This window comes from Castellaniella sp. S9, assembly GCF_027257175.1.
Lineage (GTDB): Bacteria > Pseudomonadota > Gammaproteobacteria > Burkholderiales > Burkholderiaceae_B > Castellaniella.
Genome location: NZ_JAPFGD010000002.1, coordinates 112572 through 337484 on the forward strand (window position 1 = coordinate 112572; position 224913 = coordinate 337484).

Sequence of the window (224913 nt, forward strand, 5' to 3'; positions counted from 1 at the left end):
CATATCGTCCAACTGCCCAAAGGCCAGTGCTTCGCGTTGATGCAGGGCGGTGCATTGTGGAAAGTTCGTATGCCGTTGCCAGCGCCTGATCCAGACGAGAGCATGCCGCAGGATCTGCAGCAGCTTGCTCAGTACATGCGCCAGAGCTACACAGAAACGGGGCAGTGGTGGGAAAATCAGGGCATTCCTGGGCTGCAGGAGCAAGCCTTGCCCGATACGCTGCTGGACGACGAGAGCTTGAATGCGGCAAGCCGTGATGCCGACCACGATGAGGCGGTATCATGAGTGATGCAGCCTCGACGACACAGCAACAGCAAAACCGACGTCAGGGGCTGATTGCAAGCCTCATTGCTTTGCCGTTTCGTCTCTTCGGTGTGTTGATCGGATCGCTGCTGATCTCCATCGTGGTCGAATGCGTGGGCATGCACCTGTTCTGGAAGGAGCAGGGCTGGCGCCACGCCCAGTCCATGCTGCAGTATGAGTTGAGCCACCTGTCGGGCCACTTCACGCGCAGCGTCGTCGTGCGCGAGCCTGGGCGTACTGCACACCAATTAGTGGACATCGGCTATGACTGGGTGTTCGTCAAGACCGGCGTGGGTGAACGGATGAGCCATACCGCCGATCGCGCTCGTGAGCCCAGCCAGGCCGGTACCAAGAACTTTCGCTACTACCTGAGCCAAGCCTACGTCTGGTCGGAGCGCTACCTGATTGCCGCGGCTTTCACCACGCTCACTTTCTTGGTGCGACTACTGATCCTGGTGCTGACCTTGCCGTTAATTCTGCTAGCGGCCTTCGTTGGCCTAGTCGATGGGCTGGTGCGCCGTGACGTGCGCAAGTTCGGTGCGGGTCGTGAATCCGGGTTCTTTTACCACCGCGCTAAAGCGTCGCTCATGCCACTGGCCGTGCTGCCCTGGGTGATCTATCTGGCGTTGCCCATTTCCCTGCACCCGCTATTGATCCTGTTGCCAAGTGCCACATTGCTGGGCCTAGCAATAAATCTGACGGCGGGGAGTTTCAAGAAGTACCTGTGATTTGTAACTATTTAAAAATGATTCATTTGTGGAAATGGGCGGCGAAATAGTTGATCACCTCTGCAGCCTGTGTACCTTTTCGGAATCTTTGTTGCTCTGCGAAATCGATCGACGGGAGCATGTGGATTAACTGATGATCAGCATAGTGGGACATCACAGCTTCGGCGTCCAGCCCCGCAGTACGCTGCCCCATCAGTATATTGGCCGCTTCAATGGCCGCACCAATCATTACGTCAGCCAGTTGCACCGCCGGGCTGTCCTTGGAATCAACCTGCGTCACCGAAGTGAGCTTCAGGGGAAACTTGATGCTGGCGATCTCGGACTGGTGAAATTCGATCTGTTGGTCATGATCGATGTAGCGCTGCAGCAGGGTGTTGTAGGTGAGCAGGTTCTTGGATTGATCGTGCTCGACACGGTAGGGGCCGTCCACCATGACCTCCATGCGGCTCACTAGAGATTGCAGCACCACGAGAGCTGCGTCGGTGCTCACCCCCGGCGTGGCGATTGCCGAGAGGCATTCAGGACAGGCATCGACGGCCAGGGGTCCAAGCGCTTCCGGAAGCTCGCGCCACCGTGTTTTTCGTGCCGCGCTTACGAGCGCTCCTAGTGCTGCCAACGATTTGTCTTTGACGGCATGTTGAAACGCCGCCAGCAGTTTATCGAACGCTTCCCTCCCTAGCTGGGTCGGGCCGGCGTAGTACAGCAGGGATGCCAGGGCGTAGTTCTGGCCGTCCTCATAGAAGTTCATGCCGCGTTCGTAGTAGAACGGTTCGACGGCGTAATCCATGAACATCAGCAACAGCAGGTAGCGCTTGTCGCAGACATAGGTTACGCACTTGTAGTTGGTCAGCAAATCCCGCTGCAGAGCCAGCAGGCGGGGATGGTTGCCGGGCCGGCGCACTAGTGAGCGGTACTTGAGCTCGGCGGCTTGCAACTTGGGGAAGTGCTCACGAATCAAACGCCGGGCGTCTTCATTGCTGATGGCGATGGTTGACGCACCCTGAAAGCGCTGCGCAGGGTTCAGCAGGTCGAACCCGGTGTAGCCACTCTCATCAATCCGGAAGCATTCCATTCAAGTTTTCCCCGGCACAATGTTGACACCGATCCGATCCGCCAAGTCCAGCACTTCATCGTAAACGTCCGCATCGTCCAGCAGACTACGTGAGTCCCCCTCATGCTGGAGTGAATCACTGGTGATGCGATCACCAAATAAGATCATGGCACGTGCCGAATCGTCTTGTCTGGAGACCCACGATAGCCCCTGGGCTTGGGGAAATTGAGAGTGGATTGCTGCAGCCCACTTGCGTGTGGCAGGGTACTGGTTCTTCTCGGTGTCGATCAGTTGCTTGCGCGTTACGCCCAGCTTGCGTAGCGGTACGCTTGCAAGGTCAACCAGCTGTAATTCCTCCTCAACTTGAATAGTGGAATGCACCTGGCCAGCTAGTTTGCCTTTATCGACGCTCTTGAAACCGGCCGTGTGCGGGATGTCATGGAACACCGTTTCCATCAATGCACACGCCATTGTTGTTCCAGCGTACAGCGTGGGGATCGGGGTTCCCTGCTCATCGTGGATCGGGCTGAATCGCGCATTGCCTTGCATGCCGGGATTGAACTGATCCGCTTGGTACATGCTCTGATGCACCCGATGTAGCACCTTTCCCGGTTCCAGCCGGCTGAGCGTGACATGCAGTGTGCCCGGAGGTTCCGGCGTTGTGTTAGATGCCTCTTCAGTAGGTGATGATGGCTTAGGCCTAGCCATGCGAGATTTCCTGGACCTCGTCCATCGCCGCCTCGATAACACGCTCGGGCTCGGACGTCAAAAAATCCTGAGGCTTCTTGCCGCCCAGAAAGCTATTGTCCGAACGGAACCAGTACGCCATGCCCCAGCTGTCTTTGTTCCTGGCCAAGATCTCAATGACTTTAGCCATGGCTTTTGACGGTCGGAAACCCGCGTTTCGATCTAAGCCGTAACCTGGAAAGTAGTCGACGCCGCCGTGGTTGATCGCGAAGATTTGCCCCTGCTTTTTCCATTTATTCGGTTGAGCGCTGGGGTTTCGGGTGCTCAACTCTGCCAGTTGTGCAACCTCGGCGGCCGTCAGCCAGTCACCGCTCTCCAACACGGCTTTGCGCGCCTGCACCAGCATGACCGCTTCCTTGAGCAAGCGGGGGGAAGGCGGTGTCCGAGGCATCAGGACGTCGACTAAACGTTCAATGGACTCTCGGTCATGGCGCTCCAACATCAGTTCAAACATGGAGGATGTTACGTTAGCGACATTTGCCGCGAGGGCCTCTAAGACCCGGGGCCTGATATGGTCGAACGTTACGAGCAGTACTTGATCAGCATGTGATTTGCCAAGTCGTGCCTGTACTTCCTTTGGGGTGCCAACCAACGTCGAGACGCCCGGATGGTCTATTACGACATTCATGGATGTGCTCCCTATGGGTTATGATGGTTATCAAATAATATCATATGCTAGATAATCGTTAAAGTGCCTGGTTTCTGACAACTTACCTTGGATTGATAGGAAATTTATCCATGAAGCCCCGCAAGCTCTACGTAATCGGCAACGGCTTTGACCTACAGCATGACATCCCATCGAAGCTGGATCAGTTCAAACAATACCTTCGAGACAACAGCAATAGCGTCTTCAGGGAAGTCGAGGAGTATCTCCCCGTCCGAGAGGACTGGTGCGACCTTGAGGAGGCGTTGGCAGACATGGATGTGGATGCAATTATCGATAACCTGGGTCATTTCATGGCATCGTACGGAGCTGAGGACTGGAGTGATTCTGGACATCACGACTTCCAGTTTGAAGTGGAGAACCTCGTAAAGCGGTTGTCATCAGAGCTTCGGCAGCTATTTGGGGAATGGATACGCCTGCTTCCAATCCCCACTCCGACAACCGCGCTAAAGCGGCTTATCGAACTGGACCGCACCGCGGCATTCCTGAACTTCAACTACACCAGTACCCTGAGTACGCTCTACGGTATTGCACCGGAGCGGATACTGTTCATTCATGGCTGCGCGGCACAGTCTGATGAGGAATTAGTGCTGGGACATGCCTGGCACCCGCAGAACCGTCGCTCGCTGAATGACCGATCAGACATCGCCGATATCGATACTCGGCTGGTCGAGGCTCATGACATCCTTGATGGATACTTCTCTACCACCTTCAAGCCTTCTGAAGCGCTGATAGCCAAGAACCAACCCTTCTTTCAAGGTCTGGCAAGCATCAAGCAGGTGTTTGTGCTGGGGCATTCCTTGTCGGACATCGATGCTTCCTACTTCCAGGCGTTACTCGGCCAGCCCAACGTTTCTGCTGCCCAGTGGCACATCGCCTGTCGCTCGCTCGACGAATGGCTAGAGAAGCAAGCCCAGCTTATTCGATGGGGGCTCAATCCTTCCAGCGCACGATCCATTTCCTGGGAAAGCCTTTGACTCTACATTAACCTTCCCCTGTCAGGGCAAGGCTTGATTAGCCAAATCCGGACGGATGCCAGTTCCTATTGTTTGCAGCCTGATTGCGCCTGCAACGCCACCATTCCTCCATTGGTAATCTAACGAAGGGATGGGGCGATGGTGCTCTCGATTCGGTGTCGCGCCGCGCACGTTGGCGTGTCTCTCTTGCTCACCGCGGTCTTGGCTGGGCCGCTGACGGTTCATGCTGATGTGCCAGCTCAACGGCAACACCTGGCTGCGGCCCTGCGGCAACTTGATGCGCTGGAACGATTCGTGGCGCAGAGCGCTGCGGCCGCGCCCATCGTGCCGGGCGATCGTTACCATTTCGACTATCCGCGCTTGCTCGCCGACCTGGCCCGCGTGCGTACCGGCATCCAGTCTCATCTGACCCCTTCGCGTGCCCAACCGCGTGACCTTGCCGAGTTGGTGGGGGATTACCGCAGTGAGCGCGCCGCCCAGCACAACCCATTGCCGCAGGCACAGCCATGACCTCCGCCCAGATCAGTGCCTTTCAGGCCAACAGTAGCATGTCGCCCGCCATCATGGCGACCGTCCTTGTAGGTTTCGTGTTCGCGGTGCTTTTGCTGTGGGGTGCCTGGGCGATACGCACGGCCTACGTCGGCTGGGCGGAGAACCGAATCAACCAGCGTCAGTTTCTGGGTGTCGTCGTGCGGTTTCTGGCGATGTACCTGGTACTGACTTTTTTCCTCTTATCCTGACCCGCAAGGAACTGACTATGAAGACCCGCTTATTTCGCATGCCTAACGCGCTCGCCTCACTGACCTGGGGCTTGGCCTTGCTGCCCACCCTGTCGTTCGCCCAGGGCTTGCCCACGCTGGAGAATCCCTCGCGCGGCACGGGCGGGGGCATTATGGAGACGATCCGCAACTACGGCTACGACATCGTGCTGTTGGTGGCGCTGCTGGTCGTGGCCTCTATGTTCATCGGGGTGTGCTACCACGCCTACGGCACGTACGCCGAAATCCACACGGGCAAAAAGACCTGGGGCCAGTTTGGCCTGAGCGTTGCGGTTGGTGCCGTGCTGCTCGTGGTCGGCATCTGGCTGCTCACCGAAGCGACGACAGTTCTGTAAGGAAACGGCCCATGTCCGAGCACCAGCACATCCGGGCCGATGGCACCGTGTCGTTTCTGCCGCATCGTCTTAATCGCCATCCGGTCGTGGTACGCGGCTTGACGGCGGATGAACTGTGGATATGCTGCGGTTTGTCGGGCGCAGTGGGGCTGCTGACGGGTGCGCCGTTGTCTTGGGTTTTTTCGACCATTGCCCTGGCGCCGACCTTCATTGTCGTGGGCATTGCCTTGGGCGTGTTCGTCGGTGGCGGCATTTTGCGCCGTAAAAAGCGCGGCAGGCCCGACACGTGGCTGTATCGGCAATTGCAATGGCGCATCACGATCTCATACCCGTTGCTGGCAGGCTGGGTGCGCGGCCATGCTTTAGTCACGCGCACCGGCTATTGGACAATCCGAAGGGCCGTGCAATGAGCCGCTTTAAAAACGAAGTCGCGCACCTGCAGGCGCATATCAAAACCCTGCGCATCGGTGCAGTCGCGCTGCTGCTGGTGGCGCTGGTCATGGGTGGCGGGTGGTGGAGCGCCCCGCGCGACTTGACCATTCATGTTCCGCCCGACCTGCGATCGGGTAGCACCCGCAAGTGGTGGGAAGTGCCGCCCGAGTCGGTCTATGCCTTCACCTTTTATGTGTTCCAGCAGCTTAACCGTTGGCCGACCAATGGCGAAGAGGACTACGCCCGCAACCTGCATGTCCTATCGCCGTATCTGACGCCGTCCTGCCGGGCCTTTTTGCAGGCCGACTTTGAGTACCGCCGCAGCACGGGCGAACTGCGTCAGCGCGTGCGCGGCGTCTATGAAATCCCCGGTCGTGGCTATGGTGAGAACCCGAGCGCTCGCGTGCGGGTGGTTTCCGACGATGACTGGATCGTAACGCTCGATCTGAGCGCGGACGAGTACCACGGTTCCGAGCAGGTCAAGCGGGCGCTGGTGCGTTACCCCATCAAGGTGGCGCGGGCAGACGTCGACCCGGCCCGTAATCCGTTTGGCTTGGTGCTGGACTGCTTTGACGGTGCGCCGCAGCGAATTACCGTGCCAGCGTCAGAAACCCCCGCGCGTAGCGGCCTGGGACTGCAAGGAGATTCCCAATGAGCTTCAAACACCGAGTTCTTGCTGGGTTAGGCGTGCTGGTCTGGATGATGGCGATTCCTGCCCAGGCGGTGGAAATCCTACGCTGGGAACGCCTGCCGCTGGCCGTGCCGCTGGTCGTTGGCCAGGAGCGCATTGTGTTTATCGACCGCAACGTGCGTGTTGGCGTGCCCGCCAGCGTGGGCGAGCGCCTGCGGGTGCAAAGCGCCGGCGGCGCGGTCTACCTGCGGGCCAATGAGCCCATTGAGCCCACTCGTTTGCAGTTGCAAGACGCGGATACCGGGGAACTGATTCTGCTGGACATTGCCGCGCACCCAGCCAATGACGGCGAGTCTGCTCTGGAACCGGTACGGATCGTCGAGGGGAGTACCACCCCCAAGCGTTACGGTCAGCAGGCGGTGGGCAACGACACGGGAGCACACACAGCCCCTGCCAAGCCCGCGCGGCGTGACACCCCGGTGCCTGTGGTGCTCACGCGCCATGCCGCGCAGAATCTGTATGCGCCGCTGCGTACCGTGGAGGCCGTACCCAGCATCATGCGCGTGAATCTGCGCGGTGACCTGAGCCTGGACACGCTGCTGCCGACCTTACCGGTACGCGCGGTCGCGTTGGCGTCCTGGCGGCTGGAAGATCAGTGGGTGACAGCGGTCCGTCTGACCAACATTAGCAGCGGCTGGCTGGACCTGGACCCGCGTGCGCTGCAAGGCGATTTTCTTACTGCCGCTTTCCAGCACCCGGCCTTGGGCCCACACGGTACGCCCGAGGACACGACGGTCGTGTATTTGGTAACCCGTGGGCATGGACTGGCGCAATCGCTGCTGCCCGCCATTCAGCGTTTCGACCCAGCGGTGCATCTGCCTCATCTCACGCAAGAAGCGCAAGGAGACGGCCATGCGCAGTAACGGACTTTTGAAGTGGCTGATGATTCCGGTAGCCCTACTGGTGCTTTTTGCGGGTATCCGCCTGCTATCCGGCGGCGACACGACCCGTTCAGGCGCTGCGGGTTCTGGCAGTCAGCTCACGCCCGAAGAGATGCAGGCGCTGGGCATTGAAGGCGATACCCCGCACGACACCGTGGCAACGCTCGTGGCGCAGGTCAAGCAGATGCGCACCGAGCTGCAGACGGCGCAGGCCGATAACAAGACGCAACGCAGCGAGAACGCGCGCTTGCGCCAGCGCGAGACCGCCATCGACCAGCGCATTAGTTCCGCACTGGAGTCCGAGCGCACCAGCCTGCGGCGCGACCAGGCTCAGCTTGCCAACGAACGCCAACAGAGCGAAGGTTTGCTGCAGGATCTGCAGCGTCGCCTGGAAAACCTGGGCAATGCGGATCTGCCCGTAGGACTGGGTCTGCGCGAGGGGGATGCCGATGGCCTTGGGGCAGGCGCTGATATCCGCTGGGTTGAACCGGATGATGCCCAACAGGACGATGGCCGCAACCGCAGCAGTAGTCTGAGTTTTCCAACGAGTTTCGGTCCCGCGCAAAAGACACTGGAAACCACTGTCGGCCGCGTGGCCGATGCCGGGGCCAAGGCCGCAGGGGTTAGCACCGCCAAGGCGGTCTATACGGTGCCGACCAATTCAACGCTGATGGGGTCTGTTGCGATGACGGCGCTCATTGGTCGTGTACCCATCGACGGCACGGTCAACGATCCGTATCCCTTCAAAGTCATCGTCGGCCCGGATAACCTGACGGCCAACGGCATCGACATTCCCGATGTGGCGGGGGCTGTCTTTAGCGGAACCGCCTCGGGTGACTGGACGCTGTCATGTGTGCGCGGCCAGGTGCGCTCTATCACCTTTGTTTTTCATGACGGCACGATCCGCACTATCCCTGAGGACAACGAGCGTAATAATCAGCGCGACAACCAGGAGGATGGCCTGGGGTGGATCAGCGACCCCTATGGCATTCCTTGCGTGTCGGGCAATCGGCGCAGCAACGCTCAGCAGTACCTGAGCACCCAAGCGCTCATTACCGCCGCCGGTGCGGGCGCCGCATCGCTTATTGATTCGGGCAGCGGTCGGACGTCTTACGTGGGGGCGGACGGATCGATGGGCACGACAGGCATCAGCGGCAACGAGGCCATGGGTCAGATTCTGGCTGGTGGCGTACGGGATATGTCGCAGTGGGTGAATAAACTCTACGGCCAGGCCTTCGCCGCTGTGTATGTACAGCCTGGGGCCAAGGTGGCCGTCCATCTGGAGAAGCCCCTCGCTATTGACTACGAACCTGAAGGCCGCCGGGTCGATCATCGTATAGGAGAAGCCCATGCGCTTGAACTCGATTAAGCCATTGCTGCTGATCGTTACAGCAGCTACGCTCGCCGGATGCGCCACTCACAAGGACGAGTTGCTGCCACATGGCGATCGCACCATGCAGGATATCTGGCATACCGAAGCGGGTGAGGGCGGTAGCGGCCAGGTAGCCCGCCGCCAGTTGCTCGACGTGCGTCAAAGCTTGCGCCGACCACTGACTGAGGCTGATGTGCGCGCAGCCCAGACGGAACAGGCCAGCTACACCCGCACCGCTGCCAATGAAATCCAGCGCCAGTTCCAACGGCTGCCCAATCCGGACCTCGTGATGTACGTGTTCCCGCACTTGGCGGGCACCGACCCCGTGCCAGTGCCCGGCTATAGCACGGTCTTCCCGCTGTATCAGCGGGTGCAGTACGCCATGCCGGGCGAGCGCGTGGAGGCCTATTAATGGCATGGCGTTTTCCCTGGCTTAAGCGTGCCAGCCCTGATGACGAGGTTGCCAACACCGATCAGTCCGATGGCTGGCAGCGCCATATTCAGACTCTGAGCGAGGCAGGGATTTCCGAGCCGGGTGGGGCGGTCCAAGGCAACCGGCCCGCGACACAGGCGGACGAAGAGGCGTTGTACGGCGTGGCGCCGTCCTTTGTCGAACTGCTGCCGTGGGTGGAGTATCTGCCCGACAGTCGCTGCATGTTGTTGGAGGATGGCCAATCGGTGGCCGCCTTCTTTGAGTTGATTCCGCTGGGCACTGAAGGCCGGGAGGCCGCCTGGCTGGCACAGGCGCGCGATGCGTTGGAGAACGCCTTGCAGGACAGCTTTGACGAACTGGACGAGAACCCGTGGGTGCTGCAGCTCTACGCCCAGGATGAAACCAGCTTTGATGAGTACCTCAAGACCTTGCAGGGTTACGTGCAGCCGCGTGCGCAAGGCACTCCGTTTACCGCGTTTTATTTGCGTTTTTTCGCTCACCACCTGCGGGCGGTGGCCAAGCCTGGTGGGTTGTTCGAGGACACGGTCGTCACTCGTTTGCCCTGGCGCGGCCAAAGCCGCCGTGTGCGCATGGTGGTCTATCGCCGCGTCACGGGGCAAACCGCACGGCGCGGCCAGACGCCCGCACAGGCGCTGAACATCGTGTGCGACCGGCTGGCCGGTGGCTTGAGCAACGCGGGTATTCAGGCCCACCGCCTGGATGCGCCGCAGATCCACGACTGGCTGCTGCGCTGGTTCAATCCCCAGCCCCGGCTATTGGGAGCCACGGCCGAGGACCGCGCGCGCTTTTACCAACTGACCGCCTATCCGCCAACGCAAGAACCCGACGACATCGAGTTGGCCAGCGGTCGGGACTTCAGCCAACGATTGTTCTTCGGCCAGCCGCGCTCGGATGTGGCGCGCGGGCTGTGGCACTTTGACGGTATGCCGCACCGGGTCATGGTCACCGATCGTTTGCGCACGCCGCCGACAACGGGACACCTGACGGGCGAGACCCGCAAGGGCGATGCGATCAACACCTTGTTTGACCAGATGCCCGAAGACACGGTGATGTGTTTAACCGTGATCGCCACCCCACAGGATGTGCTGGAGACGCACCTGAACCACCTGGCCAAGAAGGCAGTGGGCGAGACCCTGGCCTCGGAGCAGACACTGCGGGATGTGCAGGAAGCCCGGTCTCTGATTGGTAGCGCCCACAAACTCTACCGAGGCAGTCTGGCCTTTCACCTGCGTGGCCGTGATGAGGCAGAACTTGATCACCGTGGCCTGCAACTGGCGAACGTGATGCTTAACGCGGGATTGCAGCCGGTACGCGAAGAAGATGAGGTGGCACCGCTGAGCACCTATTTGCGATGGTTGCCGTGCGTTTACAACCCCTCGCAAGACCGTAAGCAATGGTACACGCAACTGATGTTCGCCCAGCATGCGGCCAATCTTGCGCCAGTGTGGGGTCGCAGCCAAGGCACGGGACATCCCGGCATTACCTTCTTTAACCGAGGCGGCGGACCCATTACCTTCGATCCCTTGAACCGCTTGGATCGGCAGATGAATGCCCACCTGTTCCTGTTCGGCCCGACAGGGTCAGGCAAATCGGCTACTTTGAACAACCTGCTCAATCAGGTCACGGCCATCTACCGGCCAAGGCTGTTTATTGTGGAGGCCGGCAACTCCTTTGGATTATTCACCGACTTCGCCAAGAGACTGGGTCTTACGGTCCACCGCGTCAAGCTTTCCCCCGGCGCTGGCATTAGTCTGGCACCGTTCGCAGATGCCCGGCGCCTGATCGAGACGCCCAGCGACGTACAGACGCTGGATGCGGACGCCCTTGATGGTGAGCCGACCGCTGATGGCATTGAGGAGGCCGGTGCGGATGAACAGCGCGACGTACTGGGCGAACTGGAAATCACCGCTCGATTGATGATTACGGGCGGTGAGGACAAGGAAGAAGCCCGTATGACGCGGGCGGATCGCTCGTTGATACGTCAGTGCATCCTGGACGCCGCTCGGCTTTGCCACAGCGAAGATGGCGAGCAGCGCACCGTATTGACACGCGACGTGCGCGATGCGCTACGTGAACGCGGCCAGGACGGCACATTGCCCGAAATGCGACGCGCCAGGCTGCTGGAGATGGCTGACGCCATGGACATGTTCTGCCAGGGCTCTGATGGTGAAATGTTCGATCGGTCCAGCACGCCCTGGCCCGAAGCCGACATTACCCTGGTTGATCTGGCGACCTACGCCCGCGAGGGCTACAACGCGCAGCTTTCCATTGCCTACATTTCGCTGATTAGTACGGTCAACAATATCGCCGAGCGGGATCAGTTTTTGGGACGCCCGATCATCAACGTTACCGATGAGGGCCATATCATTACCAAGAACCCGCTGTTGGCACCCTACGTGGTTAAGATCACGAAGATGTGGCGGAAATTGGGGGCCTGGTTCTGGCTGGCCACGCAAAACGTTGATGACCTGCCCAAAGCCGCCGAGCCCATGCTCAATATGATCGAGTGGTGGATCTGCCTGTCGATGCCGCCTGATGAAGTGGAGAAGATCGCGCGCTTTCGCGAACTATCGCCAGCGCAGAAGGCGTTGATGCTGTCGGCACGCAAGGAGGCCGGTAAATTCACCGAAGGTGTGATTCTGTCTAAGAACATGGAGGTGCTGTTTCGAGCCGTACCACCGAGTCTCTATCTGGCCCTGGCCCAGACGGAGCCCGAAGAGAAGGCAGAGCGCTACCAGCTGATGCAGCAGTTCGGTATCAGCGAACTGGACGCAGCGTTTAAGATGTCTGAAAAGATTGATCGGGCTCGGGGAATTGATTCTCTGGCATGGGGACCCATACAGGACTGATTGTTATGTCGGTTAAGGAAACTCTAGCAATAACACAGCGAAATAGCCTAATTTATACTTATATTGGCTCCGATTTGATCTGGCGGGCACTGACTGGAGAATCAGGCAGAAAACGACCCTAAGCAGACGTCGCGCAAATCTGCCCGGCTGTCTGAACGACACCTTACCTGCGATGCGTACCCCGCGCCGAGCATGATTAGGTTCTTGTATCACCCAACGATGCCGAACGCGTGAACTCAGCGAGCATGGCACGGTGATTATGCCTCGAGAACTATGCCAGAACCACTTTGCGCCGTTCCCCAAAGTCTTTTCGCCATTGCTTCAATTCCTCCAAATCGGCTCGTAATTCTGCCTCTTCCGGTATTGGCACAGGGACCTCATCAGACTGACTGTGTTCATAGTAGGAATACTTCGTCATGAGGCGATCGATCAAATCGCAATCTCCCGTCTCGATAATAGGCAGCGCGGCCAGCTTATTGTCCGTCGTCACGCTTCGTCTATGTCGTTTCACTATGGCATAAATGAGGTCATCTTCTACTGTGCGCTCAAGCAACTTTCGGAAATCGCTGCATATACCTTGCGCCCTATCTCGATACTCGTCGCCTCCACCTTCTTTGCCGGCACGCGCTGCCACGTTCAGCCGTTCGATCAGCAGATTGTTCGCAGCCGTGGTATTAGCGTTCCAAGTTGCCTGATGCACGGGCTGTCCAGCCTTGCCAGCATAGGTCTCAATGCATGTCTGGAAGAAGTTCTTTCCCTTGACGGGTTCGCCGATCTTCTTCGCGATGTCCTCCATCGCACCATAAAGGGACAGGCGGTGCGTGAAGACGATGACTTGTCGAGTCTTCGCCAACTCTCCCAGGCGCTTTGCCACTGCCCATTCGTAGTCATGATCCAGCGAAGAAATCGGGTCATCGAACACAAATGGAGCAGGAAACGGCTTTTCACACACATCTGCCAAGAATGCCGCCAGCGCAATGATGCGACGCTCACCCTCGCTTAGAACTAGCTCGAGCGGCTGTTTTCCCTTGGCCGACTTCAACTGAAGGCGGTGCTTTGCACTACCTTTCTCCATCTTGGACTTCACGAGTTCTACCTGAATGCGGCCTGCACCGAGCTTCTTAAGCTCTGCGTTGAATCTGGCAACGTACGCCTGGGTGATGGCCTGCTCCGCCACGACGCCAGCCTGCGTGGTCACCGGGCGCGAATGTGCCAACGCTTTGAGTTTTTCAAGAGCTTGCACGCGCTTTAAACGAGCTACTTCATTGCGCACCGCTTCTGCTTGTTGGCAGACCCAATGCTTGCCTTCCAACGCAGTTTTCTGCCGCTTCGCCAAGTCTCGATCGAAGTCTTTTGCGTCTTTGTCCAACTGCAACGCTTCTGCCTCAAGAGCCTTTGCAAAGATTGTGAGCTTCGTGCACGCATCTTCGCTATCTTGTGCCGGCTGCACGGCCTCAGTTAGCTCGTGTGTTATTAATGCCTGGCGCGCTACCGCTATGGCCTTCCAGTAAGCTTCTAAGTATGCTGCCCACCCTGGGTCGGTAAGACCGGCGGTCTGGAGTTGCGCACAGTAGACTTCTGCTGGAACAGGTTCTGGCAACGCCTTCAGGGCGTCGTGGTACGACTTTTGTGCCCGTGCGGCCGTCGCTTCAACTTCACCTTGGACAAAAGTTTCAAACTCTTGAAGGCGGTGTGCTGCCTCTTCATCCAAGGGTTGGTGGCAGAGCACACACCGTGCTTCTTCCGTAACGGGGAAGTCCCGATTAGGATATGACAATTGGGAGTAGGCGCGCGCAGCAGCCCACATCGCGCGCCATGAGTCTTCACCAACCCCGTCCAGTTTGGCAGAATTAACCTGGGCGGCATCGATAGCAGCTTTCCTGGCGATATTTGCAGTCTGCCGCAGGCCTCGAATTGCCACTAGCGCGTCCGTGCTGTAGGCCGCCGCAGCTTGGAGTATCTTCTCGACGATGCGACGGGTTGCGAGCTCGGCGTTTCGCTTAGTCTGGGCCAAACCTGCAGGATCTGTGGCATTTAACCTTTCCCCCAGACTGTGCAGTTGCGCAGCATCTTCATCCGACCAACGTACAAGGGCGTCCAGGGCTTTGGCGTCGATCGTAGCCTTTAGGCTGTTGTAGCTCTGTACTGCCTCCGAAGCAACGTGCTCTGCCGGCGATACGGGCAGGGCCGAAATGTCTCGATCCTGATCCTCCTCCAGAAGCCGCTTCACATCATCACACGCCGCAGCTAGCGCGACGAACATCGCGACAAGCGGTGGCGTATAAGACGCACTACTTTCACTGCGAAGGTAGAACCCGGCTTCTTCACTGTCGAAGACATCCAGTGCAATCAGCGCATCGATTGGTGCTCCGCCAGCATGCCATTCCGACGACTTCACCGCTCCTTGGCTGGCGTACTCGATCTGGCACTTTTGTTCTGCTGGCGCCGCTTCGAAAACATTCGCGTATAGCAACTGCGCTCGGGGCTTGCCGGACGCTTTCTTAAGCAGCCGGGTATAGCCGGACTTTCCTGACCCGTTATTTCCGTAGACGACGGTTAAATTGCCGTCACCAAACACCAGCGGATGCGCGGGAGAAAGGTTCTCAATACCAATCACCTGACTGACGCTGCGTAGACGCACATCTGACCCAGCGGCGACACCGTTGAGTAACTCATGAAATGGGCGCGTCTTCGTAACTGCTCGGCCCGCGTCTGTTTTGATAAGTGCGTATAAATCGGCAAGATCGTCGCGACCTAACTGCCCTTTCTTTAACAGTCGGTCCGCAGCCTCCTGTATCCAGTCGGCTTGTCGGTGCAACCACGCACGTATGTCATCATGAATAGCACCCATCGTAATTCCTCAAGAGATAACTACGGTAAAAAGTGCCTTACTGTAACAGAGACAAACAATTTGCTAGATTGGCTTAGGCGCACCACTCGTATCACTGAGCACTTTTAGGGCCATGGGACAGAGGGGTCGACTGATGACAGGACAAGAAGCGTCGGGTCTCGAAGGTTCGGTAATATTTTTTTATGGTGGCCAGGTGTGGTGAACGGTCTCGCTGAGTTCCGGAACTGAGCGAGTAATCAGCTATCCAGCGCGTGTTTCTTTTGATTGGTCATCCAGTTGTGGGACGCATTGGTGCTGTGAACTGGTCCTGGTCGCTGTCCCAGGTATGCTTGACGATACAGTGCGCAGTAAGTAGCTACGACTGCGACATGGTCTACGTTGGCTCGGGTGGCCAACAAGCCTCCCGCGCGGCAATACCGGGCATTCACCTTCCTGTCCAAGTGTTCGATCGGTCAAGGTCCCCTAATGGCCGATAGCAGTAGGTGCGAATTCAACTCTAACGTATCTGGCTGTACATGTATGCGTACCACTTTGCTCGTATGCATCAGCTTTCTTCATGCTGAGAATATGGCGGGTCCGCTACGCCAGGCCTTGCTCCCGATGTGCTAATCATTCCACAGTCCCAACGGCCAAAGATCCCCAGGTAGGCAATCACTGCATCAGATCGAAATAGGAATGCCGCCCGCTTAGCGTTGCCGGTCATCTCTGTGGCAATGGTCAGTACCCGAAGCAGGTCTTATTTTTCTATACGGGAAGGGGGCAGGCAGTATGCCGCATTGTTAGGCCACGTAAATAGTCCAATATGTTCGACTAACGCATCTGCACCCGATTTACATCTTGTCTGGGAACTACGATGCGATCACTGACGCCTTCCTTTCGCGATACGTTGCGCCGCTTGATCTGGCCTGTCGCCGTCATGGTGCTGATACTTCTCGTGTTTTGGCGTCCTGCCGTTCCCATTGCCTCGATGGAGCAGAGCGCCCAACTGTCTGCAGACGATGGGGCGGCGATGTCTGAAGCATCTGGACCGCCTTGGCATTATGGTTCCACCTTGGCTCGCTATACCTTGATCTTATATGCCGATCTGGAATGCCCCTACTGCAGGACTTACGTCCCGCCGTTGATGGCCTGGATCGATCTGCATCCTGACATCCGCCTGCAGTGGCAACATCTGCCGCTATCTATGCATGAGCCTGCGGCTTCTGAACTGGCTGCGCTGGCCGAGTGTGCTGGCGAGGCCGGCGGCCCCCAGGCCTATTGGCGGACGATATCCTGGATTTATCAACACACGCAGGGCGAAGGACTGGGGTTGCCAGATGGCATCTACCCGCCTGATCACGACGCCTTACGTGCTTGCTTGGCGAGCGAGCGCCCGTTAGCAATTGTGCAAGCGCAAGCCGACGGCGCAGCCGACCACGGTATAGCGGCCACGCCGACGCTGCAGTTGCGCGACGAGCGTACCGGCCAATCCTTGTGGCTACAGGGACCGATTCCAGGTGACTCGCTGCTGTCAGCGATGGACCTGCTTGTGACCGATGATCCGGTCTCCGAACTCGCAGAAACGACTGAATTGTCCGCCGTCCCAGACGGTAACAAGCCCAGGTAGCCCGCAATCTTAAAGGCTACGGCGTGGCGTAGACCGCGTTGATTGCACACCCCGTTCCGCACCGCATCCCCTGCGCGGATACCCACCTGATACGAAGGTGGTGGATGCTGATTGTTCGCTCATTGTTCTTTATCGTCCCTGGAGGGTTTGCCCTCTTGGGTACGCGTCCTCCGATCTTATCTATTGGAGGTTTGTTATGTTCCCCACCCCTAATGTCGCCGATTCCGGCGCGCAATTAAGCATTGATCTTACCGATCAGCAGGACGATCGGATCATCCAGCAAGCCATTGCACTCTTGGAACATCGCGTGTTCAAGGCGGGGCCGACACTCGATGGCCCGAAAGCGGTTCGGGATTATCTGCGCTTGAAGTTGATGGCCGAGCCCAACGAGGTCTTCGTTGTGGTGTTCCTCAACAGCCAGCACCAAGTGTTGGCGTGTGAATGTCTGTTCAAAGGCACGGTCACCACGGCGTCGGTCTATCCGCGAGTTGTTGTGCAGCGCGCTTTGGAATTGAACGCCTCTGCGCTGATTTTTTCGCACCAGCACCCGTCGGGCACGACCGAGCCCAGTACGGCAGATCGCGCACTCACTAATCAATTGAAATTCATCTTGGGGATGGTCGATATCCGGGTCGTGGATCATTTCATCATCGGTAAAGGTGAACCGTTTTCCTTTGCTGAGTCCGGCTTGCTGTCGTAGTCCCCCCGGCCGCGCCTACGCTAGCGTGGCACTTTTCTCGTTTCAGTGTTCAACCCCTGTGCGGGCTCTCCAGGCCCGCACGGGTCGGCGTAGATCTCGCACTTTCTCAGTATGGGAGTACATCATGCAGCCCAAAATTTATCACTTCGAGGGCGTTGCCTTCATCGCCACCCCTTATCGAGCTGGTACATACCTGCCCAAGGATGTGTTCTGGCGTCAGTTCACCATCACTTGCCAGGGCAATGTGGAATATCCAGAAGACGATCCCGTCTATGGCAGTTGGTGGACGCCGCAAACCCTCGTTCTGGGCAAGTGCGGCTTGATTGAGGATGCCATGTCGCTGGCCAACACTCGAGTATTGCACCACGACTTTGATCTCACCGATGCTAGCAACGCATTGAGCTTCGCACCCGAGTTGATCATCGTCCGGGACAGGGGGCAACGCTTGGTGCTCGCCGGACAGGTTCGGGGAGATACCGTGAGATGGTGTATTCCGGTCGCTTCTGATGACGAAACCGAGCAGATCGTCAACGAGGTCGCAGAACTGCGTAGCGAAGCATCGTACGAAGCAGGTTGGGATAATTTCTCCACCGCGCAAGGCCTGCGCTTTCGCGCCCGTGTCCTGGAGGGTCGGCTGGTGGACCGCTTCTGGCGCCACTACACGCATAAGGTCGTGCTGGAGGCAACTTTATAATCCTAGTGGGAGCCTCGCGCTCCCTTCTTTTCGCGTAGTCGGTGGCTTAACGTCACGAGGAACGCTTCAAACCGGACACCCCTCATTTCCGATTGTTTGTCGCTGTTTTGCACACGATGCGTTGCACTACCAGGGTCATGAACTACGGGTGCCGCTCCATGCTTCGTTCTCTATCTCGTGCCCCGGCGATGTGCCTGCCGCTGGCAATAGCCTTGACTGCAGCGCTGTTCGCCTGCACCGCTACCGCAGCGGATGTCTGGATCATTACCGACCGTCAACACCCCGTCCAGGGTACGCCAGACCGGCTGATCGAGTTGGATGCGCCCATGCGCATTGAAGCCGACCTGTCGGCCGATCTTCCGAGCGATAGTCGCCAAGCCGCTGAACTGGTCCAGCACCGTTTGAAGGAAGGAGGCCACTTGTTGCAGCAACGGCTGGCTGGGGCCTACCAAGGTGTGGCCGACGCCTGGAGCCTGGGTATCACGACCATTCCGGCCATCGTGGTCGACCAGCGCTATGTGATCTACGGCGATACCAATCTCGATCAGGCGCTGACTCGAGTCGAGCAATACCGCAAGGAGCAGCCATGAGCTTACCCCACCTGCGATTCGGAGTCGCCGTGGCGCTCTTGTTTGCCGCGACATCCAGCTTCGCGCTCAACACCGCCACCATTGTGGCTTCCGCTTTGTCGCCATCCTGTCTGGAGTACCGCGTAGTCGGCATCTGCTACTGGCTGTCCTGTGGAGTGGGCGGTTGCCGGATACGCACCTCCATCAAGGTGCGCCACTACGTCCCGGATGCGGTGGTGTCGAGCTATTCAAACACCGGCGCGAACCCCTGGGTGGAAGTACGGCCCATGAGTCTGCCCAATCCCACCGCGCAGGCGGGGGGCGACGGCACGACCAACGAAGGCCATGAGAATAATCTCGCCAAATTCAAGAATAGCGACGTGATCGGTCATCCCGGCGGCGACGTGTTCAACGAGTTCGTCGCGGGTTCTGGATACTTTTGCCAGGGAGCAGGTACAGCCTTCGTGCCGTACCTGCTCAGCACCTTGGATACGTTGGCCTGGCGCTACAACATGCCGGAGGCCGTGTACCCCGAGGCATTGATACCCGGCCAGCGCGAGGTGGGTTCGCGCAGTGGCATGAATCTGTGGGGCAATGTGTACCCGCGCGGTGGCTTTCTGCACCAGACCGATGACTACAAGGCGGGCGCCGTGGTGGCCCAGCGTGCGGGCGACGTCGTGACCCGTCGCGGGCAACCCCATGTGTATCAGCCACTGTTGGCCAATTCTCGGGCGGGTTACTGGCCAGCGGGAGCGCTCATAGAGAGCGATAGCTCAACGGGCAAATGGCAGGAGCTCACACCACGTCTGTCCAACACCTGCACGGTGTTTCCCCATAACGAATCGATGACGCAGGCCCAGCAAGGCGACTACGCCTGGGCGCTGTGGCGTCCGTATAGCTGCTGCCAGCGCCGGGGCCAGACATTCCTGGGCAGTGTGGATTTCAACTGAGCATTCGAGGGCACAACCATGAACCGTCCTGATATGACAAAACCCGCGAGCCTGATCCCGCGCTCATGCCGCCCAGCGGTGCTGGCCTGCGCACTGGCTCTGGCCTGCGGTTTGGCCTCGGCCCAAAGCGGTGGATTCCAGAATAGTGGCAGCGTCATCGGTGATGAGGTCATGTATTCGATTGGTGGCGGGAACGCCGTCTCGATGAGTGGTGCAGCCGGTATGCGCTCCATCGGTGTGGGCGCCGGTTGGAACAGCAACCTGATTTGTGGCGACATGAATATCAGCACGACGATCCAGAACCAACTGAACGGGATCACGAACGGCTTTCAGAACATCATGAGCAGCGTTATACAGAGTGCGACCAGTGCGGTGGCATCGCTTCCCGCGCTGATCATCCAGCGGGCTGATCCAGGGCTGTATAACCTGCTGACCAATGGTGTGCTGCAGGCCCGGTTGGACTTTGACCGGTCCAAGCTCCAGTGCCGCGCCATGGCAGAAAAAATGGCCGACATGGCCGGTGGGCAGATGGGCTGGAACCAGCTTGCCCAGGGTATGGCGCTGCGCGAGGCGGTGGCCAGTAGCGATGCGGTCTCGGCGATCGAACAGGCCGAAACCAGCCGGGGTAACGACGGCGTGCCGTGGGTCGGCGGTGGTAATGCCGGCGGCGCGGGCCAATCTCCGATCAAGGTGGTGGGCGATGTGACTCGCGCCGGGTACAACCTGGTCAATGGCCGTAGCGTGTCTGACACGTCGGCCATCGCCCAATCCAGTTGCGGCAGTCTTTCCTGCCAAACCTGGTCGTCGCCCGATGCGGCGGTGGCCTGGGCGACGCGAGTCTTGGGTGAACAAGAACAACGCACCTGCGAAGCCTGCACCAAGACCCAGACCGTACCGGGCGTGGGCTTGACGCCGCTGATCCAGGAGGAATACGACGCCAAGCTCCAAGCGTTGCAAGAACTGATTACGGGCGCTCGCAACACGACGTTTGAGAACCTGCACGAAGCTGGCAGTGCATCGCTGCCGATCACTCGCGGCGTTGTCGAAGCCCTACGCGACGAACCCGACCAGGACATTCTGGCCCGCCGTTTGGCGTCCGAAGTCGCGCTGGCCTCCGTACTGGAAAAAGCGCTGCTGTTGCAACGCACGTTGTTGACCGGCAAGAAGGAACCCAACGTCGCGGCCAACCAAATGGCGGTGGATGCGGTGAACCAGGAAAGCGACACGCTGGATCGGGAAATCCAGAACCTCAAGACCGAACTGGAACTGCGTCGTGAACTGGCGAATAACTCGCCCATGGCGATTATCCAACGGCATAGCACACGGGCGGCGGGCTCACGCGGTGTCTACCAGGGCGACCCAGTGCCCGACCGTCTGCAGCAATTGCAGCGGTCCGCACCGGGCGGCACACCATGAACGCCGCGTGGCTACGTAAGTGGTTCAACCGGCGCGCTGCTAGAGCGCTGCTGTGGACAGTATTGCTGCTGGTCGTGGCGGTGGCAGCTAATGTCGCGGGCATCTACTTCCTGGGAAGCATTGCTAGCTGGGAGCAGTGGCTGGCAGAGGCCTCTGGCTTTTTCCTGCTGTGGCGCCTGTGCCTCTACGCGGCGACCGCCTACGGGTGGCGGTGGATGCGCCGACGGCTGCTCGCCAGGCAATCCGATGCGGCAACCCGACGCCGATTGCTACGCACGGAGATCGCTGGCGTCCTGGCGCTGGTCACACTGGAGTGCAGTCTGCTGATGCAGAGCACGTAGCGGGAGCGCTGAACCATGACGCTGTTCACGACCGATTACCTGGAGTATTACCTGACGCTGGTGGGCTGGATCGTGCACAACGGCATCTGGTCGGTACTGGTGGCCAGTGGCGTGTTTGCCATCCCCTTCATTGCCATCATCCTGCAGGAGTGGCTCAAAGCCCGTGGCGAAGGCGCCGACGAAGGCAATAAGGGTCTGCTGTCGGCCGCACGTATCGAAACCCGCGTGTGGGTGGCGGTTGTTGTGGTACTTTTCGCTGGCATCCCGTTCATCGACGTGGACCTGAGCCGGGTGCGCTTTGACGATGCCCGTTCCCGCCAATGCGGGGTGAGCGTACCGCAGCCTTCCGATACCGGCTGGAGCCAATCCTTCACCACCCTGAACGACCAAAGCGCCAAGGTGCCTGTGTGGTGGGGGTTTATGCACGCGCTTTCTCGCGGCCTCACCAGCGCATCGGTCGCCGCGATTCCCTGCGGTACCGAGTTGCGTCAACTACGCATGGAGATCGATGCCACACGAATCGATGATCCGGTACTGGCCCAGGAGGTATCGGATTTCTCACATGACTGCTACGGTCCGGCCCGCGCCAAGCTGTTCATGAGCCGTCCAGAACTGGATGACGTGCAGATGCACGATGTCACCTGGATCGGATCGCGGTATTTCGTGGACTCGGCGGGCTATTACGACACCTACCGCTCACGCACCCCGCGCGACGCCTGGCCTTATGACAGCATCCGCGATGCGGGTCTCGCCCAGGTACCCAGTGGCGGTGGCTATCCGACCTGCCGGCAGTGGTGGAGCGACGGGAGCAGCGGGCTGCGGGCGCGCCTGCTGTCCCAGGTTGATTCCGGCCTGCTCAACCGCGTCGCTGGTTGGGCCGGGTTTCTCACCCGTGCCGAGGTCGATGATTCGGTGATCCGCGCGGTCGCTGCGCCGCGCCAGCAAAAACTGAATCAGGGCGCGGTCTATACCGACTACGGCGGCCAGATCGACAAGACGCTGCCCAATGTCGTGACCCGCGCCGCCAGCGACCTTGGCATCACGATCGGCTCGATCGGCTTTTTCCCCGCCATGGATGTGGTGCGCCAGGCGCTGCCCATGGTGTTGTCGTTCCTGAAGATGGCGCTGGTGATCTGCATCCCGCTGGTGCTTATCATCAGTACCTACGAGCTCAAGGCCGTAGTGACGGTCAGCGTGGTGCAGTTTGCCTTGTTCTTTGTGGACTTTTGGTTCCAGCTGGCACGCTGGATCGACAGCACGATCCTAGATGCGCTCTATGGCAGCGGGTGGGGATGGAATCGGCCAGTCACCAATTTTGATCCGCTGATGGGGCTAAATAACAGCTTTGGCGATATGTTGCTGAACTTCGTGATGGCGACGATGTTTCTGGTGCTGCCCGCGTTCTGGATCACTGCGCTAACGTGGGCGGGAGTTAGGGCTGGAAACGCGCTTCAAGGCTTGGCCGATGGTACGCGCGGAGCGGGAGAGGCTGGTCGTGGGGGTTCAAGCGTGCTGATGAGCGCAGCCAGGAAAAGCTAAGGAAGCACCAGTTCAATCGTCTTCAAAGCGTGGGTCTGGATCATCGTTGAACGAAGCGGGGTGATAAAAAATGCTTTTCCGATGATCCCTTTCTTCTGCATTACGCCCTAAGAAGTCATCTTCATCCTGCTCGTTTGAATGCCCCGCAACCCAGGCTGCGGCTACTGCGAACCCCAGCAGCAGCGCCAGCCAGAACGCGGTATAAAGTAGCCCTACCACCACGGCCAACGTGACGATCCACAGCAACGTGCTGACAATAGGAGCAGGTAGACCTTGAGCCACCAGCCAGCCCGACACTTCACGTTCACTGCGCAGATAACCACGCCGTCCGCGAGCAAGCCAGCGGCCAACGCGTTCTGCTTTACTAATGCGGGTTGTCTGGTTCATGATCATCACCTATCCAGGAGACAGAGTTTCGAAAGCGGGTTCGGCTAACTTAGCAGCGCGATATTCAGGCCTTGAACACGCTGAAACATGACGTCGCCCGTCAAGAACACGTGATTCTGGCCCAGTTGCAGGCAGCTGGCCGCCTGCAATGCATCTGGTGTACGCAGCCCATGGCGTACGCGGATCGCCGCCGCTAACTCGACGACCTCCCGGTTCATCTCCACCCACACGAGATCAGGGCGAGCGAAGAACGCATCGAATAGCGCCAATGTGCCCATGTCGTTGGCTTTCATCGGGCCTACGCGACACTCAAGCCAAGAGAGACGGCTGACAGCCGATTCGATTCCTGGGTACGTCTGCGTCGCTTCGGCAAGCTGGTTGCGCACCCGGCTGGCGAAGGGCTCATTGCCTTCGATCAGATAGATGAGGGCACAGGCATCGAAGAATGCAATCACCAGGCGCGCTCTTCCGCCAACGTAGCGTTAATATCATCCTTCTCACGTGTGCCCGCAGATGGCTGCGTCAGCAGCCACTGCAACGCCGTCATCCCTGGGACGACCGATGGTCCCTTGCCTGTGAGGCGCTGGTATTCCGCTTCAGATAACACTACTGCTGCCGACTTATTGCGCTTGATGATATGCACCGGACCTCGCCGCAGGCCTTCTTCAATGGCGGCCATACCTCGGCGCTTAATCTCGGCTACGGTCACGCTATTGTTCATGAAAGCCTCCAAAAAAAGTACTGAAACTGTTTAAATAGTATCAATTTCAGTATCAAACGGCAAGAGGGACGAAGATGTGCACCATTAGCTTATCAATCCGTGGTGTATCTTGAGCGCACCATTGATGCTGCGGGCTGTCATTGTCATCGATTCCTTCGGCCTGACTAATCAGTAGAAAATGGATTCCTGAGTGTCAAGCTGTCCTCCAGAATCTGACCATGGTTCATATCTTCACTATAGAGCGTCTGGCAACCAGCCGCCGTAGCCGCCGCGACGATGCATGCATCATAAAACGACAGTTTATGACGTTCAGCGATCAATATGGCTTGGTCGTGGATGGTTTCTGTGAGCGGAACAACCTTGCAAAAGCCCCGTACCAGTTCCAGAAACTGCGCAATCTCATCCCAGTTCATCGTCAGCTTGCGGCGGCATACGTGCGTGACCTCATTGAGCACTTGCACACTGATGACCGGTCCAGCCTTCAATAGGCTTTCGGCCTTATCCGCCTTGGTTGAATCCTCCGACAGCAGGTACAGCACCACATTGCTGTCCATAAAATGCTTGAACTTAGTCGCGCGCATTCGCCTCGTCCCGGCTGAAACGGAAATCCGCAGGCAGTTTGCCCCGGAAGGTACGCAGACGCTTCAGCAAGGCTTCAGAACCCGGCTTCTTGCGAACCGCAAACGCGCGCGGGCCGTCCACGACGATCTCAATATCGTCACCTTCTTGCAACTCCAGGGCTTCTACCAGGCTGGCCGGAAGGCGCACGGCCAAGCTGTTACCCCATTTGGCGACTTGCATGCTAATAACTCCTACATTTGATATACATTTCAATTGTATATCTATAGATGCAAATTGCAAGATATGTGCTGACGGGTACAACAGGTTTGGTTGCCAATCCGAGTCTGCCTGTCCCGCATTGATACTGGCGTAGCAAGACCGGATTGCCCTATACCCAAAGGGTTCAAAGGCCAAAGGGCCAGGAAGGGGGAAGGGAATGGAGCCAAGGGGAAAGGCCCTACCTGAAAAGGCAAAAAAGGCTCTCTTGCCTGCCCATTACCAGAGGTTTTACATGCTCTCGCTGTTCCAGCGCAAACGGCTACTGCCAGTTATAGATACGACCGCTATACCCCTGACCGAACCACTCAAAGGGCTGACGCGGCCAGAGTCGGCTGCTTCACTGTTGTCCACGCCTCGACGCCAACGTCTGCTGGAACACATTTGGCAACGCACGTCACTCTCGCGCCAGCAGTTTGCATTGCTGTACCGCGCACCGCTGGAACGTTATGCCGAGCTGGTGCAGCTATTTCCCGCCTCGGAAAGCCATCACCACGCCTATCCGGGCGGCATGCTCGACCATGGGCTGGAAATCGTGGCCTATGCCTTGAAACTGCGCCAGTCTCATCTGTTGCCTGCGGGAACAACACCCGAAGACCAGGCCGCCCAGGCAGAAGCCTGGACTGCGGCGACGGCCTATGCCGCGCTGCTACACGACATCGGCAAGATCGCGGTGGATCAGCATGTGGAGCATGAAGACGGTAGCGCCTGGCATCCCTGGCACGGCCCGCTGACTCGGCCATACCGTTTTCGCTACCGGGAAGGGCGTGAGTATCGACTGCACAGCGCCGCCACCGGACTGCTCTACACACGGGTGCTCGATGGCAGCATTCTGGACTGGCTTAACGGTTTCCCGCTGCTTTGGTCGGCATTGCTCTACGTGCTGGCCGGTCAGTATGAACACGCTGGGGTGCTGGGCGAACTGGTCATTCAGGCTGATCGTGCGTCGGTGGCCCAGGCATTGGGGGGCGATCCCGCACGCGCCATGGCCGCGCCCAAGCACGCACTGCAGCGCAAGCTGCTGGAAGGCCTTCGCTACCTACTAAAGGAAGAGCTGAAGCTGAACCAGCCCCAGGCCTCCGATGGCTGGCTTACCCAGGATGCACTCTGGCTGGTCAGTAAGACGGTTTCGGATAAGCTACGTGCGCATCTGCTCTCGCAGGGCATCGACGGTATCCCAGCGAACAACACTGCCGTTTTTAATGTGTTGCAGGATCATGGCATGTTGCAACCGAACCCGGAAGGCAAGGCCATTTGGAAGGCGACGGTCACGAGCGAGAGCGGCTGGTCGAACACCTTCACCTTCTTGCGCGTGGCACCCGCGTTGATCTGGGAGTCCGGAGAGCGGCCCGATCCATTCGCGGGCACGGTGGCGATCGATACCACGTTGACCAGCGAGGCGGCGGACGCGGCTGTGGCCGAATCGGCACCCGTGGTGGGCCAACCGCCAGCGGATCAGGAAGCTTCACCATCAGCCGGTGATACTGTAATTGTATCGACTTCGGCAGTGTTCCCGGTGCCGCCTCGGGATACGGCTAGTGCGCCGGACGCCATAGACGATCTATTGACGATGATTGGCATGGACGGATCTTCCTCTGCGGTCCACGGCGAGGACTCTTCGTCCAGGGCGACCCCAAATCCAACTGCGCCATCTCCGCTTACTCCAACCACGCAGTTGACGCACGTTGCCAGTTCGCCAGTCCTGGGGGGACAACCGTCCGGCGAGCATTTCATGGTGTGGCTGAGGGAGGGCATCCAGTTGCGCAAACTCATCATCAACGATGCGAAGGCGTTGGTGCATACGGTGAACGACACCGCCTACCTGGTCAGCCCCGGCGTGTTCCAGCGCTACGCACAAGAGTATCCGCAGGTCGGTGCGCTAGCTAAACAGGAGAAGCAGCAGGACTGGCAGTGGGTGCAGAAGCGTTTTGAGAAGCTACGTCAGCATCGTAAGCAGCCCAACGGACTGAATATTTGGACCTGCGACGTTCTTGGACCACGGAAATCCCGAAGGCTTCACGGCTATTTGTTAGTTGACCCCAGTTTGTTATTCACTGAGTTGCCTCCCAGTAATCCCTATCTCAATCTTGTATGATTTAATTTGACCCGCAACGAACTAACCAGCAATCGCAGCGGGCTTGCTACAACTATTGTCTATCGGCTGTGTGCTCGAGGTCGTCCAAAATCGGACAGTCGGGACGGTTATCGCCGGAGCAACACTCGATCAACGCCTGAAGCGTATTGGTAATTTGTTCCAGGCTGTCGATTTTCTCGCGCAGCTCTGCCATGTGAGCTGTAGCGATACGTTTCACGTCAGCGCTCTGGCGCGATTTGTCGCGCCAGAGGCCCAAAAGCTCATTGATCTCGGCCACCGGAAAGCCAAGATCACGCCCCCGGCGGATAAACCGCAGCATGTGCACATCAGATGCAGAATAATTGCGATAACCCGACTGCCTGCGATTCGCTCGGGGGATCAGTCCGGTTTGTTCATAGTATCGGATCATCTTCGCTGAGACACCTGAGGCTTTCGCTACTTCCCCAATATTCATTTCAATATCTCCTTTCCAATTACGCCGCCGTCGGCAGTTGAGAGGATTTGGTGGCCTCTATCGGTGAGCGAAACCCACGCAAGCGTAGCGCGTTGCCTAGCACGAAGACACTGGAAAGCGCCATTGCTCCCGCCGCGAAGATCGGCGACAAGAGGACGCCCCAGGCCGGGTACAGCACGCCCGCGGCCACCGGGATCAGCGCGGTGTTGTACGCAAAGGCCCAGAACAGGTTCTGACGGATGTTGCCGATCGTCGCCCGCGACAGTGCGATGGCAGTGGGCACGCCCATCAGGTTGCCCGACATCAACACCACGTCGGCCGCCTCGATGGCGATATCCGTGCCGGTGCCGACCGCCAGGCCTACGTCTGCTTCGGCCAGCGCGGGCGCATCGTTGATCCCGTCGCCGACGAATGCCAGCTGGCCATGCGCGGCTTTCAGCTTGCGCACCGCCTCGACTTTGCCTTCCGGCAGGACCTCGGCGATCACCTCGTCGATGCCAAGCTGGCGCGCGATGGCTTGCGCCGTGCGACGGTTGTCGCCGGTGATCATCGCGACCTTTAGACCAAGCTTGTGCAGCGCGGCAATGGCAGCCGGCGTCGTTTCTTTGATCGGATCAGCTACCGCGACGATCGCAGCCAACCGGCCATCGATAGCCGCATAGAGCGGTGTCTTGCCTTCATTACCCAGACGCTCGGAGGTTGCCGCGAAAACGTCAACCTTGAGTCCTAGTTTGCGCATGTAGCGGTCCGCTCCGACCTCAATCAGCTCCCCGTTCACATGTGCTTTCACGCCGAAGCCGGTGATCGATTCGAAGTCAGTAATGTCAGGAATGGTGATTCCTTCGTTGCTGGCCGCCTCGACGATGGCCCGCGCGATGGGGTGCTCGGACTTCGCCTCGACAGCGGCGATCCGGGCTAGCACGTCCTGGCGGTGGAAGCCCTCAGCGACTTCGAGGTCGGTCAACGTGGGGCGACCCTCGGTCAGCGTGCCGGTCTTGTCCACGGCGACGACTTTTGCATCCTTCAGCAATTGCAGCGCCTCGCCTTTACGGAAAAGAACGCCCAGCTCCGCACCGCGCCCGGTACCCACCATGATCGATGTGGGTGTCGCAAGGCCCATGGCGCACGGGCAGGCAATGATCAGAACGGCCACGGCATTGACGAGCGCAAAGGTCAGCGCCGGCTGCGGCCCGAAGACGAGCCAGACGAGGAAGGTCAGCACGGCAACACCCATAACGGCGGGCACGAACCACATGGTCACCTTGTCCACCAGCGCCTGGATGGGCAGCTTCGATCCCTGCGCCTGTTCGACCATGCGGATGATCTGCGAGAGCACGGTGGCGCCGCCCACCGCCGTTGCACGGAAGGACAGCGCACCCTTTTGATTGACGGTGCCCCCGACCAGCTTACTGTCCACCGTCTTTGCAACCGGGATGGGTTCGCCGGTGATCATGGATTCATCGACATAGCTTTGGCCCTGCGTGACCTCGCCATCGACGGGAATGCGTTCTCCGGGGCGCACCTCGATGATGTCACCGGCCGCGACGTCGGCGATCGGAATTTCGAGCACGGTACCGTCACGCTGGACGCGCGCGGTTTTTGCCTGCAAACCGACCAGCCGCTTGATGGCCTCGGACGTGCGGCCTTTGGCCCGCGCCTCCAGAAAACGGCCAAGCAGGATCAGCGTGACAATGACGGCCGCCGCTTCGTAATAGACGTTGACGGTGCCAACTGGTAGTAGGGATGGCGCGAAGGTGGCGGCCAGGGAATAGGCATAGGCCGCGAACGTGCCGACCGCGACCAGTGAGTTCATGTCGGGCGCAAGACGCCAAAGCGCCGGGACGCCTTGCCGGTAGAAGCGGAAGCCCGGCATAGCCAACACCAGCGTCGTCAACGCGAACTGGATGTACCAGTTCCATTGCGCGCCGATGGTGCGCAGGATCAGCTCATGCACGCCGGGAATCAGGTGTGATCCCATTTCCAAGACGAAGACCGGCAGAGTCAGGACGGCGGCAAGTGTTAGGTCGCGTTTAAGCGCCGTGCGTTCAGCGTCTTTACGTTCGTTTGCGGCTTCTTCGTCGGCGGACGCGCCAATATCGATGGGTTGCGCCGCATAGCCTGCCGCTGCGATTGCCGCGATCAGGGTGTTGGGATCGACGCTGCCGCGCACGTGGGCGCGTTCGGTTGCCAAGTTCACCGTGGCCTCGGCAACACCGGGAATGGCTTTGAGCGCTTTTTCGACGCGGCCCACGCACGATGCGCAGGTCATGCCTTCAACCGAAAGGTCGATGGTGGTGGCGGGTACGCTGTAACCGGCGGCCTCGATGGTGTCGACTAGCGCCTGGCGGTCAATGGGACCGCTCGCCTGGATGTCAGCCCGCTCGGTCGCCAGGTTGACGGTGACCGAATCAATGCCTTGGATCTTGCTGAGGGCTTTTTCGACGCGGCCAACGCATGATGCACAGGTCATGCCTTCGATCGGCAGACTGATCGCGGTTGTCAAGGCGCTTTCCTGTATGGTCAAGGTATTCAAATCCCACCTCCTTGTCGTTCAGTTCAAATAGATTAAGAGAAGGATATAGGTTCCTACCGTTGGAAGGTCAAGCATAAAAAACCATGTCCTGCGGTAATTGTGCAAAGTGCACCATCGCCTCATAGTGTCACGCTCACTGTTCGCCATTGTGAGCGCAAGGCTGCGGGCATAATGGGGCTAGTGCTGCCGCATTACGATAAGGTAATGCGGCAGTCATCGTCCGGTCAGTGGCCGGCCAATATAGTTGTCATCAAGCGGCTCTACTGCCTCTTTTGTGGTCGCTACCTATTCAGTTGGCCCCAATCCCAATGGGATCACATACCGCAGCATCCCGTAAGGCCAACCCCTTCGGTGTGGCTCCAGTATGCTGGGACCATTTCATAACAAGCCCGATTCGGTAATCTGAGTCGGGCTTGTCGTGACATTAGAAGGCGCATAATTGTGATCAGGAGAGTCCAGTGAGCCAACAACCAAACCTTAGTCCGGCAGAAGTATATGAGCGCTACCTTAGCCGTGCGATTGCAGATCCTTGGACGCGTGTGCTGCTTGAATTGGCGTCACCCCAACCCGGCGAGCGAGTTCTGGATCTTGCCTGCGGTACGGGCAGTGTCGCACGGCAGGTCGCTCCCATGGTTGGGGTAAGCGGTCAGGTCCTTGCTCTGGATATCAATGCAGAAATGCTGGAAGTAGGTCGTGCACAACCGGCACCGGCTGGTGCTTCGATACTCTGGCAAGAGGGTAATGCAACTCGCCTCGAACTTCCCGGTGACGCGTTTGATCTTGTGTTGTGTCAACAAGGACTTCAGTTCTTTCTCGACCGAGTGCTTTCAGGTCGCGAAATGCGTCGCGTGCTACGCAATGGCGGTAGCGCAGTCATCAGTGTGTGGCAGTCCCTGAGCCGACATCCCGTGTATGAGGCGTTGTTTACGGCAACTGCACGCCTTCTTGATGTGCCCATCACGGACGTCGATGTTGCCTTTTCATTATCCAACCCCGATGAGCTATACACATTGCTCAGCGAGGCGGGCTTTCAATATATCGAAATCACTCCGCGATCACTGTCTATTCGCCTGCCTGAGCCAGAAAAGTTTGTTCAGTTTTCGATACTGGGCGCAGCCACGTCAGTGCCAGCGTTTGCATCTATGGATGCCGTAGAGCGCCTCGCTCTTGTGGACGAAGTAAGGGCGGAGACGCACGCCATCGTGCAAGGCTTTCGGGATGGGGATGCTCTCGCATTTTCTATGGAAACAAACATCGCGATTGCAAAATAACCAACCCCCGGCTTCTACTTTTCATACCCTCGTTTGTAAGACACGCTTTTCACTTGGTACAATCGTTCCCGCAATGAAGAAATTCCTCCTTATTTTTATGCTGGTCATGCTGCCGCTTCAGGCCTCCTGGGGCGTCGTGAGCGTGTATTGCCAGCCAGAAAGGGAGGTTTGCATCGCGCCCTGTGATAGCGAAGCTCAAGAGCAGCGTGTCTCTTTAAGCGACGGGTCCGAGCAAATTGGTTCAACCTCAGGTTTTTTGGACCAATACGAGCATTCATGCCAAGCACCAGCGGCGTCGATTATTTCATCTGCACATCAAACTATCCCTTCCTTATCGTCTAGCTTGGCCCTTCAGTTTCATGAGGCGCAGCTCAGCTTGCCGACCTATTCCGAGCGGCCCGAGCGGCCCCAGTGGCTTTTCGTTGCCTAAGCTGGCACGCCGCTGATTCGACTTCCTTCCTGCTCCACACCTACGTCCTCAGCGTCGTCGCGTTCAATTGACTTTGAGCGTGCGCCCAGCTACTTGCGACGGTAGCGCTTAGTGCCGCATGTAACGGATGGTCCGTTGCATATCGGCGCATAGCCAGAATACCGATATCACCTGGTGATTAACGTTTTTGCGAGCAAAGGTCGACGGTGCTTGAAGCCATCAATCTGGACTGCGTGCGCGGTGAGCGCCGCCTATTTCATAATCTGAGCTTTCAGCTTAAGGCAGGCGAGTGCCTGTTGGTGCGCGGCGAGAACGGCAGCGGCAAAACCAGTCTTTTACGCATGCTGGTGGGGCTAACGCCTCCGGCTGCCGGCGCCGTTCATTGGCAGGGTAGTCCGATAAAAAAACTGGGCGATGAGTACCGTCACCAGCTACTTTATTGTGGCCATCCTTTGGGTCTTAAGGATGCGCTAAGTGCCACGGAAAACCTAATTTCCAGCGTGGCGTTGGCTGACGAATCGGTTACCCAGGACAGTGTGCACGAAGCCTTACGCCAGGCTGGATTGCAGGGTAGGGAGCACCTATCGGTACGAGCCTTGTCGCAAGGGCAAAAGCGCCGTGTAAACCTGGCTAGGCTACTGCTGCAAAGGCGTGCTTTGTGGGTGTTGGATGAACCTCTGACTGCATTGGATACCCAAGCCAGCCTATGGGTTGTACGGGTGATTGACCAGCATCTGAGCAATGGCGGGATTGCAGTCTTGACGACGCATCAGGATTTGACCTTGGCAGGCACGACGCACGTTATACGGGTAGGCGTATGAGCGACACAATTGGTTTATCCGTACTTCGAGGGGTAATACATCGAGATTTAAGGCTCGCCATGCGACGCAAGTCCGATGTGCTGACACCGCTTTTTTTCTTTGTCATCGTGGTCAGCCTGTTTCCGTTGGGCATTGGATCTGAGCGCGACATGTTGCGGCAGATCGCCCCAGGCATTCTTTGGGTGACGGCACTGCTGGCGACCATGTTGTCGCTTGACCGGCTGTTTGAACAAGATTACGCCGACGGCACACTAGAGCAAATGGCTCTTTCACCCGCTCCGTTGGGAATGCTGGTGCTCGGCAAGGTGGTCGCGTATTGGTTGTTGACGGGTTTTCCCTTGACGTTGCTCGCTCCGCTGCTGGCATTGCAATTCGATTTACCAACGCCTTCGTTATTCGTACTGGCTGCGTCGCTGGCCCTTGGTACGCCTGTACTTAGCTTTATTGGCGCGATCGGAGCGAGTTTGACTTTGGGCCTACGAGGCGGCAGCGTCCTGGTCGCCTTGCTTGTGCTTCCGCTTTATGTGCCGGTGCTGATCTTTGGCGCGGGTTCGGTAGATGCCGCCGCAGCCGGCCTGGGCGCTACGGCGAATCTGTCGCTGCTAGGCGCCGTGCTGGTTTTAACTGGGTTTTTTGCACCGTGGGCCACAACCGTGGCACTACGGATTGCGTTGGAATAATGAGCAAGTGAATGATCAATTGGTTTAAGTACTCATCACCCAAAATGTTCTATCCCCTTGCGGGCAAGCTGATTCCCTGGTTTGCAGCCGCTGCCGCGATTCTGGCGATCATAGGGATGTACGTGGGTTTCTTCATGGCGCCCACCGACGCCCAGCAAGGTGAGGGCTATCGCATCATCTTCCTGCATGTGCCGGTCTCTTGGATGTCGATGTTCATTTATTTGGTCATGGCTTTCTGGGCTGCAGTGGGACTGGCATTTAACAATCGTTTAGCCGCCATGATGGCTTCGGCGTTGGCCCCTACCGGCGCCATGTTCACGTTTCTTTCACTCTGGACGGGCGCCTTGTGGGGCAAACCCATGTGGGGGACCTGGTGGGTCTGGGATGCACGTCTGACCTCCGAGCTGATTCTTCTCTTTTTGTACATCGGTTTTATGGCGCTTCAGTCAGCGGTTGATGAGCCGCGGCGTGCGGATAAGGCCGGTGCTGTCCTTGCCCTTGTCGGCGTGGTCAATATTCCCATTATTTATTTTTCGGTGCAGTGGTGGAACACCCTGCATCAAGGTGCATCAGTTTCGCTGACGCAGGCGCCCTCTATGGCCATGATCATGCTGTTCGGCATGCTGCTTATGGCGTTGGCGTCATGGATGTATACGGTGGCGATCGCGCTGATGCGCGTGCGCTGCATCATTTTAGAACGCGAACACCATGCTGGGTGGTTAGACGAATTGAAGGAGGTAAAGCAATGAACTGGACGAGTCCTGCAGAATTTTTTGCGATGGGTGGCTATGGGCAATACGTGTGGGGGTCAGTCGCCGTCACCCTGGTCGCTCTTTGCACGGAATGGCTCCTGCTGCGCCAGCGCCGCCAAGCGGCTTTATTGCAAGTAAAGCGCCAATTAATCCTGAGGAAAGAGGAATCTCGATGAAAAATCGCCATAAGCGCCTCGCGCTCATTGCTGGTGGCTTGGTAGCTTTCGGCATTGCCACAGCCTTAGTGCTGAATGCTTTTCAAAGCAATCTTGTGTTTTTTTTCACGCCTACGCAGGTGAGCGCGGGTGAAGCCCCCCAGGAGCGGACCTTTCGCGTCGGGGGCATGGTGCAAACCGGCAGCGTGCAACGACTAAGCGATGGGCTTACCGTCAAATTCGTGGTGACCGATACCGCCAAAATGGTACCGGTCAGTTATACGGGAATACTGCCCGACCTGTTTAGCGAAGGCAAAGGGGTGGTAGCCCAAGGCAAGCTAGGTGTCGATGGCTTGTTCCGCGCTGAAGAAGTGTTAGCCAAACATGATGAAAACTATATGCCCCCTGAAGCGCAGCATGCGCTGGATGAGGCCGCCAAGAACACGATTACTACGAGGCCATAACGCTCATGATTGCTGAACTCGGTCATTTTTCACTGATACTGACGCTATTCGTGGCGCTGGCGCAGGGCTGTTTAGCCCTTGCTGGCGCGGCGCGTGGCAATGCCGTCTGGATCGCCTTTGCTCGACCCGCCGCGACGGCGCAGTTCCTTTTAATTATTGTTAGCTTCGCTACGCTGGGTTGGTCCTTCATTGTTAAGGATTTTTCGGTGGCTTACGTCGCCCAGAATTCCAATTCGCAATTGCCTTTGCTTTACCGTGTATCTGCCGTTTGGGGCGGCCACGAAGGATCGCTTTTGCTGTGGTTGCTGATGCAAACAGGCTGGGCCTACGCAGTCAGTGTGTTCTCCAAGCAACTGCCCGATGTCATGGTGGCACGTGTATTGGGGGTGCTGGGCCTGGTCACGGCTGGATTCCTGCTGTTCGTGCTGCTGACCTCTAACCCGTTCGAGCGTCTCCTACCTGCACCCATAGAGGGTATGGACCTGAATCCGCTACTGCAAGACATAGGGCTGATATTTCATCCGCCGCTGCTATATATGGGGTATGTCGGGTTTTCGGTCGCCTTCGCATTTGCCATTGCCGCCTTGCTGGCGGGGCAGCTTGATTCGACCTGGGCCCGTTGGTCCCGGCCCTGGGCGACGGCAGCGTGGTTGTTCCTGACCTTGGGTATCGGCCTGGGTAGCTGGTGGGCCTATTACGAACTGGGTTGGGGCGGTTGGTGGTTCTGGGATCCGGTAGAGAACTCGTCATTCATTCCATGGTTAGTCGGTACCGCGTTGATACATTCCCTGGCAGTGACTGAAAAGCGTGCCAGTTTCAAGAATTGGACAGTGCTGCTTGCTATCAGTACCTTCTCGCTGTCCTTACTGGGGGCTTTTCTTGTGCGCTCCGGCGTGTTGACGTCGGTACACGCCTTTGCCACCGACCCGCGCCGAGGCGTGTTCATCTTGATGCTGTTTACCGTGGTGGTGGGCTCGTCCCTGATCTTATTTGCCTTGCGCGCGCCCAAGGTGGGCATGGGCGGGCGGTTCGAGCTGATCTCGCGTGAGTCCCTATTGTTAGTGAATAACGTGCTGTTGGCCGTAGCCGCAGGGGCCGTGATACTTGGAACCTTGTATCCGCTTTTCATTGATGCGCTTGGGTTAGGCAAGCTTTCCGTGGGGCCGCCATACTTTAATACGGTTTTTGTACCCCTGATGGTGCCAGCGCTGCTGCTTATGGCGGTAGGCCCGGTGGCCAACTGGAAATCGGCCAAGATAAGCGTTTTGGTAAAACACCTGTATGTCCCGGCTGCGGCGGCAGTGGTTGTCGGTATTGCCGCACCCTTCATGTTGGGGCGTTGGTCGGTGTTGGTGGCGCTAAGCCTGGCGTTGGCTACCTGGATAGCGACTGCGGTGGTCAAGGGTATTGTTGATCGTATGCGTGCTACGCGTACTGGGCTGCTGGCCCAACCGCTTAGCTGGCTAGGCATGCATGTGGCGCATTTGGGTATCGCCGTGTTCGTGGCCGGGGTGACTATCGTCATGGGCTATGAAACCGAACAAGACGTGCGTATGACACCTGGCAGCACGGTAAGCGCAGGGGGCTATGAATTGACCTTTCTTGGCGTGAATAAAGCACAGGGACCTAACTATATGGCAGAAGTCGGTGACATCGAACTGTCGCGCAATGGTAGTGTCTTACGCAAGCTGCATCCCGAAAAACGCAGCTATACCTCCTCTGCGGAGATGCCCATGACAGAAGCGGCAATTGATGCCAACGGCTTGCGTCACGTGTACGTCGCCCTGGGTGAACCGCTCGCCGACGGCGCCTGGAGCGTACGTGTTTACTACAAACCCTTCGTGGACTGGATCTGGATAGGTTGCATCTTGATGGCGCTGGGTGGCTTGCTGGCCATCAGTGATCGCCGTTATCGACTTAAGAAACGTCGTCAACGCAAGGCGGCCTTGGTAACCGCAGGAGCCACAGCATGAGTCGCTTTATATGGCCCTTGGTCGGTTTTGTCGTATTGGTCGGCTTCCTGGCTTTCGGTTTGACCCTTAAGCCCAGCGAAGTTCCTTCGCCTTTTATTAACAAGCAGGCACCAAGCTTTACCTTGCCCCAGTTGGCCTCACCAGAAGACACGTTTTCGCCAGAAGCCATGAAAGGCAAAGTGTGGCTGCTGAATGTGTGGGCCTCTTGGTGTTATGCCTGCCTTGAAGAGCACCCTGTGATTACGGATTTGGCGAAAACGCATGGCGTGCCCATCGTTGGCCTCAACTACAAGGATGTACGCAAGGAAGCGATTTCGTGGTTAGAGCGCTATGGCAATGGTTATGTGTTGTCCGTATCCGATACGCAAGGGCGCGTGGGCATAGACTATGGCGTTTATGGCGTGCCCGAAACCTTTGTTATTGATAAGGACGGCTTCATTCGTTACAAGCACATAGGCGCGGTCACTGCTAGCGCAGTGCGCGAAACCATACTACCCCTGATACGGGAGCTTGAGCAATGAAACATTGGTGGCTGACATTGTTGTGCGCTGTTATCGCGCTGCCATCGTGGGCGGATAACGGCACGGCGGAAAAGCGTATGTTGGATATAGCTGCCGAGCTGCGCTGCTTGGTGTGCCAGAACGAATCGATCGCGGCCTCGCGTGCCGACCTGGCCGTGGACTTGCGTCAGCAGATACGTGAGCAGATCCAGGCGGGCGAAAGCGATGCCGAGATCAGAACCTATATGGTTGATCGTTATGGTGATTTCGTACTTTATCGCACGCCATTAAAAACCACCACGCTATTGCTCTGGTTTGGACCCATGCTGTTGCTGGCCTTTGGGTTCCTCGTCTTGGCGATAACATTGCGTCGCCGGAAAAACGGCGAGGCTGATGCATTGTTAAGCGACGACGAGCGCAAAAGGGCGCAGGTACTGCTCGCCCAAACCACGGACACCGGAACATCACCATGAATTTAATTTTTATCCTTATTGCTGCATTACTTGTTGTTAGCGTCACCTTGTGGCTGGCGTTTGTTCTGTGGCGTGGACCCAAGTTGGACAGCAGTGTCGAGTATCACGCCGTCAATGCGGCGGTACTGCGTGACCAATTGCTTGAGCTGGAGCAGGATCGCGCCAACGGTATATTGTCTTTGCGTGATCACGCTACGGCCCAACAAGAGCTGCAACGACGAGTGCTGGACGAGGCAACACCCGTTCAGAACACCAGCGTACGACGCCATAGCAGCAAGCAAGCCGCGATAGCGCTGGCTATCGTCTTGCCAGTGGCGGCAACGCTTACTTATCTGGCGATAGGAAACCCCGCAGCGATTACTCCACCGCCGACGCGAAGTGCTCCCGCTATGACACAAGCCGATGTGCAGGCCATGGTGGACTCACTCGCTGCGAGGCTGGCGCGCAATCCTGATGACGCGCCTGGTTGGCTCATGCTGGCGCGCTCTTATCGCTATTTTGAAAAGTATGAAGATGCTGCTGCGGCCTTTGCCAAAGCGGCTGCCGTCATCCAGACGGATCCTTTGGCGTTGTCGGAGTATGCCGAAACACTCGCCAGAAGCAATCAAGCGGGTTTTAAAGGGGAGCCGACCCAATTGCTGGAGCGCGCGCTGACGCTCAATCCTCGGGAGCCATTCGCCTTGACTTTGGCGGGGGCCGCAGCGCTTGAGCGCCAAGATTACCCGGCAGCGATCAATTACTGGCAACAGTTATTCGAACTGCTTCCGTCTGATTCAGACAGCGCGAGGGCTGTCGCAAACAGTATAGAGCGAGCTCGCCGAGAACAAGCCGAAACGGCAACCCCCAAGAACTGATGGATGCTGAAACTTAATAATGAAGAACTCTTCTAAGATAATCGCTTGGGCAGCAGTGGCGTTAATCAGCGTGATCGCCATCGCGACAGCCTTGTTTTTATACCAACGTAATAATGCCTCGAAGAATCTCCTAAGTGGAGTACTTAATGTTGCGGTGGACATAGGGGGTCAGCGCTTCATGCGCTGGCATACGCCACGCGAACTGCCTTTGATCTCCTTTCAGGATGCGACGGGCAAGACCGTGACCTTGGCCGATTTCCATGGCCGCGTCATATTGCTCAATGTATGGGCGACCTGGTGCCCCCCATGTCGCGAGGAGATGCCATCGCTGGACCGGTTAAATGCCAAGCGTGGCGGCTCAGACTTCGAAGTCGTTGCGCTGTCGATTGATCGAGACCCTGATCTGATCAAACCGTTTTATCAGGATTTTGGTATTCGAACGTTGAAACATTACGTTGACCCGACGACAAGGGTATCAGACACGCTGCGTGCGCCGGGCGTGCCAACAACGCTATTAATTGATCGAGAGGGTCGCGAAATCGGACGAGCGATGGGGCCCGCTGCCTGGGATGGCGCGCAAGTCGAAGCCCTGATTGATGGCGCACTGCTACGCCCCTCTATTCGGGATTCAAAGTGATGAGAGATAAGAATAAAACAAACTATCTACATGGAATGACGCGATGCTTGAATTAACCGTCATTGGACTATTAACAGCGTTTTTCGCCGGTATAGCGTCCTTTCTCTCGCCCTGTGTTTTACCGCTCGTGCCCGGTTACCTTTCCTATATTGCAGGCGACTCCATTGAGTTGAACGCCTCTCAGCTCGAGGCACGTTCTGCTCGATGGCGAGCATTGGGCCTTAGTGCGTGTTTCGTTGCTGGCTTTTCCATGGTATTTCTAATTTTGGGAGCCAGCATCACCGCAATCGGGCGTTTGTTCTTATCGTATCGCTACGAACTGAATATCGCTGCGGGAGGTGTTATTGTCATCGCCGGCCTGATGATTATGGGTGTCATACGTGCCCCTTTATGGATGCAGCGTTACTACCGCTTTGAACCGCGGGGCGGCGGTGGCAAGCCTTGGTCGGCTACTGTGCTTGGCATGGCGTTCGGCTTCGGTTGGACACCATGCATCGGTCCCGTGCTCGGCGGCATTCTGTTGCTTGGCGCCACCTCTGAGAGTCTTGGGCAGGGCGTACTGCTTTTGGGGGTCTATGCACTGGGGTTAGGCGTACCGTTCCTTCTTTCCGCTTACTTCATGACGCCGTTTATGCGTCGACTGGGTTCGTTGCGCCGAACAGGCCGTTATCTTCAGATAATCACCGGCGCGATTCTGGTGCTGATGGGCATTGCGGTGGCGAGTGGACAGTTGGTGCGTTTTGCGATTTGGTTATTGAGGACGTTCCCGGCGCTTGGGGCGATTGGGTAGTTGTGTGTTTTGCCTCTTGAGGTTCCGATCAGCTACAACAGCCTTTTTGTCTGCTGTGTTCTTGAACTGGCGGACAGGGTACGGAACCGTACGAACAATAAACACAGCAGTCGCCGGGTTGCGGCTTCAAAACAGCCCGGCATTGTTCGCACTCGTAGAACCATTGGCAGGCGTTAGTTGGCATGGTTTCCGTTTTGATATGCCCACATTCAGGGCAGGTCAGCGTCGATTCTAAGACAACAGTGCTCATTTCATGTTCCTCATCTTCAGGGATATGTGCATGGTCGTGCTCCAGAAAGGCGCAGGACCATTCGGCACGCACAATGCCTGCACAGGCTCAACCATGGGGTATTGATTGTGTTACGGAAATACAGTGGTACTACTGACGTCAACATAACGCAATCATTAAAAATTTGTAATATGAGGTGAATGTAGAACACAGATTGCGTGAAGACAACGAGATTTTAGAGCAGAGTATTGCGCTTCAGGCATTGAAGTTGCTGGATTAGGGAAGTGGCATCGCATAGCGGAGCCACTTGATAATCACACCGTAAGTTCTTTGGAGATCAATATGGCTCATGAAAAATTTCAATCTTGCATCGACGCTTGTTATGCCTGCGCCGCTGAGTGCGACCACTGCGCTGTTTCATGCCTGCAGGAACAGGACGTTAAAAGCATGGCGCGTTGCATAAAGCTGGACATGGATTGCGCGCAGATTTGCCGCATCGCGGCCAGTTATATGGCCAGGGGCAGTGAATTCGCCCAGGCGCTTTGTCGCTTGTGCGCAGATGTTTGCCAAGCGTGCGCAGATGAATGTGCCAAGCATCAAATGGATCACTGCCAGCGCTGCGCCGAGGCTTGCCGCAAGTGTGCCGAAGAGTGCAGGCGGATGGCATAGACGACTAGTGCCCGCACAGTACAACCGCTGCATGATGCATGTTGCGGATGCGATGTGCTTACTGGTCAGAGCCTGGCGTACGGCCAGGTCTGCCCGCTCCACTATTAATTCAAATGTCTAACAATCGGTTGGCGAAGAGAGGTGCACAACTACGCTACGTGCTATGGCGGCATTTTTGATAAGGACGGGCGTACGCGTTCGAGATCAGCCGTGACTGTGCCAACACTCCGTCGCCGATCTCAACTCGTACGTCCACTACCGGTTCAGCCTTGTATAACAAAACCAAGCCAGACATCTCGCTCCAAGAAAACAGAACACCGTTAGCGCCATAGCCAGACCGGAATCGGCTACTAGTGGAGCGACCAATCCCGAGGCCAAGGTCATGACCATGGTTTGAACAAAACCTTGCAAGGATGCTGCCATCCCGCGTGCTGAGGGGAACAGATCGAGCGTCAGCAATGTAATGGTTGGGGTTACAAACGACATGCCAACGGTATAAAGCGCTACGGGCAGAATGACCCAGGGCAGAACGGGCGGCAGAAAGGCGTTGTACACCACGTTGAGCACCGTGGCACCCGCCATTATCAAGTATCCATAGCTGACGGCCGTCAATGGCGTGAATCGTTTCGCAAGTTTCCCTGCCAGGTAAGCGCCGAAGATTATGCCGGTCGTCGCAGGAATGAACAGCCACCCGAATTCCGCCTTACTTAATTCAAGATACTGAACAACGAAAATAGGCGCTGCGGAAACATACAAGAAAAAGCCTATGAAATTACAACTTAAGGCCAGGGTCAATAACCAGAACGGCTGGCTTCTTAGCACAGCGCTGTAGTTTCGCAGCACCGCCGCTGGCCTCATCGATGTCCGTCGCTCCCGTGGCAAGGTCTCCGGCAGAAAGAAGTAGCTGGTCATCAGTTGCAGCCCGCTGAAAATGGCCATAAAGATGAATATCGGCGGTGTTTAGTGTCTACCAGCGAACGAGCTACCTGAAGGTAAGCGCGCTCCATTCGTTCATCGCCTCCTGCCCGATCAGCCATTGTCTCGAGCGCACGCAATAGGTGCTCAGCGACCAGAAGATCTCCTTCGTCACACGCCCGCTTGAGGGCAGCCAGGATGTCATCGTCCAAACTTGTGTGGTTCTCGTCCATGGCATTCATAGTTCCTCAGGCAGAATTGCAGTGTTCCGGGGAGCGCTGTCTGCCTCACTTGGTCTTCATCACGTTTATCAGCAGCGTAAACGTTCCCACAGTGACAATGTCAACCGGCAGTATTTGCCGCCCGTTGTAAACATGGAACGCTTTGCCCTCTGTTCACCAGTGCCATTGAAACAATGCGAGCGCTTTGTACATATAGCAACAAATCTTTTGCTTCCTAGAGCGCTTTTCCAAAGATGACAAAGATGTAATGTCCGCGCAATCTGTCTGACAGCAACGGACCGTTACAGTAGGCTTGTCGGTAGATTTCCGCATAAAGCGCTAGCGACACAAGTACAAGGAGAGCTAACAATGAAATGCGATATAAAAACGATGGTGAAAGGCGGTCTTGGGCTAGCCATGGTGATCGCTGTTGCGTATGCGGTATTGCCCGCCGCACGTGAATTGATTATTGCTGTGAGCCCATTCTTATTCTTCTTAATCTGTCCGTTGATGATGTTTTTCATGATGAAAGGCATGCAGTCGGGCCACAGCGATAACGAATCAAAGAAGGGCGAACCCGCCCAAGTGCCAATGCCGGAAGAGGCTAATGCTGGGGACCGTCGACGTTTACTAAACCACAATAGAGCACCTTGATACCTGAGCAGGTCATGGGAACCAAACTCACACGAATAGTTCTCTTAGCGCTAGCTGTAATTGGGTTGGTCGCTATTTTGGCCTTCGTTTTCATGGGCGTCATGATGGTCTGGATGATGAGTAGTTGAAGTGAAATCTATCCGTTTGTTGATGGCTCTGCTCGTGCTGGCACTGGCGTGGTTACCTGGCGTTAGTCCCGCACAATTTTCTGAAATGCCAGCCGACCCCACCGGTATTACAGTGTCGGCTTCTGCTTCCTCGAACAGTGGGACTCTGGGCTCCATGCGAAGTTTGTTTGGCAGCGAGAGTTCTGATCAAGAGCTGTTGCCACCAGATGAAGCGTTCAAAGTCTCGGTGAGGGCACGCGACGCCGATACGCTGGTCGCTACGCTTACTGCAGTAGACGGCTATTATCTTTATCGCGATAGGATTGCGTTTGACCTTCAGCAGCCATCCAACGCGGCGATCAAGAACGTCGCGCTACCCCAAGGTAAGCTTAAGGATGACCCCACTTTTGGGCAGGTCGAGGTGTATTACGGATCTGTCCAGATCCCAATTACGTTAAATCGGTTGTCTGGATCTATTTCCGAGCCGCTGATTCTGCAAGCCTCCTATCAGGGTTGTAACGATCCGACCGGAGTCTGCTATCCACCAATAAATAAAACGCTGTCCGTAGTTCTTGCCGCGGTAGCCCAGACCAGCGCCGCCTCAGCGGGTGCTAACGTCGCGCAAGCTCAAGCGAGTAGTGGCATCCCTCGAAGCACTGCCAAGGTCCAGGTCTCGGAAACAAGCCTCGTACGAGATCTGTTCGCTCAGGACAATGCGTGGGCGCTCATAGCCGCCTTCTTTGGTTTTGGCTTGGTTCTGGCGTTTACACCCTGCATGCTACCCATGATTCCGATTCTGTCGGGAATGGTTATTGGGCAAGGCCGATCACTAAGCCGCCGCCATGCCTTTGGCCTTTCTTTGGTATATGTGATGGCCATGGCCGTCACTTACGCGCTCGCAGGTGTGGCCGCGGGGTTAGCAGGCACGATGCTCTCGGCATATCTGCAAAAGCCATGGGTATTGGGCAGTTTTGCCGTCGTCTTCGTACTCCTCGCGCTTTCCATGTTCGGCTTTTATCAACTCCAGATACCCGCTTCCATACAAAGTCGCCTAGCGGGCGCTGCAAACCGATCTGCCGGTGGCAAGGTCTTCAGTGTGTTCGTCATGGGCGTATTGTCCGCCGTCATTGTGGGACCGTGCGTTGCGGCACCTCTGGCCGGAGCACTGCTTTATATTGGGCAGACAGGAGATGTCGTGCTGGGTGGCTTGGCGCTTTTCTCGCTGGCTATAGGGATGGGTGTTCCGCTTCTGATCTTTGGCACCACAGCGGGTGCACTTTTGCCTAAGGCCGGCTCGTGGATGAGGTCCGTGCAGCACTTTTTTGGCGTCACGATGCTGGCGGTGGCCATCTACCTGATTTCCCCGGTCATACCCTCTGTCGTCCATATGAGCTTATGGGCCGTCTTGCTCATTATTTCTGCGATGTATCTGAAGGTGTTGGACCCGCTGCCTGACAGCTCGCCTGGGTTTGTGCGTTTTGGCAAAGGGGTAGGGGTCATTGCACTCATTTCGGGTTTGGCGCTGCTTATCGGCGTGCTGTCAGGAGGCCGCGATGTGCTGCAGCCCCTGAGTGGCTTAAGAGGTCCAGGTGTTGCGGCCGCACAGAATATCAGCTTGCCCGAGCTGCAGTTTAAGAAAACTACGAGTCTCGCCAACCTTGAGTCGCAATTGCAGGCGGCGGAAGGTCGCTACGTCATGTTGGACTTCTGGGCTGACTGGTGCGTATCCTGCAAAGAGATGGAGCGCTTCACGTTTACAGATGCCCAGGTAAGAAAACGCCTCAAAGACGTCGTGTCGCTTAAAGCCGATGTGACCGCGAACAATGCCGACGATCAAGCGCTGCTCAAACGTTTTGGGCTCTTTGGCCCCCCCGGCATCATCTTCTTTGACAGGCAAGGGGCGGAGATCGACTTTCAGGTTATCGGGTTTCAGGCACCCCAGAAATTCTTGCGCTCTTTAGATTCGGTCATGCCAGGTCAGTGAGGTTGAGAACCAGACGTTTAGTTAAGTCAGCCCAGAGCTTTACTTCAGGTAGGATCGCAGCACCGCCGCCAGCTGATTGACCTCCTGTTCGCGTTCCTCCGCTGTCAAACCCTCGGCAGCGACGTGCTCGCGAATCTGACCTTCCAGCACCTCAACCATGAGGCCGTTTACCGCTCCGCGGATAGCTGCGATTTGCTGAAGTATCCCAAGACACTCGTTCTCTGCTTCTATAGCTGCTTCGAGAGCAGCCGTCTGGCCGTGAATTCGCCGCACCCGTGCTAGGAGGCGGCTCCTGTCTTTAACTGTATGCGCCATTCTGATCTCACTGGAAAAATAGGGTACTGGGGTATAGTATATCCTGATATAAACTAGAGACTCCCCATGACTCACACATCAGCTCATCGTTGGCAGCATTCCCACGTATTTGATCAAGGCAACCCTGCTGCGGAACGCAGGACTCGCTGGGCTGTATGGCTCACGGCCCTCATGATGGTCGGCGAAATTGTGGGCGGTTGGTGGTACAACTCCATGGCGCTCCTGGCCGACGGCTGGCATATGAGCTCGCACGCCTTGGCGCTTGGGCTTTCCCTCGTTGCATACGCCGCTGCCAGGCGGTACTCAGAAGATCGTCGTTTCGCCTTTGGAACATGGAAGATCGAGATTCTAGGCGGATACTCTAGCGCTATCATGTTGTTGGGGGTGGCGGGGTTGATGCTTTTCCAATCAGTTGAAAGGCTCTTTTCGCCAGCCGAAATCCACTACAACCAAGCGATCAGTATTGCCATCGTCGGTCTGCTGGTGAATCTGGTTTGTGCATGGCTGTTACGAGAAGATCATGGGCATCATCACGCGCACCATGCAGGAGAGGGCACAGCGCACCACCATGACCTGAACCTGCGTTCAGCGTACCTGCATGTTATTACCGATGCGGCGACCTCTGTCCTGGCGATAGTGGCGCTCTTGGGCGGAAAGCTTTGGGGCGCCGCATGGCTCGACCCTCTTATGGGGATCGTGGGTGCAGTCCTTGTGACCCTGTGGGCGCAAGGGCTACTGCGCGAGACGGGGCGCGTGCTGCTGGACGCGGAAATGGATACTCCGGTGGTAGACGAAATTCGAGAAGTTTTGCGCCAATCCCCCACAGTGCAAATCACCGATCTTCATGTATGGAGAGTCGGCAAAGGAAAGTATGCGTGTATCGTGTCGCTCGCCACGTCAAGCTCGATCACGGCAGACCAGATTCGGCAGCAACTGAGCATTCACGAAGAACTTGTCCATGTAACCGTGGAAATAAACACGCTGCATACATGAGAATCAGGCGTAGCCGCTCAGCGTCGCCTAAGTGCATTGGCTTCTTATATGGTGAGGTGTTCATACAGAATGACCGTACCGACACCTATCAGCGCTAACCCGCCAAGAATTTCAGCCCACTTGCCGGCTACATTGCCGATTAACCGGCCGACCATGACACCTAGCGTCACCATTAGGAACGTCGCTAAGCCAATGGCCGCGGCCGTTATCAGAATATTGTTATCGATAAAGGCCAGACTGACGCCCACGGCCATTGCATCAATGCTGGTGGCGAATCCCGTGGCGGCAAGCAGCCAAAACGAGTGACGGATTGCAGGGGTGGCTTCGGGCTCTTCAGCCCGAAGGCCGGTGCGGATCATCAACACGCCCAAAATCAAGAGGAGTGTGAAAGCGATCCAATGATCCCAATCTGCGACGAACTCAGCTGCGATGGAGCCCAGCGCCCACCCGACCAAGGGCGTGATGGCTTCGATCACACCAAAAATAATACCGGTTCTTAGCGCTTCTGATAGGCGAGGATTGCGAAGGGCGGTACCTTTGCCCACGGCAGCCGCAAACGCGTCGGTTGACATGGCCAACGCCAGGATCATCGTAGAAACAAAATTCATGCGGGAGTGGTTCCAGCCGAGCGACACATGGACTTTCCGGTACGGCTCGGCAGCGCATTGGAAAAGTCAATGGTCTCGCCATGCCTTTCGGCCGCTTGCGCCATGGCTTTGGAGCCAAGAATGTTGACGCAACCCTTTCGCGCCAAGTCGAAAGTAGGCTACTCCCCAAAGAGGAAACTGAATTCTAGCACTTGACTGCACAGGCGCCGAAGTGGCGCTCGCAAGGGAACTTAGATCGGCAGATCTCCAAATTTAATGAGTAGATGGTTATCTCCCTGTAATCGTTATTTTTGTGGATCTGACCTGTCCTGGCTTTTTCGATCCAGGGTAACTTGAGATAATGGCCTCTTCGATAGCGAGAGGCAAATGAAGAAGACGCGATACAGCGATGAGCAGGTCGTTCGGATCCTGCGCGAGACCGACAAGGATACGGTTGCCGAGGTGGCCAAGCGCCACGGCGTGAGCGAGGCGACGATCTATGCGTGGCGCAAGAAGTTCGGCAGCATGGAGACGGACGAAGTCAAACGGCTCAAAGCGCTGGAAGGGGAGAATGCCAGGCTGCGCAAGCTGCTGGTAGACCGGGAGCTCGAAATCGATGTCATGAAGGAAATCAACGCAAAAAAGTGGTGAGCGTACAGGCTCGGCTTGAGCAGGCCAGATATGCCATTTCTCGTGGTGTATCGCAACGCCGGGCCTGTACGCTAATGGATGTTTCCCGTTCCGGTTTGTATTACACGCTGAGGATGCCCGTGAAGGACGCTCCCGTGATTGAGGCGATGCAGCGCCTCTCAGGACAATATCCACGCTTTGGCTCGCGCCGTATCCGTGTTTTCCTGGGCCGAGAAGGACTCCAGGTCGGTCAGGAGCGCTGTTCGCGCCTGTGGCGTGAAGCGAGTCTACAAGTGCCTGCAAAGCGGAAAAGGCGCCGGATTGCGGCATCGCATCCCAGGCCTTGTCTACCCACCGGCAAAAACAGTGTTTGGAGCTACGATTTCGTCTACGATGCATGTGCCAATGGTCAGACACTGAAATGCCTGACCGTGGTCGATGAGTACACGCGGGAATGCTTGGCGATTGATGTAGCTGGCAGTATTCGGGCGGCACGTGTCATAGAAGTGTTAAGCCGTTTGGTAAGTCTGCGTGGCGCGCCCAAATATCTACGAAGTGATAACGGCCCTGAGTTCGTCAGCACGCAACTGCTGCAATGGGCTGTCGATGAAAAGCTAGAAACGGTCCTGATCGAACCGGGCAAGCCTTGGCAGAATGGCACCAATGAAAGCTTCAATGGAAAATTCCGGGATGAATGCCTGTCCATGGAATGGTTCCGAAATCGCTTGGAAGCCAGGGTCATCATTGAGGATTGGCGCCGACACTACAATGAGATCCGACCGCATTCGAGTTTGAAGTACCTGACCCCACGGCAGTTCGTGGGCACACTAAATAGTGAATTAACAATCCCGGCCAGGATCTCTAGTTCCTGCTGGTAGGAAATTCCCGGACAGGTCAGATCTCCTGCCTGGGATTGAAAGGGCTTCGACAATTTGTGCTGAAAGTGTGTTCTTAGATTACAGAAAAGTAATCGGACTGTCGCTAGTCTGACGGTTGGTTTAATTAAGATTAGAAATGGGAAATTTGTCGCTTCTTCCGCCGAGCCGATAGCCGCGAGCTGCAATAGCGACACAAGACAGGACTTCCTTTGCGTGAAGAGATCAATAACTTTAGCCGTTGCTGCCCATCCATATCCGGCCGCCGTTTTGTCCAAGACCCCGTAGTGAGAGTCGGCATAATCGACGCTGGAATGAAAAAATTCGTGTTAATCCTTGTGCTTGTTCTTCTGCCGCTCCAGGCGTCTTGGGGCGTGGTCAGCATGTATGTCGCACAAGAGCACGATGCTTGCCTTCATCCATATTCCGAGAGCCAAGAGGTTAATGCCGAGCAGGGTGACGAGTGCGGCTCGACCACCGTAAGCGTTCATCACAAAGACCACTTCTGTGGTCTGCATGCCTTGAGTATTGTTGAGACTTATCCACCTCGACTTACTCCGTTTTCATTTTCCATCGCGCCTCAAGTCGATGAGCCGCGGCTCATACGACAGACGCTCATTGAAAGGCCAGAACGGCCTAAATGGGCAGCGTCAGCCTAACGCGGCACGACGCAACAACTTTTACCGCGTCGTCCCGCTATCCTTGCAGTAGCTGGGAGCGGCAGCGCGACACCTCATTTGGACCGAATCGCTTTCGAAAGCCTCATCTGTAGGCGATACGGTTACCGCACCACCCCAGCACTGCTCAAGAATCAAGTATCTAAAAATACTGGTGGTGTTCTAAAAAGTATGCTGGCATCAGACATAGCCATAATTGACATAGAAGAATACCAAATCAAACACCTTAAAGTGGTTATCAAACTTCTTTGAGAAGCAACAGGTCTTTCGAACGGCTCGTCGCAATCGGTGTCTAAGGCGACAGTTATTACCTTCTATACCTATGGTGTGCTGTTTGCCAATTCGTTTGTTATCACTTTTAAAGGCGGTTTTAAAGCTATCCCAGTTATCCATGCTAATAGAACCATAGCTGACTTTCAGTTGTTTAAGACGGGCTCTTAGCTTCTTAGCTGTTTTCAAGTCACGTTTGCCCCAAACATAAGCAACAATCTCATTGGTAGCGCGGTCATAAGCATAAATAAGCCAAACTTTACGCTTTTTGCGATACACGTAAGTCCAAAACTCATCAACCTCTAAGCGTTCATAATAGCGCTTTTTAGGTGTAATCTTATAGACCGATGAGCCTATGGTGCTAAGGACTTTACCAATACTAATAGAGGCTATAACGGCTATGTCTCTGACGCCGCAACCTCTAACCGTCATTAGCCGTATGATGTCTTCTATTTTAGAGTGACAGCCATGATAAGTTAAGGCATGGTCGCCAATGAATTGACGTTTGCAGTCCTTACATTGATAGTTCTGCTTGCCATAGCTTTTTTTGCCGTTTTTCTTTAAACTGGAGCTGTGACAGTCGGGGCATATGATATCTATTTGTGTCTTCATAACCTCAAATATATCATCTTGCTTTGGCTGTCACCCTCCTTTCATCTCCTCAGCATACTTTCTGACACACCACCGTTTTCCGTATGCTTGACGTCATACCGCATCTCATTTATACGCTTTTGGTGTTTTTTACTTTTAGCCATGTTGGCTTATACAAAGCATTATTATTAGGTGTGGTAGGTTGGCTGCAGCAATTTTAGTGTTGGTATGGCAGCAGCATTAAGTTTAAGCCAAAAAATTTTGCTAGTTGAGAGTGGAATTAAATCATGATCTTCTAGAGACTTTTATATAGCTATCCTAGATAAATAGCATTATCTTGGATAGTCTTAAATTCTACTTTCATGCTGTAGTGAGAACCCTACTGTCACAAATGCTTTCCACAAGCGCTTTAAAGTCACCACTGACTCCAAACACAATAAGCTTTTCCATACAGATGTTCTGGGTCAGAATTTTGATGCTAAGCGTCCCAATGAATCTTGGATCATTAACATTAGCTATATCTGGGCTAGGGAGGGCTAGTTGCACTTAACAGGAATAAAAAACCTCTACACTAAAGAGCTGATCGGCTATGCTATCAGCAAACGTATGACTGCAGCTTTAGTTTGTAAAGGATTAAATATGGAAATTAAGAATAAACGATCAAACTAAGGACTGATTGTACATTCAGACAGAGGCAGTCAGTACTGTAGCCATACCTATCACAAGATCATCACGCAGCATCAGTTTATAGGCTCAATGAGCGGTAAAGGACATTGCTATGACAATGCTCCAATAGAGAGGTTTTGGAATGTATTAAAGAGTGAGCTGGTATATCCTAAGGATTACAAAACCAGATTTACAGCCATAAACGATATCATTTGCTATATTGAACTGTACTACAACCAGACGAGGATTCAAAAGGGCTTAAGCTACAAATCACCAAGACAGGTGTGGTTTGATTATTATCGTTAAGCTGCGTAATTAAAATCTCCCAAATTTAACTGGACGGATTTGACGGCAGAGGTTATAAACAACATAGTTCAATTTTTCGTACAAACTCTTTCTTGTAGCTACTGGCTTAACTCTTTTCACAGTATTGATGTGCCAACTCAATGAAGGCGCACGCCGCCGCGCTCTGATAAGACCCTTTGCGTTGCAGCATCACGGCGGTACGCTGTAATAAAGAGGGCGCAAGGTTAATGGCAATCAGCTCATCGCGATTATTAACAATATTGGCGGGTAATAAAGTCGTCAGTTGCGTATGACGTACTATTTCAATCACGGCACTCAATGAGTTGGCCTCCATCAGCACCTTGGGCTGGATATTGTGCTGGCGCCAGTAGCGCTCAATCTGTCCACGGGTGACAAACTCATGACTAAGTAATACCAACTCCTGCTCACTTAATGTTTGCACATCTATCGCTTGGTACGTGGCAAGCGGATGGGTTTTATTCACAACCAACGCCAGCGTTTCAATCAGTAGCGTTTGCGCGTCTATCTCAGCAGATTTCACCTCCGCAAACGCAATCCCCACATCAAATTCAGCATCAAGCAACTGCTTTTCCATCTGCTCTTGTGACATTTCCTGCACGCTTAGAGTGACGTTTGGATAACGCTCATGAAATGCGCTTATCAATGGACCTATCAAGTAGGTGGTAAAGGTTGGGGTAATGGCAACTCGCAACGCGCCGCGACTGAGGTTCTGCACATCATGAATCGCTCGTTGTCCCTCTTCTAAATCCTGTAGCGCCTTATGGGCGTAGCGTGCATATACCTCACCGGCGTGCGTAAGCTTGACACGACGCCCCGACCGATCAAATAAAGGCGCGCCCAGCGTCTCTTCTAATTGCTTAATTTGTTGTGATAAAGCCGGCTGCGAGACATACAAAGACGCGGCCGCTTGGGTGAAGCTTTGATGCTTGGCAACCGCTAAGAAGTATTTTATGTGTCTGAGTATCATGGTTGCTCGATGGTTTTTCTGATGGTGATGGCGGTATCGTTACGGCGAACGTAACGTGGCTGATTGGTTGATGATGACTGGTTGATGAGGATTAGCAGCCATCATAATTTATATCTTCCTTTTTATCTATAAGTATTTATTATCGATATCATAATATACCAGTATTGTACCTTATTAGCAGTACGGCGTAGTATTCACTTTATCAACACAACAGAGACCGCCGTTATGAAAGATATTATCGAAGGCTTTTTAAAGTTCCACAGCGAGGCATATCCAAAACGCGTTGATTTATTTAAGAATTTGGCAACGCAGCAAAGTCCGCGCACGTTGTTTATCTCATGCTCAGACAGTCGCTTGGTCCCTGAGTTGGTGACTCAGCATGAACCGGGTGGTCTATTCGTGATTCGCAACGCTGGCAACATCGTTCCCTCTTATGGCCCTGAGCCAGGCGGGGTGTCAGCGTCGGTAGAGTATGCCGTCAGCGCATTACAAGTGACCGATGTGGTGATTTGTGGCCACTCAGACTGCGGCGCGATGACAGCGATTGCCAATTGCACCTGCATGGAGCACATGCCCGCGGTGGGTAGCTGGCTAAAGTATGCCGACTCGGCGCGGGTGGTCAATGAATCCATCACTCATCTGAATGACAGCGAGCGCGTGGCATCTATGGTGCGTGAAAATGTCATTGCTCAGATTGAGAATATCAAAACCCATCCTTCGGTGCGCTTGGCAATAAGAGAAGGGCGCTTGGCACTGCATGGCTGGGTTTATGATATCGAAACCGGCCGTATGGATGCATTAGATGGCACAACGAATACCTTTGTTCCGCTTGCCGAGAATACAGAAGTTCGCGCTTATCCTATCGCATTGCCAGTTGCGATTTAAATCATTATTACGGTTTTATCAACGATACATAAGATTTAGTTAATCATCATTATTAACTAATCACGACTTACTAACCACCACTAACCCTTAACTCATAAAAAGGTACTATCATGATTCAGTCTCAAGTAAGCAACACCGCCCGTCAAGCCTTAACTGACACCATCATTGCTGCCAAAGCTGCTAAAAACTTATCTTTTGAGCAGATAGCAGTAGGCACCAATCTTAGCGATGTCTATGTGACGGCGGCGCTACTCGGTCAGCATCCATTGCCAGCGGATGCCGCGCAAAAAGTTGGCGAAACCTTAGGGTTGGATGACGATGCGATTGCCTTATTACAAGCGATTCCACACCGCGGGAGTGTCGGTAGCGACATGCCAACAGACCCTACCATCTATCGGTTCTACGAAATGATGCAGGTGTACGGCACAACTCTAAAAGCCCTTGTTCATGAGCAGTTTGGCGACGGCATCATCAGCGCGATTAACTTTAAAATGGATATGAAAAAAGTGGCTGATCCAGAAGGGGGCGACCGCGCTGTCATTACCCTTGATGGCAAGTTCCTACCGTTTAAGCCTTTTTAATTCTGTATGAGCTTTACATTTAGTGCTTAATAAGATGGCAAAAGTCGGCGTTTAGCGTCGGCTTTTTGTCGTTACGCCTGTTGAACGGTTTAATCGCAGTTACCGCAATGAGGTTTTAGACTGTTATCTTTTTAATAATTTAAACGAGGTCAGTCAACTGACTGAGGAATGGATCACGGTTTATAACACTGAAAGACCCCATGATTCACTTAATGATATGACACCTGCTGAGTACAGGCAGGTGGCTTAATTATTCTACGATGATGTTGTGTTAAGAATGGGGTATTTACAAAATCACTGCATTAGGATTGATGTAGTGAAGTTTCTCAGAAGCTTGCTGAATACGTGATAGGAACGCTCTGATATAGTCTGAGTCTGTCGCTAAGGAGCTAGGGATCAACGGATGACATAATCCTTTGGATGCAATTTCATTAGCAATTTGTACAAGTGCTACTCTATGAGTATGTCTAAAAGTCGAGAGGTTTCTATAGTCACCACTACCAAAACAGTCATAGAGTATAGAAACTGAATCACTAGGTAGAAACTCATTAATATGAGAAGCAAAAACAGTTTTACCAACACCACCTTCTGCTTGAATGATAAAAGTATTTGAAGGATCGTTAAGTATATAAGCTACAAATTGTTCTTCTTGTGCACGAAAAATAGGGTTTTTAATTTGCTTGGATTCCTTTTCACACGCCTGGGATGAAGCTACATCTTTATGTATGTGAATTGTCCAAATAAGTGTCAACTATTAGAGCTACTTCGCCCCTTTCTTTTGGACATTTCCGCCATAGCACCTTTTTTAACTTCCAGTCTTCGTGCGTATCGCGCTGGCATAATAGCAGACTTCCATCCACCAGCAAGCATCATACCTGGAAGATTTGCACCATCCATAAGCAACTCTTGTGCGGCACCAACTCTTGTTGAGTGCGCCGAAATATCTTTGAATGAGTAACCATTGCGTTTGGCCAGATTCTTGAAGATCCGAGCTATCCTGTCTTTGTGCATGGAACCAAGTACTTTCCCACCAGCTGCAACTGATCTGAACAACAGTCCACTTTCAATATGTGCTTTTCGACACCATTCATTGATAAGGCTGACAGTCTCTGCAGAAATGTATCGGTCATTGCCTTCACCTTTCTGATCCGTCTTACTCCATCCAATGTAAATACTACCAGTACCATCTGGGTCGAAAGTAATATGCTCAACCTCAACGCGTACCAGCTCTGAGCAACGCATCATCGTGTCGAAAGCAACTGATATCAGGGCTTTATATAGTGTGTCTCTTAACTCATCTCCAAGACTGTCCATGATCTTGTCCAGCATTTCATATTTGATGGGCGCAGCCTGACGCTGAACACGACTACGATATTTATTCGATACCGATTTTAAAGCCATTCTTACCCGCTCTGTTGCAACCGGGTTCGTTATATTGCTGCCGTACTGATAGTCGTGCGTTACATCTCGAATAGCAGCCAAACTAATTTTATGAAGATACTTAATGGTTGCCATATAACGCTCTATAGTGGCAACGGACTTGTTTTGCTCAGTAGCCATCACATGACGGCCATTCTTCTCTACGAAGATCACCTCACCAGTTGTTTTGTTATGCTTGGGTTTTGTGGCCATATCCCAAACAAATTGCTCTAGTTGTTCTGGCGTTGCTGGCACTGCTCGATAGTGAATCGAACCGGGTTTTGAGGAGGCTTCAATTCTTGAGAGAATGGAGCCATGAGCAAGAACAACAAATTTTCCCCTGCGGTAATCGTCAAGTAAGTTGTCGTCTCTGACTATCTTTATGCCGCCTTCTTTTCTGGTTCGTTTACCGTAACACTCAGCTCTCTTTCAGGGTTAAGTGATACTGTCTTCACGGGTGTCCAGTTACGGGTGTGGCCGCTCCATCGCGCTGGGTTGGCGTTGCGCGCCGCTCGGTTGATTTGATCGCGCTTAATCAGTATTTCCGTGTCCAGCCTCGCGTGCCGTTGTGCGGGGGTGACGAGACGGATTCCGCTATGGCGGTGCTCGTGGTTGTACCACTGAACGAAGCCAGCCACCCACTCCCGTGCAGCATCAACATGGGCAAAGCCATTCGTTGGGTAACAGGGACGATACTTGCACGTACGGAACAGCGACTCCGAGTAGGGGTTGTCGTTGCTGACCCGTGGACGACTGAACGAGGGGGTGATGCCTAGCTCGTGTAGTTTCTCTAGTAACGTGGCCCCCTTAAACGGACTGCCATTATCGGCATGAAGTACCAAGGGCTGATCGACGACCTGCTCGGCCAGCACAGCACGTTCAAGAACCGTGCGGGAGTTATGTGCCGATTCCGCGAGGAAGACTTCCCAGCTGATGATTTTGCGGCTGTAAATATCGAGCATCATGACAAGATAGTAATACTCACCTTTGATGGGGCCACCCAGCCAGGTCGCGTCCCACGTCCAAACGCAGTTAGGCGCCGTCGCCTGATACGTCGTCGGTCGGGCGTGACGCTTCGGCAACTTGGCGCGGCCCCGATGGATCACTTCTTTATGTTTATGCAACACGCGATAGAAGGTGGAAGATGAGGCGAGGTAGCGCGCTTCCTCATCGAACAGCCTTACCACGATCTGTTCCGGTGGCAAGTGGGCATAGTCTGGCCGGTGGCAGGTGTCGAGAATTTCCTGCTCCTCTATCGGCGTGAGCGCATTCGCCGGTATTGGCCGCTCAACCAAAGGCCGCTGGTCTTCGCGAAGTCCACCATCGCGTGTCCAGCGTTGATACGTCCGAGCACTTATGCCCAGTTCACGGCAGGCGGCTGCCAAACGTGCACCTTGAGCACGGGCATTATCGATCAGCGCAATGGCATGTCGGCGATCAGGGGTGCTAATCATTCGTCCTCGTCCCCCCAGATCGCCGCTGCTTTTTTTCGCAGCGTTAACAAGGCAGCTGTTTCGGCTAACGCACTGTTCTTGCGAGCCAGTTCTTTCTCCAGTGCTTTAATATGTTTGCGCTGCTGTTTAAGCTCATCTGCCTCACGCTGGCGTTCTGAATGTGACAAGCTGGCCGCCTGCTCACAGTCATGGCGCCATTGCTCCAATTGTTCCGGATAGAGGCCTCGACGGCGGCAATACTCAGCCACGTCGTGAGCATTCATTGAAGCCGTCTCAACAACAGCGCTAAATTTATCACGGGAAGACCAGCCATCAGCGCCTTTGCCCAAGGCATCCGGCAAGCATTTTCCATTAGCACGCGCTTCTTTGCGCCATTTATAAACAGTGGCTAATGAGATGCCTTCCTGTGCTGCAATCTCATGGGGTGACAGGTGATGGGGCGGCAGTAATTTGGCCACCACCGCTTGCCGACGTTCATCTGAATAGCGAGGCATGAGTGTCTCCTTTGACCCCCTGATCAATGTTTAAGAAAGAATATCAGAGGGTGCGACACTTATCCTGACACTGGGGGCCTGAAGTCCGAGAGCGTGCTGTGCGCCTGGTACAGGAGCATCGCGATGAGTATCGGTCGCTGTGGGCGGCCGTCGAGTCCATTGCCCCGAAGATCGGCTGTACACCGACCACACTACTGGATTGGATCAAGCGCACGGAAGTTGACCGCGGAGTCCGACCCGGCGTGACGACAGAAGAGCGTGAACGCATCAAGGCGTTGGAGAGGGAGAACCGCGAGTTGCGCCGCGCCAACGAGATTCTGAAGACGGCAAGTGCTTTTTTCGCCCAGGCGGCGCTCGACCGCGAACTGAAGAAATAAACGCCTATATCGATCAGCACCGGGACTTGTACGGGGTCGAGCCGATCTGCACGGTATTGCAGGTCGCCCCGTCAGCTTACAGACGACACGCCGCCCGGTGTCGACAGCCGCAGTTACGCACCCAACGGGCTCAGAAGGACGAACAATTGAAGCCGCAGATCTGTCGAGTCTGGGAGCAGAACTTTCGCGTCTACGGTGCCCGCAAAGTCTGGAAGCAGATGAATCGCGAAGGTACTTCGGTGGCACGATGTACGGTCGAACGTCTAATGCGTGGGCTGGGCATTGAAGGCGCGCGTCGCGGCAAGCGGGTTCGCACCACAGTGCCGGACAGCGCAGCTGCCTGTCCGCAAGACTTGGTCAGGCGCCACTTCGAAGCGGATCGTCCGAACCGGCTCTGGGTAGCAGATTTCACCTACGGTACGCCCAGCCAGCGTAGCCCGCCTGCATGGGGGTGAAGCTGCTTGAGCATGTTTGGAATGCAGGACCCGGAGACGATAAACGTTGCGGTACCGGGGCATGCCCTTTCTCTGCTGCGAGAGAAAGTGAGCCGAAGCGGCGGTGACTTGCCGACACTGGCAAGGTGACGAAGTCCGTGGGAAACGGGGCTTGCGGCGAAGCGGTTACGCCAAGATGAGTCTCTAGGCTGAGCATGGGACGGTTGAGGAACACGAACCTGTTAAATCGCATCTGAGGGTTGAAATGTCACCCCTGCCCACACCGCTTTACGGGCAGGACGCGAACTGGAGCTAGGCACACGTATGGCCCGGCGCCACAAATGCTGATTGGATAGGTATGCTGGTCAGCAGGGAACTACGGAGAGCGCGCAGCTAGACCGTGGTGTTTGCGACGACTTGCGACAAGCAAGGATAAAGACTGCGACAGGCAGCCTCGCCCGTGTGTTGAGTCCACCATGTGAACTGGGGAAGGCTTGCACAAATGCTAAGGGAGTGTGCCCCCGATGATGTGCAGGCTGGCGGAGCCCGCGTAGTAGTCCGAGGTTGGGAAAACCAGCCACATGGCGAAGGCGGGCAGTTTAAGTGGTTTGTTTGGCCGATTAATTGACCACAATGAGGTGAAGACCTTTGATAATCAGTGAAATGCAAAACAAACTGGCGATATGGTCAACCGAGGACAAAGAACGCAAGTTCGATCGACTCCTACGACTGATTGCCGACAAAGATTGGCTGAGCGAAGCGGCTCGCATTACGCTGGCCTCCAGCGGAGCACGCACGCCGGGCGTTGATGGCGTTGACAAACGTATGCTGGAAATGAATCTTCAGCATGAACTGGCGACGATACGCGAAGAACTGCTGGCGGGCTCGTACAGTCCGTTGCCCGCACGACGCGTGTATATACCGAAAGCGAACGGCACGCTCAGGCCTCTTGGCATTCCGAGCCTGCGGGATCGGATCGTGCAACGGGCCATGCTAATGGCCATGGAGCCGATATGGGAAAGCGATTTCCACCCGGCTTCCTATGGCTTCAGACCGGCCCGTAGCGTACATCATGCGATTCGCACGGTGAAGCTTCAGTTGCAAGACGGTGGTGAACAAAGTGTCGCCGGTCGCTGGGTCATCGAGGGCGACCTCGCCAGTTACTTCGACACGGTGCATCATCGCCTGCTGATGAAAGGAATCCGTAAGCGCATCGCCGACCAGCGCTTTCTTGTCCTGCTTTGGAAGTTCATCAAGGCGGGCTGCGTTGATCGCGATCTGTTCCGTGCTTCAAGCGAAGGCGTTCCTCAGGGCGGTGTTATCTCACCCCTATTATCCAACATCATGTTGCATGAGTTCGATGCGTGGATGGAACGGAACTACCTGAACAAGAAGGTGCGCAAGGATCGGTGGGCGTGGAACTTCGGCATTCTCAAGCAGCGGCCCATTGCTGTGCGAGAAAACCGGCAATGGAAACCTGCTGTAGCGTACTGCCGGTACGCCGATGACTTTGTGATCGTAGTCAAGGGAACTCGTGAGCATGCTGAGACCGTACGTGAAGCATGTCGCGGATTCCTTGAAGGCGAACTGAAGCTCACGCTAAATATGGAGAAAACCCATATTACGCATGTGAATGACGGCTTCGTCTTCCTGGGTCACAGAATCATCCGGAAACGTGGACCACGTGGTCGCATGCGACCTGTGACGACGATTCCGTGGGAGAAGTGCCGGGGCTTTGCCCTGCGGCTAGTCAAACAACTGTCGGGTAACTACGACAACAACCGGATGGACCTGATGGAAAGCCTGAATCGGCAACTTGCTGGCTGGGCCGCTTTCTATCAATACACCGACTACACGGCCATCATGTTTCGGAAAGTTGACCGAATAGTGTTCTGGAAGTTCGGGTACTGGCTCGCGCGCAAATACCGACGTGGATTCACGTCGTTGATGCGCAAGTATGTCCGCGAGCCCGAACCGGGAAGAGCCAAAACATGGGTTCTTGAAGGCCAGAATAGTCGGGGTTGGTATGGGGCGGTGGCGCTTCGGCGTCTTGTTACCAGCCGCAAGGGCCGCTTCACATGGCGTACGCCGATGGAAAATCCGTATATTCTGCGCGACGAGGTACGAAATACTATCGAGTCGCGCTACGTCGATGTCGCCTTTGCTATGAGCAACGCTTAGATGGAGAGCCGGATGCGCTGAAAGGTGCACGTCCGGTTCGGAGAGGAGAGGCAGGGAAATAGTTCGACTACGCCCTGTCTCTTACTCTACTTTCCACTTGGCAGGGTTGGTTATATGTGGCCTTTATCATTGATGCTTATGCTAAGCGGATTGTCGGCTGGCGAGCTTCCAGCAGCATGACGACAGACTTCGTTTTGGATGCGCTTGAGCAAGCTGTGTACGACCGGCGCCCAACGGAATCGGATGGGTTGGTTCACCATTCTGATCGCGGGTCGCAATATGTATCCATTCGCTATTCCGAGCGCTTGGGTGAAGCCGGCATCAACCCTTCTGTTGGCAACACCGGAAGCGCTTACGATAACGCGTTGGCCGAGACCATCAACGGTCTGTATAAAACGGAACTGATTCACCGCAGGGCACCCTGGAAAACCAAAGCCGCCGTGGAGCTGGCCACGCTGGAATGGGTGTCCTGGTTTAACCACCAGCGTCTATTGGGATCGATCGGTGACATCCCGCCAGTCGAAGCCGAAGAGCGTTACTATCGACAACTTGCAGCACAGACTGCGGAACCTGTTTTACTTTAACCAAACAGCCTCCGCGATTCCCGGTTCGATTCAGGCAGACGCCATGGAGGTGCTCGTAGTAACTCAAATAAGCCCTCGGTTAGAACGGGCGTGTCCATATTACAAAATTGTAATTTGCACGTCAGTAGATCGGCAGTTGTACTTCGTTATAGTGCAATTGATTGATCAATGCTGTTGCCATTAAAGTGACTAACTCGGGCGATGAAGCAGGAAGCCCGTTTCGTGGATGTCTTGAGTTTTCGGTTTCGATATTGCCTTTTCTTGGGGCGGTTTGAAATGGCTGTCTACTTAAACAAACTCTAGGAGTGTACTCATGATGAAAAAGACCCTTTCTATTTTGGCTTTAAGTGTCCTTCCGGCCCTCGTATTGGCTGCGGGCAACCATGGCGGGGGGCATGGCGCACCGGCGCATGGCATGCCTGGGCACGATATGTCCACCATGTCGAATGCACCGTCGCCGACTGGCAAGCCTGGCGATCCGGCCAAAGTTACCCGCACGATTGAGTTGACGATGGACGACACCATGCGGTTTACACCGGGTGACATCCAGGTCAGCGCTGGCGAGACCGTTCGTTTCTTTATCAAGAACACGGGCAAAATCCCCCATGAAATGGTGATCGGATCCCTCGCCGATCTAAAAGCCCATGCGGCCGAAATGCAAAAAATGCCGGGCATGCAGCATGCCGAACCGAATATGATTACATTGGCCCCAGGTAAGATTGGCGGCTTGGTGTGGCAGTTCGACCAGGCTGGCACCGTCGATTTCGCTTGCCTCATTCCGGGCCACATGGAGGCCGGGATGGTCGGCCAAGTAAAAGTTAGCTGATCTAGCGCATTAAAATGGCACGGAAGAAATTGGTCTTTGGGGTAGTCGGCGCTGTCGTCGTCGGCGCCGCGCCATCCTTTACAGCGTCATACGGGGATCCGGCTCGGCATTCATCGACCCTGCGGATCAGGCTCTTGTGATGCAGGGCAGGGCGATCTATGCGAACAATTGCGCAGCTTGCCATGGTGAGTCCCTGCAAGGGCAGCCGAACTGGCGTGACCGCGTGCCCAATGGCAGGCTGCCCGCACCGCCGCACGACAAAACCGGCCATACCTGGCGCCATCCTGATGTGATGTTGGTCGATATGGTGAAAAAGGGCCTGGTTCCTGGGAAGACGGCGCCGCCAGGCTATGTTAGCGACATGCCCGCATATCGGGACATCCTCAGCGATCAAGAGATCATTGCGGTACTGGCTTACATCAAGAGCAACTGGCCGCCCAAAGTCCTGGAGGCACAGAAGGGCGTCACATTGCAACGACAGAACTAAGCTGCCCGAGCGTGGTCTTTATCTATACTATGAATCATTCAAGATTTACATTTACGCTGGAGCGGGTTTCATGAAATTATGGCTAGCAGCGGCTGCCTTGGCCGTCGCGTCATCCTTTGCACAGGCTGCCGGCACGGCCATTACCGTATATCAGGATCCCAATTGCGGTTGCTGCACTGGGTGGGTCGAGCATATGCGGGATGCTGGCTTTGATGTTACGGCGATCAAAACGACCGACATGGCTTCGGTGAAGCAAAAGCTCGGTGTGCCACCAAAGCTTGGATCGTGTCATACGGGCGTGATAGAAGCCACTGGCCAAATCATCGAGGGGCACGTACCGGCCAATGCTGTCAACAAATTGCTGGCTCACTCATCAGTGAAGGGCGTGTCGGCGCCTGGCATGCCGTTGAATGCGCCAGGCATGGGCGAGTTGGACGGCAATCTGGTTACTGTGGACTTTAACGGTAAACCGTTTTCCAAGGACTAAAATCTACATACAAGCAATGGTATAGCCGGGTACGCCACGATTGGTACGCCTTGCTGCTCTGACGCTGGAAGACATCTACACCTCTATATCTACATCTCTCCTGCGCCACAAGTTCAAGCCGGTTCGTGAAAAGTCAATTTTCTGGATTTAGGAGATACAAATGAATATGAAAGCACTATTTATTGCGCCCATTACGGCGCTCTTGTTGGGCGTAAGCGGTGCGGGAGTAGCAGCGACTTCCAGCAGTGATGGCACTACCGCGGGCATGAAAGCTGAATCAGGCATGATGCAGAATGGTGACGCGGCCAGGATGGGCGATATGAAACCAGGCAAGATGAAAGATCACGGCATGATGAGCGGCGACATGATGAGCAGCTGTCCTATGATGGGCGCTGCTAGCGGAGCCAATAGCAAAGTGACGATGCAGATGCATGGCGAGATGATGCGTGCCATGGGCGACATCATGATTAAATATGCCGAGAAACTTGAAATGCCGTCCTCGCCTCAATAACGAGACTTGAGTTCGGACCGACGAACTGTCAAGAAAGCTATTTCGATGGCTTTGGATGAGCTGCGAGCCACTCATCGAACGTTACGATTTCTTTTTTCTGGGCTGCGATGATTTCTTTGGCCATTTGTTTCATCTCAGGATCTTGACCCTTTTTCAGCTCTAGCTTGGCCATGTCTATAGCGCCCTGATGGTGAGCTCGCATCATGATGGCAAAATCATAATCGATATCACCTGAGGGCTTCATGACGTCCATGCTTTTGCGCATATTCATCATAGAGCCGCGCATATCCATAGGCATGTTGCCTTTCATTGCTTCCGAATTTGTTGATGCTTGATTCGATGGGGTAGTCGTCTGAGCGGACGCCAACAATGAAATAGCCCCCATGCTTGCGCCTAGCATCAGCGATAATAAGACGCGTCGGGCCATGCGAACCGTTTTTCCTGTTTGAGCATTCATGAAAATCTCCAAAAAGCGTAAGAACTTCCAAGATACAGCTACTTTTTACCTATCAGGCACTTCGGTTTAAACACAATTGGTTAGGTTGGGATATTCAGGGTCATGGTCAGGCCCCCAGCGCCATCTTGTTCTACATTGTTGTTGGTCGTAAAGCTGCGATAGCAAACCAGATAATAAGAGGGTAATCAATAGGTTGGGCGATCATGGAGATCCTGAAGCAATGAGGCACGCGTTTCAGTCTGCACATACTGCACGAACTTTGTTTGTCAGCAATTCCCGTGCCGTTACTGGTTCCTCACTCCGATGCCGCCTACATTACAAAGTTAGGTCAAAACATGACGTATTCGTCACGCCGGCGTCATCGGACTGTTGGGTGCTGCTCGTTAAAGTGGAGTCCTAGCCAGAAAGAACTGGCACTGTGATCGCTCAGTATGACGGCGTCGCGGGACAATGACTCTCAAAGGAACCTGTTATGTCTTTTCGTTCAAAAACGCTTTTCGCCTTACTAGCCGCTGCATTAGCGGTTCCAGCCACCAGTTTTGCATATTGGGTCCCCGATAATAGTGAGCAGGGCGGAACCGAAGTGCAGGATTGGTCCAACATGAAAAGTCGAGCACAGGTGCTCCAGGAACTTGAGGAAGCTAAAGCTGACCCTACTTGGGCTACACGTCAGGGCGAGGCGACAGGTATTTGGCCTCAAATCAACGTTGAGCCAATGAAATCACGAGCACAGGTTCAGAATGAGTTAATAGCGCAGACTGCTGAAGAAAAAGCGTATATTGAGAGCTTTTATACGGGCGCATAATGCTTCGTAAATCGTCGCTAATTATGACGGAAATGTAATGCCGCTGACAGCGAACTGTCAGTTTCAAAAGCACGAAAGTATGGCATGATTGATACGCCTACCATCCATTGCAATCCCGGGCTCTACGCTGTATTGGGATGGTGAGAGGTCAGCGTAGCCCAATACTAACTGGGAAAGCGGCTACGTCATGACACCACACGATCACGAACACGCTCCACACGGCCAATCAGCTCACTTAAGCAGTGGATCAACGGGAGTTGACAGCCGTGACACTAAACCGGCCTCGGGGTTAAAGGACCCGGTGTGCGGAATGTCGGTGACTGAGCAATCGCCACACCATCTTGAGCATGACGGCCAGCCGTTTTATTTCTGCAGCACTAGTTGCCAGACCAAATTCAGCGCGGACCCGACCAAGTATCTTACTAAAAAACAGCCAAACGAACGACACATTGAGGCCGTAGCACCGGGCACCATTTACACTTGCCCGATGCATCCCGAGATTCGTCAAGATCACCCCGGAAACTGTCCTAAGTGCGGCATGGCGCTGGAACCGCTTATGCCCACACTCGATGATGATAATCCCGAACTGGCTGACTTTAGCCGCCGGTTTTGGTGGACCTTGCCACTCTCCCTGATCGTCACGACGCTGGCCATGTTTGGCCACCAGTTTGGCTGGTTTGGCATGACCGCCCAAAGTTGGATCGAGCTGGTGCTTTCCTTGCCTGTCGTGCTGTGGGCTGGCTGGCCGTTCTTTGTGCGCGGCGTTCAGTCGGTGATTAACCGTAGCCCCAATATGTGGACGCTCATCGGCTTGGGAACAGCGGCGGCTTTTATCTATAGCGTCGTGGCGACGGTTACGCCGGAAGTGTTTCCCGACACGTTCTTGTCCATGGGACGCATCGCAGTATATTTTGAAGCGGCGGTTGTCATCATCTCCTTGACGCTTTTCGGACAAATCCTTGAATTGAAAGCTCGCTCGCAGACCTCGGCGGCCATCAAGTCGCTAATGGGATTGGCCCCGAAGACGGCCCGGCGCATCTTGCCTGATGGTACTGAAGAAGATGTGCCCTTGACTCATGTGCATGAAGGCGATCGCTTGCGTGTGCGTCCAGGTGAAAAAGTGCCGGTGGACGGGGCGGTAGAGGAGGGCGCAAGCTCCATTGACGAATCCATGCTTACAGGTGAGCCGCTACCCGTCAGCAAACGCGTGGGCGATAAAGTCATTGGCGCCACGATGAATACATCGGGCGCACTGGTGATACGTGCCGAGAAAGTGGGCGCGGCCACCGTGCTGTCCCAAATCGTGCAGCTTGTGGCGCAAGCGCAGCGCTCCCGAGCGCCTATGCAACGCATGGCCGATCATGTGGCCGGCTATTTTGTCATGGCGGTGGTTGCCATCGCCGTGATAACGTTTTTCGTGTGGGGATTCTGGGGGCCACAGCCCAGTTGGGTGTACGGTCTGATCAATGCGGTGGCTGTACTGATCATTGCTTGCCCGTGCGCGCTAGGCTTGGCGACACCCATGTCGATCATGGTGGCGACGGGTCGTGGTGCGACGCACGGCGTCTTGTTCCGCGATGCCGCCGCCATCGAGAACTTTCGCAAGGTGGATACTTTGATCGTCGATAAGACTGGCACCTTGACCGAAGGGCGGCCCACGTTTGAGCAAGCGGTTGCCGTCCAGGGCGTTAGCGCCGACGAGGTGCTGCGCTTGGCTGCTAGCCTGGATCAAGGCAGCGAGCACCCGCTGGCCGACGCTATCGTTAGTGCCGCGCGAGAGCAGGGATTAGCATTAGCCACGGTAGATGAATTTGAGTCGGGCTCCGGGATTGGCGTTCGCGGATACGTTGAGAACAAACGTCTGGCGCTCGGTAATACCGCGCTGATGCTGCACGAAGGCGTCGATGTGGCGATACTAAGCGAGAAGGCAGATAACCTGCGTATGCAAGGCGCGAGCGTCATGTATCTAGCTGCGAACGGCGACTTGCTGGGTCTACTTGCCGTGTCCGACCCTATCAAAGCCAGCACCAAAGAAGCCGTGGACGAACTGAAAGCGGCCGGTATCCGCGTCATCATGGCCACGGGCGACGGCGTGTCGACAGCTAAGGCTGTGGCGCAGCGCTTGGGTATCGACGAATTTCATGGTGAGGTAAAGCCGGCCGATAAGCTCGATCTGGTTACAAAGCTTCAGGGCCAAGGGCATATCGTGGCGATGGCGGGCGACGGCATTAACGATGCGCCCGCGCTGGCTAAAGCCAACGTCGGCATTGCCATGGGTACTGGTACCGATGTCGCCATGAACAGCGCCCAGGTCACGCTGGTGAAAGGCGATTTGCGAGGAATCTCGATTGCCCGTCATCTGTCTGACGCGACCATCGCGAATATGAAGCAAAACCTGGGGTTTGCTTTTGTTTATAACGCTTTGGGCGTGCCGCTGGCGGCGGGCGTGCTGTATCCATGGACGGGGTTATTGCTCTCACCCATGTTTGCCGCCCTGGCGATGAGCTTAAGTTCAGCTTCGGTGGTGACGAACGCCTTGCGGTTACGTAAAGCAAAATAAACGGCTAGCGCGCCCAATGAGTTACTGTGGCCGTTGTTGCGTGATTTCTTTTTGAGCCGCTAACGCCTGCTTGGGCCAGGAGCTTTTGATATAAGCGAGCACCGCCCGGATGTCGTGATCGGTCAGCAACTTGCCATAGGCGGGCATATCGCTCACATACTCGGGTGGGGCTGTCACGCCAGGGACCAGGCCATTTTTAGTAATGTCAATTAAAACGGCATCGGGATGATGCCAGGTGTGCCCGGTCTCATCATGCGGCGGCGCAGGCAAACGACCATTGGCTTGCCGGATACGCCAGTCAGGCTGGCCCTCCAACTTTGCGCCATGGCAAGATGCGCAGTTGTTGGCGTAGATTTCTTTGCCGTTGGCGACAAGTTCTCGATCGGAAGGGTCAATAAATGCCGATCTTGAGCTCATCAAGGGTTCATACATAAACAAGCCGGCACCGAGCGCCAGTAAACCAAGCACTCCGGTAATTACGCCCGCTTTTTTCACAGTTATTGCCATTGGAACTATCCCACTCACTTTGTTGCACGATCAATCAATGTAATTTGCCGGCTATCGCTACGCCGGCCGCACAAGGTAACTTCATCTTTGGACATAGGAGGCAAGTTGCCGTTTTTCTTGGATGGGGTCTACCGGTTGATTGTTGACGCGCAGCTCATAATGCAAATGAGGGCCACTGGATGTTCCGGTTGAACCGACATAGCCAATGATTTGTCCCTTTTCTATGTTGACACCTTTTCTTAGGCCTTTCTTAAAGCGGCTTTGATGCGCATAGACAGTGGAATACTCATTATCATGCTCTATGAAAATCACTTTGCCATATCCATTTTGGACACCAATGAAAGAGATTTTTCCCTGAGCCGTTGCGCGGATGGGAGTACCTTTTGGGGCGGGGTAGTCAAGACCCTGATGGCCTGCCCACTTGCCTGATACGGGATGCAGCCGGTAGCCAAAGGATGAGTTGATACGCGCGCGTTCGATCAGCGGCGTGGCAAGAAACATCTTACGCAAGCTCTCGAGTCGAGGGATCGCCTTATGAGCGTGTTTGCCGAGTGTGTGAACAGGGCTTTCGATAATAGAAGTCAGTCTGACGTCCGATGCCACGGCGCTATTCGTTAGAAGATAACCGAAGACGAGAAGCAGGCTTTTTAATATCGTATGCATGTCATATAGAAAATATTTGGATAATGCTAGAGCGTAGTTCGCCTTTTGTGGCTGGATCGACTGTGATTCGTGTGGGAGAAATAAGCATTGGCAGCACTGCATACGCAGTGCTGCCGCTCTGGGGGGAACGCATTGTAGCTACTGTGCCTAGTAATCCATCACGCAGTGGATGAATAATCTGGCCATAAGGCGCCGCCTTTACGTCACCTTATCCGACTTTTACCTTACCAATCATGCCCGCTTCCATGTGCCCAGGAAGAAGGCAGGCAAAGTCAACGGTTCCGGTCTGAGGAAACTGCCAGACGAGACCACCTTTTTGGCCAGGATTGACCGTGATCATATTGGGCTCTGCATGTTTCATTCCCGGCATTTTTTGCATCATGGCGGCATGCTCTTTGAGTTCTGCAACGGAGCCGATCACCATTTCATGAGGAATCTTGCCGTTGTTCTTCATGAAAAAACGGACCGTCTCGCCAGGCTTGACGTTGAACTGGCTTGGAGCGAAACGCATAGTGTCGTCCATGACGAGCTCGATCGTACGCGTGACCTTGGCGGCGTCGCCAGGTTGTCCCACAGCCGAGTCACCTTTGTTCATGCTGGACATGTCATGACCTTGCATCATGGTGCCGTCTTTCATCTCATGACCTCCACCATGGCTTCCGGCGGCTAATGCCAGGGCGGGTAACGTGCTTAATATCAGTATAGATAGTGTCTTTTTCATCAAAATCACTTTTGGATAAGGGAAAAATAAGAGCATCAGGCTTGATGTTCCCTGGTACAACAGTTAAAAGCGAAAACTCAAACCGGCCACGAAACGGGTTTCCTGCTTGGAGTCGCCCGCCGCGCGCGCGTAATCCGCCGTTTTTCCGAATTTGCTGGACCATTCCACGCCAACGTAAGGAACAAACTGACGCGTGACTTCGTATTTGAGACGCAAGCCCGCAGTACCGTCTGTCAGGCCGCTGCCAATGCCCCAGCGTTCATCGTCCTTGCCGTGGAAATTTACTTCCACGCTTGGTTGAAGGTAGAGCTTCTGGGTAAGCAAAATGTCATACTCCGCCTTCAGCCCCAGAGCGGTTCGTCCGCTGGAGCCGACATAGGCGGTGGCATCCACCTCGAACCAGTAAGGCGCAAGTCCTTTAAAGCCGAATGCCAGCCATTCCCGGTTGGGCGCGCCCTGAGCATGGTCGAATCGCACGCCCAGTTCCGTATCCCAGAACGTTGAAACCGCATGACGCCACAGCAACTGCGTCTCGGATTCCTGTAATTTTCCGCTCGCTACTTCGCCTTCCGCTTTGATGACGGCGCGGTTATAGGTGCTGCCGTACCAGGCCTCCCCTTCGTAGGCCGCCCACTCCTCGCCACGCGCCCTGACGTACTCTAACCGGTCGAAGTTCACGGAACCGAAGTTGTGCATGTCCGACATGATCAGCGCATCTGAGGGTGGCAACGCATACTTGCCCGCGTTACGCACGTAGCCATCGGAGTAGGCATCCGGATCGCGGGCATCGGGTGGCGCCGATCCGCCTTGCATCTGCATATCGCCGTGGTCCATTTCGCCACCGCCCATATCCATTGCTCCCATATCGTGAGCAGGGGCCGTCGCACCTGTGTTGGCTTGGCCATGGTTCATACCCGGCATGGACTCTGCTGGCTTAGGCGCGGTGGTCGGCTTCATTTTCATCGTGCCATGGTCCATGCCAGGCATATTCATCTTGCTGTGATCCATGCCAGGCATGCTTGCTGCATCGGCAGGCGCCGAATTGGCCGGCATGGCGGTATGGCCACTATGGGCGTCATGCGCTTGGGCATAGGCAAAAAGCGGAGTTGCACCGAGCGTTGCGATGGCGACTCCAAGAATGCGTTTTCTTATATGGGTATTCACGGTCAAGATTCCCTTCTTCTCGTTTATTGAGCTCATGCCACCACCACTTCGCGAAACATCCCCGCATCCATATGCAGCATCAGATGGCAGTGCCAAGCCCAGCGACCCAGTGCATCGGCGGTTACGAGAAAGCTGATGCGTTGCGCCGGCTGCACGGGAATTGTGTGACGGCGAGCTTGGAAGCTGCCGTCGGGGGCCTCCAGCTCACTCCACATACCGTGCAAGTGCATCGGGTGCGTCATCATGGTGTCGTTGTGCAATATGACTCTGACCCGCTCGCCGTAGCGGAAATGGACTGGCGTCGATTTTCCATATTCAACGCCGTCGAACGACCAGGCATAGCGTTCCATGTTTCCGGTCAGATGGAGCTCGATTTCACGCTCTGCACCGCGCGGATCCATCGCACCTCCCACAGTGTGCAGGTCCGACAGCGTCAATACTCGGCGGCCGTTGTTGCGCAGCCCAATGCCGGGATCGTCCAGATTGGTGCGCGGCATGTCGACCCGCATATCGATACTTGGGCCATACTCGGTCTTGGCGTGGCGCACTTGGGTGCTGGCACCAGCCGCTGCCATTGCGCCATGATCCATGCCAGCCATGCCAGCCATTCCAGCGTGATTCATGCCCTGCATGCTGCCATGGTTCATCCCTGCCATATTGCCGTGGTCCATACCTCCCATGGACGATTGGCCGGGCGCGCCATGATTCATTCCTGCCATGCCCGCGCCCATTGAGCCCATCATGTCCGCCATGGTGAGCCATTCTGCAGGGTCCAGCGCCGGCACGGGCGCTTCGAGACCGGCACGCGTAGCCAGGGTGCCGCGGGCATATCCAGTGCGGTCCATGGCTTGCGCATATACGGTGTAAACGTCGTCTTTAGGCTGTACCAGCACGTCATAGGTCTCCCCAGGTCCGAACCTGAACTCATCGACCGTTACAGGCTCTACGTTCACGCCGTCAGCCTGGACCACGGTCAACTGAAGGCCGGGAATGCGTATATCGTAAAAGGTATTGGCTGCACCGTTGATAAAGCGCAGGCGGACCTGTTCTCCGGCTCGAAACAGCCCCGTCCAGTTGCCCGCCGGTGTCGTGCCGTTCATCAGGTAGGTCAGTACGTTCGCGGACAGGTCAGCCAAATCGGTCGGGCTCATGCGCATCTCGTTCCACATCTTGCGCTTGTCGATAGCAGCTTTTAGGCCATCTCGCGAGGCATCCTGGAAGAAATCAATGGCGGTGGGTTGGTTGTAGTTGTAGTAGTCGCCTTGCATCTTGAGTTTGGCCAGGACTCGCATCGGATCCTCGTCGGTCCAGTCAGAGAGCTGAACGACGTACTCCCGATCCGCCCGTATGGGGTCGGTTTGTGTCGGGTCGATAATGATCGCCCCATAAACGCCGGTCGCCTCCTGCATGCCAGAATGGGAGTGATACCAGTACGTGCCGCTTTGTTCGACTTTAAATCGGTAGGTAAACGTTTCCCCTGGGGCGATGCCCGCAAAGCTAATGCCTGGCACGCCATCCATTTGGAAGGGCAGGATGATGCCGTGCCAATGGATGGAGGTGGCTTCCTTCAGGCGGTTCTTGACGCGAATAGTGATCGTATCGCCTTCGCGCCAACGCAACGTTGGGGCAGGGAGCGAGCCATTCACCGTCGTCGCCATGCGAGGGTTGCCGGTGAAGTTGACGGGTGATTCACCGATCTCCAGGTTGAACTCGGTCCCCGTCAGCACAGCGGCTGAGCCGGTGCTCGTCTTGGCGGACGGAACTCCGGCAGCTCGGGCAAAGGGCGATAAGCCCAACAATACGCCGCCGGCCGCTAGGCCCTGAACGAATCGGCGACGGGGCAGTATAGGTAGTGCAAGCGAGGACGGTAGCAGGTGTTTCATGTGAGCGTATCCCAAAGTCGAAAGAGGCAGACATCAATCATCCTTCGATGATCAAAGCCTCAAATTAAATTGATGACTAGCACTTTAACGAAATGCGCATGTCGGCCCAATGACGCCGGCATTACATTTTTGTAATGCATAGGTATTCTTCAGGTTGGGCCGTGTGGTTGCATTTTCGATACTGGCAGCAGGGAGGCACTTAAGCGTGTAACGCTCGCGTTAAGTGCCCATCATCCAAAACATCATGGCTCCCATGCCGACAAAAGCAAAAACGGCTATGAGTCCAATCGCCGCCAGTGCGATCACAAGGATTTTTATCAGTTTATTACTCATGAAACTACTCAAATTGCTTTACGCTATGTGAATGCCAAACGATACGATGTCAGGAGATTACTTATCGAGCGTCGTGCCACCTTTAGCAATCTGTAGCCAGGTCGCACCACGATCTTGACTGATATAGACGCTACGCTTGAAGGTCGCGATCGCAAGTTCTTCGTGGCGGGTAGGGTTTTGAGCAATAAAGGCCACCGCGTCTTCATCTAGTGCGGGAAGCTCGATTTTTTCTATAACTCCGCCGTCCTTCAGGTCCATGCGACTTAGCACGGGGACATTTGCATAACTGCTAACCCAGAGGTGCTCGCCATCCAGATCGAACCACTGCGCAAGTACCTGCGCGCTCTGGACCAATGGCTCAAAATGGTTGCCCGCGTCACGAGACAAGTACAACCCGTCGGCAGCGCCCACGGCAACGACGTTGACATCGCGCGGGTGCACCGCCAAGCTATTAATTTTGGCCCTTAGGCCGTTAGCGGCTGCCCGCGTCCATGCCAGGCCGTCTGTTTGAGTCATATACAGCCCAGCTTGGGGCATCCGGGTATTAGGCCCATAATTCAGGACGTACACCGCATCGGTTTCATAGCTTGTGGCCAAGGTATGAAAATCGGACTCTCCTTCCAGCCCCAACTGTCGCCAAGTTTTTCCCGCATCCGTACTCTTGATGAGGCCGAACGGATTAATTAGCTTCGAGCCTGTTGCGGGATGCCCGCTGCTGTAAAACGCCCCGCGGGTGGTGGCGAATCCCATGTAATCATGCTCGGGGCCGGCCATCTTTGTCCATTGACCATTCGAATACGCCGCGATGCCATGATGGCTCGGGATCAGCAACTGTTTACCGTCTGTGCTATAGGCAAGCCCGTGCACGTGCGTGAGTTTAATCGGCGCAGCCTGTGCCAAAGTCATTATGGCTTGTGCATCGGCTACGGATGGATCGGTACTTGCGGTTGCTACGCCGATTCCGCCGAACATCAATAGCGTGCCAACGCTTGTTGCCGCCAGGCTGGTAAAAATCGTTTTAGAACTCATCACGTGATATCCGTAAATCTAAGTGCTACCCCATCAGGAGTCCGCTATGGGTAGGGTAGGACGGCTGCGAGCCGGCTAGTCTTTGAGCGGCGAGTGTCCGACCGATGGTGTGGAGGGAGCTTTGTCGGCTTGGGCTTTTTCCACCCTTTGGTCCTTGTCGCAGGAGTGCATACCTTTCATCATGAAAAACATCATCAAGGGACAAATTAGAAAGAACAAAAATGGGGCGCTGGCGGCAAGCCATTCACGGGCGGCGGGAAAAGTCGCGTACGCCACGGCAATGGCGACAGCTAGGCCAAGAGCCGCCTTCAGCATGGTTTTCATATCACATTTCATCTTCGTATCCTTCAAATAGGCGGGTTAATTCATATCCGCTCGGCAGCGTTGAGTGACGGTAGCGAATTCACTGTAGCGAAGTCATGCTGTCAGTCCGATTACGCCGCGATTACATTTATGTCATGCGCGCGTTGCGTCTCCCGGTAGTCAAGCAACATGTTGTTATTTAAAGGCAAAAAGAATAGCAACGGCGGTCGCTGCGAGCTGCAAACGTGTGAACTGATTGCCGAGGAAGCCGGTAAATGGCACGTTGGGCCAGCTTGACATTGCCGTAATGGCAAGGTTTAGTATTGTTATGCTGCATTACCTAAGGAGACAGCACAATGATTGAATTTGAAGTGAAAGATATGACTTGCGGTCATTGCGTGGATACGATTACGCGCGTGGTCAAAGAAACGGCACCGACGGCCAGCGTTAGGATTGATCTCCCCGCTCATTTGGTTCGAATCGATGGAGAGTCCAATGCAGACGTTATCGAACGTGCCATTCGAGAAGTTGGCTATACGCCGGTGCTCAAACTTTAGGGCCGGACGCTGTTAAGCCGCCGAGCGCTAGGCGTTTTCCATGCTTTAGCGCGTTTTCGGCATCATGCTCCTAGTAACTCATCTGAGGCGAGCCATATTCTTGGCGAAATGGCTCGCAGATGCTCGCAATTATCTGATAAAACGTTTGGGTAAGTTCACTGCAGACTTCAATGTACCTGGTCCCGCAGACGAAATGCTTGTGCGTAATCGATGTCGAGCTTAATGCAACGCTCCATGTTTTTATATCTTGATTTTGAGGCAAGATACTTTGCAGTGAACACAAGGGCGTCTAAAAATGAATTCGTCCGAAATATTGTTGTATTACAGTTTTGTAATCTGATCGTCATCGTGCTGTCAGTTTTACGCGTGTAGAGTCTTACTATGAGTTCTGACGCTTCTACGTCAGGGGCGGTCCCTTAAGTCAGACACAAAACTGAAGTACATCGCAGGAGCGATCCCATGAAACTGCTCGTCGTTGAAGATGAGATAAAAACTGGCGAATACATACGTGAAGGGCTCGTCGAGTCCGGCTTTATAGTCGATCTGGCCCGCACGGGTCTGGACGGGCACCACCTCGCCCTGACAGAGGATTATGATTTGATCATCTTGGATGTCATGCTGCCAGATGTTGACGGCTGGCGTATTGTTCAAGCGTTGCGCGAAGCGAAGTCGGCTACTCCAGTATTGTTTTTGACGGCACGCGATAGCGTGGAGGATCGTGTTAAGGGCCTGGAACTAGGCGCCGATGATTATTTGATTAAACCTTTTGCTTTTTCGGAGCTGCTCGCACGAGTCCGTACGTTACTGCGTCGAGGAACCACGCCGGTCTTTAATGATCAGTTGCAGGTGGCCGACCTGGTGCTGGACATCCCGCGTCGGCGGGCGAGGCGGCAAGAGGTACGCATTAATCTGACAAACAAGGAGTTCGCACTTCTGGAGCTTTTGGTGCGTCGCCAAGGCGAAGTGTTACCGCGTTCTCTGATCGCCTCGCAGGTGTGGGACATGAATTTTGACAGCGATACCAACGTCATTGACGTGGCAATTCGGCGCCTGCGCGCCAAAATCGACGACGCCTTTGAGCCCAAGCTAATTCATACCGTTCGCGGCATGGGTTATATGCTTGATGTCAGCAGCGTGAGCTAAAAAGAATGGCACGCCGCCCCGCGTCCTTGGCCCTGCGCCTGACCGTATCCATTGGAGCAGTCATAACAGTGGTGCTTCTTACGTTTGGATGGATGGTCCAACGATCCATTAATAGTCACTTCGTTCAGCAGGATGTCGATGAGCTTAATGCTGTTGTTCAATCGCTGACGCAGTCGCTCTCAGAGCCGCCAGCTGCTCAGGAACCGGATGCATTGAAGCGTCGGTTAGCGGCAGCGTTTTCAGGCCATCGTAATGCACAATTTCGTGTCTCGGATAGTCATGGAAATGTGATTTACGCTACGCCTAATTCGGATCTGGATGGTTTTGCACGGTTGGTTCCCTCTTCGGGCGTGATCACCATCAACTCGGTGAAAATCTGGCGGGATAAGGGAGAGACCTATAGAGGTGCTGTTGTGCAGCTAATGAACAAAGGTCTTCCAGGTGGCGAGCCTTTAACCTTAGCTGTGGCCACTGGCATCAATTTTCACCTGCACTATCTTGAAAGCTTCCGCAGTTACCTGAGAATTATTACGGTCGCGGCCTGTCTGATTGCCATTCTGGCGACATGGTTTGCTGTGTATCAAGGGCATGCGCCGATACGGCGCATCAGCCGAGAGATTCGTCGAATCAAATCTGACCAGCTTTTTATTCGGCTTGTTCCTGGTACGGTTCCAGTGGAGCTAACTGAGCTGGCCGTGTCATTCAACGACATGCTGGATCGTATTGAAGATGGTTTTCATCGCCTCTCGAATTTTTCGGCTGATATTGCTCATGAGTTGCGTACGCCCATAACTAATTTGAAGACGCAGACTGAAGTCGCTCTCTCTCAATCGCGCGATATTGGGCAGTATCGAGAAATTCTATATTCCAATTTGGAAGAATACGAACGTATGGCCAAAATGGTCGGTGATATGCTGTTTTTGGCACAAGCCGATAATAACCAGCTCAAACCGGAGCTGGTCAGCGTGAACTTGGTCACGGAAGTGCAGGCGCTATTTGATTACTTCGAAGCGTGGGCCGAAGAACGCTCTGTTGCTTTGATACGCAAAGGTCCCGTTGTATGTGTTCAGGGTGATAGATTGATGATGCGCCGCGCACTAAGCAATCTTTTGTCCAATGCCATACGTTATACCCCTCCGGGGCGAGCAGTCACCGTCTCACTAGCGGCTAACAGCAATGACACGGTGGTTATACGTGTTGCGAACCCGGGGTTAGCAATCAATCCCGAGCATCTTCCAAGGTTGTTTGACCGATTTTACCGCGCGGATCCTTCACGCCAACGCAAGGGCGACGGAGCCGGTTTAGGTCTAGCCATTGTCAAATCGATTATTGACACACATGGCGGCACCATTACTGCAAAAGATGAGGATGGACAAATGGTTTTTGAGATCACGCTTCCTAACGCCACGCTTTAATTGAATATTAATTATCACGAATACCAATAGGGTTGCGGGCGAGCTTTTGTTCCAACGCGAATCACGTATTGCTCGCCTAGGCAATGATGACGGCTTTATAGCCACCGATAAGTTCGACTGCTCCGACGGTGCGATGTGCATGCCTACAGTTCCCGACCAGACGTTCGTGCAGAAGGCTTACCAAAAGCTTGATGAAACAGATCGCATGAAACCATCCTCATCCAATGATTGTGTTATCGATGTAATGGAACAGTTATTCCCTCGTAGCTAAGATCTAGCATTTCCGGTCTGTCCTAATTCAGACCGGAGTGAACCATTTCGGGGTGGGAGTCACTTATGCATTTCAGAGCGAAAGAGGAAGGCAGCGAGGATCCCGAGGAGGATGGCGCCAGCGCCGAACACGTGGAGTGCCGTTTCGATGCCAAGCGGCAGCATCGCGCCAAAAAGTAGGCTCCCGCTGCCGAAGCCGACGAACAGGGTGAACACGTTCAAGCCCATGGCTTGCCCGCGGTTTGGCCCCAAGTCGGTCACGATGCCGGCCAGCAGCGGTTGTGTTAGGTCGTAACCGACCGACAGCAGTGTTACTAAAATGGGCGCCCCGATCAGGGGCATGTCGAGTGAGAGCGCGGCGGCGCTGGCGCCAGCGATGAGCAATCCGACGGGGATCAGTTGGCTTCTGCCGTAGCGGTCGGCGAGCCGCCCGATAACTGGGCCGAGTAGGAAGCCGGGAATACCGTAGCCCAGAAGTGCAAGGCCGATCCCGACGTCACCTAAGCCATATTTGCGCGAAAAATACACGCCGAGCCAAGTGAACACGCCGGAATGAAACACCGCATTGAGCGCAACGTAGGCATAGGTGCGCTGACCACGTGAGCTGCCCAGCAAAGTACGATAGCCGGCAAACAGGGTGCCAAGCGTTGGCCTCGCGGTGCCGCTTTTGTTGCCCAACAGATCACGATAAGGCAACAGAAAGGCGAGGACCATCGTAGCGGCTGCGGCCACGCCAAAAAATAGGCCGCGCCATGTGATGAACGGCTCGAGCATCACACCCGCGACCGCGCCGACCGCCATGCCGCCGGCCATGGCACCAAATAGCCAGCCCAGCGGGCGGCCCCGTTCACGGTAGGGAAACAGGTCGCCAATCAGTGCGAGAGCGAGCGGTACGACGCCGCTGGCCCCAAGGCCGGTCAGCAGACGCACGGTCGTTAATTGCTCAGCTGATTGGGAAAATCCCGTCAGAACGGTCAGAAGAATGAACGCCGATAGCGAAGCGATCATGATCGGACGTCGTCCGATCCTGTCAGATAGCAACCCGTAAAACAACGTCGCAACGCCATAGGCCATGAGATAGGCGGGCACCATCAAACCAGCCATTTCCACAGACACATGAAATACAGCGGCCAAACGCGGCAGCAGTGGTGCCACCATATATGCTTGGAAAAAGATAAGAAATGTGGCGCCGGTGAGAATCCATAGCAATCGTTCACTGCGCGCATTACCTCCCCCGGTAGTGACTGCACCACTAGTGTTTGTGGTCATATTAATTGCCTCCCATTAGATTTTGATGTCGTTAGGATGGACCTTCCAATTGTGGCAAGGTCAAGTGCTTATTGACGCTGCAAAGCACAGAGACGATTAAGTCCAGTTGCTCGTTCTTCGTTGTTACCAGTGTAGAAGCCACGATATTGTCTGAAGCTACATCAAGGTTCGATACAGAGAAATAGGGAGCCCCCATAACGTATATTCCGGAAGCCATCAAGTTTTAGATCACCTTCATTACAGATTTGTAATCATGCCGTCACCACTGTGTCATCGTCGTGTAGGTAGAGTTTTGAGGTGGCGTTCATCGCCGCCATTCCCGCGGCACAGAGGCTTGGTCTAACAATGTGCGACAGTGTCGGAGAGGTAACGAGACACTTGTGGTGTGAGGATGCGTTATTGACATAATTTCATTGTGTTCGCTGAGGAGCAGAACTTTCATCAAGTGGCGGATCGGGTGCACATCGACCATCATCCTGCGCAAGACGACAGACGCGGAAACTAGCCGCGCCTGTGACTTATTACTGTCGAAGGTTGAGAATTGATTAGACGAGGCCAAGCGTGGTATGGGTGAGGCCCTTTGGGCTAATGCTCTGGTTGTTAATGAGCAATATGAATGCTAGGGGCTGAAAGAAAATGGTTTTGATGTCTCGATCTTCAAGTTGTACTTGTGGTTCAACATTTCACGGCACGCCGTCTATTACTAGCCGATCAAGGTCATGATCGAGCAGTCGTCATTCTTTGGTTACCGGACGGTGGCGATTTAGCATGGAACTACGCCATCTACGTGCCTTCATCGTACTGGCTGAGGAGCTGCACTTCGCCCGTGCCGCTGAGCGGCTGAACATTGAGCAGTCACCGCTGTCGCGCACTATCAAGCACCTAGAGGGCGAGTTGGGCGTGCTGCTGTTTAAGCGCGATCGACGTGGTACGCATCTGACCCTCGCTGGTGAAGTCTTTCTGCAGAACGTGCGTCGGGTATTTACCAGTCTCGACCAAGCTACGGCGAGTGCTAAGGCAGCGGCAGCGGGTTATCGCGGCACGCTGCGTATTGCCGTCTCTGATGGAGCTGCGGAACCTAGACTAGCAGCGCTGTTGGCGCGCTGCCGTGAGGAAGATCCTGAAGTGGAGATCCGCCTGTTCGACGTACCACTGGCCGAGCAGTTGCGAGGGCTACGAAAAGGCGCGTTTGATGCCGGCTTCGCTCGCTCCTCCGAAACGGGAGACGATATCGTTGCTTATTCTGCCTGGAGTGATCCGCTGGTAATAGCCATGGCCGCACGCCATCCCTTGCTGGTGCATGCACAGATTCCGGTGGAGGAGTTGTTGCGCTACCCGTTGGTGATGTGTCATCCCCATGAGTGCGAAGGCTATCTGCAGCAGATCGTCAAACTACTGCGTGGAGTGAATGTCGAGCCCATTGTGATCGCACAAGCTAGTTCCTTGAGCATCGCTTTGACGCTGGTGGCCGCTGGCTATGGTCTGTGCTTTGCCACTGCCACCCAGATCGGCATGTACAGACACCCGGATGTGGTGGCTCGGGCTCTGGAAGGGCCGCAAGGAGAAGCGACGTTGATGACCTACCTGCTATATCCTCAGGCTGGAGTTTCTGAACCATTGAGTCGGTTTATCGAGCGAATTCAACTTGGAGAGGCTGACGGCATGTCATTGCCTTAGCAATATCACCCATCGTTTGCGTTGGCTTCAGTCTGTAGGTTTTTCTCAGTGGCCGCTATCAGTTCACTCGCGCTTTTGTTCAGTGCTCTGGCGATACGCAGAATAATCGCCAGGTTCGGCATATGTTCGCCACGCTCGATCTTGCCCATGTGCGAACGCTCGATCCCCGCCAGGTGGGCGAGTGTCTCTTGGGCGATGCCCAGCTCTGTTCTTGCTGCCCGAACGGCCATGCCAAACGCAATGGCTGGCCCTGCTTCATAGGTGGTGGTGCCGGTCGGCCGGCCTCGTTGGATAGTACGCTTCTGCATCAGCAAAAGCTTCGTACGACACCATAAATCAAACCACGTTAAATTTAACTCATGATAAGATTTAAGCCTTATTTTTTGACTTACGCTGTCGTTCTCCGCTAATTCCTGGACCGTTGCCGTTAAACGTGGGCTCGTCCATTAAATCCCGGACTCGGAAATGGAGCGTAGAGGATGTGAACGAAGTGTTGAACTAGCTTCTTGTTTTGAGGAAAAAACATGAGGCGGTAGTTGGAGGCATGAGCTGCCCCGGTCTGTCATCCAGATGTCGGCCGTCCGGCTAGTTCAGTTTTAGCGAAGACTTTGGCACTATTCCGGCTTTTAACGAAGAACGACAGTCCTCTGCGAATAAGGAGAACAATATGCCTTCCAACGCTGATCGGCGACCTTTGCGAATCGCCGTATCATTTGGCGCGATCCACGCACAGCTGGCAACGCTTCTCGCTCGCCAACGCATAGAGGAGCCTGAAACGCCCGTTGCACTGTCTGAGGTTTCCCCAGCAGAGCAAATCGCGGGTCTGAAAGACAGACGCTACGAACTCGGATTTACCCTGGGTGTGGGAGCCGAACACGGCTTGAAGATGCAGCCGCTCTGGCATGACGAACTGGCGGTCCTGGTGCCAGCGTGCTCACCACTACTGACCTATGCAGCCATCCCGTTGTCTACACTTGCGGACTATCCGGTGGTGATGTGGCATTCCGAGGTCTGCGCGGCCATGCATTATTACGTGCAAGCCTTATTCGTGAAGGCTGAATTGACACCACACGTTGCAGCTCAGGCGCGCAGTTTTGAGTTCATGGCAACTGTGGTAGCGGCCGGCTATGGTGTCGGGCTGGCCGCATGCTCCCGGATTGATGCGGCGCGAGAAGCCGGTATCGTCGCGAGACCTCTTCACGCAGACGATCACACGATTACAACGTTCCTGCTTTATTGCGACGGGGCTTCGGAGAGGGTCAAGCGGTTTATCGAGCGGGCGCGGCGCTGTGCTGGCACGGCCTCGCTTTGTGGTGTGGTTGGTTAAAGCGGCAGCTCTCGCCGTTTGCAACGAGATCGACTACGAACTTATTCCCGCTCAATAACGCTCAATAATACTGTGCGTCGCTCTGGCATTGGTCTGCATGTTTTCGATAGCGTTGTGTAGACCTCGACGGCGCTCTATGGCCTTCGCCAGACTTCGCGTATTATAGTGGTCGTGGATGGGTACATTATTGGGTACATCCGCACTATTCTAACTGAATAAAGCCTTTGTTAATCAAGGGGATAGGCGGACTTTACTGTTTCCTTCACCCGCTCCACTTCAACTTTCCATGGTGTTCCAAGGACGTCCATGGCGTGTTTCAAGTCATTGTCACGGTTCGGTTTTTCCAGAAAATCCGTTCCAGTGACGTCCAGCGAAATCCACTGACGGCCGGCCCAAACTGGTACAAAAAGTGGCCCAAACAATGCGCGAACTTCCCCTGCCGCATTGTTGCTGGAGGAGCCGGGAGCCGATGGGAAACATGGCACTCAACTCGCTTTCAAGGAGTTGGGATCATGCTTTCAGACCCCATGGCCCGGTAGGCCAAGTCCACCGGCAAGCCATACGCACTGGCCGACTTCGACGGCCTCTATCTCTACGTTTCCGCCATCGGCACCAAGGCTTGGCACTTCCGCTATTCGTGGTTTGGCAAGCGTGAGCGCATCACCCTCGGCAACTATCCGGCGCTTTCCCTGAAGGACGCCCGTGCGCTTCGCGATGAAGCCCGCTCGCTGCTCGCCAAGGGCGTCAATCCCTACAGCGAACGTAAGCGCAAGCGGCACGCGATCGTCCTGGCCGGCGAGCACACCTTCATGGCCGTCTACGAGCAATGGCTGGCCCATCGCCGGCTCTCGCTGGAGGAAGGACGGCAGACCAGCCTGGAACAGATCGGGCGCGTCTTCAAGAAAGATGTGTTCCCCTCGCTGCGGCACCTGACCATCTACGAGATCATCCGCGTGGCGCCGGCCCGCGTGGAAGTGATCGGCGGCACGGCGGTCGCCGTCATCCGGCGTTTCGACCGCACCGATGATGGCGGCCGCATCCCTTACGTGTCGGCCGCGACGATGCTCCAGTCCGGTGGCCGCGACGCGACGCATGCCTACACCGAACTGGTGGATGTACTGCTTCAGTCGGGCGCCGATCCGATCGCCGACATCCATGAGTTGTGGCGGCGGCTGGTCTTCAATTTCCTGGTCTGCAATACCGACGACCACCTGCGCAACACCGGCTTCCTGTACGACGCGCGCCAGCGCGGCTGGCGCCTGTCGCCAGCCTTCGACCTGAACCCGATGCCGGGCGACCGTCGCGAGAGCAAGACCTGGCTGACCGAGGACACCGGCGTCATCGACAGCCGTGACATGCTGATGGCCGCCGCGTCGTATTTCAGGCTGGATGCTGCGCAAGCGCAGGCGATCTGGAGCGAAGTGGCCCAGGCCGTGGCGGGCTGGCGCGCAGTGGCCCGGGGATTGGGCATGTGCGGCACCGACCTGCTGGATTTCGAGCCGGCGTTCGTCGAATCGACCACGCCTTGACGACATCGGCAGGAAATGCCGCTACGGCAGAGAATCGTCCTGGACTTTTTTGATCAACGCCGCGCATAGCCAGCGATAGCCGATGCGTTCCTGCTCCAGCCGCAGTTGTGGCCGGATTCGATCATTACGCAAGTCGTCGTAGAGAGCGGCTTCCTCATCGACCAGTCGGGACAAGGGCAACGTATGGCGTTTGTCGAGGGGCTCCTCACCCCATTGAAGTTCGTGGGCCATCAGGGTGGAGCGGTCCATGAGGAACGAAGCGGCTAGCGGGAAATACTTGCGCAGGCTGTCCAGAATGGCAAAGCCATGGGTGTCGATATCTCCCCAATAGTGCAGAGAGGCGCGATGCAGCCAGTCTGCTCGGGCAAGCGCCCCCCAGCCATAGCCGGCACCGAACACGACGATGGCACTGGATACCGGCGGGAAAGCCAGGAAGTTCACCTCGTTTTCGGTGATGAAGACACGCTGCGCAGGCAGGGCGAGCGTGGCGAAGCTGTCCGCATCCAGGGTGATGTCGGTCAGTCCCGTGCAGCCCGGAAGCTGGGGCAGCTGCGCATCGAGCAAGCGCAGGCGGATGCGAACGGGCTTGTCGCGAAAGCCGTAGCGACGGGCGAATCCTGCGACTCCGGTGGCATCGTGGCCGATGGCTTCGGCGGGCAAGGCCAGGTCCAGCCATTGGCCTAATGTTGCGCGATGCGCCTCGATGAACTTGCTGTCCACGCCCGGCGCGTCGACCTGCCGAAGATAGACGCCGGGGCGCGGATGGGTTTGCACCCAGGCCACTACGGCCAGCAGGCGCGGCCAGTGTTCGGCCAGTGCCAAGGTCTGCAACGGTGATCTGTGCAGCCACGGCAGCAGTGCGGGTTGCGCTTCGGCAGTTTGCTGCCAGAGCGCCTGGAACCGGTGGGCATCTCCGGTCTTGCCGATCATCGCCAGTGTGTCTTCCAGCGTATCGATCCAGAGCGTGTCCGGCAGGCGCTGCCGGCCCTGCACCCGGTGCGTCCATTCGCGCCATTCAATGCGCACGCGTGGCATGGCGCTGATGTCGCGCACCCAGCCGCGCACGGCATCGAAACGGTTGCTGAGATCGACGGCGGACGGTGACTTCAGCGACAGCCGCAATGGCCAGCGCAGCGTGCCGTCGCCGACCACGGCACGCAGCAACTCGCCGCGCTGCCACAGCCGTTCGACCTGCGCACGAAGGTCGGCGGGCTGGCTCCATGTCATGCAGCGCCTCCCGTGGCGGCAGCCTTCTGTGCCCGGTATTCCTCAATGCTCAGGCTGCGCAGCCGCGACTCACGGCCGCCTTCGTTGTGCACGAAGCCGACGCTGGAAACATACGGCTCGATGATGTGGATCTTCTGCAGCGGCGTAATGATCAGCAGTTGCAGGTTGAGCTGGCGGAACAGTTCCAGCCCATACTGGGCCGATTCATCCGAGCCGCGCCCGAAGGCTTCGTCGATCACGACAAAACGGAATGAGCGCGAGCGCACCGCCCCCCATTCCAGGCCGAACTGGTAGGCCAGGCTGGCGGCCAGCACGGTATAGGCCAGCTTCTCCTTCTGCCCGCCGGATTTGCCGCCGGAGTCGGAGTAGTGTTCGTGTTCGGTATCGTCCTCGCGCCGGCGCTCGCTGGCGGAAAACAGGAAGCCGTTGCGCACGTCGGTCACCTTCTGCATCCAGCGCCGGTCGATCTCGGTCAGTCCCTCACGCCCCCGGAAGCGGTCGATGATGGCCTTGACCTGAAGGAACTTGGCTTCGGAATACTGTTCGTCTACCGAGCCGCTCAGCGCGTCTTCGGTGCAGGCACGCAGGTCCTGAAGGAAGTCGCGGATCTCCGCATCGGGGCTGGGTTGCGCCAGCAACCGGATGTAGCGTCCGGGGTTGTAGTCGATCACCTGCAAGGATTGGTTGATGACATCGACCCGTTCCTTGATCGTTTCCCGCTCGCGCGCGAGCTGGGCATTGAAGTTGGCGATCTCGTTGATGGTGTTGACGTTGAGCAGTTCCTTGAAACGCGCTTCGAAGCGCGGCAGGTCGTCGCGCTGCAAATCGCTCATCAAGCGCTCGAATTCGGGCAGCGCGGCCAGGCTGACGTCGATCTCGGCGGTCTCGGCCTTGAAGGCCTCCTTGAAGCCGCGCATGGCGTTGATGATGCGTTCGGTCAGCGCCTTGGCAACCACCACGCGCGCATCCACCGCATGCACCTAGATAACCCGCTTGGCCAGATCCACCCCGACTCGGGCAATCTCGTTCATGGACTTCCCCTTTCACATGGCTGCAGATTGATGACTTGGGGAGCACCATCGCGGTGGCAGCCAACATTTGTTTCCTGGCTGCTTACGATTGAGTCACATCAATCGGCCAGCAGATCGCTGGATGTTGACTCTTGACTTTCGGCATGTTAGGCGCAATATCTTGCAAAGTCTTGCAAGAATTTCCTCAGGCGAGGCCGCGTGACGACGGAACTTGTGGGGGTGGTATGACAGCGCGCCAGCAGGCGATCTTCACACTCGACGAGTTGGCTGCCTACTTGAAAGTCGGCAAGCGGACGCTTTACCGGCTCGCCTCGCCCGGGGAGATTCCGGCCTTCAAGGTCGGCGGGACGTGGCGGTTTCGTCAAAGTGAAATCGATCGATGGATCAATGATCAGATCCAAGCAGGCAGAAAGAAGGAGGTGATACGCACAGATGAGCAGCCAAAGTCAGCGGAACACTCCGTGTCGTCTGGGCGCGCTGTCCGTCGCCGCAGGCAAACGGAGTGAGCGAGAGTCTTCAATTTTTCTTCTGGAGGTGTGACATGGACATTGATTTCAAGAAATTGGCTCCCTGGAACTGGTTCAAGAAGGAGCAGGAAGAACAACAGAGCACTGCCTCGCTGCCGGTGCAGCGCAATGACCTGCCGGTGGCGGGTGGGCCCGTCAGTCCCATCCTGCAATTGCATCGCGAGATCGACCGCCTGTTCGACGACGCGTTTCGAGGCTTCGGTTTCCCGACGCTGGCCATGCCACGCTGGCCGTCGGACTGGCCGGGCATGCTGAAGCCGGCGCTGGACATCCAGGAGACCGACAAGCAGTACAAGATCGCCCTGGAAGTACCCGGCGTCGAGGAAAAAGACATCCAGATCACGCTCGACAACGACGTGCTGCTGGTGCGCGGTGAAAAGCGTCAGGAGCAGGAAACGAAAGACGGCGGTTTCCACCGGGTGGAGCGCTCCTACGGCAGCTTTCAGCGCGCTCTGAACCTGCCGGCCGATGCCAACCAGGACACGATCAAGGCCGCTTTCAAGAGCGGCGTGCTCACGATCACGATGGAAAAGCGCGAGGCCAGTACGCCCAAGCAGGGGCGCTCAATCCCGATCAACGGCTGACGCGGGGCAGCGCGTTTTTCTCAAAAACCACAAAGAGATGAGGCACCGTGATCGGCGGTGCCTCGTCAGATCAATCTTTACAGGAGCATCAGCATGGCCAGAAAACAATGCCAAGTCTGCGGCCAGCCCGCCACGGTGCGGGTGGAAGCCAATCTCAATGGTCGCCACAGCACCATGCTGTTGTGTGACGATCACTATCGCCAACTGGTGCGCCAGCAAAAGCGCACCGTCTCGCCGCTGGAAGCCTTGTTCGGCTCGCGCAGCGGGCTGTTCGAAGACTTCCTTGGCAGCGACTTCTTCCGCATCGGTGACGACGCACCGTCCATGGCGGCCGATACCGACGAGGTCGTCGATGCCTCGTTCGGCGAACCCGCCCCGGCCGGTACGGGCACCGCGCGCCGTCGCGGCAGTGGGCTCGCCAGCCGTATCAGCGAACAGTCCGAGGCCCTATTGCAGGAGGCCGCCCGACACGCTGCAGAGTTCGGGCGCGCCGAAGTCGATACCGAACACCTGCTGCTGGCGCTATCCGACAGCGACGTGGTCAAGACCATCCTGGGGCAGTTCAAGATCAAGGTCGATGACCTCAAGCGACAGATCGAATCCGAAGCCAAGCGCGGCGACAAGCCGTTCGAGGGCGAGATCGGCGTGTCGCCCCGGGTCAAGGACGCGCTCAGCCGTGCTTTCGTGGCCTCCAACGAACTCGGCCACTCTTATGTCGGGCCGGAGCATTTCCTGATCGGGCTCGCCGAGGAAGGCGAAGGTTTGGCGGCCAACCTGCTGCGCCGTTACGGCCTCACGCCGCAAGCGCTGCGCCAGCAGGTAAGCAAGGTGGTCGGCAAAGGGGCCGAGGATGGCCGCGCCGAGACGCCGACCAACACGCCCGAGCTGGATAAATACTCGCGCGACCTCACCAAGATGGCGCGCGAGGGCAAACTCGATCCAGTCATCGGCCGTGCGCAGGAGATCGAGACCACCATCGAGGTGCTGGCCCGGCGCAAGAAAAACAACCCGGTGTTGATCGGTGAGCCCGGCGTCGGCAAGACCGCCATTGCCGAAGGACTGGCGCAGCGGATGGTCGCCGGCGAAGTGCCCGAGACGCTGCGCGACAAGCGTCTGGTCGAACTCAACATCAACGCCATGGTGGCAGGCGCCAAGTACCGCGGCGAGTTCGAGGAGCGCGTGCAGAAGGTGCTCAAGGAAGTGACCGAGCACCAGGGCGAGCTGATTCTCTTCATCGACGAGGTGCACACCATCGTCGGTGCAGGCCAGGGTGGCGGCGAAGGCGGGCTGGACGTGGCCAACGTGTTCAAGCCGATGATGGCGCGCGGCGAACTGAACCTGATCGGCGCCACCACGCTCAACGAGTATCAGAAGTACATCGAGAAGGACGCCGCGCTGGAGCGTCGCTTCCAGCCGGTGATGGTGCCCGAGCCGACGGTAGCGCAGACCATGATGATCCTGCGCGGCCTGCGCGACACCTTCGAGGCGCACCACAAGGTCAGCATCACCGAGGATGCGATCATCGCCGCCGCCGAGTTGTCGGACCGCTACATCACCGCGCGCTTTTTGCCTGACAAGGCCATCGACCTGCTCGACCAGGCGGCCGCACGCGTGAAGCTGTCGGCCACGGCCCGCCCGGTGGCGGTGCAAGAGCTGGAGTCCGAACTGCACCAGCTGCGGCGTGAGCAGGACTATGTGGCCTCGCGCAAGCACTACGACAAGGCCGCCGAGCTGGGCAAGCGCATCGAGGCCAAGGAGACTGAACTCAAGAAGCTCGTCGAGGAATGGGAACGCGAGCGCGCCTCGGGCAGCGCCGAAGTCAAGGCCGAGCATGTCGCGCAGATCGTCTCGCGCCTGACCGGCATTCCGGTCAACGAGCTGACAGTGGAAGAACGCGAGAAGCTGCTGCATCTGGAGCAGCGGCTGCACGAGCGCTTGGTGGGCCAGGACGAAGCGGTGCGCGCGGTGGCCGATGCCGTGCGGTTGTCGCGCGCGGGCCTGCGCGAAGGCAGCAAGCCGGTGGCGACTTTTCTGTTCCTCGGGCCGACCGGCGTGGGCAAGACCGAGCTCGCCAAGGCGCTGGCCGAGTCCATCTATGGCGATGAAGGTGCGCTGCTGCGCATCGACATGTCCGAGTACGGGGAACGCCATACCGTGGCACGCCTGGTGGGCGCGCCTCCGGGTTATGTGGGCTATGACGAGGGCGGCCAGCTCACCGAGAAGGTGCGTCGCAAGCCCTACAGCGTGTTGCTGCTGGACGAGATCGAGAAGGCTCACCCCGACGTCTACAACATCCTGCTGCAGGTGTTCGACGACGGGCGGCTCACCGACGGCAAGGGCCGAGTGGTGGATTTCACCAATACCATCATCATCGCCACCTCGAACTTGGGCTCGGACATCATCCAGCGTCGGCTGAAGGCCCGTGGCGCCACCGGCGAGGAATACGAGAAGACCAAGTCCGAGGTGATGGACGTGCTGCGCGGACACTTCCGCCCCGAGTTCCTCAACCGCATCGACGAGATCATCGTCTTCCATGCGCTGGGCAAGGAGGAGATCCGCCATATCGTCGGCCTGCAGCTCGATCGTGTGGCCCGCAACGCCGCCAGCCAGGGCGTGACGCTGACCTTCGATCAGACCTTGATCGATCACTTCGCGGAGGAAGGCTACAAGCCCGAGTTCGGCGCGCGTGAGCTCAAGCGGCTGATCCGCAGCGAACTGGAAACTGCTCTGGCGCGCGAGATGCTGGGTGGCGGTATCGGCAAGGCCGATCACGCCAGCGCCCGCTGGGACGACAAGGCCGAACGGGTGGTCTTCGAGCGCCAGGAGCCACCCGCGAAGCCGGCCGAGCCTGAGAAGCCCGATGCCGCGAACGCGGCCGAGACGCCGCCTAGCGACGCGAGCAAGTCTGCGCGCAAGAAGAAGTCAGCGGGCGGCGAATCTTGAGTCATGAGGAGGCTGTCGTGTCCGACCCCAATGGGCTGACATGGGCAGCCACCCTCGTGTCGCTGGCGGTCGCTATCCCCACAGCGGGGCACGCGGTCATCTACAAGCGTGACCCTCGATCGGCCACGCTGTGGGTACTGCTGATCGCCTTGTTGCCGCTGGGCGGTTCGCTGCTGTATGGGCTGTTCGGCGTCAACCGTTACCAGCGGCGGGCGCGGCGGCTCTTCCCGGGGGCAGATCCTGCTGTTCGGCAGGACCTCTCGCCCACGATGCCCGAGGCTGTATCGCCGCCGCTTGCCGGTCTGGCCCACCTGGTGGGACGCGCCACCGGCCAGTCGCTGACCGGCGGCAACCGCATCGAGCCGCTTGTCGATGGCGAGCAGGCCTACCCGGCCATGCTCGCCGCCATCGAGTCGGCGCGGTACAGCGTCGCCTTGGCCTCGTACATCTTCGACAGCCAAGGCATCGGGGCGCAGTTCGTCGATGCGCTGCGCCGGGCTCATGAGCGCGGCGTGCAAGTGCGGGTGCTGATCGACGACGTGTATGCCCGCTGGACGCCCCGCAGCGCCTACCGTGCCTTGCAGCGCGCCGGCGTTCCGGCGGCGACGTTCAACCCGACATTGATTCCCGCGCGCCTGCATGCCGCGCATCTGCGCAATCACCGCAAGCTGCTGGTGATCGATGGCGAGACGGGTTTCACCGGCGGCATGAACATCTTCGGTCCGTATTGGCGGCCCGATGCGCCGGGCCAGGCCTGTCACGATTTGCACTTTCGTCTGCGCGGGCCGGTGATTGCGCATCTGATGCGGTGCTTCACCGATGATTGGTGCGATACCACGGGCGAGCGGCTCAGCAAGGGTTACTGGGGCGAACCGCCCGTAACGGCTGATGAGCAAGGAACCTCTTGGGCGCGCGGCATCGAGGCCGGTCCCGACGAGGCCCTGGACCGGATGCGCTGGACCTTCATGGGCGCTTTGAGCGCCGCGAAGCATTCGGTGCGCATCTGGACACCGTATTTCGTCCCCGATCAGCCCATGATCGCGGCGCTGAGTACGGCTGCGTTGCGCGGCGTGCGTGTCGACGTGCTGACGCCTGCGAACGGTGACCATCCCACGGTGCAATGGGCCGCGCGCGCCCACTACTGGCAGGTGCTGGAGCACGGTGTGCGCATCTTCGAACGGCCTGGCCCGTTCGACCATAGCAAGCTGATGCTGGTAGACGGCAAGTGGTGCTGCCTGGGTTCGGCCAATTGGGATGCACGCAGCCTGCGCCTGAACTTCGAGTTCAATGTGGAGGTGTACGACACCGCGTTGTCTACGCGGCTGTCATCCCTTTTTGATACCGCCCGTGATGCGGCGGACGAGATATCGGCGATGGCGTTGCGCGCCCGCCCGCTGGCCATCCGCTTGCGCGACGGGGTGGCCCGTCTGTTCACCCCCATTCTCTAGCGACACGACTTGCGAGGAACATTGCCCATGGAAAAGAAAGATCAATGGAACATTGGCTACTGGATCGTCGCCGGCCTGTTGCTGCTGACGCTGCAGAACTACTGGCAGGCGGCCAAGACGGTCGAGCCTGTACCCTACAGCGAATTCGAGAAAGCGCTGGCCGAGGGGCGCGTCGCCGAGGTGCTGGTGTCGGACCGCACGGTGACCGGGCGCCTGAAATCGCCGGACAGCCGGGGCAAGACCACCATCGTGGCCACCCGCGTCGAGCCCGATCTCGCCGAGCGGCTGTCCAAGTACGACGTGCCCTACGCGCGGGTGGTGGAAAGCACTTGGCTGCGTGATGTGCTGTCCTGGATTCTGCCGGCGGTAGCCTTCTTCGGCGTCTGGTTCTTCCTGTTCCGCCGCTTCGCCGAGAAGCAGGGCATGGGCGGCTTCCTGAGCATCGGCAAGAGCCGCGCCAAGGTGTTCATGGAGAAGAACACCGGCGTCACCTTTGCCGATGTGGCGGGTGTGGATGAAGCCAAGGCCGAGCTGGTCGAGATCGTCGATTTTCTGAAGAACCCGCAGGACTACGGTCGTCTCGGCGCGCGCATCCCGAAAGGTGTGTTGCTGGTGGGCCCGCCCGGCACGGGCAAGACCCTGCTGGCCAAGGCCGTGGCGGGCGAGGCCGGGGTGCCGTTCTTCTCCATCTCCGGCTCGGAGTTCGTCGAGATGTTCGTCGGCGTGGGGGCGGCGCGCGTGCGCGACCTGTTCGAGCAGGCCCGCGGGCAGGCGCCGGCCATCATCTTCATCGACGAACTCGATGCACTGGGCCGCGCGCGCGGCGCCGGCGGGCCCATCGGCGGCCACGACGAGCGCGAGCAGACCTTGAACCAGCTGCTCACCGAGATGGACGGCTTCGACAGTTCGGTGGGGCTCATCATCCTGGCTGCCACCAACCGGCCCGAAATCCTCGACCAGGCGCTGCTGCGCGCCGGTCGCTTCGACCGTCAGGTGCTGGTGGACCGGCCCGACAAGAAAGGTCGCCTGGATATCCTGAAGGTCCATGTCAAGAAGATCACCCTGGCCCACGGTGTAGATCTGGAACAGGTGGCGGCGCTGACCACCGGCTTTTCCGGCGCTGATCTGGCCAATCTCGTGAACGAAGCAGCGCTGAACGCGACGCGGCGCAAGGCGCAGGCTGTGGAACTGCAAGACTTCACCGCCGCCATCGAGCGCATCGTGGCCGGCCTGGAAAGGAAGAACCGTGTGCTCAATCCGAAGGAGCGGGAAACCGTGGCCTATCACGAGATGGGGCATGCGCTGGTGGCGCTGGCGCTGCCCGGCACCGATCCGGTACACAAGATTTCAATCGTTCCGCGTGGCATCGGTGCACTCGGCTACACCCTGCAGCGGCCCACAGAAGACCGATTTCTGATGACACGTGCCGACCTGGAGCACAAGATCGCCGTGCTCCTGGGAGGGCGCGCGGCTGAGAAGCTCGTGTTTGGCGAGCTGTCCACAGGGGCTTCAGACGATCTCGCGCGGGCCACCGACATCGCCCGCGACATGATTACGCGCTTCGGCATGGATGAGGGCTTGGGGTACGTTGCTTTTGAGGCACAGAGGCCGCGTTTTCTTGATGCGCCTGAACTGGCACAGGGTGGCTGCCGGGTAGCCGAATCGACTCAGACACGCATCGACCAAGCCATCCGTGACATCGTGATGGGTGTGTTTGATCGTGCATACCGAATTCTCGAAATTAACCGAGAAGTGCTGGAGCGGTGCGCGCGCGAACTGCTCGCACGGGAAACGCTGGATGAATACAGCATCCGGCAACTGACGCAAGGGCTACAGCTCGAATCCCCATGTCACAGTGGTCCAACTGCCGGAGCCATTGCTTCCTCTGTGTCCCAAGGAGCCCCTCATGAGTGACAGCCTTCATATCGTCTGCCCACACTGCCAATCCATCAATCGTGTTCCAGCCAACAAACTGGCTGAGCAGCCCAATTGCGGGCGGTGCCAGTACCCGCTATTCGCCGGAGAACCCATCGAGCTGACCACAGCGACGGTAGAGGATATCACCGATCTCAAGAGGATCGAGCAGGCGCTGAACTCTATGCGCCTACAGCGAGAAGAGTTGGCCAGCCATGTTCCCGGTATGCTTTACCAATACCGTCTTCGTCCGGACGGCAGCTCGCACTTCCCTTATGCCAGCGCGAAGATACGGGAAATATACGGGGTTGCACCGGAGGATGTTGTCGAAGATGCCTCTCCTGTGTTCGCGGCGCTCCATCCTGAAGACCGCGACCGTGTGCATGAAACCCTACAGGCGTCGGGGCAGTCACTCGCGCTTTGGCATGACGAGTACCGGGTGCAGTTTCCAGACGGTCGGGTGATCTGGGTCGAAGGCGAGGCGTCGCCTGAAGCCCTGCCTGATGGGAGCATCCTCTGGCACGGCTATACCCATGATGTCACCTCACGCAGAAGATCCGCGGAAGAGCTTCGCCTTGCGGCTAAAGTTTTTGCGCACGCAGGAGAGGGCATCCTCGTTACCGACGCTCAGGCCCACATTGTCAACGTCAACCGGGCGTTTACCGTGATCACTGGTTATGCGCGGGAGGAAGTATTGGGCCAGACACCCCGTCTGCTCGAGTCCGATCGCTATGACGATGAGTTCTATCAGACCGTTTGGCAGGCTCTGCTTGAGCACGACTACTGGCACGGAGAGCTCTGGTGCCGACGCAAGAACGGCAGCCAGTTTGCCGCGCTGCTGACGATCAGTGCTGTCCCGGATATGCAGGGCCATATCGAGCATTACGCAGCCATGTTCTCCGACATCACGGCGCTGAAAAAGAACCAGGAACAACAGCTTGAACGTGTTGCTCATTACGACCTGCTCACCGGCTTGCCCAATCGACTATTGCTTGGAGACCGCCTTAAGCAGGCCATTTGTCAGACACGTCGGCGTGGCATGCACCTGGCGGTTGTCCTCATCGATCTGGATGGATTCAAGAAGGTCAACGACCAGCACGGCCACGCAGTCGGCGACAAATTGCTGTCCGTCCTGTCCAGGCGTATGACGCAAGTGTTGCGCGAAGGCGATACCTTGGCCCGTCTTGGTGGTGATGAGTTTGTCGCTGTTCTGGTCGACCTGCCGGATATTTCCATCAGCGTACCGATTCTTGATCGCCTGATCGAGGTAGCTGCGCAGCCCGTACCGATTGGTGACGCACTGTGCGAAGTGAGCGCGAGTATCGGTGTGAGCTACTACCCGCAAGTCGAAGACATCGACGCCGACCAACTACTGCGGCAGGCAGATCAGGCCATGTATTTCGCCAAGCAAGCTGGCAAGAATCGATATCACGTTTTCGATACGGAGAAGGATCGTACGCTGCGCACCCGTTACGAAGGATTGGACAGCATAGAGAATGCACTTGCCAATGGGCAGTTTCTGCTTTACTTCCAACCTAAGGTCAACATGCGCACCGGTGAGGTGCTGGGCGCCGAAGCCTTGATCCGCTGGCAACATCCGGCGCGTGGCTTGTTATCTCCTGCCTCCTTCCTACCCCTCATTGAGAATCATCCGCTCGGGATTGACGTGGGGAAATGGACCATCGAGGCTGCGCTGACCCAGATCGAAATTTGGCGCGAGGCCGGCCTACATGTCCCGATCAGCGTGAATATCGGTGCCGAGCACTTGCTGCAACCGGACTTCATCATGCATCTACGGGGTATGTTGTCACGACATCCCGGCGCCCAGCCGCAAGACCTTGAACTGGAAATCCTCGAAATCAGCGCCGTGGAGGACTTCGTTCAAGTGTCTCAGGTGATGGCGCTGTGCGAGAGGATGGGATTGCGTTTTGCCCTCGACGATTTCGGCAGCGGCTATTCATCGCTGACCTATCTGAAGCGCCTGCCCGCGTACCTGCTCAAGATCGACCAAGGTTTCATACGCGACATGCTCGAGGATCCGGACGATATCGCCATCCTGGATGCGCTACTGGCACTGGCAAGGTCGTTTGGCAGGAACTGCATCGCGGAGGGAGTCGAATCCATTAAGCATGGTGAAATGCTGCTGCGTCTGGGATGCGAGTGGGGCCAGGGTTATGCCATCGGGCATCCGATGCCGGTGCATGAATTCGAGCAATGGCTATACACCTGGCAGGTACCCTTATCCTGGAAGGGATTCAAACCTGACAGTCGCGCCGCGCTGCCCGTGCCGTTCACATACGCCGACCACCGGGTCTGGATTTCCCAGATGATCGACTATCTGTCAGGCAAGACCCAAGTGCCTCCTCAATCCGAAACACTCCAATACTGGCGGGATCAAAGTGGTCGCCCTACGTTCTTCGGCAAGGATCCTGATGATCAGGTCGATGTCCTGCATCAGAGCATCCAGCAGTTAGCGCACACCCTGAGTGAAATGAAAAATGCCGGCCGTGTCGAGGCATTGAGGGCTGGCATCGACAAGTTGCAACATTTGCAGGCGGATCTGCTGGGATTGCTGCCGCCAGCCCAGAAGCCGGATTGATGCCATGCATGGGACAAAGGGTTGACGTGCAAGAGGCTGATCCACCCATCGGCGGCGCCACAGGCGCGCAGGACATTATGCGCTGGATGGCTTCGCAATTGCCCCGGTGATGCAGGTGTAATCGAGTCGTCTTATCGGACTCCCCGTTCCATTAACGTTTCATTGAAAGAGAGAGCGCAACGCTTATGCATAAAGAATCTGGCCACACGGCCCTTGACAAGATGCGCTCCCAGTGGCGGTTGATGACGGTTTACGAGCGCTTCGAGCAGGTTGTTGCCATCACGCTGTCGGGCGTCATGTCGATGGTGATTGTGATTTCGCTGATTCAGTTGATTCGGCTGGTGTTCACGCTGCTCGTCATGGATGCACTGAATCCACTGGATCATAAGGTTTTCCAGCTGGTATTCGGTGCCACCATGACGCTGCTGATCGCGATGGAATTCAAGCATTCGATCGTCAAAGTGGCGCTGCGCAAGGAAAGCATCATCCAGGTCAAGACCGTCATTCTGATCGCGATCCTGGCACTGGCCCGCAAGTTCATCATCCTTGACCCCGACGTTGATCCTGCCAAAGTGGCCGCCCTGGCGGGGACGATACTGGCCTTGGGTCTGACCTATTGGCTCATGCGTGAACGCGACGACCGGAAGAGCGAGTGATTGGACCATGGCTCTTTATAGTCTAGACGGTCGACACGATGCCAGGTCGAGGCACCGCTGGCTCAATCGCTTTCAAACCGTGCCGCTGGTTTTGACCCTGGTGGGGATCGCAGCTGCCGTTGGCAGTCTGCTGTTGGGCGAGCATGGCCTTTGGCTGGCACTGGCAACATGCGCATTGACCCTGCTGATCGAACCTGTCGTCGCCTCCGCGATGACCTTGCGCCTGTATGGCGTCCGTCCCTTGCGCAGCAATGAAGCCCCCGTAATCTGGTCGTTGCTGCGAGCGCTTACAACGCGCGCCGGGTTGCCGAACACGCCGGTTCCGTACTATGTGCCCAGCGGCATCGTCAATGTCAATGCCTTTGCCACCGGCTCCAGGCGCCTTGCCTCCATTGCCCTCACGGATGGTCTGCCCGGCTGGGGAAATCCCGAGCCGTCTTGGTTGCGCACGCATACGGCGGCAGAGGATCGTATCGCGCGCCTGATGGAGTTGGCGCCTCAGCCATCGCAGACCCTGCCGTTCCAAACGGATTATCTCGTGCGAAGGTCGTTCGCCCCGATGTGCCCACCACGCCGGGGCCTGAGCGGCCTTTGGCGCTAAATCACTCGAAAGGAGCCTCCGTCATGTCTTCCCCCGGTCCTTACCCACAACGCCCAGCTCCGGATCATTTCGTCCGGCGCTGGCTCGTCATCACTGCGTGCGTTGCAGCACTCATGCTGTTCTGGCAGTTCCTGCCCGCCATCGAAGCCTGGTTCAGCCCGCGCCAAGCCGCTGAGCGCACCGTCACGCCGCGTGGCGATCTGGCCGCTGACGAACAGGCCACCATCGAACTGTTCGAAAAATCACGCGCCTCGGTGGTCTACATCACCACCGCGCAGCTGGTGCGCGACGTCTGGACGCGCAATGTCTTCTCCGTGCCTCGTGGCACGGGATCAGGCTTCATCTGGGACGACGCCGGCCACGTCGTCACCAACTTCCACGTTATCCAGGGCGCGTCCGAAGCCACCGTCAAACTCGCCGATGGCCGCGACTACCAGGCCGCACTGGTGGGGACGAGCCCAGCACACGACATCGCCGTACTCAAGATCGGCGTCGGCTTCAAACGCCCGCCTGCCGTGCCGGTCGGCACCAGCGCCGACCTCAAGGTGGGACAGAAGGTGTTTGCTATCGGCAACCCCTTTGGCTTGGACTGGACGCTCACCACCGGCATCGTCTCCGCGCTCGACCGCTCGTTACCGGGAGAAGCGGGCGGCCCGGCCATTGATCACCTGGTTCAGACCGACGCCGCCATTAACCCCGGCAACTCGGGCGGCCCCCTGCTCGATTCGGCCGGGCGGCTTATCGGCATCAACACGGCGATCTACAGCCCCTCCGGCGCCTCGGCTGGGATCGGTTTTGCCGTGCCGGTGGACACCGTCATGCGGGTAGTGCCGCAACTCATCAAGACCGGCAAATACATCCGCCCGGCGCTTGGCATCGAGGTGGACGAACAGCTCAATCAGCGCCTGCTTGCGCTGACGGGAAGCAAGGGCGTGTTCGTGCTGCGTGTCACCCCCGGCTCGGCAGCGCACAAAGCCGGGCTCGCTGGGGTCGAGATTACCCCACAAGGCATCGTGCCCGGCGACCGCATCATCGGTGTTGATGGCAAGGCGACGGACGATGTGGCTAAGCTGCTCGCGCGGCTAGACGACAGGAAGGTCGGCGATGTAGTGGTCTTGTCAGTGGAACGGGCCGGCAAATCGCGCGAGGTGCGTGTGGAGCTGCAACCCGGGAATTGATTGAACTGAACCTGTGGATCAGGCGGTAGTGCAGCGTCGCGGCGATTGAGGCTCTCAGGTCTCTTCGGCCAGGTAGCGTTCCGCCTCAACCTCCGTAATTTTCGGATGCGATCTGCCTATCCGAATAGGCAAGCATGCAACGCCGGAACCTCTTGCCAATCATCGAAGGAGAAAGCGAGGCGCAATCCGCATGAGGTGGACGCAGGCCAGGAACGAGGCAAACAGGAGGCCGCATTGGAACTCAGACTACTGCGCTATTTCGTTGCGGTCGCGGAAGAACTGCATTTCGCGCGAGCGGCCGAGCGCCTTGGCGTAGAACAATCGCCTGTGTCGCGCGCAATGCGCAATCTCGAAGCCACGCTCGGCGTGCAGTTGTTCGACCGCAGCGCGCACCAGACGCGACTGACCTGGGCCGGTCAAGTGTTCCTCGGTGAGTGCCGGCGTGTGCTGGCCACCGTGGAGCAGGCGGTGAGTGCCGCAAAGGCGGCGGCGCAGGGCTATCAGGGTTATCTGCGCATCGCCATCTGCGACAGCTTGGCGCAGCCCCACATTGCCACCTTGCTGGCGCGCAGCCGCGAGGAAGAGCCCGAACTGGAGATTCGCGTCTTCGAGCTGCCTTTCGCGCAGCAGCTCAAGGGCCTGCACAACGATCTGCTGGACATCGGCTTTGCGCTGTCGGACGCGGTGAGCGAAGGCCTTGTCGCCGAGCCCGTGTGGACCGATCCTCTGTCGGTGATCGTGCCCGTGCGCCACCCCTTGTTGGCGCACGCGGAAGTGCCATTGGATGAAGCCTTGAAGTTTCCGTTGGTACTGTGCCATCCGGACGCGGGATCGGGCTGCCACCACCAGATCCAGGCGGTGCTTCAAGGTGCGTCCAAGCCGCTCAAGCTGGTAGATCAGGTGACGAGCCTAGGCGTGATGCTGACTCTGGTCGGTGCCGGTTATGGCCTAGGTTTCGCCATTGCCTCGCAGGTGCAGACCTTGAACCGCCCCGACATAACCGTTCGCCCCTTGGCCGGCACGCCGCCCATGCTGTCCACCTACCTGCTGCGCCGCAGCGCCGAACCCTCTGAGCCCATGAAGCGGTTTCTGCAGCGCGCCCGCGAGGAGTTCCTGCCAAAGGGAGATGAACCGGCCTCGTGACGTTGAGCGCTCGGGTACATTGGCTACTGCTGGCTGTCCATGGCTCGCACTGGACTTGCTCGGAGCGCGCGTTGACCAAGCGTGGTTTTTCAGTCCATAATTATGTCCATCTCGGTTCGCCGAGTGCGGAAAACTCGTTATCAATCAACGAGTTGGGAACACGATGATGTTCCCATCACCCGCTCCACTTCAACTTTCCAGGGCGCTCCACAGTCGGCTTCGTGTGCTGCAATCAATGCGGGGCCCGTGCGCTCCCGGATCAGGGCGGAACAAGCAATGTGTTTTCACCGGATCAGGCCGTTTCAAGCGGCGCTGAAAGCGCAGCAAGCCCTGAAAACCTTGAACCCGAAGGCATGGCTTGTCGAGAATGAAGCAAGGAAGTAAGATTTCCTTTGAAACTTACGGAGACCTCCCATGCTTGCCAAGCTCACTTCGAAAAATCAGATCACGCTGCCGAAGGCGGCCGTGTCCGGCGTGGATGCGGCGGAGTACTTCGACGTGACCGTCGAGGGCGGCCGGATCGTCCTGACACCCGTGCGGGTCCAGAAGGCGCAGGCCGTGCGTGAGAAGCTGGAGCAACTCGGGATCACCGAACAGGACGTCGAGGATGCCGTGGCCTGGGCACGGCAGTGATGCACAGGGTCGTCCTCGGCACCAACATCGTGCTGTCGGCGCTGATCTTCAGTGCCGGACGCCTGGCCTGGATACGCCACGCCTGGCAACACCAGCGGTTGCAGCCGCTGGTCTGCCGCGAGACGGCCAGTGAACTCCTGCGCGTCCTGGCCTATCCCAAGTTCAAACTGTCGACCTTGGAACGGCAGGAGTTGCTGGCGGACTTTCTGCCCTACGCCGATGTGGTGGAACTTCCGGCACCATGGCCGGACCTGCCGGTCTGCCGTGACGAGAAGGATCAGGTGTTCCTGGTGCTCGCGCATGTCGGCAAGGCGGATGCGTTGATCACGGGCGACGCGGACATTCTCGCCATGCGAGAGGACTTTCCCGGCCTGATCATGACCGCCGAAGCGTTCGCGGCGCGGCAGGCATGAAGGAGACCGGCACCGCCTTGCCCAGCGGCCGTGGAACGACCATGAGGTAGCCAACCATGAAGCACACCGCACGCATGTGGAAGTCGTTGCCCAGTCTGATCAGCCTCGCGGCGCTTCATGAGTGTTTGACCCCAGCGGTCGGGTGAGGAGTCCCAGCGTAGCGCCAGGGTCGTCCGCCTTCGAGCCGAAGCAACAAGCTCGCGCAGCTTGCGCGCATGACGGGCGAAGCCCTCGCGATCATCCCAATGGCTGTCGATGCATCGCGTCGGCCATTGAAGCATTGAAGTACGCTTTAACCTGTTTCACTGTCAATGTGACCTGCATGCAAGGCGATCTTTTCGGGGACATTGTGTCATCGACGGCGGCCGATGCGGTCTCACCTGCGGAGTCGGCGTCCACCTCCAGCAGCGCGGCCAAGGTGCGTTCCGCGACCGCCGTGGAAGACTGGCGCGGGCTGGCGCAGCGGCTGCCGGCGCAACTGCGTTTTGGCGCCTCCACATGGTCCTACCCGGGGTGGGAGGGCCTGGTCTGGGAAGGCGACTACGATTCGAGCACCTTATCGAAGCACGGCCTCGAGGCCTACCATCGGCACCCGCTGTTGCGCACCGTGTGCGTGGACCGCAGCTTCTGGCGTCCCTTGACTGCACGTCAATATGCCGCTTATGCGGGCCAGGTCGGCGATGACTTCCGTTTCGTCGTCAAATGTCCCGCCACCGTCACCGATGCACAGATCCGTGATGACGAAGGCAAGGTCCGTGCGCCCAACCCCGAGTTCCTCGACCCGAACGGGGCCGTTGAGCGCTTCGTCCAGCCGGCGCTCGAAGGGCTGGGCGCCAAGCTTGGCGTGCTCGTCTTCCAATTGAGCCCTCTGCCGTGGGGGGAACTCAGCCGCTCCGCATCGCTGCTGGATAGACTGGGCCGTATGCTGGCGGCCGTCCGGCAAGCCTTGCCCGCAGACGCGCGCGTGATCATCGCCGTGGAAGTCCGGGATCCGGAGCTCCTGGGCCAGGCGCTGGTCGACATGCTCCAGACGCATGGCGCCACCTTCTGCCTGGGCCTGCATGCCAAGATGCCGCCGATCGAGGAGCAACTGCCCATGCTGCGCGCGCTATGGCCTGGGCCGCTGGTCTGCCGATGGAACCTGAATCGCATCTTTGGCGCCTATGGCTATGCCGACGCACAGAAGAAGCACAGTCCGTTCGACGCCATCCTCAGCGAAGACCCCCACACACGCGCCGTGCTGGCGCGCACCATCCGCGGCATCACGGGGGCGGGCCAGCCGGCCTATGTGACCGTCAGCAACGACGCCGAGGGCTGCGCGCCGCTTTCCATCCAGAAGCTCGCGCTCGCAGTCGCAGGCAGCTTTGGCGCCGAATTGGGATAATTGCACCGGTCATCAAGTTACTGGAGCTATGTATGTCTGTGGAAAAAGTCGCGCTCGTCACCGCCGGCGGTTCTGGCATGGGTGCCGCCGCCGCCCGCAAATTGGCACAGGACGGCTACCGCGTCGCCGTGCTGTCCTCGTCCGGCAAGGGCGAGGCGCTCGCCCATGAGCTCGGGGGTGTGGGCGTCACCGGATCGAACCAGTCGAACGACGATCTGCGCCGCCTCGTCGGTCTGGCGATGCAGCGCTGGGGGCGCATCGACGCATTGGTCAATTCCGCCGGCCACGGCCCGCGCGCGCCCATCCTCGACATCACCGACGAGGACTGGCACAAGGGCATGGAGGTCTACTTTCTGAGCGCTGTACGCCCGGCCCGGCTGGTCGCGCCGATCATGGCGGCGCAAGGCGGCGGAGCCATCGTCAACATCTCCACGGCCTGGGCCTTCGAGCCCGCCGATCTGTTTCCGACCTCCGCGGTGTTTCGCGCCGGGCTGGCCAGCTTTACCAAGATCTTCGCCGACACCTACGCGGCCCGGAACGTCCGCATGAACAACGTGCTGCCCGGCTGGATCGACAGCCTGCCCGCGACGGACGAACGGCGCGAGAGCGTGCCGATGGGTCGCTACGGCAAGGCCGAGGAAATCGCCGCCACCGTCGCTTTCCTGCTGTCGGACGGCGCGGGCTACATCACCGGCCAGAACATCCGGGTCGACGGCGGTCTGACACGCGCCGTGTGATGCTGATCTGCCTCACCGCCAGCCCAGCGCCGGCGCCACGTGCGTCAGGATGGCCTCGATGACGTGCGCGTTGTAGTCCACGCCCAGTTGATTCGGGACCGTCAGCAGCAGCGTGTCGGCCTCTGCGATCGCCTGGTCCTGCTTCAGCAGCTCGACGAGGACGTCCGGTTCCGCGGCATAGCTGCGACCGAACACCGCGCGCGTCTTTTCGTCGATGAAGCCCACCTGGTCCCTGTCGTCGCCGCCGCGGCCGAAATACGCCCGATCCCGGTCGTCCACCAGCGCGAAAATGCTGCGGCTGACCGAGACCCGCGGCTCACGGGCGTGGCCGGCGTCCTTCCAGGCGGCCTTGTAGGCGCGGATCTGCACGGCCTGCTGCACGTGGAACGCCTCGCCCGTCTCGTCGTCCTTGAGGGTCGAGCTTTGCAGGTTCATGCCCAGCTTGGCGGCCCACACGGCGGTCGCATTCGATCCCGAACCCCACCAGATCCGCTCGCGCAGCCCTTCTGAAAAAGGTTCGAGGCGCAACAGGCCCGGCGGATTGGGAAACATGGGGCGCGGGTTCGGCCGGGCGAAGCCTTCGCCACGCAGCAGTTCGAGGAAGGCCTCGGCGTGCCGGCGCCCCATGTCCGCGTCGGTCTGGCCCTCGGCGGGCTGGTAGCCAAAATGGCGCCAGCCCTCGATCACCTGTTCCGGCGAACCCCTGCTGATTCCCAGTTGCAGGCGGCCGCCCGCGATGAGGTCGGCCGCGCCGGCATCCTCCACCATGTAGCAGGGATTCTCGTAGCGCATGTCGATCACCCCGGTGCCGATCTCGATGCGTTGCGTCCTGGCGCCCACGGCGGCCAGCAACGGGAACGGCGAGGCCAATTGGCGGGCGAAGTGGTGGACGCGAAAATACGCGCCATCCAGGCCGAGCGCCTCGGCGGCCACCGCAAGTTCGATGGATTGCAACAGCGCGTCCGCCGCGCAGCGGGTTTGCGATTGAGGGGACGGCGTCCAGTGGCCGAAAGAAAGGAATCCGATCTTCTTCATTGTGAGGCGGCCTCCAAGGTTGGGCGGGGCGAACGGCGACGCGCCCGATACTGGATTCTAGTGCCGATGCCGCATTGGGGCGCGGCAGCGCCATGTCGGCCATCGGCGAACCGCGCCGATGGCGCGGTGCTACAGACCCTCGGGCCTGCGTGGAGGCCCGGCCGTCGGCTTTACGACCGCGCCATCAGCGCAGCCTCGACGGCCATGCCCACGTCCGTGGTGTTCGCTTTGCCGCCCAGGTCCGGCGTGGTGGTTTCCCCCTTGCCCAGTACATCCTCTATCGCGCCCACGATGGCGTCGTGTGCCGCCGTGTGCCGGGCATCGCCGTTGCCCAGGAAATCCAGCATCATGGCGCCGGACCAGATCATGGCGATGGGATTGGCGATGTTCCGGCCGTAGATGTCGGGGGCCGAGCCGTGCACGGGCTCGAACAGCGACGGGAACTTGCGCTCCGGATTCAAGTTGGCCGACGGCGCGATGCCGATGGTGCCCGCGCATGCCGGCCCCAGGTCGGACAGGATGTCGCCAAACAGGTTGGAGGCCACCACGACGTCGAAGCGCTGCGGGTTCAGTACGAAATGCGCCGACAGGATATCGATATGGTATTTGTCCCAGCGCACGTCCGGGTACTGGGGGGCGATCTGTTCCACGCGCTTGTCCCAGTAGGGCATGCTGATGGAAATGCCGTTGGACTTGGTCGCGGAGGTCAGGTGCTTTTTAGGCCGGCTGCGGGCAAATTCGAATGCGTACTTCAGGATGCGGTCCACGCCTGTGCGGGTGAACACCGCCTCCTGTAGCGCGAACTCGCGCTCCGATCCTTCGAACATCACGCCGCCCACGGAGGAGTATTCTCCTTCGGAGTTCTCGCGCACCACATAGAAGTCGATGTCCCCGGGCTGCCGGCCGGCCAGCGGGCAGGGGACGCCCTTGATCAGGCGCACGGGCCGCAGGTTGACGTATTCGTCGAAACCCCTGCGAAACTGGAGGAGGGAACCCCACAGCGAGATATGGTCCGGTACGGTTTCGGGCCAGCCGACGGCGCCGAAGTAGATCGCATCGAAGCCTTGCAGCTGTTCGAACCAGTCCGAGGGCATCATCCGCCCGTGCTTGGCGTAGTACCCGCAGTGAGCCCAGTCGAACGCTTGCAGGGACAGCTGGATGTCGAATTTCTCGGCCGCCGCCTTCAACACTCGTAGCCCTTCAGGCATTACTTCCTTGCCGATGCCATCGCCGGAAATCACTGCAATCTTGTGCATCTTGCCCTTCTGTACTGTTGTTTTGAATATCCCCGCGATGATACTATCCAGCGCAAAGAACATAATTGGCGGATTCGTTAAATCACAAGACACATATCATGAATAATCAGCCGCTACTCGAAGACCTACGCTTGTTTTGCCTGGTCGTGCGCAATCGCAGCTTCGTGGCAACAGCGACAGAGCTGGGCGTGTCGCCCGCATACGTCAGCAAGCGGATCGCCACCCTGGAAAGCACGCTGAAGACCAAGCTGTTGCACAGAACCACGCGCCGGGTCGCCGTCACCGATGACGGGACGTCGATCTATGAATGGTCCCAGCGCATCCTCGAGGACGTCGACCAGATGACCGAGATGGTGCAGACCACCAAGACGACCCCCCGGGGTCTGCTGCGGATCTGTACCAGTTCGGGGTTCGGGCGCAACCGAGTCGGGCCGGCCTTGTCGCAGTTGGCCAAGCAATATCCGTCGATGGAAATCCAGTTCGAACTGCTGGACAGGCCGGTGGATTTGATCGGCGAGGGCTTCGATCTGGATATCCGGGTGGGCACGGTGACCGACCCCGGGTTGATCGCCAGGCGCATCGCCACCAACTATCGGATATTGACGGCTGCGCCCTCGTACGTCGCGCGGTACGGGCAGCCATCCTCGTTCCCGGATCTGGCCAATCATCAATGCATCGTCATCCGCGAACGCGACCAGACTTCGAGCGTCTGGCGAATGACCGGCCCCTCAGGCCCGGTCAGCATGAAGGTGTCGGGGCCGTTCTCGACCAATAACGGGGAAGTCGCCCACAAGTGGGCGATAGACGGCCACGGCATCCTGCTGCGATCCATCTGGGACGTCAAGGCCAGCCTGGACGCGGACAAGCTCGTCAGGGTGTTGCCCGATCATTCGCAGGAGGCCAACGTATGGGCGGTGTATTCATCGCGGCTCAGCAGTTCGGCCAAGGTACGCGTGTGCGTGCAGTTCCTGGAGCAATGGCTGAACGTCAGCGTGGGCGAGATCCGGGGCCAGCCCGGCTGATCGGACCTACGAGCCCGCTGGCGCTCGCGCGCGCAATATCGCGTCGCGAACCCGGGCAGCTCCGTCGGCCAGGCTCACTTTGGGGTCGAAGTCCAGATCGCGCCTGGCCGCATCTATCGTCAAGGGCCCCAGGCCGAAGGTGTTCCATCCCATGCCATCGGGCTGCACTCGTACCGATACTTCCGGCACCGCCAGCCGGACCTGGGCGACGATGTCGTCCAGGGTCTGTGCCACGCCGGGCCCGATGTTATAGGCCCGTTGCCGCAGCGCAGGCATGCTCAGGGCGGAGCAGATGCCATCGATGACGTCATCCACGTAGATGTGCTGGCGGGTGCGGCCGGGCTCGTCCCGGACGGATGTGACGCGGCCGTCGATGGCGTCCTGGACCAGCGTGCGGATCAGGCACGACGTGGTCCTGCCTGGCCCATAGCATGAGGCCACCCGCAGCGCCACGGCGTCGACGCCGTGCTCGGCGAAATAGGCATTGATCAATGCCTCGCCCGCGGCCTTGGTGGCGCCGTACACCGTGCTGGGATACAAGGGCGTGTCCTCATTCACGGGCAAGATGTCGGCACGTTCGCCGTACGCCATGACGGACGAGAACCATATGACCCGTTCCACTTGATGGATGCGCGCCGCCTCCAGCAGATCGACCAGCGAGGACAGGTTGATGTCGCACAGCCGGGCGGGCGCGTCGCGCATCAGCATGGGGCCCGATATGCCGCCGGCATGCACGACCTTCCGGACGTCGTGGCGCACGATGGCTTCGTGCCAGCGATGAGGGTCGGGCAGGTCGTGCGTCATGATGGGAAAGGGCATGCCCTGCGGCACGATCCTGTCCATGCCGATCACCCGGTGCCCCTCGCGGACCAGACGGTGGGCCAGTTCGGCGCCGATCAGGCCTGTGATACCGGTGACGAGGATTGCGCCCTCGCGCTGTATTGCTGCAATCATCGAACTATCCTGGAATGGCATGGTTCACGAGAGGGATTATTCGACCGCCTGGATCTTGTTGTACAGATCGGCAAGCAGCCCGCCCTCGAAGGTATTGGGCACGTCTTTCACCTTTTCGCGGAAGGCGGCCTTGTCGGGCTGCACCACGGTCATGCCTCCGGCCTTGAGTTCGGCCAGCAGCTCGGTTTCGCTGTCCAGCACCAGTTGATCCTGATACACGCCCGCATCGCGTACCGCCGTCTTGATCAGGTCCAGCTGCTCGGGTGACAAGCGGCCGTACAGATCGTCGCTCATGCCGACGATCACATTGGAGACCAGATGGTCGGTCAGCGACAGATACTTGTTGACCAGATGCACGCCGGCACCCTTCATGGTGGCCAGCGGATTTTCCTGCGCGTCCACCACATGGGTCTGCAAGGCCGTGAACAAGTCCTTGAAATCGACGGGCGTGGGCGTTGCGCCCATCGCGCGCCAGTACGCCTCAAAGATGGGAACGGGGACCACGCGCAGCTTCATCCCCTCCAAGTCGGCGGGCGTCTTGACCGGCTTGTTGGACGTCAGTTGGCGTGTGCCGTAATACCAGGACGAACTGATGATGTGGATACCGGTTTTTTCCAGCAGGGCGTCGGCCAGCTCGTCGCCGACTGGTCCTTCCAACGCCTTGCGCATGTGGGCGGGGTCGCGGAATGCGTACAGCATGCCCAAGACGTTGGCCTGGGGCAGCACGTTGCCGTAGGTGGAGCCGGTGATCGCCGCCATGTCGAGCGTGCCGATCTGCATGCCTTCTATCATTTGCTGCTCATTGCCCAGCTGGCCGGCGGGGTAGTCCTGCACTTTGATCTTGCCGCCGGACCGTTCCTCCACAAGCTTGGCAAAGCGCTTCACGCCCAGGTCCAGCGGCGTGCCCACGGCAATATTCTGGCCGATGCGTAGGGTCATGGTTTGTTGTGCCCAGGCGCTGCCGCCGGCAAGCAATGTCGTGGCGAGCATGGCGGTGATGGCCGCCTTGGCGCTGCTTTTCATGGATGATCGAATGGATAGCATGGTGTTCCTCCTTGTAGTGGTCTAATTGGAATAAACGAACTGGGGCAGCCAGGTGATGGTCTGCGGAAACACAATGATCAACAGCATGGTGACGACCAGCGGTATCAGGAACGGCCATACTGCTACGATCACCTTTTCCAGCCTGATGCCCGACACCTGGCTGCCCACGTACAGGCAAAGGCCGACCGGCGGAGTCACCAGGCCGATGCCCAGCATGTACACCATCATCACCCCGATATAGACCGGATCCATGCCGGCCGATATCAGTGCGACGCCCAGTACCGGAGTCAGCAGAATGATGGCGGCGGCCACTTCCATGAAGCACCCCACGATCAGCAGCAGTACGGCGACGGCAAGCATGATCATCAGCGGGTCCTGGAAGGACGCCATCAGCAGCTCGGACAGGCCGCCGGCAACCTGCGAGCGGGAAATCGCATATCCCAGCGGCGCCGCGAAGCCGATGATCAGCATGATGGCGCCCGACAGGGTCGCCGTGCTCATGAGCGCTTCCAGCACCTTTGCCCAGGTCAGCTCGCGGTAGATCAGGCCGGCGACGATCAGCGTGTACACGGTCGCCAGGATGGCGGCTTCCGTGGGCGTGGCCAGCCCGGAGAACATGGCGCCGAGCAGTACGACCGGCGTCAGCAAGGACCATATTCCTTCCCGGAAGGTGCGCCAGAAAGGCACTTGCGGCGCCGCCTTGACCTTTGTCTTGCGGCGCCAGAACAGGAAGGCGAACATCAGCATGATCATCAGGCCCGTCAGGATGCCCGGTATGACGCCGCCCAGGAAAAGCAGGCCGATGGGCACGTTGGCGATGCTGCCGAAGATGACCATGTTGATGCTGGGCGGAATAATGGGGCCGATGGTGGCGGTGGTGGTGATGACGCCGATGCTCAGGTCGTCCGGGTAGTGGCTGTCCCGCATCGCCTTCATGCCGATCTTGCCGAGGCTGGCCAGGTCGGCGACTGCCGAGCCCGACATGCCGGCGAAGATCATGCCGGCCACCACGTTGGTATGGCCCAGCCCGCCGGGGATACGGCCCACGCAAGCCAGTGCGAACGCGAATATCCGGCGTGTGATGCCTCCGCAGTTCATCAGCTCGCCCGCCAGAATGAAGAACGGGATGGCGATCAGGGGGATGTTGCCCAACTGGCCGATGAATTGTTGCGGAAAAACCAGCAGGTTGGCGTTGGTCGCCAGAAAATAGCCCAGCGCCGATGCCGCGATGGCGAAGGCGATCGGCGCGCCCAGGAGCATGGCTGCCAGCAGTACGATGGATGAAGTGATCATGCGCTGGTCTCCTGCTCCGGCGTGCCGGGCGGCACGATGACCGTTTCAATGAAAACGAAGCGGCGCTTGAACACCTGCAGCTGGATCAGGCGCAAGCCCATGAGCACCGCGAGCGCCGGCGCAGCCGCATAGGCCCAGGCCCAGGTGAAGGGCAGGGTGGCGAAGGAAAAAGAAGTGCGTGACATCAGGCTCCACCCATACCACCCCAGCACCGCCAGCACCGCTAGGACCAGCAGCAGCACCAGGTAGTCGAATCCCTTGCGCAGGCCCAGGGGAAGGCTGTCGGCCACAGCGCCCAGCCGCACCAGGGCCAGGCGTTTCGCCGCGCCCGTCGCGCCCAGGACGGAACACCAGACGAACAAGAACTGCGAGAGTTCCTCGGGCCAGCTGAGCGGCGACCCGAGCAGAGTGCGCAGGAAAACCTGGGCCACCATCACCGCCCCGATGATGCACAGCAGGAGCATCGCCACCAGCTCTTCGGCGTTGTCCGCGAGAATGCGCCCCCAGGAGACACGAGCGCCATGCGAATGGATGGAGGAACCGATCATCGTCAGACCCAGCCCGATCGTTCAAGGAGGCTGCGGGCCTTGTCCATGGCCGCGCGCATTGCCTCGATGTCGCGATCGGACCATGGCCGCGTGTCGGGGAGATGGTGGACGGAGATCCAGCCGACCAGTTGATTGCGCCATACCAGAGGTCCGAGAACCTGGGCCTTGACGCCATAGACGCCCATCAGCGCCTTGGGCGGCGGAACCTGGGCATTGATGCAATCCTCCTGAATGAGCAGGTCGCGATGCCGGTCCAGCCACTGGACGGTCGCCAGGCTGCGTTGGTTCAGGGACGAGTCCAGCCTCAGCGAGGCCACGCCCGGGGCGGTGGCTTCGGCATAGACGTCGTCGACGCCGATGTTTAATTCCGGGATGTCCAGCCGAATGGTGGTGCGGCTGGCGGACGTGGCCACCAGAAGCTCGGCCAGTATGGTATCGAGCTCGGCGAGAACCTCGTGGTCGCGCAGCAGCTGGCCCCATCCGTGCAGCGGATTGCTGATGCCGGCCATTTGCAGGGCCTGCCACAAGGTGACCGCTATGCTGTCGAAAATCGGCTTGCCCAGTTCGTGTTCCATGTCGTCCAAGACGGCGGCGGCGGCCAGATTGGTGCAGCCGACGACGATGCACTCGGCATCGGGCGAGTCCGCATCGCGCAGCAGCTGCTTGATGGTATCGAACGACGTGCCGCCAATGACCTGGTTCTTGGTGATGTCCAGGCGCGCCTCCTTGACCACTTCGAAGCCGGCGCTCTCGTAGGTGCGCGCCATCTGGCGCGCCGGCGCCTGGACGTACGGCGTCGCCAAGGCGAACTTCTGGATGCCGTACTGCGCAAGCACTTCCAACTGGGCCAGGGAAGAGGTCGATGCCGGCACCCCCACGGTCCCGGTGATGGCGGCGCAGATGTCCTTGTCAGCCTCGAAGCCTTTCCCGGACCATGCGCCGGAGGTTCCGTTCCACAGGATCACATCCACTGCCGCATCGCCCAGCAGGCTGGCCGCCTCGGCCATTTTCGAGGTTTCGAACTGGTTGACGTCGTTCGCATCGAGCGTCAGCGTCCGGACCTGGACGCGCGAGAAATGGGTGGATACGCGGTCGCTGATCTGATGCGTCATCAGTTGGGTCAGCGGTTCCAGTGCCGTGTTGGACGAGGGCGTAATGAATCCGATTTTCTTGAGGTCTTTCAGGCCGCCGGCCTTCTTCAATCGTGCGTTCATCGTGCTTCCTTATCAAATGGTCTAAGGGGATGGCCGGGCTATGGCAGGATCCAGCCGCCGTCCACGACCAGGGTATGGCCTGTGATGTAGGATGCGGCGTCGCTCGCCATGAACACAAAGGCATGCGCCATGTCTTCGGTTTGTCCGAAACGCCCCAGGGGGATGCGTTTCAGCGATTCGGCGTAATGGGCGGGGTCCTGCAGCAGATGCTGATTGAGGGGTGTCAGCGTTCGTCCGGGGGCCACGCAGTTGACGCGCACGCCCAGCGGGCCCCATTCCAGCGCCGCCGTCTTCACAAACTGGGAAATGCCCGCCTTGGTGGCGGCGTATACGGATCGGAACTCGGCGCCGTTGTACGCCAACTGTGAGCCGGTATGGACAATGGCGCCGCGCTTGCGAGCCGACATTTTCCGGCCTACGAGGCGGCTAAGCGCGATCGAGCCGGCCAGATTGACGGAAATCACGCGAGTGAGGTCCGTCCATTTCAAATCGGACAGGGGCTCGTACAGCAGGACGCCCGCATTGTTGATCAGTATGTCCACCTCGCCGATGGCCTCGTCCAGGGCCTCGATGGACTCGAGCGCGCCTTGGTCGAACACAATGGGCCGCAGCACGCCGGGCCGCTGCGCGGCAAACGCGGCAAGCGCCCCTTCATCCTTGTCGGCCGCGAACACCGTCGCGCCCAGATCGGCGAACAGTCGGGCGGTCGCCTGCCCGATGCCGCTGGCCGCGCCTGTGACGCAGACCGTCCGGCCGGTGAAATCGAACAAGCTCGAAAATGCATGGGATGCGGTCATGTGATTTCCGTTTGCGTTTCCATCAATAGCCCAGCAGGCGCGGCAGGAACAGGATGATGTCCGGGAACAGCGTGAACAGGAACAGCAGCGCATACTGGAGCACGATGAAGGGTGTGGCTTCCCGGATGATTTCGGTGACCTTGATCCGCCAGATGCCCGAGGTGACGATGAGCAGGATGCCCACCGGCGGCGTGATGCCCCCGATGGTGATGTTCATGACCACCAGGAAGCCAAAATACACCGGATCGATGCCATACATGGCTGCGATCGGCGCAATGATGGGCACCAGCATCAAGTAGGCCGCGTTGGCCTCCATCACCATGCCCACCAATACCAGCATCAGCATCACCAGAAAGGTGAACAGCAGGGGATCGGTCGTCACTGTGGTGAGCCACTCCGCGACTTGCGGCGCCACCATTTCCGCGGTCAACAGGTAGGTCACCTGGGACGAGAAGGCGATCAGGGCGCCGACGATGGCGGTGATGATGGCGGCGTTCAGCAGGCAGGGCAGCAGGTCTGACAGACGCAGCTTCCTGGTTACGAAAAAGCCGATCGCCAGTGCATACGCGACGGCGATGGCGGCGCCTTCGGTGGCCGTGAACACCCCGCCCACGATGCCGCCGATGACCAGTACCGGCATCAGGAAGACGATCAGCGATCGGCGCAGCTCGCGCACGACGCGTGCCGTGCTGAACGCCTCGCCGCTGACCGGATAGCCGCGCCGGCGGGCAATGACGGCGCACAGCACCATGGTGCCGAGGCCCAGGAAAATACCCGGAACGATGCCCGCGACGAAGAGATAGCCCACGGACACGTCGCGCGCCACCACGGCGTAGACGATCATGCCGATGCTGGGTGGGATGATCGGCCCGAGGTTGGAGGCGGATGCCACGAGAGCCGCGCCAAACCCCTTGCTGTACGACTTGCCGAGGCTGGGGCCGAGCGTGGAGCCCAGGGCCGTGGCGTCGGCCACCGAGCTGCCGGACACCGACGACAGGCCCATGGCGGCGCCGATCGTGACCAGACCCAGCCCGCCCGTGACTCGGCCCACGGCGGCATCGGCGAGCTCGATGAGCCTTTCCATGATGCCGCCCCGGACCATCAGCTGGCCGGCCAGCATGAAAAGGGGGATGGCCATCAGCGGGAACGAGTCCAGCGCATAGACCATCTTGCCGGCCAGTTGCTCCATGGGAAAGCCGCCCAGCAGGACCCCGCCCAGGCCGGCCCAGCCCAGCGCGAAGGCCAGCGGCATGCCGAGGACGGCCAGCACCGAGAAAATCCCGAGCATGGTCAAAGAGATCATGATTCGCTCCAGTGCTCGCTGGGCGGTTCGCCGGTGATCGCTATGCGTCCCACGTGCAGGCAGGTGTGGACCTGGCCGATCACCAGGCTTGCATAGAACACGCCCACGCTCAGTGGAATGCCGGGCATGAGCTGGTCCCAGGTGTCGGCCGTGAGCAGGGCGGCGTAGTAGGCGATGATGGCCGACAGGATCAGGATCAGCACCGCATTCAGGGACACCACGATGCGCTTGGCGGATGCGTTGAACCGGTCGACGAGCAGCTCTATGCCGACGTGCGCGTTATAGCGGATGCCCAGCGGTATCGCGAACATGACCGCCCAGATGAAGCACACCCGCGGCACATCCCAGCCCCAGGCCAGTGAATCATTCAGGGCATAGCGAAAAAAGACTTGCAACAGCAGCACGGCCGCCAGCACGGCCATGGACGCCGTGACGATGGCTGCTGCCAGTCGATCGAGCGCGCCGAGAACGGCATCGTAGCAGTTCAGGAAGGCTTTTTTTGTCATGGTGATTCGGTAACTGGCGCCCGTCGCCGCCGGCGACAGGCGCAGCCTGTGTTCAACTCAGGCAAGGGGGCTCAGGCCGCCTCGCACGTCTGGATGCCCTGCTCGACCAGGTCCATCGCTTCGTCGCCCAGCCGCTTGCGCATCTCGGCATAGACCGAGCGCGTCGCCTCGCGAAACTTGGCCAGATCGTCCTTGGAAAGCTCGTGGTATTCCATGCCTTCCTTGATCAATTGATCGCGGGCGACCTTGTTCTCGCGCATGGATATGGCGCGCTGTTCGGCCGTCGCCTTGGCCGCGGCTTCGCGCACGGCCTTTTGCTGATCGGCGCTGAGCTTGTCGAAGGCGCTTTTGTTCACCATGTAAGCGGCCCAGTCGTAGAAGTGCCCGGAATTGGACAGGTACTTCTGGACTTCCGAGAATTTGCGCACGACCATGTTGTCGTAGGGGTTCTCCTGACCGTCCACCACGCCTTGCTGCATGGCCTGGTAAAGCTCTTTGATGTCGATGGGGGTGGGATTGGCGCCCAGGGCGCGGAACGTCAGCTGCCAAGCCTCGCCCGGCAAAGTCCGTATTTTCAGGCCTTCCATGTCGGCCACCGACGTGATCGGACGTTTGTTGTTGGTGATGTGGCGGGCGCCCACCTGCGCCCAGCCCAGCACCAGTACGCCTTTTTCCGCCATCTTGCCTTCCAGGAACTCGCCCAGGCCGCTCTCCATCTGGCAGATGGCCTGCTCCGGCGAGGTGGCGGCAAACGGCAGGATCGCTGCACCGAGTTCAGGCACCAGCTTGTCGTAGAAGCCGATGGAGCCCCACGCCATCTGGATCTGGTTGGTCCGCAGCTGGTCCACCTGTTCCAGCGCGCCGCCCAGCGTATTGTTCGGGAACAGGTCCACGCGGATGGTGTCGTTGGAAAGCGCGGCGGCCTCGGACTTGAAGACCTTGGCCCCCGCGGTCGTGGAATGGCCCTCCGGGTATGAGCCGCTGGCGCGCCAGTGCGCCTTATCGTCCGCCGCGTGGGCCACATTGCCCGCCAGCATCAGCGTTGCTGCGCACCAGGCGATTCGTTTTAATGGGGAACGGTGTGTCATTGTCTTCCTCCTGTGATGTGTGCCATTCCATGGAGTGTCTGGAATCGTGCGGCCGTTCAACGCCTGGGGTCAGTTCAAAAACGGCGGCTTTCTTATATTGAATCCATAGTAAAGCAAACCGTTTGTGGAATAATTGATCATGGGTGAACCAATAAGACACGATCCGTCAATAATGTCGGGCTTGAAGGGACTGCGTGCGGGCGGCATCGCGCCGCGAATGTTCCTAGCGTGTCATGAATGCCTGCAGGGAGTGCTGCAGGGCTTCCTTGGAGGGCAGGTCGCCGATCAGCACCAGCCGCGAGCGATGGTCGTCGTCGGGCCAACGCGGCAGGTGGGTGGGCGGGTGCATCAGGTGCTGGACGCCATGCACGACTGTCGGCAAGGACGAGCCGCTGATGTTCAGGATGCCCTTCATGCGCAGGATGCGGGCTCCGTGGCAATGCAGGAGCATGCTCAGCCATACCCCGAACGCGGCCCAGTCCAGCGGCTCTTCGAAGGTCAGCGCAACGGAGGTCACGCGTGTCGCGTGCGCTGGCCCCAGGCGCTTGCCGTCCGGCCCGAACAGGCCGTCACCGCCGGCCGAAGGCCGGCCGGCAAACCAACGCTTCGCCTCTCTCGTGCCGGATGAGGCCTGGACGTCCTCCTCGACCAGGATGTCGGCTTCCTGCGCGGTGCCGTCCGATGTCGTGACAGTGGCCGAGGGATTCATGTCCGAGAGGGCGGCGTGCAGATCGTCGACAGCCCGTGTGTCGGCCAGATCGGTCTTGGTGATGACCAGGCGGTCCGCCACCGCCACCTGCCGCACCGATTCCGGGTGTGCCCGCAGCTGAGCGAGCCCGTGCAGCGCATCTACGGTCGTCACGATGGTGGCCACGCGGAAGTGGAAGTGCAGCTGGGGATGGCCGATGATGGTATTGAGTACGGGGGCGGGGTCGGCCAGCCCAGTGGTTTCGACCACGACACGATCAAAGGCCGGCACGTCGCCGCGATTGCGCTTTGCGTTCAGGTCCAGCAGCGCGTCCGCCAGGTCGCTGCGGATGCCACAGCAGATGCAGCCGTTGCTCAAGACGACCGTCTCGTGGTCCACGATGTCGATCAGGTCGTGATCCAGCGCGATTTCGCCCAGCTCATTGATCAGCACGGCGCAGTTCGCAAAGGCATCACTGCTGAGCAGGCGCTTCAACAGCGTGGTCTTGCCGCTGCCCAGGAAGCCCGTCAGCACGTTGAGCGGGATTTTTACGGCGGCCTGCGATGCGTCGTTCATGGATGTCGCCGCAGACGCTCGATGACGGCGCCCGACAACGGATCGGCCCGGCCACCCGTCAGCCGCTCGACGGCCGGCCATAGCTGGCCCAGGTTGTCCACGAGCTCGGACTTGCCGGTCAAGGTGCTGAGCAGGTATTTGCTGCCTTGCCAATCGGATACCGAGCACGAAAATGCGCCCAGCACCCGGTTCAGGTATTTGACGCGGCGCGACCTTTCGGTGCGGCGGATGTGCGCCAGCTCGTCGGCGTCCGGCCGCGGCAAGAGGTCGCTCCAGTGATCATCGGCGCCCAGGATGCCGCACAGTCCGCACATGTCTCCTCCTCATGCCGCGCCGACGGGGCGGGTCAACCCTGAGTCCATGGCGAGCGCCGGTCGAAGTCCGATGCCATGTCGTCCATGGTCACGAACGTGACCCCCGCATGGCCGCTGATGTATTCGAACAGCCGTTCGAGCATGAGCAGCACCTGCGGGCGGCCGGACACATCGGGGTGGATGGTGATGGGGAACACCGCGTAATCGTATTCCCGATACACCCAGTCGAACTGGTCGCGCCACATCTGCTCGATGTCGCGCGGATTGACGAAGCCATGGCTGTTGGGCGATTTTTTGATGAACATCATGGGGGGCAGGTCGTCCAGGTACCAGTTGGCCGGGATTTCGATCAAGGGGGTTTCCTTGCCCCGGATCAGGGGCTTCATCCATTCGCTTGCGTCCCTGGTGAAGTCGATCTTGGTCCAGGAATCGCCCACACGCACGCGATACGGCTGGAAGTCATGATGCATCAGGCTGTGGTCGTACTTGATGCCTTTCTTCAGCAGCAGCTCGTTGGTGATCGTACTGAACTCCCACCACGGCGCGACATAGCCGGTGGGACCCTTGCCGCAAAGCCGGGTGATGAGCTCGATGCTCTTGTCCATGACGTCTTCCTCTTGTTTGGCCGTCATGGCGATCGGGTTCTCGTGCGAATAACCGTGCATGCCGATCTCGTGGCCGGCATCCACCACCGCCCTGATCTGGTCCGGGAAGGTCTCGATGGAATGACCCGGAACGAACCAGGTCGTCTGGATGCCGAACCGGTCGAATAATTTGAGCAGGCGCGGCACGCCCACCTCGCCGGCAAACAGGCCGCGCGAGATATCGTCCGGCGAATCTTCGCCGCCGTAGGAGCCCAGCCAGCCCGCCACGGCGTCCACGTCCACGCCGAACCCGCACAGAATTTCTTTAGCCATTGTGTCGATCTCCTTGGTTTGGGCAATCAGCCTGTATACGGCATGACGCAAGCGCCGAGTTGCAGGCCTGTATTCAACAAATAATCTTCGCTGCCCGCTCTCGCGTAGAAGGCGATGCTGGTGGGCATCTGCGCCTGGCCGACCCCGTTGGGCAGCGCCAGGCCGCACATATTGAGCATGTTGGCCCACATGGTGTTCCGAATGGTTTTGCCGTTGACACGCGCAAAATAATCGATATCCGCCTGCAAGGGGGCCAGGGGCGGGGCCACATGGGCGATCGTGGGCATGACCAGCATGGCCCCGTCCAGCGAGGCCCACAAGGACTCGCGCAGGCGCTGCCGCTCTTGCTGCAGGCGCAGCAGGTCATACGCGGACATGGACTTGGCGGCCATGATCCGCCTGAATACGAACGGATCAATCTCGGATGCGCGCGGGCCCTCCAGCAGTTCATGATGCCGGCAGTAGGCTTCGGCCGACGCCAGGAAGCCATGATTCCGGCCGAGCGACTCGAGCTCGTCCAGCTCGGGCACTTCGCGCCGGACCACGCGCGCGCCCGCTTCCTGTAGCCGCCGCAGCGATTCAACGAAGTTCCGCTCCACCTCGGGCTCGAGCGCCTCCATGACCGCGGTGTCGGGAGCGACCAGCGTCACCTCGGACAGGGGGACGCTTGCCGTTGCCGCGGTCGGCTGCGTGGCCAGGCCCCGCATGGCCCGATCCACCAGCAGGCAGTCGGATACGGCGTGGGCCAGCACGCCTATCGTGTCCAGCGTGCGAGACAGGGGAAAGACCCCACCGCGGTCGAAGCGCAGCTCGGACGTTTTATATCCGACCACGCCGTTGAATGCCGCCGGCGTACGCACCGAGCCGCCGGTGTCGGTGCCGATGGCGATCGGCACCAGCCGAGCGCCCACGGCGACGCCCGATCCCGACGAGGAGCCGCCCGGTACGCGCGCGCAATCGCGCGCATGCGGATTCAGCGGCGTGCCGAAATGAGGATTCAGGCCAAGTGACGAATAGGCGAACTCGCTGAGATTGGTCTTGCCCAGGCTGACCATCCCGGCCGCCGCCAGATGGGCGACGACCGGGGCGTCGGCGGATGCCGGCGCGGCATCGCGGTAGATATTGGAGGCGGCGGTGGTGGGTGTGTCCCGGACATCGATCACATCCTTCCAGGCGACCGGCACGCCGTCCAGGGCACCCAAAGCCTGGCCGCGGCGGTGGCGTTCGGCGCTGGCGGCTGCCTCCCGCCGCGCCCGCTCGAATGTGGTGGTGATGAATACCGTGCGGTCGTCCCCGGCCTCGATCCGCCTGATGAAGTGCTCTGTGAGTTCGACCGCATCTATTTCTTTGCTGGCGAGCATCTGGCCAAGTGTGGTGGCCGAACACTCGCACAGCGCTGTGGCAGGCGACACTGGTATCTCCTCTGAGTCACGAAGTGATCCTTGGCATGGCCCACATGAGCGCGGCTCGATGCCAATTATTCATTATTTGTACATTATATTTGGATTTTTGTGCGAATAGCGCTTTCTTTTCATTGTAATAAGCACTGTTTCGCTCTATCGCGACGGTCAAGGAAGAGGCTCAGCGGCAGCGGGCCAATCCCGGCCCGCCGCCGTCAATTCCCGGTGGCTGCGTGCGGCGCCGTAGACGCGCCCGAGCTCATGCCGCCGCCGGCCGGGGGCGTGGGCTGCATCGGAGCCGGTGCGGGCCTGTTCTTTTTCGGATCGACCGTGATGCGGTTCTCCACATCCTTGACACCCTTGACGCCGCGCGCCACGGTGGTCGCCTGGTCCACCTCGGTGTCGGTGCCGACTGTGCCTGTGAGGGTGACCACCCCTTCGGTGGTCTCCACCGAGATGTCCAGGACGCTCAGCGCCTCGTCGGCCATGATAGCGGCCTTGACCTTGGTGGTCAGGGCCGCGTCGGCCACGTACTCGCCGACGGACTGCCGTTCTTGATCCGCATCGGCGGCGAATGCCGCCGGGGCGAGGACGATGCCCGCTCCGATCGAAGCGGCAATGATCGCTTTGCGAAATTCCATGTTGATACTCCTCTTCTGTCAGGGGCCGGCGGGGGCGGGACGCGGTCGGACAATCGCCGCCGGCCTGTTCTTATTTCCGGAACATCCCGCCCAGGATGGACAGCAAGGCCAACGCCAGGAACACAAAAAACAGGATCTTGGCGATGCCGGCGGCGCCGGCGGCTATGCCGCCGAAGCCCAGGACCGCCGCGATGATGGCGATGACGAAGAAAACCACGGCGTAGTGCAGCATGTCGGTTTCTCCCGATGAAGAGTGGCTCAGGGGTTGTTGTCGAAGAACTCACGAACCTCTTTCTGTGCTTGCTCGCGCGTCTTGCCGTAACGCTCCTGGATCAGGCCGGCCAGCCGCTCGGCGTTGCCTTCCGTGCGGGTCAACTCATCGTCGCTGAGTTCTCCCCACACCGCCTTGGCCTTTCCGGTCATTTGCTTCCACTTGCCTGCGATGATGTCGTTGTTCATGATGGCCTCTCTTTGTCGTTGAGGTTTGAGGGTCGGCTCGCATGTTCTGCGGTCGCCCCAGGCGGGATTGGCATCCGCTGTTTTCAACGTAAGGCCGCGGCTGGTGGCTGTCAAAATACGAGATGAGGAAATGTAACGGCGCCGGACGGCGGAAATCGTCGCTGCCTCGACGTGGAATGAATCGGCCCCGGCCCATAGGTGCCGTTACATTTCAGAGATGTTTTGTCCGTCTTTGAGCGAAAAGGGTAAGCAGATCTACGGCATTCGGCGCGCCGCGCGCCGGCCCCGGGGGACCGATATAATTCGATCTCGACACCAGGCCGTCCGGGCGCATAGGCGCGGGCGGCATTTCACCGGCGGAGTTGGATCGATCCATGCCAACGCTCAAGAAATCCCCCCCTGCCAAGGACGCGAGGCGGGCGTCCAACCGCGTGACTTTGCTGGACATTGCCCGCCACGCGGGCGTGTCGCGCGCGACGGTGTCCCTGGTCATGCGCGACAGTCCGCTGGTCGCCCAGGAAACCCGCGAGCGCATCAAGCAGGCCGCGGTCGAACTGGGCTACGTCTACAATCGCGGCGCCGCCAGCCTGCGGTCCCGCCGCTCATTGATCGTGGGGGTGTCTATCACCGACCTCAGCAATCCTTATTTCGCCGAGCTCACCGCCGCCGCGGAGCAGGGCTTGTCGCAGGTCGATCGGATGGCGCTGCTCAGCAACAACAACGAATCGGTCGACAAGCAGGATTCCTTCATCGACACGATGCGCGAGTACAACGTCGACGGCCTGATTATCTGTCCGGCCATCGACACGCCGGTGGCGACGATCCGCCGCCTCAACGCGCTGCACATTCCGTTCGTGTTTCTGTCGCGTCGCATCGGCGGGGTCAAGGCCGACTACGTTTCCAACGACAATGTCCGTGGCCTGCGGATGGCCACGGAGCACCTGCTGGCGCTGGGGCATCGCCGCATTGCCATGATCTGCGCCAGCACGCGGACATCGACGGGCCGCGAGCGCCTCGAGGGATATACCTCCGCCTTGCGGGACGCCGGCCTGCCGGTGGAGCCCTCCCTCATCGTCGAGGGCGCGCCCACCCGGCGCGACGGGATGGAAGGCCTGATGTCGCTCATGGCAAAGCCGCGGCCGCCGACGGCGGCGGTCTGCTTCAACGACATCAGTGCTTTTGGCGTGATGCTGGGCCTCAATCACCTGGGCATGCGCATCGGCCACGACTTTGCCGTGACCGGGCACGATGACATTACCGAGGCCGGCCTGTGGATGCCGGGCCTGACGACCATCGCCGTCCCGATCGAGGAAATCGGCCGCCAGGCGGCGCGCGTGCTGCTCGAACGCATCAATGAGCCCGATCGGCCGGCTCAGAAGGTCATTCTTGCCCCGAAGCTGGTGCTGCGTGAATCCAGCGGCGCGCGCCCCGGCGCCTGATCAGAAGTGCGGGATGTGCATGCCGCCGTCGATATGAAAGGCGTCGCCCGTGCTGAACGGGAATGCGCGGCCGGCCAAGGCGGCGACCGCGAGGCCCACCTCGTCGGCTGAACCGAACCGCCGGATCGGGCTCAGGCCGTCGGCGATGCGCTGATCGTAGCGGGCCTTGATGACGCGCGTCATGTCGGTCTCGATGACGCCGGGGCGGATCTCGTAGACACGGATGTCGCTGTCGGCCAGGCGCAAGGCGTAGAGCTTGGTGGCCATGGACACCCCCGTTTTCGACAGGCAGTACTCGGCCCGCTCGACCGATGCGAACAGCGCATTGGCCGAGGATACGTTGACGATCGTCCGATGGCCGCGGGGCGCCCTGTCGGCGAGCATCCGGCGGGCGATGTCCTGGGTCAGGAAAAACATGGCCTTCAGGTTGACCGACATCAGCGTATCGTAGCTGTCCTCGCTGACATCCAGGATGTCGCCGCGCACCTTGACCGAGATGCCGGCGTTGTTGACGAGGCAGCTCAAGCCGCCGAAGGCCTCCCAGGCCCGGGCGGCGAGGGCGGCGCGCGCGTCGCGATCGGCGATGTCGGCCACCACCACTTCGGCGCGTGCACCGGCGCGCTGCAGTTCGGCGACGGTCTCGTCCATGGCCGCGTCGTGCGCGACGTCGTTGACCACGATGTCATAGCCCTTGCGTGCCAGGGCCAGGCAGATGCCCCGGCCGATGCCCCGGCGTCCGCCGGTCACCAGGGCCGCGGGGCGGCGGGATTCCATCTGTGACATGGCAGGCCCCTAGCTCAGCAGCGCGCGCGAGATGATCATGCGCTGGATCTGGTTGGTCCCCTCATAGATCTGGGTGATCTTGGCGTCGCGGTACAGCCGCTCGACCTCGATGCCGCGCGTGTATCCCATGCCGCCGTGGATCTGGACCGCATTGGCGGTGTGCTCGACGGCGGCATCGCTGGCGGCGCACTTGGCCATGGAGGCCTCGACCGAGGCGCGTTCGCCCCGGTCCATCTTGTCTGCCGCGGCGTGCACCATCAGGCGGGCCCCATGGGTGGCCTTGGCCATGTCCGCCAGCATCCATTGCACGGCCTGGAAGTCCGCGATCGGCCGGTCGAACTGGCGGCGCATGCGGGCGTAGTCGATCGAGGCCTCGAGGGCGGCCTGCAGGATCCCGACCGCCAGCGAGGCGATGCCGACCCGGCCCTTGTCCAGGACGCTCATCATCATCTTGAAGCCCTGGCCTTCGGTGCCCAGCAGCGCATCGCCGGACAGCGGCACGGCCTCGAACGACAGGGATCCCAGCGGGGAGGCGCGCTGGCCCATCTTGTGTTCGCGCGGGCCCGCGGTATAGCCGGGCAGGTCGCTGTCGACGAGGAAGATGCTCATGCCGCGCTTGCCCAGTTCGACGTTGCTGCGTGCCAGCACGACGGCGAAGTCGGCGACCGGGGCGTTGTGGATCCAGAGCTTCTCGCCGCTGAGCGACCAGCCGTCCGCCGTGCGCGTCGCGGTGCAGCGGATGCCGCCGACGTCCGAGCCCGCACCCGCCTCGGTGATGGCGTAGGCGCAGCGCCTTTCGCCGCGCAGCAGGGGACCCATGTAGCGTTCGCGTTGCTCCGGTGTGCCGTGCTCGGACAACAGCGAGGAGACGAGTTCGACCAGGCCGCACTGGTCGGCGACCGAGGCGTAGCCCCTGCCCAGTTCTTCCATCAGCACGGCATAGGCCAGGGCGCCGGCGCCCACGCCGCCGTGCGCCTCGGGAACGGTCAGGCCGAGCATGCCCAGGCTGGCCATTTCCTGGTAGAGCTCTGTGGGATAGCGTTCGGTCGCATCGAGTTCGGCGGCGATGGGGCGTACCTTTTCGTCGACGAAGCTGCGTGCCGAGTCGCGGATCATGCGCTGGATGTCATTGAGCGGGGGATCGAATGTATACGTCATGATGTTCAGGCCTTCTTGACCCACTTGAGGATGTGCTGGGCGACGGCGACGGTGTCGCCGTCCTGATTGGTGACGCGGATCTCGGAGCGCGAGCGGCGCTGTTCGGGATCGACCTCGGCGATGGTGTAGTGGACGGTGAGCGTGTCGCCGATGCGCACCCCCTTGAGGAAGCGGATGCGGTCGTAGCCCAGCGAGACCGGGATTTCGTCCTGTGGCCCCTTGGCCTTGGCCTCGGCGTTCTGGCAGATCATGGTCGAAGTGGTCGACATGTAGCCCACGACCAGGGCGCCGTGGGCAATGCGTCCGCCATACGGCGTGTCGCGCATCATGTGCTCGTCGACGTGATTGGGGGCCAGATCGCCGGTGATGCCGGCAAATCCAAGGACGTCGTACTCGCCGACGGTTTTGGTGAATTGGGCATGATCGCCCACACTGACGTGAAAAGTCATGACGTTGCCTCGCTGTGTGTCGTTCGTGAAAAAGGTGTCAGGAAGTCGCCTCGAGCGTGATCGCCCGCTGCTCGTCGCTGGAACGCAGGAATCCCTCGATCAGGGCCTGCACGCGCAGGGCCGAGCGGCCATGGACACCGGGTGGGCGGCCGCAGCGGACGCTATCGAGGAAGTCCTCGATGAGCGCGCGGTGCGCGCCGTGGTCGAAGGCCATCGGGTCCGAGGGGTCGCGCTGGTATTCGGGCGGCGCCATGTGTTCGTGGCGGCCATCCTGATGGTAGATGTCCAGCGATTCGCCGCTCATCACCGCTGTGCCGCGTTCGCACGCCAGTTCGATGCGCTCGGGAAAGCCGGGGTAGGCGACGGTCGTCGCGTCGATGGTGCCTACGGCGCCGTTCTGGAATTCGATCGCGCCGCAGGCGATGTCCTCGGTGTCCGTGGCGCGCAGACCCGAATTGCGCGTCAAGGCGGTGAGCCGGCGCACCGGGCCGGCCAGGTCCAGCAGCAGGTCCAGCGTGTGGATCGCCTGGGTCAGGAGCACGCCGCCGCCGTCGCGGGCCTTCATGCCGCGGCCGGGCTCGGCATAGTAGGCGGGGGTCCGCCACCAGCGGATCGAGGCGCTGCCCGAGACCAGGCGGCCCAGGGTGCCTCCCTGCAGCAGTTCGCGCAGCGCGATGGCGGCGGGCCGGAAGCGATGTTGCAGGACGACGCCCAGGTGCAGGCCGGCGTCCTCCATGGTCCGGATGGCCTCGAGGGCGCGTTCGGTCGACACGTCCAGCGGTTTTTCGACCAGCACGTGCTTGCCGGCCGCGGCGCAGCGCTGGATGAGCTCGAGATGGGTCAGCGGCGGCGTCAGCAACAGCACCGACTCCAGGGCGGGGTTCGCCAGCATCGCGTCCAGGGTTTCGACCACGGGCAGGCCCATGTCGCGCGCCGCGGCGCGGCGTTGCGGGCTGGGGGTCCAGGCGGACGCAATCTCGGCGCGGCCGGACAGATCGCGCAGGCTGGCGAGATGCGGGCCCAGGGCCATGCCCAGGCCGACCAGCCCGATGGTTTGTCTTACGGGTGTCATGTGTCCTCCTTGCCGCCGCGCTGGAAGGCCGAGATGCCTTCCAGATGCTGGCCGGTGCTGAAGCACAGCGTGTTCATCTCGTTCTCGTAGCGCAGGCCCGACTCGAGCGGCGTCGACAGGGATTGGCGCACCGCGGCCTTGACCGCCTGCGCGGCGATCGGGTTGAGGGCGGCCAGCTTGCGGGCGGTAGCGCGCGCCGTTTCCAGGACCGCATCGTCATCGACCAGCTCGTCGATCAGGCCCAGCCGATGTGCCTCGGCGGCGTCGATGGGTTCGCCCAGCAGCAATAGCTTGAGGGCGGGCCCGTAGCCGATCAGCCGCGGCAACATCTGCGAAGCGCCGCCGCCGCCGACCCAGCCGTGGGTGACTTCGGGGAAACCGTAGCGCGAACCGCGACCGCCGACACGCAAGTCGGCCGCCAGCGCGAGTTCGCCGCCGCCGCCCAGGACCCAGCCTCGCAGGGCGGCCACCACCGGCTTGCGGACGTTGCGCAAGGCGTGGGCGTATTCGAGGCGGTTGCGAAAGGACCAGGCGTTCGGGTATTCGGCGAGCGAGCCCAGGTCGCTGCCGGCGCAGAACGCGCGTTCGCCGCTGCCCGAGATGAGGACGGCGCGCACGGCATCGTCGCGGTCCGCCTCGCGGCAGCACGCCTCGATCCGCACGGCCATTCCGGGCGTGACGGCGTTCATCTTGCGGGGACGATTCAGCGTGATGTGCGCGACACCGTCCTCGACGTCCATGATGACTTCGTCGCTCATGCGGAGGCCTCCATGAAGAACGACATGACGGCCTCCACCTGCCGATCCAGCATGGGGATGCCGTTCATGACCCGGCATCCGCAGGCGCGCGCATGCTCGGCCAGGGGCGTGTTTTGCGGCTTCATGATGATGTCGACGACGCGCAAGCCGGGATCGAGCGGGCCGAAGGGCGCGGGCATGCCGTCGCCGGCCTGCATGCCGATGGGCGTGCAGTTGATCAGCAGATCGTGGCCGTCCACGTGCGCGGGATCGTTGGCGGCGCGGGCCTCGCAATCCGGGTAGTGCGTCGACACGCGCTGCGCCAGGTCGGCCGCGCGCGCGGCGTCCGTATCGTAGATGTCCAGCGCGCGCGCGCCGGCCTCGGCCAGGGCGATGGCGACCGCGCTGCCGGCGCCGCCGGCGCCCAGCATCTTGACCCGCCGCCCCGCCGGTTCGAAATCCTCGGCCCGCAGGGCGCGGACCAGGCCGGTGCCGTCGAAGATCGCGCCGTGCCAGCTGCCGTCCGCGTTGCGGCGCAGGGCGTTGACGGCGCCGACCTGCAGCGCCGTCGGCAGGCAGGTGTCGGCCAAGGCCAGGGCGCGTGCCTTGTAGGGCACCGTGACCACCAGCCCATCCAGATTGCCCAGCCGCATCAGGCCGAGCATCGTTTCATCGAAGGCCTCGGGCAGCACGTGCAGCGGAACCAGAATGGCATTGTGGCCGGCCTGCTGCAGCCAGGCCGTCATGACTTCCGGCGAGCGGACCTGGGCGATGGGGTGGCCGACGATGCCGTACAGGCGCGTGGCGCCGTCGAGGCGGGCGATGCTCATGTGGGGACTCCTTGTCCGGTTGCGATGCGAACGCTGCGTGGTGCGAGGGGGCCTTTTTCGGCGAGGCTCGAGGCCAGTCCGATCGAGCCCTCGTCGAAGAGCGCGGCATCCATGGTGCGCAGCGAGCCGGACACGATGGGCTTGAAGTCCATATGCGCGAGCACGTCGCGCTCGAGGTCGACGCCGGGGGCGATCTCGATGAGGACCAGGCCCTCCGCGCTCAGCTCGAAGACGGCGCGCTCCGTGACATACACCACCCGTTGGCCGCATTGCACGCCATACGGGCCGCTGTAGGTGATCTGGCGCACCTCGCGCACGAACTTGCGATGCGGCCCGTCCTGCTCGATCCGCAGGCGGCCGCCGGCGCAGACCAGCCGGCTGGCGCCGGCGGTGAAGGTGCCGCTGTAGACGACGGTGCGCGCGTTCTGGCTGATGTTGATGAATCCGCCCGGGCCGATGATGCGCTTGCCGAAGCGGCTGACGTTGACGTTGCCCCGCGCGTCGATCTCGGCGAACGACAGGAACGCCAGGTCCAGCCCGCCGCCGTCATAGAAGTCGAATTGATAAGGCTGGTCGACCAGGGCCGCGTAGTTGGTGGCGGCACCGGCGTCGCCGCCGGCCGCCGGGGCGCCGCCGATCAGGCCTTGCTCGTTGGTGAGGCAGACGGCGTCGAGCACGCCTTCCTCGGCGGCGATGCTCGCGATCCCGGTCGAGATGCCCGAACCGAGATTGCAGACGGCCCCCGTCACCAGTTCCTGGGCCGCACGGCGGGCAATGACCTTGCGTGCGTCCAGCGGCAGGCGTGGCATGTCCGAGGCCGGGATGCGCAGCTCGCCGGCATAGGCCGGGCTGTAGGGTGTCAGGTAGGTCTGCAACTGGTCGGGCTCGACCACGATGTAGTCGACCAGGATCCCGGGAATCTTGACCTGCTTGGCCGGCAGGGTGCCGCGCTGGGCCATGCGCCGGACCTGGACGACCACGATGCCGCCGCAGCGGCGCGTGGCCTGGGCCTCGGAGAGCATCTCGCCGAAGATCGCCTCCTGTTCCATGGTCACGTTGCCGTCCTCGTCGGCCGTGGTGCCTCGCAGGAAACAGACGTCCACGTGGAAGGATTTGTAGAACAGGTAGTCCTCGCCCTGGAACTCGACGCGCTCGACGACCTCGGCGGTGCGCGGCTCGGACTGCCGGCCTGCGCCGAGACGCGGATCGACGAAGGTGTGCAGTCCGGTCTTGGTGATGAGGCCGGGACGGCCCGCGGCCATTTCGCGCATCAGTTGCGAGAGCGCGCCCTGGGGCAGCGTCCAGCCCTCGATGGCGCCCGCCTGCACGAGGTCCGAGATGGCCGGCGAGTTGACGTAGGTGCCGGAGATGACGCGCGCCAGCAGACCCTCCTGGGCCAGATAGCCGGCGCCCTTGCTGATGCCGTCCCCCAGCCCGACGGGATGCAGGGCCGAGAGGCCGGCCGGCAGGCCCGTTTCCCTGTAGCGGTCGCCGACCGCCCGCATCAGGCGATCGGGCACGGCATGCCCGCCGCCGGATCCGCCGATCAGCAGCGTGTCGCCGGATTGCAGCAAGGCGGCGGCCTGTTCCGCGGAGATCACTCTAGCCATTTCATTACCTCTGAGAACAACGGTTTTTCAAGACTCGTGTGGGGTCAGTTCAGGAACAAGTTCGGTGCGAACGTCACCGCGCTCGGCACGAACACCAGGAAAATCATGCCGCCGATCAGCGACAGGAAGAACGGGATCGTGGCCCAGAAAATGCGCTCCATCGGCAGCTTCGAGACCGAGGCCACTCCATAGAGCGCCACCCCGACGGGGGGCGTGATCAAGCCCACCACGCAGGTCATGCAAAACAGCACGCCGAAATGCACGGGATCGATGCCTGCCGAGGCCACGATGGGCATCATGACCGGTGCCACCATCAGGATGATGGGCGTGGCATCCATGAACATGCCCAGGACCAGGATCACGGCCAGCAGGACCAGGAGGATGGCCCAGGGCTCGCTGACCATCCCGCTGACGCCGTTCATGAACAGCACGGGCAGTTGTTCGCGGGTGAACACCCAGCCGTCCAGCCCCGAGATGCCCACCACCAGCATCAGCACGCCCACCGTGCTGCCGGCGTTGACGAACTCGCGATACATGCCGCGCCAGGTCAGGGTGCGGTACCACATGCCCAGCAGCAGGATGTAGAGCACGGCGATGGTGGCCGCCTCGGTGGGGGTGAAAAAACCGAAGAAAATCCCGCCGATGATGATGACCGGGGTCAGCAGCACCAGGAAGGCCTTGCGCAATGTGGTGAACAGGCGGCGAAACGAGAACTGCCCCATCAAGGGATATTGGCGCCGTCGGGCGATGATCGATACCGCGATCAGCAGGAGGGAGGCGAAGATGATGCCTGGAACGATGCCGCCGATGAACAGCCGCCCGATCGAGACGTTCGCGGTCGCCCCGTAGATGATCATGATGATCGAGGGCGGGATGATGGGCGCCAGGGTCGAAGCCGACAGCGTGATGGCGGCGGCGAACTCGGGATCGTAGCCGCGCTCGCGCGCGGCCTTGACGGTGATGGTGCCCACGCCCACGGCGTCGGCGGCGGCCGAGCCCGACATGGCCGAGAAAATCATGCTGGTGACCACCACGACGTGGCCCAGCCCGCCGCGGATGTGGCCGACGATGGCCATGGCGAAATCGAATATTTTGTCGGTGACCTGCAACAGGTTCATCAGGCGGCCCGCCAGCAGGAACATGGGCACGGCCAGCAGCACGGAATTATTCAGCGTGCCATAGATTCGCTGCGTGGTGATGCCCAGCGAGATGTCGTTGAGGAACAGCCAGACGAGGGCGGGCAGGCCCAGCGCGACGGCGATCGGCGATCGCAGCAGGATCAGCAGGATCAGCAGGGCGAGAAAGAGCCAGATCATTCGATCACCTCTTTCGGGGACGCGTCGGGATGGATCGGACGCACCGCGGCCATCAGAAAGTGCAGGACCATCAGTGCGCAGCCGATGGGGATCGCGGCATAGGACCAGGCGACCGAGATGCCCAGCGTCGGCAGGATCTGGCCGGCGCCGTTGAGCATGGTCTGGGCCGAGACCCAGGCGAGGATGGCGAAAAAGCCGACGGTGGTGAGGTCGATCAGGCGGGCGACCGCGGCCTTGCCGGGGAAATTGACTTTCTCCATGAACAGCTCGACCACGAAGTGCTCGCAGCGGTGCGTGCCGACGGCCGCGCCGATGAAGACCAGCCAGATCTGCAGCACGCGCCCCAGTTCCTCGGTCCAGGCCAGCGGAAAGTCCATGAAGAACCGTGAAATCACCTGCATGGACAAGGTGAAGAGCAGCGCGGCGAGGATGGCGAACAGCATCAGGCCTTCGAGGCGCACCACGCCCGCCTCCAGCCGGAGGAAATGTGTCTTGTTCATGTGTATCCCTCGGGGGGCCTGGGCCCCCCGGCTGAGTGTTGGCGGGATCAGCGGGCGTTGCGGATGGATTCCACCAGATCGGCGCCGTATTGCTTGGCGTACTTTTCCTGCACCGGCTTGACGGCGGCTTCGAAGGCGGCGCGGTCCGTCTCGGTGACGGTGACGCCGTGTTCCTTGAGCCAGGCGATGTCGCCGTCGAAGTTCTCGGCAAACAGCTTGCGCTGGTAGGCCGTGGCCTTGGCCATGGCCGCGTCGAACTCCTGGCGCTGCTCGGGGCTGAGCTTGGCGAGGGCGGCGCGATTGGCGATGACCGGCTTCATCAGGAAGAAGTGGCCCGTGAGGGACAGTTGCGGGGCCTGCTCATAGAACTTCATGTTGCGATAGCCCGAGGAATCGTTCTCCGCGGCATCGATGGTATGCGTGGCCAGGCTGGTGTAGACCTCGCCGTAGGGCATGGGCGTGGGCTTGGCGCCCAGCGCGTTGAAGGTGTCGATGTAGACCGGGCTGCCGATCACGCGGATCTTCATGTCTTTCATGTCGGCGGGCGTCTTGATCGGGGTCTTGCGGCTGAAGACGTGGCGCACGCCGGCGCTCCACCAGCCGACGACGTCCAGGCCGGATTCCTTTTCGACGCGCTCGGTGATGCCCTGGCCGATCGGGCCATCGGTGACCACCCAGGGGTGGGTCACGCCGTCGCGGAACAGGAACGGAATGTCATAGACGCCGACGCTGGGCGCGAAGGCGCTGAGGTTGGCGCCGGCCACGCAGGTCATGGTCAGGGCGCCCATTTGCACTTGCTCGATGGCGTCCTTTTCGCCGCCGATCTGGCCTTGCGGGAATATTTTCAGAGTCACCCCGGTGCTGCCGGCGGCCAGCTCTTTTTGCAAGAGGACGAAGGCCTCGTAGCAGGGTTCGCCGGGCGGATTGACGTGGCCCGCGGTCAGTTCGATGGCCTGGGCTGAGAAGCTGGCCGACAGCGTCAGGGCGATGCCGCACAGCAGGGATTTCTGGAGGTTTGGAAATTTCATGGGGTCTCCGGATCGGTGAGGCCGAGGCGCGGATGCGACATGTCGGCACATGGTTTTCATCCGCCTTTTTGGGTGGCGGTCGGAAAATATTAGATCGATCTAAATTTTCCGTCAAGATCGGGGTTTTCCCGTTCCCGGCGTCGCGATCGGATCCTGTGCTGAAATCAGGGGGAGGGTGTGTCGCCGTGCCCGTGCGCGGCTGGGTCCGCCGGTTTGGCCTCGTCGGACAGGCTGCAGAATGCCGCGTCCTCGGTGTTCCAGTCGATGGCCACGGTGGCGTGCCCGATGCCGAAGTGCGCCAGCAGTTCGCGCTCGACCGCGCGCACGACGAGGCGCGCCTCGGCATCGCGGATCGGACGCACGTGCAGGGTCGCCAGGGGCCGGCCCGAGGTAATCAGCCAGACGTGGACGTGGCTGACCGCGGCGACGCCGGGCACCTCGTCCTGCAGGTGGCGCTGGATCATGTCGGGCCGCGCGTCGTCGGGCGCGCCCTCCAGCAGGATGTGCAGGGACTTGGCGAGCAGGCGCCAGGCGCTGCGCAGGATCAGCAGGGAGACGAGCACCGACAGGATCGGGTCGATCGGCATCCAGCCGGTGAAGTGGATGACGATGGCGGCGATCACCGCGCCCGCCGACCCCAGCAGGTCGCCCAGCACGTGCAGCACCGCGCCCCGGATGTTGACGTGGTCGCTGTCGCCGCGCGTGAGGATCCAGAAGACCAGCGCGTTGGCGAGCAGCCCGGCGACGGCCACGGCCAGCATCGGACCGGCGAGGACGGCTTGAGGTTCCCGCAGGCGCTGCCAGGCCTCGACGAGGATCCACAGCACGATCCCGAACAGGGTGATCGCGTTGACGAAGCCGGCGATCACCTCGAAGCGCAGATAGCCGAAGCTGCGCTTGTCGTCGGCCGCGCGCCGGCCATAGCGAAAGGCCGCGTAGGCCAGCGCCAGCGCCACGGCGTCGGTCAGCATGTGACCGGCATCGGCCAGCAGCGCAAGCGATCCCGACACAATGCCGCCGGCGACCTCCACCAGCATGAAGGCGAAGATCAGGTAGAAGGAAAGCAGGACCTTGCGCTCGTTGGCGCGGGTCACCGCCGGCGCATGATCGTGAGCGTGGTCGTGGCCGTGATGATGATCGTGATCGTGGGGATGCGAGTGCGGTTGCGTCATGTCAAACGGGATCGAAGTGCGTCATGACGTCCAGCACGGGCAGGTCGGCCATGACGCGGCGGCGCGCCTCGACGGCGATTGCATGGCCTGCCTCGATGGTGAGCGTCCCGTCCATCTCGATGTCGACCTCGACCCAGACCATGTCGCCCATTTTACGGGTGCGCAGGTCATGGATGCCGCGCACCCCCGGCGTGCCCAGCAGGCGTTCGCGGATCGCGTGTTCGGTGTCCTCGTCCGCGGCGCGGTCCACCAGGTCATTGAAGGCCCGCCAGGAGAACGTCCCGCCCATCCGCAGGATGAACAGGCCGACGATCAGGGCGGCCAGCGGGTCGGCCAGGGGCAGGCCGGCGAGGTTGGCGCCGATGCCCAGGGCGACGACCAGCGAGGAGGCCGCGTCGGAACGCGCATGCCAGGCATTGGCGATCAGCATCGTCGAGCGCACCCGGTGCGCGACCCGCAGCAGGTAGCGGAACAGCAGTTCCTTGGCCAGCAGCGCGAGCAGCGCGGCAAAGAGCGCGGCCTGATGCACGGTGGGGACCGCCGCCGGGTTCTGCAGCCATTCGGTGCTGCGCCACAGCATGCCGCCGCCCACGAGCAGCAGCAGCACGCCGATGGCCAGCGTCGCGGCGGTTTCGAAACGCAAGTGCCCGTAGTGGTGATCGGCGTCGGGGCCGCGGATGCTGTGTTTATTGGCCAGCAGGACCAGGCCGTCGGAGGCCAGGTCCGAGAGCGAGTGGATGGCGTCGGCCACCAGGGCCTGCGAGTGCGCAAACACGCCGATGGCGAGCTGGACGGCGGACAACAGGGCGTTGACCAGGACGCTGATCCAGGTGCTGCGCCGGGCCGCCGCATGGCGGTCGGGCCCCGGCACCGGAGGGAGGGACGGAGGCTGCATGCCGGAAGTATAGGCGGCGGCCGTCGGCGCGCAAGTGTCCCCCGACGCGGCGCGTGGATTTGTGTCAGCTGATCCGCATGCCGGGCTGTGCGCCGCTGGAGGGCTCGAGGATGTACAGGCCGTCGTCCACCGAGGAATCGGCGTGGCTGGCGGCCAGCACCATGCCTTCGGACACGCCGAAGCGCATCTTGCGCGGCGCCAGGTTGGCGGCGAGCACGGTGAGCTTGCCGGTGAGATCCTCGGGGCGATAGGCGGACTTGATGCCGGAGAACACCTGCCGCAGGCGCCCCTCACCCACATCGAGCGACAGGCGCAGCAGCTTGTCGGAGCCTTCCACCGCCGTGCATTCGACGATGCGCGCGATGCGCAGATCCAGGCGGGCAAAGTCCTTGATGTCGATGGTCTCGGCGATGGGCTCGCCGCCCGGGACGACGGCCGGGGCGGCCGGCGGTTCGAACAGTTCGTCGAGCTGTTTCGGATCCACGCGTTGCATCAGGTGCTTGAAGGCGGCGATCCGTGTGGGCGGTTCGCCCGCATCGGCCCAGGCGAAGGCGCGATCCAGGCCGAAGAGTTCGCGCGCCACGCGGTCGGCGAGGGCGGGCAGCACCGGCGCCAGCATGACCGACAGCGCCTTGAAACCGGCCAGGGCACGCGAGCAGATGTCCTGCAGCGCCGCCTTTTGCGCGGCGTCCGCCTGGGCGATGCCCTTGGCCAGCACCCAGGGCTGGGCCGCGTCGAAGGCCTGGTTGATGCGGTCGGCCTGGGCCATGATGCGGCGCACGGCGCGGCCGTACTCGCGCGCCTCGAAATCGGCGCGCACCTCGTCGGCCGCCTGGGCGAGTTCGTTCGCCATGGCCTGCGCGCCGCCGGAATAGGCCAGTGCGCCGTCGAAGTGCCGGGTGATGAAGGTGGCGGCGCGGCTGGCGATGTTGACGTATTTGCCGATGAGGTCGCTGTTGATGCGCGCCACGAAGTCGTCGGGATTGAAATCCAGGTCCTCGACGTGGGCGTTGAGCTTGGCCGCGATGTAGTAGCGCAGCCACTCGGCATCCATGCCGATGTTCAGGTAGCGCAGCGGCGAGATGCCCGTGCCGCGGCTCTTGGACATTTTCTGGCCGCTGACGGTGATGAACCCATGCACGTGCAGCATGTCGGGGGTCTTGCGGCCCGAGAACTTCAGCATGGCCGGCCAGAAGAGCGCATGGAAATAGACGATGTCCTTGCCGATGAAGTGGACTTGCTCGGTGTCGCCCGCCGGGTCGAGCAGGGTGTCGAAATCCAGGCCTTGGCGGCCGCAGTAGGCCTTGAGCGAAGCCAGGTAGCCCACCGGCGCGTCGAGCCAGACGTAGAAGTACTTGCCGGGCGCGTCCGGGATGGGGATGCCGAAGTAGGGCTCGTCGCGCGAGATGTCCCAGTCGGCCAGATTGGCCTGCGCGCCTTCGTTTTCGCCCAGCCATTCGCGGGTCTTGGCCAGCACCTCGGGCTGCAGGCGCCGCGTGCCGTCCGCGCGCGTGCCATGGGTCCACTCCTGCAGGAAGGCCACGCAGCGCGGATCGGACAGCTTGAAGAAGAAGTGCTCGGACGAGCGCAGGACGGGGCGCGCCTGGGTGATCGTGGAGTAGGGGTCGATCAGGTCGGTGGGGGCGTACACCGCGCTGCAGACCTCACAGGAGTCGCCGTACTGGTCCTTGGCGTGGCAATGCGGGCACTCGCCCTTGATGTAGCGGTCGGGCAGGAACATGCCCTTGACGGGATCGTAGAACTGCTCGATCTCGCGGCTGGAGATGAAGCCCGCGGCCTTCAGCGCCCGATAGATGTCCTGCGAGAGCTCGACATTTTCCGCCGAATCGGTGCTGTGCCAGTGGTCGAAGCGGATGTGGAACCCTTGCAGGTACCGGGGCCGCTCGTCGGCATAGCGGGCGACCAGGGCCTGCGGCGTGATGCCCTCGGCCTCGGCCTTGAGCATGATGGGCGCCCCGTGCGCGTCGTCCGCGCCCACGAAATGCACCGTGTGGCCGGCCATGCGCATGCTGCGCACCCAGATGTCGGCCTGGATGTACTCCATGATGTGGCCGATGTGGAAGGAACCGTTGGCGTAAGGAAGGGCGGTGGTGACGAAGATTGTGCGCGACATCGAGGTGGGCGTGAAAACCGTAAAACCTCAATTCTAGGGGATTTCGCGCATCTCGATGTCGGTGACGTCCTGCTTGGGGCCGGCGTTGCGTTGCCGCGTCCCGGCAAAGCCCGGATGGACGCCGGGGCGGCGGCGCTCCGCCCAATAGGCCTTCATGCCGAAGGGCCTGCCCTGGAGGCGGGCCACGACATACAGGACGGCCACCGCGACGGCGGTCGACGCCATGAAGACGAACGCCATGACCATGCCGAAGAAGGCCAGGACCAGGAACAGGGCGCCTCGCAGAATCTGTTGGATGATGTTCATGGCGTGTTGGACTCCTCGCACCCCGAAAGGTTCATAATCATGGCGGCATTAAGGTCGATATTGGGGTCAATACTGCGATGTCAAGGTCGATCCGCTATTCTTTCGGTTTCGACCTTCAAACATGATCGGATCATCCCATGAGCGCCACTATCCAGGACATCCGCGAAGTCCTGTCCAAAGTCATCGACCCCGACACCCGCAAGACCCTGCCGGTGACCGAGCCGGATCTGCAGATCCGGCCCGAGGGCGATGCCTACAACCTCACTGTAACCCTGGGCTATCCCTTGTTCAATGGGCAGCAGGAACTGCAGGGCCGGATCCGGGACGCGCTGGCGGCTCGCGGCGTGTCCGTCGGCGCCCTCGATTTCGTCTCCAGGATACGCACCCACGCGGTGCAGCGCGGGCTGCGGCCCCTGGACTCGGTGCGCAACATCATCGCCGTCGCCTCGGGCAAGGGCGGGGTGGGCAAGAGCACCACGGCGGTCAATCTGGCGCTGGCCTTGCATTCCCAGGGCGCCCGCGTGGGGCTGCTGGACGCCGACATCTACGGCCCCAGCGTGCCCATCATGCTGGGCCTCTCGGGCAAGCCCAAGAGCGCCGACGGCAAGAGCATGGAGCCCATGGTCGGCCACGGCCTGCAGGCCAATTCCATCGGCTTCCTGATGGACGACGACGGTCCGGCGATCTGGCGCGGCCCGATGGTCACCCAGGCCCTCACCCAGTTGCTCAGCCTTACGAATTGGAACGATTTGGATTACCTGATAGTGGACATGCCGCCCGGAACCGGCGATATTGCCCTCACCATGGCGCAAAAGGTGCCTCTGACGGGTGCGGTCATCGTGACCACGCCGCAGGACCTCGCCCTGGCGGATGCCCGCAAGGGCCTGATCATGTTCCAGAAGGTCGATGTGCCGGTGTTGGGAATCGTTGAAAACATGTCTGTCCACGTCTGCTCGAATTGCGGACATGCCGAGCCCATCTTCGGGCAGGACGGCGGCCGCCAGCTCGCGTCGACGTACAACCTGCCCTGGCTCGGCGCTTTGCCGCTGCAGATCGACATCCGCAGCGAAACGGACTCCGGACGTCCCAGCGTGGTGGCCTCGCCCCAGGGGGCGGCGGCCGGCCTCTACCAGCAGATCGCGCACCGCCTGGCGGTGCACGTGGCCGGTCAGCCTCTGGACGATTCGGGCAGCCGGCCACGCGTGGTCGCCCGCAAGACCTGAGCCGGATGCGCCGCGGGATCGGAGGGCTCTGCTTTTGCGGCGTGCTCGGGCTGCAGGGCGCGGCGCATGCCGCCCAACCCGAGGTCATCATCGATCCGGGCGGCGCGCCGCCCGAGGTGTTGCAAGAAATTACCCTGGCAGTGGGCGCGATCACGCGGCTGGCCGAGGACCAGGACATCCGCGAGGTGTCCCGGTTGCGGCGGCGGGCCTGGGAGGCGGCGCGGGCCGCCTTGCAGACCCAGGGATATTTCTCGCCGGTGGTGACGCTGGATGCCAGCGACGGCGCGCCGGGCGGCGGGGAGTTCTGGGATATCGCCATCGAGCCGGGCGAGCGCTCGACGGTGCGGCTGCTGGGCCTGAATTTCACCGGCGCGATTTCCGGCGCGGCCTATGAAGGCCGCCGCACCGAGCTGCGCGAAGCCTGGCCGTTGCGGTCGGGCATGCCCTTCATCAACAGCGAGTGGAACTCGGCAAAGGCGGCGCTGCTCGATGAGGTCGCCCGCAAGGAATTCTATTTCGCCCGCTATGCGCGTACCCGGGCGACCGTCGATCCGCAGGCCGCCGCCGCGGATCTGGAGGTCGACGTCGACAGCGGCCCGCCGGTGCGCATGGGTCCCTTGCGGGTCGAGGGCCTCAAGCGGGTGCCCGAATCCCTGATCGCACGCTACGTCCGCTATGATCCGGGCGATCCCTATGACCAGGATCTGCTCGATGCGTGGCAGGAGGCCTTGCAGTCGACGACCTTCTTCCGGGGGGCTTTCGTGACGCTTGATGAGCCTGCGGCGGCCGATGCAGCGCCGCAGGGCGATGCCGCCGCGGGGGCCGCCGGCCCGCAGCCCGCCGGCGACGAGCCCGTGGAACTGCCGGTGCATGTCCGGGTGACCGAGGGGCCCGCCCGGCGCGTCAGCAGCTCCATCGGGGTCGATAGCGACCACGGCGTGCGCGTCGAGGGCCTGTATCGCCAGAACATCGTCTTTGGCCAGCCCGTCTGGATAGAAACCGGTGCGGGTATCGATCCCAAGCGCCAGCGTGCGTTCTTCGACGTGCACCTGCCGCCGACCCTGGCCGGCTATCACGACAGTTTCGGCGTCCTCTACGAGCATACGGACATCGAGGGCCAGGAGAACAGCCGTGCGGGCCTCGGGTGGACCCGCACCCAGAAACGCCGGGCGGCGGGCAACAGCCGTGTCGAGTACGAGACGCAGCTCGGCGCGCTGGTGACGCACGACAAGACGCGGATTTCGGGCGGCGAGAACTACGAGGTGCCCAGCTGGGCGCTGAACTGGAAGTGGCTGCGACGCGACGTGGATGCCAAGTACGAGCCGCGCGAAGGCAACCTGGTCGAGTTCGGCCTGGGCGCCGGCACGACGCTGGACGATTGGAAGCCCTTTTACCGGACGAGCCTGCGCGCCCAGGGCTGGTGGCCCATGGGCCAGCATGACGTCCTGACGCTGCGGGGCGAAGTCGGCAAGGTCTGGTCGGACACCGACAGGCTGCCGCAGGATTTCTCGTTTCGCACCGGCGGCTCGCGCACCATCCGCGGCTATCGCTACCAGAGCATCGGCATCGAAAGCGGCGATGCCATCATCGGCGCGCCGACCCTGGCGGTGGCCAGCGTCGAATACGTCCATTACTTCACCGACCTGTTGGGCGCCAGCGTTTTCGTGGACGCCGGCGATGCGGCGCCCTCGTTCTCCAGCATGGACTGGCACATCGGCTATGGCACGGGCCTGGCGGTGCGCACGCCGGCCGGGCCGTTTTACGTGGATCTGGCCTGGTCGGACAAGGATCGCCGGCTGCGGCTGCATTTTTCACTGGGGATTGCGTTTTGAGGGCGATCCTGCGGTTCTTCGGTTTGTGGGTCTTGCCCTTGCTGGTGACGGTGATGCTGCTCCTGCTGGGTTTCGCGTACTGGTGCGCCGCCAGCGAGCCGGGCACGCGCTGGCTGCTGCGCACCGTGGCCGCGCAGCTCGACGGTGCGGCACAAGGCGTGCACGGCACCTTGCGCGATGGCGCCTACGTCGAAGGCCTGTCGCTGGCGCTGCCGGATGCCGACGTGCGCGTCGTGGGCCTGCACCTGAAGGTCTTGTGGCCGGAGTTGCTCGAGCGCCGGCTGCACGTCGATGATCTGTCGGCGGTGCGGGTCGACGTGGCGTTGCATCCAGTCCCCGGCGACGAGCCGCCGTCCGCCGAGCCTTTCCGGATGCCGGCCCTGCCGGTCGACGTGCGGCTGGACCGGCTGGCCCTGGGCGGCCTGGGCTTGCAGATCAACGGTGAGGCGCCCCCGGTCGAGTTGCTGTCGGTCTCGACCGCCGCGACGCTGGACCGCCATGCCGCGAGCGTGCGCCTGAACCATCTGCACGCCGCGTGGGGGCGCATGCTGCTGTCGATCGATGGACGCCTGGCGCTCAACGGCCTCGCCTCGCCGTGGCCGTTCGTCCTGGACTTGCAGGGTTTTGCCCAGGATCGCAGCGAGGGCTCCCCCCTGTGCCTGCGGCAGTACCTGGGACAGCCCGCGGCGCCGGCCTCCGCTTCGGCCGCCGCGGATGCCGGCGCCCCGGCCCCCGAGCCCGCAGCCGATGCACCGCCATGCCGGGTCGACATGACGCTGCATGCGGCCGGGTCGCTCGATAGCCTCACCGTTGCGCTGGGTGCCACGGGCGAGGGCTTGACGCTGGACGCCGGGGGGGATGTCTTTCCCGATCGGGTGTTCCCACTGGCGCGCGCCCACCTGGCCGCCAGTCTGCCGGACGGATCGGGGGCGACGCTGCGGATCGAGCCACAGCCGGACTCGGCCCCGGCGCCGGGTGAGCCGCTGGCCCTGGACGTGCGGATCGCCTTGCGTGAACTCGACCTGCAGCCGTGGCTGCCCGCGGACCTGGGGGCCAGCCGGCTGAGCGTGCAGGGCGAGGCTCGCATCGGCCTGGATGCCGCCCATGCGGTGCGCAATCTGTCCCTGAAGACGGTCTTCGATCCCGCGAGCCGCTGGAACGGCCAGGCCTTGTCCGGGACGGTCGCCGTGGAACGGGTGGGCATGGGCAGCGGTCCGCTGTTCGACCCGCAGGCGGCGGCCGCGTTCGATCCGGCCGCCTTGGTGGTGTCCGGACTGGACGTCGACGTCACCCTGGGCCCGAACCGCGTGCGTGCCCGCGGCGAGGTCGGTGCCGGGCGCACCGACCTGGACCTGCAGGCGCAAGCGCCGGCGCTGAATGCCATGTGGCCGGGCCTGCCGGGCGGCGCCCGGTTGCATGCGATCCTGCAGGGCAGCCTCGCGCAGCAGAGCCTGGCGCTCGAGGGCGGCTACACACCCGAGGACATGAAGGAGGACGTCCTGGGGCACGCCCCCGTGGAGGCCCGGCTGCGCCTGGACGGAGGCTGGACGCAGGGCAGAGGCTGGCGCGGCACGCTCGAGACCCTGGAGGCCGGGCATGCCGGGCTGTCCCTGCGCAGCGAGACGCCGGTGTCCCTGGAACTGGATGCCCCCGCAGGGCCGGCCGACGCGCAGGCGGCCGCGGTCCCGGCGCCCGCCGAACCCGCTGACGCCGCCTCGCCCGCCGATGCGCCGGCGCCCGCCGTCCCCGCCTGGGCTTGGAAGGTCGGCGCGGCGCGCATCGCGGTCGGCCTCGACGGCGAGACGCTGCTGCGGCTGGATCATGGCACCTCCAGCGGTTCCGGTCACCGCTGGAAGACCAGCGGCCGCATCGATCCGCTGGTGGTGACGCCGGAGCGCATCAAGACATTGCAGGAATGGCTGGGCCGGGGCGGCGTCGAGGAAGGGGGAGTGAACACCCCATTGTCCGAGCAGGCGCGCAAGAGCCGGCTGGACGCGCGCCTGGATTGGTCGTTGTCCTACGACGATACCTTGTCGGGCGAGATCCACCTGGCGCGTATCGGCGGCGACCTGGTGGTGCCGGGCGACGTGCCGATCGAGCTGGGCCTGCGCGAGGCGGCGCTGGACGTCTCGATCCGCCGCCGCGCAGCGGGCCTGAGCCAGGTCGAGGCCGACCTGCAGGTGGCCACCGCCCGCATGGGATCGATGCGGGTGCGGGCGGGCAGCCCCTTGCATGCACTGCCGGGCGGCGGCCTGGGCATCCGGCCGGAAGACACCAAGACCGTGCACGTCGAGGCCGTGTCCGAGGACCTGGCCTGGATCAACCTGTTCCTGGACGGCGGCCTGGAGGTGGGCGGCACGATCCATGCCGATATCCAGGGCCGCAGCCGGCCAGACGGGCGCTGGAGCTTCAGCGGTCCCCTGCGGGGCGAGGACATCAGCCTGCTGAGCGTGGACCAGGGCGTGCGGCTGCTGGAAGGCACTCTGCAGGCCCATTTCGAGGGCGAGCGCGTGCGTCTGGACGGTTTGCGCTTCCCGGCCGTGCGCCGCGTCACGCCCAAGGAGTGGCGCACGGCCACCTGGATCGCCGAGGAGCCCGACGCGCAGAACGGATCGCTCACGCTGTCGGGCGAATGGAATTTGTTCGAGCAGGGCGGCGGCCTGGACATCGTGTTCCACCGCTATCCCATCCTGCAGCGCTCGGACCGCTACGCCATGATCACCGGCAGCCTGCGCATCGACAGCGTGCTGCCGAAACTCGGCATCCGCGGCCGGGTGGAAGCCGATGCCGGCTGGTTCGACCTGGACATGCTCAGCAACATCCCGTCCCTCGACGGCGACGTGGTGATCCTCGCGCCCGGCCAGAACAGCGTGCCGGACGATCCGCCGCCGCCCCTGGACATCGACCTGGACCTGACCGTGGACCTGGGGCCGCGCTTTTACCTCACCGGCTACGGGGTGAATTCCGGCCTCGTGGGCGACCTGCGCCTGCGCATGGTGGCGGGCAAGCTGACCGCCATCGGCGAGCTGCGCACCCGTGGCGGATCCCTGGACGCCTATGGCCAGCACCTGCAGCTGCGCGGGGGTCGGGTGACGTTCCAGGGCGACATCACCAATCCCGTCATCGGCATCGAGGCCCTGCGCACCGATGCGGCGGTGCAGGCCGGCGTGCGCGTGGCCGGCACCGCCCGCCGCCCGCGCATCGACCTGGTATCCTATCCGGACGTCAGCGAAACCGAGAAACTCACCTGGCTGCTGCTGGGCCACGGGCCCGACGAGGGCGGCGGCGACATGGCCTTGCTGTTCTCGGTCGGCAGCTCCTTCCTGTCCAACGGCGAGCCCTTCTACCAGCGCTTCGGCCTGGACGAACTGAGCATGCGCTCCGGCGAACTGGGCAGCACCGGCAGCATCCTGCCCATCGACAGCGTCGTCAGCAGCCAGGACAACAGCAGCGCCAGCGACATCGAGCGGCGTTTCATCGTGGCCGGCAAGACGATCGCCAAGGACCTGCGCGCCAGCCTCGAGCAGGCGCTCTCGGAAACCGGCACGGTGGCGCGCCTGAGCTATCGCCTGATGAGAGGCCTGCGTGCCGAACTGACCGTCGGCACCGTCACCGGCCTCGCCCTGGTCCATCGCTGGTTCTCGATGGATTGAGGGCGCGGGACCTTCCACGGGTAAAACGCATAAAATACCGCAACGCGAATACAGAGGTGGCCATGAGCATCAAGAATGATCGCTGGATCCGGGAGGCGGCGCGTGCGGGCATGATCGCCCCGTTCGAGCCGGGGCAGGTGCGCGCGGTCGATGGGCGGCGCATCGTCAGCTACGGCACCAGCAGCTATGGTTACGACGTGCGCTGCGCGGACGAGTTCAAGATCTTCACCAACATCAATTCGACCATCGTCGATCCCAAGGCCTTCGACGAAAAATCCTTCGTCGATTTCCAGGGCGAAGTGTGCATCATCCCGCCCAATTCCTTCGCCTTGGCGCGCACCGTGGAATATTTCCGCATCCCGCGCAGCGTGCTGACGGTCTGCCTGGGCAAGAGCACCTATGCGCGCTGCGGCATCATCGTCAATGTCACGCCGCTCGAACCCGAATGGGAGGGCCACGTGACGCTCGAATTTTCCAACACCACGCCTCTGCCGGCCAAAATATACGCCGGCGAGGGCTGCGCCCAGATGCTGTTCTTCGAAAGCGACGAGGTCTGCGAGACCTCTTACGCCGACCGGGGCGGCAAGTACCAGGGACAACAAGGGGTCACACTGCCCCGCACTTAGGGCCGCCGGCCCAGGGTGAATCGCAATGAAATTTCGCTTTCCCATCGTCATCATCGACGAAGACTATCGTTCCGAGAACGCCTCGGGCTTCGGCATCCGGGCGCTGGCGGCGGCGATCGAGGCCGAGGGGGTGGAGGTCCTGGGGGTCACCAGCTATGGTGACCTCAGCTCTTTTGCACAGCAGCAAAGCCGCGCCAGCGCCTTCATCCTGTCGATCGACGACGAGGAATTTGACGAGGATTCGCCGGAGGACGTCGCCAACGCGATCAAGAACCTGCGCGCCTTCATCGGCGAGCTGCGTTTCCGCAATGAGGACATCCCCATCTACCTGTACGGCGAGACGCGCACCTCGCAGCACATCCCCAACGACATCCTGCGCGAGCTGCACGGCTTCATCCACATGTTCGAGGATACGCCCGAGTTCGTGGCGCGCCACATCATTCGCGAGGCGCGCGCCTACCTCGACAGCCTGCCGCCGCCGTTCTTTCGCGAACTGCTGGAGTACGCCTCGGACGGCTCGTACTCGTGGCACTGCCCCGGGCACTCGGGCGGTGTCGCCTTCCTCAAGAGCCCGGTCGGCCAGATGTTCCACCAGTTCTTCGGCGAGAACATGCTGCGCGCCGACGTCTGCAACGCGGTCGACGAGCTGGGCCAGTTGCTGGACCACACCGGTCCGGTGGCCGAGTCCGAGCGCAATGCGGCGCGCATCTTTCATGCGGACCATTGCTTCTTCGTCACCAACGGCACCTCGACCTCGAACAAGATCGTCTGGCATGCCAACGTGGCCGCGGGCGACGTGGTGGTGGTCGACCGCAACTGCCACAAGTCCATCCTGCATGCGATCACCATGACCGGCGCGATCCCGGTGTTCCTGCGCCCGACGCGCAACCACCTGGGCATCATCGGCCCCATCCCCCTCGAGGAGTTCGACCCCGAGAACATCCGGCGCAAGATCGAGGCCAATCCCTTTGCCCGCGAGGCGGCGAACAAGCGCCCGCGCATCCTGTCGCTGACGCAGAGCACCTACGATGGTGTGATCTACAATGTAGAGATGATCAAGGAAACGCTCGGCTCCGAGATCGACACCCTGCATTTCGACGAGGCCTGGCTGCCGCATGCGGCGTTCCACGAGTTCTACGAGGACATGCACGCCATCGGCCCCGACCGCCCGCGCAGCAAGGAATCCATGATCTTTGCCACGCACTCCACGCACAAGCTGCTTGCCGGCCTGTCGCAGGCCTCGCAGATCGTGGTGCAGGATTCCGAGGCGCGCGCGCTGGACCGCAACCTGTTCAACGAAGCCTTCCTGATGCACACGTCCACCTCGCCCCAGTACGCGATCATCGCGTCCTGCGATGTGGCCGCCGCCATGATGGAGCCGCCCGGCGGCACGGCGCTGGTCGAGGAAAGCATCCGCGAGGCCCTGGACTTTCGCCGCGCCATGCGCAAGGTCGAGTCCGAGTTCGGCAAGAACGACTGGTGGTTCAAGGTCTGGGGCCCCAACCGCCTCGTGGCCGAGGGCATCGGCAACCGCGAGGACTGGCTGCTGGCCTCGGGCGACGAGTGGCACGGTTTCGGCGACCTCGCCGAGGGCTTCAACATGCTGGACCCGATCAAGGCCACGGTGATCACGCCGGGGCTGGACATCTCGGGCACCTTCGCCGACAGCGGCATACCGGCCGCGCTGGTCTCGCGCTATCTCGTCGAGCACGGCGTGGTCGTCGAAAAGACCGGCCTGTATTCCTTTTTCATCCTGTTCACGATCGGCATCACCAAGGGGCGCTGGAACACGCTGCTGACGGCGCTGCAGCAGTTCAAGGACGACTATGACCGCAACCAGCCGCTGTGGCGCGTGCTGCCCGAGTTCAGCCGCTCGCACAAGCGCTACGAGCGCATGGGCCTGCGCGACCTGTGTCAGCAGATCCACGAGGCGTATCGCTATTATGATTTCGCGCGCCTGACCACGCGTGTCTATCTCAGCGACATGGTGCCCGCGATGCGCCCGGCCGATGCCTATGCGCGCATGGCCCACCGCGAGGTCGAGCGCGTGGCCGTCGAGGACCTCGAGGGGCGCGTCACCGGCGTGCTGCTCACGCCCTATCCGCCGGGCATCCCGCTGCTGATCCCGGGCGAACGCTTCAACCGCGACATCGTGGATTACCTGAAGTTCACCCAGGACTTCAATACGCGCTTTCCGGGCTTCGAGACCGACGTGCACGGCCTGGCCTATTCGCTCGACGAGCAGGGCCGGCGGCACTATTACGTGGATTGCATTCGCGAGGCCGAGTGACGGCCGTCTATGACGCGGCCGTGATCGGCGCCGGCGCCGCCGGCATGATGGCGGCCGGCGTGGCGGCGCAGCGCGGCCTGCGGGTGGCGTTGCTCGACCACGCCGCGCGCCTCGCTGAAAAGATCCGCATCTCGGGCGGCGGGCGCTGCAATTTCACCAATATCGGCACCACGCCCGCCAATTTCCTGTCACGCAATCCGGATTTCTGCCGCTCGGCCTTGCGCGCCTACACCCCGCGCGATTTCATCGAGCTGATCGAGCGCCACGGCGTGCGCTGGCACGAAAAGCACCGCGGGCAGCTGTTCTGCGACGATTCCAGCGAGTCCATCATCGAGGTGCTGCGCCGCGAGTGCGATGCGGGCGGGGTCCACTGGCGCATGCCGTGCGCGGTGCGTGCCGTCGCCTTCGAGGACGGGGACTATGTCCTGGACACCGCGCAAGGCCGCCTGCGCGCGCGGCAGCTGGTGCTGGCCACCGGCGGCATGGCGATCCCCCAGATGGGTGCGACCGACTTTTCCCTGTCCGTCGCGCGCCAGTTCGGCCTGCGGATCGTCGAGCCCCGGCCCGCGCTGGTGCCGCTGGTCTTCGACGCGCAGCAGTGGCGGCCTTTCGCCGCCTTGGCGGGCGTGGCCCTGGAGGTGGGCATGCGCGTGGCCCGCGAGGCTGCGGACCCGGAGGACACCCCCGCATCGCCGGCTGGGCGCCGCCGCGGGCGCCATGCCGCGCCCGGCTTCGTCGAGGACCTGCTGTTCACGCATCGCGGCCTGTCGGGGCCGGCGGTGCTGCAGATCTCCAGCTATTGGCGCCCGGGCGAGGCCCTTGCCGTGGACCTGTCGCCGCACGAGCCCATGGCCGACCATCTGCTGCGGCACAAGCACGGCGGCCGCCAACGCCTGGCGACGGTGCTGGCGCAGGCTTGGCCGCGCCGGCTGGCCGAATGCTGGCTGGCGCAGGCCGAGGGCCTGGGGGAACGCCGTGTGGCCGACGCCAGCGACCGCGACCTGCGCAACCTGGCGGCGCGCATCCATGACTGGCGCTTGCGGCCCACGGGCACCGCGGGCTACAAGAAGGCCGAGGTGATGAGCGGTGGCGTGGACACCGACGAACTGGACCAGCGCAGCCTGCAGGCGCGGCGGCGTCCCGGCCTGTACGTGGTGGGCGAGGCGGTGGATGTCACGGGCTGGCTGGGCGGATACAACTTCCAGTGGGCCTGGGCCTCCGGCATGGCCTGCGGGCGCGCGCTGGCGGCGGCCTGAGCCGGCGCGCCGGCAATGGAATGGAGGAAGCACATGAGCAAGCCCTTGTCCGGGATACGCGTACTCGAGATGGGACAGCTGATCGCCGGTCCCTTCGCGGCCAAGATGCTGGGCGATTTCGGCGCCGAGGTGATCAAGATCGAACCCCCCGGCCGGGGCGATCCCCTGCGGGGCTGGCGCCTGTTGCACGAGGGCACCTCGGTGTGGTGGCAGGTGCAGTCGCGCAACAAGCAATCGGTCACCCTGGACTTGCGCGATCCGGAGATCCAGGCGCTGGTGCGCCGCCTCGCGGCCGAGGTCGACGTGATCGTCGAGAATTTCAAGCCGGGCACGCTGGAGGGCTGGGGGCTGGGCTGGGAGGACCTGCGGCAGGTCAATCCGCGGCTGGTCATGCTGCGCGTGTCCGGCTACGGGCAGACCGGACCCTATTGCGACCGGCCCGGCTTCGGCGTGGTGGCCGAGGCCATGGGCGGCCTGCGCCACCTCAGCGGCGAACCCGGACGCACGCCGGTGCGGGTGGGGATCTCGATCGGCGATTCGCTGGCGGCCCTGCATGGCGTGATCGGCGTGCTGATGGCTTTGCGGGCCCGGGACCGGGATGGCGTGGGCCAGGTCGTGGACGTGGCCTTGTACGAATCCGTCTTCAACATGATGGAGAGCCTGCTGCCGGAATACGCCGTGTTCGGCGAAGTCCGCCAAGCGGCGGGCAGCAGCCTGCCCGGCATCGCCCCGAGCAATGCCTACCCGTGCAGGGACGGCAAGTACGTGCTGGTGGCGGGCAACGGCGACAGCATCTTCAAGCGCCTGATGCGGGTGATCGGGCGTCCCGACATGGCGGACGACCCGGCCCTGGGGAACAATGCCGGCCGCGTGGCCCAGGTGGCCCGCATCGACGAGGCGATCGGCCGGTGGACGGCCACCCGCGACCTGGAGGACGTCCTGGAGGCCCTGAACGCCGGCGAGGTCCCTGTCGGCAGGATCTACGACATTGCCGACATCGCCGCCGACCCGCACTACCGGGCGCGCGGCATGATCCTGGACGATGTCCTGCCCGACGGCACGCCGTGCCAGGTGCCCGGCATCGTGCCCAAGCTCTCGGCCACGCCCGGCGGCATCGACAGCCGGGCACCGGCCCTGGGCCAGCATACGGACGAGGTGCTCGAAGGTCTGGGCGTGGACGCCCGCACCCGCAGCGCCTGGCGTGCGCGCGGGCTGATCTAGCCGGCCCACCGATTGTTGCAAGGCCCGGTTTCAGGGTATGCTTAGCGTTTGCTGTCACCCGATGCGGGTGGGAGAGCGCCGGCTTCGCCGGCCGCCGAAGGCGCAATTCGCCCAGAATCGCTCAGGCCCCCGTACCATCCGCATGATGTTCGCCAGGGCGTGCATCGCAGCATTCTGGAGAGACTCGCGCCATTCGGGACGCGGGCGCCGAAGGTGAACCCCCATTGCGCGGGGCAACTCTCAGGCAAAAGGACAGAAGGGCGCTGCCGGCATTTTCGTGCCGCCCTGTTCCATTTCCTTTTCCGGAGTCCCCATGCCTTCGCACACCCCCTTGCACGCTGCCCACGTCGCCCTGGGCGCCAAAATGGTCGATTTCGGCGGTTGGGACATGCCGCTGGCCTACCGTTCCCAGCTCGACGAACACCACGCCGTGCGCCGCGCCGCCGGGGTCTTCGACGTGTCGCACATGCTGAACATCGACGTCACCGGCCCGGGCGCACTGGATTTCCTGCGCCGCCTGCTGGCCAACGACGTTGCGCGCATCGCCGGCCAGCCGGGCAAGGCCCTGTACAGCTGCATGCTGCGTCCCGACGGCGGCGTGATCGACGACCTCCTGGTGTATTTCTTCGCCGCCGACAACTGGCGGCTGGTGGTCAATGCCGGCACGGCCGACAAGGACTTGGCCTGGATGCGCGAGCAGGCGGCCGCCTGGGATGCCGACGTGGTGCTGGCGCCGCGCCGCGACCTGGCCATGCTGGCCGTCCAGGGCCCCCAGGCCCGCGAGATCGTCTGGCGCGTGCGCCCCGAGTGGCGGGCGGCGACCGAGGAACTCAAGCCCTTCATCGGCACGCGCATCGACGAGAGCACCCTGGTGGCGCGCACCGGCTATACCGGCGAGGATGGCTTCGAGGTGGTGCTGCCCGATTCCGGCGTCGAGGCCTTCTGGAACGCCCTGCTGGCCGCCGGCGTGCAACCCTGCGGCCTGGGCGCGCGCGACACGCTGCGCCTGGAGGCCGGCATGAACCTGTACGGTCAGGACATGGACGAGACCGTGCATCCCCTGGAATCCGGCCTGGCCTGGACGGTCTCGTTCAAGGATGCCGGCCGTGATTTCGTGGGCCGCGCGGCCCTCGAGGCGGCCGATGGCGCCCTCGACCTGGTCGGGCTGAAGCTCCTCGAGCGCGGCATCATGCGGGGCCACATGAAGGTCCGCACCGCCGCCGGAGACGGTGAAATCACCAGTGGCAGCATGTCGCCCACCATGGGAGTATCCATAGGCTTGGCGCGGGTACCCGCGGGCGCGCAGCCCGGCGACCGCGTCGAGGTTGAAATCCGCGGCAAGTGGCTGCCCGCCGAGGTGGTGCGGCCGCCGTTCGTGCGCAATGGCCAGGCCCTGGTCTGACTTCCGCCAACCGACAACACGCTCCATCCCTAACCAGCACCAATCCACTACGGGGTACATCATGTCCATTCCTTCCGATCGCAAATACACTTCCTCGCACGAATGGGTCAAAGCCGAGGGCGACGTCTTCCTGGTCGGCATCACCGACGATGCGCAGGACCAGCTCGGCGACCTCGTGTTCGTCGGTGATGTGCAGGTGGGCGCCCGGCTTGCCGCCGGCGACACCGCGGCCGTCGTCGAGTCGGTCAAGGCCGCCTCCGACATCTACGCGCCCGTTGCGGGCGAAATCGTGGCCTTCAACGAGGCCCTCAACGACCAGCCCGGCCTGATCAATGAGGCGGCCTACGACCAGTGGATCTTCAAGATCCGTCCCGACAACGCCGCCGACGTCGACGGCCTGCTGGATGCGGCCGCCTACGAGGCACAGGCCTGATCCGTCTTTCCGAACCGTAGCCCAGAGGTCTTACATGTTGCGCGACACCGACACGCATTCCGAATTCATCCCCCGCCACATCGGGCCTGCCGAGGACGATCAGCGCCTGATGCTCGAGGCCATCGGCGTGACCGACCTCGAGGCTCTCGTGCGCGAGGTGGTGCCGGCCAGCATCCTGTCCGAGGCGCCGTACCTCGACCTGCCGGGTCCTCGCGGCGAGGTCGAGGCACTGGCCGAGCTCAGGGCCGTCGCCGGGCGCAACCAGGTGCTGCGCAGCTACATCGGCCAGGGCTACTACGGCACCTACGTACCGCACGTGATCCTGCGCAACATCCTGGAAAATCCGGCCTGGTACACGGCATACACCCCCTACCAGCCCGAGATCTCCCAGGGCCGGCTCGAGGCGCTGCTGACCTTCCAGACCATGGTGGCGGACCTCGCCGGCCTGGACATCGCCAATGCCTCGCTGCTCGACGAGGGCACGGCGGCGGCCGAGGCCATGACCTTGGCGCGGCGGGTGTCGCGCGCCAAGACCCAGGCCTTCTTCGTGTCGTGCCATGTCCATCCGCAAACCCTCGAGGTGGTGCGCACCCGTGCCGCCGGACTGGACATCGAACTCATCGTGGGCGACGAGGCCGAAGGGCTGCCCGAATGCTTCGGCGTGCTGCTGCAGTATCCGCATAGCCTGGGCGGCATCGCCGACTATCGCGCGCTCGCCGACAAGGCCCATGACATGGGCGCCATCGTGGCCGTGGCGACGGACCTGCTGGCTCTGGCGCTGCTGGCGCCGCCGGGCGAGTGGGGGGCCGACATCGCCGTCGGCACGGCCCAGCGCTTCGGCGTGCCGATGGGCTACGGCGGCCCGCATGCCGGGTTCATGGCCTGCAAGGACGCCTACAAGCGCAACCTGCCGGGACGCCTGGTCGGGGTGTCGCAGGACGCGGCAGGCCGCCCGGCGCTGCGCCTGGCCCTGCAGACGCGCGAGCAGCACATCCGCCGCGAAAAGGCCACTTCCAACATCTGCACCGCTCAGGTGCTGCTGGCCGTCATGGCGGCCATGTACGCCGTGTGGCACGGCCCCGAAGGCATCGCACGCATCGCGCGCCGCGTGGCGGCGCACACGGCGCGGCTGAATACCGCCCTGCGCGCCATGGGCGCGACGGTACTCAACGACAGCTTCTTCGACACCCTGCACCTGCGCACCGGCGAACGCACCCAGGCGGTGCTGGACTCGGCGGTGGCCGGCGGCATCAATCTGCGCATCGTCGACGACGCCAGCGTGGCGGTCTCGCTGGACGAAACCGTGGTGGCCGAAGACCTGGAGGTTCTGGTCGGCGTGCTGGCCGAAGGTCTGGGCCTGGCCCGCGTCGCACCCGATTTCACGTCCGCCGGCGACGGCGTCCCGGCGGCTTGCCGGCGCGCCGGCCCCATCCTCTCGCATCCGGCCTTCTCGCGCATCCGCTCCGAGACCGACATGCTGCGCTACCTGCGCGAGCTGGCCGACAAGGATCTCGCCCTGGATCGCACCATGATCCCCCTGGGTTCATGCACGATGAAACTCAACGCCACGGCCGAGATGATCCCCATCACCTGGCCGGAATTCGGCGACATGCATCCTTTTGCGCCCGCGGGTCAGGCCCAGGGCTACCAGGAACTGATCGAGCGCCTGTCGTCCGCCCTGTGCGAGATCACCGGCTACGATTCGATCAGCCTGCAGCCGAACTCCGGCGCCCAGGGCGAATACGCCGGCCTGCTGGCCATCCGCGGCTATCACCACGCCAACGGTGAATTCCAGCGCAACGTCTGCCTGATTCCGGCGTCGGCCCACGGCACCAATCCGGCTTCCGCGCACCTGGCGGGCATGGACGTGGTGGTGGTGGCGTCGGACGACAATGGCAACATCGACATGGACGACCTGCGCGCGCGCATCGCCCAGGTCGGCGACCGGCTCGCGGCCCTGATGATCACCTATCCGTCCACCCACGGCGTCTTCGAGACCACGGTGACCGAGATCTGCGCGCTGGTGCATGACGCGGGCGGCCAGGTCTACCTGGACGGCGCCAATATGAACGCGATGGTGGGCGTGGCGCGTCCCGGGCGCTTCGGCTCGGACGTCTCGCACCTCAATCTGCACAAGACCTTCTGCATCCCTCATGGGGGCGGCGGACCGGGCGTAGGCCCCGTGGCCGTGCGCTCGCATCTGGCGCCCTACCTGCCGGGGATGGTCGGTCCCGACGGCCGCCTGCCCGCCGGACAGTCCGGTCCGGTGTCGGCGGCGCCCTACGGCTCGGCCAGCATCCTGCCGATCTCGTACATGTACATCGCGATGATGGGCGCCGAGGGCCTGCGGCGCGCCACCCAGGTTGCGATCCTGAACGCCAACTACCTGGCCAGCCGCCTGGCGCCGCACTATCCCATCCTGTATGCCGGCCCCAACGGCCGGGTGGCGCACGAGTGCATCCTCGACATCCGGCCCATCAAGGAGGCCAGCGGCGTCGGCGCCGAGGACATCGCCAAGCGCCTGATGGACTACGGCTTCCATGCGCCGACCATGAGCTTCCCCGTGGCCGGCACCCTGATGGTCGAGCCGACCGAATCCGAGGGCCTGGCCGAACTGGACCGCTTCGTCGAGGCGATGATCGCCATCCGCGCCGAGATCGCCTTGGTGGAAAGCGGCCAGCACGGCGCCGAGGACAACCTGTTGTGCAATGCGCCCCATACCGCGCAAACGCTGCTGGCCGCCGACTGGACCCATCCCTACACGCGCGAGCAGGCCGCCTATCCGGTGCCGGGCCTCGCCCAGCGCAAGTACTGGCCGCCGGTCTCGCGCGTGGACAATGCCTGGGGCGACCGCAACCTCGCCTGCGCCTGCCCGCCGATCTCGGAATACGCCGAGGCCCAGGCCGAGCCGGCCTGAACCCCACCCGCAAGGAAGCTGCCATGCCCTACATCAGCATCAAGATCACGCGCGAGGGTGCCACCGCCGAACAAAAGCGCCGCCTCATCGAGGGCGCTACGCAGCTGATGGTGGATGTGCTGGACAAGAAACCCCAGCAGACCTTTGTCGTGATCGAGGAAATCGACACCGACAGCTGGGGGGTTGCGGGCGAAACCGTCACCGAGCTGCGCCGGCGCGAGGCCGGCGCATCGGACTGATGCGCGTGCCGACCGACACGTTACGCTGATGCAGGGCTAACTCGCTCAGACTGGTTGCGGGCGTACAGCCCATACAATATGGCCTCGCCTTGCGGGATGAAGCGGGGCGCACATACTTGGACAGACTGACATGAATGCCTTGCCATTCCGGCTCAAGATGCTCCGGAAAAAGAATCGCTTGTCGCTGGATGCGCTTAGTCAAATGACAGGGGTGACGAAAAGCTATCTGTCAAAGCTGGAACGCGGCTTGAGCCAACCGTCCATATCAATAATTTTGAGGCTCGCTTCCGCGTATGGCTTGAGCGTCGCCGATCTTGTGGACGAGCGGATCAATGAGCCTGACGACATTACTATCGTGCGGAAATCAGAGCGCAGGTTCATACGGATTCCCGGAGAGGAGGGTGATGGCCTTGGCGAGATACGCTACCAGATACTTGGAAGTTCCAGCAACGAGTGGGCGCTAGCGCCTTTCATCGCTTTACCTCCCATGGAGTTTCCGCAGGAGGATGCGATCATGCCTCATGAAGGAGAGGAATTTATTTTCATCGTGCGGGGTGTTGTTGAAATCAAGATAGGCGATAGGATATTCAGATTGAATAGCGGTGATTCGATCCACTTTAATTCTGAATACCCGCATCGTTTCCGCTCTGTTGGCAAGAAGCCGGCTGAGGCGCTGGTTGTCACTCTTCGCGCTTAGGTGAAAGGGTGGCCTCAGATTCTATGAACAATCCATTTTTTCTTTGAACAGAGCTTCCATTTTTCGGCAGGCTGCGAGTAAAAATAGATCGGTATCCATGCCGGAGACGAACTGAACGGCGACAGGCAGGCCATTTTTCCCCAACCCGACTGGCAGTGTAAGGGCGGGCACGCCGAGCAGCGTCCAGATGCTGTTGAATATTGGGTCTCCGGTGCTCTGAATCAAAGGGGCTTCCCCTGGAGCGGCTGGCACCATCATTACATGGAAGTCCTTGCAGAAAACATCAAACTCGTTACGGGCTCGATGCAGAACTGCTCGTGCCTTCAGGTAATCTTCCGGCAGTAATTTCCAACCCAGCTCAAATTGGCTGCGGGTGCGCATTCCAAGCAGATCGCGCCTTGCCGCATCAAATTCAAAAGCATGGTTCCGAGCGACTTCGTAGGCCATCACCTGTCCATGCAGGTCGTTCAGAGAATCGAACCAGGCGGGTAACTCCACCTCCTCCACCTCGATATTTTCCCGCGACAGCCGTGCTCCAGCCCGCTCGAGGGCTGTGCGCTGTTCGGGTGCGGCTTGATGCCAGAATGGCGTTCGACACATACCGACGCGGAGGCGGGCGGGAACGGGTGGCGCCTGTACGGACTGCATGCCCTGCAAGACGCTCCACATGAGCAAATGATCATCGATAGTTCGCGTGATCGCCCCCAGCGTATCAAGGGAGGCTCCGATGGGTTTGATGCCATCAGGGGCAAATGTATTTAAAGACGGCTTGTAGCCGATGACTCCACAATAAGCGGATGGCCGAATGATGGAGCCCGCCGACTGAGTGGCGAGGGCAATAGGCACCTGGAAATCGGCCACTGCCGCGGCGGAGCCGCTTGATGAGCCGCCTGGTGTGTGGGATGGGTTGAGTGGGTTGGCCGTTTTATTTGGCTCGAACATGGCAAACTCGGTAGTCACCGTCTTGCCCATGATGATTCCGCCGGCGCGCGTCGCGAGCCCTATGCAAGCCGCATCACGCTGCGGCTGATGTCCCGAGTAGATTCGAGACCCATACTCTGTAGGGAAGTTCCGGGTGTCGATATTGTCTTTTATGCCGATGGGGATGCCATGCAGCAGACCCTTGGGGGGGGTGGCATCGCATTCACGCGCGGCCCGTAGTGCTTGCTCTCGATCGAAGCATACCCACGCGCCGACGATCGGCTCGCGCTTTTCAATTTGTGTCAGGCATGCCTCGACAAGCTCCACCGAGGAGATTTCGCGAGCTGCAATTGCTGCCGCGGCCTCGGTGGCGGACATTGTATTCAGAACCGACATTTTTTCCATCCTCAGAATTGGCGTGCTTTATCGAACCAGACGAATTCGCCGCCTTTCATGACGCCGCACAGATGATCAAGCGCATTGATGTCCAGCAACGGGTTTCCTTTTATAAAGACGAGGTCTGCCCATAGCCCATTCGCTATCCGTCCGACTTCCTCTGCCATGCCGATCGCCTCGGCCGCGGCCGTGGTGGCGCTACGCAGAGCGATAAGGGGGGCAATGCCCGCCTCCACCATGAATTTGATCTCGACGGCGACCGATCCGTGCGGGTTGCCGGGCGTGCCCGCATCCGTACCCGCGACAATCGGCACACCGGCGGCTGCGGCTGCCGCAAAACTGTCCACCCATTGCCGAGAGACTCGACGCATTTTTTGGATGGCGTATTCGGGGATTCCGGCCCTTGCGTCCGCATCAAGAATACGGCGCATGGGTGTCAGCGTTGGCACCAGCGCCGTCTTGGCTTTGAGCATTTCATCAATGAGGTCCGGAGACAGATAGATGCCGTGTTCTATTGTGTCGACCCCCGCCTTGAGGGAGTTATGGATACCTTGTTTTCCTTGAGCGTGAGATGCCGCCCGGCGACCGCAATTGTGCGCCTCATCCACAGCGGCACGCATTTCTTCCATACTCAATTGCACGTGCTCGGGCTCGACCATGGGCGTGATCACGCCGCCGGTAGCGACCACCTTGATCAAGTCGGCCCCCATCTTCAAGTTCCTTCGCGCCGCTTTGCGGGCCTCGTCCACACCATCGATCTCGGTTCCGATGAAGCGATTGTGTCCCCCTGTCATGACGATGCAGGGGCCCGAGGCCATCATGCGCGGCCCTTCGACCAACCCGTGCTGGATCGCCCGTTTGAGGAAAATGCCGATGCCTCCGTTACACCCTACGTCCCTGACGGTGGTGGTACCGGCCTCCAAGGTCGCGCGCGCGGCGGCACATGCTTTGTAAGCAGTGGTGATGTGGGGTTCGGCAATCAGATTGGAGACACTGCCCGCCGTCCCGTCGAGGCAGAAGTGCACATGTGCGTTGATCAGTCCGGGCAGAATAGTCAGGCTGGACGCATCGATTTCGGGCACTCCCTGAGGAAGAGCCTCGGGATCCGTGAAACGGCCGTCGCGAATGCCGAGGCTGGCGTATGACACGAGGGAATCGGCGCCGTTCCATGCCGTGACATTATTGATTTTAAGAGTACCTTTCATGATCTTTCTTTAATGGAGTTAAGCTCATCCGCTACAACGTGGCAAGCGACAAGATGCGATTCTCCGGTCTCTTCTAGCCTTGGGCGCTGCTCTTTACAGCGTGGGATCGCGTAGGGACAGCGCGGCTGAAATGGGCATCCTGTGGGGGGATCGAGCGGACTAGGAATCTCCCCGCCCAGGATCGTGCGCTCACGCCGGTTTTCTGTATTGACCGATGGTATTGCCGAAATCAAGGCCTGCGTATAAGGATGCCTGGGTTCTGAAAGCAGTTTATCGGCTTCGCATATTTCCATGATCTGTCCGAGATAAAGGACGGCAATACGATCACAGAAATAGGCGCATAGATTCAAGTCATGCGTAACGAATATATAGGTCAATCCAAGTTGGCGACGAAGATCGGACAGCAGATTGATGATCTGCGCCTGAACAGAGACATCCAGTGCCGACACCGCTTCGTCCGCAATGATGATCTTTGGATTTACAGCCAGGGCGGCGGCGATGGCGACGCGCTGCCGCTGGCCGCCCGACAGTTCATGCGGGTAGTGCTTGATCGTCCTTTTCGGCAGCCCTACCAAGTCGAGTAATTCGTCTGCCCGTACCGAGCGGGCGTGGCGGTCCATGCCGAGGAAATTCTTCAGCGGCTCGGAGAGTGCATCGCCTATGCGCATCCGTGGGTTGAGGGAACTGAAGGGGTCCTGGAAGACAATCTGTATGTCTCTCCAGTAAGCATGCAGTCCGTCTTCGGAGAGCCCGTTGACTTCCATCCCTCCATAATGAATAGTGCCGGCGGTAGGCCGCTCGAGGCCGAAGATCAGGCGGCCCAGGGTGGATTTCCCCGATCCGGACTCTCCTACGATGCCGAAACTCTGGGAAGCGCTGATGGAAAATGAGACGTCATTGACGGCATGTAGCTTCTTGTGTTCTATCCCGAGTCCTTTTCGGCGCACCACATTGAATGACTTCTTTAGATTCGTAATGCGGATCAGTTCCTCAGGATTTCCTGCCAGTATAGACATCTTATCTCCTGCTCATTTTCTAGATATTGGATTTCCGGGTGCTTTGCGTGACAGCCATCCAGTGCATGCCGGCAGCGAGGCGAGAACCTGCAGCCAGACACTTCGGACAATAGGGGCGGCGTGCCTTCAATGGGCATCAGAGGTTGTTTGCTTGTGGGGTCGGCAATACAGGACAGCAGCCCCTGGGTATATGGATGACGTGGCTTGGAGAATATCTCGTCGACAGGACCACGTTCCTGTATCTCTCCCGCATACAGGACGGCAACGTTGTCGCACAGCTCCGATATGACCGCAAGATCATGAGTGATGAACAGGATGGCGATTCCGGTTTTTTCCCGGATCTTGCGCAGGAGGTCGAGAATCTGCGCTTGTATCGTGACGTCTAGCGCGGTTGTCGGCTCATCGGCGATCAAAAGATCGGGATCTGACGATAGCGCCATTGCAATAAGGACTCGTTGGCGCATGCCGCCGCTCATCTGGAACGGGTATGCGTCGATGGCAACCGATGGATCCGCTATACCCACCAGGCCAAGCAGCTCGATGGCGCGTGTGCGGGCGTCGTTCCACCTGATGGCTTCGTGGGCGCGAATCCCCGTAATAATCTGGTGGCCGACGGTGAATACGGGGTTCAGGGCGGTCAAGGGTTCCTGGAAGATCATGCCGATTCGGTTGCCCCGTATCCGACGAATCTCTGAAGGCTGCATGCGCAGCAGATCCTGGCCATCAAAGAGAATATGGCCGTCAGTGATCTTCGCCATGCTGGGCGGTAGCAGGCCCATGATGGCCAGGGAGGAAACGGACTTGCCGCTGCCCGATTCACCCACGAGTCCGAGGATCTCGCCTCGCCGGATGGCAAAGCTGACCCCATCCACGACCCTGACGGTTTCGTCATCGGTGCGAAACTCTACAGTCAGGTTCTCAACCTGCAGGAGATACTCGCTTGAACGATTCATTGTCTTCATAGTTTGAGCCGCGGGTCCAATGTGTCGCGCAGGGCGTCGCCCAGCAGATTTATCCCGAGCACCGTCAGCATGATCGCCAGGCCTGGAACCACGGTGAGCCACCAGGCGAGCGTCATGTAATCCTTGCCTTCCGCCAGCATCCAGCCCCAGGTTGCAGTGTCCGGCGCGACACCGAGCCCGAGAAATGTAAGCGCCGACTCCATGATGATCATGAAGGCGACTTCCAGCGTCATGACGACGACAATGGGCGTCGCGACATTGGGCAGGACGTGTGCGATCAAGATCCGCAAGTAGGAGTTTCCCCTCACCCTCGCGGCCTCGACATACTCCTTTTCACGCACCGAAAGGGTCTGCCCGTACACAATCCGCGCAAACTGCACCCAACGGGTGAGGGCCAGAACCAATATCAGGTTCGTGATTCCAGCACCCAAGGCTCCCACAACCACCACGGCGAACAGGATGTACGGTATGGCAAGGAAGATATCGACCAGCCGCATAAGGGCGGTGCGTAAGACGCCCTCGCTGAAACCTGCAACCAGCCCTACCGTGGTTCCAATAATCCCTGCGATGGCTGCCGTGACGAAGCCGATGAAAAGAGAAATCTGGGCGCCGTGCATGACGCGGCTGAGAATATCGCGTCCAAGCTGATCGGTGCCGAGGACATGGGTCCATGTGCCGCCGGAGAAAACAGGAGGCTTCAGCCGCGCCATGAGGTTCTGTGCGTTTGGATCGAGAGGGCTCAAAATGGGCGACAGAATCGCCATTGCCACCATGGTGAAAACAATGGCAAGGCCGATGGCGCCATTGCTGCGGCGCAATAGCCGCCCCAACATTGTTTTGCGGAATCTCTGTGAGAATCCTGGGTAACTGAAAGCCAAGGTCTTCTCCGAAGCGGGCTGGCGTGTCATTTGAAAGCTCCCCCTTCCCGTATGCGTGGATCCAAGTAGGTGTAGAGGATGTCCACCGCAAGATTGACCAGCACAAAAATCGCGGACAAGACCATGACAATGGCTTGTACGACGGGATAATCCCTAGCGAAGATGGAGTCGATCGCAAATCGGCCGACTCCTGGCCATGAAAAGATCGTTTCCGTAATGACCGCCCCGCCCAGCAACACGCCAAATTCCAGGCCGATGACGGTCACGAGCGGAATCGCCGCGTTACGTAAAGCGTAGTTTGAGATAATGGTCCATTCCGAAATGCCCTTGGCGCGCGCAGTGCGGATGTAATCTTGACCGAGCACATCCAGCATGCCCGACCGCGTGATCCGGGCGATACGAGCCATGGAAAATACGGCAAGTGTGAAAGCCGGCAGGATGAGTGTTTCGAAACCGTCTCGCCCACCCGTGGGCAGCACGCCGAGCTTCACGGAAAATAACAGGATCAGGAGCAACCCCAGCCAATAGACTGGCGTGGCCTGCCCGAGCAGAGAAAATCCCATCGCTACGGAATCAATGAGTGTTCCCCGTTTGACAGCCGCGACGACTCCCAGAGGAATGGCGACGCCTATGGCGATTAAGAGGCTGGCGACCGTCAGTTCAAATGTGGCGGGAATGCGCTCGAGAACGAGGCCAATGGCTGGCTCGCTGTGGCGATATGAATAGCCCAGATCGCCCTGGACCACGTTGAGCAGGAAGTTCGCGTACTGGTAAAGCAAGGGGTCGTTGAAACCCATTTGATCCCGGAAGGCTGCTCGTTCCTCGCTGGTGGCGTCGAGGGGTAACAATAATTGAGTTGGATCGCCGGATAGGTGCAACAGGAAAAAAACGATGGAAAGGACACCTAGCAAGACAAAAATGGCTTGATATAGTCTCTTGAGAATGTATATCAACATAGGTTTCGATTTCTTCCTGAATCCGGGCGATCTTGAGGCCGCCCGGATTCAGTTGGCGGCAAGATGAAATTACGGGATGGTGATCTCAGTCAGATTGATCGCCTCATCCGACCTAGCTGTCCACGAGATTCCCTTATTGAGGCCATAGATGTCTTCAAATTGCATGAGGAATAGCCATGGCGCTTCCTTATGGACTAGATCGTTCATGTCCTTGTATATGGCCATTCTGCGCTCTGGATCCATTGTTTTGCGGGCCTCGTCGATCAGGGCATAGATATTCTGGCTTTTGAAGTTCGAAACAGGTTCGTCGGGACCAAGCAATGGAGTCGCCCAATGATCGGGATCGAGGCTGGGCAAGGACCACCCCAGCATATACATCGGTTCGACATTATGGGTGTTGAATTTCTGGGCGTAGCTTCCCCATTCATGTATCTTGACATTGACCTTGATGCCGACCTGGCCGAGCTGCGCGGCAACCACCTGAGAAATATCCTTATCCATCGGATAACGTCCGCTGGGGCTATCCAGATTGACTTCGAATCCGTTGGGATAGCCGGCCTCCGCCAACAGTTTTTTAGCCTTTTCCGGGTCGTATTCGTACAGCGGCGACTGATAGTCGACGCCAAGCAGCGCGAGCAGGTGTCCATTCACGCTGCCTGCCCTGTGTCCGTATCCCAGCAGAACACCGTCGATGATGCCTTGCACGTCAACGGCGTGATTGATGGCCTGGCGGACCCGCTCATCTTGTAGCGGACCTTCTTTTGTGTTGACCAGGCCAATGAATAGGACCCTCGAGCTCGGCGCGGTGGAGACCGCCAGGTCCTTTGAAGCCTTGATTTGCTCCAGGTAGTCGGGCTGCAGATTGGTCATCAAGTGAATGTCCCCCGCTCGCAATGCGGACACGCGCGAAGCGTTGTCTACAATTGCGCGAAAGCGGGCCGCCTGAACACTGGGTGTGTCCCCCCAATACGAGGGGTTGGCGTCCAGATCGACGAAATCCCCGCGTGTCCATTTGCCGATCTTGTAGGGGCCCGTTCCGACCGGGCTGTTGGCGAATTTTTCATTGCCGACTTCGCTGACATATTGGTCTGGAACCATGAAGATCAGCGTCAAGCGGGCGGGTAATACAGGGTCTGCTTGTTTCGTGGTGAGACGTACGGTGTGATCATCAACAATCTGAATTTCGGATACCGTATTGATCCACCCGCGTTGTGGCGACTTTTCATTCGGATCGAGTATGCGTTCGATAGAGAACTTTACATCCTGCGCGTTGAATGCTTCCCCATTATGGAAAACGACGTTTTTTCTAAGCTTGAATTCCCAGGTCGTGTCATCTATGCGCTCGTACGATTCCGCGAGGCTCGGTGCGATCTGCAGTTTTTTGTCCCGTACCAGGAGTGAGTCGTACATGTTCGCATGGACCACCCGGGAAGGAATGTCCGTGGTGCGATGTGGATCGAAGCTTACTGGATACACCCCTTGGGCGACCACGACGCGATCGATCTGGGCAGCTGTAGCGGCTGAGATTGATATCGCTGTAGAAAGAAAAATGCACACCGAAAGTGCTTTATATGTTGAAATCTGGCGTTTCATCATTTGCCTCCTTTTTGTGAATTATGTATTGTATTTGCTGATACTACCAACGGATTTCGGCTAACTCAATAGATAATTCTTCACAATTGCTTTGCATAAATGCACAACGGAGTCGATACCATGCAGGATTGGAACAGTCTTCATATTTTTCTGGAGTTGACCCGGAGCCGGGGCCTAGTGGAGGCCGGAAAGCGCCTTAATATTGATCATTCCACGGTGTCCAGGAGGATCAGGCAGTTCGAACAAAAGATCGGGACACAGTTGTTCGAGCGCAGTAACCAGGGCTACACACTGACTGCTGCCGGCCATCGATTGATCGCGTATGCTGAGCGCGCCGAACTCGCGATGTTAGCCGCGATTGAAGAGCTCGGGGGACAGGACCCTTTATTGTCGGGGCATGTCAGGCTGGGCACCACCGAAGGTTTCGGCATGTTCCTGGCGCCAGCCCTGTTGGCGGATTTTTGCGAGCAGCATCCGGGTATTACTGTGGATTTGCTGCCGATGCCCCGCTTCATCAACATGTCGAAGCGCGAGGCCGATATCAGTATCAGCCTTGATCGCCCACAAAGCGGAAATTATGTCGTGGCCAGGCTGACGAATTATTCTTTGCGGGTATACGCCACCCGTGCCTATCTTGAAAGCCACCCTCCGATACGAACGCAGGCGGATCTTGCAAAGCACAACTTCGCGGGATACATCGATGAGCTTGTCTATACGGAAGAACTGCGCTATGAACGAAACATCGCTCCTTCCGCTTTTCGTCCTTTGCGTTCCAATAGTATCGTATCGCAATATAGCGTTGCGAGATACGGAAGGATGCTTGCGATCCTTCCGTGCTTCATAGGTCAGCAGTGCCCGGAACTGGTGCCGGTACTGAAGGACCAAATAAATATCACGCGCACCTTCTGGCTGGCGGTTCCCACTGAAACTCGCCATATCAGACGTATTTCAGCGTTGTGGGATTATTTGCGCGACGCGGCCAATAATAATCAGGCGTACTTCAGGGGTGAAGCCCTCGAACCACTATGGCTTACGAAGACGCGTTCATGAAGGAGCGCCGCGGCGCGATCCTCGACGGTTTTGTGCTGCGAGTGACTCTCATTGAAGCATGCGGTTGGCCCGACGGGCATAGTACGCGAAGGTCGCCTCATGGCGACGTGGCGTGCTGATCCACTGTTGTGCCTCCGCACCCAGTTCGGCTGGCACGGGTTGGATGTCCCCTGCCGACCGTGCCAGCAATTGCAGACGTGCGGCCCTTTCGAACATGACTCCCAGCACGCATGCTTCTTCCACGCTGCCGCCCGCCACCAACAGGCCGTGGTGGGCCAGCAGGATCGCCTTCTTTTCCCCAAGCGCCTGGGCGATGATTTCACCTTCTTCGTTGCCGACAGGTATACCTGGCCATTTCTTCAGAAAGGCGACCTGACCATACAACACGCAAGTATCCATATGCGCCAATTCCAGTGGGATTTCGAGCATCGACAAGGCTGAGGTCATGGGGGGGTGTGAGTGCACGATGCACCGGACGTCGGGTCGCGCCCGATACAGCCATGAGTGGAACCGATTGGCGGGATTCGGCATGCCATCGCCTTCTATCACGTTCAGGTCCTCGTCAACAAGCAGCAGGTTTTCGGCGGTGGCTTCGTCGAAGCCCAGACCGAGTCGCTGGGTCCAATAGGTGTTCGGCTGCTCGGCCCGCGCCGTGATCTGGCCCGCCAGACCCGAATCGTGTCCGAAGGCGAATAGCGTGCGGCAGGTTTGAGCTACGGCCTCTCGCGTGGAAAATTTTTCAGTCTGCAGCTTGGTGTCCATCTGCTTTATGGCGGACGTGACTATCTCTGATTTGCTGAGTTGCATAGTGTCTTTGACCATCTGGAGCTCCTGCGTAAGGACATGGGGGCCGGATGTGGTGGGGCCAATTCCTCGTGGCGCGGCGCGCGTCACTTTAATATTAGATACTTTTTTCCTAAAGGACACAAGTTTCCTTGCTGTCGGTAAGACCGATACAGACCTGCAGGAACCCGAGGTCCTCGCATGTCGCGCGGACGCGCAACAGAGTCCTAGAGGTTCGCTGCCCGCCCACCAGTCGAGGAACGGCTATCGGTCCGGGGGCGCTGCAACAGCTTGATCCACGGATTGGCGGAGCATCTCGAAGTGGCGGTGCATCGCCTGGCCGGCCGCCATGGCGTCCCGATCGCGGATGGGCTCAAAAATTGATGTGTGCACATCCTGCAGTTCGTCCCATTGATTGGAGGGCAGCAGGTATTTGAAGTCTATCTGCCGGAAATCCTCGATCAGGCCACCGATGATCTTCTTCAGGAAGGGATTGCCCGAGGCGCTTGCGATGGCAAGGTGGAACTCGAGATTCAGATCGCCCTCCCGATAGCTGGCGCGGGATTCCGTGTCCATGAACAAAATGGGGCGCTGAATAGCCTTCAGCTGTTCCTCGGTGCGGTGCAGCGCGGCCAGTTCTGCCGCTCGCACCTCCACGATATCCCGGGCGTCCCATAGCGCCAGCAGGGTCTCGACGCTGTTCGCCAGCTTGGTCTGCTTGAGGTTGTCGAGATCGGGAAACTGGCCATGGATAAGGTATCGGCCGCCGCCCGGGCGCGACCGCACCACGCCGTGGGCCTCCAGCACGCGAAAGGCCTCGCGCAGCACCGGGCGGCTCACGCCGAGCAGCTGGCCCATGACTCGCTCGCTGGGAAACGCCCCGCCGGGCTCCACGTTCCCCGCAAGAATGAAATCCCGAAGCGCCAGCAGCACGCTCTCGTAGAGCCGCACACTGCGGATGGCGGGCAAGGCGGTGGAGTCTTTGGATGTGGGTATCGCCATACACGATTTTTCCGTTCAATCAATTCTCAAATTTTGTCATGGGCAGGGTAATCCATATCAGCGCTGAATAGAAATATCCAGCCCTAGAGTGATGGAAACGTCCTCATGGGGACTGGGGAGGGCAGTGTGATCCGCAGCGGAGACGGCCGATCCATTGACGCCTACCGCTACTTCCATTACATTGCACATAGCAACTGGGTAACCCAGTTTTCCAATGTATCACCACTTCCTTGATAGCGAGATCTCCATGCAATCCATCCAGGGCGTATTTGCCAACTTACCGACAGCGTTTTCCAAAGACGGCTCGATCGATGCCCCGCGCATGCGGGAACGCATCGCCAGCCTCCTGGAGAGCGGCGTACACGGATTCAGCACCCAGCTTTCGGCGGGCGAGTTCGCCTATATGACCGCAGAAGAAAGAATGTTCCTCACAAGCTGCGTACTGGAAGCCGTCGGCGAAAAACGGCCTGTGCTGGTCGGCGTTTCGGGCAATTCCACTCAGGAAACGCTGCAGCTGGCCAAACATGCAGCCGACCACGGTGCTGCCGCAGCAATGGTGATGCCGCGCTCCTACTTCAAGCTGACCGCCAGCGAAATTTTGGGCCTGTACGAGGAGGTGGGCAGATCAGTCCCATGCCCCATAGGCGTCTACAACAATCCTGTCACGACCGGCGTGGATATCTCCGCGGAGCTCTACCTGAAGATTCAGCAGGTCTGCCCTGTTGCGGTCACAAAGGACGGCGCCGGTGATATCACGAGGATCAGCGAACTACGGTCGCTCGGCAGTGCCGGCATGTCGTATCTGTGCGGCACTGAATCGCAGTCCCTGCCCAGCTTGGTGCTGGGCGCGGATGGGTGCTGCAATGCCATCAACAGCGTGATACCGGCCCCTATCGTGACGCTGTACGATGCCGCACAGCAAAAGGATTACGCCACAGCCGCCCGGATATTCGAAAGTCTCCAGCCTTTGTTCCGATTCATTCGCATGCACGGCGTGGCCCGCACGACCAAGGCGATGGGCGATCTGTTGAATCGCTCTTTCGGGCCGCATCGCATGCCTTTGCAACCTCTTTCCCAAGACGATGTCGCAAGGCTGCGCTCGACCATCGACGAAATCCGCACAAGCACTGCCCTGTAGAAAAGGCGAACGGCTACGGTGTAAAGGCTCAGACCTCACCTTCTCGCCTGGCTTACCCGGCCGTGTGGCACACTGCAGCGATGGCCGCCGGTCTCGACATGGCGGCCCACATGCGCGCGGACGACTTTGAAGCGGGGGTGGCCATGAAAATCGAGTATCTCGATACGAAAATCAGGTATTTTTTGAAAATTGCAGAAACTGGTTCCCTATCGAAGGCGGCTGAAGAGCTCGGCATCGGACAGTCGGGCCTCAGCCGTCAATTGGCGATGCTCGAGTCGTTTGTGAGAAAGCCTTTGTTCGTGCGTACCGGGCGCGGTGTGAAGCTCACCGATGCAGGAGAGAAGCTTCAACTGGAAACGCGATCAAGATATGAAAAAATCGATATAGCGCTGATGCATATCAGGGACAAACACGGCATAACGGAGGGGCACCTCAGGATTGCGAGCATTCATACCCTCGGATCATATTTTGTGTCCGATCTATTGGGGACCTTCATCGGCCGCCAGGGCCGTGTCAACCTTTCGATTACGGCCGGCGGATCACCCGATGTCGTGGAGCTGGTCGAGAAAAGGAAGGTTGATATCGGTTTTGCCTACGATTCCGCCGTGGCATCCGATCTCCTGGAATCGACGCCTCTGTTTGAGGATACCATGTGTGTCATCATCCAACGCCAGGATGCCGATGATCAGACGGGGATGAATATATTCGATTCCCAATTCCCACTGATCGGATTCCCAGAAACATTCGCCCTTCGTAACATGATAAAAACAGCGGGCCTGGACTCACGGGTCATAGCGGAAGCCAACACACTGGAGGCGATGCTGAGGCTGGTGGCGTCGGGCATAGGGCGGTGCATATTGCCGAACCGCATACCTGAAGAAGTATTGGCGGAATACAACCTGGTGAAAATCCCGCTGACCGCCCCCGTCTTGAAACGACGCGTAGTTGCCATCATTCGTCGAAATGGCGCCCCTCTTTTGGCGAATCAATTATTCGAAATGGCAAAGTCAGTCGCAAAATCGGGCCTTGCCTGAACAAGCATGGGGCTGTCCGGCGGCTCCTCGTTTCAGCAGCAGGGTTTGTACGTAGCCCCGTAGCTCTGCCGCCCCGCTGCAGGGCAATGATTCCGCACAATATTCTTCGTGCCACCATGCTGGCCACGGAGGAGGCTGTTCGCCTGTTTCGTCGCGCGCATCCCATCGGTTAGATAGCTGCTATGACTGGAGGTGCATTGGTGGTTGTCGTAATGAAGTCCACAATGACGCTGTGGGTTTTTCTCTTCGAGTGAATGTGTTTCTTACCTCAATGAATGAAGGATTGAGCATGCGCCGTTATCAAATGTACATCAATGGGCAATACGTCGACCCGGCATCGAATCGGTGGATGGACAGCTACAACCCATATACGGGAGAAGTCTGGGCGCAGATTGGGGAAGGCAACGCTGAGGACGCAGATGTTGCTGTAAAAGCCGCAGCTGCCGCGTTTTCGGAAGGTCCGTGGTCCCAGTTGACACACACCGAGCGCGGAGCGCTTTTGCATCGCATGGGCGATCTGATTATTCGAGACGCAAGGAAGCTGGCGGAAACCGAGGTCAATGACAATGGGAAATTGATCGCGGAAACAGAGGCGATGATACGTTATACCGCGCAGTGGTATTACTATTTTGGAGGTTTGGCGGACAAGATTCAGGGGGCGACCGTTCCCTTGGACAAAAAAGGGTATTTCAACTTCACCCAGTATGAACCAGTGGGAGTCGTCGTCGCGATTACCGCCTGGAATTCACCACTGCTTCTCGCAGCCTGGAAGATAGTGGCGGCCTTGGCTGCTGGATGTACCGTGGTGATAAAGCCTTCGGAACATGCCTCCGCTTCCACGCTGGAGTTCGCAAAGCTGTTTGCAGAGGCGGGTTTTCCACCTGGTGTGGTCAATGTCGTGACCGGATTTGGCGCGGATGTCGGATCTGCGCTGGTGGAGCATCCCCTGGTCAGGAAGGTCTCGTTCACTGGCTCCGACGCCACTGGAAGGCATATCAACCAACAAGCCGCCAAGCACCTGAAGCCGGTCGGGCTCGAACTGGGCGGAAAATCTCCAAATATCGTCTTTGCGGACGCCAACATGGAAGATGCTGTCAAAGGCGCGCTATCGGGGATTTTCTCGGCAGCGGGGCAGACGTGCATTGCAGGTTCGCGCCTGTTGTTGCAGGAGTCAATCTATGAGGAATTCACGGAGAAACTGGTCGCGGGCGCGAAGGCCATCCGAATGGGAAACCCGCAGGAAAAGGACACACAAATGGGGCCGATCGCCAATCGGCCACAGTATGAAAAAGTCCTGAGTTACATAGAGGTTGCAAAGGACGATGGTGCCGAGTTGTTAGCTGGTGGCGTCGCGGCAACGCGCCCGGAATGCGGCAATGGATGGTTCATAGAGCCAACCATATTCGGCAAAGTGACCAACACGATGCGAATCGCGCAGGAAGAGGTTTTCGGCCCGATTCTCTCGGTCATCACATTTAAAGACGAAGACGATGCGGTCAGGATAGCCAACGACTCGCGTTTCGGCCTCGGTGCGGGCGTCTGGACGAAGGATATGGGACGGGCATTTCGCATGGCGAATCGCATTCAGGCCGGCACAGTCTGGATCAATACCTACCGCGCGCTCAGTTTCATGGTTCCTTTCGGCGGCTACAAGGATTCTGGTATTGGCCGTGAGAACGGAATGGCGCAAATTTATTCGTACCTGGAAACCAAGAATGTCTGGATCAATACCGGGGCCGAAACCAAGAACTTGTTCGTCATGCGCTAACCGACCAGTTTCTGGTCTATAAGACTTTCATGTTTTTAGAGAAGGCGAAAATGTCTAACGATACAATGAAGATGGCCAAAGCCGACATCGTAACGGCAGCTATCGAGCAGATGGAAGCCAATCTAAGCCCACGTCAGTGGACCACCAAGGAAGCAGTCGCCGAAACGTGTCGAATTCTGTTCGCGTTCGGCCATGACTCCGGTTTATCGGGCCAGATAACAGCAAGGGCGGATACGCCGGGGACCTACTGGACGCAAAGGCTTGGTCTTGGATTCGACGAAATCACAACGGATAACCTTCTGCTTGTTGATGAGGATCTCAAGGTCCTGCAGGGTGCCGGCATGGCCAACCCCGCCAATCGCTTTCATTCCTGGCTATATCGCAAGCGTGCGGATGTCAATTGCATCGTGCACTCTCACCCGCCCCATGTTTCGGCGCTGTCGATGCTCGAGGTCCCGCTCGATATATCTCATATGGACGCTTGCATGCTGTATGACCAAGTGGCGTTTGTGAGCAAGTGGCCTGGAATTCCGGTTGGAAACGAAGAGGGTGAACTGATCTCCAGCGCAATCGGGGACAAGAAAGCCGTATTTCTGGCGCATCACGGCATGCTGGTGGCGGCCTCCAATGTACAGGAGGCTTGCGTGCTGAGTGTGTTGTTCGAGCGGGCGGCGCGTTTGCAGCTGCTCGCCATGAGCGCTGGTGAGATACGCCCCATTGTCCCCGAATTGGGGATCGAAGCCCAAGCATGGTTGAGTACGCCGCGGCGCTATACCGCAACGTTTGAGTATTATTCGCGTCGCGCGAACCGTCAAATGAGCGATGGTCATGCTAGATAGCCATCTGGGGTCGAGTTGTTGAGTCGACGCTGGCTTGTTTGGAGGCATCAATGAATACTTATTCGCCACCACGCGGACTCAGGATAAATATGAATGCTGCAGTTATATGGGTTGTAGACGGCTTCAATCGTATTGTCCATGCCCTGCTTGCGTTCGGACTGCTGCTGATGGTTGTCCTGATATCCGTACAGATCGGCGTGCGTTTCATACTTCCCATGCTTGGGGTTTCCGCTTCCCTTCCATGGACGGAGGAGCTTGCGCGATATGTGATGGTATGGCTCGTGTTCCTGGGTGGAGCCGCCGCCGCGCGGCACGGTCTGCTGATTGCCGTGCTTGCTCTGGTTGACGCTGTACCGCCGCCTGCTGCCAGAGTGATGAAATTCCTTTCATTACTCATCTTGATGGGCTTCTTCGTCACAATGGCTTGGTACGGATATATATGGAGTCAATTTGGCGCAAACGAAACTTCACCGGCCATGACAATATCGAAATTTTGGCTATACCTTTCAATGCCGGTTGGGTTTGCAATTTCTGCAATTAATGTCCTTGCCGTCCTGCTTGAATCCATTAGCTCGCCATCGGGTATGTCCCATGATCGGCCGCAGCCCTAACCAGTTTCTGGGAAATACGCCATGCTGATACTGTTTGGAGGTTTATTCGCCTGCCTTGCCATTGGAGTGCCCGTGTTTGCGGCGCTCGGGGTCGCTGGGGCTTTCGCCATGATGGACTATGGGATCGAGCTTTTCAGTATTCCGCAAACCATATTCGATGCCCTGGATTCCTTCACCCTGATGGCCATACCGTTCTTCATTCTGGCGGGGAGCCTCATGCAGACGGGGGGGATATCGAGGCGGCTCATCAATTTGGCAAATGCTCTGGTCGGGTGGCTGCGTGGTGGTCTTGGGGCCTCATCGATCCTGACGTGCATGTTCTTTGCGACCATGTCAGGTTCCTCCTCGGCGACGACAGCAGCGGTTGGCACCAGCATGATCCCCGCGATGGAGAACAAGGGTTACCCCAAGAACTTCGCCGCCGCCTGCGTAGCCGTGGGCGGAGAGCTGGGCGCAATCATTCCGCCGTCGCTCGTGATGATTGTTTATGGCTTGATCGCCAATGTTTCCATAGGCAGCATGTTCATAGCGGGAATACTGCCGGGGGTGTTGGTGGGCGTTTCCCTCATGATGACGATAATCATCGTGGCCAGTATTGTCGGCTTTGACGTTGCCGAACGCGTGGAGTGGTCCACGTGGGCCGTGACAACCCTTCGCGCGCTTAAGGAATCATTTTTATCGTTGTTGATGCCGCTGATCATCCTGGGAGGTATTTATTCCGGAGCGTTCACGGCGACAGAGGCATCGGTCGTTGCGGTTCTCTATGCATTATTTCTGGGCGGAATAGTTTATCGGGAACTCACCTGGCATAGCATTCGGGATGCATTGAAACAAGCGTCGATCATGACGGCTGTGATCATGCTCATCATCGGTTTTGCGGGTCTTTTCGCCTACATGCTGACGCTGAATCAGATTCCACAGAAGTTCGGCATGATCGTCAGCGAATTGGTGGATGGTCCGATCGGATTTCTGCTGCTATCCAACCTTTTGCTGTTTGTTTCGGGCATGTTCATGGAGGCCATTGCCCTCATTGTCATTCTCGTTCCTATACTTGCACCTATTGCAATCGACTACGGCATCAATCCGATTCATTTCGGCATCGTCATGATTGTGAATATATGCATTGGAATGATCACTCCGCCGGTAGGGGTGAACTTGTTTATCGCTTGCCAGATCGCAAACTTGTCCGTGGAATCCTTGCTTCGTCCGCTGGGCATATTTCTGTGCGTGTTGATCCTTGATGTACTGTTGATCAGTTACATTCCCTGGCTATCCCTGGCCTTTTTATAACACCCTGGGTGTATGGAGATTTCAATGAAAAAATCATTAGCTGGAATTTTGTTCGCTGCCATTTTTCCCATGAGTTCGATGGCCTCGACGGTGGTGGAACTGAATTTAGGCCATGTGCTGGCCCCTCAGAGCCATTATCATGCGGTCGCCACCAGGATGGCAGAGCTGGCACTGGAAAAATCCAACAATACACTTAAGATCAATGTTTTTCCATCCGGCCAACTAGGCGGAGAGGTCAAGCTGATCCAGTCGGCACGCACCGGGGCCGTACCCTTGGTCATTACCGGCGAGCCACCGCTCGAGAATACCGTCAAGGAATTCGGAATATTCTCCCTGCCTTATTTGTTCCCTGATCTCGATAGCGCAAACCGCGCTCTGCAGGCGGACTTCGGCAAGAAAATGCTTGGATACCTGGATCAGCACGGATTGATCGGCCTGGGGTGGATTTCGGTGCAAGAGCGCAATATATATGGCTCTCGGAAGATCGAGGCCCCGGCTGACATGAAGGACTTGAAAATTCGAGTGATTCAGTCGCCCGGCTATGTGGATGCCTATGAGAAGTTGGGGGCGCAGGCGACCCCCATGGCTTATTCCGAGGTCTATCTGGCCCTGCAGACCGGGGTGATCGATGGCGGAGAGACTTCCCCCGACCTTATGATTGACGATAAATTTGCTGAGGTCAGTAAATTCTATAATATGGTGAAGATTCACTATATGCCATGCGTCATCATAATGAGCAAATCCGCCTTCAACAGGCTATCGCCTGACCATCAAAAGGTTATTCAAGAGGCGGCCGACGAGGCTGCGGCTCACGGCATCAAGTTTTATGGGGATGCCTATAAGGCGAGTCTCGACGCGATGACAAAATCCGGCGTCACGATCGTGCAGTCGGATATCGCGGCGTTCAAGGATCTTACCGCTGGCCTGTACGGTCCTTTGCTGAAGAATGTACCCAATGGCCAAGAGAACGTCGACCTGGCGCGACAGGCCGCTCAGTGATGGCATCCACCGCCTCACCCCGGCACGCCCGCCGTACGGCGGCGTGCCGGGGGGTGTTCAGTCGACCGTCGCGAGGACCTCGCGGATCGTGTCGAAAATCTGCCCGATCTGCGCCTCGCTGATGATGAGCGGGGGCGATATCGCAATGATGTCGCCGGTATAGCGCACCAGGACGCCGCGATCAAAGCATTTGGCAAAGACCTCGGCCGCACGCGCGCCGGGGGCCCCTTCGCGGGGGGCGAGCTCGATGCCGGCGACCAGCCCCAGGTTGCGCACGTCGATCACGTGGGGCGCGCCCTTGAGCCCGTGCGCCGCATCCTCGAACGGCTTGGACATGGCCCGCGCCCGTTCGAACAGACCGTCGTCGCGATAGACGCCCAGGGTGGCCAGGATCGCGGCCGTGGCCATGGGATGCGCGGAATACGTATAGCCGTGGAAAAACTCGATGCCGCTGCCGGCGGCATTGAGGATGGTGTCGTGGATGTCGCGGCGCACCGCGACGGCGCCGGCCGGCACCGCGGCGTTGCTGATGCCCTTGGCCATGGTGATGATGTCGGGGGTGACACCGAAGAAGTCGCTGGCGGTGGCTGCGCCCAGGCGGCCGAATCCGGTGATGACCTCGTCGAAGACCAGCAGGATGCCGTGTTTTTCAGTGATGGCGCGCAGCTTTTCCAGGTAGCCCTTGGGCGGCAGCAGCACGCCGGTCGAGCCGGCCAGGGGCTCGACGATGACCGCGGCGATGGTCGAGGCGTCGTGCAGGGCGATGATGCTCTCCAGGGCGTCGGCGAAATGCTCGCCCCAGGCGGGCTGGCCGCGCGTCCAGGCATTGTGGGCCAGGTCGTGGGTGTGGGGCAGGTGGTCGACGCCCGGCAGCAGCACGCCCGAGAACGTCTTGCGATTGGGCGAGATGCCGCCCACCGAGATGCCGCCGAAGCCCACGCCGTGGTAGCCGCGCTCGCGGCCGATCAGGCGGGTGCGCTGGCCCTCGCCGCGTGCCCTGTGGTAGGCGAGGGCGATCTTGAGGGCGGTGTCCACGGATTCGGAACCCGAGTTCGTGAAGAAAATCCGGTCCAGGCCCTCGGGCATCAGGGCCGCGACTTCGGTGGCCGCCCGGAACGAGTCCTCGTGGCCGATCTGGAAGCTCGGCGCGTAGTCCAGGTCGGTGGCCTGCCGGGTCAAGGCCTCGATGATGGGTCGGCGGGCGTGGCCGGCGTTGACGCACCACAGGCCGGCGGTGCCGTCCAGGATCTGGTGGCCATCGGTGGTGGTGTAATGCATGTCCTTGGCGCCGGCGAGCATTCGCGGATGCGACTTGAACTGGCGGTTGGCGGTAAAGGGCATCCACAGGTTGGACAAGTCCGTGGCGGTAATGGTGTCGGTGCTCATGGCGGCCTCGCGATCAAAGGGTACAGAGACGGAAAATGGTCGACCCATTCTGTGCCGCCCCCTGGGTGAAATACATATACAGTGTTAGGATGGCTGGATAGCTGTATTGACTCCAATCGCCTAACTGTATTGATTGCTGGGCGGCCGCCGGATTGGCGCGGCGCGCCTGGAGGATGCGGGATGATCCTGTTCCAGCCCGATCGTGATCGCAAGCGGGCGCCCTCGCTGGTCGATCAGGCGGCCTGCGCCCTCGAGCGCGCCATCCGCGAGCGCGTCCTGCGGCCGGGCATGGCGCTGCCTTCGGTCCGACAATTCGCCCGCGACCATGGGCTGAGCACTTTCACTGTGATGGCGGCCTATAACCGGCTGGTGGCGCAAGGCCTGCTGCAGTCGCGCCCGGGCGCCGGCTTCCGCGTTGCACGTCAGCGGCAGGCGGCACCGGTGCCGGCGCCGTCGTGGGTGGCGCCGCGCATCGGGCCGACCTGGCTGCTGTCGGACGTGTTCGCCGACCATTCCATCTCGATCAAGGCGGGCTGCGGCTGGCTGCCGCCCGACTGGCACAACGAGGCCGGCCTGCAGCATGCCCTGCGTCAACTGGGGCGCGTTCCGGTGAGCCAGATGGCGTCCTACGGACACCCGTTGGGATACCACCCTTTGCGCGAGCACATCGCCCATCGCCTGGGCGAGCATGGCCTGGAGACCGACGCCGGCCAGATCCTGTTGACGCACGGGGCGACGCAGGCTCTGGATGTCGTCGTGCGCACGGTGCTGCGGCCAGGCGACCATGTGGCGGTCGAGACCCCGTGCTATGCCAACCTGCTGCAGATTCTGGCGCTGAGCGGTGTCGTGGTGCACAGCGTGCCGCGTACGCGGGAAGGCGTTTGCGAACACACTCTCGAGCGCCTGGTGCGCGAGCATCCCATTCGCGCCATGTTCGTCACCACGGTGTTGCAGAATCCGACCGGTGCGACTTTTTCGATGGCGGGCGCCTTTCGTCTGCTGCAATTGGCCGAGCGGCATGCCTTTCTGGTGGTCGAAGACGATGTGTCCCGCGAACTGCTGCTCGAGCCCGCACCGCTGCTGGCGGCCCTCGCGGGCACCGGGCGGGTGGTGTATATCTCGGGCTTTGCCAAGAGCGTCATGCCGTCGATGCGGGTGGGCTACCTCTTGTGTGCCCCGGAACTGCTGGCGCAGTGCGCGCGCACCAAGATGTCCCTGGGCCTCACCTCGGCCGAGATGATGGAACGCGCCGTCTATCACGTGCTGCGCGACGGCCGCCACGGCACTTACATGCGCGGTGTGCGCGAGCGCCTGCGCCAGGCCCATGATCAGGTCTGCGAGGCCATGGTGCAGGGCGATTTCGAGATCAGCCATGAACCCGGCGCGGGCCTGTTCCTGTGGGCCCGGCCGCGCGCGGCCCGCGGCGAAGGCGCCGTGGGCTTGGCTGCCCGCGCCCTGGAGGCCGGCATCTGGTTGGCGCCCGGCGCCTATTTCGATCCTGGCGGGCGCGACGAAGGGTGGTTTCGCTTCAACGTCGCCTATTCGACGCACCCGCGCCTGTGGCGGTTCTTCAGGGATGCGCTGGACTGATCCCCGGCCTAGTGCGCTGTTTGGCTAGTTCGCATACTTAACTTCGGCGCCTGAACTTGCCATGCGGCGTTGCAAATCCTCGGGATAGCCACGGCTATCCCTGCGGTTTGCGCCTTGCCTGACAAGTCCATGCATCCGAATTTAAATGCACGAACTAGCCAAACAGCACACTGGGCACCGATTCAGGCCTTGCGATAGATGACGAAGTCATAGGCCAGCCCATTTTCGGCGGGCTGGACCAGGCGTTCGGTCTCGCGCCACTGTCCGGCGGGCAGTGCGGGGAACCAGGTGTCGCCCTCGATCTGCGCATGGACCTCGGTGGCGACGATCTCGTCGGCCAGGGGCAAGGCGAGGCGGAACACCTGCTCGCCGCCGATGACGCAGGCCACCGAGGCGTCCGCGCAGGCGGCCAGCGCCGCCTCCAGAGAGGGCAGGACTTCCGCGCCGTCCGCGGAAAAACCCGGCGCCCGGCTGAGCACCAGGTTCCGGCGTCCCGGCAATGGCCGCCCGAGCGAGGCCCAGGTCTTGCGTCCCATGATGATGGGATGTCCCAGCGTGTTGCGTTTGAAGTGCGCCAGGTCGGCGGGCAGGCGCCAGGGCAGGGCGTTGTCGCGCCCGATGACGCGGTTGTCCGCGTAGGCGACGACCAGCCGGACGAGGGGTGTAGGCATGCGGGATCCTTAAGGGCGGCGATCCGCGCCGACGGGGCGGGGCACCGAAAAGCAGTTGAGGAAATTGTCGAGCGCCGGCCGCTCGCCGGCCAGGGCGGCCCGGCCATCGGCCAGCGCAGCGTCGAGGCTGGCGGCGCCGTAGGCCAGGTGCAGCAGGGTGGTGGGGTCGGTGCGCAGGACCGCCGCCGTCTGCCGGGTGGGATCCGCCCGCCGGACCTCGAATGTGCCTGTGCGCACTCGCGCCACAAAGGCCTGTCCATCGAGGATGAGCAGGATCTCGGCATCGCGGCCCGCGGCCGCGTCGCGGTCGAACAGGGCGCGAAACGACAGGACCATGGCATCGACGTTGAGGGGGCTGCCGCGCGCGAAGGCGGGCGAGCGCACGCCCCAGAGCAGCAGTTGCAGGAGGATGGGCTCCAGTTCGAGGCCCCAGGCGGTCAAGGCATAGGCCATGCCGCCGGCGGGCGGCTGCTGGCGTTGCCGGACGACGATTCCGGCGGATTCGAGTTCCACCAGGCGCTGGGATAGCACATTGGCGCTGATGCCCTTGAGGCCGGTGCGCAGATCCGTGAAGCGTTTCGGCCCCAGCAGCAGTTCGCGCACGATCAGCAAGGCCCAACGCTCGCCGATCAGATCCAGCGCGTGCGCCGCCGCGCAGCCGTCGCCGTAGCTTCGTTTCGCATTCATGTGTTACAGCATACCATCAAGTCCTAACAAATAATTTTTTAGTTGTTTTTTAGGACTCAATGATTGTACAGTCCAGGTTTGGAAGGGCGTGTGCCCTGTCCGAGTCCGTGCCGGCCGTGGCGCGGCAAGCCCAAGGAGACCAAGGATGCAGACGAATACCGGAGACGACACCGTCCGTACCGCATTGCGCGGCGTGCTGGACGATTGGATCGCCGCCTCGCAGCGGCGCGACCTGGAGGCGCTGATGGCGTGCTACGCGCCCGACGTGGTGGCTTACGATGCCATCCAGGCCTTGCGCTTCACCGGTCGGGACGCTTATCGAGAACATTGGCGCATGTGCCTGGACATGTGCCCGGCCGGCTTGAATTTCCGCTTCCAGGATCTGGAGATCAGCGGCGCGCCCGACATCGGCTATGCGCATGGGCTGGTGGGCTGCGGGGATGGAACGGGCGGCGGCGAATTCTGGAGCCGCATGAGCACCGGATTCCGGCGGCAGGGCGAACGCTGGCTGATCGCGCACGAGCATTTCTCGTTTCCCTTCGATGCGCAGACCGGCAAGGCGATGATGCACCTGCAGCCCGACGGCACCGCGCGGACGCGGCCCATCCCGCCCGATATGAACGCGGTGACGCCTCATCTCGTATGCAGGGATGCGCCCGGGGCGATCGAATTCTACAAACAGGCTTTCGAGGCGCGCGTGATGGCTCGCCTGGATAGTCCACAGGGCGGCCTGATGCACGCTTGCCTGCGGATCGGGGACTCGGCGGTGATGTTGATGGAGGAATCGTCCGCATGCCAGGCCGTCAGCCCCGTGACCCTGAAAGGCACGCCGGTGACGCTGCACCTGTATGTCGAGGATGCCGATGCGGTGTTCGCCCGTGCGCTGCAGGCGGGTGCCACGGCGCTGATGCCGCCCGCCGACATGTTCTGGGGCGACCGCTACGGTGTGGTGGTCGATCCTTACGGGCATCAGTGGGCCATCGCCACGCACGTGCGCGACATCACGCCCGAAGCGATCCGCGAGGCAGCCGCGGCCTTCGGCCAGCCGTCCCGTGACGGCGGCTTAGGGTGAACAGGCACTAGTGTCCTGTCTGGTTAGTTTGGTTACTTAAATTCGGATGCATGGGCTTGTCAGGCAAGGCGCAAACCGCAGCGATAGCCGGTGCTATCGCGAGGATTTGCAACGCAGCATGGCGAGCCCAGGCGCCGAAGGTAAGGATCGGAATTAGCCAGACAGGACACTAGCGCAAGGGGCGTATCGCCTGATCGATGCAGCCGGCCAGCAGGTCCTCGAGGCGGCCTTGCGCGAGAATCAGGCCGGGCGCCAGGTCGGCCAGCGGACGCAGCACGAATGCGCGCTCGTGCATGCGCGGGTGCGGGACGATCAGCGTGGGTTCGTTGATGCGCCGGTCGCCGTACAGCAGCAAGTCCAGGTCCAGCGTGCGCGGCGCATTGCGGTAGGGGCGCTGGCGGCCGTGCTCCTGTTCGATGGCTTGCAGCAGGGTCAGCACGGCCTGGGGGGGCAGAGCGGTGCGCGCGTGGGCCACGGCGTTGATGTAGTCCGGTCCCGAGGAATCGACGGGTGCGCTGCGATACAGGGGCGAGAGGCGCAGGTTCAGGATGCCGGGGGTGCGCGCCAGCCTGTCGGCCGCATGCAGCAAGGTGTCGGCGGCCTCGCCCAGGTTGGCACCCAGGCCGACGTAGAGATCGACGCCCGGCGCGACATCGGTCGGCTGGATCATGGGTGCGCCCGCGGCCTCAGGCCTGGGATTCGGACTGGCCGGCGCCTTCCGCGGCGCGGGGCCGGCGCTTGCGCCGCCGCCACGCAGGCGCGTTGCGTGCGCCGGTGTGGCCGGCCTGCCAGGTGTCGATCATCTGATTGCGGCGATCCTCGCTGCTGTTGGCCAGGTCCATCCACCATTGGGCCAGCACGCTGTCGACCTCGCGGGCCTCGGCGCGCAATTGCAGGAAATCCACGGCTGCGCGAAAGCGCGGCTGGTCCAGCAGCCGCCAGATCGAGCGCACAGTGGCGCGCTCGAAACGGGCCTGCATCAGCCAGATCTCGCGCATGTCGGATTGATAGCGGCGCTGGATGGCGAGCTTGTGCGTCTGGTCGTCGATCACCGAATCGGCGGCCTGGATCAAGGCTTCGGTGCGTTGCAGGCCGTCGTTGGCCAGGGCTTGCCAGCGTTGGTGCACCAGGCGCCACAGCAGGGCCGCGAACAGGAAACTGGGACTGACCGGCTTGCCTGAACGCACGCGTGCATCGGTGCGCGACAGGGCGATCTCGACGAAGTCCTCGCCACCCTGTTCCTCGAAGATCCGGTCGATCAGCGGCATCAGGTTCTGTGTGAGTCCGGAGCGGCGCAGTTGCCGCAGGCAGTCCATGGCATGCCCGCAGGTCAGCAGCTTGAGCGTTTCGTCGAACAGGCGCGAGGCGGGCACGTGCTCGATCAGGCCGGCCAGCCGGGTGATGGGCTGCTCGGTCGGCGGATCGATCCGCGCCCCGAGTTTCGCGGCAAAGCGCAAGGCGCGCAGCATGCGCACCGGATCCTCGCGATAGCGGGTCTCGGGGTCGCCGATCATGCGCACCACGCGGTTCTTGAGGTCGGCCACGCCCTGGTGGAAATCGATGACTTCCTCCTTGATCGGATCGTAGTACAGCGCGTTGATCGTGAAGTCGCGCCGCGCGGCGTCTTCTTCGTGGGTGCCGAACTCGTTGTCGCGCAGGATGCGGCCGTGCTCGTCGGTTTCCTGGTTGCCCGAGGAGGGCGCGCGGAATGTGGACGTCTCGATCACCTCCTGGCCGAACACCACGTGGACGAGCTGAAAGCGGCGGCCGATGATGCGCGCGCGCCGGAACAGGGGCCGGATCTGGGCGGGCGTGGCGTTGGTGGCCACGTCGAAATCCTTGGGCGCGAGGCCGACGATCAGGTCGCGAACCGCGCCGCCGACGATGTAGGCGTCGAAGCCATGCTGATTGAGCACCTCGCAGACCTTGATGGCGTGCCGCGAGACCAGGCGCCGGTCGATGCCGTGTTTGTCGCGCGCCAGGCGCTCGGGCCCGTTGGGCGGCGCCGCGAGCAGGCGCGATACGAAATTCTTGATGGTCTGCTTGAGCATATGGGCCGTTATTTTATGACTTTGCGTCCTGCATGTCCTCGAATAGGTCGAGTGTGCGCCAGCCCCGCTCGGCGGCCAGGGCGCGCAGGGCAATGCTGGGATTGGTCGCCACGGGGTGGCTCACCACCTCGAGCAGCGGCAGGTCGTTCATCGAATCGCTATAGAACCAGGTCTCGTCGAAGTCCTCGAGCTCGTGCCCGAGGCCGGCCAGCCACTGGCGCACCCGCAGCACCTTGCCCGCCTGGAAGCTGGGCGTGCCGTCGATCCGGCCGGTATAGAGGCCCTGGGCATCGCGTTCGGGTACGGTGGCGATCAGATGAGGAATGTCCAGGGCGCGGGCAATGGGCGTGGTGACGAATTCGTTGGTGGCCGTGACGATGGCGCACAGGGCGCCGGCGTCGCGGTGGCGCGCCACCAGGGCCTGCGCCGCGGGCAGGATGCCGGGGCGCACGACCTCGGCCATGTAGGCCTCGTGCCACAGGGCCAGTTCCTCGTGCTGCGCGAGCTTGAGCAGGCCCAGCATGAAATCGGCGGCCTCCTGGGCGCTGAGGGTGCCTTCGTTGTATCGGCGCATCAGGTCGTCGTTGCGCCGGCGCGCGGCATCGGGGTCCCCGGCGCGGCCGGTGCGGGCCAGGAAGTCGGCCCATTGATAATCGCTGTCGAAGGGCAGCAGGGTGTGGTCCAGGTCGAACAGGGCCAGGGTTTGGGGCGTCGTGGTCATGGCGTCCTCGGGGTGGTCTGCGCGTCGGCGAGCAAATCCTTGAGCAGGGGCAGGGTGATGGGGCGGTGGCGCGCCAGCGAATAGCGGTCCAGCGCATCGATGAGAGCAGTCAGCCTGCCCATGTCGCGGTCGTAATGGGTCAGGATCCAGCCCAGGACGTCGTCGCCCAGACGCAGGCCGCGCGCCTGGGCGCGCTCGCGCAGGGCCGCCGCGCGGTCCTGATCCGACAGTTGCTCCAGGCGGTAGACCAGGTCCCAGCCCAGGCGGGTGCGCAGGTCCTCGCGCAGGGCCATGGCCATGGGGGCACGGTCGCCCGCCAGCAACAGGGCAAAGGCCTCCGGCGTCCCCGCTGCGGTGCGCCAGCGATTGTACAGGGCAAACAGCGCCGCCTGCGCATCCGGGTCCAGATCGCCGACATCGTCGATCGCCACCAGCGAGAGCCGGCGATCCTCGTCGGTGGCCAGGTCGCGCAACCGGCCCGCCGGCGTGTCTGCGGCCATGTACGGCGCCTCGTGCGCCTGCGCGCTGGCGCGCAGCAGGTGGCTGCGGCCCGAACCCGCGCCGCCCCACAGGTACAGGGCGCGCCCCGGTGCGAGCTCGCGCACGGCCCGCAGGGTCGCTTGATTGTCCCCGATCACGAAACCGTCCAGGGTGGGTGGCGACGCCGGCAGGATGTCCAGTAGCAGTTGCTGCGTCATGCCAGAAGGAAGTTCATCGTAAAATCGAGGCTTCTCAGTGTTCGAACACGCAATTCTTGCACATCTGGCGGCTTTTCTCATGAATGATCAACCTGCAGCTTCCATGACCTACCGCGATGCCGGGGTCGACATCGATGCCGGCGACGCCCTGGTCGACCGGATCAAGCCGCTGGCCGCCCGGACCATGCGCCCGGGCGTCATGGCGGGCATCGGCGGCTTCGGCGCGCTGTTCGAGCTGCCGACGCACCTGCGCCAGCCCGTGCTGGTGTCGGGCACCGACGGCGTGGGCACCAAGCTGCGCCTGGCCTTCGAGTGGCAGCGTCACGACACCGTGGGCATCGACCTGGTGGCAATGAGCGTCAACGACATCCTCGTCCAGGGTGCCGAGCCGCTGTATTTCCTGGACTATTTCGCCTGCGGAAAACTGTCGGTGGACACGGCGGCGCAGGTCGTGGGCGGCATCGCGCGCGGCTGCGAACTGGCAGGCTGCGCGCTGATCGGCGGTGAGACCGCCGAGATGCCTGGCATGTACCCCGAGGGCGAGTACGACCTCGCCGGCTTTGCCGTCGGCGCGGTCGAGAAATCCCAGATCATCGACGGCGCCGGCATCCAGGCGGGCGACACCGTGCTGGGCCTGGCCTCCAGCGGCGCGCATTCCAACGGCTATTCCCTGCTGCGCAAGATCCTGCAGCATGCGGACGCGCGCCCGGACCAGGATATGGGCGGCCGCCCGCTGGCCGACGTGGTCATGGAGCCCACCCGCATCTACGTCAAGTCGGTGCTGGCCGCGCTGGCCGCCCATCGGCCCGCCATCAAGGGCCTGGCCCACATCACCGGCGGCGGCCTGCTGGAAAATGTGCCGCGCATCCTGCGCGCCGGCCTGGCGGCCGAGCTGCATCGCGACGCCTGGACCCTGCCTGCGCTGTTTGCCTGGCTGCAGCGCGAGGGCGGCGTCGCCGACCATGAAATGGCGCGCGTATTCAACTGCGGCATCGGCATGGTGCTGGTGGTCGATCCGGCACAGGCCGACGCCGTGAGCGCCACTTTGCGGGCCCAGGGCGAAACGGTGTATGCACTGGGCGCCGTCGTCGAGCAGGCGGCGGGCGCGCCCCAGGCCGCCGTGATCTGAAATGCCGGTCGCTACGCCGGGTCGGGCCGCGACGGGCCCCGGCCGGGTGACGACCGGCGTTCGGCGCACACCCGCGCAAAGGCGTCCACCACGCGTTCCGCGGCGTCCGCGGCATCGCACGGGGTCGCCAGGCGTCCAGGCAAGCCGCGCAGCCAGGTGATCTGGCGCTTGGCCAGTTGGCGCGTGGCGGCAACGGCCCGTTCGATCGCCTGTTCCTGCGTGCATTCCCCGTCCAGAAAGTCCCAGACCTGCCGGTAGCCCACGCAGCGGATCGAAGGCAGGCCCGGATGCAGGTCGCCGCGCGCATGCAGGGCGCGCACCTCGTCCACCAGGCCGGCCTCGATCATGGCGCCGTAGCGCCGCGCGATGCGGGCATGCAGCCAGGCGCGGTCCGTGGGTTCCAGGCTGAGGGTGACGTGCCGCCAGCCGGGCAGCGGCGGGTCCGGCGTCTCGCGCAGCCATTGGCTCATGCTGCGCCCGCTGCCGCGCCAGATCTCGAGCGCCCGCTGCAGCCGCTGGCTGTCGTTGGGGGCCAGGCGGGCCGCGGTTTGCGGGTCGACGCGCGCCAGTTCGGCATGCAGGGCGGGCCAGCCCCGGGCCTGGGCCTCCGCGTCGATGGTCCGGCGCAGCGCCGGGTCGGCCTGCGGCAGCGCGTGCAAGCCCTCGCGCAGCGCCTTGTAGTAGAGCATGGTGCCGCCACACAACAATGGAATGCGCCCCCGTGCCCGGATCTCGCGCGCCAGCGAGCCGGCGTCCTCCGCGAACTCCGCCGCCGAATAGGCCTGGGCCGGATCGCGGATGTCGATGAGGTGGTGCGGGATCCGCGCCCGTTCGGACGGCGACGGTTTGGCGGTGCCGATGTCCATGCCGCGATAGATGGTGGCCGAATCCATCGCAATGATCTCGATGGGCCAGCGCTGCGCCAGCGCGAGAGCCGCGGCGGACTTGCCCGACGCCGTCGGCCCGGCCAGGCAGATCAGCGTGGGAGCGGCGGGGTCGGCATCGTCGGAGTCCGGCGCCGCGCTTCCTGGAAATGCGCCCCGAACGGCCTGGGCGGACTGCCGCGTCATTGGCCGCGCATGAACAGCTTGTCCAGGTCGCCCATGCTCCATTGAAACCAGGTGGGCCGCCCGTGGTTGCACTGGTCGGCGCGTTCGGTGCGCTCCATCTGGCGCAGCAGGGCGTTCATCTCGTCGATGCCCAGGCGCCGGTTGGCGCGCACGGCGCCGTGGCACGCCATGGTGGACAGCAGCTCGTTGCGTTGTTCGGTCAGGCGGGCCGAATGGCCGATGCGTTCGAGATCGGCCAGGACGCCGCGTGCCAGCGCCTCGATGTCGCCTTGCGCCAGGAGGGCGGGCACCGCCCGCACCGCCAGAGAGGCCGGGCCGGTCGGACGGATGCGCAGCCCCAGGGCGTCGAGGGTGTCCTGCTCGGCCTCGGCCAGCGCCATCTCGGTGGGGCTGGCGCTGAACACCACGGGGACCAGCAGTTCTTGTGCGGGCAGCGGCGCGCCGTCCATCGCCTGCTTCAGGGCTTCGTAGACGACCCGTTCGTGCGCCGCGTGCATGTCCACCAGGATCAGGCCCCGGGCATTCTGCGCGAGGATGTAGATGCCGTGCAGCTGGCCCAGCGCCATGCCCAGCGGCAGTTCGCCGGGGTCGGGTGCCGCCGCCTGCGGCGCCGGATGCGGGGCTGCTGTGGGCGGCTCGGCATCCAGCGGGCGGTAGAGGCGACGCCAATCGACGGCGGCTGCCGGCTCGTTCAGGCTGAAGCGCTGCTGGCCCCAGGGCGGGGCGGCTGACGGGGAACTGGCGGGCGGGCGGGCGGCGGGCGCGCCGGCCGCGGCCCCTGTCCATTCCGAGGTCCGGTCCGGGTCTGCAGCGCGCCAGGCGGGATCGCCGCCCGTGGGTGCCGGCGGGGCCTGCGCCGCGCCGGGGCCGGCGGCGCCGCCGTGCTGCGCCAGCGCCTGGCCGAGGGCCTGCGCGACGTACCGGTGGACGGCACCGCTGTCGCGGAAGCGCACCTCGTGCTTGGCCGGGTGCACGTTCACGTCCACCGTGGCCGGGTCCAGGGTCAGGAACAGCACGTAGGCGGGCTGGCGGTCGCCGTGCAGCACGTCGGCGTAGGCCTGGCGCACGGCGTGCGAGACGGTGCGGTCGCGCACGTAGCGGCCGTTCACGTACAGGTACTGGCGGTCGGCCCGGTTGCGGGCGAAGGTCGGCCGGGTGATGCGGCCCCCGAGGGCGATCAAGCCCTGGACGGCCGACACCGGCAGGCTTTGCTCGTCGAATGCCTCGCCCAGCACGTCGCGGATCCGGTTTTCGGGGGTGCTGGGGGGCCAGTTGCGCTGCGGCTTGTCGTTATGGAACACCCGGATGGCCACCTCGGGGTGGGCGAGCGCGATGCGTTCGACGGCCTCGATGCAGTGCGCGTATTCGGTGGCCTCCGTGCGCAGGAATTTGCGGCGGGCCGGAATGTGATCGAACAGCTGGCGCACCTCGACGCGCGTCCCGACCGGGCCGGCGGCGGCTTCCGGTGTCGTCGATTCGGCCGTGATCCGCCAGGCCTGGGTGTCGCCCGCGGTGCGCGAGGTGAGGGCCAGGCGCGCGACCGAGGCGATCGAGGCCAGCGCCTCGCCGCGGAATCCCATGGAGGCGACCGATTCCAGTTCCGCCAGTGAGCGGACCTTGCTGGTCGCGTGCCGCTGCAGGGCCAGCGGCAGTTCGGCGGGCGGGATGCCTGAGCCGTCGTCGCTGACCAGGATGCGGCGGATGCCGCCGCCGTCGAGGCGAACCTCGATGGCCCGCGCGCCGGCGTCCAAAGCGTTCTCCAGCAGTTCCTTCAGGACCGATGCCGGGCGCTCGATCACCTCGCCCGCGGCGATCTGGCTGATCAGGGTGTCGGGCAGGGGAGAGATCGAACGGCGGTCGGACATCGGGACGAGCAGCGAGGGCATGACGATCCAGCCAGTTTAAACGGTTTATGATTCTGGATCGAAAATCCCCCGCAAATCCGCAGCGCCTGCCTGTCGCTCGACTTGTTCAGAGGGACACCAAAGGACAACATGGCGGAATGCTTTCATCTGATCCTGCACATCGACCAGTCGCTGGGCTTCTGGGTCGTGCAATATGGGTCCTGGATCTACCTGATCCTGGCGCTGATCATCTTTGGCGAGACCGGCTTGGTGATCCTGCCGTTCCTGCCGGGCGATTCGCTGCTGTTCATCGCGGGGGCCTTCGGCGCCTCGGGCCAGCTGGATCCCGTCCTGCTGGGCGCGATCCTGCTGGCCGCCGCAGTCTTGGGCAATACCGTCAATTACGCCGTCGGGCGTGCCATCGGGCCCAAGGTCTTCGAGAAGGACTACCGTTTCCTCGATCGCAAGGCGCTGCTGAAGACCCACGCATTCTATGAAAAGCATGGCGGCAAGACCATCGTGCTGTCGCGCTTCCTGCCTCTGTTCCGGACCTTCGCGCCCTTTGTCGCCGGCGTGGCCGCGATGAATGCCCTACGCTTCCAGTTCTACAACATGATCGGGGCCGCGGCCTGGATCGCCGGTCTGATCGCTCTAGGCTATTTTTTCGGCCATGTGCCCTTCATCAAGGATCACCTCAACACTATCGTGCTGATCGGTGTGAGCGCCGCCGCGGTGCCGGCGGCGCTGGGGCTGCTGTGGAAGCTCCTGCGCCGGCGGCCGGCTGATCGATAATCCCCCTGCCTGCGGCGCGCTTTACGCGCGTCGCGCGAGCGCCGGGCTGGCGGCGAAATAATCCTGCACGCCCTTCAACATGGCCTGGGCGATGCGCTGCTGGTGCTGGGGACTGCGCAGCAGGCGCTCCTCCTCGGGGTTGCTGATGAAGGCGGTTTCGACCAGGATCGAAGGGATGTCGGGCGCCTTGAGCACGGCGAATCCGGCGCGTTCGATGCGGTTCTTGTGCAGGCGGTTGATCTTGCCGATTTCGCTCAGGACCCGAGAGCCCACCTTGATCGAATCATTGATCTGCGCGCCGGTGGACAAGTCCAGCAGCACCTTGGCCACCTGCTGGTTGTGGGCGCCCAGGTTCACGCCGCCGATCAGGTCGGCGTCGTTTTCCTTCTTGGCCAGCCAGCGCGCGGCGGAACTGGTGGCGCCGTGCTGGGACAGCGCCCAGACCGACGAGCCGCGCGCCGAGGGCTTGATCCAGGCGTCGGCGTGGATCGAGATGAACAGGTCGGCCTTCACGCGGCGCGCCTTCTGCACCCGCACGTGCAGGGGCACGAAATAGTCGCGGTCGCGCGTCAGGTAGGCGCGCATGTTGGGTTGCGCGTCGATGATCGCCTTGAGGCGCTTGGCGATCTGCAGGACGATGTCCTTTTCCCGTGTGCCGCGCCGGCCGATGGCGCCGGGATCCTCGCCGCCATGGCCCGGGTCCAGGGCGATGAGGATGGGGCGGTCGCGCCTGGACGGCGACGGCGCGGGGATCACGGGCTCGGGCGCGCTGCGGGCGACCGGCGGGGGCAGCTTCTGGCCCTCGACCGAGGGGATCGGCGCCTCGGCCATCGGCCCGTTCTGTGCCAGTTCGTCCAGGATGCCCGCCAGCGGATCGTTCTGTGCGTCCTTTAGGAGGGCCAGCAGGGGATCCTGGGCGATCTTGGGGTACAGGTCGAGGACCAGCCGGTACTTGTATTCGCCCACCGGCTTGAGCGTGAAGACCTGCGGCGCGATGTCCTGCTTCAGGTCGAACACCAGCCGGACCACATTGGGCCGATTCTGGGCCACCCGCACGGTTTGAATGTAGGGATCGTTGGGGCGGACCTTGGACACCAGCTCGTTGATGGCGCGGCTCATGCTCAGGCCGTCGATGTCGACGACCAGCCGGTAGGGATTGTCGAGCACGAAGTGCTCGGCCTTCAGCTCGGAATCCATCTCGAGAGTCACGCGCGTGTATTCGTCGGCCGGCCAGGTGCGCACCGCCAGGATGGTTGCGGCGTGGGCCAGGCGCGGGATGACGGGCAGCAGAAGCAGCGCGACGCCCCCCGAGATCAGCTTGCGCCGCAGGGGGTCGGCCTGAGGACTCAGGGTCCGGACGGAGTCAGTTGCGTCAGCCATAGTCGTCCTTTGTCGCTGTAGGCGTCGATGGATGCGCGGCGGCCGGTGCCGGCATGTTCCAGCAAAATGTCCAGGTCAGGGGGGGGGAGGCGAGTCCCGGCCTGCTCGGGCCATTCGATCAGGATGATGGCGTTTTCGTCGAATAATTCTCGGAAGCCCGCATCCTGCCATTCCTGGGCATCGCTAAATCTATAGAAATCAAAGTGATAGAAGTATAAGTTAGAAATATTATAGCTTTCAAGCAGGGCGTAGCTCGGACTTTTGATTCGTCCCTGGATTCCGGAGGCTCTCAGCAGGGCGCGCGCAAGCGTGGTTTTCCCTGTCCCCAGCTCGCCTCGCAAGTGAATGCGCCCGCCGGGCGGGCGTTCTGCGGCGTCGTCGCCGCGCAACAGATGCGCAAGTCGTTGTGCCAGAGCAACGGTGGCGGCCTCATCGGCCAGCGTCAGGGTCAGGGTGGCGGAAGGGCGGGACATGGCGGGCCTCTGTGGAAACGGCGAGCGGCGGCTTGGGCAGCCGGCCGCCCGGGCGGACGTCGCGAAAACTGCGCCATTGTACGCGTCGCCGCGATGCGCCAAGACAGCCCGCGGCCGGCGCCAGGCGGCGGGCGCGGCGGGGCTTTCCTTTATAATCGTGGGTCCGTCTCCTTAGTTAAATGGATATAACTTTCCCCTCCTAAGGGAAGATTGCAGGTTCGATTCCTGCAGGAGACGCCCTCTGTGTTTCCCTATGAGTGGGTTTTGACTCGCGACCATGGCCAGTCTGTTTTTATTGGCGCCGCCATACGGTTCCGCGGCGTTCATATTCGAGGTAGGTTTCGACTCTGTGTGCGACGTGTGATCCTGCATATCGTTCGATCAGCCATAGTGCGAGTTCCAGGCCGGACGTGACACCGGCAGAGGTAATAATGTCACCATCATCCACCACACGGGCGCGGATGATCTCTGTGCCTTGAGCTGCAAGATCCTTGAGGGCGATCGCATGGGTGATGCCAGGGCGCGACTTGAGTAAGCCCGCCGCAGCGATCAGCATGGCGCCTGTACAGACGCCCGCAATAAGCGTGCCGGATCGATGGAGAGTGGCGATTGCGTCCGGAATCTCCCCGCGCCGGACCTCGGCTCTTGTGCCCACGGAGGCATCGACCTTAGCCCACCCTCCGCCGGGAACAACCAGGATATCGAGCTTTTCTTCGAGACTGAGGGCTGTGTCTACCCGAAGGCGCAAACCGTGGGCGGCCGTAATTTCGGTTTGACCATGCAGAGTGGCAAGCTCGATTTCAAAGTCGGCCTTGGCGATCGAGGTGGCGCTTTTCAGCACCTCGTACGGGGCCAGAGCATCGAGTTCTTCGCAGCCGTCGAACACAAGAATTTTCACTTTCATATCATTGACTTCAAAGGAGGTCCAAGCAGCCCATCGGCCGTGTCGAGGCGTCGGCTGCTGGAGAAGCTCAAATCATAAAGGCCTCGATGGTCCAATTGGGGGGTACGAGGGTTCGCAGCCCTGTGTCCGCTGGGAGCAAAGGGCGGCCGAACTCAGGCCACTATGTCGTTTTCCTCATGTAGTGCCTGTTTTTCGTTCGTGAACGAGACGACATTCTGTGGCCGTTCGTCAACGATCAGCTTGAATATGTCGGGTCGCGAATAATGGCCGATTGCATCAAAGTCGAGTCGGCTGCGTGCGACCTCGTCGAGGTCAAGGTCCGCATACAGAATGGTTTGTTCGTCGAAGACGGGGCCGGCTAGAACTTGTCCCAATGGTCCGATGATGCAGCTGCCTCCGCGCATCATGACGGCATCGGGTTCGAGCTCGGCTCCGATGTCGTAGTCTTCGGGAAAGTCTTTGCGGCGCATGACCTGGCAAGAAGACAGCACGAAACAGCGTCCTTCTAGTGCAATATGCTGTACGGTCGGTAGCCAGGTATCACGGTCGTCAGCCGTGGGTGTGCAGTATAGGGTGACACCTTTTGAGTACATCGACATGCGCAATAACGGCATGTAGTTTTCCCAGCAGATGACGGCACCGAGCTTGCCAAATGGTGTGTCGAAGGCCGCGAGGGTGGATCCGTCGCCAAAGCCCCAGACCAGTCGTTCGCTGGCGGTGGGCATGAGTTTGCGATGTTTTCCCAGCAGCTTGCCTTCGGGCGAGAAGAAAAGCACAGTGCAATACAAAGTCATGCCATCGCGTTCGATGACCCCGAGTACCAGATACAGGTCATGTTCGCGCGCTAGGGCCCCAATACGAGCGGTTTCCTGGCCGGGGACCTCGATGGAACTGGCCCAGTAGCGCCGGAAATCCTCTCTGCCTTCGGGTCGACGCTGTCCAACACGGCAGCCGAAGTCTAGCCATTTTGGGTAGGCCGAGACAAAGGCTTCGGGTAGGACGGCCAGCTTCGCGCCGCCTCGAGCGGCTTCAGCGACCAATTGTTCGAGCTTTTGCAAAGTGGCTTCGAGATTGAAGGCTACGGATCCGGCCTGTATGACCGCCGCTTTCATCGTGTTCATGATAGTTCCTCTAATAACAATACGTTCGGGGTTCGGGTTGAGGCCGCACCCCACTTACTTACCTGTTGTTACACTGCCGCGCTCAATGGCGTACGATCTGTCAACCATGTTTCGCGTATAGGTGTAGTCAGATTCAGAAATCAGCACAGACATGTCCTGGCCTTTGAGCGCCATGATCACTTCGATCAACCGCTTGCATAGCGTGGGCGCGACACCTTCGAATGGTTCGTCGAGGAGCAGGACCTCCTGGCCCACCAGCAGGGCGCGCGCCATAGCCACCAGTTTTTGCTGGCCGCCGCTGAGGCTGGCGGCCAGCCTCGGTGCGAATTCTGCGACTTCGGGCATAAGCTCGTAAATTTCCTGGAGCTTTTTTGCCGGGTTGTCGAGCTTTGTCGCCCAAGCGGGTAGAAGAATGTTTTCCTCAACTGAAAGATTCGCCACGAGACGGCGGTCTTCCGGCATGTATCCGACTTTGTTGTGCGCTCGCCAGAACCCTTCAAGGTCGGTGGCGACGGTCTGGTTGATCTTGATCTGGCCAGCGGTTGGCTTGAGCAAGCCCATGATGCAGCGCATCAGCGTGGTCTTGCCGGCACCGTTGCGGCCAATGAGTCCGACCATTTGGCCACGCGGGACTGACAGGCTTACATTGCGCAGAATCGGGGTGCCTTGTATGGAGGCGCTGAGGTCGCTGATTTCAATCATGACCTGTTGCGGCAATAGCCGCCTCCTGTATTTCACCGACAATGAATTTCCGGACCCGTTCATCGGATAGAACAGCCGGCGTGGCACCATCGGCAATGACTGTGCCTTCGTAGAAAGCGATGGTGCGGTTCGCGTAGCGTGAGACGATTTCCATATCGTGTTCGATGAACATGACTGCTGCCCCTGATTCCCGCACGCCCGTCATAACCGCTTCCATGAGCGCAAATTTCTCATCAATGGCTACACCGCTGGTGGGCTCGTCAAGCAGCAACAGGGCAGGCCGGGAAACCATGGCCATAGAGATATCCAGCAGTTTCCGGACCCCTTGGGCAAGCGCGCCGACCTTGGCGTCAGCATGATCGGCAATGCCGAAATTCTTGAGCACCTCCAGGCTCTGGCTTCGGGACGTGCGGTTGTCGAGGGCGTTGAAGAAACTGCTGTATCCAACATGCAGCATCGCAAAGGCGATCATCATGTTTTCCAGTACCGTCAGAGCGGGGAATAATTGCGCCACTTGAAATGAACGGCATAACCCTGCTTTGCAGACCCCTCTAGGTGGCAGACCGGTGATATCTTGTTCCTTGAACTGGATAATGCCGCTGGATGGCTTCAGGTAGCCCGACACCATATTCACGAAAGTGGTTTTACCTGCTCCGTTTGAGCCGATGATGGCAACGGTTTCTTGATCGAAGATGGAGAGATTGATATCGGATGCGGCAATGACGGCGCCGAAAGTCCGATTGAGATTGCTCACCTGCAGTATCGGGCTCATGCGAGCTCCTTTGCTGTATCGGATGTACGGCTCGAAGGAGTCGGACGTATGAGAGACCAAAGCCCCCCGGGTAGAAAACATACGATAAGGACGAGTACCGTGCCCAGTATCAGATGCCAGGCATCAGGCGCCAGTTCGAGTGCATAGGTGCGCACGGTTTCAAATACCGCCGATCCGAGGAAAGATGCCAGGACGTTGCCAGAGCCGCCCATCAGGCCGATAAAAAGAAATTCTCCGGATTGGGTCCAGTAGGCCATGTCGGGTCCGACATGGCCGTAATTCAGCGCCATGACCGCACCGCCGACAGCGGCAAGCACCGAGGCGATGACATAGTTGCCGTAGAGCACCCTGCTGGGGGAGAAACCCAGATACTCGACTCGAATTTCATTATCAGCGATCGCTCGTCCCGCGTATCCAAGAGGGGATTGGAAATAGCGGTGCATTGCATAAGCGATAGTGGCCGCCACGGCGCAGGTGATGAGATATAAAGCAAGGTTCGCCTGCTGGTGGCTTAGTTCGAAGCCAAGCAGGGTTGGTGGCACAACGTTGAAGCCGTCGGTGCTGCCGAGAGCCTGAGAGCGTGATAGCAGACCGTAGAGAATCATCGCCAATGCGAGACTGAACATGGCAAAAAAGATATCGCGGTAACGGCTCATCAGCAAGCCCAGCACACAGCCGCAGATTAGACCGACAAAGGCGGCCAGCACAATCAGACCAAGCATATCCGTGATGTTCAGCATATGGCCGCCCAGGCCGACGACATATCCACCAATGCAGTAGTACAGCCCCTGGCCAAATGACACCAGCGCGCTGCGCATCAAAACAACGACACCGACGACTACTAGCGCCTTGGCGATGACGGTGACGACAGTCGCCGAGAGCCAGTCCGGAAATACGAGGACGCCGGCGGCCAGCAGTATTGTGATGACTACGATGGCCAATGGCGTTCTATCGCTCGTTCGCATCAGATCCTCCGGGCATTGGAAAGCGCGAATAGCCCACGGGGCCGAAAAACCAGCACCAGGGCCATGACGGCATAAATCACGAAGAGCTCAGCCTCCGGGAACAAGTTGACGGCGGCGGCCCGGGACAGGCCGATCATGATGGCGCCGATCAGGGCGCCCTGGATGCTGCCAAGCCCTCCAGTGACCACCACCGCAAACGCCAATACAATGACTTCGATGCCTAGTCCTGGCGTGACCGCCGTGGCAGGAGCAATCAGTCCGCCCGCCAGCGCGCCCAGCCCGGCGCCAATGGCGAAGGTTATGGCAAACAGGCGGTTCACATTGATCCCCATGGCAATGGCCATTTCGCGATCTTCTACGATGGCGCGCAGCAGTTTGCCCCAGCGGGTGCGGTTCAGGCCCCACCATAGTGCGATGGCCACAATGGCGGCCACCAAGATCATGGCCAAGTCATAGTTGACAAAAGTAAGCGCGTCGATGTCGGTGCTTCCGAGCAGGGAATAGGGCTCGTAGGCATAGTAGGACTGCACCCCCCAAATCATCTTGATCAGATCCTCGAACATGAGCAGCAGGCCGAAAGTCACTAGCACCATCACGACCTCGTCACGGCCATGGAGAAACCGGAGCACGCCCCGTTCGACAGCCAGACCGGCCACCATGCCGGTGGCCAGTGCGCCTATGACCATGATGGCGAAGCTCCCTGCGGCAGGCGCATTGTTGAGGCTGAAATACCAGCCCACGAGTGAAGCTGATACATAGGCCCCAATTGCATAGAAGCTTCCGTGGGCCATATTCAGGATGCGCATTACGCCGTAGATAAGCGTGAGACCCGTGGCCATGATGAACAGCCACGATGCGTAGATAAAGCCATCAATAAAGATAGCCAAGAGGGTAATCATTGAAAAATTCCGCTAAGCAGAGCTTTGCCGGGCTGAGGCCGGCCCGGCAAAGTTCATGTTTTAGTCACATTTGGCGCCAGGGAAACCGGCTTCGATCCAGTCCAGGCTTTTCGTGCCTTCGGGTGCGATGACGCATTCAGGCGTGTAGCGTTTGACATTAATCAGCGTCGGTTTGCCGTCTTCGAGTTTGAATGTGCCGTAGGCGATATCAGTGGCTGCCTGATGGCCATTGTGCCGCGCCATGGCTATAGGACCGGCGGGGGTCTCGTAGGTCAGCCCGACCAATGCCTCCCGGATCTCGTCGACCGATGGGGCTTTTTGTGTGGCGGCGTAGGCTTTGTCGCCAGCGGCCTTCAGAGCCAATACGGCTTGTCCCATGTAGTACGCGGGGAAGCTGGGCTGTTCGCCGTATTTCTTTTCGTAAGCATCTCGAAACCAGTTATTGAAATCGGATTCAGGCGCCAGCACGCCGCCGTTACCGCGCACGCCGATGATGGTCCCGTCGGGAATCTGCTTGCTCAGGCTACGCATGGCCGTGCCGCCTGTGGTGAGTACGGCGGTCTGTTTCTTGAGCAGACTGCGCGGTGCGGCCTGGAGAATGAAGGCATCAAGGTCGCCGCCCCAAAAGCTGGAGTGGATGATGTCGGTCGGGTTCCGCGAGAGCGCTGTAATTTCTGCTCCGTACTGGCCTGCGAAGATTTTTGGAAATAGCGCGGTTTCGACTTGGATGTCTGGCTTCAGTTGTTGCAGAGTTTTGGTGAAGTCGCGCCACGACTCCTGGCCCCAGCCGTAGTTCTGGTTGATGCCCGATACCGCTTTGACATCTTTGTTGGTACTGAGGACGTAGCGGGCGGCGGCGATATTCTCCACGTCTTGGGAGTTCATGGTTCGGAACACATATTTTTTGGGACCTTCTTCAAAGGTCCGAACGGAACCGCAGTAGTACAAGAGCGTGAGTGTTTTGAGTTCTTCGGCTATCGGGGCGACACCCAGGCATGAGCCGGATGACGCATAGCCAATGACCGCATCAACACCTTGACGTTGAACCAGATTGCGATACTCGCTGACGGGCTCTACCGCTTCATCGACATAGGTGGGTTCGATGAGGCGTCCGCCAATGCCGATGCCGGAATAGGGAGCAGGCAGCTTGCCGGCGTTGATAGCCTCGATGATGAGGTCTGCGCCGTTGCGGGACGGGATGCCGACGGGGCCTGAAACAGGCCCGGAAAAGAACGATACCAGGCCTACCTTGAGCGGCTCGGCGGCTGACGACGTTAACGGCATGGCAACGCCAAAAGCGAAACCGACGGCCAAGACCGCCGGAAGTTGTTTCTGAATTCTCATTGGGTTCCTCTTGTGAACGTGAGCCGGTCTTGTGGCCAGCCGAGCCTCGGGTTCAGAGATGAAATACGTATCGTCAATGTCAATCGACACTTATAGAATCGATGTATACCAATATTATCCTCGTAAATCTGTTGCAAATATTGGGGTTTACGCTAGGTGTTGTCATATTTTTTCTGTCGATATTTTATGACACAATATACCTGTCAATTTTTTCTGACGGAAAATACATGGCTATATCACATTTGCTTGACCGCTTGGGTATTTCGGGAAAAAGAGGGGATTTCTACCTCGCGGCGTTAGCCCTTGGTGAGGCGTCTGTCACGGATGTGGCCAAGCATGCGGGCATCGGAAGGACCACCGCTTACGATATTTTTAGTAGTTTGATAAGAGAGGGCCTGCTCAATCAGATCGAGAAGTCGAACAAGACATATGTCGTCGCAGAGGATCCGGTGGTTTTGCTGCGTAATGCTGAGCAGCGCAGGCGGCAGGTCGAAGAAGCCTTGCCGGAGATACAGGCCATTTATAGCCACTCGCTGTTGAAGCCACGAGTTCGCTACTACTCTGGGATCGATGGTATTACTACCGTGCTCAATGAGAGCCTCAGTTGCCACTCTGGTGAGCTTTGCGGAATTCTGTCCATGGTCGAACTTCTCAATGTCCCAGGCAGGCAGTTCATGCAAGAGCACATCCAGCGCCGCATAGGTGCGGGCATCAGGCTGCGGGTTGTGCGCAGTGCGAGCGAAGAAATCGAAGAGGGGATTTGGCCTAGCTCGGTCGAAGAACTCCGGGAGGTCCGTTTTTCGCCAGTAGCCACTTCATTTACGATGACCAGCTATGTCTATGACGACAAGGTGGCTTATATTTCATCGAAGCGAGAGAATTTTGCAATGCTTATACAGAGTAAAGAATTTGCGGGTCTGCAAAAGACGCTCTTTGATTCGCTGTGGTCTGCCAGTATCCCGGAGAGCGCAGTGTAGTGCTGGGATGACAGACATGGGCGGTGAAAAGCTGGGCATCGCGCCATTGTGCGCGGAGCCCGTCCGTGCATTCCTTTATAATGATCGGCCCTGTCTCCTTAGTTAAATGGATATAACTTTCCCCTCCTAAGGGAAGATTGCAGGTTCGATTCCTGCAGGAGACGCCACATTCACTCTCGGCCGTCGTCCCGTTCCAATGCGACATGCACCGGCCGGGCGCCCAGCGCGCGCGACAGGACGTCCGGCGCAATGCGGATCAGATAGCCGCGCCGCCCCCCGTTGACGTAGATTTCGGGATATGTCATCAAGGTATCCTCGTACCACACCGGCATGCGCTTGCGCGTGGCAAAGGGCGAGGTGCCGCCCACCTGGTAGCCCGAATGGCGCTGGGCGGTATCGGGGGCGCAGGGACCGATTTTCTTGGCGCCGGTCTGGCGCGCCAGGTTCTTGGTCGAGACCTCGCAGTCGCCATGCATGATCACGATCAGCGGGCGGCCCTGCTCGTCCTCCATGATCAGCGTCTTGGCGACCTGATGGGGCGGCACGCCGAGCTGGCGCGCCGCCTCGCGGGCGCCGCCGTGATCCACATAGTCGTAGGGGTGTTCGCCGAAGGGGATGTTCTGCTGGCGCAGCCAATGGGTGGCGGGGGTTTCTGACGTATGCCGGGATTTGGACATGGGGCCGGGATGTTCTGGTTCTGAAAAAAGGACGCGAGCGGGCTCAGGCGCGCGGATGGTGCTGCGCATGCAGGGTCTTGAGGCGTTCACGCGCCACGTGGGTGTAGATCTGGGTGGTGGAAATGTCGGCATGGCCCAATAGCATCTGCACCACGCGCAGGTCGGCGCCGTGATTGAGCAGATGCGTAGCAAAGGCATGACGCAGCACGTGGGGCGACAAGGGCACGCGAATGTCGGCCTGCGCCGCATATTTGCGGATCAGCAGCCAGAAGGACTGGCGGCTCATGCCCGCCCCACGCCCCGTCACGAACAGTGCATCGCAGGGCCGTGTGCCCAGCAAGGCGGGCCGGCCCCGGGCCAGGTATTCCTGGATCCAGTACAAAGCCTCCTCGCCCAGGGGCACCAGGCGGTCCTTGCCCCCTTTCCCCATGACCACTCGCAGCACGCCCTCGTCCAGGCTGGTGTCCTGGACGGCCAGGCCGACCAGTTCGCTGACGCGCAGCCCCGTGGCATAGAGGGTTTCGATCATGGCGCGGTCGCGCAGCCCCAGCGTGCCGTTCACATCGGGCGCGGCCAGCAGCGCCTCCACCTGCGCCTCGGACAGCGTCTTGGGGAAGCGGGCCGGCTGACGGGCGCCGCGCAGGCCCAGGCAGGGATCCTGGGCGCACAGGCCGTGGCGCAGCGCCCATAAATAGTAGCGGCGCAGCGCCGCCAGCCGCCGATTGGCGGTGCTGGCCTTGCTGTGGGCATGCTGGGCCGCGAACCAGGACTGGATGTCCTCGGCGCGCGCGGATTCCGGCGGCCGCCCCGTCTGCGCATCGAGCCAGTGCGCGAAGGCGGACAGGTCGCGCCGGTAGGCCGCCAGGGTATTGTCCGCCAGGCCGTCCTCCAGCCATAGGCTGTCGAGGAAGGCGTCGATGCTGGATGGGGTGATGGTGTCGGCCATAACGCGTGCTTGATCAGGAAGGGCCCCAGGCGGCGCCGCCTGGGGCGATCTTCGCCCGTCAGCTTGCAGGCTTATGCTCGTCCTGGCAAGTCGCCGAGGGTGTCGATGTCGCGGAAAATCCCGGTGTCGTCCACAGTCACCTCATGAATCGGGTGTGCCTTGAGCAGCGTCTTGGCGCCCGTGTCGCCGCGCATCTGCGCCAGCTGGCTGAAATGGCGGCTGGCGAATCCCACGGGATTGCCCCGGCGCCCGGCCATGGCCGGCACGGCGATGCCGGCGCCGGACCGCAATGCCTGCACCAGGGCGTCGACGGTCGCAGCCGTGACGAACGGCATGTCCGCCAGCGCAATGATCAGTCCGTCGGCCGCCTGATCGGTCGCCGTCTGCGCCCCGCATGCCAGGGAATGTCCCATGCCGTCGGCCGATGCCGCGCAGGTGACGACGGCGCAGCCTTCGCCGGCCAGCACCTGGCGTAATGCGTCCGAAGACGCCGGCCCGACGACGGCAATGGCGGACGAGCACGCGGTCCGCAGGCGACGGGCGCTTTGCTGGGCCACCAGCGTACCGTCAGGCAGCGCCTGCAGCAGCTTGTCGGCCTGGCCTGCAGGGTCGAAGCGCCGCCCGTGCCCGGCCGCCAGCAGCAATCCGACGATCCCGTTCATCACAGCGCCTTGATCTTGATAATAATGGCCAATATACGGCGAAACGGCCGATGAAGCATATTCCAAAATGGCCGATCGATTAGGGTCGAAGGCATGCCGGTCATTATCAGTCTAATTGATAGATAATATCATTATATATTACTTGAGCTGATTGATGTGCGCCTGTAGACTGAATTCAACGATCAGTCAAGCAATCCCTGGCCGGATTCATCCGATTATCTCATTCTGGGCCGATATATCGCCTGAATGGAACATATGGTCGGCAATAAAGTGATTGCGAAACATATAAAAATATCGAGGCAAAGGAGGAAAGGGATGAATCCGTTGCATGCCGGCAAGCGTTTCGACAGCCTGCGTGATTGGCTTCGGCATCTGGCCGAAACAGATCGTCTGGCGACGCTGAAGGACGGCATTCCGCTACAGCACCGCCTGGCGGCGATCGCCAAACGGCTGGATGGCAGCAAGGCGGCGTATTTTCCCAAGCCGGGCGGGCATGATATCGGCATTATTTCCGGATTCATGTCAAAGCGCGCCTGGATCGCGGAAGCCATGGGGGTGCCGCAATCCGAACTGCTGGCGCGCTATCGGCGGGCGGCGGAAAACCCCCGCCCTTGGGCCGAGATCGAAAAGGACGCCCCGTGTCAGCAGATTGTGCACCGGGATGTCGACGTGCGGCGCCTGCTGCCCATCCCGACCCACAGCGAGCATGATTCCGGCCCCTACATCACCGCGGGCCTGGTGATCGCCCGCAACCCCGCGACCGGCATCCAGAATGTGTCGATCAACCGCATCCAGGTCCATGGCGAAAGGCACATGGCCTTGCTGATGCTGCCGCGCCATCTGCATGCCTTCTACAAGGCGGCCGAAGACGCCGGCCAGGCCTTGCCCATCGCCATCGTCATCGGGGTGGACCCGCTGACGCTGCTGGCCTCCCAGGCCATTACGCCGATCGATCACGACGAGCTCGAGATCGCCAGCGCCCTGCACGCCGACCCTTTGCAGGTCGTGAAATGCCTCAGCAATGATGTGCGGGTGCCCGCGCATTCGGAAATCGTCATCGAAGGCCGCATATTGCCCATGGAGCGCCACATGGAGGGGCCTTTCGGCGAATTCCCGAAATACTACAGCGAGAAAGAGCATCGCGAGGTCATCGAGGTCGACCTGATCACGCACCGGGAACGGCCGATCTACCACACCATCGTGCCGGCCGAGATGGAGCATCTGCTGCTGGGGGGCATCCCCCGGGAGGCGACCTTGCTGGGCCATCTGCAAGCCAGCCATCCGCAAGTCCAGGACGTGCATCTGTCGGTGGGCGGCGTCTGCCGCTATCACTTGTACATCAGGCTGCGCAAGACCCATGAGGGCCTGCCGAAGAACGTGATCCTGGCCGCGTTCGGCGCCCATTACGACATCAAGCACGTGGTGGTGGTGGATGAGGATGTCGACGTGCATGATCCGCAACAGGTGGAGTGGGCGGTGGCCACCCGTTTTCAGGCCAGCCGGGACCTGGTGGTGGTTCACGGCGCCCAGGGATCCGTGCTGGATCCGTCGACGACGCTCTACGCGCGATCGCAGGGGGAAGGCGCCGACGATGCCACGGTTCAGGGTCTCAGCGCCAAAATGGGCCTGGATGCCACGCGCCCCGTGCATTACGAGGGGCATGTATTCACCAAGGTCAGAATTCCGGGCGAGCAGGACATCGATCTCGACGAGGTGATATCCCCGAATGCCTGTTTCGATGTCGATCGGCTATAGGCGGCCGGGTTGCCGTCCATATGCCACTGACCTTTTTCAGCAGAGCGCCTCGCTTATCGGCCACTATTCGCCCCACCGCTGCAAAACTCGAAACCCGATGAAAGCATAGAAGGCAGCCATAATGAGAAAGCTTTTGAATCCGCTCTCGATATTTGCGATCCTCTGGTCTTGTTTCCAGATCTACGTGGTTTATGGAACTCCGCTGGACCTGATGGTGGCGGTCCCGATCCACGTCATGTTCGCGGCAGTCCTGGTGTTTCTCAGCAAGCCCTTGATCAAGAACCCGGATTCCAGGTATTACTCCAGCGCGCGATGGCTCGATATTGCCAGCGTGCTGATCTGCATCGGCATCGCCGCGTACTTTTATATAGAGCAGGGCCGTATCACCACCCGCATCGCGGGCGTGGATCCCGTCACGCCGGGTGATTTCGTGGTCGGCGTGCTCACCGTCATTCTCGTCGTCGAGGCGACGCGGCGGCTGCTGGGCAGGGGCCTGACCTTTGTGATCCTGGCGTTTCTGGTCTATCAGTTCAGCGGTACGGCGATGCGCGGCATTCCTGGCATCAGCGCCGTGGCGCATGGCGGCGAATTGACGGCGTCGTTCTTCAGGCGATTTCTGGAGCTGCAGACGCTCCAGAATGAAGGCATATTCGGGATTCCCAGCATCGTGTCCTATACGCAGGTGATGTATTTCCTGCTGTTTGGCGCGTTCCTGGAAACGTTCGGCGGCGGAAAACTGTTCATTGATCTGGCGACTTTGCTGGTTGGGCGTTTTCGCGGCGGCATGGCTAAGGTCGCGGTCATCGGGTCCACCATGTTCGGCGCCATCAGCGGCAGTGCGACGGCCAATGCGGCGATCGTCGGCAATTTTACGATCCCGGCCATGCGCAAGTCGGGCCTGAGCGCGGAGGAGGCCGCCGCCGTCGAGGCGGCAGCCTCGACGGGCGGGCAGATCATGCCGCCCGTCATGGGGGCTGCCGCCTTCCTGATCGCCCAGTTCATGGGGGAATCCTATCGGAATATCGCGATCGCCGCGATCATTCCGGCGCTGCTGTATTACGCGGCGCTTTTCTTCGTCATCGACAGCAGCGCCAAGAAGCACAATATCAAGGGTGTTTCTGCAGCGGCGCTGAATGTGACCTGGCGGTCCACCTTTTTGCGGCTTTATCTATTCATTCCAGTGGTGTCGCTGGTCTACGATATATTCGCCGGCAGGTCTCTCAGCTCGTCCACCTTGCGCGCTGTTGCGCTGACGATCATCCTGGCCTATCTGACCAGGCTGTATGAAAAGACCCGTAATGGCCAGGGCTTTTTCCGCAGTGTGGGCACGACCGCGCGCGATATCGTCGTCGATTCCATCCTGGCGCTGGAAAGCGGCGGACGGGCCGCGGTGACGGTTGCAATCCCCTGCGCCGGCGCGGGCATTATCGTGGGCGTTGCCTCCATGACCAACCTGGGCCTGACTTTCGGGGGGTTCATGCTGGCCATATCCGGCGGCTATCTGATCCCGTCCCTGCTGATCGTCATGGTGATGGTCATCATCATGGGCATGGGCATGCCCACCACGGCGGCCTATATCATGGGATCCATCCTGGCCGTGCCGGCGCTGCAGATCCTGGATCTGCCCCTGATTTCCATCCATTTCTTCGTGCTGTATTTCGCCGTGCTGTCCATGGTGACGCCCCCCGTGGCGCTGGCGACGTTCGTCGCGGCCGGCATCGCGGGGGCGGACGTCTGGAAAACCGGGTGGATCGCGCTGAGAAACAGCTTTGCGGGCTTTCTGGTGGCGTTCGCCCTGGTCCGCAGTCCCGCCCTGCTGCTGGAAGGTCCGGTGCACATCATCATCCTGCACAGTCTCGTGACCTTGGCCAGCTGCTACATCATGGCCGTGTGTTTTTCGGGATTTTGGCGTACGCATAATTCAAAGCTGGAAAACGTCCTGATGCTTTCAATCGGGATTTCGTTCTTGTCTTTCGATGCCGTGTATGTGGGCATCGGGCTGGCCATACTGGCGATCGTATGGCTTAGCCAAGGGGCTCGTGTCCGAAAACTTGCCTGAAGCCCCTTCGGTCCGCTCGCCCGGCAAGGGGATTCAGAAACCGAGCGACCCGGATTGGAAGGTCGCTGATGCAATACAGCCCTCGAGGCCATAACCAAGGAGTAGACATGTCTAATTTGAATTCCCGCAGAACCGTGATCAAGCTGATCGGTCTCGGTGCATTGAATGCCGCATATGGCATCCCCGCGGCATGGGCCGCGGCAGCGGAAGGCGCAAAGATGGTCACGGACCCCGCCCATATCCGGTTTGCCACGGCCGGCACCGGCAGCGGCTGGTATGCCATGGGCGGCGCTTTCAGGAACGTGCTGTTGAAGGGCCTGCCGAACGGGTCGAGCGTCGAGGTCATGAGCACGCCCATGGCGATTGCCAACACCTTTCTGGTTTCCCGCGGCGATGCCGACGTCGGCCTGAATTTCCCGCCCGTCGTGGCCTGGGCCGAGCAGGGCGTTGGCCCCTTCAAGGAGCCGATCAGCAATATCCGGGGCTTGCTGGGCGGCCTGGATCAGTATTGGCAGCGCGTCACGGTCAGGAACGGCTACGAGCTTGAGAAACTATCCGACATCAAGGAGAAAAAGCTTCCGGTCCGGATCGGCACCGGTCCCGACGGCAGCCTGAACGAGTACATGGCCCGCCTGATCCTCGAGGCCAATGGCATCACCTACGACGATATCAAGGGATATGGCGGCAACGTCGTGCGCTCTGGTCTCAGCGTCATTACCGACCTGTTCCAGGATAACCGCCTCGATATGGTGATGGGGATCACCACGCCCGGGCATCCCAATACCGCACAACTGTCGATTGCGCCCGGCCAGCGCTTCCTCGGACTGCAGGACCATGCCATTGAATACCTGAAGAAATACGGGTTCTCCGAGGCCACGATGCCGGCCGGCATGTTCGAGAAGCAGGATTACCCCGTGAAGGGCGTCGGCTGGAGCACGGGCATCTATGCCTCCAGCGCCATGTCCGATGACGAGGCCTATTCCATCTGCAAATCCATTCTGGCGGGCATCGACGAACTCAAAGGCAGCCTCGCGTCCATGAAGGATTGGACGCCGCAGATTGCATCGGACCCGCAGCGGATCGGCGGGACCATTCACCCCGGTGCCGAGGCCTATTTCAAGGAAGCCGGCCTGCGGTAGAGCCGCCATACGGGCCCAGGATTGCCGGCGCACGCTTGAACCGGCTTGAAGCGCCCCCCTGTAAAACACCGGGGCAGTGTGGTTCACAAGGAGAGAGACAACATGAAAACGAGACTATGTTTGACGCTTGCGACCAGCGCGGTCATTGGCTTGGCTGTTGCGCAGCCGGCCGCGGCCAAGCTCGGCAGTTGCGACGACCCCATCGTCCTGGGAACGACTTTATCCGAAAGCGGCGTCTTTTCGACCCTGGCGGATCGCTGGCGCAACATGACCAAGATTTTTGCCGAGGAGGTCAACAAGCGCGGCGGCATACCGGTCAAGGATTGCAACAAGAACCTGCCCATTGAATTCGTCATCTATGACGACCAGAGCGTGCCCGCGACGGCCGTCAGCCTGTATGAACGCCTGGTGTCGGTCGACAAGGTGGATTTCCTGGTGGGACCCGACTGGTCGTCCATCGGGGGGCCTGTGCCGGCGGTGGCGGAACGCCACAAGGTGCCCATCGTGATGGCGAATGTGGCGACGCCGTCCATTTACGAGCGCGGGTTCAAGTACGTCTGGGGTACGCCCGCGCCGGTGGTGCCGCGCTGGTCGGAGCGTTACTTCGACATGCTCAAGAACGTCGATCCAAAGCCCAAGACCATTTACTTCGTCACCGAGGACAATCCGGTGATGAAAGGCATCACCACGGTCTGGAGCAAGAAGGTCGAGGAACAGGGCCTGGAGGTCGTCGGTTCGGAAATGTTCTCCAGCACCCAGAAGGACTTTACGGCGGTCCTTGCAAAAATTCGTTCGCAGAAACCCGACATCATTTACATCAGCTCTTTTGACGGGGCTTCCGTGCCGCTCGTCCAGCAAATGGCGCAAATGCAGATCAAGGCGATGGACATCCATCACACCATGCTGACGGGCTCGCTCGAGCGCCAGGTCGGCGCGGATATCGAGGGATGGACCGGCGAACTGGTCTGGTACCAGGGGGTCAAAGGGGACTACAGCGACCTGATCGACACGGTGCTCGAGCGCTCCAATGTGGATATGTTCGACTACATCTGGACCCTGGCGCGGCTGAATTCGTACCTGGTCATGATGCAGGCGGTTGAAAAAGCCGGCGCGGTCGATCGCGAGAAGGTCAAGGCGGCCCTGTATCGCGGCACCTTCAAGTCCCCCGCGGGCGATATTGTCTTTGACGAAAACGGCTTCCCCAACACAGGCGCCTTTACGATCCAATTGCAGGACGGCAAGGCGGTCGTGGTCTGGCCCAAGGATGTCGCCACGGCACAGTTGCGCTGGCCTGCGACGGCGTCCAAGTGAGCGACTGGGACATGGTCTGGCCGCCGGCTCCCCGGCGGCGGGCCGGCACAAGGAGGCGGCATTGATTGAGGTCTTTCTGCAAGTCCTGATTGGCGGGGTCATGTTGGGCGGGCTGTATGCGCTCGTTGCATTCGGCTTGTCGCTGACCTATGGGGTGGTGCACATCCTGGATTTCGCGCACGGCACCTTGCTGGCCGTCATCGGCGTCATCGCCAGCCTGCTGTACCTGGCGGGTCTCAATCCCCTATGGATCGCGCTCATCCTGGTGCCTTGCGCATTCGCCTATGGTGGCGCCTTCTACTTCACATTGCTGCGCCCGCTGGGCGCCCGGCGCCCGTTCGAATCGACCGTCGGGACGGTGCTGGTGACAGTGGGCGCTCTGCTGATCCTCAGCGACGTCACCTCGGTCCTGGCGGGGGCGACGCCCAAGAACATCCCGATTCGCCTGGGGGTGTACATCATCGGCGATGTGGTCATCCCGCGCATGCAGTTGGCCATCCTCCTGGCAACGGCGTTGCTGACGCTTGCCATCCACCTGGTGCTGACGCGCACGTGGTTCGGCCGCGCCATCCGCGCGGTGACGCAGGAACAGGTGGCGGCCCAATTGTGTGGCGTGCGCAGCGTCTGGCTGCGCACCATGACTTTTGCATTCGGCGCCGGCACGGTCGCCATCGCGGCCGTGCTGTATGTGCTGACTTATCCGGTGGATCCCTACATGGGCTTCGGCCTGACCGTCAAGGCGTTCACCATCATCATCCTCGGCGGCATCGGCAATCTGCCCGGCGCATTGGTGGCCGGCATCCTGCTGGGCGTCGCCGAGGGCATGACCGGGCTGTACTGGGACACACAGTGGGCTCCTGCCATTAGCGTGGTCTTGCTGCTGGTCATCCTGGTCGTGCGTCCGCAAGGCTTTTCGAGGAAGACAGCGTGACGAATCCAGCAAATCTGTCGCATGACGACAAGCCGGACGCGCCGGTCCATGCGGGGCTGCAGCCGTTCGTCTATGGATCGCTGGCCGTTTTGGTCATTGCCGCACTGGCGGCGATGCCGCATTTCGCCAGCCCCTACATGGTCACCTTCGTCTTCACGGTGCTGATCGCCTATACGCTGGCGCAAAGCTGGGATTGGGTGGCTGGCGAGATGGGCTATATCAATCTGGGCCATTATTGTTTTTATGGCGTGGGCGCCTACGCATTTTCCCTAGCCCTGGCTTCACATACCACACCGGTGCTGGCGTTGATCTGGGCCGTACTGTTCACCGCCGCGGTGGCGGTCGTCCTGGCTTTCCCGCTGTTTCGCCTCAGGGGGGATTATTTCGCCTTTGCGACGCTTGCATTATTGCCGCTGGCGGAGATCCTGGCCTATAACCTGTCATCGATCACCCATGGGGCCGACGGCGTCATGCTGCCTGCCCACAATGTCCGCGACCTGACCTTTGTTCTTGCCGTGGTTCTGTCGGCGCTGGCGTTTCTGGCTTCCGTGCTGCTGGATCGGTCGCGTTTCGTCTATACCTTGCGCGGCATCCGCAATGACGAGCTCGTGCTCGAGACCATGGGCGGGCGCATCCAGTCGGCAAAAACAAGGATCCTGGTATTGAGTTCCGGCTTTGCGGCGCTGGCTGGCGCCTTGCAGGCCTGGCAACTCAGCTATATCGATCCGCCGACCGTTTTTGGACTGGACGTCGCCCTGATTCCGATCGCCATGGCCCTGCTCGGTGGCTCGGGCCTGCTCTGGGGGCCGCTGGTGGGTGTGCTGGTGCTGGCCATCATCCAGCAGTGGCTGTTGATTAACGTCACGATGTTCAATGCCACCGTGTATGGTGCCATCATCCTGTTCATCGGTCGCTACATGCCGGGCGGCATCTTGCGCGCAGGCTGGGCACGGGCGCTGGGCGCGGCGTATCGCCGGCGCACGGGCGGCACGGCGACTAGGGGTGTTGCCCCCGACGGGCCGGACGAGGTCCATGGCGCGGCGGTCGCCATCACCAGCCTGCCCCTGGTGCCACAGGCGGCCGACCGCCAGGCCGTGGTCCTGGATTGTCAAAAGGTGACCAAGGCCTTTGGTGGCAACATCGCGGTGGATGCACTGGACCTGCGTGTGCACCAGGGCGAGATCGTCGGGCTCATCGGCGGCAACGGGTCCGGCAAGACCACCCTGTTCAATTGCATCTCGAAGGTGTTCGAGCCGACCAGCGGCGGAATCGTCCTGTTTGGCGAGGACATCCGGTCCCTGCGCCGCGATCAGATTGCGCGGATCGGCGTGGGCCGCACGTATCAGATCCCCCGGCCTTTCGGCGACCTGACCGTCGACGAGAACGTCGCCATTCCGCTGATGTATCAGGATCCGCGACTGCGGCCGTCCGCCGCCTTGGCGCAGGCGCGGGCCTTTCTGGATTATGCCGGCCTGTCGGCGCGCATCGGTTCCCTGGCAGAGGGCCTGTCGCTGCAGGAAAAAAAGGCGCTCGAACTCGCGCGCGCATTGGCGTGCCGCCCCAGGCTGCTGCTGGTCGACGAGGTGGCCTCGGGCCTGACGCCGGCCGAGGTGGCCCGCTTTACCCGGCATATCCGCGACATGCGCGACGAACTGGGGATGACGGTGATCTGGATCGAGCATATTTTTTCGGCGCTGGCGCAGGTGGTGGACCGGGTGGTGGTGCTGGATCATGGCCGCCTGATCGCCGATGGCCCGCTGGCGGAGATCGTGCGCGACGAGCGTGTCATCAACGCCTATCTGGGCAGTGCTCATGCGGAGGACGGCCATGCTGGAGCTTGAGCGCATTGCGGTGGACTACGGGCACGTCCGTGCCTTGTGGGATGTCAGCCTCGAGGTCAAGCTCGGCCAGCGGGCCGCCTTGCTGGGTGCCAATGGCGCCGGCAAGTCGACCACCATGGGCGCCATTTGCGGGCTGCTGCCGCTTGCGGCGGGCACAGTCCGTTTCCAGGGGCGCGAACTGCATCGGCATTCCACGGTCGAGACGGTCGCGGCGGGGATTGCCCTGGTACCCGAGGGCCGACGGCTGTTCCCCGCCATGAGCGTGCACGAGAATCTGTTGATGGGCGCCTATTCGCCGCAGGCCAGGGCGCACATCGATGACAGCCTTCGCCAAGTGCATGAGCTTTTCCCTATCCTGAAGGAAAAATCGCGCCAGAGCGCCGGCGAGCTGAGCGGCGGCCAGCAGCAGCAAGTGGCCATCGGCCGGGCGCTCATGTCGCGTCCCCAAGTGCTGCTGCTGGACGAGCCTTTCATCGGTGTAGCGCCGCTGGTCGTGCGGGAAATCATCGAAACCCTGGTCGAAATCTCGGCTCGCGGCGTCATGATGCTGCTGGTGGAACAGAACGTGCACCGCGCCTTCGAGTTCGCGGAGTACGCCTACGTGATCGAGAACGGCCGCACGGTCCTGGAGGGCTCTCGAGAGCAGATCCTGGGCGATGCGCAATTCAACGAAAAGTTCCTCGGACTGGCCTGAGGGCGCCTGCATGGAGACTGAAATGGAAACAGATCCCGGACGAACCGAACCGGTGCTGAGCGGCAAGGTCGCCATCGTGACCGGTGCGGCGCAGGGCATCGGCGCCGAATATGCCTTGATGCTGGGCGCGCATGGCGCCGCCGTGCTGGTGGCCGATGTGCTGGACGGCGGCGATGTCGTGGCGCGGATACGCGCCGCTGGCGGCCGTGCCCAGTACCAGCATACCGACGTCACGGATGCGGCCTCGGTCGAGGCCATGGCCCAGGCCGCCTTGCAGTCCTTCGGGCGCATCGACATCCTGATCAATAACGCGGCGCTGTTCGGCCACCTGACGCCCAAGCCGTTCGAGCAGATCGACAGCCATGAGTGGGACCACCTCATGGCCGTCAATGTGCGCGGTGCGTTCGAGTGCGCGAAGGCGGTGTTGCCGGCCATGCGCAGGCAGCGCTACGGCAAGATCGTCAACATTGCTTCTGGAACGGCGTTCAAGGGCACGCCCATGCTGCTGCACTACGTGACGTCCAAGGGTGCGATCCTGTCGCTCACGCGGGCGCTGGCCCGCGAGGTCGGCGTCCATGGCATTCGCGTCAATACGCTGGCCCCGGGCCTGACCCGCAGCGCCAATGTCATCGACAACCCGGCCTGGCAGGGCAAGGTCTCTGAAAACAACGTCGCCAGCCGCGCCATCCAGCGCGACGCCTTGCCGCAGGATCTGACCGGCACCTTGCTGTACCTGGTGTCGCCCGCCAGCGACTTTGTGACGGGGCAGGCGTTGGTGGTCGACGGTGGTTCGGTCATGCATTGAATGAGGGTTGAAACAGTATGACGATGCTTTTGAAGGTGAATAACCTGATTGACGGCCAGTGGCAACCGGCCGGCGACGGGCGCACGGGACAGCGCAGAAATCCGGCCGATGGCAGCCTGGTGGGCGAGTTCGCCGACGGCGGCCAGGCCGATGCCGATGCTGCTATTGCGGCAGCGCGGCGGGCGTTCGAGCGTCCCGAATGGGCCCAGAGCCCGCGCTTGCGCCAGCTGGTCATGCTGCGTTGGGCGGATCGTATCGAGGCGCAAGGCGAGGAACTCGCCCGCCTGCTGACCCTCGAGAATGGCAAGCCGCTGGCGGAATCCCGCGGCGAGATTCGCGGCAGCGTCTCGGAAATCCGCTATTACGCCGGCGTAGCGCGCTATATCCCGGGACAGATGCTGGAGGTGGCGCCTGGCGTGTTTTCCAGCCAGCTCAAGGAGCCGGCGGGCGTGGCCGGCATCATCGTGCCCTGGAATGCGCCGGCCATCCTGCTGATTCGTTCGCTGGCCCCCGCCCTGGCGGCGGGCTGCACCGCCGTGGTCAAGCCAGCGCCGCAAACCGCGCTGCTGTCGGCCGCCCTCATGCGTGCCTTGCAGGACGATGAGCAACTGCCCGGCGGCGTGGTGAACTTCGTGTCCGAGCAAGGTCATGCTGTAGCCCAGCGCCTGGTCGAGTCCCCACAAGTCGATGTCATCAGTTTCACCGGCTCGAACGCCACGGGCCAGCGCATCATGGCGGCGGCCGCCCCGACGATGAAGAAACTTTCTTTGGAACTGGGTGGCAAGTCCAGTTGCCTGGTGTTCGACGACGTGGATGTGGACGCCGTGGCGACCCAGCTCGCGGCCGCCGCCATGATCATCGCCGGGCAGCAGTGTACAGCCGCACGGCGGGTGCTGGTGCACGCCTCGCGTTTTGACGCCATGAAAAAATCCCTGGCGCGGGCCCTCGCGGCCATGCGGATGGGCAATGGGCTGGCGGATGGCGTGCAGTATGGCCCCTTGATCGATGAACAGGCGCGGGACCGCGTCGCCGCCAGCGTCGAGGAGGTGCTGCAAACGGCGGACGAGGTGATTCTGCGCGGGGGGCGCCCTCGGGATGGGTTCCAGCACGGTTGCTTCATGCTGCCGACCTTGGTTGCGCATCGGGATACCGGTGCCAGCTTCATTCAGGAGGAAATTTTTGGCCCCCTGGTGGTGATCGAGCGTTTCGAGGACGAGCGCGAAGCCGTGCAGCGCGCCAATCATACCGTCTACGGCTTGTCCGCCAGCGTGTGGACGCGCGACGGGGCGCGAGCTTGGCGCGTGGCCCGTGCGCTACGCGACGGAACGGTTTGGATCAATGACCACAATCAGCTCTTTGCCGAGGCCGCGACAGGCGGCTATCGGCGCAGCGGCCTGGGCCGCCTGCACGGTTATGACGCCCTTGCCGACTTTACCGAGATCAAGCACATCTGTCAGAGCGCCGGCGTGGTCGACGGCACGTCGACCGCGATCTCCTGAGAGATGGCCCGCATGAAGTCGTACGTTTGCGGCGCGGGCTCTTTCGGGGCGCCCGCGCCGATCTGCATCGATTGCAGATGCTGCGTCAATAATTCGATAAAGGCCGAGGTCGCCTGATTCAGCGGGTGGCGGGGATGGGTCACGCACACGACACGGCGGGTCAGTGTCGGTTCGACGATGCGATGGGTTTGCAGGCGTGGGCTCCAGGGCTGCCCGCTCAAGGTGATGCCCGGCAGGATGGTCGCCAACTGCGTATGGCTGACCAGATTCAGGATCGATGTGACCGAATCGGACTCGATGGTCGGCGACAGGTTGATGTCCGCCCCCTGGGCGTAGTACTCCATGATGCCGCGCAGGCCATGATGCCGCGTGAGCAGGGCGAGCTCCAGCGTGTCGACGATGCGCAAGGGGACGACGTCGGGCAGGGCGCGCCGATGATCGACGCTGGTGATCAGCACCATGTCCTCGTCGGTGATGACCTCCATGTCCAGGCCCAAGGGGCGGGTCGGTTTGTTGATGATGGCGGCGTCCAGCCGGCCGCCGGCCACCCAATCCGCCAATATGGCGCTATAGCCGTCGGCAATCGTCACATTGACCTTGGGGTGCTGGCTCTTGAATTCCAGCAGGGTGTTGGCAAGGACCCCATGGGCGATGGACGCGATCATGCCGACATTGATGTGGCCGCGCAGTTCCCCTTTGGTGCGCAGCAGCTGTTCGCGTGCATGCGTCAGGTCGCGCATGATGGGGGAAAACAGCTGGTACATCTGGCGGCCCGCCGTCGTCGGCTGCATCCCGCGCGGACTGCGTTTGAAGAGCTTCTGGTCGAGTTCCTCTTCGAGCCGCGCGATCTGCATGCTGAGCGCGGGTTGAACGATATTCAGCCGTTTGGCCGCCCGGGTCACGGTGCCTTCCTCGAACAAGCAGAGAAAATACTGAATCTGGCGTAACTCCATCATCGTCCCCCTTTGCTTTGGGTTTCTGCTGGGTGGCCGCCGGCTGCAAAGCGCTTATAGGGCGATCTCCCGCAGGAGCTGCGCCTGGTCCGCGGGTTCGCTTGCCTTGCCGGCCAGTGTGATGCTGCCCCGCTTCATGACGTAGAAGCGGTCCACCACCGTCAACGATCGCTTGACGTTCTGTTCCACCAACAGGATGGACACCCCTTCCTTCTTGAGTTCCTCCAGCAGTGTGAATATATCGTCGACGATCATGGGCGCGAGGCCTTCGCTGGGCTCGTCGATCAGCATGAGGCGCGGACGGCCGATCAGCGCCCTGGCGATCGTCAGCATCTGCTGTTCGCCGCCGGAGAGCGTGATCCCCGCCTGCGTCCGGCGTTCGTGCAGCCTGGGGAAGCGCTGGTAAATGTCGCCCAGGCCCTGGCGCTGTTCGGCCTTGGACAGCTTGGGGTTCTGCAGCAGCCCCAGTTGAAGGTTTTCCTCGACGCTGAGTCCCGGAAATATCCGCCGGTCTTCGGGAATGAAGGCGACCCCCTGGCGGGCGATGGCATCCTGTTCGAGACTGTCGAGCCTCGTGTCCTGGAAAAAGATGTCCCCTTGCGCCGGCTTGACCCATCCGGCGATCGTCCGCAGCGTGGTGGTCTTGCCCACGCCATTGCGGCCGAACAGGCCGACGATTTCGCCGGCCGCGATTTCCAGATCCACGCCCTGCAGGATGTGGCTCAAGCCATAGTAGGAGTGTACCCCCGACATACGCAATATCATATTGTTCACGCCTCTCCGAGATAGGCTTCGCGTACCGCCGGGTTTGCCCGGACCTCTTGCGGGACCCCCTCGGCCAATTTCTGGCCCTGGTGCATGACGACGATCCAGTGCGACAAGTCCATCACCAGTTCGATGTCGTGCTCCACCAGCATGACGGCGATGTCCTCGGCGATATCGCGGATCATGCTCTTCGTGTCTTCCGTATCGCCATGCGACATGCCCTGCGTGGGTTCGTCGAGCAGCAGCATCCGGGGTTCGCTCGCCAGCGCCAGGGCGATTTCCAGCCGGCGCTGCTCCCCATGGGACAGGTAGCCGGCCAGATCGTTGCGGCGTTTGGTCAATAGAAAACGCTCCAGGAGCTCCCGGGCCTTGGCATCGGCGCGTGTGCTGCGGGCCAGGGGCTGCAGCAGGCGGCTGTCGGCCTCGAGGAACTGGCTGGCCAGCCGCAGATTTTCCTCCACCGTCAGGTCGAAGAATAATTTGGTGATCTGGAAGGAACGCGCCATGCCGGCCCGGCAGATGCGGTTTGACGGCCAGCCGGTGATGTCCTGGCCCTGGAAGCGGACATGCCCCGCGTGCGAGCGGATCGCGCCGACGATCAGATTGAACAAGGTGCTCTTGCCCGCCCCATTGGGGCCGATCACCGAGGTGATCTGCCGGTCGCGCGCCTGCAGGCTGACGTTGTTGACGGCGCGCAAGCCGCCAAAGGATACGCTGACCCCGTCCACGTTGAGGATGACGTCCGTCATGAGGTTTGCCCCCGTCGTGTGATGGCAGTGGCCAGTCGCTTGTATAGGCCGACGAATCCCGCGGGGAAGAAGATCACCGTCAGCATGAAGATGATGCCGATGACGATGCCGTGGTGCAGCGTCCAACTGCTGATGAAGGTCTTGAGGGCGATCAGGAAGACGCTGCCGTACAGCGGCCCGATGAGCGTGCCCGTGCCGCCGAGGATCACCATGATGACGGCATTGACCGAGATGTCGAAATACATGAGTTCCGGGGACACGAAGCCGCGCAACAGCGGGTACAGGGTGCCGGCCAGCGCGGCCACGTCCGCGGCGATCACATAGGATGCGAGTTTGTACCGCCAGGGGTTGTAGCCCAGGGCGCGCACGCGCTCCTCGTTCGAGCGTATGGCGATCAGCACGCGTCCGAAAGGCGTGCTCGTCAGGTACAGCAGCCCCAGGTACAACACCAGGACGAAGGCCAGCGACAACATGAAGAAACTGACCGGGTCGCCCAGGTTCACATTGAAGAACCCAAAGTCGATGTCCAGCACGGGAATGCCCGTGATGCCGTCCGATCCGCCCAGGGAACGCGTGTTGTAGACCGACTGGCCGGCCACTTGGGCCAGGCCGAAGGTGATCAGGATGAAATAAACACCTTTGGATCGAATGGCGATGGCTCCGATGATCAGCGACACGACGGTGGAGGCCAGCAGGCTCAGGCCCAGTGCGCTCCAGAACCCATAGCCGCTGCCCTCCGTCAGCAGCAGGGCGGTCAGGTAGGCGCCCATGCCGAAAAACAGCGCCTGGCCCAGCGAGAACAGCCCGGTATACCCCAGCAGCAGATCGACGCTGAGGGCGATGCCCGAGAAAATCAGGGCCTCGGTGGCCAGGCGCAGATAGAAGGTTTCCTGGCTGATGCCGGCGACGATGGCGAAGGCGATGGCGACGATGAAAAAGAGCCAGGCGAGGAACCTGGTGCTGGCCGTTCCATTGAGTTTTTGCGCACCCACGGTCATCGGCTCCAATTGAACAGGCCCTGCGGGCGGACGATCAGCACAGCGATCATGATGCTGAAGATCAGCGGTTCCCCCCAGTTGGGAGCGATGTACAGGCTGGCGATGGATTCGATCTGCGTCAGCAGCAGGCCGGCCACCACCGTGCCCCAGAAACTGCCGATCCCGCCCACGATGACGACGGTGAAGGCCAGCAGGATGAAATCGTGGCCCATCGTGGGAAACACGGAATAGATCGGCGCCAGCAACACCCCCGCCAAGGCCGCCAGCGAGATGCCGAAGGCGAAGGCGCCGGAATAGATCAGGCGCACGGGCACCCCCAGGCTGGCCGTCATGTCCTTGTCATGGGCGGCCGCGCGAATCACGGCGCCCAGGCGGGTCCGGAACAGCACGAACCAGGTCAGCGTGATGATCACCGTGCCGAACACCAGCAGGAACAATCGGTAATTCGGAATGATGATGCCCGCGATCTCGGTCACGCCTGAAATGGGATTGTCCGGCTTCATCGTGTTGGGCCCGTACAGCACGTCGTACAGGTCCTTGAGGATGATGGACAGGCCGATCGTCAGCAGCAGGGTCAGCGTGTGGCGGTCCGGGCTGTGATAGACGAACCGGATCAGGCCTCGTTCCACCAGGGCGCCGATGGGCATCACCAGCAGCGGCGTGATGATCAGCGCCGCCCAGAACCCCAGGCCCAGGGCGTACAGCGTCATGCTGACGAACGCGCCCATGGCGTAGAACTCGCCATGGGCCATGTTCACCACGTCCAGCAAGCCGAATATGATGCTCAGCCCCAGGGACACCAGAATAATGGCCACGCCGATCGTCAGGCCGTTGATGACCTGCGGGCCCAGGACGAATTGCAGATATTCGATCATGTCGGTTCTTAGAAACGCTCACACGTATCCGCACCCGCGGCGTCCGCACCCTTGATCTTGTCGACGATGGTGAATCTGCCGTCCTTCACCTGCAGGACATACACGTCCATGATGGCCTGGTGGTCCCCGGCGCGCATTTCTTTCTTGCCCTGGGGGGTATCCCAGGTCAGGCCGCGCATCGCGGTGCGCACCGCGTCGGTGTCGGTGCCGCCGGCTTTTTCGACGGCGGCCTTATAGAAATACACCACGCCGTACGAGTCGGCGCCGTACAGGTCGGGCGTCGCATTGGTCTTCTTTTGGAAGTCGCTGGTGAATTTCTTGTTTTCCGGCGTATCCAGGTCGGGTGAATAACCGGCGACGGTCACGAAACCCTCGGCGGTATTGCCCATCGCCTGGATATTCTGCGCGGTGACGGCGACGGAGGCGCCCGCCAGAGTCATGCGGCTGCGTAAGCCGTATTCCTCGAGCTGGGAAAAGAAACGCACAGTGTCGTTGCCGGCCGTCGAGGTATAGATGATGGCCGGACGGCTTTGGCGGATTTGCCCGAAATAGGACGTGAAGTCCTTTTCGCCCAGCGGCGGGAACAGCTCGCCCACGATATTCAGGCCGGCCTCCTTGGCGGTGCTGACAAAACCGGCGACGGTATTGCGGCCCATTTCGTAGTCCGGGCCGACCGCCAATATGCGTGCGTCCGCTTGATGGGTCTTGATCCATTGCACCAGACCGGTGGCCTGCATGCCGCCGGGCGCATTGACGCGGAACAGATTGGGCGAGCACCGGACGCCGGTGATGGCATCGGACAGCGAAACGGTCGTGGACGCCAGGCGTTTGTTGCGCTCGGCCACCTGGCCCACTGCAATGGTGCCGCCCGAATTGACCACGCCCGTCAGGAAATCGACCTTGTCGCTCTGGAACAGTTTTTCCGCCTTGCGGGTCATGACGGCGGGATCCGCCTCGCCGTCCTCGAAAATCAGCTGGATCTGGCGGCCGGCGATCCCGCCCGACGCGTTGATTTCCTCGACGGCCAGTTCGGTGCCCCATTTGACCTGCTGGCCGATGGGCGCATAGGCGCCGGACAGCGGCGTCAGCACGCCGATTTTGATGGGTTGGTCGTTGGCTGCAAATGCGGGTGCGCAGGCGGCAGCCACCAAGGCCGCCGTGATACCGGTGGCGAACTGACAAATGACTTTGTTCATGATTGCGAGTCTCCGTCCTTATGATTAGAAAGTCCCGATGTACCAGCGACTTATCTTATAGGGAGTGGATACGAAAACCATTATCAGCGTGTCCGCTGATTTATCTCTGGGTCTTTTTTAAGGATTTTCCGTCCGACGGCGGTGCCATTTTAAGCAAGTAAATCATACTGATAGGTAAATACAAGCACTACATGATAAAGACTTGGGCGCAGGCTTTGTTCTACCATGGTTGGATATGAATACTACAGCCGGAAAGCCAGAGACATGAGTTCCGAATTGGTGAATGAATCAGGCCCGCATGTGGGTCGCCGCGCACTGCGCGTCGAGGACGCGGCCCTGTTGACCGGTCGGGGACACTATGCGGATGACGTCGGCGTCAAACCCGGCACGCTGCAGGCTGCGATCCTGCGCGCGCCGCATGCCCATGCGGAAATCGTGTCTATCGATACGGCGGCCGCGGAACAGCTGCCCGGCGTGCGGGCCGTGCTCACGGGTGCGGACGTCCGGCAATGGGCGGCGCCGTTTCCCGTCGGCGTGCACCAGCCCATGGAGCATTGGTGCATGGCCATCGACAAAGTGCGTTACGTCGGGGAACCTGTCGCGGTCGTGATCGCCGAGGACCGATACCTGGCGGAGGACGCGCTGGATTTTGTGGAGGTCCAATACCGCCAGTTGCCGGCCGCCGTCGACCCCGAGGCCGCGGCGGGCGCGCAGGCGCCCGTGCTGCACGAGGCGGTGGGCTCCAATGTGGTCACCGACCGGCATTTTTCCTACGGCGATCCCGACGCGGCCTTCGAGGCCGCGGAACACTGCGTGTCCCTGACGATCCACTACCCACGCAACTCGACGACGCCGATCGAGGGGTTCGTCGTCGTGGCCGAATACCTGGCGGGTGGCGAAGGCTACGATGTGCTGTCGAACTTCCAGGGGCCGTTTGCCATCCATACGGTGGTCGCGCGCGCCTTGAAGGTCGGCAGCTCGAGGCTGCGCCTGCGCTTCGTCAAGGACTCGGGCGGCAGCTTTGGCGTCAAGCAGGCGGTCTCGACCTACGTGGCCCTGCTGTGCCTGGCGGCGCGCAAGGCCGGGGCGCCCGTCAAATGGGTGGAAGACCGCTACGAGCACCTGATGGCCTCGGCCGCCGCCCCGAACCGGGTCACGACGATCGAGGCCGCGGTGCAGGCCGACGGCACCCTGGCCGCCCTGCGCTATGACCAGATGGACGATTGCGGCGCCTATCTGCGCGCCCCGGAACCGGCCACGCTGTATCGGATGCACGGCATCATGACGGGGGCCTATCGGGTGCGCAACCTGGCGGTGCGCAACCGGGTCGTACTGACCAACAAGACGCCCAGCGCCCTGGTGCGCGGCTTCGGCGGGCCCCAGATGTACTTCGCGCTGGAGCGCCTGATGCAGCGCATCGCGGTCGAACTGGACCTCGATCCGCTGGAGGTGATCCGGCGCAACCTGATCCAGCCCGATGCATTCCCGTATCGCGCGCCCGCCGGCGCCCTCATCGGCTCGGGCAATTACCAGGAATCGCTGGCCCTGGCGGTCGGCCGCGGCAACCTGGACGAATTGCTGCAGCGCCGCCAGGCTGCGCGCGCGGCCGGCCGGCTGTACGGCATCGGCTACGCCGCCGTCGTCGAGCCGTCCATTTCCAATATGGGCTATATCACGACCGTCATGACGGCCGAGGCGCGCGCCAAGGCGGGCCCCAAGAACGGCGCGATCGCCAGCGCGACCGTCAGCGTCGATCCGCTGGGCTGTGTGACGGTGATCATCGACTCCGTCCCCGGGGGCCAGGGGCACCGCACGGCCACCGCCCAGGTCGTGGCCGATGTGCTGGGCCTGGCGCCCGAGGACATCATCGTCAACACCGAGCTGGACACGCAAAAGGATGCCTGGTCGATCGCGGCGGGGAACTACTCCAGCCGTTTTGCCGGCGCTGTCGCCGGCAGCGTCCATGTGGCCGCCCTGCGGATCCGCGAAAAAATGGCGCAGATCGCCGCCGATACCCTGCAGGCGCCGCCGGACACGATACAGTTCGCCGGCGGCACGCTCTATTCCAGCGAGGCGCCCGATCGCCGCTTGCGTTTCCATCGCGTGGCGGGCCTGACGCATTGGTCGCCCGGTTCACTGCCCGCCGATATGCAGCCGGGCCTGCGCGAAACGGTCTTCTGGTCGCCGCCTCAGGCCGAGGCGCCCGATGACAAGGACGTGATCAACAGTTCCGCGGCTTATGGATTCATTTTTGATATTTGCGCCGTGGAAGTGGATCGCGCCACCGGGCAGGTACGCATCGACCGCTACGTGACCTCCCATGATGCCGGCTGCCTGCTGAATCCCGCCCTGGCCGAGGGCCAGATACGGGGGGGATTCGCCCAAGGCCTGGGGGCGGCCCTGCTCGAGGAGTACCGGTACGGGGCCGACGGCAGCTTCCTGTCCGGCACCTTGGCGGATTACCTGATGCCCACCGCCTGCGAGGTGCCGGAGCCCATCATCGTGCACCTCGAAACCCCGTCGCCCTACACGCCCCTGGGCGCCAAGGGCATCGGCGAGGGCAACAACATGAGCACGCCGGTGTGCATCGCCAATGCGGTGGCCGATGCCTTGGGGGTGGCCGATGTCCGCTTGCCGCTCACGCCCTCGCGCGTGCATGCGCTGCTGGCCGAGCCGGAACCCGAGCCCCCGTCGGCCGAGGCGTCCCGCGCCCCGGCGGCGTCGGCCGACGGCAGCCGCGCGGGGCGCGATACGCTGCGCATGTCCGGTACGGTGCAACTGGCCGCGCCCCCCGAACGGGTCTATGCCGTCCTGATGGATCCGGATGCGCTGGCCAGCGTCATCCCGGGGTGCCATGCCCTGGAACAGGTGGATGAGCACACCTACCGTGCGGAAGTCACGATCGGGATCGGCGTCGTCAAGGCGCGCTACCAGGCGCAGGTCACCCTCAGCGACCTCGATCCGCCGCATGGCCTGTCGCTGGGCGGCAAGGGCATGAGCGCCCTGGGAACGGCGCAGGGCAGCGGCACCGTGCGTCTCGAGCCGATGGCGGGAGGCACCCGCCTGGCATACGACTATGACATCGCGGTCAGCGGCAAGGTCGCGGCCGTCGGCAGCCGCATGCTCGAAGGGGCCGCCAAGGTCATCCTGCAGCAGCTCTTCGAGCGGCTGGGCCGCAAGGCGTCCGGTGAAACGATCGTCGCCCGTCCGTCCTGGTGGCGCCGCTTGCTGGCATTTCTGGGGATAGGCCGATGAAGCCCAGTGCTTTCGATTACGTACGCGCGGACCGCGTACAGGATATTTTCGACGCCTTCGGGCACTACGGCGCGGAGGCACGGATCCTGGCCGGCGGGCAATCCCTGATGGCCATGGTCAACTATCGGCTGGCGCGTCCCAAAGCGCTGGTCGACATCTCCCGCTGTGCCGAGCTGGATTACATGCATGTCCGGGATGGGCACCTGGTCGTGGGGGCGGCGGTCACCCAGGCCAGGGTGCAGCAGCGCGAGGCGCTGGCCCGTGAGGTGCCGCTGCTGCATCTCGCGTTTCCGTACATTTCCCATTTCCAGATCCGCAGCCGCGGCACGGTGTGCGGTTCGATCGCCCATGCGGATCCCAGCGCCGAGCTGCCCCTGTGCCTTGCGGCGCTGCAGGGCTCGGTCGTCTTGCGGTCCAAGTCCGGGCGCCGCACCCTGGCCGCGGACGCGTTCTTCACGGGCATGCTCATGACGGCCATCGAGGACGGCGAATTCATCGAGGAGGTGCGGTTCCCGCTGGCCGCCGAGGGGCAGCGCTACCGGTTCGACGAGGTGGCCCTGCGGCGCGGCGATTTCGCCATCGTCAGCCTGGCCGTGGTGGCCAGTGCCTCCGACGTCGCCCTCACCATCGGCGGGGTGGCGGACAGGCCCGTGACACGGCGCTGGCCGCGCTCCGTCGCCGGCGACTTGCCGGCCGCGCTGGCGGCATTCGCCTGGGACCTGCAGGCGCAGAGCGATCCGCACGTCAGCGCGGCCTACCGCCGCCATCTGGTTCGCACGCTGGGCCAACGACTGATTACCGAGGTGCTCGATGAAACCGTATCGTAGCGACGCATTGCAAACCATCGGCCTGATCCTGAACGGCCGCGAACGCAGCGCCCGGGCGACGCCGCGCATGCTCCTGTCCGATTTCCTGCGGCATGCGCTGGGGGCCACGGGCGTGCATGTCGGCTGCGAACACGGGGTTTGCGGCGCCTGCACCGTGCAGGTCGACGGCGTGCCGGCGCGTTCCTGCCTGATGCTCGCGGTGCAGGCCGAAGGGCGCTCGATAGAAACCGTCGAGGGCCTGAACCGCGACTGCGCCGTCGAGCTCACGGACCTGCAGCAGGCATTCAAGGACCACCATGCGCTGCAGTGCGGCTTTTGCACGGCGGGCATCCTGATGTCCAGCGATGCGTACCTGAGGCAGGAGCCCTGTCCGGATGAGGCGCAGCTGCGCGACATGCTGTCCGGCCACTTATGCCGCTGCACCGGCTACACCAACATCGTGCAGGCGCTCCAGGCCGTCGTGGCGCAGCGAAACGGGATCAAGAAGGAGGAGGACGAGAATGTTCGATCTGGGTCGTAGCTTCGTAGCATCCGTTGAACGCAGCCCTGACGCACTGGCCATCGTGGATGGCGATCTACGCCTGAGCTATGGGGAGTGGTTCGAAAAGATCCGCAGGATCGAAGGCGGGTTGGGCCGGCTCGGCATCGGGCACGGGGATCGCGTCATGGCCATCATGCAGAATCGCTGGGAGATGGCCAGCCTGCACTGGGCGTGCCAGTTGCTGGGCGCGGTCATGACGCCCCTGAACTGGCGGGCCAAGCCCGACGAGGTGGATTACTGCCTGCAGTATTCCGAATCGCGCGCGATCGTCTACGAGGATGTGTCTGCGGATGCCGTCCAGGGCGCGTCTTCCGCGGACAGTGTGCCCAGGATCGCGCTGGACGGCGCCGCAGGCGCGACCCTGGGCTTCGAGGAATTGCTGGAGGCGGCCCCCGCGGCGGACCTGATCCACGCGCAAGCGCAGGACTGGTCGCTGATGCTGTTTACGTCCGGCACCACGGGACGCCCCAAGGGCGTGCCGCGCCGCCACCAGCACGAGCGCTCCGCCGCCTTGGCGCACATCGCGCAGAACCTGTATGCGCGCGGCGAGCGGACTTTAGGGGTCATGCCGCTCTATCACACCATGGGCGTGCGCTCGCTGCTGGCCATGTCCATTCTGAACGGCTGCTTCGTCTGCGTGCGCAAGTTTGACGTGCCCCTGGCCTTGCGTTCCATCCAGCAGGAAAAGATCACCAACCTGTACCTCGTGCCCACGCTGTACCACGACATCGTCCAGCATCCGGATCTGGCGGCGACCGACATCAGCTCGGTGCGCAAGCTCGGATACGCGGGCGCTTCCATGACGGCGGCCCTGGTCAAGCGCCTGCAGGAGGTCTTTCAGCCCGAGCTGTTCGTCAATCACTACGGGTCCTCCGAGGTCTACACCTGCACCATAGAACCCGATGTCGTCAGCAAACCGGGCAGCGCGGGGAAGTCCGCGCTGAACCAGCGCATCCGCGTCATCAAATACGGCTCGGATGATATGGACGAGCTCGCCGCGATCGGCGAGGAAGGCCCGATCGCCGCGGATCTGGCCGGGGACGAGGCCTTCGAAGGCTATTGGCGGCGCCCCGATGCGGACGCCAAGGCGATACGCGGCGGCTGGTTCCTGACCGGCGACCTGGGCTACTACGATGAGGATGGCGACTTGTTCGTGACGGGCCGGGTGGACGACATGATCGTCAGCGGCGGGGAGAACATATCGCCCACCGATATCGAGAGCCTGCTGTCGCTGCATCCCGCCGTCGACGAGGTGGCCGTCGTCGGCCTGCCCGACGAGCGCTGGGGCGAAAAGGTCACCGCGTTCGTCAAGGTCAAGGCCGAGGTGAGTCCCGAGGAACTGGACGCCTATTGCCGCTCGTCGAGCCTGCCCAATTTCAAGCGTCCGCGCGGCTACGTCTTCGTGGACGAGATGCCCAAATCGCCCGTCGGCAAGATTCTGCGCCGGGTGATCAAGGAAAAGCATGCCCGCGCATGATTCTTAATTTTCACCAAACCTAGGCAAATACAATGGATCACACGAATCACTACGATGGCTTCAGCGTACAGATCAACGCCGAGGCGCAGCGCGCCGACATCATCCTCGACCGTCCTCCCCTCAACGTGATTTCCATGCCGCAGCGCGATCAGCTGCGCCAGGTGTTCGAGGCGCTGGACATCAATGACGCCGTGCGCATCATCGTATTGCGTGCGCAAGGGACCCATTTTTCCAGCGGTGGCGACATCAAGGGCTTCCTGGCCGCATCGCCGGAGCATGTCTCCAAGCTGGCCTGGAATGTCGCGGCGCCGTACCGCTGCAGCAAGCCCGTGATCGCCGCCAACCGCGGCTATTGCTTCGGCGTCGGATTCGAACTGTCTCTGGCATGCGATTTTCGCATCGTCACGAACACGACCCAGTACGCACTGCCTGAACAGAAGCTGGGACAAATCCCGGGTTCCGGCGGTTCCGCGCGCTTGCAGAAAATGATCGGCATCACGCGCACCAAGGACGTGGTCATGCGCTCGCGCCGCATATCGGGGGAACAGGCGTATGACTGGGGGATCGCCACGCAGTGCGTGGATGACGCCCAGCTCGAGGAGGCGACGGACGCCATGGCGCGCGAACTCCTGGCGTTCTCGCCGCTGGCGCAGCGCACGGCCAAGAAACTGCTGAACGATACGGACGATGCCAGCTTGTCCACGGCCATCGAGCTCGAGGGCCACTGCTACAGCCGCCTGCGTTCCTCCGAGGATTTCCGCGAGGGCGTGGAGGCCTTCCATGGCAAGCGGCCGGCGGTCTTTCGCGGAGTCTAGTTCACGGCACCGGCGTGCCGCCGGGCTGGCTCAGGGGGCCTTGTTCGCCTGGTAGACGTCGACCACCTGGCGGTACTGGCTGGGCAGCACCCCGGTGTGCTGCTGGAAAAAACGCGTGAAATGGCTTTGCGCGTTGAACCCCAGGTTGGCCGACAGCGTGCTCATGGACTCACGCGTGTCCGTGATGCCGTGGATGGCCGCCTCGACCCGCAGGATGTTGTTATAGAGCGTGGGCGTCAGGTTGGTCTGTTCGCGAAACAGCTTGAAGAAGTGGGCGCGCGACAGGCACGCCTCGGACGCCAGTGCCGCGGTGTCGACCTTGGAGCCCGCATTCGCCCGCATGTAGGAAATGGCGCGGCGAATCCGGGAATCATGAATGTGCGGGAAATCGTAGGCGCTGAGGTATGTCGTGCTGCGCCATTCCGAGAACGCGTCGATCACCAGCACCATCAAATTCGACAACTGCGTCTGCAGCGCGTCGTCGCTGATCTGCCCGCCGTACAGCATCGTCGTGGCCAGGCTCTCGGACAGCGCCCGGATCTGCGGCGGCAGATGCACGCAGGGTTGTGGAAAAAAATTGGGCGACTGGCTGGAGATGAACGACTTGTCGATCTCGCTGAGCCAAAGGGGCTCGATGTAGAACGCCAGGATCACCGTATGCGGCGCGTTGTGGTTGTGGTGCGTGTATGCGTGAGGCTCCCAGGCGTTGATCAGGACGGCGGTGTCCGCATTCAGTGGACAGTATTTGTTGCCCACCCGAAAAAAGGTGTCGGAGCCACCCACTTTGATCAGCACATGGCATTGGGAATGCGCATGGTTCACCAGCGGATGGTCCATGTTGAGCAGGGCGATGCGTCCAAATTGCCCCTGGAGAACCCGGATAGCGGATGACATTGCTGACCTCGTCGTCATGGGGAGTGACGCCGGGGCGCAATCCAGCGGACATCGCGCCCCATCACTAGCCAAAATAGTAGCACTTATGTGATGCACCGGCCTCTGTCGACGGGAGGAGGGCTGGTCGCCCCAAGATTCTTGTTATCGGTATATAGTTATATATATTACGATAATGTTTCGACGACAAGGAAGGAATCATGCAAATTCGACGTTTGATGCTCGCGTGCGCACTCTCCTGCGTCATGGCGCCCGCCATGGCGCAGGACCTTTTGGTTTCGGCGGCGGCCAGCCTGACAAACGCCTTCAAGGATCTGGCCGCCCAGTACCAGGCGGCGCATCCCGGGCTCCAGGTCCAGACCAATTTCGGCGCTTCCGACGTCGTGCTGCAGCAAATCATCCAGGGCGCGCCCGCCGACGTGTTCGCCTCGGCCGACCAAAAGGCGATGGACAAGGCGGTCGAGGCCCAGGCCGTCGATCCCTCCACCCGCCGGGACTTCGTGCGCAATGAGGTGGTGCTGATCGTGCCGGCCGGCAATCCCGCCGGAATCCGTTCGCTCGAGGACCTGCATGGCGACAAGGTCACGCGCATCGCGTTCGGCAATCCGGCGTCGGTGCCGGTCGGCCGCTACACGCAGGCGGCGCTCGAGCAGTCCGGCGACTGGCAGGCGGTCCAGTCGCGCGAGATTCTGGGGCAGAACGTGCGCCAGGTCCTCAGCTACGTCGAGCGCGGCGAGGTCGATGCCGGTTTCGTATTCGCCACCGATGCCGCCCTGATGCAGGACAAGGTCTCGGTCGTCCAGTCGGTCCAGACCCCCACGCCGGTCGTCTATCCGATCGCGCTGGTCCGGCGCGAGGGCCGGGCGCCGCAGGCGCAGGGCTTCCTCGACTATGTCTTGTCGGACGCGGGCCAGTCGATATTGGCGAAGTACGGTTTCGCCAAGCCGTGATTCCGCGGACGGATACGCCGCCGCGGACACATACCGCCGGGCCTTGGATGGCGGCATTCGCGCGGGCGGGCGGGCGGGGCGAGGGCGTGAGGTCATGAGCAGCAGCGTCTGGGTGCCTCTGCTGTTGTCGCTCAAGGTCGCCGCCTGGGCGACCCTGTTGGCGACGGTGCTGGGCGTGGCGGTGGCCTACGGCCTGTCGCTGTGGTCGTCGCGCTGGTGCGACCTGGTCGACGCCGTCCTGACCCTGCCCATGGTCCTGCCGCCGACGGTGACGGGTTATTACCTGCTGGTGCTGCTGGGCCGGCGCGGATGGCTGGGGCCCTGGCTGGCCGACATGGGGATCGAATTGGTCTTCACCTGGCAGGGGGCGGTGGTGGCCGCCTCGGTCGTGGCATTCCCCATGGTGCTGAAGGCCGCGCGTGCCGCTTTCCTGGACGTGGATCATCGCCTCGAGCAGGCGGCCTCGGTCCTGGGCGTGTCGCCCGCGGCGGTGTTCTTCCGGGTCAGCCTGCCGCTGGCCTCGCGCGGCATCCTGGCCGGGGTGCTGCTGGCGTTTGCGCGGGCGCTGGGCGAGTTCGGCGCGACCCTGATGGTGGCCGGCAGCATCCCGGGCCGGACCCAGACCCTGTCGATCGCGATCTACGAGGCCGTCCAGGCGGGCGAGGACGGCTACGCCAACTTCCTGGTCCTGGTCACCTCGGCCACCTGCATCGCGGCCCTGTGCCTGGCGGCGTGGCTGACGCCGGGCGCGGGCCGGCTGCGCAAGGCGAGGCGCGCGCCATGAGCCTGCGGGTCGCCATCCGCCGCCGCGTCGGCGGGGACACGGGCTTCGAGCTGGATGTGCGGCTCGAGACCGCCGCGCGCCGCGTCGCGCTGTTCGGTCCGTCGGGAGCCGGCAAAAGCCTGACCATGCAGGCCATCGCCGGCCTGCTCAAGCCCGACGAGGGCCGTATCGAGGTGGCCGGCAGGGTCTTGTTCGACAGTGCGCATGGCATCGACGTGCCGCCCAGGGCCCGGCGCCTGGCCTATCTGTTCCAGGACTACGCGCTGTTCCCGCACCTGACGGTGCGCCAGAACATCGGCTTCGGCCTGACGCGCGGCTGGCTCAACCGCCACGGCCGGCGCCCGTTGCCGGCATCCGCCCAGCGCTGGGTCGAGGCCTTCCATCTGGCGGCCCTGCTGGATCACTATCCGGCCCAATTATCCGGCGGCCAGCGCCAGCGCGTGGCCTTGGCGCGCGCCTTGTCCACCGAGCCGGGACTGATGCTGCTCGACGAGCCGCTGTCCGCGCTGGACGCCGGCCTGCGGGTGCAGATGCGCCTGGAGCTGGCGCGGCTGCAGGCACAGATCGACATTCCCACCGTGCTGATCACGCACGACCCGGGCGACGTCGAGGCCCTGGCCGACGAGGTCTTCCACATCGACCAAGGCCGCATCCGCGGCCATGGCCCGGTGCCCATCAATCCAGCGTACCCAGCAGCACGTCCGACGCTTTGAACACCGCCGTGATGTCCTGGCCCTCGGCCAGCGCCATGGCGCGCAGATCCTCGCCGCCCAGGGTGGCGGTGATGCGGGTGTTCGGCGCCACATCCACGCCGACCTCGGCCTGGTGCCTGCCGCCCACGATGCGCGAAATCCTGCCGCGCAGCTGGTTGCGGGCGGACAGCCGCGCGCCGGGGTCGAGCTGCGCCAGCATCACCGCCGGTGCCTTGATGAAGGCGAGGGCGCGGCGGCCCTCGCGCAGGCCCAGCGCAACCGTGCTGGCATGCGTGATGAATGCCACGATGGGCAAGCCCTCGGCGGTCTCGAGCGTGACCTCGTCATTGACCTCGCCGGGGACGATGCGCCGGATGGTCCCCAGCAGCCGATTGCGCGCCGAGGTCTGCACCATCATGTATTGCAGCAATTCCAGATTGCGCGGCGCATCCGGCCCGAAGCGCGCCAGGACGTCCATGAACCGCTGGTGTTCCTGGCGCATGCGCTCGTACCAGTCGATCAGCTCGCGGGCGCGCGGCGTCAGCGAGGCGCCGCCGCCGCGCTTGCCGCCCGTCACGCGCTCGACCAGCGGGCTGTCCGCCAGGTTGTTCATGGTGTCCACCGCATCCCAGGCGGCCTTGTAGCTCAGGCCGACCTTGCGCGCGGCCGCGCTGATCGAGCCCTCGGTGCCGATGGCCGCCAGCAGCGCCATGCGGCGTTCGGTGCCCCAGTTCTGCGCCTGGCTGCGCAGCGTCAGTGAGGTCGTGAGTTCGGGAGGGGCGGGCGGGCGAGGCATGGCGTCGAGTGTAAGTGTGTGTCCCTGATTGCTCAAGGGATTCCTTTCCTTTTCGCCGCCCGCGTCGGCCCGGAAGTCCTGTTAGAATGACAACGGCGGGCCCCTTCGCATGGTTCGGCGGTGAATCTGGTCAGGTCGGGAACGAAGCAGCCACAGCCGTGCGGAACCAGTGCCGAAGTCAGGCTCGCCTTCTCTTTCGACCATGATCGCGGCTTATCCATGAGCTACCTCGTATTGGCGCGCAAATGGCGTCCACGTTCGTTTGACACGCTGATCGGGCAGGACCACGTCGTCCGCGCGCTCACGCATGCACTGGACAGCGGCCGCCTGCACCATGCCTGGCTGTTCACCGGCACCCGGGGCGTGGGCAAGACCACCCTGTCGCGCATCCTGGCCAAGTCCCTGAATTGCGAACAAGGCGTCACCGCGACGCCCTGCGGGCATTGCCGGGCCTGCACCGAGATCGACGCGGGCCGCTATGTGGACTACATCGAACTCGACGCCGCCTCGAACCGCGGCGTCGACGAGATGACCCAGCTGCTCGAGCAGGCCGTCTACGCGCCGTCCTCGGCCCGCTACAAGGTCTACATGATCGACGAAGTCCACATGCTCACCGGGCATGCCTTCAACGCCATGCTCAAGACCCTCGAGGAACCCCCCGAGCACGTCAAGTTCATCCTCGCGACCACCGATCCGCAGAAAATCCCGGTGACCGTGCTGTCGCGCTGCCTGCAGTTCAACCTCAAGCAGATGACCGTCACGGCCATCGTCGACCATTTGCGCCACGTCCTGGCCGAGGAATCCATTCCGGCCGAGGCCGAGGCCTTGCGGCTGATCGCGCAGGCGGCGGGTGGATCGATGCGCGATGCGCTGTCGCTCACCGACCAGGCCATTTCGTTCAGCGCGGGCCAGCTCACCGGCGCGGCGGCGCGCGACATGCTGGGCACGCTCGACCAGCATCACCTGGTGACGCTGCTGCGCGCCCTGGCTGCCGCGGACACCCCCGGCATCCTCGCCGTGGCCGACGATCTGGCGGCGCGCGGGCTGTCCTACCAGGCGGCGCTGGCCGACCTGGCGGTGCTGCTGTCGCGCATCGCCATCGCCCAGCGCCTGGGCGCTCCCCGCGAGGACGACGACCCCCTGGCGCCCGAGATCCAGGCGCTCGCCCAGGCCTTGCAGCCTGACGAGGTCCAGTTGTTCTATGCCGTGGCGGTCAACAGCCGCCACGAACTCTCCCTGGCGCCCGACGAATACGCGGGTTTCGTGATGGCCTGCCTGCGCATGC

215 protein-coding genes, 2 tRNA genes, 1 other RNA gene, 7 pseudogenes, 3 riboswitches and 1 other annotated feature (2 of these 229 running past the window's edge) are annotated in these 224913 nt (G+C 60.7%); of the genes and pseudogenes, 122 read left to right on the top strand and 103 right to left on the bottom strand.

The window, feature by feature from the left end; translation table 11 throughout:
* Positions 1-285, top strand: partial view of a type IV conjugative transfer system coupling protein TraD gene (gene traD / locus OOZ48_RS03190; RefSeq protein WP_269495604.1) — the 3' end only. It extends 1890 nt beyond the left edge of the window; the window shows 285 of its 2175 coding nt (coding positions 1891-2175); its start codon lies off the left edge, out of view; the stop codon is at positions 283-285.
* Positions 282-1031: a TIGR03747 family integrating conjugative element membrane protein gene (locus OOZ48_RS03195; RefSeq protein ID WP_269495606.1), complete on the top strand. Its 750-nt coding sequence runs from the start codon at positions 282-284 to the stop codon at positions 1029-1031. The genes traD and OOZ48_RS03195 overlap by 4 nt, the downstream gene beginning before the upstream one ends.
* Before the next feature lie 22 nt (positions 1032-1053).
* Here the strand turns inward: OOZ48_RS03195 and OOZ48_RS03200 are convergent, their stop codons facing one another.
* The 3 genes from OOZ48_RS03200 to OOZ48_RS03210 are packed head-to-tail and all read right to left on the bottom strand — an operon-like array spanning position 1054 to position 3457.
* Complete coding sequence (locus tag OOZ48_RS03200; RefSeq protein WP_269495608.1) at positions 1054-2103, bottom strand: DUF3800 domain-containing protein; 1050 nt, start codon at positions 2101-2103, stop codon at positions 1054-1056.
* On the bottom strand, positions 2104-2790 hold the full coding sequence (locus OOZ48_RS03205) for an RES family NAD+ phosphorylase (protein ID WP_269495610.1): 687 nt from the start codon (positions 2788-2790) through the stop codon (positions 2104-2106).
* On the bottom strand, positions 2783-3457 hold the full coding sequence (locus tag OOZ48_RS03210; protein ID WP_269495612.1) for a hypothetical protein: 675 nt from the start codon (positions 3455-3457) through the stop codon (positions 2783-2785). Before OOZ48_RS03210 ends, OOZ48_RS03205 begins: the two co-directional genes overlap by 8 nt.
* Before the next feature lie 110 nt (positions 3458-3567).
* Between OOZ48_RS03210 and OOZ48_RS03215 the strand changes: the two genes are divergently transcribed.
* The 10 genes from OOZ48_RS03215 to OOZ48_RS03260 all read left to right on the top strand — a co-directional run bounded on the left by OOZ48_RS03215 (position 3568) and on the right by OOZ48_RS03260 (position 12263).
* Positions 3568-4470 (top strand): bacteriophage abortive infection AbiH family protein, encoded by a 903-nt coding sequence (locus OOZ48_RS03215; protein ID WP_269495614.1) that lies wholly within the window; start codon positions 3568-3570, stop codon positions 4468-4470.
* A gap of 138 nt (positions 4471-4608) precedes the next feature.
* A complete protein-coding gene (locus OOZ48_RS03220) occupies positions 4609-4980 on the top strand; it encodes an integrative conjugative element protein, RAQPRD family (protein ID WP_269495616.1) in 372 nt (123 codons plus the stop codon).
* Entirely contained in the window at positions 4977-5210 is a 234-nt protein-coding gene (locus tag OOZ48_RS03225) for a TIGR03758 family integrating conjugative element protein (RefSeq protein WP_102071037.1), read from the top strand. The genes OOZ48_RS03220 and OOZ48_RS03225 overlap by 4 nt, the downstream gene beginning before the upstream one ends.
* Positions 5211-5248: 38 nt before the next feature.
* Positions 5249-5584 carry a TIGR03745 family integrating conjugative element membrane protein gene (locus OOZ48_RS03230; RefSeq protein ID WP_442867531.1) on the top strand — a complete coding sequence of 112 codons (336 nt, stop codon included), beginning with the start codon at positions 5249-5251 and terminating at the stop codon, positions 5582-5584.
* Between the two features lie 11 nt (positions 5585-5595).
* Positions 5596-5994 (top strand): TIGR03750 family conjugal transfer protein, encoded by a 399-nt coding sequence (locus OOZ48_RS03235; protein WP_269495621.1) that lies wholly within the window; start codon positions 5596-5598, stop codon positions 5992-5994.
* Positions 5991-6671 (top strand): PFL_4703 family integrating conjugative element protein, encoded by a 681-nt coding sequence (locus OOZ48_RS03240; RefSeq protein ID WP_442867514.1) that lies wholly within the window; start codon positions 5991-5993, stop codon positions 6669-6671. The genes OOZ48_RS03235 and OOZ48_RS03240 overlap by 4 nt, the downstream gene beginning before the upstream one ends.
* Positions 6668-7570, top strand: coding sequence for a TIGR03749 family integrating conjugative element protein (locus OOZ48_RS03245; RefSeq protein ID WP_442867515.1), 903 nt, complete (start codon positions 6668-6670; stop codon positions 7568-7570). Before OOZ48_RS03240 ends, OOZ48_RS03245 begins: the two co-directional genes overlap by 4 nt.
* The gene (locus OOZ48_RS03250; RefSeq protein ID WP_269495623.1) at positions 7560-8957 is read left to right on the top strand and encodes a TIGR03752 family integrating conjugative element protein; all 1398 of its coding nucleotides are present in this window, start codon (positions 7560-7562) and stop codon (positions 8955-8957) included. The genes OOZ48_RS03245 and OOZ48_RS03250 overlap by 11 nt, the downstream gene beginning before the upstream one ends.
* Entirely contained in the window at positions 8938-9372 is a 435-nt protein-coding gene (locus OOZ48_RS03255; RefSeq protein WP_269495625.1) for a TIGR03751 family conjugal transfer lipoprotein, read from the top strand. Before OOZ48_RS03250 ends, OOZ48_RS03255 begins: the two co-directional genes overlap by 20 nt.
* Entirely contained in the window at positions 9372-12263 is a 2892-nt protein-coding gene (locus tag OOZ48_RS03260) for a conjugative transfer ATPase (protein WP_269495627.1), read from the top strand. Before OOZ48_RS03255 ends, OOZ48_RS03260 begins: the two co-directional genes overlap by 1 nt.
* Positions 12264-12534: 271 nt before the next feature.
* Here the strand turns inward: OOZ48_RS03260 and OOZ48_RS03265 are convergent, their stop codons facing one another.
* Entirely contained in the window at positions 12535-15114 is a 2580-nt protein-coding gene (locus tag OOZ48_RS03265; RefSeq protein ID WP_269495629.1) for an AAA family ATPase, read from the bottom strand.
* An 853-nt stretch (positions 15115-15967) separates the two neighbouring features.
* Between OOZ48_RS03265 and OOZ48_RS03270 the strand changes: the two genes are divergently transcribed.
* From OOZ48_RS03270 to OOZ48_RS03305, 8 genes are all read left to right on the top strand, one after another.
* Positions 15968-16720: a DsbA family protein gene (locus OOZ48_RS03270; RefSeq protein ID WP_269495631.1), complete on the top strand. Its 753-nt coding sequence runs from the start codon at positions 15968-15970 to the stop codon at positions 16718-16720.
* Between the two features lie 196 nt (positions 16721-16916).
* Positions 16917-17420, top strand: a complete 504-nt coding sequence (gene radC / locus OOZ48_RS03275; protein WP_269495633.1) for a RadC family protein — start codon at positions 16917-16919, stop codon at positions 17418-17420.
* A 124-nt stretch (positions 17421-17544) separates the two neighbouring features.
* The gene (locus OOZ48_RS03280; RefSeq protein ID WP_269495636.1) at positions 17545-18114 is read left to right on the top strand and encodes a hypothetical protein; all 570 of its coding nucleotides are present in this window, start codon (positions 17545-17547) and stop codon (positions 18112-18114) included.
* A 158-nt stretch (positions 18115-18272) separates the two neighbouring features.
* Complete coding sequence (locus OOZ48_RS03285; protein ID WP_269495639.1) at positions 18273-18704, top strand: TIGR03757 family integrating conjugative element protein; 432 nt, start codon at positions 18273-18275, stop codon at positions 18702-18704.
* Entirely contained in the window at positions 18701-19633 is a 933-nt protein-coding gene (locus OOZ48_RS03290) for a TIGR03756 family integrating conjugative element protein (protein ID WP_269495641.1), read from the top strand. Before OOZ48_RS03285 ends, OOZ48_RS03290 begins: the two co-directional genes overlap by 4 nt.
* Positions 19634-19666: 33 nt before the next feature.
* A complete protein-coding gene (locus OOZ48_RS03295; RefSeq protein WP_442867532.1) occupies positions 19667-21049 on the top strand; it encodes an integrating conjugative element protein in 1383 nt (460 codons plus the stop codon).
* Entirely contained in the window at positions 21046-21390 is a 345-nt protein-coding gene (locus tag OOZ48_RS03300; protein ID WP_269495645.1) for a hypothetical protein, read from the top strand. Before OOZ48_RS03295 ends, OOZ48_RS03300 begins: the two co-directional genes overlap by 4 nt.
* Before the next feature lie 15 nt (positions 21391-21405).
* Positions 21406-22929, top strand: coding sequence for a conjugal transfer protein TraG N-terminal domain-containing protein (locus OOZ48_RS03305; protein WP_269495647.1), 1524 nt, complete (start codon positions 21406-21408; stop codon positions 22927-22929).
* Positions 22930-22941: 12 nt separating this feature from the next.
* Here OOZ48_RS03305 and OOZ48_RS03310 read toward each other — a convergent pair whose 3' ends face one another.
* The 5 genes from OOZ48_RS03310 to OOZ48_RS03330 form a co-directional block, all read right to left on the bottom strand.
* Positions 22942-23316, bottom strand: a complete 375-nt coding sequence (locus OOZ48_RS03310; RefSeq protein WP_269495649.1) for a DUF3742 family protein — start codon at positions 23314-23316, stop codon at positions 22942-22944.
* A 44-nt stretch (positions 23317-23360) separates the two neighbouring features.
* Positions 23361-23771, bottom strand: coding sequence for a type II toxin-antitoxin system VapC family toxin (locus tag OOZ48_RS03315; protein ID WP_269495651.1), 411 nt, complete (start codon positions 23769-23771; stop codon positions 23361-23363).
* Positions 23768-24037: a hypothetical protein gene (locus OOZ48_RS03320; RefSeq protein ID WP_269495653.1), complete on the bottom strand. Its 270-nt coding sequence runs from the start codon at positions 24035-24037 to the stop codon at positions 23768-23770. The genes OOZ48_RS03315 and OOZ48_RS03320 overlap by 4 nt, the downstream gene beginning before the upstream one ends.
* 164 nt (positions 24038-24201) lie before the next feature.
* A complete protein-coding gene (locus tag OOZ48_RS03325) occupies positions 24202-24618 on the bottom strand; it encodes a PIN domain-containing protein (RefSeq protein ID WP_269495655.1) in 417 nt (138 codons plus the stop codon).
* Complete coding sequence (locus tag OOZ48_RS03330; protein ID WP_238665325.1) at positions 24605-24838, bottom strand: AbrB/MazE/SpoVT family DNA-binding domain-containing protein; 234 nt, start codon at positions 24836-24838, stop codon at positions 24605-24607. Before OOZ48_RS03330 ends, OOZ48_RS03325 begins: the two co-directional genes overlap by 14 nt.
* Before the next feature lie 271 nt (positions 24839-25109).
* On the opposite strand from OOZ48_RS03330, the gene mobH reads away from it, so the two are divergent.
* A complete protein-coding gene (mobH, locus tag OOZ48_RS03335; protein WP_269495658.1) occupies positions 25110-26969 on the top strand; it encodes a MobH family relaxase in 1860 nt (619 codons plus the stop codon).
* 52 nt (positions 26970-27021) lie between these two features.
* Here the strand turns inward: mobH and cueR are convergent, their stop codons facing one another.
* Together cueR and OOZ48_RS03345 are read right to left on the bottom strand one after the other, a co-directional pair.
* Positions 27022-27423, bottom strand: coding sequence for a Cu(I)-responsive transcriptional regulator (gene cueR, locus OOZ48_RS03340; RefSeq protein ID WP_269495660.1), 402 nt, complete (start codon positions 27421-27423; stop codon positions 27022-27024).
* A 19-nt stretch (positions 27424-27442) separates the two neighbouring features.
* On the bottom strand, positions 27443-29956 hold the full coding sequence (locus OOZ48_RS03345) for a heavy metal translocating P-type ATPase (RefSeq protein ID WP_269495662.1): 2514 nt from the start codon (positions 29954-29956) through the stop codon (positions 27443-27445).
* Between the two features lie 458 nt (positions 29957-30414).
* On the opposite strand from OOZ48_RS03345, the gene OOZ48_RS03350 reads away from it, so the two are divergent.
* The 13 genes from OOZ48_RS03350 (at position 30415) to OOZ48_RS03410 (ending at position 39756) form a co-directional block, all read left to right on the top strand.
* Entirely contained in the window at positions 30415-31227 is an 813-nt protein-coding gene (locus OOZ48_RS03350) for a class I SAM-dependent methyltransferase (RefSeq protein WP_269495664.1), read from the top strand.
* Positions 31228-31300: 73 nt separating this feature from the next.
* Complete coding sequence (locus OOZ48_RS03355; protein WP_269495666.1) at positions 31301-31657, top strand: hypothetical protein; 357 nt, start codon at positions 31301-31303, stop codon at positions 31655-31657.
* A gap of 206 nt (positions 31658-31863) precedes the next feature.
* Entirely contained in the window at positions 31864-32478 is a 615-nt protein-coding gene (gene ccmA / locus OOZ48_RS03360; RefSeq protein ID WP_269495669.1) for a cytochrome c biogenesis heme-transporting ATPase CcmA, read from the top strand.
* Complete coding sequence (ccmB, locus tag OOZ48_RS03365; protein WP_269495671.1) at positions 32475-33158, top strand: heme exporter protein CcmB; 684 nt, start codon at positions 32475-32477, stop codon at positions 33156-33158. Before ccmA ends, ccmB begins: the two co-directional genes overlap by 4 nt.
* Positions 33159-33169: 11 nt before the next feature.
* The gene (gene ccmC, locus OOZ48_RS03370; protein WP_269495673.1) at positions 33170-33907 is read left to right on the top strand and encodes a heme ABC transporter permease CcmC; all 738 of its coding nucleotides are present in this window, start codon (positions 33170-33172) and stop codon (positions 33905-33907) included.
* Entirely contained in the window at positions 33904-34086 is a 183-nt protein-coding gene (ccmD, locus tag OOZ48_RS03375; protein WP_269495675.1) for a heme exporter protein CcmD, read from the top strand. Before ccmC ends, ccmD begins: the two co-directional genes overlap by 4 nt.
* The gene (gene ccmE, locus OOZ48_RS03380; protein ID WP_269495677.1) at positions 34083-34529 is read left to right on the top strand and encodes a cytochrome c maturation protein CcmE; all 447 of its coding nucleotides are present in this window, start codon (positions 34083-34085) and stop codon (positions 34527-34529) included. The genes ccmD and ccmE overlap by 4 nt, the downstream gene beginning before the upstream one ends.
* A 5-nt stretch (positions 34530-34534) precedes the next feature.
* Complete coding sequence (locus OOZ48_RS03385) at positions 34535-36502, top strand: heme lyase CcmF/NrfE family subunit (RefSeq protein ID WP_269495679.1); 1968 nt, start codon at positions 34535-34537, stop codon at positions 36500-36502.
* Positions 36499-37023, top strand: a complete 525-nt coding sequence (locus OOZ48_RS03390) for a DsbE family thiol:disulfide interchange protein (protein WP_269495681.1) — start codon at positions 36499-36501, stop codon at positions 37021-37023. The genes OOZ48_RS03385 and OOZ48_RS03390 overlap by 4 nt, the downstream gene beginning before the upstream one ends.
* Positions 37020-37475, top strand: a complete 456-nt coding sequence (locus tag OOZ48_RS03395; RefSeq protein ID WP_269495683.1) for a cytochrome c-type biogenesis protein — start codon at positions 37020-37022, stop codon at positions 37473-37475. The genes OOZ48_RS03390 and OOZ48_RS03395 overlap by 4 nt, the downstream gene beginning before the upstream one ends.
* Positions 37472-38329: a c-type cytochrome biogenesis protein CcmI gene (ccmI, locus tag OOZ48_RS03400; protein WP_269495685.1), complete on the top strand. Its 858-nt coding sequence runs from the start codon at positions 37472-37474 to the stop codon at positions 38327-38329. Before OOZ48_RS03395 ends, ccmI begins: the two co-directional genes overlap by 4 nt.
* A 19-nt stretch (positions 38330-38348) precedes the next feature.
* On the top strand, positions 38349-38966 hold the full coding sequence (locus tag OOZ48_RS03405; RefSeq protein ID WP_269495687.1) for a TlpA family protein disulfide reductase: 618 nt from the start codon (positions 38349-38351) through the stop codon (positions 38964-38966).
* A gap of 43 nt (positions 38967-39009) precedes the next feature.
* Positions 39010-39756: a cytochrome c biogenesis CcdA family protein gene (locus OOZ48_RS03410; protein ID WP_269495689.1), complete on the top strand. Its 747-nt coding sequence runs from the start codon at positions 39010-39012 to the stop codon at positions 39754-39756.
* 28 nt (positions 39757-39784) lie between these two features.
* Here the strand turns inward: OOZ48_RS03410 and OOZ48_RS03415 are convergent, their stop codons facing one another.
* Positions 39785-40006 carry a GDCCVxC domain-containing (seleno)protein gene (locus OOZ48_RS03415; protein WP_269495690.1) on the bottom strand — a complete coding sequence of 74 codons (222 nt, stop codon included), beginning with the start codon at positions 40004-40006 and terminating at the stop codon, positions 39785-39787.
* Positions 40007-40327: 321 nt separating this feature from the next.
* Between OOZ48_RS03415 and OOZ48_RS03420 the strand changes: the two genes are divergently transcribed.
* The gene (locus OOZ48_RS03420) at positions 40328-40654 is read left to right on the top strand and encodes a four-helix bundle copper-binding protein (RefSeq protein ID WP_269495692.1); all 327 of its coding nucleotides are present in this window, start codon (positions 40328-40330) and stop codon (positions 40652-40654) included.
* 255 nt (positions 40655-40909) lie between these two features.
* Here OOZ48_RS03420 and OOZ48_RS03425 read toward each other — a convergent pair whose 3' ends face one another.
* Complete coding sequence (locus OOZ48_RS03425; protein ID WP_269495694.1) at positions 40910-41593, bottom strand: MFS transporter; 684 nt, start codon at positions 41591-41593, stop codon at positions 40910-40912.
* Positions 41594-42159: 566 nt separating this feature from the next.
* Between OOZ48_RS03425 and OOZ48_RS03430 the strand changes: the two genes are divergently transcribed.
* Together OOZ48_RS03430 and dsbD are read left to right on the top strand one after the other, a co-directional pair.
* Positions 42160-42444, top strand: coding sequence for a DUF2933 domain-containing protein (locus tag OOZ48_RS03430; protein ID WP_102075257.1), 285 nt, complete (start codon positions 42160-42162; stop codon positions 42442-42444).
* A gap of 129 nt (positions 42445-42573) precedes the next feature.
* Entirely contained in the window at positions 42574-44535 is a 1962-nt protein-coding gene (dsbD, locus tag OOZ48_RS03435; RefSeq protein WP_269495696.1) for a protein-disulfide reductase DsbD, read from the top strand.
* Positions 44536-44574: 39 nt separating this feature from the next.
* On the opposite strand, the gene OOZ48_RS03440 is transcribed toward dsbD, so the two are convergent.
* A complete protein-coding gene (locus OOZ48_RS03440) occupies positions 44575-44850 on the bottom strand; it encodes a metal/formaldehyde-sensitive transcriptional repressor (RefSeq protein WP_269495698.1) in 276 nt (91 codons plus the stop codon).
* Positions 44851-44916: 66 nt separating this feature from the next.
* Between OOZ48_RS03440 and dmeF the strand changes: the two genes are divergently transcribed.
* The gene (gene dmeF / locus OOZ48_RS03445; RefSeq protein ID WP_269495700.1) at positions 44917-45843 is read left to right on the top strand and encodes a CDF family Co(II)/Ni(II) efflux transporter DmeF; all 927 of its coding nucleotides are present in this window, start codon (positions 44917-44919) and stop codon (positions 45841-45843) included.
* A gap of 44 nt (positions 45844-45887) precedes the next feature.
* Here the strand turns inward: dmeF and mntP are convergent, their stop codons facing one another.
* Positions 45888-46451 carry a manganese efflux pump MntP gene (mntP, locus tag OOZ48_RS03450; RefSeq protein WP_269495702.1) on the bottom strand — a complete coding sequence of 188 codons (564 nt, stop codon included), beginning with the start codon at positions 46449-46451 and terminating at the stop codon, positions 45888-45890.
* A gap of 14 nt (positions 46452-46465) precedes the next feature.
* A riboswitch (yybP-ykoY riboswitch) is annotated at positions 46466-46632 on the bottom strand.
* Between the two features lie 185 nt (positions 46633-46817).
* Between mntP and OOZ48_RS03455 the strand changes: the two genes are divergently transcribed.
* Positions 46818-47938, top strand: a protein-coding gene (locus tag OOZ48_RS03455; protein ID WP_442867516.1) for an IS3 family transposase whose coding sequence is annotated in 2 segments (ribosomal slippage) — positions 46818-47064 and positions 47064-47938 — 1122 coding nt in all. Because the reading frame shifts where the segments join, the coding sequence is not laid out codon by codon here.
* A gap of 326 nt (positions 47939-48264) precedes the next feature.
* Here the strand turns inward: OOZ48_RS03455 and OOZ48_RS03460 are convergent.
* Positions 48265-48453 (bottom strand): hypothetical protein, encoded by a 189-nt coding sequence (locus OOZ48_RS03460; RefSeq protein WP_269495707.1) that lies wholly within the window; start codon positions 48451-48453, stop codon positions 48265-48267.
* Positions 48454-48792: 339 nt separating this feature from the next.
* Positions 48793-49494 carry an IS1 family transposase gene (locus tag OOZ48_RS03465; RefSeq protein WP_269495709.1) on the bottom strand — a complete coding sequence of 234 codons (702 nt, stop codon included), beginning with the start codon at positions 49492-49494 and terminating at the stop codon, positions 48793-48795.
* A gap of 378 nt (positions 49495-49872) precedes the next feature.
* Between OOZ48_RS03465 and OOZ48_RS03470 the strand changes: the two are divergent.
* Positions 49873-50445: pseudogene (locus OOZ48_RS03470) on the top strand (IS3 family transposase); the annotation flags it as partial.
* A 106-nt stretch (positions 50446-50551) separates the two neighbouring features.
* Here OOZ48_RS03470 and cynR read toward each other — a convergent pair.
* A complete protein-coding gene (gene cynR / locus OOZ48_RS03475; protein ID WP_269495711.1) occupies positions 50552-51433 on the bottom strand; it encodes a transcriptional regulator CynR in 882 nt (293 codons plus the stop codon).
* Positions 51434-51658: 225 nt separating this feature from the next.
* On the opposite strand from cynR, the gene OOZ48_RS03480 reads away from it, so the two are divergent.
* From OOZ48_RS03480 to OOZ48_RS03490, 3 genes and pseudogenes are all read left to right on the top strand, one after another.
* Positions 51659-52318 carry a carbonic anhydrase gene (locus OOZ48_RS03480; protein WP_269495713.1) on the top strand — a complete coding sequence of 220 codons (660 nt, stop codon included), beginning with the start codon at positions 51659-51661 and terminating at the stop codon, positions 52316-52318.
* A gap of 110 nt (positions 52319-52428) precedes the next feature.
* A complete protein-coding gene (cynS, locus tag OOZ48_RS03485) occupies positions 52429-52899 on the top strand; it encodes a cyanase (RefSeq protein WP_269495715.1) in 471 nt (156 codons plus the stop codon).
* A 79-nt stretch (positions 52900-52978) separates the two neighbouring features.
* Positions 52979-53149: pseudogene (locus OOZ48_RS03490) on the top strand (integrase core domain-containing protein); the annotation flags it as partial.
* Positions 53150-53185: 36 nt separating this feature from the next.
* Here OOZ48_RS03490 and OOZ48_RS03495 read toward each other — a convergent pair.
* From OOZ48_RS03495 to OOZ48_RS03505, 3 genes are all read right to left on the bottom strand, one after another.
* The gene (locus OOZ48_RS03495; protein ID WP_269495717.1) at positions 53186-53650 is read right to left on the bottom strand and encodes a hypothetical protein; all 465 of its coding nucleotides are present in this window, start codon (positions 53648-53650) and stop codon (positions 53186-53188) included.
* Positions 53647-54531, bottom strand: a complete 885-nt coding sequence (locus OOZ48_RS03500) for a tyrosine-type recombinase/integrase (RefSeq protein WP_269495719.1) — start codon at positions 54529-54531, stop codon at positions 53647-53649. The genes OOZ48_RS03495 and OOZ48_RS03500 overlap by 4 nt, the downstream gene beginning before the upstream one ends.
* A gap of 167 nt (positions 54532-54698) precedes the next feature.
* Positions 54699-56266, bottom strand: a protein-coding gene (locus OOZ48_RS03505) for an IS3 family transposase (protein ID WP_269495721.1) whose coding sequence is annotated in 2 segments (ribosomal slippage) — positions 54699-55801 and positions 55801-56266 — 1569 coding nt in all. Because the reading frame shifts where the segments join, the coding sequence is not laid out codon by codon here.
* Between the two features lie 98 nt (positions 56267-56364).
* Here OOZ48_RS03505 and OOZ48_RS03510 point away from each other — a divergent pair.
* The 7 genes and pseudogenes from OOZ48_RS03510 to OOZ48_RS03540 all read left to right on the top strand — a co-directional run.
* Positions 56365-57059 (top strand): annotated as a pseudogene (locus tag OOZ48_RS03510) (IS3 family transposase); the annotation flags it as partial.
* Positions 56598-56714: a sequence feature (AL1L pseudoknot), on the top strand. Its footprint overlaps the pseudogene before it by 117 nt.
* Before the next feature lie 681 nt (positions 57060-57740).
* Positions 57741-59258, top strand: coding sequence for a group II intron reverse transcriptase/maturase (gene ltrA, locus OOZ48_RS03515; RefSeq protein WP_269495723.1), 1518 nt, complete (start codon positions 57741-57743; stop codon positions 59256-59258).
* An 83-nt stretch (positions 59259-59341) separates the two neighbouring features.
* Positions 59342-59842, top strand: a pseudogene (locus OOZ48_RS03520) (IS3 family transposase); the annotation flags it as partial.
* Between the two features lie 316 nt (positions 59843-60158).
* On the top strand, positions 60159-60668 hold the full coding sequence (locus tag OOZ48_RS03525) for a cupredoxin domain-containing protein (protein ID WP_269496311.1): 510 nt from the start codon (positions 60159-60161) through the stop codon (positions 60666-60668).
* 139 nt (positions 60669-60807) lie between these two features.
* The gene (locus OOZ48_RS03530) at positions 60808-61155 is read left to right on the top strand and encodes a c-type cytochrome (protein WP_269495725.1); all 348 of its coding nucleotides are present in this window, start codon (positions 60808-60810) and stop codon (positions 61153-61155) included.
* Positions 61156-61225: 70 nt separating this feature from the next.
* Positions 61226-61642, top strand: coding sequence for a DUF411 domain-containing protein (locus OOZ48_RS03535; protein ID WP_269495728.1), 417 nt, complete (start codon positions 61226-61228; stop codon positions 61640-61642).
* 160 nt (positions 61643-61802) lie between these two features.
* Complete coding sequence (locus tag OOZ48_RS03540) at positions 61803-62153, top strand: hypothetical protein (RefSeq protein WP_269495730.1); 351 nt, start codon at positions 61803-61805, stop codon at positions 62151-62153.
* Between the two features lie 37 nt (positions 62154-62190).
* On the opposite strand, the gene OOZ48_RS03545 is transcribed toward OOZ48_RS03540, so the two are convergent.
* Positions 62191-62610, bottom strand: a complete 420-nt coding sequence (locus OOZ48_RS03545) for a DUF305 domain-containing protein (protein ID WP_269495733.1) — start codon at positions 62608-62610, stop codon at positions 62191-62193.
* Positions 62611-63082: 472 nt separating this feature from the next.
* Between OOZ48_RS03545 and OOZ48_RS03550 the strand changes: the two genes are divergently transcribed.
* The gene (locus tag OOZ48_RS03550; RefSeq protein ID WP_269495736.1) at positions 63083-63415 is read left to right on the top strand and encodes a DUF4148 domain-containing protein; all 333 of its coding nucleotides are present in this window, start codon (positions 63083-63085) and stop codon (positions 63413-63415) included.
* Between the two features lie 310 nt (positions 63416-63725).
* Positions 63726-65975 carry a heavy metal translocating P-type ATPase gene (locus OOZ48_RS03555; RefSeq protein ID WP_442867517.1) on the top strand — a complete coding sequence of 750 codons (2250 nt, stop codon included), beginning with the start codon at positions 63726-63728 and terminating at the stop codon, positions 65973-65975.
* Between the two features lie 21 nt (positions 65976-65996).
* On the opposite strand, the gene OOZ48_RS03560 is transcribed toward OOZ48_RS03555, so the two are convergent.
* The 7 genes from OOZ48_RS03560 to OOZ48_RS03590 all read right to left on the bottom strand — a co-directional run bounded on the left by OOZ48_RS03560 (position 65997) and on the right by OOZ48_RS03590 (position 72599).
* Positions 65997-66482 carry a c-type cytochrome gene (locus tag OOZ48_RS03560; RefSeq protein ID WP_118995011.1) on the bottom strand — a complete coding sequence of 162 codons (486 nt, stop codon included), beginning with the start codon at positions 66480-66482 and terminating at the stop codon, positions 65997-65999.
* Between the two features lie 81 nt (positions 66483-66563).
* Positions 66564-67145, bottom strand: coding sequence for a M23 family metallopeptidase (locus OOZ48_RS03565; protein ID WP_269495737.1), 582 nt, complete (start codon positions 67143-67145; stop codon positions 66564-66566).
* Positions 67146-67353: 208 nt separating this feature from the next.
* Positions 67354-67902 (bottom strand): cupredoxin domain-containing protein, encoded by a 549-nt coding sequence (locus tag OOZ48_RS03570; RefSeq protein ID WP_269495739.1) that lies wholly within the window; start codon positions 67900-67902, stop codon positions 67354-67356.
* Positions 67903-67929: 27 nt separating this feature from the next.
* A complete protein-coding gene (locus OOZ48_RS03575) occupies positions 67930-69057 on the bottom strand; it encodes a copper resistance protein B (protein WP_442867533.1) in 1128 nt (375 codons plus the stop codon).
* A 5-nt stretch (positions 69058-69062) separates the two neighbouring features.
* A complete protein-coding gene (locus OOZ48_RS03580; protein WP_269495742.1) occupies positions 69063-70913 on the bottom strand; it encodes a copper resistance system multicopper oxidase in 1851 nt (616 codons plus the stop codon).
* A gap of 390 nt (positions 70914-71303) precedes the next feature.
* A complete protein-coding gene (locus tag OOZ48_RS03585; protein ID WP_269495744.1) occupies positions 71304-72275 on the bottom strand; it encodes a F510_1955 family glycosylhydrolase in 972 nt (323 codons plus the stop codon).
* A gap of 75 nt (positions 72276-72350) precedes the next feature.
* The gene (locus OOZ48_RS03590; RefSeq protein WP_269495747.1) at positions 72351-72599 is read right to left on the bottom strand and encodes a DUF2933 domain-containing protein; all 249 of its coding nucleotides are present in this window, start codon (positions 72597-72599) and stop codon (positions 72351-72353) included.
* Positions 72600-72934: 335 nt separating this feature from the next.
* Here OOZ48_RS03590 and OOZ48_RS03595 point away from each other — a divergent pair, with 335 nt between their 5' ends.
* The 3 genes from OOZ48_RS03595 to OOZ48_RS03605 all read left to right on the top strand — a co-directional run bounded on the left by OOZ48_RS03595 (position 72935) and on the right by OOZ48_RS03605 (position 75693).
* Complete coding sequence (locus tag OOZ48_RS03595; RefSeq protein WP_269495750.1) at positions 72935-73135, top strand: heavy-metal-associated domain-containing protein; 201 nt, start codon at positions 72935-72937, stop codon at positions 73133-73135.
* A gap of 459 nt (positions 73136-73594) precedes the next feature.
* Entirely contained in the window at positions 73595-74278 is a 684-nt protein-coding gene (locus tag OOZ48_RS03600; RefSeq protein ID WP_269495753.1) for a heavy metal response regulator transcription factor, read from the top strand.
* Between the two features lie 5 nt (positions 74279-74283).
* Positions 74284-75693: a Cu(+)/Ag(+) sensor histidine kinase gene (locus OOZ48_RS03605; protein ID WP_269495756.1), complete on the top strand. Its 1410-nt coding sequence runs from the start codon at positions 74284-74286 to the stop codon at positions 75691-75693.
* 330 nt (positions 75694-76023) lie between these two features.
* Here the strand turns inward: OOZ48_RS03605 and OOZ48_RS03610 are convergent, their stop codons facing one another.
* Positions 76024-77232: an MFS transporter gene (locus tag OOZ48_RS03610; RefSeq protein ID WP_269495759.1), complete on the bottom strand. Its 1209-nt coding sequence runs from the start codon at positions 77230-77232 to the stop codon at positions 76024-76026.
* Positions 77233-78000: 768 nt separating this feature from the next.
* Between OOZ48_RS03610 and OOZ48_RS03615 the strand changes: the two genes are divergently transcribed.
* Positions 78001-78909, top strand: a complete 909-nt coding sequence (locus OOZ48_RS03615; protein ID WP_269495762.1) for a LysR family transcriptional regulator — start codon at positions 78001-78003, stop codon at positions 78907-78909.
* 5 nt (positions 78910-78914) lie between these two features.
* On the opposite strand, the gene OOZ48_RS03620 is transcribed toward OOZ48_RS03615, so the two are convergent.
* Positions 78915-79217 carry a helix-turn-helix domain-containing protein gene (locus OOZ48_RS03620; RefSeq protein ID WP_269495765.1) on the bottom strand — a complete coding sequence of 101 codons (303 nt, stop codon included), beginning with the start codon at positions 79215-79217 and terminating at the stop codon, positions 78915-78917.
* 359 nt (positions 79218-79576) lie between these two features.
* Between OOZ48_RS03620 and OOZ48_RS03625 the strand changes: the two genes are divergently transcribed.
* From OOZ48_RS03625 to OOZ48_RS03635, 3 genes and pseudogenes are all read left to right on the top strand, one after another.
* Positions 79577-80236, top strand: coding sequence for a LysR family substrate-binding domain-containing protein (locus OOZ48_RS03625; protein ID WP_269495767.1), 660 nt, complete (start codon positions 79577-79579; stop codon positions 80234-80236).
* Positions 80237-80841: 605 nt separating this feature from the next.
* Positions 80842-80946, top strand: a pseudogene (locus OOZ48_RS18510) (Arm DNA-binding domain-containing protein); the annotation flags it as partial.
* 99 nt (positions 80947-81045) lie between these two features.
* Complete coding sequence (locus OOZ48_RS03635; protein ID WP_269495769.1) at positions 81046-81765, top strand: type II toxin-antitoxin system HipA family toxin; 720 nt, start codon at positions 81046-81048, stop codon at positions 81763-81765.
* Positions 81766-81786: 21 nt separating this feature from the next.
* Here the strand turns inward: OOZ48_RS03635 and OOZ48_RS03640 are convergent, their stop codons facing one another.
* Both OOZ48_RS03640 and OOZ48_RS03645 read right to left on the bottom strand, forming a co-directional pair.
* Positions 81787-82992: a DUF3322 domain-containing protein gene (locus OOZ48_RS03640; protein WP_269495771.1), complete on the bottom strand. Its 1206-nt coding sequence runs from the start codon at positions 82990-82992 to the stop codon at positions 81787-81789.
* A pseudogene (locus OOZ48_RS03645) lies at positions 82989-83936 on the bottom strand (SbcC/MukB-like Walker B domain-containing protein); the annotation flags it as partial. The pseudogene OOZ48_RS03645 and the gene OOZ48_RS03640, both read right to left, overlap by 4 nt.
* A 311-nt stretch (positions 83937-84247) precedes the next feature.
* Here OOZ48_RS03645 and OOZ48_RS03650 point away from each other — a divergent pair.
* From OOZ48_RS03650 to OOZ48_RS03715, 14 genes are all read left to right on the top strand, one after another.
* Positions 84248-84529: a helix-turn-helix domain-containing protein gene (locus tag OOZ48_RS03650; protein ID WP_269495773.1), complete on the top strand. Its 282-nt coding sequence runs from the start codon at positions 84248-84250 to the stop codon at positions 84527-84529.
* Positions 84530-84564: 35 nt separating this feature from the next.
* Positions 84565-85134 (top strand): Hsp20/alpha crystallin family protein, encoded by a 570-nt coding sequence (locus OOZ48_RS03655; protein ID WP_269495775.1) that lies wholly within the window; start codon positions 84565-84567, stop codon positions 85132-85134.
* A gap of 93 nt (positions 85135-85227) precedes the next feature.
* On the top strand, positions 85228-88077 hold the full coding sequence (gene clpK, locus OOZ48_RS03660) for a heat shock survival AAA family ATPase ClpK (protein ID WP_269495777.1): 2850 nt from the start codon (positions 85228-85230) through the stop codon (positions 88075-88077).
* A 17-nt stretch (positions 88078-88094) separates the two neighbouring features.
* A complete protein-coding gene (gene cls, locus OOZ48_RS03665) occupies positions 88095-89525 on the top strand; it encodes a cardiolipin synthase (RefSeq protein WP_269495781.1) in 1431 nt (476 codons plus the stop codon).
* A 27-nt stretch (positions 89526-89552) separates the two neighbouring features.
* Positions 89553-91439 (top strand): ATP-dependent zinc metalloprotease FtsH, encoded by a 1887-nt coding sequence (gene ftsH, locus OOZ48_RS03670; RefSeq protein WP_269495784.1) that lies wholly within the window; start codon positions 89553-89555, stop codon positions 91437-91439.
* The gene (locus OOZ48_RS03675) at positions 91432-94038 is read left to right on the top strand and encodes an EAL domain-containing protein (RefSeq protein WP_269495786.1); all 2607 of its coding nucleotides are present in this window, start codon (positions 91432-91434) and stop codon (positions 94036-94038) included. The genes ftsH and OOZ48_RS03675 overlap by 8 nt, the downstream gene beginning before the upstream one ends.
* Before the next feature lie 185 nt (positions 94039-94223).
* Entirely contained in the window at positions 94224-94694 is a 471-nt protein-coding gene (locus tag OOZ48_RS03680) for a phosphate-starvation-inducible PsiE family protein (RefSeq protein ID WP_269495787.1), read from the top strand.
* Between the two features lie 7 nt (positions 94695-94701).
* Positions 94702-95295 (top strand): hypothetical protein, encoded by a 594-nt coding sequence (locus tag OOZ48_RS03685; protein ID WP_269495789.1) that lies wholly within the window; start codon positions 94702-94704, stop codon positions 95293-95295.
* A gap of 23 nt (positions 95296-95318) precedes the next feature.
* Positions 95319-96473 (top strand): S1C family serine protease, encoded by a 1155-nt coding sequence (locus tag OOZ48_RS03690; RefSeq protein ID WP_269495791.1) that lies wholly within the window; start codon positions 95319-95321, stop codon positions 96471-96473.
* 234 nt (positions 96474-96707) lie between these two features.
* Positions 96708-97616 (top strand): LysR family transcriptional regulator, encoded by a 909-nt coding sequence (locus OOZ48_RS03695; RefSeq protein ID WP_003141085.1) that lies wholly within the window; start codon positions 96708-96710, stop codon positions 97614-97616.
* Between the two features lie 414 nt (positions 97617-98030).
* On the top strand, positions 98031-98249 hold the full coding sequence (locus OOZ48_RS03700) for an AbrB/MazE/SpoVT family DNA-binding domain-containing protein (protein WP_021205410.1): 219 nt from the start codon (positions 98031-98033) through the stop codon (positions 98247-98249).
* Positions 98249-98662 carry a putative toxin-antitoxin system toxin component, PIN family gene (locus OOZ48_RS03705; protein ID WP_269495793.1) on the top strand — a complete coding sequence of 138 codons (414 nt, stop codon included), beginning with the start codon at positions 98249-98251 and terminating at the stop codon, positions 98660-98662. The genes OOZ48_RS03700 and OOZ48_RS03705 overlap by 1 nt, the downstream gene beginning before the upstream one ends.
* A gap of 322 nt (positions 98663-98984) precedes the next feature.
* Entirely contained in the window at positions 98985-100046 is a 1062-nt protein-coding gene (locus OOZ48_RS03710; RefSeq protein ID WP_269495795.1) for a DUF72 domain-containing protein, read from the top strand.
* A gap of 32 nt (positions 100047-100078) precedes the next feature.
* Positions 100079-100783 (top strand): SDR family oxidoreductase, encoded by a 705-nt coding sequence (locus tag OOZ48_RS03715; protein WP_269495796.1) that lies wholly within the window; start codon positions 100079-100081, stop codon positions 100781-100783.
* Positions 100784-100795: 12 nt separating this feature from the next.
* On the opposite strand, the gene OOZ48_RS03720 is transcribed toward OOZ48_RS03715, so the two are convergent.
* The gene (locus OOZ48_RS03720; RefSeq protein ID WP_269495798.1) at positions 100796-101818 is read right to left on the bottom strand and encodes an LLM class flavin-dependent oxidoreductase; all 1023 of its coding nucleotides are present in this window, start codon (positions 101816-101818) and stop codon (positions 100796-100798) included.
* Positions 101819-101988: 170 nt separating this feature from the next.
* Entirely contained in the window at positions 101989-103074 is a 1086-nt protein-coding gene (locus tag OOZ48_RS03725; protein ID WP_269495800.1) for a tartrate dehydrogenase, read from the bottom strand.
* 98 nt (positions 103075-103172) lie between these two features.
* Between OOZ48_RS03725 and OOZ48_RS03730 the strand changes: the two genes are divergently transcribed.
* Positions 103173-104096: a LysR family transcriptional regulator gene (locus OOZ48_RS03730; protein WP_269495802.1), complete on the top strand. Its 924-nt coding sequence runs from the start codon at positions 103173-103175 to the stop codon at positions 104094-104096.
* A gap of 6 nt (positions 104097-104102) precedes the next feature.
* Here OOZ48_RS03730 and OOZ48_RS03735 read toward each other — a convergent pair whose 3' ends face one another.
* The 16 genes from OOZ48_RS03735 to OOZ48_RS03810 all read right to left on the bottom strand — a co-directional run bounded on the left by OOZ48_RS03735 (position 104103) and on the right by OOZ48_RS03810 (position 117838).
* Entirely contained in the window at positions 104103-105050 is a 948-nt protein-coding gene (locus tag OOZ48_RS03735; RefSeq protein ID WP_269495805.1) for an NAD-dependent epimerase/dehydratase family protein, read from the bottom strand.
* A 36-nt stretch (positions 105051-105086) separates the two neighbouring features.
* Positions 105087-106073 (bottom strand): TRAP transporter substrate-binding protein, encoded by a 987-nt coding sequence (locus tag OOZ48_RS03740; RefSeq protein ID WP_269495808.1) that lies wholly within the window; start codon positions 106071-106073, stop codon positions 105087-105089.
* A gap of 42 nt (positions 106074-106115) precedes the next feature.
* Positions 106116-107387 (bottom strand): TRAP transporter large permease, encoded by a 1272-nt coding sequence (locus OOZ48_RS03745; protein ID WP_269495810.1) that lies wholly within the window; start codon positions 107385-107387, stop codon positions 106116-106118.
* Positions 107384-107935 carry a TRAP transporter small permease gene (locus OOZ48_RS03750; protein WP_269495812.1) on the bottom strand — a complete coding sequence of 184 codons (552 nt, stop codon included), beginning with the start codon at positions 107933-107935 and terminating at the stop codon, positions 107384-107386. Before OOZ48_RS03750 ends, OOZ48_RS03745 begins: the two co-directional genes overlap by 4 nt.
* Positions 107936-107937: 2 nt before the next feature.
* Positions 107938-109149, bottom strand: coding sequence for a GAF domain-containing protein (locus OOZ48_RS03755; RefSeq protein ID WP_269495814.1), 1212 nt, complete (start codon positions 109147-109149; stop codon positions 107938-107940).
* 38 nt (positions 109150-109187) lie between these two features.
* Positions 109188-109946, bottom strand: coding sequence for an SDR family NAD(P)-dependent oxidoreductase (locus OOZ48_RS03760; protein WP_269495817.1), 759 nt, complete (start codon positions 109944-109946; stop codon positions 109188-109190).
* A gap of 22 nt (positions 109947-109968) precedes the next feature.
* Positions 109969-111249, bottom strand: a complete 1281-nt coding sequence (locus OOZ48_RS03765; protein ID WP_269495820.1) for a TRAP transporter large permease — start codon at positions 111247-111249, stop codon at positions 109969-109971.
* Positions 111246-111755: a TRAP transporter small permease gene (locus tag OOZ48_RS03770; RefSeq protein WP_269495822.1), complete on the bottom strand. Its 510-nt coding sequence runs from the start codon at positions 111753-111755 to the stop codon at positions 111246-111248. The genes OOZ48_RS03765 and OOZ48_RS03770 overlap by 4 nt, the downstream gene beginning before the upstream one ends.
* Before the next feature lie 71 nt (positions 111756-111826).
* Positions 111827-112843 carry a TRAP transporter substrate-binding protein gene (locus OOZ48_RS03775; RefSeq protein ID WP_269495825.1) on the bottom strand — a complete coding sequence of 339 codons (1017 nt, stop codon included), beginning with the start codon at positions 112841-112843 and terminating at the stop codon, positions 111827-111829.
* A 223-nt stretch (positions 112844-113066) separates the two neighbouring features.
* The gene (locus tag OOZ48_RS03780; protein WP_269495827.1) at positions 113067-114107 is read right to left on the bottom strand and encodes a CobW family GTP-binding protein; all 1041 of its coding nucleotides are present in this window, start codon (positions 114105-114107) and stop codon (positions 113067-113069) included.
* A complete protein-coding gene (locus tag OOZ48_RS03785; RefSeq protein WP_269495829.1) occupies positions 114104-114421 on the bottom strand; it encodes a hypothetical protein in 318 nt (105 codons plus the stop codon). Before OOZ48_RS03785 ends, OOZ48_RS03780 begins: the two co-directional genes overlap by 4 nt.
* A 32-nt stretch (positions 114422-114453) precedes the next feature.
* Positions 114454-115338 carry a polysaccharide deacetylase family protein gene (locus tag OOZ48_RS03790; RefSeq protein ID WP_269495832.1) on the bottom strand — a complete coding sequence of 295 codons (885 nt, stop codon included), beginning with the start codon at positions 115336-115338 and terminating at the stop codon, positions 114454-114456.
* A gap of 26 nt (positions 115339-115364) precedes the next feature.
* On the bottom strand, positions 115365-116750 hold the full coding sequence (locus OOZ48_RS03795; protein WP_269495834.1) for an amidase family protein: 1386 nt from the start codon (positions 116748-116750) through the stop codon (positions 115365-115367).
* Between the two features lie 203 nt (positions 116751-116953).
* Positions 116954-117379 carry a BON domain-containing protein gene (locus OOZ48_RS03800; protein WP_442867518.1) on the bottom strand — a complete coding sequence of 142 codons (426 nt, stop codon included), beginning with the start codon at positions 117377-117379 and terminating at the stop codon, positions 116954-116956.
* A 70-nt stretch (positions 117380-117449) separates the two neighbouring features.
* The gene (locus tag OOZ48_RS03805) at positions 117450-117611 is read right to left on the bottom strand and encodes a DUF1328 domain-containing protein (RefSeq protein ID WP_269495836.1); all 162 of its coding nucleotides are present in this window, start codon (positions 117609-117611) and stop codon (positions 117450-117452) included.
* A 26-nt stretch (positions 117612-117637) separates the two neighbouring features.
* Positions 117638-117838, bottom strand: a complete 201-nt coding sequence (locus tag OOZ48_RS03810; RefSeq protein WP_269495838.1) for a CsbD family protein — start codon at positions 117836-117838, stop codon at positions 117638-117640.
* A 374-nt stretch (positions 117839-118212) separates the two neighbouring features.
* On the opposite strand from OOZ48_RS03810, the gene OOZ48_RS03815 reads away from it, so the two are divergent.
* A complete protein-coding gene (locus OOZ48_RS03815; RefSeq protein WP_269495840.1) occupies positions 118213-119277 on the top strand; it encodes a LacI family DNA-binding transcriptional regulator in 1065 nt (354 codons plus the stop codon).
* Here OOZ48_RS03815 and OOZ48_RS03820 read toward each other — a convergent pair whose 3' ends face one another.
* The 14 genes from OOZ48_RS03820 to OOZ48_RS03885 form a co-directional block, all read right to left on the bottom strand.
* Positions 119278-120060, bottom strand: coding sequence for a 3-ketoacyl-ACP reductase (locus OOZ48_RS03820; protein WP_269495842.1), 783 nt, complete (start codon positions 120058-120060; stop codon positions 119278-119280).
* Between the two features lie 9 nt (positions 120061-120069).
* On the bottom strand, positions 120070-121218 hold the full coding sequence (locus OOZ48_RS03825; protein ID WP_269495844.1) for an acyl-CoA dehydrogenase family protein: 1149 nt from the start codon (positions 121216-121218) through the stop codon (positions 120070-120072).
* A 5-nt stretch (positions 121219-121223) separates the two neighbouring features.
* Entirely contained in the window at positions 121224-121667 is a 444-nt protein-coding gene (locus OOZ48_RS03830; RefSeq protein ID WP_269495846.1) for a MaoC family dehydratase, read from the bottom strand.
* A gap of 37 nt (positions 121668-121704) precedes the next feature.
* Positions 121705-122739, bottom strand: a complete 1035-nt coding sequence (locus tag OOZ48_RS03835; protein WP_269495847.1) for a Gfo/Idh/MocA family protein — start codon at positions 122737-122739, stop codon at positions 121705-121707.
* Positions 122736-123497 carry an enoyl-CoA hydratase/isomerase family protein gene (locus OOZ48_RS03840; RefSeq protein ID WP_269495849.1) on the bottom strand — a complete coding sequence of 254 codons (762 nt, stop codon included), beginning with the start codon at positions 123495-123497 and terminating at the stop codon, positions 122736-122738. The genes OOZ48_RS03835 and OOZ48_RS03840 overlap by 4 nt, the downstream gene beginning before the upstream one ends.
* Positions 123494-124306 (bottom strand): shikimate dehydrogenase family protein, encoded by an 813-nt coding sequence (locus OOZ48_RS03845; protein WP_269495851.1) that lies wholly within the window; start codon positions 124304-124306, stop codon positions 123494-123496. Before OOZ48_RS03845 ends, OOZ48_RS03840 begins: the two co-directional genes overlap by 4 nt.
* Entirely contained in the window at positions 124303-125916 is a 1614-nt protein-coding gene (locus OOZ48_RS03850; RefSeq protein WP_269495853.1) for an acyl CoA:acetate/3-ketoacid CoA transferase, read from the bottom strand. Before OOZ48_RS03850 ends, OOZ48_RS03845 begins: the two co-directional genes overlap by 4 nt.
* 44 nt (positions 125917-125960) lie before the next feature.
* A complete protein-coding gene (locus tag OOZ48_RS03855; RefSeq protein ID WP_269495855.1) occupies positions 125961-127232 on the bottom strand; it encodes a TRAP transporter large permease in 1272 nt (423 codons plus the stop codon).
* Positions 127229-127732, bottom strand: coding sequence for a TRAP transporter small permease (locus tag OOZ48_RS03860; protein ID WP_269495857.1), 504 nt, complete (start codon positions 127730-127732; stop codon positions 127229-127231). The genes OOZ48_RS03855 and OOZ48_RS03860 overlap by 4 nt, the downstream gene beginning before the upstream one ends.
* A 47-nt stretch (positions 127733-127779) precedes the next feature.
* Positions 127780-128760, bottom strand: a complete 981-nt coding sequence (locus OOZ48_RS03865) for a TRAP transporter substrate-binding protein (protein ID WP_269495859.1) — start codon at positions 128758-128760, stop codon at positions 127780-127782.
* Between the two features lie 164 nt (positions 128761-128924).
* Positions 128925-129932, bottom strand: a complete 1008-nt coding sequence (locus OOZ48_RS03870) for a cation diffusion facilitator family transporter (RefSeq protein WP_269495861.1) — start codon at positions 129930-129932, stop codon at positions 128925-128927.
* A gap of 1 nt (position 129933) precedes the next feature.
* A complete protein-coding gene (locus tag OOZ48_RS03875; protein ID WP_269495863.1) occupies positions 129934-130827 on the bottom strand; it encodes a cation diffusion facilitator family transporter in 894 nt (297 codons plus the stop codon).
* A gap of 64 nt (positions 130828-130891) precedes the next feature.
* Positions 130892-132961 (bottom strand): methionine--tRNA ligase, encoded by a 2070-nt coding sequence (gene metG / locus OOZ48_RS03880; RefSeq protein ID WP_269495865.1) that lies wholly within the window; start codon positions 132959-132961, stop codon positions 130892-130894.
* 33 nt (positions 132962-132994) lie between these two features.
* Positions 132995-133267, bottom strand: coding sequence for a hypothetical protein (locus OOZ48_RS03885; RefSeq protein WP_269495867.1), 273 nt, complete (start codon positions 133265-133267; stop codon positions 132995-132997).
* A gap of 137 nt (positions 133268-133404) precedes the next feature.
* Here OOZ48_RS03885 and apbC point away from each other — a divergent pair, with 137 nt between their 5' ends.
* From apbC to OOZ48_RS03945, 12 genes are all read left to right on the top strand, one after another.
* Entirely contained in the window at positions 133405-134490 is a 1086-nt protein-coding gene (apbC, locus tag OOZ48_RS03890; protein WP_269495870.1) for an iron-sulfur cluster carrier protein ApbC, read from the top strand.
* A 5-nt stretch (positions 134491-134495) separates the two neighbouring features.
* Positions 134496-136322, top strand: coding sequence for an autotransporter assembly complex protein TamA (locus tag OOZ48_RS03895; RefSeq protein WP_269495872.1), 1827 nt, complete (start codon positions 134496-134498; stop codon positions 136320-136322).
* The gene (locus OOZ48_RS03900; RefSeq protein WP_269495877.1) at positions 136319-139975 is read left to right on the top strand and encodes a translocation/assembly module TamB domain-containing protein; all 3657 of its coding nucleotides are present in this window, start codon (positions 136319-136321) and stop codon (positions 139973-139975) included. The genes OOZ48_RS03895 and OOZ48_RS03900 overlap by 4 nt, the downstream gene beginning before the upstream one ends.
* A gap of 62 nt (positions 139976-140037) precedes the next feature.
* Positions 140038-140601 carry a dCTP deaminase gene (gene dcd, locus OOZ48_RS03905; RefSeq protein WP_269495878.1) on the top strand — a complete coding sequence of 188 codons (564 nt, stop codon included), beginning with the start codon at positions 140038-140040 and terminating at the stop codon, positions 140599-140601.
* A 25-nt stretch (positions 140602-140626) separates the two neighbouring features.
* Positions 140627-142891 carry an arginine/lysine/ornithine decarboxylase gene (locus tag OOZ48_RS03910; protein ID WP_269495879.1) on the top strand — a complete coding sequence of 755 codons (2265 nt, stop codon included), beginning with the start codon at positions 140627-140629 and terminating at the stop codon, positions 142889-142891.
* Complete coding sequence (locus tag OOZ48_RS03915; RefSeq protein WP_442867519.1) at positions 142870-144147, top strand: NAD(P)/FAD-dependent oxidoreductase; 1278 nt, start codon at positions 142870-142872, stop codon at positions 144145-144147. The genes OOZ48_RS03910 and OOZ48_RS03915 overlap by 22 nt, the downstream gene beginning before the upstream one ends.
* Positions 144148-144180: 33 nt before the next feature.
* Positions 144181-145368, top strand: coding sequence for a CaiB/BaiF CoA transferase family protein (locus OOZ48_RS03920; protein WP_269495881.1), 1188 nt, complete (start codon positions 144181-144183; stop codon positions 145366-145368).
* A gap of 58 nt (positions 145369-145426) precedes the next feature.
* A riboswitch (glycine riboswitch) is annotated at positions 145427-145515 on the top strand.
* 17 nt (positions 145516-145532) lie between these two features.
* A riboswitch (glycine riboswitch) is annotated at positions 145533-145634 on the top strand.
* 47 nt (positions 145635-145681) lie between these two features.
* Complete coding sequence (gene gcvT, locus OOZ48_RS03925) at positions 145682-146770, top strand: glycine cleavage system aminomethyltransferase GcvT (RefSeq protein ID WP_269495883.1); 1089 nt, start codon at positions 145682-145684, stop codon at positions 146768-146770.
* Positions 146771-146831: 61 nt separating this feature from the next.
* Positions 146832-147203 (top strand): glycine cleavage system protein GcvH, encoded by a 372-nt coding sequence (gcvH, locus tag OOZ48_RS03930; protein WP_269495884.1) that lies wholly within the window; start codon positions 146832-146834, stop codon positions 147201-147203.
* 34 nt (positions 147204-147237) lie between these two features.
* Entirely contained in the window at positions 147238-150120 is a 2883-nt protein-coding gene (gene gcvP, locus OOZ48_RS03935) for an aminomethyl-transferring glycine dehydrogenase (RefSeq protein ID WP_269495885.1), read from the top strand.
* A 23-nt stretch (positions 150121-150143) separates the two neighbouring features.
* Positions 150144-150359, top strand: coding sequence for a tautomerase family protein (locus tag OOZ48_RS03940; RefSeq protein WP_269495887.1), 216 nt, complete (start codon positions 150144-150146; stop codon positions 150357-150359).
* 130 nt (positions 150360-150489) lie between these two features.
* Positions 150490-151056, top strand: coding sequence for a helix-turn-helix domain-containing protein (locus OOZ48_RS03945; RefSeq protein WP_269495889.1), 567 nt, complete (start codon positions 150490-150492; stop codon positions 151054-151056).
* A gap of 21 nt (positions 151057-151077) precedes the next feature.
* Here OOZ48_RS03945 and OOZ48_RS03950 read toward each other — a convergent pair whose 3' ends face one another.
* From OOZ48_RS03950 to OOZ48_RS03980, 7 genes are all read right to left on the bottom strand, one after another.
* Positions 151078-152373, bottom strand: coding sequence for an amidase (locus tag OOZ48_RS03950; RefSeq protein ID WP_269495891.1), 1296 nt, complete (start codon positions 152371-152373; stop codon positions 151078-151080).
* Positions 152374-152384: 11 nt separating this feature from the next.
* Positions 152385-153578, bottom strand: a complete 1194-nt coding sequence (locus OOZ48_RS03955; protein ID WP_269495893.1) for a metal-dependent hydrolase family protein — start codon at positions 153576-153578, stop codon at positions 152385-152387.
* Positions 153575-154594 (bottom strand): ABC transporter ATP-binding protein, encoded by a 1020-nt coding sequence (locus OOZ48_RS03960; protein WP_269495895.1) that lies wholly within the window; start codon positions 154592-154594, stop codon positions 153575-153577. The genes OOZ48_RS03955 and OOZ48_RS03960 overlap by 4 nt, the downstream gene beginning before the upstream one ends.
* Positions 154561-155556: an ABC transporter ATP-binding protein gene (locus OOZ48_RS03965; RefSeq protein ID WP_269495897.1), complete on the bottom strand. Its 996-nt coding sequence runs from the start codon at positions 155554-155556 to the stop codon at positions 154561-154563. Before OOZ48_RS03965 ends, OOZ48_RS03960 begins: the two co-directional genes overlap by 34 nt.
* Positions 155553-156464 (bottom strand): ABC transporter permease, encoded by a 912-nt coding sequence (locus OOZ48_RS03970; protein WP_269495899.1) that lies wholly within the window; start codon positions 156462-156464, stop codon positions 155553-155555. Before OOZ48_RS03970 ends, OOZ48_RS03965 begins: the two co-directional genes overlap by 4 nt.
* Positions 156461-157390, bottom strand: coding sequence for a nickel ABC transporter permease (nikB, locus tag OOZ48_RS03975; protein ID WP_269495901.1), 930 nt, complete (start codon positions 157388-157390; stop codon positions 156461-156463). The genes OOZ48_RS03970 and nikB overlap by 4 nt, the downstream gene beginning before the upstream one ends.
* Positions 157391-157459: 69 nt before the next feature.
* Complete coding sequence (locus tag OOZ48_RS03980) at positions 157460-158986, bottom strand: ABC transporter substrate-binding protein (RefSeq protein ID WP_269495903.1); 1527 nt, start codon at positions 158984-158986, stop codon at positions 157460-157462.
* 117 nt (positions 158987-159103) lie between these two features.
* Here OOZ48_RS03980 and OOZ48_RS03985 point away from each other — a divergent pair, with 117 nt between their 5' ends.
* Positions 159104-160033 carry a LysR family transcriptional regulator gene (locus tag OOZ48_RS03985; RefSeq protein WP_269495906.1) on the top strand — a complete coding sequence of 310 codons (930 nt, stop codon included), beginning with the start codon at positions 159104-159106 and terminating at the stop codon, positions 160031-160033.
* 48 nt (positions 160034-160081) lie between these two features.
* Here the strand turns inward: OOZ48_RS03985 and OOZ48_RS03990 are convergent, their stop codons facing one another.
* Both OOZ48_RS03990 and OOZ48_RS03995 read right to left on the bottom strand, forming a co-directional pair.
* Positions 160082-160855, bottom strand: coding sequence for an aldolase (locus tag OOZ48_RS03990; RefSeq protein ID WP_269495909.1), 774 nt, complete (start codon positions 160853-160855; stop codon positions 160082-160084).
* 225 nt (positions 160856-161080) lie between these two features.
* Entirely contained in the window at positions 161081-161818 is a 738-nt protein-coding gene (locus OOZ48_RS03995) for a FadR/GntR family transcriptional regulator (RefSeq protein ID WP_269495912.1), read from the bottom strand.
* Positions 161819-162065: 247 nt separating this feature from the next.
* Between OOZ48_RS03995 and OOZ48_RS04000 the strand changes: the two genes are divergently transcribed.
* From OOZ48_RS04000 to OOZ48_RS04030, 7 genes are all read left to right on the top strand, one after another.
* Positions 162066-162956 (top strand): dihydrodipicolinate synthase family protein, encoded by an 891-nt coding sequence (locus tag OOZ48_RS04000; RefSeq protein ID WP_269495914.1) that lies wholly within the window; start codon positions 162066-162068, stop codon positions 162954-162956.
* 80 nt (positions 162957-163036) lie between these two features.
* Positions 163037-163990 carry a LysR family transcriptional regulator gene (locus tag OOZ48_RS04005; protein ID WP_269495917.1) on the top strand — a complete coding sequence of 318 codons (954 nt, stop codon included), beginning with the start codon at positions 163037-163039 and terminating at the stop codon, positions 163988-163990.
* A gap of 289 nt (positions 163991-164279) precedes the next feature.
* Positions 164280-165758, top strand: a complete 1479-nt coding sequence (locus OOZ48_RS04010; RefSeq protein WP_269495919.1) for an aldehyde dehydrogenase — start codon at positions 164280-164282, stop codon at positions 165756-165758.
* Between the two features lie 29 nt (positions 165759-165787).
* A complete protein-coding gene (locus OOZ48_RS04015) occupies positions 165788-166597 on the top strand; it encodes an aldolase (RefSeq protein WP_442867520.1) in 810 nt (269 codons plus the stop codon).
* A gap of 50 nt (positions 166598-166647) precedes the next feature.
* Positions 166648-167208 carry a TRAP transporter small permease gene (locus tag OOZ48_RS04020; protein WP_269495920.1) on the top strand — a complete coding sequence of 187 codons (561 nt, stop codon included), beginning with the start codon at positions 166648-166650 and terminating at the stop codon, positions 167206-167208.
* Between the two features lie 21 nt (positions 167209-167229).
* Positions 167230-168498, top strand: coding sequence for a TRAP transporter large permease (locus tag OOZ48_RS04025; RefSeq protein ID WP_269495921.1), 1269 nt, complete (start codon positions 167230-167232; stop codon positions 168496-168498).
* Positions 168499-168522: 24 nt separating this feature from the next.
* Positions 168523-169497, top strand: a complete 975-nt coding sequence (locus OOZ48_RS04030) for a TRAP transporter substrate-binding protein (protein ID WP_269495922.1) — start codon at positions 168523-168525, stop codon at positions 169495-169497.
* A gap of 57 nt (positions 169498-169554) precedes the next feature.
* On the opposite strand, the gene OOZ48_RS04035 is transcribed toward OOZ48_RS04030, so the two are convergent.
* Positions 169555-170838 (bottom strand): aspartate aminotransferase family protein, encoded by a 1284-nt coding sequence (locus OOZ48_RS04035; protein ID WP_269496323.1) that lies wholly within the window; start codon positions 170836-170838, stop codon positions 169555-169557.
* Positions 170839-171063: 225 nt separating this feature from the next.
* On the opposite strand from OOZ48_RS04035, the gene OOZ48_RS04040 reads away from it, so the two are divergent.
* Positions 171064-172473, top strand: a complete 1410-nt coding sequence (locus tag OOZ48_RS04040; protein ID WP_269495923.1) for an aminotransferase-like domain-containing protein — start codon at positions 171064-171066, stop codon at positions 172471-172473.
* Positions 172474-172655: 182 nt separating this feature from the next.
* Here OOZ48_RS04040 and OOZ48_RS04045 read toward each other — a convergent pair whose 3' ends face one another.
* Together OOZ48_RS04045 and OOZ48_RS04050 are read right to left on the bottom strand one after the other, a co-directional pair.
* Positions 172656-173144 (bottom strand): dihydrofolate reductase, encoded by a 489-nt coding sequence (locus OOZ48_RS04045; RefSeq protein WP_269495924.1) that lies wholly within the window; start codon positions 173142-173144, stop codon positions 172656-172658.
* Positions 173145-173153: 9 nt separating this feature from the next.
* Entirely contained in the window at positions 173154-173831 is a 678-nt protein-coding gene (locus OOZ48_RS04050; RefSeq protein WP_269495925.1) for a winged helix-turn-helix transcriptional regulator, read from the bottom strand.
* Between the two features lie 145 nt (positions 173832-173976).
* On the opposite strand from OOZ48_RS04050, the pseudogene OOZ48_RS04055 reads away from it, so the two are divergent.
* Both OOZ48_RS04055 and OOZ48_RS04060 read left to right on the top strand, forming a co-directional pair.
* Positions 173977-174360: pseudogene (locus tag OOZ48_RS04055) on the top strand (YybH family protein); the annotation flags it as partial.
* A 36-nt stretch (positions 174361-174396) separates the two neighbouring features.
* Complete coding sequence (locus OOZ48_RS04060; protein WP_269496325.1) at positions 174397-174903, top strand: VOC family protein; 507 nt, start codon at positions 174397-174399, stop codon at positions 174901-174903.
* Between the two features lie 169 nt (positions 174904-175072).
* Here the strand turns inward: OOZ48_RS04060 and folK are convergent, their stop codons facing one another.
* The 4 genes from folK to hda are packed head-to-tail and all read right to left on the bottom strand — an operon-like array spanning position 175073 to position 178373.
* Positions 175073-175573 carry a 2-amino-4-hydroxy-6-hydroxymethyldihydropteridine diphosphokinase gene (gene folK / locus OOZ48_RS04065; RefSeq protein WP_269495926.1) on the bottom strand — a complete coding sequence of 167 codons (501 nt, stop codon included), beginning with the start codon at positions 175571-175573 and terminating at the stop codon, positions 175073-175075.
* A gap of 16 nt (positions 175574-175589) precedes the next feature.
* The gene (gene pcnB, locus OOZ48_RS04070; protein ID WP_269495928.1) at positions 175590-176954 is read right to left on the bottom strand and encodes a polynucleotide adenylyltransferase PcnB; all 1365 of its coding nucleotides are present in this window, start codon (positions 176952-176954) and stop codon (positions 175590-175592) included.
* Positions 176955-176967: 13 nt separating this feature from the next.
* A complete protein-coding gene (locus OOZ48_RS04075) occupies positions 176968-177675 on the bottom strand; it encodes an HAD family hydrolase (RefSeq protein WP_269495929.1) in 708 nt (235 codons plus the stop codon).
* Entirely contained in the window at positions 177672-178373 is a 702-nt protein-coding gene (gene hda / locus OOZ48_RS04080; RefSeq protein ID WP_269495930.1) for a DnaA regulatory inactivator Hda, read from the bottom strand. Before hda ends, OOZ48_RS04075 begins: the two co-directional genes overlap by 4 nt.
* A 79-nt stretch (positions 178374-178452) precedes the next feature.
* Between hda and purM the strand changes: the two genes are divergently transcribed.
* On the top strand, positions 178453-179502 hold the full coding sequence (purM, locus tag OOZ48_RS04085) for a phosphoribosylformylglycinamidine cyclo-ligase (protein ID WP_269495931.1): 1050 nt from the start codon (positions 178453-178455) through the stop codon (positions 179500-179502).
* 11 nt (positions 179503-179513) lie between these two features.
* On the opposite strand, the gene miaA is transcribed toward purM, so the two are convergent.
* Positions 179514-180572: a tRNA (adenosine(37)-N6)-dimethylallyltransferase MiaA gene (gene miaA, locus OOZ48_RS04090; protein ID WP_269495932.1), complete on the bottom strand. Its 1059-nt coding sequence runs from the start codon at positions 180570-180572 to the stop codon at positions 179514-179516.
* Positions 180569-182437: a DNA mismatch repair endonuclease MutL gene (gene mutL / locus OOZ48_RS04095; RefSeq protein WP_269496327.1), complete on the bottom strand. Its 1869-nt coding sequence runs from the start codon at positions 182435-182437 to the stop codon at positions 180569-180571. Before mutL ends, miaA begins: the two co-directional genes overlap by 4 nt.
* A 129-nt stretch (positions 182438-182566) precedes the next feature.
* Between mutL and OOZ48_RS04100 the strand changes: the two genes are divergently transcribed.
* On the top strand, positions 182567-183208 hold the full coding sequence (locus OOZ48_RS04100) for a VTT domain-containing protein (protein ID WP_269495933.1): 642 nt from the start codon (positions 182567-182569) through the stop codon (positions 183206-183208).
* A 21-nt stretch (positions 183209-183229) separates the two neighbouring features.
* Here OOZ48_RS04100 and OOZ48_RS04105 read toward each other — a convergent pair whose 3' ends face one another.
* Both OOZ48_RS04105 and tsaE read right to left on the bottom strand, forming a co-directional pair.
* Positions 183230-184588, bottom strand: a complete 1359-nt coding sequence (locus tag OOZ48_RS04105) for an N-acetylmuramoyl-L-alanine amidase (RefSeq protein WP_269495935.1) — start codon at positions 184586-184588, stop codon at positions 183230-183232.
* Complete coding sequence (gene tsaE / locus OOZ48_RS04110) at positions 184555-185061, bottom strand: tRNA (adenosine(37)-N6)-threonylcarbamoyltransferase complex ATPase subunit type 1 TsaE (RefSeq protein WP_269495937.1); 507 nt, start codon at positions 185059-185061, stop codon at positions 184555-184557. Before tsaE ends, OOZ48_RS04105 begins: the two co-directional genes overlap by 34 nt.
* A 165-nt stretch (positions 185062-185226) precedes the next feature.
* On the opposite strand from tsaE, the gene OOZ48_RS04115 reads away from it, so the two are divergent.
* Positions 185227-185298 (top strand) — tRNA-Arg (locus OOZ48_RS04115).
* Positions 185299-185353: 55 nt separating this feature from the next.
* On the opposite strand, the gene OOZ48_RS04120 is transcribed toward OOZ48_RS04115, so the two are convergent.
* From OOZ48_RS04120 to OOZ48_RS04150, 7 genes are all read right to left on the bottom strand, one after another.
* Positions 185354-185965, bottom strand: coding sequence for a DJ-1/PfpI family protein (locus OOZ48_RS04120; protein WP_269495938.1), 612 nt, complete (start codon positions 185963-185965; stop codon positions 185354-185356).
* Positions 185966-186117: 152 nt separating this feature from the next.
* A complete protein-coding gene (locus OOZ48_RS04125) occupies positions 186118-187086 on the bottom strand; it encodes a carbon-nitrogen hydrolase family protein (RefSeq protein ID WP_269495939.1) in 969 nt (322 codons plus the stop codon).
* Between the two features lie 54 nt (positions 187087-187140).
* Positions 187141-187788 carry an ABC transporter ATP-binding protein gene (locus tag OOZ48_RS04130; RefSeq protein WP_269495940.1) on the bottom strand — a complete coding sequence of 216 codons (648 nt, stop codon included), beginning with the start codon at positions 187786-187788 and terminating at the stop codon, positions 187141-187143.
* Positions 187781-188560 carry an ABC transporter ATP-binding protein gene (locus tag OOZ48_RS04135; RefSeq protein ID WP_269495941.1) on the bottom strand — a complete coding sequence of 260 codons (780 nt, stop codon included), beginning with the start codon at positions 188558-188560 and terminating at the stop codon, positions 187781-187783. Before OOZ48_RS04135 ends, OOZ48_RS04130 begins: the two co-directional genes overlap by 8 nt.
* Positions 188557-189525, bottom strand: a complete 969-nt coding sequence (locus tag OOZ48_RS04140; RefSeq protein WP_269495942.1) for a branched-chain amino acid ABC transporter permease — start codon at positions 189523-189525, stop codon at positions 188557-188559. Before OOZ48_RS04140 ends, OOZ48_RS04135 begins: the two co-directional genes overlap by 4 nt.
* Positions 189525-190424: a branched-chain amino acid ABC transporter permease gene (locus OOZ48_RS04145; protein WP_269495943.1), complete on the bottom strand. Its 900-nt coding sequence runs from the start codon at positions 190422-190424 to the stop codon at positions 189525-189527. The genes OOZ48_RS04140 and OOZ48_RS04145 overlap by 1 nt, the downstream gene beginning before the upstream one ends.
* Before the next feature lie 60 nt (positions 190425-190484).
* On the bottom strand, positions 190485-191768 hold the full coding sequence (locus OOZ48_RS04150; RefSeq protein ID WP_269495944.1) for an ABC transporter substrate-binding protein: 1284 nt from the start codon (positions 191766-191768) through the stop codon (positions 190485-190487).
* A 101-nt stretch (positions 191769-191869) separates the two neighbouring features.
* Here OOZ48_RS04150 and OOZ48_RS04155 point away from each other — a divergent pair, with 101 nt between their 5' ends.
* Together OOZ48_RS04155 and OOZ48_RS04160 are read left to right on the top strand one after the other, a co-directional pair.
* Positions 191870-192745 carry a TrmB family transcriptional regulator gene (locus OOZ48_RS04155; protein ID WP_269495946.1) on the top strand — a complete coding sequence of 292 codons (876 nt, stop codon included), beginning with the start codon at positions 191870-191872 and terminating at the stop codon, positions 192743-192745.
* A gap of 92 nt (positions 192746-192837) precedes the next feature.
* A tRNA-Arg gene (locus OOZ48_RS04160) sits at positions 192838-192912 on the top strand.
* Between the two features lie 3 nt (positions 192913-192915).
* Here the strand turns inward: OOZ48_RS04160 and OOZ48_RS04165 are convergent.
* The 3 genes from OOZ48_RS04165 to OOZ48_RS04175 all read right to left on the bottom strand — a co-directional run bounded on the left by OOZ48_RS04165 (position 192916) and on the right by OOZ48_RS04175 (position 195030).
* Positions 192916-193422: an aminoacyl-tRNA deacylase gene (locus OOZ48_RS04165; protein ID WP_269495947.1), complete on the bottom strand. Its 507-nt coding sequence runs from the start codon at positions 193420-193422 to the stop codon at positions 192916-192918.
* Between the two features lie 43 nt (positions 193423-193465).
* Positions 193466-194368, bottom strand: coding sequence for a site-specific tyrosine recombinase XerD (xerD, locus tag OOZ48_RS04170; protein WP_269495948.1), 903 nt, complete (start codon positions 194366-194368; stop codon positions 193466-193468).
* Positions 194369-194439: 71 nt separating this feature from the next.
* Positions 194440-195030 carry a nucleotidyltransferase family protein gene (locus tag OOZ48_RS04175; protein ID WP_269495950.1) on the bottom strand — a complete coding sequence of 197 codons (591 nt, stop codon included), beginning with the start codon at positions 195028-195030 and terminating at the stop codon, positions 194440-194442.
* A 315-nt stretch (positions 195031-195345) separates the two neighbouring features.
* Between OOZ48_RS04175 and OOZ48_RS04180 the strand changes: the two genes are divergently transcribed.
* From OOZ48_RS04180 to OOZ48_RS04220, 9 genes are all read left to right on the top strand, one after another.
* Positions 195346-196785, top strand: coding sequence for a UbiD family decarboxylase (locus OOZ48_RS04180; protein ID WP_269495951.1), 1440 nt, complete (start codon positions 195346-195348; stop codon positions 196783-196785).
* A gap of 121 nt (positions 196786-196906) precedes the next feature.
* Positions 196907-198844, top strand: coding sequence for a TRAP transporter permease (locus OOZ48_RS04185; RefSeq protein ID WP_269495952.1), 1938 nt, complete (start codon positions 196907-196909; stop codon positions 198842-198844).
* A gap of 107 nt (positions 198845-198951) precedes the next feature.
* Positions 198952-199983, top strand: a complete 1032-nt coding sequence (locus tag OOZ48_RS04190) for a TAXI family TRAP transporter solute-binding subunit (protein WP_269495953.1) — start codon at positions 198952-198954, stop codon at positions 199981-199983.
* Positions 199984-200085: 102 nt separating this feature from the next.
* A complete protein-coding gene (locus OOZ48_RS04195; RefSeq protein ID WP_269495954.1) occupies positions 200086-201294 on the top strand; it encodes an amino acid ABC transporter substrate-binding protein in 1209 nt (402 codons plus the stop codon).
* Between the two features lie 61 nt (positions 201295-201355).
* Positions 201356-202225, top strand: a complete 870-nt coding sequence (locus OOZ48_RS04200; protein ID WP_269495955.1) for a branched-chain amino acid ABC transporter permease — start codon at positions 201356-201358, stop codon at positions 202223-202225.
* Entirely contained in the window at positions 202222-204066 is a 1845-nt protein-coding gene (locus OOZ48_RS04205) for a branched-chain amino acid ABC transporter ATP-binding protein/permease (RefSeq protein WP_269495956.1), read from the top strand. The genes OOZ48_RS04200 and OOZ48_RS04205 overlap by 4 nt, the downstream gene beginning before the upstream one ends.
* On the top strand, positions 204053-204760 hold the full coding sequence (locus OOZ48_RS04210) for an ABC transporter ATP-binding protein (protein ID WP_269495957.1): 708 nt from the start codon (positions 204053-204055) through the stop codon (positions 204758-204760). Before OOZ48_RS04205 ends, OOZ48_RS04210 begins: the two co-directional genes overlap by 14 nt.
* A 22-nt stretch (positions 204761-204782) precedes the next feature.
* Positions 204783-205565, top strand: a complete 783-nt coding sequence (locus OOZ48_RS04215) for an SDR family NAD(P)-dependent oxidoreductase (RefSeq protein WP_269495958.1) — start codon at positions 204783-204785, stop codon at positions 205563-205565.
* 23 nt (positions 205566-205588) lie between these two features.
* Positions 205589-207064: an aldehyde dehydrogenase family protein gene (locus tag OOZ48_RS04220; protein ID WP_442867534.1), complete on the top strand. Its 1476-nt coding sequence runs from the start codon at positions 205589-205591 to the stop codon at positions 207062-207064.
* Here OOZ48_RS04220 and OOZ48_RS04225 read toward each other — a convergent pair.
* Genes OOZ48_RS04225 through OOZ48_RS04250 form a run of 6 tightly spaced genes read right to left on the bottom strand, consistent with a single transcriptional unit; the run spans position 207019 to position 212600 of the window.
* Positions 207019-208020, bottom strand: coding sequence for a LysR family transcriptional regulator (locus OOZ48_RS04225; protein WP_269495960.1), 1002 nt, complete (start codon positions 208018-208020; stop codon positions 207019-207021). The two genes, OOZ48_RS04220 and OOZ48_RS04225, sit on opposite strands and share 46 nt — an antisense overlap.
* Before the next feature lie 51 nt (positions 208021-208071).
* Positions 208072-208782: an ABC transporter ATP-binding protein gene (locus OOZ48_RS04230; protein WP_442867535.1), complete on the bottom strand. Its 711-nt coding sequence runs from the start codon at positions 208780-208782 to the stop codon at positions 208072-208074.
* A 5-nt stretch (positions 208783-208787) separates the two neighbouring features.
* Positions 208788-209531: an ABC transporter ATP-binding protein gene (locus tag OOZ48_RS04235; RefSeq protein ID WP_269495962.1), complete on the bottom strand. Its 744-nt coding sequence runs from the start codon at positions 209529-209531 to the stop codon at positions 208788-208790.
* Positions 209528-210523: a branched-chain amino acid ABC transporter permease gene (locus OOZ48_RS04240; protein WP_269495963.1), complete on the bottom strand. Its 996-nt coding sequence runs from the start codon at positions 210521-210523 to the stop codon at positions 209528-209530. Before OOZ48_RS04240 ends, OOZ48_RS04235 begins: the two co-directional genes overlap by 4 nt.
* Before the next feature lie 2 nt (positions 210524-210525).
* A complete protein-coding gene (locus OOZ48_RS04245) occupies positions 210526-211404 on the bottom strand; it encodes a branched-chain amino acid ABC transporter permease (protein WP_269495964.1) in 879 nt (292 codons plus the stop codon).
* Positions 211405-211412: 8 nt separating this feature from the next.
* Positions 211413-212600 (bottom strand): ABC transporter substrate-binding protein, encoded by a 1188-nt coding sequence (locus OOZ48_RS04250; protein WP_269495965.1) that lies wholly within the window; start codon positions 212598-212600, stop codon positions 211413-211415.
* A gap of 264 nt (positions 212601-212864) precedes the next feature.
* Between OOZ48_RS04250 and OOZ48_RS04255 the strand changes: the two genes are divergently transcribed.
* From OOZ48_RS04255 to OOZ48_RS04275, 5 genes are read left to right on the top strand one after another with little or no spacing between them, the layout of a single operon-like run.
* Positions 212865-215855: a xanthine dehydrogenase family protein molybdopterin-binding subunit gene (locus tag OOZ48_RS04255; RefSeq protein WP_269495966.1), complete on the top strand. Its 2991-nt coding sequence runs from the start codon at positions 212865-212867 to the stop codon at positions 215853-215855.
* A complete protein-coding gene (locus OOZ48_RS04260) occupies positions 215852-216682 on the top strand; it encodes an FAD binding domain-containing protein (RefSeq protein ID WP_269495967.1) in 831 nt (276 codons plus the stop codon). The genes OOZ48_RS04255 and OOZ48_RS04260 overlap by 4 nt, the downstream gene beginning before the upstream one ends.
* Positions 216666-217202, top strand: a complete 537-nt coding sequence (locus tag OOZ48_RS04265) for a (2Fe-2S)-binding protein (protein WP_269495969.1) — start codon at positions 216666-216668, stop codon at positions 217200-217202. Before OOZ48_RS04260 ends, OOZ48_RS04265 begins: the two co-directional genes overlap by 17 nt.
* Positions 217183-218700 carry an AMP-binding protein gene (locus OOZ48_RS04270; RefSeq protein ID WP_269495970.1) on the top strand — a complete coding sequence of 506 codons (1518 nt, stop codon included), beginning with the start codon at positions 217183-217185 and terminating at the stop codon, positions 218698-218700. The genes OOZ48_RS04265 and OOZ48_RS04270 overlap by 20 nt, the downstream gene beginning before the upstream one ends.
* 32 nt (positions 218701-218732) lie before the next feature.
* A complete protein-coding gene (locus tag OOZ48_RS04275) occupies positions 218733-219515 on the top strand; it encodes an enoyl-CoA hydratase/isomerase family protein (RefSeq protein ID WP_269495971.1) in 783 nt (260 codons plus the stop codon).
* A 30-nt stretch (positions 219516-219545) separates the two neighbouring features.
* On the opposite strand, the gene OOZ48_RS04280 is transcribed toward OOZ48_RS04275, so the two are convergent.
* Complete coding sequence (locus tag OOZ48_RS04280; RefSeq protein WP_269495972.1) at positions 219546-220409, bottom strand: helix-turn-helix domain-containing protein; 864 nt, start codon at positions 220407-220409, stop codon at positions 219546-219548.
* A 197-nt stretch (positions 220410-220606) separates the two neighbouring features.
* Here OOZ48_RS04280 and modA point away from each other — a divergent pair, with 197 nt between their 5' ends.
* The 3 genes from modA to OOZ48_RS04295 all read left to right on the top strand — a co-directional run bounded on the left by modA (position 220607) and on the right by OOZ48_RS04295 (position 222853).
* Positions 220607-221356 carry a molybdate ABC transporter substrate-binding protein gene (gene modA / locus OOZ48_RS04285; RefSeq protein ID WP_269495973.1) on the top strand — a complete coding sequence of 250 codons (750 nt, stop codon included), beginning with the start codon at positions 220607-220609 and terminating at the stop codon, positions 221354-221356.
* Between the two features lie 94 nt (positions 221357-221450).
* A complete protein-coding gene (modB, locus tag OOZ48_RS04290) occupies positions 221451-222140 on the top strand; it encodes a molybdate ABC transporter permease subunit (protein WP_269495974.1) in 690 nt (229 codons plus the stop codon).
* The gene (locus OOZ48_RS04295; protein WP_269495975.1) at positions 222137-222853 is read left to right on the top strand and encodes an ATP-binding cassette domain-containing protein; all 717 of its coding nucleotides are present in this window, start codon (positions 222137-222139) and stop codon (positions 222851-222853) included. Before modB ends, OOZ48_RS04295 begins: the two co-directional genes overlap by 4 nt.
* On the opposite strand, the gene OOZ48_RS04300 is transcribed toward OOZ48_RS04295, so the two are convergent.
* The gene (locus OOZ48_RS04300) at positions 222816-223664 is read right to left on the bottom strand and encodes a TOBE domain-containing protein (protein ID WP_269495976.1); all 849 of its coding nucleotides are present in this window, start codon (positions 223662-223664) and stop codon (positions 222816-222818) included. The genes OOZ48_RS04295 and OOZ48_RS04300 overlap by 38 nt on opposite strands.
* 58 nt (positions 223665-223722) lie before the next feature.
* Here OOZ48_RS04300 and ffs point away from each other — a divergent pair.
* Both ffs and dnaX read left to right on the top strand, forming a co-directional pair.
* Positions 223723-223820: signal recognition particle sRNA small type (gene ffs, locus OOZ48_RS04305), an RNA gene on the top strand.
* A gap of 27 nt (positions 223821-223847) precedes the next feature.
* Positions 223848-224913 carry the 5' portion of a DNA polymerase III subunit gamma/tau gene (gene dnaX, locus OOZ48_RS04310; RefSeq protein WP_269495977.1) on the top strand. The gene runs 911 nt beyond the window's last position, so 1066 of the gene's 1977 nt are visible here — the first part of the coding sequence; the start codon lies at positions 223848-223850; its stop codon lies beyond the right edge, outside the window.

Coding starts and splice junctions, on each gene's coding strand:
- OOZ48_RS03195 (WP_269495606.1), top strand. CDS start 282: ATGAGTGATGCAGCCTCGACGACACAGCAACAGCAAAACCGACGTCAG.
- OOZ48_RS03200 (WP_269495608.1), bottom strand. CDS start 2,103: ATGGAATGCTTCCGGATTGATGAGAGTGGCTACACCGGGTTCGACCTG.
- OOZ48_RS03205 (WP_269495610.1), bottom strand. CDS start 2,790: ATGGCTAGGCCTAAGCCATCATCACCTACTGAAGAGGCATCTAACACA.
- OOZ48_RS03210 (WP_269495612.1), bottom strand. CDS start 3,457: ATGAATGTCGTAATAGACCATCCGGGCGTCTCGACGTTGGTTGGCACC.
- OOZ48_RS03215 (WP_269495614.1), top strand. CDS start 3,568: ATGAAGCCCCGCAAGCTCTACGTAATCGGCAACGGCTTTGACCTACAG.
- OOZ48_RS03220 (WP_269495616.1), top strand. CDS start 4,609: ATGGTGCTCTCGATTCGGTGTCGCGCCGCGCACGTTGGCGTGTCTCTC.
- OOZ48_RS03225 (WP_102071037.1), top strand. CDS start 4,977: ATGACCTCCGCCCAGATCAGTGCCTTTCAGGCCAACAGTAGCATGTCG.
- OOZ48_RS03230 (WP_442867531.1), top strand. CDS start 5,249: ATGCCTAACGCGCTCGCCTCACTGACCTGGGGCTTGGCCTTGCTGCCC.
- OOZ48_RS03235 (WP_269495621.1), top strand. CDS start 5,596: ATGTCCGAGCACCAGCACATCCGGGCCGATGGCACCGTGTCGTTTCTG.
- OOZ48_RS03240 (WP_442867514.1), top strand. CDS start 5,991: ATGAGCCGCTTTAAAAACGAAGTCGCGCACCTGCAGGCGCATATCAAA.
- OOZ48_RS03245 (WP_442867515.1), top strand. CDS start 6,668: ATGAGCTTCAAACACCGAGTTCTTGCTGGGTTAGGCGTGCTGGTCTGG.
- OOZ48_RS03250 (WP_269495623.1), top strand. CDS start 7,560: ATGCGCAGTAACGGACTTTTGAAGTGGCTGATGATTCCGGTAGCCCTA.
- OOZ48_RS03255 (WP_269495625.1), top strand. CDS start 8,938: ATGCGCTTGAACTCGATTAAGCCATTGCTGCTGATCGTTACAGCAGCT.
- OOZ48_RS03260 (WP_269495627.1), top strand. CDS start 9,372: ATGGCATGGCGTTTTCCCTGGCTTAAGCGTGCCAGCCCTGATGACGAG.
- OOZ48_RS03265 (WP_269495629.1), bottom strand. CDS start 15,114: ATGGGTGCTATTCATGATGACATACGTGCGTGGTTGCACCGACAAGCC.
- OOZ48_RS03270 (WP_269495631.1), top strand. CDS start 15,968: ATGCGATCACTGACGCCTTCCTTTCGCGATACGTTGCGCCGCTTGATC.
- radC (WP_269495633.1), top strand. CDS start 16,917: ATGTTCCCCACCCCTAATGTCGCCGATTCCGGCGCGCAATTAAGCATT.
- OOZ48_RS03280 (WP_269495636.1), top strand. CDS start 17,545: ATGCAGCCCAAAATTTATCACTTCGAGGGCGTTGCCTTCATCGCCACC.
- OOZ48_RS03285 (WP_269495639.1), top strand. CDS start 18,273: ATGCTTCGTTCTCTATCTCGTGCCCCGGCGATGTGCCTGCCGCTGGCA.
- OOZ48_RS03290 (WP_269495641.1), top strand. CDS start 18,701: ATGAGCTTACCCCACCTGCGATTCGGAGTCGCCGTGGCGCTCTTGTTT.
- OOZ48_RS03295 (WP_442867532.1), top strand. CDS start 19,667: ATGACAAAACCCGCGAGCCTGATCCCGCGCTCATGCCGCCCAGCGGTG.
- OOZ48_RS03300 (WP_269495645.1), top strand. CDS start 21,046: ATGAACGCCGCGTGGCTACGTAAGTGGTTCAACCGGCGCGCTGCTAGA.
- OOZ48_RS03305 (WP_269495647.1), top strand. CDS start 21,406: ATGACGCTGTTCACGACCGATTACCTGGAGTATTACCTGACGCTGGTG.
- OOZ48_RS03310 (WP_269495649.1), bottom strand. CDS start 23,316: ATGAACCAGACAACCCGCATTAGTAAAGCAGAACGCGTTGGCCGCTGG.
- OOZ48_RS03320 (WP_269495653.1), bottom strand. CDS start 24,037: ATGAACAATAGCGTGACCGTAGCCGAGATTAAGCGCCGAGGTATGGCC.
- OOZ48_RS03325 (WP_269495655.1), bottom strand. CDS start 24,618: ATGCGCGCGACTAAGTTCAAGCATTTTATGGACAGCAATGTGGTGCTG.
- OOZ48_RS03330 (WP_238665325.1), bottom strand. CDS start 24,838: ATGCAAGTCGCCAAATGGGGTAACAGCTTGGCCGTGCGCCTTCCGGCC.
- mobH (WP_269495658.1), top strand. CDS start 25,110: ATGCTCTCGCTGTTCCAGCGCAAACGGCTACTGCCAGTTATAGATACG.
- cueR (WP_269495660.1), bottom strand. CDS start 27,423: ATGAATATTGGGGAAGTAGCGAAAGCCTCAGGTGTCTCAGCGAAGATG.
- OOZ48_RS03355 (WP_269495666.1), top strand. CDS start 31,301: ATGAAGAAATTCCTCCTTATTTTTATGCTGGTCATGCTGCCGCTTCAG.
- ccmB (WP_269495671.1), top strand. CDS start 32,475: ATGAGCGACACAATTGGTTTATCCGTACTTCGAGGGGTAATACATCGA.
- ccmC (WP_269495673.1), top strand. CDS start 33,170: ATGATCAATTGGTTTAAGTACTCATCACCCAAAATGTTCTATCCCCTT.
- ccmD (WP_269495675.1), top strand. CDS start 33,904: ATGAACTGGACGAGTCCTGCAGAATTTTTTGCGATGGGTGGCTATGGG.
- ccmE (WP_269495677.1), top strand. CDS start 34,083: ATGAAAAATCGCCATAAGCGCCTCGCGCTCATTGCTGGTGGCTTGGTA.
- OOZ48_RS03385 (WP_269495679.1), top strand. CDS start 34,535: ATGATTGCTGAACTCGGTCATTTTTCACTGATACTGACGCTATTCGTG.
- OOZ48_RS03390 (WP_269495681.1), top strand. CDS start 36,499: ATGAGTCGCTTTATATGGCCCTTGGTCGGTTTTGTCGTATTGGTCGGC.
- OOZ48_RS03395 (WP_269495683.1), top strand. CDS start 37,020: ATGAAACATTGGTGGCTGACATTGTTGTGCGCTGTTATCGCGCTGCCA.
- ccmI (WP_269495685.1), top strand. CDS start 37,472: ATGAATTTAATTTTTATCCTTATTGCTGCATTACTTGTTGTTAGCGTC.
- OOZ48_RS03405 (WP_269495687.1), top strand. CDS start 38,349: ATGAAGAACTCTTCTAAGATAATCGCTTGGGCAGCAGTGGCGTTAATC.
- OOZ48_RS03410 (WP_269495689.1), top strand. CDS start 39,010: ATGCTTGAATTAACCGTCATTGGACTATTAACAGCGTTTTTCGCCGGT.
- OOZ48_RS03415 (WP_269495690.1), bottom strand. CDS start 40,006: ATGAGCACTGTTGTCTTAGAATCGACGCTGACCTGCCCTGAATGTGGG.
- OOZ48_RS03420 (WP_269495692.1), top strand. CDS start 40,328: ATGGCTCATGAAAAATTTCAATCTTGCATCGACGCTTGTTATGCCTGC.
- OOZ48_RS03425 (WP_269495694.1), bottom strand. CDS start 41,593: ATGGCCATTTTCAGCGGGCTGCAACTGATGACCAGCTACTTCTTTCTG.
- OOZ48_RS03430 (WP_102075257.1), top strand. CDS start 42,160: ATGAAATGCGATATAAAAACGATGGTGAAAGGCGGTCTTGGGCTAGCC.
- OOZ48_RS03440 (WP_269495698.1), bottom strand. CDS start 44,850: ATGGCGCATACAGTTAAAGACAGGAGCCGCCTCCTAGCACGGGTGCGG.
- dmeF (WP_269495700.1), top strand. CDS start 44,917: ATGACTCACACATCAGCTCATCGTTGGCAGCATTCCCACGTATTTGAT.
- mntP (WP_269495702.1), bottom strand. CDS start 46,451: ATGAATTTTGTTTCTACGATGATCCTGGCGTTGGCCATGTCAACCGAC.
- OOZ48_RS03460 (WP_269495707.1), bottom strand. CDS start 48,453: ATGCAGACCACAGAAGTGGTCTTTGTGATGAACGCTTACGGTGGTCGA.
- OOZ48_RS03465 (WP_269495709.1), bottom strand. CDS start 49,494: ATGAAGACACAAATAGATATCATATGCCCCGACTGTCACAGCTCCAGT.
- cynR (WP_269495711.1), bottom strand. CDS start 51,433: ATGATACTCAGACACATAAAATACTTCTTAGCGGTTGCCAAGCATCAA.
- OOZ48_RS03480 (WP_269495713.1), top strand. CDS start 51,659: ATGAAAGATATTATCGAAGGCTTTTTAAAGTTCCACAGCGAGGCATAT.
- cynS (WP_269495715.1), top strand. CDS start 52,429: ATGATTCAGTCTCAAGTAAGCAACACCGCCCGTCAAGCCTTAACTGAC.
- OOZ48_RS03500 (WP_269495719.1), bottom strand. CDS start 54,531: ATGGCCACAAAACCCAAGCATAACAAAACAACTGGTGAGGTGATCTTC.
- ltrA (WP_269495723.1), top strand. CDS start 57,741: ATGCAAAACAAACTGGCGATATGGTCAACCGAGGACAAAGAACGCAAG.
- OOZ48_RS03525 (WP_269496311.1), top strand. CDS start 60,159: ATGAAAAAGACCCTTTCTATTTTGGCTTTAAGTGTCCTTCCGGCCCTC.
- OOZ48_RS03530 (WP_269495725.1), top strand. CDS start 60,808: ATGCAGGGCAGGGCGATCTATGCGAACAATTGCGCAGCTTGCCATGGT.
- OOZ48_RS03535 (WP_269495728.1), top strand. CDS start 61,226: ATGAAATTATGGCTAGCAGCGGCTGCCTTGGCCGTCGCGTCATCCTTT.
- OOZ48_RS03540 (WP_269495730.1), top strand. CDS start 61,803: ATGAATATGAAAGCACTATTTATTGCGCCCATTACGGCGCTCTTGTTG.
- OOZ48_RS03545 (WP_269495733.1), bottom strand. CDS start 62,610: ATGAATGCTCAAACAGGAAAAACGGTTCGCATGGCCCGACGCGTCTTA.
- OOZ48_RS03550 (WP_269495736.1), top strand. CDS start 63,083: ATGTCTTTTCGTTCAAAAACGCTTTTCGCCTTACTAGCCGCTGCATTA.
- OOZ48_RS03555 (WP_442867517.1), top strand. CDS start 63,726: ATGTCGGTGACTGAGCAATCGCCACACCATCTTGAGCATGACGGCCAG.
- OOZ48_RS03560 (WP_118995011.1), bottom strand. CDS start 66,482: ATGGCAATAACTGTGAAAAAAGCGGGCGTAATTACCGGAGTGCTTGGT.
- OOZ48_RS03565 (WP_269495737.1), bottom strand. CDS start 67,145: ATGCATACGATATTAAAAAGCCTGCTTCTCGTCTTCGGTTATCTTCTA.
- OOZ48_RS03570 (WP_269495739.1), bottom strand. CDS start 67,902: ATGCTCTTATTTTTCCCTTATCCAAAAGTGATTTTGATGAAAAAGACA.
- OOZ48_RS03580 (WP_269495742.1), bottom strand. CDS start 70,913: ATGAAACACCTGCTACCGTCCTCGCTTGCACTACCTATACTGCCCCGT.
- OOZ48_RS03585 (WP_269495744.1), bottom strand. CDS start 72,275: ATGAGTTCTAAAACGATTTTTACCAGCCTGGCGGCAACAAGCGTTGGC.
- OOZ48_RS03590 (WP_269495747.1), bottom strand. CDS start 72,599: ATGAAAACCATGCTGAAGGCGGCTCTTGGCCTAGCTGTCGCCATTGCC.
- OOZ48_RS03595 (WP_269495750.1), top strand. CDS start 72,935: ATGATTGAATTTGAAGTGAAAGATATGACTTGCGGTCATTGCGTGGAT.
- OOZ48_RS03600 (WP_269495753.1), top strand. CDS start 73,595: ATGAAACTGCTCGTCGTTGAAGATGAGATAAAAACTGGCGAATACATA.
- OOZ48_RS03605 (WP_269495756.1), top strand. CDS start 74,284: ATGGCACGCCGCCCCGCGTCCTTGGCCCTGCGCCTGACCGTATCCATT.
- OOZ48_RS03610 (WP_269495759.1), bottom strand. CDS start 77,232: ATGACCACAAACACTAGTGGTGCAGTCACTACCGGGGGAGGTAATGCG.
- OOZ48_RS03615 (WP_269495762.1), top strand. CDS start 78,001: ATGGAACTACGCCATCTACGTGCCTTCATCGTACTGGCTGAGGAGCTG.
- OOZ48_RS03620 (WP_269495765.1), bottom strand. CDS start 79,217: ATGCAGAAGCGTACTATCCAACGAGGCCGGCCGACCGGCACCACCACC.
- OOZ48_RS03625 (WP_269495767.1), top strand. CDS start 79,577: ATGCCTTCCAACGCTGATCGGCGACCTTTGCGAATCGCCGTATCATTT.
- OOZ48_RS03635 (WP_269495769.1), top strand. CDS start 81,046: ATGGCCGTCTACGAGCAATGGCTGGCCCATCGCCGGCTCTCGCTGGAG.
- OOZ48_RS03640 (WP_269495771.1), bottom strand. CDS start 82,992: ATGACATGGAGCCAGCCCGCCGACCTTCGTGCGCAGGTCGAACGGCTG.
- OOZ48_RS03650 (WP_269495773.1), top strand. CDS start 84,248: ATGACAGCGCGCCAGCAGGCGATCTTCACACTCGACGAGTTGGCTGCC.
- OOZ48_RS03655 (WP_269495775.1), top strand. CDS start 84,565: ATGGACATTGATTTCAAGAAATTGGCTCCCTGGAACTGGTTCAAGAAG.
- clpK (WP_269495777.1), top strand. CDS start 85,228: ATGGCCAGAAAACAATGCCAAGTCTGCGGCCAGCCCGCCACGGTGCGG.
- ftsH (WP_269495784.1), top strand. CDS start 89,553: ATGGAAAAGAAAGATCAATGGAACATTGGCTACTGGATCGTCGCCGGC.
- OOZ48_RS03675 (WP_269495786.1), top strand. CDS start 91,432: ATGAGTGACAGCCTTCATATCGTCTGCCCACACTGCCAATCCATCAAT.
- OOZ48_RS03680 (WP_269495787.1), top strand. CDS start 94,224: ATGCATAAAGAATCTGGCCACACGGCCCTTGACAAGATGCGCTCCCAG.
- OOZ48_RS03685 (WP_269495789.1), top strand. CDS start 94,702: ATGGCTCTTTATAGTCTAGACGGTCGACACGATGCCAGGTCGAGGCAC.
- OOZ48_RS03690 (WP_269495791.1), top strand. CDS start 95,319: ATGTCTTCCCCCGGTCCTTACCCACAACGCCCAGCTCCGGATCATTTC.
- OOZ48_RS03700 (WP_021205410.1), top strand. CDS start 98,031: ATGCTTGCCAAGCTCACTTCGAAAAATCAGATCACGCTGCCGAAGGCG.
- OOZ48_RS03705 (WP_269495793.1), top strand. CDS start 98,249: ATGCACAGGGTCGTCCTCGGCACCAACATCGTGCTGTCGGCGCTGATC.
- OOZ48_RS03710 (WP_269495795.1), top strand. CDS start 98,985: ATGCAAGGCGATCTTTTCGGGGACATTGTGTCATCGACGGCGGCCGAT.
- OOZ48_RS03715 (WP_269495796.1), top strand. CDS start 100,079: ATGTCTGTGGAAAAAGTCGCGCTCGTCACCGCCGGCGGTTCTGGCATG.
- OOZ48_RS03720 (WP_269495798.1), bottom strand. CDS start 101,818: ATGAAGAAGATCGGATTCCTTTCTTTCGGCCACTGGACGCCGTCCCCT.
- OOZ48_RS03725 (WP_269495800.1), bottom strand. CDS start 103,074: ATGCACAAGATTGCAGTGATTTCCGGCGATGGCATCGGCAAGGAAGTA.
- OOZ48_RS03730 (WP_269495802.1), top strand. CDS start 103,173: ATGAATAATCAGCCGCTACTCGAAGACCTACGCTTGTTTTGCCTGGTC.
- OOZ48_RS03735 (WP_269495805.1), bottom strand. CDS start 105,050: ATGATTGCAGCAATACAGCGCGAGGGCGCAATCCTCGTCACCGGTATC.
- OOZ48_RS03740 (WP_269495808.1), bottom strand. CDS start 106,073: ATGAAAAGCAGCGCCAAGGCGGCCATCACCGCCATGCTCGCCACGACA.
- OOZ48_RS03745 (WP_269495810.1), bottom strand. CDS start 107,387: ATGATCACTTCATCCATCGTACTGCTGGCAGCCATGCTCCTGGGCGCG.
- OOZ48_RS03750 (WP_269495812.1), bottom strand. CDS start 107,935: ATGATCGGTTCCTCCATCCATTCGCATGGCGCTCGTGTCTCCTGGGGG.
- OOZ48_RS03755 (WP_269495814.1), bottom strand. CDS start 109,149: ATGAACGCACGATTGAAGAAGGCCGGCGGCCTGAAAGACCTCAAGAAA.
- OOZ48_RS03760 (WP_269495817.1), bottom strand. CDS start 109,946: ATGACCGCATCCCATGCATTTTCGAGCTTGTTCGATTTCACCGGCCGG.
- OOZ48_RS03765 (WP_269495820.1), bottom strand. CDS start 111,249: ATGATCTCTTTGACCATGCTCGGGATTTTCTCGGTGCTGGCCGTCCTC.
- OOZ48_RS03770 (WP_269495822.1), bottom strand. CDS start 111,755: ATGACAAAAAAAGCCTTCCTGAACTGCTACGATGCCGTTCTCGGCGCG.
- OOZ48_RS03775 (WP_269495825.1), bottom strand. CDS start 112,843: ATGACACACCGTTCCCCATTAAAACGAATCGCCTGGTGCGCAGCAACG.
- OOZ48_RS03780 (WP_269495827.1), bottom strand. CDS start 114,107: ATGAACGACGCATCGCAGGCCGCCGTAAAAATCCCGCTCAACGTGCTG.
- OOZ48_RS03785 (WP_269495829.1), bottom strand. CDS start 114,421: ATGTGCGGACTGTGCGGCATCCTGGGCGCCGATGATCACTGGAGCGAC.
- OOZ48_RS03790 (WP_269495832.1), bottom strand. CDS start 115,338: ATGGCTAAAGAAATTCTGTGCGGGTTCGGCGTGGACGTGGACGCCGTG.
- OOZ48_RS03800 (WP_442867518.1), bottom strand. CDS start 117,379: ATGGAATTTCGCAAAGCGATCATTGCCGCTTCGATCGGAGCGGGCATC.
- OOZ48_RS03805 (WP_269495836.1), bottom strand. CDS start 117,611: ATGCTGCACTACGCCGTGGTTTTCTTCGTCATCGCCATCATCGCGGCG.
- OOZ48_RS03810 (WP_269495838.1), bottom strand. CDS start 117,838: ATGAACAACGACATCATCGCAGGCAAGTGGAAGCAAATGACCGGAAAG.
- OOZ48_RS03815 (WP_269495840.1), top strand. CDS start 118,213: ATGCCAACGCTCAAGAAATCCCCCCCTGCCAAGGACGCGAGGCGGGCG.
- OOZ48_RS03820 (WP_269495842.1), bottom strand. CDS start 120,060: ATGTCACAGATGGAATCCCGCCGCCCCGCGGCCCTGGTGACCGGCGGA.
- OOZ48_RS03825 (WP_269495844.1), bottom strand. CDS start 121,218: ATGACGTATACATTCGATCCCCCGCTCAATGACATCCAGCGCATGATC.
- OOZ48_RS03830 (WP_269495846.1), bottom strand. CDS start 121,667: ATGACTTTTCACGTCAGTGTGGGCGATCATGCCCAATTCACCAAAACC.
- OOZ48_RS03835 (WP_269495847.1), bottom strand. CDS start 122,739: ATGACACCCGTAAGACAAACCATCGGGCTGGTCGGCCTGGGCATGGCC.
- OOZ48_RS03840 (WP_269495849.1), bottom strand. CDS start 123,497: ATGAGCGACGAAGTCATCATGGACGTCGAGGACGGTGTCGCGCACATC.
- OOZ48_RS03845 (WP_269495851.1), bottom strand. CDS start 124,306: ATGAGCATCGCCCGCCTCGACGGCGCCACGCGCCTGTACGGCATCGTC.
- OOZ48_RS03850 (WP_269495853.1), bottom strand. CDS start 125,916: ATGGCTAGAGTGATCTCCGCGGAACAGGCCGCCGCCTTGCTGCAATCC.
- OOZ48_RS03855 (WP_269495855.1), bottom strand. CDS start 127,232: ATGATCTGGCTCTTTCTCGCCCTGCTGATCCTGCTGATCCTGCTGCGA.
- OOZ48_RS03860 (WP_269495857.1), bottom strand. CDS start 127,732: ATGAACAAGACACATTTCCTCCGGCTGGAGGCGGGCGTGGTGCGCCTC.
- OOZ48_RS03865 (WP_269495859.1), bottom strand. CDS start 128,760: ATGAAATTTCCAAACCTCCAGAAATCCCTGCTGTGCGGCATCGCCCTG.
- OOZ48_RS03870 (WP_269495861.1), bottom strand. CDS start 129,932: ATGACGCAACCGCACTCGCATCCCCACGATCACGATCATCATCACGGC.
- OOZ48_RS03875 (WP_269495863.1), bottom strand. CDS start 130,827: ATGCAGCCTCCGTCCCTCCCTCCGGTGCCGGGGCCCGACCGCCATGCG.
- metG (WP_269495865.1), bottom strand. CDS start 132,961: ATGTCGCGCACAATCTTCGTCACCACCGCCCTTCCTTACGCCAACGGT.
- OOZ48_RS03885 (WP_269495867.1), bottom strand. CDS start 133,267: ATGAACATCATCCAACAGATTCTGCGAGGCGCCCTGTTCCTGGTCCTG.
- apbC (WP_269495870.1), top strand. CDS start 133,405: ATGAGCGCCACTATCCAGGACATCCGCGAAGTCCTGTCCAAAGTCATC.
- OOZ48_RS03895 (WP_269495872.1), top strand. CDS start 134,496: ATGCGCCGCGGGATCGGAGGGCTCTGCTTTTGCGGCGTGCTCGGGCTG.
- dcd (WP_269495878.1), top strand. CDS start 140,038: ATGAGCATCAAGAATGATCGCTGGATCCGGGAGGCGGCGCGTGCGGGC.
- OOZ48_RS03910 (WP_269495879.1), top strand. CDS start 140,627: ATGAAATTTCGCTTTCCCATCGTCATCATCGACGAAGACTATCGTTCC.
- OOZ48_RS03920 (WP_269495881.1), top strand. CDS start 144,181: ATGAGCAAGCCCTTGTCCGGGATACGCGTACTCGAGATGGGACAGCTG.
- gcvT (WP_269495883.1), top strand. CDS start 145,682: ATGCCTTCGCACACCCCCTTGCACGCTGCCCACGTCGCCCTGGGCGCC.
- gcvH (WP_269495884.1), top strand. CDS start 146,832: ATGTCCATTCCTTCCGATCGCAAATACACTTCCTCGCACGAATGGGTC.
- gcvP (WP_269495885.1), top strand. CDS start 147,238: ATGTTGCGCGACACCGACACGCATTCCGAATTCATCCCCCGCCACATC.
- OOZ48_RS03940 (WP_269495887.1), top strand. CDS start 150,144: ATGCCCTACATCAGCATCAAGATCACGCGCGAGGGTGCCACCGCCGAA.
- OOZ48_RS03945 (WP_269495889.1), top strand. CDS start 150,490: ATGAATGCCTTGCCATTCCGGCTCAAGATGCTCCGGAAAAAGAATCGC.
- OOZ48_RS03950 (WP_269495891.1), bottom strand. CDS start 152,373: ATGTCGGTTCTGAATACAATGTCCGCCACCGAGGCCGCGGCAGCAATT.
- OOZ48_RS03955 (WP_269495893.1), bottom strand. CDS start 153,578: ATGAAAGGTACTCTTAAAATCAATAATGTCACGGCATGGAACGGCGCC.
- OOZ48_RS03960 (WP_269495895.1), bottom strand. CDS start 154,594: ATGTCTATACTGGCAGGAAATCCTGAGGAACTGATCCGCATTACGAAT.
- OOZ48_RS03965 (WP_269495897.1), bottom strand. CDS start 155,556: ATGAAGACAATGAATCGTTCAAGCGAGTATCTCCTGCAGGTTGAGAAC.
- OOZ48_RS03970 (WP_269495899.1), bottom strand. CDS start 156,464: ATGACACGCCAGCCCGCTTCGGAGAAGACCTTGGCTTTCAGTTACCCA.
- nikB (WP_269495901.1), bottom strand. CDS start 157,390: ATGTTGATATACATTCTCAAGAGACTATATCAAGCCATTTTTGTCTTG.
- OOZ48_RS03980 (WP_269495903.1), bottom strand. CDS start 158,986: ATGATGAAACGCCAGATTTCAACATATAAAGCACTTTCGGTGTGCATT.
- OOZ48_RS03985 (WP_269495906.1), top strand. CDS start 159,104: ATGCAGGATTGGAACAGTCTTCATATTTTTCTGGAGTTGACCCGGAGC.
- OOZ48_RS03990 (WP_269495909.1), bottom strand. CDS start 160,855: ATGGTCAAAGACACTATGCAACTCAGCAAATCAGAGATAGTCACGTCC.
- OOZ48_RS03995 (WP_269495912.1), bottom strand. CDS start 161,818: ATGGCGATACCCACATCCAAAGACTCCACCGCCTTGCCCGCCATCCGC.
- OOZ48_RS04000 (WP_269495914.1), top strand. CDS start 162,066: ATGCAATCCATCCAGGGCGTATTTGCCAACTTACCGACAGCGTTTTCC.
- OOZ48_RS04005 (WP_269495917.1), top strand. CDS start 163,037: ATGGCCGCCGGTCTCGACATGGCGGCCCACATGCGCGCGGACGACTTT.
- OOZ48_RS04010 (WP_269495919.1), top strand. CDS start 164,280: ATGCGCCGTTATCAAATGTACATCAATGGGCAATACGTCGACCCGGCA.
- OOZ48_RS04015 (WP_442867520.1), top strand. CDS start 165,788: ATGTTTTTAGAGAAGGCGAAAATGTCTAACGATACAATGAAGATGGCC.
- OOZ48_RS04020 (WP_269495920.1), top strand. CDS start 166,648: ATGAATACTTATTCGCCACCACGCGGACTCAGGATAAATATGAATGCT.
- OOZ48_RS04025 (WP_269495921.1), top strand. CDS start 167,230: ATGCTGATACTGTTTGGAGGTTTATTCGCCTGCCTTGCCATTGGAGTG.
- OOZ48_RS04030 (WP_269495922.1), top strand. CDS start 168,523: ATGAAAAAATCATTAGCTGGAATTTTGTTCGCTGCCATTTTTCCCATG.
- OOZ48_RS04035 (WP_269496323.1), bottom strand. CDS start 170,838: ATGCCCTTTACCGCCAACCGCCAGTTCAAGTCGCATCCGCGAATGCTC.
- OOZ48_RS04040 (WP_269495923.1), top strand. CDS start 171,064: ATGATCCTGTTCCAGCCCGATCGTGATCGCAAGCGGGCGCCCTCGCTG.
- OOZ48_RS04045 (WP_269495924.1), bottom strand. CDS start 173,144: ATGCCTACACCCCTCGTCCGGCTGGTCGTCGCCTACGCGGACAACCGC.
- OOZ48_RS04050 (WP_269495925.1), bottom strand. CDS start 173,831: ATGAATGCGAAACGAAGCTACGGCGACGGCTGCGCGGCGGCGCACGCG.
- OOZ48_RS04060 (WP_269496325.1), top strand. CDS start 174,397: ATGCACCTGCAGCCCGACGGCACCGCGCGGACGCGGCCCATCCCGCCC.
- folK (WP_269495926.1), bottom strand. CDS start 175,573: ATGATCCAGCCGACCGATGTCGCGCCGGGCGTCGATCTCTACGTCGGC.
- pcnB (WP_269495928.1), bottom strand. CDS start 176,954: ATGCTCAAGCAGACCATCAAGAATTTCGTATCGCGCCTGCTCGCGGCG.
- OOZ48_RS04075 (WP_269495929.1), bottom strand. CDS start 177,675: ATGACCACGACGCCCCAAACCCTGGCCCTGTTCGACCTGGACCACACC.
- hda (WP_269495930.1), bottom strand. CDS start 178,373: ATGACGCAGCAACTGCTACTGGACATCCTGCCGGCGTCGCCACCCACC.
- purM (WP_269495931.1), top strand. CDS start 178,453: ATGAATGATCAACCTGCAGCTTCCATGACCTACCGCGATGCCGGGGTC.
- miaA (WP_269495932.1), bottom strand. CDS start 180,572: ATGACGCGGCAGTCCGCCCAGGCCGTTCGGGGCGCATTTCCAGGAAGC.
- mutL (WP_269496327.1), bottom strand. CDS start 182,437: ATGTCCGACCGCCGTTCGATCTCTCCCCTGCCCGACACCCTGATCAGC.
- OOZ48_RS04100 (WP_269495933.1), top strand. CDS start 182,567: ATGGCGGAATGCTTTCATCTGATCCTGCACATCGACCAGTCGCTGGGC.
- OOZ48_RS04105 (WP_269495935.1), bottom strand. CDS start 184,588: ATGGCTGACGCAACTGACTCCGTCCGGACCCTGAGTCCTCAGGCCGAC.
- tsaE (WP_269495937.1), bottom strand. CDS start 185,061: ATGTCCCGCCCTTCCGCCACCCTGACCCTGACGCTGGCCGATGAGGCC.
- OOZ48_RS04120 (WP_269495938.1), bottom strand. CDS start 185,965: ATGAAAGTGAAAATTCTTGTGTTCGACGGCTGCGAAGAACTCGATGCT.
- OOZ48_RS04125 (WP_269495939.1), bottom strand. CDS start 187,086: ATGAACACGATGAAAGCGGCGGTCATACAGGCCGGATCCGTAGCCTTC.
- OOZ48_RS04130 (WP_269495940.1), bottom strand. CDS start 187,788: ATGATTGAAATCAGCGACCTCAGCGCCTCCATACAAGGCACCCCGATT.
- OOZ48_RS04135 (WP_269495941.1), bottom strand. CDS start 188,560: ATGAGCCCGATACTGCAGGTGAGCAATCTCAATCGGACTTTCGGCGCC.
- OOZ48_RS04140 (WP_269495942.1), bottom strand. CDS start 189,525: ATGCGAACGAGCGATAGAACGCCATTGGCCATCGTAGTCATCACAATA.
- OOZ48_RS04145 (WP_269495943.1), bottom strand. CDS start 190,424: ATGATTACCCTCTTGGCTATCTTTATTGATGGCTTTATCTACGCATCG.
- OOZ48_RS04150 (WP_269495944.1), bottom strand. CDS start 191,768: ATGAGAATTCAGAAACAACTTCCGGCGGTCTTGGCCGTCGGTTTCGCT.
- OOZ48_RS04155 (WP_269495946.1), top strand. CDS start 191,870: ATGTATACCAATATTATCCTCGTAAATCTGTTGCAAATATTGGGGTTT.
- OOZ48_RS04165 (WP_269495947.1), bottom strand. CDS start 193,422: ATGTCCAAATCCCGGCATACGTCAGAAACCCCCGCCACCCATTGGCTG.
- xerD (WP_269495948.1), bottom strand. CDS start 194,368: ATGGCCGACACCATCACCCCATCCAGCATCGACGCCTTCCTCGACAGC.
- OOZ48_RS04175 (WP_269495950.1), bottom strand. CDS start 195,030: ATGAACGGGATCGTCGGATTGCTGCTGGCGGCCGGGCACGGGCGGCGC.
- OOZ48_RS04180 (WP_269495951.1), top strand. CDS start 195,346: ATGAATCCGTTGCATGCCGGCAAGCGTTTCGACAGCCTGCGTGATTGG.
- OOZ48_RS04185 (WP_269495952.1), top strand. CDS start 196,907: ATGAGAAAGCTTTTGAATCCGCTCTCGATATTTGCGATCCTCTGGTCT.
- OOZ48_RS04190 (WP_269495953.1), top strand. CDS start 198,952: ATGTCTAATTTGAATTCCCGCAGAACCGTGATCAAGCTGATCGGTCTC.
- OOZ48_RS04195 (WP_269495954.1), top strand. CDS start 200,086: ATGAAAACGAGACTATGTTTGACGCTTGCGACCAGCGCGGTCATTGGC.
- OOZ48_RS04210 (WP_269495957.1), top strand. CDS start 204,053: ATGCTGGAGCTTGAGCGCATTGCGGTGGACTACGGGCACGTCCGTGCC.
- OOZ48_RS04215 (WP_269495958.1), top strand. CDS start 204,783: ATGGAAACAGATCCCGGACGAACCGAACCGGTGCTGAGCGGCAAGGTC.
- OOZ48_RS04220 (WP_442867534.1), top strand. CDS start 205,589: ATGCTTTTGAAGGTGAATAACCTGATTGACGGCCAGTGGCAACCGGCC.
- OOZ48_RS04225 (WP_269495960.1), bottom strand. CDS start 208,020: ATGATGGAGTTACGCCAGATTCAGTATTTTCTCTGCTTGTTCGAGGAA.
- OOZ48_RS04230 (WP_442867535.1), bottom strand. CDS start 208,782: ATGATATTGCGTATGTCGGGGGTACACTCCTACTATGGCTTGAGCCAC.
- OOZ48_RS04235 (WP_269495962.1), bottom strand. CDS start 209,531: ATGACGGACGTCATCCTCAACGTGGACGGGGTCAGCGTATCCTTTGGC.
- OOZ48_RS04245 (WP_269495964.1), bottom strand. CDS start 211,404: ATGATCGAATATCTGCAATTCGTCCTGGGCCCGCAGGTCATCAACGGC.
- OOZ48_RS04250 (WP_269495965.1), bottom strand. CDS start 212,600: ATGAACAAAGTCATTTGTCAGTTCGCCACCGGTATCACGGCGGCCTTG.
- OOZ48_RS04255 (WP_269495966.1), top strand. CDS start 212,865: ATGAGTTCCGAATTGGTGAATGAATCAGGCCCGCATGTGGGTCGCCGC.
- OOZ48_RS04260 (WP_269495967.1), top strand. CDS start 215,852: ATGAAGCCCAGTGCTTTCGATTACGTACGCGCGGACCGCGTACAGGAT.
- OOZ48_RS04265 (WP_269495969.1), top strand. CDS start 216,666: ATGAAACCGTATCGTAGCGACGCATTGCAAACCATCGGCCTGATCCTG.
- OOZ48_RS04270 (WP_269495970.1), top strand. CDS start 217,183: ATGTTCGATCTGGGTCGTAGCTTCGTAGCATCCGTTGAACGCAGCCCT.
- OOZ48_RS04275 (WP_269495971.1), top strand. CDS start 218,733: ATGGATCACACGAATCACTACGATGGCTTCAGCGTACAGATCAACGCC.
- OOZ48_RS04280 (WP_269495972.1), bottom strand. CDS start 220,409: ATGTCATCCGCTATCCGGGTTCTCCAGGGGCAATTTGGACGCATCGCC.
- modA (WP_269495973.1), top strand. CDS start 220,607: ATGCAAATTCGACGTTTGATGCTCGCGTGCGCACTCTCCTGCGTCATG.
- modB (WP_269495974.1), top strand. CDS start 221,451: ATGAGCAGCAGCGTCTGGGTGCCTCTGCTGTTGTCGCTCAAGGTCGCC.
- OOZ48_RS04295 (WP_269495975.1), top strand. CDS start 222,137: ATGAGCCTGCGGGTCGCCATCCGCCGCCGCGTCGGCGGGGACACGGGC.